207 protein-coding genes, 8 tRNA genes, 2 rRNA genes, 1 pseudogene and 1 riboswitch (2 of these 219 cut by a window edge) are annotated in these 230686 nt (G+C 58.9%); of the genes and pseudogenes, 115 read left to right on the top strand and 103 right to left on the bottom strand.

The annotated features are described in order from the left end of the window. Positions 1-119 carry the final stretch of a GGDEF domain-containing protein gene (locus ACY8FN_RS08655; RefSeq protein ID WP_101325445.1) on the top strand. Its footprint begins 784 nt before the window's first position, so the window shows 119 of its 903 coding nt (coding positions 785-903); its start codon lies off the left edge, out of view; its stop codon occupies positions 117-119. Between the two features lie 84 nt (positions 120-203). On the opposite strand, the gene tilS is transcribed toward ACY8FN_RS08655, so the two are convergent. Next, positions 204-1562, bottom strand: coding sequence for a tRNA lysidine(34) synthetase TilS (gene tilS, locus ACY8FN_RS08650; RefSeq protein WP_463099760.1), 1359 nt, complete (start codon positions 1560-1562; stop codon positions 204-206). A gap of 206 nt (positions 1563-1768) precedes the next feature. Between tilS and ACY8FN_RS08645 the strand changes: the two genes are divergently transcribed. Both ACY8FN_RS08645 and ACY8FN_RS08640 read left to right on the top strand, forming a co-directional pair. Then, on the top strand, positions 1769-3802 hold the full coding sequence (locus ACY8FN_RS08645; RefSeq protein WP_463099759.1) for a M13 family metallopeptidase: 2034 nt from the start codon (positions 1769-1771) through the stop codon (positions 3800-3802). Positions 3803-3861: 59 nt separating this feature from the next. After that, entirely contained in the window at positions 3862-4305 is a 444-nt protein-coding gene (locus tag ACY8FN_RS08640; RefSeq protein ID WP_463099758.1) for a PliI family lysozyme inhibitor of I-type lysozyme, read from the top strand. 76 nt (positions 4306-4381) lie between these two features. Here the strand turns inward: ACY8FN_RS08640 and pdxY are convergent, their stop codons facing one another. The 6 genes from pdxY to ACY8FN_RS08610 form a co-directional block, all read right to left on the bottom strand. Beyond that, on the bottom strand, positions 4382-5242 hold the full coding sequence (pdxY, locus tag ACY8FN_RS08635) for a pyridoxal kinase PdxY (RefSeq protein WP_463099757.1): 861 nt from the start codon (positions 5240-5242) through the stop codon (positions 4382-4384). Between the two features lie 109 nt (positions 5243-5351). Beyond that, a complete protein-coding gene (locus ACY8FN_RS08630; protein WP_463099756.1) occupies positions 5352-7484 on the bottom strand; it encodes a lysine decarboxylase CadA in 2133 nt (710 codons plus the stop codon). Positions 7485-7560: 76 nt separating this feature from the next. After that, positions 7561-8895: a cadaverine/lysine antiporter gene (gene cadB / locus ACY8FN_RS08625; RefSeq protein ID WP_463099755.1), complete on the bottom strand. Its 1335-nt coding sequence runs from the start codon at positions 8893-8895 to the stop codon at positions 7561-7563. A 733-nt stretch (positions 8896-9628) separates the two neighbouring features. Next, a complete protein-coding gene (cadC, locus tag ACY8FN_RS08620) occupies positions 9629-11182 on the bottom strand; it encodes a lysine decarboxylation/transport transcriptional activator CadC (RefSeq protein WP_463099754.1) in 1554 nt (517 codons plus the stop codon). 393 nt (positions 11183-11575) lie between these two features. Next, complete coding sequence (gene yjeH / locus ACY8FN_RS08615) at positions 11576-12856, bottom strand: L-methionine/branched-chain amino acid transporter (RefSeq protein ID WP_463099753.1); 1281 nt, start codon at positions 12854-12856, stop codon at positions 11576-11578. Between the two features lie 92 nt (positions 12857-12948). Continuing rightward, positions 12949-13170 (bottom strand): LysR substrate-binding domain-containing protein, encoded by a 222-nt coding sequence (locus ACY8FN_RS08610; RefSeq protein ID WP_463101147.1) that lies wholly within the window; start codon positions 13168-13170, stop codon positions 12949-12951. Positions 13171-13182: 12 nt separating this feature from the next. Between ACY8FN_RS08610 and ACY8FN_RS08605 the strand changes: the two genes are divergently transcribed. Both ACY8FN_RS08605 and ACY8FN_RS08600 read left to right on the top strand, forming a co-directional pair. Then, a complete protein-coding gene (locus tag ACY8FN_RS08605; protein ID WP_463099752.1) occupies positions 13183-13323 on the top strand; it encodes a hypothetical protein in 141 nt (46 codons plus the stop codon). 90 nt (positions 13324-13413) lie between these two features. Then, positions 13414-14133 carry a substrate-binding periplasmic protein gene (locus ACY8FN_RS08600; RefSeq protein WP_463099751.1) on the top strand — a complete coding sequence of 240 codons (720 nt, stop codon included), beginning with the start codon at positions 13414-13416 and terminating at the stop codon, positions 14131-14133. Between the two features lie 91 nt (positions 14134-14224). On the opposite strand, the gene ACY8FN_RS08595 is transcribed toward ACY8FN_RS08600, so the two are convergent. Then, the gene (locus ACY8FN_RS08595) at positions 14225-15517 is read right to left on the bottom strand and encodes an HAAAP family serine/threonine permease (protein WP_162515640.1); all 1293 of its coding nucleotides are present in this window, start codon (positions 15515-15517) and stop codon (positions 14225-14227) included. Between the two features lie 500 nt (positions 15518-16017). Between ACY8FN_RS08595 and ACY8FN_RS08590 the strand changes: the two genes are divergently transcribed. Next, the gene (locus ACY8FN_RS08590) at positions 16018-16962 is read left to right on the top strand and encodes a LysR family transcriptional regulator (protein ID WP_101318232.1); all 945 of its coding nucleotides are present in this window, start codon (positions 16018-16020) and stop codon (positions 16960-16962) included. Between the two features lie 65 nt (positions 16963-17027). Then, a complete protein-coding gene (locus ACY8FN_RS08585) occupies positions 17028-18440 on the top strand; it encodes an MATE family efflux transporter (protein WP_463099750.1) in 1413 nt (470 codons plus the stop codon). 139 nt (positions 18441-18579) lie between these two features. Here ACY8FN_RS08585 and alsS read toward each other — a convergent pair whose 3' ends face one another. Further along, positions 18580-20250: an acetolactate synthase AlsS gene (gene alsS, locus ACY8FN_RS08580; RefSeq protein ID WP_463099749.1), complete on the bottom strand. Its 1671-nt coding sequence runs from the start codon at positions 20248-20250 to the stop codon at positions 18580-18582. Between the two features lie 18 nt (positions 20251-20268). Continuing rightward, positions 20269-21063: an acetolactate decarboxylase gene (budA, locus tag ACY8FN_RS08575; protein WP_098970148.1), complete on the bottom strand. Its 795-nt coding sequence runs from the start codon at positions 21061-21063 to the stop codon at positions 20269-20271. A gap of 108 nt (positions 21064-21171) precedes the next feature. Between budA and ACY8FN_RS08570 the strand changes: the two genes are divergently transcribed. Then, positions 21172-22107: a LysR family transcriptional regulator gene (locus ACY8FN_RS08570; protein WP_303844596.1), complete on the top strand. Its 936-nt coding sequence runs from the start codon at positions 21172-21174 to the stop codon at positions 22105-22107. 59 nt (positions 22108-22166) lie between these two features. Here the strand turns inward: ACY8FN_RS08570 and tyrS are convergent, their stop codons facing one another. Further along, entirely contained in the window at positions 22167-23366 is a 1200-nt protein-coding gene (gene tyrS, locus ACY8FN_RS08565) for a tyrosine--tRNA ligase (RefSeq protein WP_463099748.1), read from the bottom strand. Positions 23367-23476: 110 nt separating this feature from the next. Here tyrS and ACY8FN_RS08560 point away from each other — a divergent pair, with 110 nt between their 5' ends. From ACY8FN_RS08560 to ACY8FN_RS08550, 3 genes are all read left to right on the top strand, one after another. Further along, positions 23477-24781 carry a peptidoglycan DD-metalloendopeptidase family protein gene (locus ACY8FN_RS08560; RefSeq protein ID WP_068978779.1) on the top strand — a complete coding sequence of 435 codons (1305 nt, stop codon included), beginning with the start codon at positions 23477-23479 and terminating at the stop codon, positions 24779-24781. Between the two features lie 102 nt (positions 24782-24883). Next, positions 24884-26002, top strand: coding sequence for an anhydro-N-acetylmuramic acid kinase (locus tag ACY8FN_RS08555; RefSeq protein ID WP_463099747.1), 1119 nt, complete (start codon positions 24884-24886; stop codon positions 26000-26002). An 873-nt stretch (positions 26003-26875) separates the two neighbouring features. Beyond that, positions 26876-28141: a RidA family protein gene (locus ACY8FN_RS08550; protein ID WP_463099746.1), complete on the top strand. Its 1266-nt coding sequence runs from the start codon at positions 26876-26878 to the stop codon at positions 28139-28141. A 153-nt stretch (positions 28142-28294) separates the two neighbouring features. Here the strand turns inward: ACY8FN_RS08550 and ACY8FN_RS08545 are convergent, their stop codons facing one another. Then, entirely contained in the window at positions 28295-29101 is an 807-nt protein-coding gene (locus ACY8FN_RS08545; protein ID WP_463099745.1) for a HEPN domain-containing protein, read from the bottom strand. An 82-nt stretch (positions 29102-29183) separates the two neighbouring features. Continuing rightward, a complete protein-coding gene (gene tkt, locus ACY8FN_RS08540; protein ID WP_101318255.1) occupies positions 29184-31175 on the bottom strand; it encodes a transketolase in 1992 nt (663 codons plus the stop codon). 349 nt (positions 31176-31524) lie between these two features. Here tkt and metK point away from each other — a divergent pair, with 349 nt between their 5' ends. The 5 genes from metK (at position 31525) to gshB (ending at position 36010) form a co-directional block, all read left to right on the top strand. Next, positions 31525-32676 (top strand): methionine adenosyltransferase, encoded by a 1152-nt coding sequence (metK, locus tag ACY8FN_RS08535; RefSeq protein ID WP_042020452.1) that lies wholly within the window; start codon positions 31525-31527, stop codon positions 32674-32676. Positions 32677-32745: 69 nt separating this feature from the next. Further along, the gene (locus tag ACY8FN_RS08530; RefSeq protein ID WP_463099744.1) at positions 32746-33291 is read left to right on the top strand and encodes a SprT family zinc-dependent metalloprotease; all 546 of its coding nucleotides are present in this window, start codon (positions 32746-32748) and stop codon (positions 33289-33291) included. 70 nt (positions 33292-33361) lie between these two features. Continuing rightward, entirely contained in the window at positions 33362-34066 is a 705-nt protein-coding gene (locus ACY8FN_RS08525) for an endonuclease (RefSeq protein WP_463099743.1), read from the top strand. Positions 34067-34184: 118 nt separating this feature from the next. Then, positions 34185-34916 (top strand): 16S rRNA (uracil(1498)-N(3))-methyltransferase, encoded by a 732-nt coding sequence (gene rsmE, locus ACY8FN_RS08520; RefSeq protein WP_463099742.1) that lies wholly within the window; start codon positions 34185-34187, stop codon positions 34914-34916. Between the two features lie 140 nt (positions 34917-35056). Beyond that, the gene (gshB, locus tag ACY8FN_RS08515; RefSeq protein ID WP_463099741.1) at positions 35057-36010 is read left to right on the top strand and encodes a glutathione synthase; all 954 of its coding nucleotides are present in this window, start codon (positions 35057-35059) and stop codon (positions 36008-36010) included. A 111-nt stretch (positions 36011-36121) separates the two neighbouring features. Here gshB and ACY8FN_RS08510 read toward each other — a convergent pair whose 3' ends face one another. Next, positions 36122-37747: a methyl-accepting chemotaxis protein gene (locus ACY8FN_RS08510; RefSeq protein WP_463099740.1), complete on the bottom strand. Its 1626-nt coding sequence runs from the start codon at positions 37745-37747 to the stop codon at positions 36122-36124. Between the two features lie 126 nt (positions 37748-37873). On the opposite strand from ACY8FN_RS08510, the gene ACY8FN_RS08505 reads away from it, so the two are divergent. After that, positions 37874-38428, top strand: coding sequence for a YqgE/AlgH family protein (locus tag ACY8FN_RS08505; protein ID WP_463099739.1), 555 nt, complete (start codon positions 37874-37876; stop codon positions 38426-38428). A 42-nt stretch (positions 38429-38470) separates the two neighbouring features. Beyond that, entirely contained in the window at positions 38471-38893 is a 423-nt protein-coding gene (gene ruvX, locus ACY8FN_RS08500) for a Holliday junction resolvase RuvX (RefSeq protein ID WP_042020444.1), read from the top strand. Between the two features lie 60 nt (positions 38894-38953). Here ruvX and dtpB read toward each other — a convergent pair whose 3' ends face one another. Further along, positions 38954-40459 carry a dipeptide/tripeptide permease DtpB gene (gene dtpB, locus ACY8FN_RS08495; protein ID WP_139721005.1) on the bottom strand — a complete coding sequence of 502 codons (1506 nt, stop codon included), beginning with the start codon at positions 40457-40459 and terminating at the stop codon, positions 38954-38956. 1131 nt (positions 40460-41590) lie between these two features. Between dtpB and ACY8FN_RS08490 the strand changes: the two genes are divergently transcribed. From ACY8FN_RS08490 to ACY8FN_RS08455, 8 genes are all read left to right on the top strand, one after another. Then, positions 41591-41667: transfer RNA gene (locus ACY8FN_RS08490), tRNA-Met, on the top strand. Positions 41668-41680: 13 nt separating this feature from the next. Continuing rightward, a tRNA-Gln gene (locus ACY8FN_RS08485) sits at positions 41681-41755 on the top strand. A gap of 145 nt (positions 41756-41900) precedes the next feature. Beyond that, positions 41901-41975, top strand: a tRNA-Gln gene (locus tag ACY8FN_RS08480). A 36-nt stretch (positions 41976-42011) separates the two neighbouring features. Further along, positions 42012-42088 (top strand) — tRNA-Met (locus ACY8FN_RS08475). Between the two features lie 19 nt (positions 42089-42107). Further along, positions 42108-42182 (top strand) — tRNA-Gln (locus ACY8FN_RS08470). A gap of 144 nt (positions 42183-42326) precedes the next feature. Beyond that, positions 42327-42401 (top strand) — tRNA-Gln (locus ACY8FN_RS08465). Between the two features lie 134 nt (positions 42402-42535). Next, positions 42536-42612, top strand: a tRNA-Met gene (locus ACY8FN_RS08460). Positions 42613-42620: 8 nt separating this feature from the next. Beyond that, positions 42621-42705 (top strand) — tRNA-Leu (locus tag ACY8FN_RS08455). Positions 42706-42918: 213 nt separating this feature from the next. On the opposite strand, the gene ACY8FN_RS08450 is transcribed toward ACY8FN_RS08455, so the two are convergent. Continuing rightward, positions 42919-44751 carry an SLC13 family permease gene (locus tag ACY8FN_RS08450; protein WP_463099738.1) on the bottom strand — a complete coding sequence of 611 codons (1833 nt, stop codon included), beginning with the start codon at positions 44749-44751 and terminating at the stop codon, positions 42919-42921. Between the two features lie 262 nt (positions 44752-45013). On the opposite strand from ACY8FN_RS08450, the gene pnuC reads away from it, so the two are divergent. The 6 genes from pnuC (at position 45014) to ACY8FN_RS08420 (ending at position 49875) form a co-directional block, all read left to right on the top strand. Beyond that, positions 45014-45730 carry a nicotinamide riboside transporter PnuC gene (gene pnuC, locus ACY8FN_RS08445; protein WP_042063858.1) on the top strand — a complete coding sequence of 239 codons (717 nt, stop codon included), beginning with the start codon at positions 45014-45016 and terminating at the stop codon, positions 45728-45730. 3 nt (positions 45731-45733) lie between these two features. Next, positions 45734-46459 carry a nucleoside phosphorylase gene (locus ACY8FN_RS08440; protein WP_463099737.1) on the top strand — a complete coding sequence of 242 codons (726 nt, stop codon included), beginning with the start codon at positions 45734-45736 and terminating at the stop codon, positions 46457-46459. Between the two features lie 105 nt (positions 46460-46564). Then, entirely contained in the window at positions 46565-47236 is a 672-nt protein-coding gene (locus ACY8FN_RS08435) for a Crp/Fnr family transcriptional regulator (RefSeq protein ID WP_463099736.1), read from the top strand. Between the two features lie 42 nt (positions 47237-47278). Continuing rightward, positions 47279-47602: a N(4)-acetylcytidine aminohydrolase gene (yqfB, locus tag ACY8FN_RS08430; RefSeq protein ID WP_463099735.1), complete on the top strand. Its 324-nt coding sequence runs from the start codon at positions 47279-47281 to the stop codon at positions 47600-47602. A gap of 66 nt (positions 47603-47668) precedes the next feature. Further along, complete coding sequence (locus tag ACY8FN_RS08425) at positions 47669-48049, top strand: DUF1622 domain-containing protein (RefSeq protein ID WP_463099734.1); 381 nt, start codon at positions 47669-47671, stop codon at positions 48047-48049. A 194-nt stretch (positions 48050-48243) separates the two neighbouring features. Continuing rightward, positions 48244-49875: an alpha-glucosidase gene (locus ACY8FN_RS08420; RefSeq protein ID WP_463099733.1), complete on the top strand. Its 1632-nt coding sequence runs from the start codon at positions 48244-48246 to the stop codon at positions 49873-49875. Here ACY8FN_RS08420 and ACY8FN_RS08415 read toward each other — a convergent pair whose 3' ends face one another. Further along, a complete protein-coding gene (locus ACY8FN_RS08415) occupies positions 49876-51252 on the bottom strand; it encodes an MDR family MFS transporter (protein ID WP_193558813.1) in 1377 nt (458 codons plus the stop codon). It abuts the gene before it with no gap. Between the two features lie 173 nt (positions 51253-51425). On the opposite strand from ACY8FN_RS08415, the gene ACY8FN_RS08410 reads away from it, so the two are divergent. Next, entirely contained in the window at positions 51426-52028 is a 603-nt protein-coding gene (locus ACY8FN_RS08410) for an HAD family hydrolase (RefSeq protein ID WP_463099732.1), read from the top strand. 114 nt (positions 52029-52142) lie between these two features. On the opposite strand, the gene ACY8FN_RS08405 is transcribed toward ACY8FN_RS08410, so the two are convergent. From ACY8FN_RS08405 to tapM, 19 genes are all read right to left on the bottom strand, one after another. Next, entirely contained in the window at positions 52143-52349 is a 207-nt protein-coding gene (locus ACY8FN_RS08405) for a hypothetical protein (protein WP_042020427.1), read from the bottom strand. A gap of 258 nt (positions 52350-52607) precedes the next feature. After that, positions 52608-53405, bottom strand: coding sequence for a 2-oxoadipate dioxygenase/decarboxylase family protein (locus tag ACY8FN_RS08400; protein WP_463099731.1), 798 nt, complete (start codon positions 53403-53405; stop codon positions 52608-52610). Between the two features lie 62 nt (positions 53406-53467). Then, on the bottom strand, positions 53468-54937 hold the full coding sequence (astD, locus tag ACY8FN_RS08395) for a succinylglutamate-semialdehyde dehydrogenase (protein ID WP_463099730.1): 1470 nt from the start codon (positions 54935-54937) through the stop codon (positions 53468-53470). 72 nt (positions 54938-55009) lie between these two features. Further along, a complete protein-coding gene (gene astA, locus ACY8FN_RS08390) occupies positions 55010-56029 on the bottom strand; it encodes an arginine N-succinyltransferase (protein ID WP_463099729.1) in 1020 nt (339 codons plus the stop codon). A gap of 76 nt (positions 56030-56105) precedes the next feature. Then, positions 56106-57323: an aspartate aminotransferase family protein gene (locus ACY8FN_RS08385; protein ID WP_139730070.1), complete on the bottom strand. Its 1218-nt coding sequence runs from the start codon at positions 57321-57323 to the stop codon at positions 56106-56108. Between the two features lie 276 nt (positions 57324-57599). Then, complete coding sequence (locus ACY8FN_RS08380; RefSeq protein ID WP_101325483.1) at positions 57600-58181, bottom strand: aminodeoxychorismate synthase component II; 582 nt, start codon at positions 58179-58181, stop codon at positions 57600-57602. A gap of 21 nt (positions 58182-58202) precedes the next feature. After that, positions 58203-58418 (bottom strand): hypothetical protein, encoded by a 216-nt coding sequence (locus ACY8FN_RS08375; protein WP_042020416.1) that lies wholly within the window; start codon positions 58416-58418, stop codon positions 58203-58205. A gap of 117 nt (positions 58419-58535) precedes the next feature. Further along, the gene (gene trpS / locus ACY8FN_RS08370; protein ID WP_463099728.1) at positions 58536-59540 is read right to left on the bottom strand and encodes a tryptophan--tRNA ligase; all 1005 of its coding nucleotides are present in this window, start codon (positions 59538-59540) and stop codon (positions 58536-58538) included. A 42-nt stretch (positions 59541-59582) separates the two neighbouring features. Then, complete coding sequence (locus ACY8FN_RS08365; protein WP_463099727.1) at positions 59583-60251, bottom strand: phosphoglycolate phosphatase; 669 nt, start codon at positions 60249-60251, stop codon at positions 59583-59585. Then, positions 60238-60912, bottom strand: coding sequence for a ribulose-phosphate 3-epimerase (gene rpe, locus ACY8FN_RS08360; protein ID WP_068977995.1), 675 nt, complete (start codon positions 60910-60912; stop codon positions 60238-60240). Before rpe ends, ACY8FN_RS08365 begins: the two co-directional genes overlap by 14 nt. Positions 60913-61101: 189 nt before the next feature. After that, a complete protein-coding gene (locus tag ACY8FN_RS08355) occupies positions 61102-61974 on the bottom strand; it encodes a Dam family site-specific DNA-(adenine-N6)-methyltransferase (RefSeq protein WP_042020408.1) in 873 nt (290 codons plus the stop codon). 70 nt (positions 61975-62044) lie between these two features. After that, a complete protein-coding gene (locus ACY8FN_RS08350) occupies positions 62045-63634 on the bottom strand; it encodes an AAA family ATPase (protein WP_463099726.1) in 1590 nt (529 codons plus the stop codon). Beyond that, positions 63624-64706 carry a 3-dehydroquinate synthase gene (gene aroB / locus ACY8FN_RS08345; RefSeq protein ID WP_463099725.1) on the bottom strand — a complete coding sequence of 361 codons (1083 nt, stop codon included), beginning with the start codon at positions 64704-64706 and terminating at the stop codon, positions 63624-63626. Before aroB ends, ACY8FN_RS08350 begins: the two co-directional genes overlap by 11 nt. A 14-nt stretch (positions 64707-64720) precedes the next feature. Next, positions 64721-65239, bottom strand: coding sequence for a shikimate kinase AroK (aroK, locus tag ACY8FN_RS08340; protein ID WP_042020402.1), 519 nt, complete (start codon positions 65237-65239; stop codon positions 64721-64723). A gap of 191 nt (positions 65240-65430) precedes the next feature. Further along, positions 65431-67638, bottom strand: a complete 2208-nt coding sequence (locus ACY8FN_RS08335) for a type IV pilus secretin PilQ (protein ID WP_463099724.1) — start codon at positions 67636-67638, stop codon at positions 65431-65433. A 16-nt stretch (positions 67639-67654) separates the two neighbouring features. Beyond that, positions 67655-68188 (bottom strand): pilus assembly protein PilP, encoded by a 534-nt coding sequence (locus tag ACY8FN_RS08330; RefSeq protein ID WP_068977999.1) that lies wholly within the window; start codon positions 68186-68188, stop codon positions 67655-67657. Next, complete coding sequence (gene tapO, locus ACY8FN_RS08325) at positions 68185-68784, bottom strand: PilO family type IV pilus biogenesis protein TapO (RefSeq protein WP_101321084.1); 600 nt, start codon at positions 68782-68784, stop codon at positions 68185-68187. Before tapO ends, ACY8FN_RS08330 begins: the two co-directional genes overlap by 4 nt. After that, positions 68781-69359 carry a PilN family type IV pilus biogenesis protein TapN gene (tapN, locus tag ACY8FN_RS08320; protein ID WP_042020397.1) on the bottom strand — a complete coding sequence of 193 codons (579 nt, stop codon included), beginning with the start codon at positions 69357-69359 and terminating at the stop codon, positions 68781-68783. The genes tapO and tapN overlap by 4 nt, the downstream gene beginning before the upstream one ends. Next, positions 69347-70411 carry a PilM family type IVa pilus assembly protein TapM gene (gene tapM / locus ACY8FN_RS08315; RefSeq protein WP_463099723.1) on the bottom strand — a complete coding sequence of 355 codons (1065 nt, stop codon included), beginning with the start codon at positions 70409-70411 and terminating at the stop codon, positions 69347-69349. The genes tapN and tapM overlap by 13 nt, the downstream gene beginning before the upstream one ends. A gap of 302 nt (positions 70412-70713) precedes the next feature. On the opposite strand from tapM, the gene ACY8FN_RS08310 reads away from it, so the two are divergent. Beyond that, the gene (locus tag ACY8FN_RS08310) at positions 70714-73191 is read left to right on the top strand and encodes a penicillin-binding protein 1A (protein ID WP_463099722.1); all 2478 of its coding nucleotides are present in this window, start codon (positions 70714-70716) and stop codon (positions 73189-73191) included. Positions 73192-73241: 50 nt separating this feature from the next. Here ACY8FN_RS08310 and oxyR read toward each other — a convergent pair whose 3' ends face one another. The 4 genes from oxyR to ACY8FN_RS08290 all read right to left on the bottom strand — a co-directional run bounded on the left by oxyR (position 73242) and on the right by ACY8FN_RS08290 (position 77690). Continuing rightward, positions 73242-74141: a DNA-binding transcriptional regulator OxyR gene (gene oxyR / locus ACY8FN_RS08305; protein WP_463099721.1), complete on the bottom strand. Its 900-nt coding sequence runs from the start codon at positions 74139-74141 to the stop codon at positions 73242-73244. A 154-nt stretch (positions 74142-74295) separates the two neighbouring features. Next, a complete protein-coding gene (locus ACY8FN_RS08300) occupies positions 74296-75936 on the bottom strand; it encodes a methyl-accepting chemotaxis protein (RefSeq protein WP_101321076.1) in 1641 nt (546 codons plus the stop codon). 173 nt (positions 75937-76109) lie between these two features. Beyond that, a complete protein-coding gene (locus ACY8FN_RS08295) occupies positions 76110-76754 on the bottom strand; it encodes a DsbA family protein (protein ID WP_463099720.1) in 645 nt (214 codons plus the stop codon). Between the two features lie 75 nt (positions 76755-76829). Further along, positions 76830-77690, bottom strand: a complete 861-nt coding sequence (locus tag ACY8FN_RS08290; RefSeq protein WP_267528430.1) for a Vmh family MBL fold metallo-hydrolase — start codon at positions 77688-77690, stop codon at positions 76830-76832. Positions 77691-77816: 126 nt separating this feature from the next. Between ACY8FN_RS08290 and ACY8FN_RS08285 the strand changes: the two genes are divergently transcribed. From ACY8FN_RS08285 to ACY8FN_RS08275, 3 genes are all read left to right on the top strand, one after another. After that, positions 77817-78716, top strand: a complete 900-nt coding sequence (locus ACY8FN_RS08285) for a LysR family transcriptional regulator (protein WP_463099719.1) — start codon at positions 77817-77819, stop codon at positions 78714-78716. A gap of 414 nt (positions 78717-79130) precedes the next feature. After that, on the top strand, positions 79131-80225 hold the full coding sequence (locus tag ACY8FN_RS08280; RefSeq protein WP_463099718.1) for a porin: 1095 nt from the start codon (positions 79131-79133) through the stop codon (positions 80223-80225). Between the two features lie 175 nt (positions 80226-80400). Further along, a complete protein-coding gene (locus tag ACY8FN_RS08275; RefSeq protein ID WP_101347771.1) occupies positions 80401-81036 on the top strand; it encodes a murein L,D-transpeptidase catalytic domain family protein in 636 nt (211 codons plus the stop codon). A 77-nt stretch (positions 81037-81113) separates the two neighbouring features. On the opposite strand, the gene ACY8FN_RS08270 is transcribed toward ACY8FN_RS08275, so the two are convergent. Then, positions 81114-81545: a universal stress protein gene (locus tag ACY8FN_RS08270; RefSeq protein ID WP_068978010.1), complete on the bottom strand. Its 432-nt coding sequence runs from the start codon at positions 81543-81545 to the stop codon at positions 81114-81116. 187 nt (positions 81546-81732) lie between these two features. Here ACY8FN_RS08270 and ACY8FN_RS08265 point away from each other — a divergent pair, with 187 nt between their 5' ends. After that, on the top strand, positions 81733-82488 hold the full coding sequence (locus tag ACY8FN_RS08265; protein WP_463099717.1) for a substrate-binding periplasmic protein: 756 nt from the start codon (positions 81733-81735) through the stop codon (positions 82486-82488). A 12-nt stretch (positions 82489-82500) separates the two neighbouring features. Here the strand turns inward: ACY8FN_RS08265 and ACY8FN_RS08260 are convergent, their stop codons facing one another. Next, the gene (locus ACY8FN_RS08260; RefSeq protein ID WP_101325501.1) at positions 82501-82953 is read right to left on the bottom strand and encodes an RNA methyltransferase; all 453 of its coding nucleotides are present in this window, start codon (positions 82951-82953) and stop codon (positions 82501-82503) included. Between the two features lie 203 nt (positions 82954-83156). Between ACY8FN_RS08260 and ACY8FN_RS08255 the strand changes: the two genes are divergently transcribed. Both ACY8FN_RS08255 and ACY8FN_RS08250 read left to right on the top strand, forming a co-directional pair. Further along, positions 83157-84248 carry a PfkB family carbohydrate kinase gene (locus ACY8FN_RS08255; RefSeq protein ID WP_194495536.1) on the top strand — a complete coding sequence of 364 codons (1092 nt, stop codon included), beginning with the start codon at positions 83157-83159 and terminating at the stop codon, positions 84246-84248. Continuing rightward, positions 84242-85150 (top strand): pseudouridine-5'-phosphate glycosidase, encoded by a 909-nt coding sequence (locus tag ACY8FN_RS08250; RefSeq protein WP_463099716.1) that lies wholly within the window; start codon positions 84242-84244, stop codon positions 85148-85150. The genes ACY8FN_RS08255 and ACY8FN_RS08250 overlap by 7 nt, the downstream gene beginning before the upstream one ends. A 227-nt stretch (positions 85151-85377) precedes the next feature. Here the strand turns inward: ACY8FN_RS08250 and ushA are convergent, their stop codons facing one another. Next, positions 85378-87102 (bottom strand): bifunctional UDP-sugar hydrolase/5'-nucleotidase UshA, encoded by a 1725-nt coding sequence (gene ushA, locus ACY8FN_RS08245; protein ID WP_463099715.1) that lies wholly within the window; start codon positions 87100-87102, stop codon positions 85378-85380. Positions 87103-87678: 576 nt separating this feature from the next. Here ushA and frdA point away from each other — a divergent pair. The 7 genes from frdA (at position 87679) to ACY8FN_RS08210 (ending at position 93575) form a co-directional block, all read left to right on the top strand. After that, complete coding sequence (gene frdA, locus ACY8FN_RS08240; RefSeq protein WP_042020383.1) at positions 87679-89463, top strand: fumarate reductase (quinol) flavoprotein subunit; 1785 nt, start codon at positions 87679-87681, stop codon at positions 89461-89463. Further along, on the top strand, positions 89456-90190 hold the full coding sequence (locus ACY8FN_RS08235; RefSeq protein WP_042020382.1) for a succinate dehydrogenase/fumarate reductase iron-sulfur subunit: 735 nt from the start codon (positions 89456-89458) through the stop codon (positions 90188-90190). The genes frdA and ACY8FN_RS08235 overlap by 8 nt, the downstream gene beginning before the upstream one ends. 16 nt (positions 90191-90206) lie before the next feature. After that, complete coding sequence (locus ACY8FN_RS08230; RefSeq protein WP_042020381.1) at positions 90207-90605, top strand: fumarate reductase subunit C; 399 nt, start codon at positions 90207-90209, stop codon at positions 90603-90605. A 10-nt stretch (positions 90606-90615) separates the two neighbouring features. Beyond that, positions 90616-90972 (top strand): fumarate reductase subunit FrdD, encoded by a 357-nt coding sequence (gene frdD / locus ACY8FN_RS08225; protein ID WP_463099714.1) that lies wholly within the window; start codon positions 90616-90618, stop codon positions 90970-90972. A 256-nt stretch (positions 90973-91228) separates the two neighbouring features. Beyond that, on the top strand, positions 91229-91960 hold the full coding sequence (locus ACY8FN_RS08220) for a nucleoside recognition domain-containing protein (protein ID WP_069526405.1): 732 nt from the start codon (positions 91229-91231) through the stop codon (positions 91958-91960). After that, complete coding sequence (locus ACY8FN_RS08215; RefSeq protein ID WP_101325506.1) at positions 91957-92424, top strand: YjiG family protein; 468 nt, start codon at positions 91957-91959, stop codon at positions 92422-92424. The genes ACY8FN_RS08220 and ACY8FN_RS08215 overlap by 4 nt, the downstream gene beginning before the upstream one ends. 26 nt (positions 92425-92450) lie before the next feature. Continuing rightward, positions 92451-93575, top strand: coding sequence for a M20 family metallopeptidase (locus ACY8FN_RS08210; RefSeq protein WP_463099713.1), 1125 nt, complete (start codon positions 92451-92453; stop codon positions 93573-93575). A gap of 104 nt (positions 93576-93679) precedes the next feature. Here ACY8FN_RS08210 and ACY8FN_RS08205 read toward each other — a convergent pair whose 3' ends face one another. From ACY8FN_RS08205 to ACY8FN_RS08195, 3 genes are all read right to left on the bottom strand, one after another. Further along, complete coding sequence (locus ACY8FN_RS08205; RefSeq protein ID WP_463101146.1) at positions 93680-94429, bottom strand: substrate-binding periplasmic protein; 750 nt, start codon at positions 94427-94429, stop codon at positions 93680-93682. A gap of 91 nt (positions 94430-94520) precedes the next feature. Beyond that, the gene (locus tag ACY8FN_RS08200; protein ID WP_463099712.1) at positions 94521-95747 is read right to left on the bottom strand and encodes a winged helix-turn-helix domain-containing protein; all 1227 of its coding nucleotides are present in this window, start codon (positions 95745-95747) and stop codon (positions 94521-94523) included. 107 nt (positions 95748-95854) lie between these two features. After that, positions 95855-96448, bottom strand: coding sequence for a TetR/AcrR family transcriptional regulator (locus ACY8FN_RS08195; protein WP_463099711.1), 594 nt, complete (start codon positions 96446-96448; stop codon positions 95855-95857). Positions 96449-96555: 107 nt separating this feature from the next. Here ACY8FN_RS08195 and ACY8FN_RS08190 point away from each other — a divergent pair, with 107 nt between their 5' ends. Then, positions 96556-97470: an ABC transporter six-transmembrane domain-containing protein gene (locus tag ACY8FN_RS08190; protein ID WP_463099710.1), complete on the top strand. Its 915-nt coding sequence runs from the start codon at positions 96556-96558 to the stop codon at positions 97468-97470. A 37-nt stretch (positions 97471-97507) separates the two neighbouring features. Continuing rightward, positions 97508-98896: an NAD(P)/FAD-dependent oxidoreductase gene (locus ACY8FN_RS08185; RefSeq protein WP_463099709.1), complete on the top strand. Its 1389-nt coding sequence runs from the start codon at positions 97508-97510 to the stop codon at positions 98894-98896. Between the two features lie 41 nt (positions 98897-98937). Here ACY8FN_RS08185 and ACY8FN_RS08180 read toward each other — a convergent pair whose 3' ends face one another. Continuing rightward, on the bottom strand, positions 98938-99585 hold the full coding sequence (locus ACY8FN_RS08180; RefSeq protein WP_463099708.1) for a class I SAM-dependent methyltransferase: 648 nt from the start codon (positions 99583-99585) through the stop codon (positions 98938-98940). A 169-nt stretch (positions 99586-99754) separates the two neighbouring features. Between ACY8FN_RS08180 and ACY8FN_RS08175 the strand changes: the two genes are divergently transcribed. From ACY8FN_RS08175 to ACY8FN_RS08145, 7 genes are all read left to right on the top strand, one after another. Further along, positions 99755-100429, top strand: a complete 675-nt coding sequence (locus ACY8FN_RS08175; protein WP_463099707.1) for a thermostable hemolysin — start codon at positions 99755-99757, stop codon at positions 100427-100429. Then, entirely contained in the window at positions 100426-101922 is a 1497-nt protein-coding gene (locus ACY8FN_RS08170; protein ID WP_463099706.1) for an AMP-dependent synthetase/ligase, read from the top strand. Before ACY8FN_RS08175 ends, ACY8FN_RS08170 begins: the two co-directional genes overlap by 4 nt. Then, the gene (locus ACY8FN_RS08165) at positions 101919-102572 is read left to right on the top strand and encodes a TenA family transcriptional regulator (RefSeq protein ID WP_463099705.1); all 654 of its coding nucleotides are present in this window, start codon (positions 101919-101921) and stop codon (positions 102570-102572) included. Before ACY8FN_RS08170 ends, ACY8FN_RS08165 begins: the two co-directional genes overlap by 4 nt. 42 nt (positions 102573-102614) lie before the next feature. Continuing rightward, positions 102615-103484 (top strand): SDR family oxidoreductase, encoded by an 870-nt coding sequence (locus ACY8FN_RS08160; RefSeq protein ID WP_463099704.1) that lies wholly within the window; start codon positions 102615-102617, stop codon positions 103482-103484. A gap of 1 nt (position 103485) precedes the next feature. After that, positions 103486-104118 (top strand): tetratricopeptide repeat protein, encoded by a 633-nt coding sequence (locus tag ACY8FN_RS08155; RefSeq protein ID WP_463099703.1) that lies wholly within the window; start codon positions 103486-103488, stop codon positions 104116-104118. 130 nt (positions 104119-104248) lie between these two features. Next, a complete protein-coding gene (locus ACY8FN_RS08150) occupies positions 104249-104932 on the top strand; it encodes a response regulator (RefSeq protein ID WP_463099702.1) in 684 nt (227 codons plus the stop codon). Further along, positions 104932-106368 carry an ATP-binding protein gene (locus ACY8FN_RS08145; protein ID WP_463099701.1) on the top strand — a complete coding sequence of 479 codons (1437 nt, stop codon included), beginning with the start codon at positions 104932-104934 and terminating at the stop codon, positions 106366-106368. Before ACY8FN_RS08150 ends, ACY8FN_RS08145 begins: the two co-directional genes overlap by 1 nt. A gap of 38 nt (positions 106369-106406) precedes the next feature. Here the strand turns inward: ACY8FN_RS08145 and rloA3 are convergent, their stop codons facing one another. After that, positions 106407-106901 (bottom strand): retropepsin-like aspartic peptidase RloA3, encoded by a 495-nt coding sequence (gene rloA3, locus ACY8FN_RS08140; protein WP_463099700.1) that lies wholly within the window; start codon positions 106899-106901, stop codon positions 106407-106409. A gap of 381 nt (positions 106902-107282) precedes the next feature. On the opposite strand from rloA3, the gene ACY8FN_RS08135 reads away from it, so the two are divergent. The 5 genes from ACY8FN_RS08135 to ACY8FN_RS08115 all read left to right on the top strand — a co-directional run bounded on the left by ACY8FN_RS08135 (position 107283) and on the right by ACY8FN_RS08115 (position 112209). Next, a complete protein-coding gene (locus ACY8FN_RS08135) occupies positions 107283-108326 on the top strand; it encodes a GMP reductase (RefSeq protein ID WP_101321027.1) in 1044 nt (347 codons plus the stop codon). 96 nt (positions 108327-108422) lie between these two features. Then, positions 108423-109598, top strand: a complete 1176-nt coding sequence (earP, locus tag ACY8FN_RS08130) for an elongation factor P maturation arginine rhamnosyltransferase EarP (RefSeq protein WP_463099699.1) — start codon at positions 108423-108425, stop codon at positions 109596-109598. Positions 109599-109643: 45 nt separating this feature from the next. Beyond that, complete coding sequence (gene efp, locus ACY8FN_RS08125) at positions 109644-110210, top strand: elongation factor P (RefSeq protein ID WP_042022911.1); 567 nt, start codon at positions 109644-109646, stop codon at positions 110208-110210. A gap of 133 nt (positions 110211-110343) precedes the next feature. After that, positions 110344-111108, top strand: a complete 765-nt coding sequence (locus ACY8FN_RS08120; protein ID WP_438578830.1) for a DUF3530 family protein — start codon at positions 110344-110346, stop codon at positions 111106-111108. Between the two features lie 144 nt (positions 111109-111252). Further along, positions 111253-112209 (top strand): D-2-hydroxyacid dehydrogenase, encoded by a 957-nt coding sequence (locus ACY8FN_RS08115; RefSeq protein WP_463099698.1) that lies wholly within the window; start codon positions 111253-111255, stop codon positions 112207-112209. A 240-nt stretch (positions 112210-112449) separates the two neighbouring features. Here the strand turns inward: ACY8FN_RS08115 and ACY8FN_RS08110 are convergent, their stop codons facing one another. From ACY8FN_RS08110 to mscM, 3 genes are all read right to left on the bottom strand, one after another. Then, positions 112450-114327, bottom strand: a complete 1878-nt coding sequence (locus ACY8FN_RS08110) for a methyl-accepting chemotaxis protein (RefSeq protein ID WP_463099697.1) — start codon at positions 114325-114327, stop codon at positions 112450-112452. A 152-nt stretch (positions 114328-114479) separates the two neighbouring features. Further along, on the bottom strand, positions 114480-115163 hold the full coding sequence (locus ACY8FN_RS08105; RefSeq protein ID WP_463099696.1) for a glycerophosphodiester phosphodiesterase: 684 nt from the start codon (positions 115161-115163) through the stop codon (positions 114480-114482). 24 nt (positions 115164-115187) lie between these two features. Next, positions 115188-118469 (bottom strand): miniconductance mechanosensitive channel MscM, encoded by a 3282-nt coding sequence (mscM, locus tag ACY8FN_RS08100; RefSeq protein ID WP_463099695.1) that lies wholly within the window; start codon positions 118467-118469, stop codon positions 115188-115190. A gap of 155 nt (positions 118470-118624) precedes the next feature. On the opposite strand from mscM, the gene ACY8FN_RS08095 reads away from it, so the two are divergent. Then, positions 118625-119962 (top strand): MATE family efflux transporter, encoded by a 1338-nt coding sequence (locus ACY8FN_RS08095; protein WP_463101145.1) that lies wholly within the window; start codon positions 118625-118627, stop codon positions 119960-119962. 117 nt (positions 119963-120079) lie between these two features. Here the strand turns inward: ACY8FN_RS08095 and ACY8FN_RS08090 are convergent, their stop codons facing one another. Together ACY8FN_RS08090 and crp are read right to left on the bottom strand one after the other, a co-directional pair. Further along, on the bottom strand, positions 120080-120880 hold the full coding sequence (locus tag ACY8FN_RS08090) for a putative RNA methyltransferase (RefSeq protein WP_101321013.1): 801 nt from the start codon (positions 120878-120880) through the stop codon (positions 120080-120082). 127 nt (positions 120881-121007) lie between these two features. Further along, positions 121008-121646, bottom strand: a complete 639-nt coding sequence (gene crp, locus ACY8FN_RS08085; protein WP_042022897.1) for a cAMP-activated global transcriptional regulator CRP — start codon at positions 121644-121646, stop codon at positions 121008-121010. 327 nt (positions 121647-121973) lie between these two features. Here crp and ACY8FN_RS08080 point away from each other — a divergent pair, with 327 nt between their 5' ends. Then, on the top strand, positions 121974-122378 hold the full coding sequence (locus ACY8FN_RS08080) for an OsmC family protein (RefSeq protein WP_068978037.1): 405 nt from the start codon (positions 121974-121976) through the stop codon (positions 122376-122378). A gap of 60 nt (positions 122379-122438) precedes the next feature. Continuing rightward, positions 122439-122735, top strand: coding sequence for an MliC family protein (locus tag ACY8FN_RS08075; RefSeq protein ID WP_042022892.1), 297 nt, complete (start codon positions 122439-122441; stop codon positions 122733-122735). A 123-nt stretch (positions 122736-122858) separates the two neighbouring features. On the opposite strand, the gene ACY8FN_RS08070 is transcribed toward ACY8FN_RS08075, so the two are convergent. From ACY8FN_RS08070 to ACY8FN_RS08060, 3 genes are read right to left on the bottom strand one after another with little or no spacing between them, the layout of a single operon-like run. Next, a complete protein-coding gene (locus ACY8FN_RS08070; protein WP_101321011.1) occupies positions 122859-123392 on the bottom strand; it encodes a DUF4136 domain-containing protein in 534 nt (177 codons plus the stop codon). A 16-nt stretch (positions 123393-123408) separates the two neighbouring features. After that, positions 123409-124278: a phosphoribulokinase gene (locus tag ACY8FN_RS08065; protein ID WP_101321009.1), complete on the bottom strand. Its 870-nt coding sequence runs from the start codon at positions 124276-124278 to the stop codon at positions 123409-123411. Positions 124279-124330: 52 nt separating this feature from the next. Continuing rightward, on the bottom strand, positions 124331-124555 hold the full coding sequence (locus ACY8FN_RS08060; protein ID WP_042022884.1) for a YheU family protein: 225 nt from the start codon (positions 124553-124555) through the stop codon (positions 124331-124333). An 89-nt stretch (positions 124556-124644) separates the two neighbouring features. Between ACY8FN_RS08060 and ACY8FN_RS08055 the strand changes: the two genes are divergently transcribed. Next, positions 124645-125820, top strand: a complete 1176-nt coding sequence (locus ACY8FN_RS08055) for a GGDEF domain-containing protein (RefSeq protein ID WP_463099694.1) — start codon at positions 124645-124647, stop codon at positions 125818-125820. Here the strand turns inward: ACY8FN_RS08055 and ACY8FN_RS08050 are convergent. The 3 genes from ACY8FN_RS08050 to ACY8FN_RS08040 all read right to left on the bottom strand — a co-directional run bounded on the left by ACY8FN_RS08050 (position 125756) and on the right by ACY8FN_RS08040 (position 128534). Beyond that, positions 125756-126760 carry a hydrolase gene (locus ACY8FN_RS08050; protein ID WP_463099693.1) on the bottom strand — a complete coding sequence of 335 codons (1005 nt, stop codon included), beginning with the start codon at positions 126758-126760 and terminating at the stop codon, positions 125756-125758. The genes ACY8FN_RS08055 and ACY8FN_RS08050 overlap by 65 nt on opposite strands. Before the next feature lie 61 nt (positions 126761-126821). Next, the gene (locus ACY8FN_RS08045) at positions 126822-127721 is read right to left on the bottom strand and encodes a chemotaxis protein (protein WP_068978041.1); all 900 of its coding nucleotides are present in this window, start codon (positions 127719-127721) and stop codon (positions 126822-126824) included. A gap of 156 nt (positions 127722-127877) precedes the next feature. Then, positions 127878-128534: a hypothetical protein gene (locus ACY8FN_RS08040; RefSeq protein WP_463099692.1), complete on the bottom strand. Its 657-nt coding sequence runs from the start codon at positions 128532-128534 to the stop codon at positions 127878-127880. Positions 128535-128573: 39 nt separating this feature from the next. Between ACY8FN_RS08040 and ACY8FN_RS08035 the strand changes: the two genes are divergently transcribed. Beyond that, positions 128574-128780: a YheV family putative zinc ribbon protein gene (locus ACY8FN_RS08035; protein ID WP_463099691.1), complete on the top strand. Its 207-nt coding sequence runs from the start codon at positions 128574-128576 to the stop codon at positions 128778-128780. A gap of 139 nt (positions 128781-128919) precedes the next feature. Beyond that, positions 128920-129549, top strand: coding sequence for a peptidylprolyl isomerase (gene slyD, locus ACY8FN_RS08030; protein ID WP_463099690.1), 630 nt, complete (start codon positions 128920-128922; stop codon positions 129547-129549). Positions 129550-129646: 97 nt separating this feature from the next. Here slyD and ACY8FN_RS08025 read toward each other — a convergent pair whose 3' ends face one another. Together ACY8FN_RS08025 and ACY8FN_RS08020 are read right to left on the bottom strand one after the other, a co-directional pair. Further along, positions 129647-129862 (bottom strand): SlyX family protein, encoded by a 216-nt coding sequence (locus tag ACY8FN_RS08025; protein ID WP_042022871.1) that lies wholly within the window; start codon positions 129860-129862, stop codon positions 129647-129649. A 14-nt stretch (positions 129863-129876) separates the two neighbouring features. Beyond that, positions 129877-130845: a WD40 repeat domain-containing protein gene (locus ACY8FN_RS08020; protein WP_101321001.1), complete on the bottom strand. Its 969-nt coding sequence runs from the start codon at positions 130843-130845 to the stop codon at positions 129877-129879. A gap of 118 nt (positions 130846-130963) precedes the next feature. On the opposite strand from ACY8FN_RS08020, the gene fkpA reads away from it, so the two are divergent. Both fkpA and ACY8FN_RS08010 read left to right on the top strand, forming a co-directional pair. Continuing rightward, complete coding sequence (gene fkpA, locus ACY8FN_RS08015; RefSeq protein ID WP_042022868.1) at positions 130964-131767, top strand: FKBP-type peptidyl-prolyl cis-trans isomerase; 804 nt, start codon at positions 130964-130966, stop codon at positions 131765-131767. A gap of 149 nt (positions 131768-131916) precedes the next feature. Beyond that, positions 131917-133323 carry a sigma-54-dependent transcriptional regulator gene (locus ACY8FN_RS08010; RefSeq protein WP_463099689.1) on the top strand — a complete coding sequence of 469 codons (1407 nt, stop codon included), beginning with the start codon at positions 131917-131919 and terminating at the stop codon, positions 133321-133323. Positions 133324-133426: 103 nt separating this feature from the next. Here the strand turns inward: ACY8FN_RS08010 and ACY8FN_RS08005 are convergent, their stop codons facing one another. From ACY8FN_RS08005 to ACY8FN_RS07985, 5 genes are all read right to left on the bottom strand, one after another. Continuing rightward, positions 133427-134296, bottom strand: coding sequence for a tetratricopeptide repeat protein (locus ACY8FN_RS08005; RefSeq protein WP_463099688.1), 870 nt, complete (start codon positions 134294-134296; stop codon positions 133427-133429). A 113-nt stretch (positions 134297-134409) separates the two neighbouring features. Continuing rightward, the gene (locus ACY8FN_RS08000) at positions 134410-134745 is read right to left on the bottom strand and encodes a hypothetical protein (protein WP_139729683.1); all 336 of its coding nucleotides are present in this window, start codon (positions 134743-134745) and stop codon (positions 134410-134412) included. 144 nt (positions 134746-134889) lie between these two features. Continuing rightward, positions 134890-135234: a DUF2956 domain-containing protein gene (locus ACY8FN_RS07995; protein WP_068978046.1), complete on the bottom strand. Its 345-nt coding sequence runs from the start codon at positions 135232-135234 to the stop codon at positions 134890-134892. 156 nt (positions 135235-135390) lie between these two features. Beyond that, positions 135391-135876, bottom strand: coding sequence for a YMGG-like glycine zipper-containing protein (locus tag ACY8FN_RS07990; protein ID WP_101320991.1), 486 nt, complete (start codon positions 135874-135876; stop codon positions 135391-135393). Positions 135877-136165: 289 nt separating this feature from the next. Next, entirely contained in the window at positions 136166-137104 is a 939-nt protein-coding gene (locus ACY8FN_RS07985; protein ID WP_463099687.1) for a LysR family transcriptional regulator, read from the bottom strand. Positions 137105-137239: 135 nt separating this feature from the next. On the opposite strand from ACY8FN_RS07985, the gene ACY8FN_RS07980 reads away from it, so the two are divergent. The 4 genes from ACY8FN_RS07980 to ACY8FN_RS07965 all read left to right on the top strand — a co-directional run bounded on the left by ACY8FN_RS07980 (position 137240) and on the right by ACY8FN_RS07965 (position 142179). Beyond that, positions 137240-139042 carry an adenine deaminase gene (locus ACY8FN_RS07980; RefSeq protein WP_463099686.1) on the top strand — a complete coding sequence of 601 codons (1803 nt, stop codon included), beginning with the start codon at positions 137240-137242 and terminating at the stop codon, positions 139040-139042. Positions 139043-139058: 16 nt separating this feature from the next. Further along, positions 139059-139976, top strand: coding sequence for a ribonucleoside hydrolase RihC (gene rihC, locus ACY8FN_RS07975; RefSeq protein WP_463099685.1), 918 nt, complete (start codon positions 139059-139061; stop codon positions 139974-139976). A gap of 54 nt (positions 139977-140030) precedes the next feature. Further along, a complete protein-coding gene (gene dcuC / locus ACY8FN_RS07970) occupies positions 140031-141392 on the top strand; it encodes a C4-dicarboxylate transporter DcuC (RefSeq protein WP_463099684.1) in 1362 nt (453 codons plus the stop codon). 184 nt (positions 141393-141576) lie between these two features. Continuing rightward, the gene (locus ACY8FN_RS07965) at positions 141577-142179 is read left to right on the top strand and encodes a nitroreductase family protein (protein ID WP_463099683.1); all 603 of its coding nucleotides are present in this window, start codon (positions 141577-141579) and stop codon (positions 142177-142179) included. A gap of 111 nt (positions 142180-142290) precedes the next feature. On the opposite strand, the gene ACY8FN_RS07960 is transcribed toward ACY8FN_RS07965, so the two are convergent. Together ACY8FN_RS07960 and ACY8FN_RS07955 are read right to left on the bottom strand one after the other, a co-directional pair. Then, positions 142291-142941, bottom strand: coding sequence for an HAD-IA family hydrolase (locus ACY8FN_RS07960; protein ID WP_463101144.1), 651 nt, complete (start codon positions 142939-142941; stop codon positions 142291-142293). 32 nt (positions 142942-142973) lie between these two features. Beyond that, the gene (locus ACY8FN_RS07955) at positions 142974-143219 is read right to left on the bottom strand and encodes a hypothetical protein (RefSeq protein WP_463099682.1); all 246 of its coding nucleotides are present in this window, start codon (positions 143217-143219) and stop codon (positions 142974-142976) included. 115 nt (positions 143220-143334) lie between these two features. On the opposite strand from ACY8FN_RS07955, the gene ACY8FN_RS07950 reads away from it, so the two are divergent. Further along, positions 143335-144243, top strand: a complete 909-nt coding sequence (locus ACY8FN_RS07950) for a LysR family transcriptional regulator (RefSeq protein ID WP_463099681.1) — start codon at positions 143335-143337, stop codon at positions 144241-144243. A gap of 86 nt (positions 144244-144329) precedes the next feature. Here the strand turns inward: ACY8FN_RS07950 and ACY8FN_RS07945 are convergent, their stop codons facing one another. From ACY8FN_RS07945 to ACY8FN_RS07935, 3 genes are all read right to left on the bottom strand, one after another. Further along, positions 144330-145268, bottom strand: coding sequence for a sensor domain-containing diguanylate cyclase (locus ACY8FN_RS07945; RefSeq protein ID WP_463099680.1), 939 nt, complete (start codon positions 145266-145268; stop codon positions 144330-144332). 199 nt (positions 145269-145467) lie between these two features. Continuing rightward, on the bottom strand, positions 145468-146145 hold the full coding sequence (locus ACY8FN_RS07940; protein WP_101325552.1) for an excalibur calcium-binding domain-containing protein: 678 nt from the start codon (positions 146143-146145) through the stop codon (positions 145468-145470). A 157-nt stretch (positions 146146-146302) separates the two neighbouring features. Next, positions 146303-147466, bottom strand: a complete 1164-nt coding sequence (locus ACY8FN_RS07935; RefSeq protein ID WP_463099679.1) for an FAD-dependent oxidoreductase — start codon at positions 147464-147466, stop codon at positions 146303-146305. Positions 147467-147731: 265 nt separating this feature from the next. Between ACY8FN_RS07935 and miaB the strand changes: the two are divergent. The 5 genes and pseudogenes from miaB to lnt form a co-directional block, all read left to right on the top strand. Beyond that, positions 147732-149159: pseudogene (miaB, locus tag ACY8FN_RS07930) on the top strand (tRNA (N6-isopentenyl adenosine(37)-C2)-methylthiotransferase MiaB); the annotation flags it as partial. A gap of 138 nt (positions 149160-149297) precedes the next feature. Beyond that, a complete protein-coding gene (locus ACY8FN_RS07925) occupies positions 149298-150341 on the top strand; it encodes a PhoH family protein (RefSeq protein WP_042022840.1) in 1044 nt (347 codons plus the stop codon). Beyond that, entirely contained in the window at positions 150338-150808 is a 471-nt protein-coding gene (gene ybeY, locus ACY8FN_RS07920) for an rRNA maturation RNase YbeY (protein ID WP_463099678.1), read from the top strand. Before ACY8FN_RS07925 ends, ybeY begins: the two co-directional genes overlap by 4 nt. Positions 150809-151002: 194 nt before the next feature. Next, a complete protein-coding gene (gene corC / locus ACY8FN_RS07915; RefSeq protein ID WP_042022837.1) occupies positions 151003-151887 on the top strand; it encodes a CNNM family magnesium/cobalt transport protein CorC in 885 nt (294 codons plus the stop codon). A 148-nt stretch (positions 151888-152035) separates the two neighbouring features. Continuing rightward, positions 152036-153580: an apolipoprotein N-acyltransferase gene (gene lnt / locus ACY8FN_RS07910; RefSeq protein ID WP_463099677.1), complete on the top strand. Its 1545-nt coding sequence runs from the start codon at positions 152036-152038 to the stop codon at positions 153578-153580. 65 nt (positions 153581-153645) lie between these two features. On the opposite strand, the gene nqrE is transcribed toward lnt, so the two are convergent. The 5 genes from nqrE to ACY8FN_RS07885 form a co-directional block, all read right to left on the bottom strand. Beyond that, on the bottom strand, positions 153646-154245 hold the full coding sequence (gene nqrE, locus ACY8FN_RS07905) for an NADH:ubiquinone reductase (Na(+)-transporting) subunit E (RefSeq protein WP_463099676.1): 600 nt from the start codon (positions 154243-154245) through the stop codon (positions 153646-153648). Between the two features lie 200 nt (positions 154246-154445). Continuing rightward, entirely contained in the window at positions 154446-154838 is a 393-nt protein-coding gene (locus tag ACY8FN_RS07900) for a hypothetical protein (protein ID WP_463099675.1), read from the bottom strand. Positions 154839-155100: 262 nt separating this feature from the next. After that, positions 155101-156282, bottom strand: a complete 1182-nt coding sequence (locus ACY8FN_RS07895; RefSeq protein ID WP_463099674.1) for a MerR family transcriptional regulator — start codon at positions 156280-156282, stop codon at positions 155101-155103. 175 nt (positions 156283-156457) lie between these two features. After that, a complete protein-coding gene (gene recJ / locus ACY8FN_RS07890; protein ID WP_463099673.1) occupies positions 156458-158194 on the bottom strand; it encodes a single-stranded-DNA-specific exonuclease RecJ in 1737 nt (578 codons plus the stop codon). Further along, positions 158154-158804 (bottom strand): disulfide isomerase DsbC N-terminal domain-containing protein, encoded by a 651-nt coding sequence (locus tag ACY8FN_RS07885; RefSeq protein WP_139729668.1) that lies wholly within the window; start codon positions 158802-158804, stop codon positions 158154-158156. Before ACY8FN_RS07885 ends, recJ begins: the two co-directional genes overlap by 41 nt. 317 nt (positions 158805-159121) lie before the next feature. Between ACY8FN_RS07885 and mscL the strand changes: the two genes are divergently transcribed. After that, entirely contained in the window at positions 159122-159529 is a 408-nt protein-coding gene (gene mscL, locus ACY8FN_RS07880; protein WP_042022829.1) for a large-conductance mechanosensitive channel protein MscL, read from the top strand. 75 nt (positions 159530-159604) lie between these two features. On the opposite strand, the gene xerD is transcribed toward mscL, so the two are convergent. Then, positions 159605-160504 (bottom strand): site-specific tyrosine recombinase XerD, encoded by a 900-nt coding sequence (gene xerD / locus ACY8FN_RS07875; RefSeq protein ID WP_463099672.1) that lies wholly within the window; start codon positions 160502-160504, stop codon positions 159605-159607. 228 nt (positions 160505-160732) lie between these two features. On the opposite strand from xerD, the gene fldB reads away from it, so the two are divergent. The 3 genes from fldB to ACY8FN_RS07860 all read left to right on the top strand — a co-directional run bounded on the left by fldB (position 160733) and on the right by ACY8FN_RS07860 (position 164195). Next, positions 160733-161251: a flavodoxin FldB gene (fldB, locus tag ACY8FN_RS07870; RefSeq protein WP_463099671.1), complete on the top strand. Its 519-nt coding sequence runs from the start codon at positions 160733-160735 to the stop codon at positions 161249-161251. 203 nt (positions 161252-161454) lie between these two features. Further along, on the top strand, positions 161455-162855 hold the full coding sequence (locus ACY8FN_RS07865; protein ID WP_463099670.1) for a TldD/PmbA family protein: 1401 nt from the start codon (positions 161455-161457) through the stop codon (positions 162853-162855). Further along, positions 162855-164195 carry a TldD/PmbA family protein gene (locus ACY8FN_RS07860; RefSeq protein WP_463099669.1) on the top strand — a complete coding sequence of 447 codons (1341 nt, stop codon included), beginning with the start codon at positions 162855-162857 and terminating at the stop codon, positions 164193-164195. Before ACY8FN_RS07865 ends, ACY8FN_RS07860 begins: the two co-directional genes overlap by 1 nt. 142 nt (positions 164196-164337) lie before the next feature. Here the strand turns inward: ACY8FN_RS07860 and ACY8FN_RS07855 are convergent, their stop codons facing one another. Next, a complete protein-coding gene (locus ACY8FN_RS07855) occupies positions 164338-164844 on the bottom strand; it encodes a zinc ribbon-containing protein (RefSeq protein ID WP_101325565.1) in 507 nt (168 codons plus the stop codon). A 145-nt stretch (positions 164845-164989) separates the two neighbouring features. Here ACY8FN_RS07855 and leuS point away from each other — a divergent pair, with 145 nt between their 5' ends. The 14 genes from leuS to lipA all read left to right on the top strand — a co-directional run bounded on the left by leuS (position 164990) and on the right by lipA (position 179900). Continuing rightward, positions 164990-167566: a leucine--tRNA ligase gene (leuS, locus tag ACY8FN_RS07850; RefSeq protein ID WP_463099668.1), complete on the top strand. Its 2577-nt coding sequence runs from the start codon at positions 164990-164992 to the stop codon at positions 167564-167566. 99 nt (positions 167567-167665) lie between these two features. Next, positions 167666-168148 (top strand): LPS-assembly lipoprotein LptE, encoded by a 483-nt coding sequence (locus tag ACY8FN_RS07845; RefSeq protein ID WP_463099667.1) that lies wholly within the window; start codon positions 167666-167668, stop codon positions 168146-168148. Positions 168149-168236: 88 nt separating this feature from the next. Continuing rightward, positions 168237-169274 (top strand): DNA polymerase III subunit delta, encoded by a 1038-nt coding sequence (gene holA, locus ACY8FN_RS07840; RefSeq protein ID WP_438580273.1) that lies wholly within the window; start codon positions 168237-168239, stop codon positions 169272-169274. Continuing rightward, positions 169271-169960 (top strand): nicotinate-nucleotide adenylyltransferase, encoded by a 690-nt coding sequence (nadD, locus tag ACY8FN_RS07835; protein WP_463101143.1) that lies wholly within the window; start codon positions 169271-169273, stop codon positions 169958-169960. Before holA ends, nadD begins: the two co-directional genes overlap by 4 nt. 104 nt (positions 169961-170064) lie before the next feature. After that, a complete protein-coding gene (gene rsfS, locus ACY8FN_RS07830) occupies positions 170065-170406 on the top strand; it encodes a ribosome silencing factor (protein ID WP_042022811.1) in 342 nt (113 codons plus the stop codon). Positions 170407-170426: 20 nt separating this feature from the next. Then, on the top strand, positions 170427-170894 hold the full coding sequence (gene rlmH / locus ACY8FN_RS07825) for a 23S rRNA (pseudouridine(1915)-N(3))-methyltransferase RlmH (RefSeq protein ID WP_042022810.1): 468 nt from the start codon (positions 170427-170429) through the stop codon (positions 170892-170894). A gap of 208 nt (positions 170895-171102) precedes the next feature. Beyond that, a complete protein-coding gene (gene mrdA / locus ACY8FN_RS07820; RefSeq protein ID WP_463099666.1) occupies positions 171103-173025 on the top strand; it encodes a penicillin-binding protein 2 in 1923 nt (640 codons plus the stop codon). A 113-nt stretch (positions 173026-173138) separates the two neighbouring features. After that, positions 173139-174242, top strand: coding sequence for a rod shape-determining protein RodA (rodA, locus tag ACY8FN_RS07815; protein WP_101325569.1), 1104 nt, complete (start codon positions 173139-173141; stop codon positions 174240-174242). Beyond that, the gene (mltB, locus tag ACY8FN_RS07810; protein WP_463099665.1) at positions 174242-175240 is read left to right on the top strand and encodes a lytic murein transglycosylase B; all 999 of its coding nucleotides are present in this window, start codon (positions 174242-174244) and stop codon (positions 175238-175240) included. Before rodA ends, mltB begins: the two co-directional genes overlap by 1 nt. Next, entirely contained in the window at positions 175182-176165 is a 984-nt protein-coding gene (locus tag ACY8FN_RS07805; RefSeq protein WP_463099664.1) for a septal ring lytic transglycosylase RlpA family protein, read from the top strand. The genes mltB and ACY8FN_RS07805 overlap by 59 nt, the downstream gene beginning before the upstream one ends. A 187-nt stretch (positions 176166-176352) precedes the next feature. Further along, a complete protein-coding gene (locus ACY8FN_RS07800) occupies positions 176353-177549 on the top strand; it encodes a D-alanyl-D-alanine carboxypeptidase family protein (protein ID WP_042022803.1) in 1197 nt (398 codons plus the stop codon). A 294-nt stretch (positions 177550-177843) separates the two neighbouring features. After that, the gene (gene ybeD, locus ACY8FN_RS07795) at positions 177844-178107 is read left to right on the top strand and encodes a DUF493 family protein YbeD (protein WP_042022802.1); all 264 of its coding nucleotides are present in this window, start codon (positions 177844-177846) and stop codon (positions 178105-178107) included. A gap of 51 nt (positions 178108-178158) precedes the next feature. Next, positions 178159-178836 (top strand): lipoyl(octanoyl) transferase LipB, encoded by a 678-nt coding sequence (gene lipB / locus ACY8FN_RS07790; protein WP_463099663.1) that lies wholly within the window; start codon positions 178159-178161, stop codon positions 178834-178836. A gap of 98 nt (positions 178837-178934) precedes the next feature. Next, positions 178935-179900: a lipoyl synthase gene (gene lipA, locus ACY8FN_RS07785; protein WP_101325574.1), complete on the top strand. Its 966-nt coding sequence runs from the start codon at positions 178935-178937 to the stop codon at positions 179898-179900. Between the two features lie 110 nt (positions 179901-180010). Here lipA and ACY8FN_RS07780 read toward each other — a convergent pair whose 3' ends face one another. After that, entirely contained in the window at positions 180011-180577 is a 567-nt protein-coding gene (locus ACY8FN_RS07780) for an NUDIX domain-containing protein (protein ID WP_463101142.1), read from the bottom strand. Between the two features lie 4 nt (positions 180578-180581). Beyond that, positions 180582-181382: a DUF2989 domain-containing protein gene (locus ACY8FN_RS07775; RefSeq protein ID WP_463099662.1), complete on the bottom strand. Its 801-nt coding sequence runs from the start codon at positions 181380-181382 to the stop codon at positions 180582-180584. Between the two features lie 455 nt (positions 181383-181837). Between ACY8FN_RS07775 and ACY8FN_RS07770 the strand changes: the two genes are divergently transcribed. Beyond that, a complete protein-coding gene (locus tag ACY8FN_RS07770; protein ID WP_139692949.1) occupies positions 181838-182146 on the top strand; it encodes a YeaC family protein in 309 nt (102 codons plus the stop codon). Between the two features lie 276 nt (positions 182147-182422). Here the strand turns inward: ACY8FN_RS07770 and ansA are convergent, their stop codons facing one another. Continuing rightward, a complete protein-coding gene (gene ansA / locus ACY8FN_RS07765; RefSeq protein WP_463099661.1) occupies positions 182423-183430 on the bottom strand; it encodes an asparaginase in 1008 nt (335 codons plus the stop codon). A 443-nt stretch (positions 183431-183873) separates the two neighbouring features. Here ansA and gltS point away from each other — a divergent pair, with 443 nt between their 5' ends. Beyond that, positions 183874-185073, top strand: coding sequence for a sodium/glutamate symporter (gene gltS, locus ACY8FN_RS07760; RefSeq protein ID WP_042022793.1), 1200 nt, complete (start codon positions 183874-183876; stop codon positions 185071-185073). 239 nt (positions 185074-185312) lie between these two features. Here the strand turns inward: gltS and ACY8FN_RS07755 are convergent, their stop codons facing one another. Next, positions 185313-187184: a methyl-accepting chemotaxis protein gene (locus ACY8FN_RS07755; RefSeq protein ID WP_101320935.1), complete on the bottom strand. Its 1872-nt coding sequence runs from the start codon at positions 187182-187184 to the stop codon at positions 185313-185315. 255 nt (positions 187185-187439) lie between these two features. On the opposite strand from ACY8FN_RS07755, the gene prfB reads away from it, so the two are divergent. After that, positions 187440-188538 (top strand): peptide chain release factor 2 gene (prfB, locus tag ACY8FN_RS07750; protein WP_098970334.1). Its coding sequence is split into 2 segments (ribosomal slippage): positions 187440-187514 and positions 187516-188538, totalling 1098 coding nucleotides; the frame shifts between segments, so codons are not numbered across the junction. 16 nt (positions 188539-188554) lie between these two features. Beyond that, positions 188555-190090, top strand: coding sequence for a lysine--tRNA ligase (gene lysS, locus ACY8FN_RS07745; protein ID WP_101320933.1), 1536 nt, complete (start codon positions 188555-188557; stop codon positions 190088-190090). Between the two features lie 108 nt (positions 190091-190198). Here lysS and ACY8FN_RS07740 read toward each other — a convergent pair whose 3' ends face one another. Then, the gene (locus ACY8FN_RS07740) at positions 190199-191005 is read right to left on the bottom strand and encodes a PhzF family phenazine biosynthesis protein (RefSeq protein ID WP_463099660.1); all 807 of its coding nucleotides are present in this window, start codon (positions 191003-191005) and stop codon (positions 190199-190201) included. 189 nt (positions 191006-191194) lie between these two features. On the opposite strand from ACY8FN_RS07740, the gene ACY8FN_RS07735 reads away from it, so the two are divergent. From ACY8FN_RS07735 to ACY8FN_RS07720, 4 genes are all read left to right on the top strand, one after another. Next, the gene (locus ACY8FN_RS07735) at positions 191195-192985 is read left to right on the top strand and encodes an assimilatory sulfite reductase (NADPH) flavoprotein subunit (RefSeq protein ID WP_463101141.1); all 1791 of its coding nucleotides are present in this window, start codon (positions 191195-191197) and stop codon (positions 192983-192985) included. Next, positions 192985-194709, top strand: coding sequence for an assimilatory sulfite reductase (NADPH) hemoprotein subunit (cysI, locus tag ACY8FN_RS07730; protein WP_463099659.1), 1725 nt, complete (start codon positions 192985-192987; stop codon positions 194707-194709). The genes ACY8FN_RS07735 and cysI overlap by 1 nt, the downstream gene beginning before the upstream one ends. Continuing rightward, entirely contained in the window at positions 194699-195505 is an 807-nt protein-coding gene (locus ACY8FN_RS07725; protein ID WP_463099658.1) for a phosphoadenylyl-sulfate reductase, read from the top strand. Before cysI ends, ACY8FN_RS07725 begins: the two co-directional genes overlap by 11 nt. Positions 195506-195639: 134 nt before the next feature. Continuing rightward, positions 195640-196968, top strand: coding sequence for an IS4 family transposase (locus tag ACY8FN_RS07720; RefSeq protein WP_463099657.1), 1329 nt, complete (start codon positions 195640-195642; stop codon positions 196966-196968). A gap of 82 nt (positions 196969-197050) precedes the next feature. Here ACY8FN_RS07720 and proX read toward each other — a convergent pair whose 3' ends face one another. The 7 genes from proX to ACY8FN_RS07685 form a co-directional block, all read right to left on the bottom strand. Further along, a complete protein-coding gene (proX, locus tag ACY8FN_RS07715) occupies positions 197051-198100 on the bottom strand; it encodes a glycine betaine/L-proline ABC transporter substrate-binding protein ProX (RefSeq protein ID WP_463099656.1) in 1050 nt (349 codons plus the stop codon). Continuing rightward, a complete protein-coding gene (gene proW, locus ACY8FN_RS07710; RefSeq protein WP_463099655.1) occupies positions 198097-199245 on the bottom strand; it encodes a glycine betaine/L-proline ABC transporter permease ProW in 1149 nt (382 codons plus the stop codon). Before proW ends, proX begins: the two co-directional genes overlap by 4 nt. Then, on the bottom strand, positions 199242-200438 hold the full coding sequence (gene proV, locus ACY8FN_RS07705) for a glycine betaine/L-proline ABC transporter ATP-binding protein ProV (protein ID WP_463099654.1): 1197 nt from the start codon (positions 200436-200438) through the stop codon (positions 199242-199244). Before proV ends, proW begins: the two co-directional genes overlap by 4 nt. A 543-nt stretch (positions 200439-200981) precedes the next feature. Further along, positions 200982-201473 carry a type 3 dihydrofolate reductase gene (folA, locus tag ACY8FN_RS07700; protein WP_463099653.1) on the bottom strand — a complete coding sequence of 164 codons (492 nt, stop codon included), beginning with the start codon at positions 201471-201473 and terminating at the stop codon, positions 200982-200984. Positions 201474-201491: 18 nt separating this feature from the next. Then, on the bottom strand, positions 201492-201959 hold the full coding sequence (locus tag ACY8FN_RS07695; protein WP_139719033.1) for a threonine/serine exporter family protein: 468 nt from the start codon (positions 201957-201959) through the stop codon (positions 201492-201494). Further along, a complete protein-coding gene (locus ACY8FN_RS07690) occupies positions 201956-202753 on the bottom strand; it encodes a threonine/serine exporter family protein (protein WP_101325589.1) in 798 nt (265 codons plus the stop codon). The genes ACY8FN_RS07695 and ACY8FN_RS07690 overlap by 4 nt, the downstream gene beginning before the upstream one ends. Positions 202754-202990: 237 nt before the next feature. Then, positions 202991-203326 (bottom strand): DUF3135 domain-containing protein, encoded by a 336-nt coding sequence (locus ACY8FN_RS07685; protein ID WP_303842960.1) that lies wholly within the window; start codon positions 203324-203326, stop codon positions 202991-202993. 374 nt (positions 203327-203700) lie between these two features. On the opposite strand from ACY8FN_RS07685, the gene mog reads away from it, so the two are divergent. Next, complete coding sequence (gene mog, locus ACY8FN_RS07680) at positions 203701-204231, top strand: molybdopterin adenylyltransferase (RefSeq protein WP_101325591.1); 531 nt, start codon at positions 203701-203703, stop codon at positions 204229-204231. Between the two features lie 66 nt (positions 204232-204297). Here the strand turns inward: mog and ACY8FN_RS07675 are convergent, their stop codons facing one another. From ACY8FN_RS07675 to trmB, 5 genes are all read right to left on the bottom strand, one after another. Next, positions 204298-204699, bottom strand: coding sequence for a DUF2541 family protein (locus tag ACY8FN_RS07675; protein WP_068978088.1), 402 nt, complete (start codon positions 204697-204699; stop codon positions 204298-204300). Between the two features lie 271 nt (positions 204700-204970). Continuing rightward, positions 204971-206266 carry a rhodanese-like domain-containing protein gene (locus tag ACY8FN_RS07670; protein WP_463099652.1) on the bottom strand — a complete coding sequence of 432 codons (1296 nt, stop codon included), beginning with the start codon at positions 206264-206266 and terminating at the stop codon, positions 204971-204973. Positions 206267-206295: 29 nt separating this feature from the next. Further along, positions 206296-207216 (bottom strand): glutaminase B, encoded by a 921-nt coding sequence (glsB, locus tag ACY8FN_RS07665; protein WP_101348008.1) that lies wholly within the window; start codon positions 207214-207216, stop codon positions 206296-206298. Positions 207217-207338: 122 nt separating this feature from the next. Continuing rightward, positions 207339-207671: a YggL family protein gene (locus tag ACY8FN_RS07660; protein WP_042022764.1), complete on the bottom strand. Its 333-nt coding sequence runs from the start codon at positions 207669-207671 to the stop codon at positions 207339-207341. Positions 207672-207719: 48 nt separating this feature from the next. Then, positions 207720-208433 (bottom strand): tRNA (guanosine(46)-N7)-methyltransferase TrmB, encoded by a 714-nt coding sequence (gene trmB, locus ACY8FN_RS07655; protein WP_042022762.1) that lies wholly within the window; start codon positions 208431-208433, stop codon positions 207720-207722. Between the two features lie 288 nt (positions 208434-208721). Between trmB and ACY8FN_RS07650 the strand changes: the two genes are divergently transcribed. Further along, positions 208722-209903 carry an aminotransferase-like domain-containing protein gene (locus ACY8FN_RS07650; RefSeq protein WP_463099651.1) on the top strand — a complete coding sequence of 394 codons (1182 nt, stop codon included), beginning with the start codon at positions 208722-208724 and terminating at the stop codon, positions 209901-209903. A gap of 72 nt (positions 209904-209975) precedes the next feature. On the opposite strand, the gene ACY8FN_RS07645 is transcribed toward ACY8FN_RS07650, so the two are convergent. After that, on the bottom strand, positions 209976-211505 hold the full coding sequence (locus tag ACY8FN_RS07645) for an EAL domain-containing protein (protein WP_463099650.1): 1530 nt from the start codon (positions 211503-211505) through the stop codon (positions 209976-209978). 255 nt (positions 211506-211760) lie between these two features. Between ACY8FN_RS07645 and ACY8FN_RS07640 the strand changes: the two genes are divergently transcribed. Continuing rightward, the gene (locus tag ACY8FN_RS07640) at positions 211761-212666 is read left to right on the top strand and encodes a TIGR01777 family oxidoreductase (RefSeq protein WP_463099649.1); all 906 of its coding nucleotides are present in this window, start codon (positions 211761-211763) and stop codon (positions 212664-212666) included. 128 nt (positions 212667-212794) lie between these two features. On the opposite strand, the gene ACY8FN_RS07635 is transcribed toward ACY8FN_RS07640, so the two are convergent. Next, on the bottom strand, positions 212795-215242 hold the full coding sequence (locus ACY8FN_RS07635; RefSeq protein ID WP_463099648.1) for an ABC transporter permease: 2448 nt from the start codon (positions 215240-215242) through the stop codon (positions 212795-212797). Between the two features lie 36 nt (positions 215243-215278). After that, positions 215279-215974: an ABC transporter ATP-binding protein gene (locus ACY8FN_RS07630; protein ID WP_463099647.1), complete on the bottom strand. Its 696-nt coding sequence runs from the start codon at positions 215972-215974 to the stop codon at positions 215279-215281. 56 nt (positions 215975-216030) lie between these two features. On the opposite strand from ACY8FN_RS07630, the gene ACY8FN_RS07625 reads away from it, so the two are divergent. Next, entirely contained in the window at positions 216031-216642 is a 612-nt protein-coding gene (locus ACY8FN_RS07625; RefSeq protein WP_265773816.1) for an arylesterase, read from the top strand. A gap of 182 nt (positions 216643-216824) precedes the next feature. Here the strand turns inward: ACY8FN_RS07625 and ACY8FN_RS07620 are convergent, their stop codons facing one another. Next, the gene (locus ACY8FN_RS07620) at positions 216825-217769 is read right to left on the bottom strand and encodes a chemotaxis protein CheV (protein WP_463099646.1); all 945 of its coding nucleotides are present in this window, start codon (positions 217767-217769) and stop codon (positions 216825-216827) included. A gap of 138 nt (positions 217770-217907) precedes the next feature. Then, on the bottom strand, positions 217908-220937 hold the full coding sequence (locus ACY8FN_RS07615) for a glycosyl hydrolase family 18 protein (protein WP_463099645.1): 3030 nt from the start codon (positions 220935-220937) through the stop codon (positions 217908-217910). A 115-nt stretch (positions 220938-221052) separates the two neighbouring features. After that, positions 221053-221135: riboswitch (cyclic di-GMP riboswitch) on the bottom strand. A gap of 838 nt (positions 221136-221973) precedes the next feature. On the opposite strand from ACY8FN_RS07615, the gene ACY8FN_RS07610 reads away from it, so the two are divergent. Both ACY8FN_RS07610 and ACY8FN_RS07605 read left to right on the top strand, forming a co-directional pair. Then, positions 221974-223416: an OprD family outer membrane porin gene (locus tag ACY8FN_RS07610; protein ID WP_139719040.1), complete on the top strand. Its 1443-nt coding sequence runs from the start codon at positions 221974-221976 to the stop codon at positions 223414-223416. A 141-nt stretch (positions 223417-223557) separates the two neighbouring features. Further along, positions 223558-224385, top strand: coding sequence for an SDR family oxidoreductase (locus ACY8FN_RS07605; RefSeq protein WP_463099644.1), 828 nt, complete (start codon positions 223558-223560; stop codon positions 224383-224385). Positions 224386-224464: 79 nt separating this feature from the next. On the opposite strand, the gene ACY8FN_RS07600 is transcribed toward ACY8FN_RS07605, so the two are convergent. Next, positions 224465-224797: a DUF1904 family protein gene (locus ACY8FN_RS07600; protein ID WP_463099643.1), complete on the bottom strand. Its 333-nt coding sequence runs from the start codon at positions 224795-224797 to the stop codon at positions 224465-224467. A gap of 88 nt (positions 224798-224885) precedes the next feature. Here ACY8FN_RS07600 and ACY8FN_RS07595 point away from each other — a divergent pair, with 88 nt between their 5' ends. From ACY8FN_RS07595 to ACY8FN_RS07580, 4 genes are all read left to right on the top strand, one after another. After that, positions 224886-225773, top strand: a complete 888-nt coding sequence (locus ACY8FN_RS07595; RefSeq protein ID WP_463099642.1) for a TraB/GumN family protein — start codon at positions 224886-224888, stop codon at positions 225771-225773. A 137-nt stretch (positions 225774-225910) separates the two neighbouring features. Continuing rightward, complete coding sequence (locus ACY8FN_RS07590; RefSeq protein WP_463099641.1) at positions 225911-226075, top strand: DUF3149 domain-containing protein; 165 nt, start codon at positions 225911-225913, stop codon at positions 226073-226075. Positions 226076-226264: 189 nt separating this feature from the next. Further along, positions 226265-226846, top strand: coding sequence for a DNA endonuclease SmrA (gene smrA / locus ACY8FN_RS07585; protein ID WP_139694386.1), 582 nt, complete (start codon positions 226265-226267; stop codon positions 226844-226846). A 137-nt stretch (positions 226847-226983) separates the two neighbouring features. Continuing rightward, complete coding sequence (locus ACY8FN_RS07580; RefSeq protein WP_463099640.1) at positions 226984-228462, top strand: carboxypeptidase M32; 1479 nt, start codon at positions 226984-226986, stop codon at positions 228460-228462. A 331-nt stretch (positions 228463-228793) separates the two neighbouring features. Here the strand turns inward: ACY8FN_RS07580 and rrf are convergent. Together rrf and ACY8FN_RS07570 are read right to left on the bottom strand one after the other, a co-directional pair. Then, positions 228794-228908 (bottom strand): 5S ribosomal RNA (gene rrf / locus ACY8FN_RS07575). A gap of 111 nt (positions 228909-229019) precedes the next feature. Further along, a 23S ribosomal RNA gene (locus tag ACY8FN_RS07570) occupies positions 229020-230686 on the bottom strand (it continues 1223 nt past the right edge of the window).

Here is a 230686-nt window from a genome sequence, read left to right as displayed (position 1 = left end):
GCTGTAGCCTTGGCGCCACCAGCTGGCAATCGGGTATCAGTGTGCAAAGTCTCTACGAAGCGGCAGACAGCCACCTCTACGCTCGCAAAAAAGCCGGCAAGGCCAGCCATAACGAATAATCCCGAACTCTTCTTTGCTCCGGCACATGTGCATCATGTGACCGGAGCTTCTTTTTTTGGGGCCCCGCTCACACCGATATCAAGTCAGGGGAGATCCCGCTCGGGCAGGATGAGGGTCGTACCGCGCTCCTGCCAGTGGCACACCAGCCCGGCCCCCTGCGCCATAAAGCCGTCGCAGACAAAGAGCCCCACCACCGCCGCCACCTGCTCGCCATAGTAGAGAATGGGGATGCGCCCCCGCTGCCACGAGGGAACCCCATACTCCTGCAGCAGCTTCTTCATCCGCCGACTGCCACCCCGCCCCACCGGTTTGAGGGGGATCCCGGGTGCCACCTGAAAGCGCACCGAGAGCGGCTCATCCGCTCGGGGAGCACGCAGCAGCCCCTCGCCCACCTGCAGCATCCGCACCACCAGCTCGCCCAACCCGTCCGGCAGGGTCAGCGGCTCGCCCACTGTCAACGGCAACTGCTGATGGCAGGGTTGCAGATCCGGGCTCACCAGATAGAGCCGCTGCTGAAAACGGCGGCAGCTCTGACGACCCCAGTTGAGCTGAGGATTGGCATCACCCCGCGCCAGCACCACCTCTTGCCATATCAAATTGAGTTGCTCGCGGGACGGCATCTCGCCCCCCTGACGGCGGATCCAGTAGCGCAGCAGGTTGTTGCGCCGGGTGGGTGAGAGGGCGTGCAGCGGGCCGATATGCAGCGCCTCCCCCTCGCCCGCCAGTTGCCAGTCGCTCTCGGCCAGCTCGTCCAGCAGCGCCTCCTGCTCGGCGCACAGGGCCATGCTGCGCGCCGCGGTCTGGGCCATGGCGGGCCAGCGCGCCTTGAGCTGGGGGATAAGCGTCTGGCGCAAAAAGTTGCGGTCATAGCTCACGTCCTGATTGCTCTCATCCTCCACCCAGCCAAAGGGAAGTGTGGCCGCCGCCTCGGCCAGCTCGGCGCGACTGACATCGAGCAGTGGGCGCAGCAACAGACCACCGGCAAAGGGCTGGCTTGGTAAGATCCCCGCCAGACCACGCAGACCGGCACCGCGCTTGAGGGCCAGCAGCAGGGTCTCCAGCTGATCGTCCTGATGGTGGGCGGTGAGCAGCCACTCCCCCTCCCTCATCCGGGCGGTCAGCCGCTGGTAACGGGCGCTGCGGGCCTGCGCCTCCAGACTCTCGCCATTGCCACGGGCCAGGGTCACCCGCTCGACCAGCAGCGCCACCGCCAATTGCTGGCAGACGGCTTCACAGTGATCGGCCCACTCATCGGCATGGGGGCTGAGGCCGTGGTGTACGTGCAGGGCGCGCAGCACAAGGCCATGCTCGCGGGCATACTGCGCCGCCAACACTAACAGCAGGGTGGAGTCGAGGCCACCACTAAAGGCCACCAACAAACCGGCGGAACCTTCCGGCGCTGGCATAGTCAGACTAAAGCGAGAATAAAGATGAGAAATCATAGGCTTCCCCAAAACAGACCGGCCGAATCTTAGCAGAGTCAGGCTTATCAAGCTGCACCCCTGCTGCTAGAGTGAGGCTCGCTCCCCCTCAGCACCAAGCAAGCAGACCGCCAAGCAAACGAACCGACAGACAAAGCGTTCGAACCGCATGTCGGAGCAATGAGGATGGGCTGGGAAGCAAACAACCCGAATTGGAATCAAACAGCATGAACAATAACAAAAGCTTACTGGCCGGTCTGATTGGACTGGCCCTGCTGGCTGGCTGCAGTCAGGCACCGCAAGAATCTCCCAAACACTCCGGGCTGGCGCTGGCCAATATGGATACCCAGGTCAAACCCGGCGATGACTTCTTCCGTTACGTCAATGGCAAGTGGCTCGCCACCGCCAAGATCCCTGACGATCGCCCCGCCGATGGCGCCTTCTATATGCTGCGGGACAAATCCCTCGCCGATGTGCGGGTGCTGGTTGAGGGGCTGGCCAAGCAGGAGGCCGCCACTGGCACGCCGACCCAGCAGATCCGCGATCTCTACGCCAGCTATCTGGATCAGGCAGGCCGTGACGCCAAGGGGCTCACCCCGCTGGCTCCAGCGTTGGCCGATATCGACCGGATCAGTGATCAGGCCGCACTGGCCCGCGCCTTTGCCCAATCAGGCCGCATGGGCGGCGGCGCGCCGTTCGGTATCTGGATCAACGCCGATGCCAAGTCCCCCGACCGCTATACGGTCTACCTCTACCAAGGGGGCTTGGGGCTGCCGGATCGGGACTACTACCTCAAGCAGGATCCCGACAGTCAGGCGCTGCGCCAGAAGTACCAGCAGCATATCGCCGCCATGCTAAGCCGCCTCGGGGAGTCGGATCCGAGCGGCAAGGCCAAACGGATTCTGGCCCTCGAAACCCGGCTCGCCACCATCCAGTGGGACAACGTGGCCCTGCGGGATCGGGAGAAGAACTACAACAAGCGCCCCGCCAGCGAACTGGCACGGCTCGCCCCTCACCTCGACTGGCAGGCATATCTGAACGCCGCAGGCATTGCTGCCCAGCCGGAGCTCATCATCGGTCAGCCGACCTATCTGAGCGCGCTGGATCAGCTGATGGCCCAAACTCCCATCGCCGACTGGCAGGCCTACCTCAAGTGGCAACTGCTGACCGACTACGCCCCCTATCTCGACAGCGAGACCGACCGCGCCAACTTCGCCTTCTACGGCACCACCTTGAGCGGCACACCCAAGCAGCGCGCCAGCTGGGAGCGGGCGCTCGGGGTGCTGAACGATCATCTGGGTGAAGCGGTCGGCCAGCTCTATGTGGCCCGTTACTTCCCGCCAGCGGCCAAGGAGCGGATGGAGCAGCTGGTGGAGAACCTGCGCACCGCCTACGGCCAGAGCATCAAAGAGCTCGACTGGATGTCGCCCGAGACCAAGGCGCAGGCGCTTGAGAAGCTGGCCAAGTTCCGCCCCAAGATCGGCTACCCCGACAAGTGGCAGGATTACAGCGCCATCGCCATCAAACCGGATGATCTGGTAGGTAACCTGCAGCGCTCGCAAGCCTTTGAATACGCAGACAGTCTGGCGCGCCTCAGCAAACCGGTCGATCGGGACGAGTGGCACATGTCGCCGCAAACGGTGAACGCCTACTACAACCCGAGCAACAACGAGATCGTCTTCCCGGCAGCCATTTTGCAGCCCCCCTTCTTCGACATGACGGCGGATGATGCGGTCAACTATGGCGCCATCGGCGGGGTCATTGGCCACGAGATGGGCCACGGTTTTGATGATCAGGGGGCCAAATCCGACGGCGACGGCATAATGCGCGACTGGTGGACACCGCAGGATCTCAAGGAGTTCCGCTTCCGTACCAGCCGTCTGGTGGCCCAGTACAACCGCTTCGAGCCCATCAACGGCCAGTTCGTCAACGGCCAGTTCACTCTGGGGGAGAACATCGGCGATCTGGGCGGTCTCACCATCGCCCACAAGGCCTACGAGCTGTCGCTGGATGGCAAGGAGGCACCGGTGCTGGATGGCTTTACCGGCGAACAGCGCTTCTTCCTCGGCTGGGCACAGGTGTGGAAGGGGATGTATCGCCCCGAGCTGATGCAGATGATGCTGCGCTCCGACCCTCACTCGCCCCCCGAGTACCGGGTCAACGGGGTGGTGCCGAACATTCCCGCCTTCTATGAGGCATTCAACATCCAGCCTGGGGAAAAGCTCTATCTGCCGCCCCAGAAGCGGGTGAAGATCTGGTAACCGCATCACGGCGGGCTCCCCCGGGAGCCCGCGCTCAACAGACAGCAAGAGGTTGCAAGATGAACAGAGCATTGATGATGGTGGGGCTGCTGGCCCTGCCGCTGGCGGCACAAGCACAAGCCGAAGAGGGATTTAGCAAACAACTGACCCTGCCCTCCGGTCAGATGATCCGGGTGGCGCAGGGGGTCGGTGAGCCCGCCTCCATCGGCAGCTATGACGTGCGACTCTATTCGGGCCAGAACGCCGAGTTTCCACTGGATGAGTTTCAGGATGGCAAGGTGATGGCCCGCAACGGCTTTATCCGGGAGCTAAAGCTGGTCGATTTGAATGGCGACAAACAGCCCGAGCTGGTGGTCATCATCGAGAGCGCCGGCAGCGGTAGCTATCAGGATGCCGATGCCTACACCGTCAGCCCGCAGGGGGAGCTGGAGATCTTCAATCAGGTCAAGGAGTTGGAGCCCAAAGAGGATGTGTTCAAGGCGCTCAGGAGCCCGCAGGACTGAGCCCTCTCCCGAGATCAGAAATGTAAAAAGCCCTGATGATCAGGGCTTTGTTGTTTCCGCTGTTGGCCAAAGCCAGTCAGAGTCTGGTCGCCCGGATGGAGACCTGCGGCAGCGCCAGCTCGTGCTGGGCCGCCACCAGTTGCAGCTCGTAGGCCCCCGCCAGCCAGGTCCGGGCCAGCACCGCATCCACGCTGGCGTTGGTGCGCTCAAACGCCGCCACCGGGGTGCAACCGGCCAGCAGATTGGCCAGCATGGTGGCACTCAGCAGATCCCCCACCCCGATGGGATGGCGGGCAAAGGGGTAGAGCGGGCGGGAGAGGTGAAAATCCCCCTCCTCGCACACCAGCAGCATCTCGAAGCGGTCCATGGCAAAGCCGGCCTTGCCCAGATGCTTGACCATCACCAGCTTGACCCCTTGTGCCCGCAGCTGCTGGCACGCCTCGATAGCCTCCGGCACATTGCGGATATCGCGGCCGGTGAGCTGTTCCAGCTCCAGCAGATTGGGGGCCAGCATATCCGCGCAGGCCAATGCCCGGTTTTTCAGAAAATCGGCGACGCCGGGTGCCACTATGCACCCCTTGTCGGGGTGACCCATCACGGGGTCACAAAAATAGAGGGCGTTTGGATTGAGCGCCTTGAGTCGGGCCACCGCTGCCAGGATCTCCTCCCCCTGTTCGGCCGAGCCGAGGTAGCCGCTCAGCAGCGCATCGCACTGGGCCAGCACGCCGATCTCCGCCAGGCCGTTCACCAGCTGACGGATATGGCCACCGGGCATCACCATCCCCTGCCAGCCTTCGCGGTATTGGGTATGGTTGGAGAACTGCACCGTGTTCATCGGCCACACCTCGATCCCGAGGCGACGCATGGGAAAAACGGCGGCGCTGTTGCCGGCACAGCCAAAGACTACGTGGGATTGAATGGAGAGCACTCGCTTCATGATTGGCGACTCACGCAATAAGAACAGGAATTTTGGAGGGAAAAACGGGCCTTGCGGCCCGTTATTGTTACTTTCGACTGTTGTCACTGTCGATGGTTGTCACTGGCGATTAACGCAGCACCTTGACGGTGTAGCTGCCATCGGCCTGACGATAGAGGCCGTGGATATCGGTCTCGAAGCCCGGGTAGTGGGCACCGATCTCGCACAGCATCTCGAGGAACTCGAGCACCGGCAGGGAGTCGGCAGTCACCATCTCGCCCGGCAGTACCAACGGAACTCCCGGCGGGTACGGCAGTATCATGTTGGCGCTGATGCGGTCAACCATGTCACGCAACGGCACCTCTTCCAGATTGCCCGCCAGCTCTTGCTGCCATGCAGCGTGCGGAGTCATCTTCATCTCCGGCAGCACGTCGAACGCCTTGAACATCAGCTCCGGCAGACGGTATTTGCAGGTCAGATCATGGATGCTCTGGGCCAGCGCCTGAATGCGCATCCCTTCGTAGAAGCTCGGGTCTTCACGATAGAGGCTCGGCAAGATGTTCTTGATGGTCAGGTTCAGATCATAACCGCGCTTGAACTCGGTCAGGGCACGCAGCAGCTGCATCGCCTTGGACTGATCGATACCGATAGAGAACAGGAACAGCATGTTGTAAGGGCCGGTCTTCTCGACCACTATGCCGCGCTCGTCCAGGAACTTGGAGACCAGTGAAGCAGGGATGCCCTTCTCCAGCAGCTTGCCATCACGACCCATACCCGGAGTCAGCAGGGTGACCTTGATGGGGTCGAGGTACATGTGGTCATCGTCGATGCCGTTGAAACCGTGCCAATCATCTTTCGGATCCAGCTTCCAGCACTCGACGGTGTCGATGTTGTCCGGCTGCCATACGTCGAAGAACCAGCCTTCGCTCTGATCACGCAGACGCTTGATCTCTTTGCGGAAGGAGACGGCGCGATCGATGGAGTCCTTGATCAGCCGCTTACCGGTGTTGCCCCGCATCATGGCAGCAGAGATCTCGGTGGATGCCACTATGCCGTACTGGGGCGAGGTGGAGGTGTGCATCATGAAGGCTTCGTTGAAGGTCTCTTCCTCCACGTCACCCTTGATGTGGATCATCGAGGCCTGGGAGAAGGCCGCCAGCAGCTTATGGGTGGACTGGGTTTCGTAGAACACCTTGCCCGGCATGGCTTCGCCGCTCATGCCGCACTTGCCTTCGTAGATCGGACTGAAGTTGGTGTAAGGCACCCAGGCACTGTCGAAGTGGATGTAAGGGGTATCCAGACTCTCCTTGATGAAGCCGGTGTTGTAGAGCAGGCCATCATAGGTGGAGTTGGTGATCACCGCATAACGGGGAGCCTGGGCACCCGGGGTAGCAGCAACCTTGGCAGCTATGGTCTCGCGGCTGAATTCGCTCTGCGGGATACCGCCCAGAATGCCGTAGGCGTTGCGGGTCGGACGGAAGTAGAGCGGGGTCACGTCACTCATCATCATCAGGTGAGTCAGCGACTTGTGGCAGTTGCGGTCAACCAGCACGGTACTGCCCGCTGGTGCGGAGAACATGCCGACGATCTTGTTGGCGGTGGAGGTGCCGTTGGTGACGATATAGGAGCGATCGGCGTTGAAGGTACGGGCGATGTACTCTTCGGCCTCCTTGTGCGGACCTGAGTGATCCAGCAGGGATCCCAGCTCCGGCATGGAGATGGAGACGTCAGCCTTGAACGCGTTGGGGCCGTAGAAATCATAGAAGATGCTGCCTGCCGGGCTCATCTGGAAGGCGGTACCGCCCATGTGACCCGGGGTACAGAAGGTGTATTTACCCTCTTCCACGTACTTGAACAGCGCCTTGGTGAACGGCGGCAGGATGGCGTCCTGATACTCCTGAGTGGCCTGACCCATCTTGAGGGCGATGTCATCGGCCATGCCGAGACGGTACTCGAAGAAGTGCACGTTCAGACGCAGGTCGGTCAGGTGAATATCCAGGGTGGACTGGTCGTTGGCGAAGGCGAAGATCGGCAGCTTCTCGTTGCGATCGTGGATCTCTTTGCACAGGCCCAGCGAGTATTTGTCCCAGTCGAAGATGGCACCGCAGACGCGGGGGTTCTTCTCGATAAGCTTCAGCAGATCGGCCACATCGACCGGATAGACGACCTCGAAACCCTTGCGCTCGAGGGAGGCTTGCAGCTGGCGAATGGGTTCTTCTTTAAAGAAAACGCCCAGGTGGTTGAGGATGGCAATGATATTCATCGTAATGCTCCACACGTGAAGGGGCGCTCTCCATCAGGGATGGTGAGTGAAGAGCGCTCGGAAGATAAAAGGGGAATTAGTGGCTGGCTTGCTCTTTGAGCAGGGCGTCGTGCTGACGCAGACCCTGTTTTTTGGCGTAGAACATCAGGATGATGAGCGACACCACGAAGGTGGCAGTGAGGTTGGACCCCTTGGCTCCCATCAGGGCCACCAGGCAGAAGACACAGGCCACACCGGAGAAGATCATCGCGCCTATGCTGCGGGAGGTCATGCCCTCGAAGCGAATGAGGTTAATGCTGGAGTAGAAGTAGGGCAGCATGGTCAGCAGCACCGCATCTGTGGTCAGCACGTTGAAGAGATCGGCAGCGTGAGCGGACTGGGAGGTGAAGGCGGTGAGGCCAATCATCAGGGCAGTCATCTTGAGGGAGCCCAAGATCAGACCCTTCTTGGCCACGCCGTTCTTGTCCAGTTCGCCGTAGATTTTCGGGAAGTTGCCGTCGTTGGCGGCACGCTTGCCCGCCTCGCCCACCAGCATCATCCAGGAACCGAGCGAGGTGAAGCAGGCCAGGGCGGTGAAGGCTGAGACGAACGGGGCAGACCAGCTACCGAAGATGGCGGAAGAGGCCATGGCAAACGGGGCGCCGGAGGCAGCCACTTCACCGGCCGGGAACATGCCGCTGATCACCTGGGTAGAGAGGATGTAGATAACACCCGCGATACCGGTACCCAGCATGGTAGCGAGCGGTACGGTGCGCTTGGGGTTCTTCACCATGCCGGAGGAGACGGCGGCGGATTCAACACCGACGAAAGACCAGAGGCAGATCAGCACGGCGCTGATGACCGCATGCAGGTCGCTGCCGCTGGTGGTATTCCAGTTCTGACTGTAGACGGTGGTATCAAAATGGCCCCAACCCATCACCGCAGTACCGACAACCGGCAGCAGGATCAGCACCAGACCCAGAGTACAGAGTCGGCTCACCCAGCTACCGCCGAGCAGGTTGACGAAGGTGAAGATCCAGACGGCGGCGATAGTAGCTGCAGCGGCCGGGATTGGGCTGTTGAGAATGGGGAAGAAGACCGAGAGGTAGGAGACGCCGGTAATGGCGATGGCCAGGTTACCGATCCAGTTGGCGTGGTAATAAAGCACACCGGTCTGGAAACCGAACACCGGAGAGATTTCGCCAGCGTAAGCAATGGGGCCACCCTCTTGCGGGTTCTTGGTAGCAAGGCGGGCGAAGACGAAGGCGAGGCCCATGGCACCAACCAGACAGATTGCCCAGCTGAAAATGGAGATGGAACCTATGGTGGCCAATGCAGAAGGCAGCAGCGCGATGCCACTCCCCATCATGTTGCCGGCCACCACACCTGTACAGGCGATAAGGCCAATCTTCTTGCTCGTATCTAGGGACATAAGATCTCCGGTTCTATAAAAGGTCGGGTCGTCACATACACATTTGGCGAAACGTGCCGCCAAGGAATGGGCACAGACTAGGCCTCTCGTCCCCGAAAAACATAAGGAGCAGCTAACGGATAAAAATATGAGCCAACTTTTTTCGCAGCCTCATCGCTTTTGCTAAAAACCATTTAAAAACAGCAAATTGACATCAAGCCACACCGCCATCTTGATAAAACCTTGATATCCGGCCACCCCGTTTTTGCCCCTTGATAACCCCCTTATCTCGCCGTCTTGACATTTTTGGCCAGATAAACCCGGGATAAAGAGGCTTCCATTGCGCCCCTCCCCTTGGAACCACCCGAACGCCCTGCTGATCATCACCCTGAGTGGCCACTCACCTCCTGTTCGACTCTCTACTCGTCTCATCGCAATCCAGACTCAAAGGCAAAGCTAAGTGGCGATAACTGTTCAACGGTGCGCAGTGACGGACATTTTATCCCGCCGGCAACAATGGGATGGCAGAAGTGAGCTGAGTTCACGGCACAAAGCCGGGCAAGCACGAGTGCCGCGATAAGGCAAATGGGGATAGTGGTGGAATAGCAGGAGATAAATTAGGCAGCCCCAGAGCGGCTATCCCCAATGGCAGGCAGCAGGATGAAGAGAGGCAGAAACAACACAGGCCGCCCGAAGGCAGCCTGTGGATGGGGTCGGCAACCGCGCCGACCGAGAGGAAACAAGAGCCGCAGAGTTAGAAGAGCTTCACCTTGCTCTGGCCCAGCGCATTGAACAGGGCGGGAGTGAGGGTCTCCATATTGCTGTAGAAACCGAGCTGCTGGCAGAGCAGATAGGTCTGCTCGGTCGCCTCCATCAGGAAGGCCTGACTGTAGGCATCCCCCGCCGCCTCGGGGCGACCATCCAGCTCCGCCATCTTGCCCTGCAGTATGTAGTAGAGCACCGAGCGGCCGCGGCTCGCGACCTTCTCCAACAGATAGTCGGCCTGCTGTTGCTGGCCGTTGAGGATCGCCTGCAGGGTCAGGGCCTCCCACACCCGGGCGGGCAGCACGCCGCTGGTTTGCACCACGCGGGCGAGATGGGTGCCGATCCCCTGCAGCCGCTCGCTCTCGGATTTGCCCGCCAGGGTCGCCAGCGCCTCGCCCGCCAGATAACGCTCCGCCAGCAGCAGCGGCTGATCCGGATGAGCAATCAGCGCCTGCTCCAGTAGATCGATGCCCCGCTTGAGGGCCACCGGATCCCGGCTGTTGGTGTAGTAGTGTGCCTCCATCAGCGCCATCAGCGAGGCATCGTCGGTGGGCCAGCCCATCCCCGGCTCAGCATCGGGCTGGCCGAGGGCGCGCAGCAGATCCTGACTGCTGGCCTGCAACACCCCGTGCACATTGTGGCGGCTGAGCTGGTATTGATGGCTGAACAGCACCCGGTTGGTGTTGATATTGCGGTATTCCAAGTCGAGATAGGTACCCCGAGGCTGGCGGGTGACCCGCACGCTCAGCTCCTTGCCGGGCATGATGCCCCCCATCAGGTTGGTGGCGCCGTACTGCACCCGCAGCGGGGTGGCCACCGCCACCTCCCCCATCAGGGCACGGGTGATGCCATCGGCCAGACGCACGTTTTCGTTGTTGTCATCCATACCAGAGTGGAAGCGGAACACCAGCAGATTGGGATCCAGCATGGCGTGCACCTGGGGGCTGGTGTGCTGGTAGCTGAGCATACTGACAATGGCGATCAGCACGATGGCAACAAAGATATCGAAACTCACCATCTTCCAGCGGCTGCGAGCATCCTTGGCATGGGTGGAGATGGCGCGGGTCAGGGGCCCGGCGGGGAAAGGGGCGGCATTGGGCAGTGCATCATCCTCGTGATCAGCCGCGGGCGGGCTCAGGTCAGAGAGAGTCGGGTTGTCAGAGAGAGCGGTATTGACCGCGGGCGCGGGCTGTTCATCCGCCATCACCACTGAGAGCACTTGCAGCGGCCGTACCGGCGCCACCAGCTTGTAGCCACGCTTGGGCACGGTAACGATATAGTCGGTCGCATCGGTGCGACCATCTTTGAGGATCTTGCGCAATTCGAAGATGGACTGGGTCACTACCTGATCGGTCACCTCGGCGCCGTCCCACACCTCGTTGATCAGGGCATCGCGGCCAAATACGGTGCCGGCATGGTGGGCCAGAAACCGCAACAGATTGACCAGTCTGGGTTCGAGGTAGACCTCGCGGTCGGGGCGACACAACATGTTGTCGTCAACCCTCAGGGTCCAGTCGTGGATCTCAAAAACCGATTCGCTCATGATTCACTCGCAGCAGATGGAGACAATGCTCGATGAAAGTGACGCAAAACCCGGACTGACTGAACGGAACAGGGCGCTGCCAGCAGAGGCGCGGCAGAAAAGGGAACCGGAACAGTGAATATCGCTGTGAGTCAGTCTGGCCAGGCCATCCTGTTTACGTCTGAAGGGCATCCTTGCGGGCATTCCGACCACCGGGATCGGAAAGCAGCACTTTAAGCAAAACGAGAGCTGGATCCCACTTTTTTTGGTTATAAATCGCCGTTGAGTTGATCCGACCCCGCACTTTTCGGCAAATAGCGTGCCAACAAGTATTCATATGCACATCACATATGCCTGAATCAAAAAAGCCCTGAACCTCAGGGCTTCCTCATTTTTCCGGCAATCGGGGAGACCTTACTTCGCCACCGAAAACGCATCCTGCTGACGGGTGCGGCGCAGATGGCGCCGCCACAGCGAGAAGCCGCCGTAGCAAAGACTCAGCACCACCGCATAGAGCACCTGGGAGGCGAGCGCCACCAGCACCAGGGCGCAGAGCAGCACACTCACCCCCGCCAGCACCTTGCCGACCCCGCCGAGCAGGCGCCAGCCTGCCGCCATGCAGAGCAGATAGACCAGCACGAAGTTGCCATTGGCGTAGCGGATCAGCTCATCGAGCGGCAGTCGCAGCCAGATGATCAGGGTGATGCAGAGCAGGCAGATGGCAAGCACTAGGCTTAGCGCCCGCAGCGGCGCGCCGCGCGCGGTAAGCTGGGCCAGCGAAGGGGGCAGCTTGCCTTCTCGCGCCATGCTCCAGATCAGCCGGGCAAAACCCTGAATGTAGATGTTGATGCTGGCAAAACAGGAGAGATAGCCGAGCACCGCCACCAGCCACTTGGCGGTGGGGCCGAACAGCAGCGCCAGCAGGGAGGGGATGGCAGTGGCGTTTTTCGCCTCATCGCCGTAGAGGCCATATTTGAGCACCACCAGCGAGTGCACCCAGTAGATGAGCCCCGCCAGCAGCACACCGCCAAGCAGGGCGATGGGGTAGTCCCGCTCCGGCCGCTTGAACTCCTCCCCCATGTGGGCGAAGGCCTCGAGCCCGACGAAACACCAGAACATCACCGCCAGTGCGGTGGCCATGGCAGGCCACTCATCTGCCGTCGGCAGCGGCCGGGCTGCGTCACGCCAGCTCACCTCCCCCTTGAACCAGATAAGCAGGGTGAGCCCCAGAATCGCCAGCGCAATCAGCAGTTGCAGGTTGCCGGAGGAGCGCGCCCCGCGCAGCCCCAGCAGAAAGACCCCGAGCAGGGTGAGCAGCTGGATGCCCCACAGGCTCCACTCCCCCATCTCGAACAGGGCGTGCCAGAAACCGGCGGCAATCATCAACGCCGCAGGCAACCCCACGGGCAGCACCGCCAGAAAGAGAAAGGCGGAGAAGCGCTCGGCGCCATTGCCAAAGGCGAGGCCAATCAGGTGCGGCGCGCCGCCCGCATGGGGATAGTGGCGGCCGAGGCGGGCGAAGGTAAAGGCGATGGGCAGCACCAGCGCAATCAGCAGCAACCAGGCCCACAGCGAGGCGCCACCCGCCAGCGAGGCGGCGGTCGCCGGTACCACGAAGATCCCGGTACCCAGCAGTGAGGTGGCGAGCAGCCCCATCCCCTGCCAGAGCCCGAGATCCTTGTTCAACGCAGACATATTCCTTTGTCCCGATTCATAAACAGATGTCGGGCCATGTTAGGCCTCCCCCGCCCCTTTGTTAAGCGTCCGAGCGGGGAATATGCAGCCCTTTATTCAGCTTCAGATTCCGATTGCAGGGACTCGGCCAGAAAATCCCCCAGCAGGGTGATCTTGAGCACCTGACGGCGCGCCGCCGGATAGATGAAGTAGAGGGTCTTGGCAGGGCTCTGATAGTGGCCAAGCAGCGGCAGCAGACGCCCAGCGGCGATATGGCCTTGCACCTGTTCGGCGGGCTGCAAGGTGATGCCAGCGCCAGCCAGTGCAGCCGTCAGTAGTGCGGGTCAGTGATTGATGCGCAGGATCTGCGTGCCCGCTACACGGGGCCGTTCGTTATCGGCAATGACCTGATGCAGATTGATCTGCCCACCACGGCTTCCGGCAAGGGCTATGCACTCTGGCAGTCGGAGAATATCGACAACAAATAGATAGAAAGAATGCCGGTCAGCCATGGCCTGCATCCGCAATCGACACCGGGGCTATCTTTAAGAGGTGTTCGACCACAAGGAGTTATCCCTATGAGCCTGAAATGGAAGCACCTCGCCCTGGCCACCCTCCCCCTGCTCGGCATGTCGGCCGCTCAGGCGGCGGTGTTGACCAGCCTTGAATGGCCCCCCTACACCAGCGCCAGCCTCCCTGAACAAGGCAAGAGCAGTCAGGTGGTGACCGCAGCCTTTGCCCTGGCTGGCGACCCGCTGACCATCAAGTTTTTCCCCTGGCAGCGGGCAGTGGACGAGGCGCTCAACAACCCCGAGGTGCTGGGTTATTTCCCCGAGTATCTCGACCCCAAGAGCAGTTGCCTCTTCTCCGACCCCATAGGTAACGGCCCCCTCGGCTTTGCCCAGCGAGCCGATCAGCCGGTCACCTGGCAGAGCCTTGATGACCTCAAGGGTAAGAAAATTGGTGTCGTCACCGGCTATGTGAATACCACCGAGTTCGACGAAAAAGTGGCCAGCAAGGCACTCTCTGCAGACGCCACCAGCTCGGACAGCCAGAACCTGCTCAAGCTCGGCAACGGTCGTCTCGATCTGGCCGTCATCGACCAGAATGTGATGACCTATCTGCTGAAGAGCGATCCCCAACTCAAGGACGTCGCCGCCAACCTCGGCTTCAACAGCAAGATCCTCGAGGACAAGTCCCTCCACGTCTGCTTTACCAACTCCGCCAAGGGGAAAGAGGCGCGGGACAAATTCAACAAGGCGCTGGCCAGCGACGAGGTGAAGAAGCTGATGAAGTAGCGCTATCGCATCCGCTCACCGCCCCAAACAGCCATAAAAAAAGCCGCCTCTTGCGAGGCGGCTTCTTCATTCAACTTGGTAACCGGAGTTATCAGGCAATCAGCTTGTAGATGATACCGGACATGGCGATCAGGCCAATCAGGGTCACGAAGCCGTTGCTGATGTTGCCAGCGTATTTGCGCATGGCCGGAACCTTGGTGATGGCGTACATCGGCATCAGGAACAGCAGCATTGCGATGATCGGGCCGCCCAGGTCTTCAATCATGCCGAGGATGCTCGGGTTGATGGTGGCGATGGCCCAGGTGGTCAGGATCATGAACACTGCAGTCACTTTGTTCAGCTGCTTGGTGTCAACGTTCTTGCCCTTCTCACGCAGCGCCTTGGCCATCAGGCCGTTCATGCCCTCTTGCGCACCCAGGTAGTGACCCAGGAAGGATTTGCTGATGGCAACCATGGCGATCAACGGAGCCACAGTGGCGATAACCGGGTTGTCGAAGTGGTTGGCCAGGTAGGACAGGATGGAGATGTTCTGTTCTTTGGCAGCAGCCAGGTCAGCCGGAGAGAGGCTCAGTACGCAGCTGAATACGAAGAACATAACGGTCATTACCATCATGACGTGGGCGCCCAGCAGGATGTTGCTGCACTTCTTCTCGGCACCTTCACCGTAACGACCTTTGTTGTCCACCGCGAAGGAGGAGATGATCGGGGAGTGGTTGAAGGAGAACACCATTACCGGGATAGCCAGCCACAGGGTCTTGAGGAAGTCACCGTTGAAGGCGTCAGCCAGCGCTGGTGCTTCAGTGATGATGGTACCGTTCCAATGCGGGATCAGGTAGAACGCCAGACCCATCAGGGTGATTACGAACGGGAATACCAGCACGCTCATCGCTTTGACGATAACCTGGCCGCCCAGACGAACAACCGCCATCAGACCGAGGATCAGCGCCAGTGACAGAACGGCACGGGGAGGTGCAGACATGCCCAGCTGGTGAACAATCACGCTCTCGACTGTGTTGGTGATGGCGACCGAGTACATCAGTACGATCGGGTAGATGGCAAAGAAGTAGAGCAGGGTGATGAACTTGCCTGCGGTCTTGCCGAAGTGCTCTTCTACTACTTCAGTGATGTCGCCATCACGGGTAGAGCCGGACAGCACGAAGCGGGCCAGACCACGGTGAGCGAAGAAAGTCAGCGGCAGGGCCAGGATCAACATGGCAACCAGCGGCCACAGACCACCTACACCGGCGTTGATTGGCAGGAAGAGCACACCGGCACCGATCGCGGTACCGTACAGACCCAGCATCCAGACCACATCGGCCTTGTTGATGCCGCGGGAAGCGTTGCTGGCTAAACGACCATCAGCTGCAATATTCATGTCAGACATATGTTGTTCCTGTCATCTAGGAAAAATGGGATTCTTGTTTGTTCGGGCTCTCGGCCCGGTTCCATCTCCCTGGAACGCCTGCTGTTCATCCCTCTCATTAACCTCTCGCACCCCGGCGACCTGGCCATCACTCCTTGTGACAACAAGACCGCAACAAACAACAGTGCGAAATTTTGACCCTGAGGGTCAGCGCCCGTCTCGCTTAACAACTACTTAACGTGCACCACTCTTGATGGGCTGACTCTAATTAAATACCCCTATTAATCACAGCGTTTTTTTGAATTAATCAACCAAAGTTTGATTCGGGTCGCCTTTCGGACGACCAAGATCACATTGCGAATGCCTTGTTGTGAGTTTTTTTTAACAATTCAACTTAGTTTCACTGGAATCAATGGCCTGCGGGCAGCTACATTTTTGCAACAAGTCACCCATTGCGCGCGGATTGTGTGCAGCACAGCCTTGGCGTACCCTTGTGACTCACGCCTTTTTGTTGATTGATGATGACCATTACCCGTACCGATCTCGCCGAACTGGCGGTGTTTGCCGCCGTCGCCCGTCACCGCAGCTTCAGCAAGGCCGCCCTCGAACTCGGGGTCTCCGCCTCCGCCATTAGCCACAGTCTGAAAGGATTGGAGGCCAGATTAGGTGTCCGTCTGCTCAACCGCAGCACCCGCGCCGTGGTGCCGACCGACGCGGGCCAGCGGCTGCTCAAGCAGTTGTTGCCAACCCTTAACACCCTGGAAGAGGCGCTCAGCGAGCTGGCTCGCAACAGCGACGAGCCGGTGGGCCGGATCAAGCTCTGCGCCCCGCGCGGCGCCATTGACAGCCTGCTGGCACCGGTGCTTATCGACTATCTGCGCCGTTATCCCAGAATGCAGGTGGAGGTGGTGGAGCAGGAGCTGATGCCCCGGCTGATTGAAGATGGGTATGATGCGGCGCTCTTTTACGGCGATCTGCTGCCCAAAGAGATGATCGGCATCCCCCTCGGCTCGCCCCAGCGCTATCTGGTGGTGGGCTCCCCCGCCTATCTGGCCGAACATGGCGCACCGCAGCACCCGAGCGAGCTGAGTCGCCACGCCTGCATCGGCTATCGCCTCACCCCGCACCATCACTATCGCTGGGCCTTTGCCGCCGATGGCAACATGCTGGAGATTGAAGTGACCGGGCCACTGACCACCAGCACCCCGGCCCTCTATCTGGGTGCCGCCGAGGCGGGGCTGGGGCTCGCCTACTGCCTGGAAGAGGAGGTGAGCCAAAAAGTGGCAGAGGGAAAACTGCTCACAGTGCTGGAGCCCTGGTGCCCCATCTTTGCCGGTTTCTCCCTCTTCTATCCCAGCCGCCATCAACTGGGCAGCGGCCTGCGCATCCTGATCGACATGCTCAAGGCCCACTACCCACCTCGAATTGATGAGAAATACTCAGCAATCCATCAAGTGAAACCCTGATTATCACCAAATCAGTATTAATCTACACTCTCTGTTCGATAATCGAGCTCCCCAAGAGAACAGATATGTCTGCCTATTTAACACTGCGCCAACAGGCGATGACCCGCCGCTTCTGGGCTTACGCCCTCCCCTCCATTCTTGCCATGCTGGTCTCGGGGGCCTACTACCTTATCGACGGCATCTTCGTCGGCCACTACGTTGGTGCCGCTGGACTCGCCGGGATCAATCTGGTCTATCCGGTCATCATGGTGCTGATCGGTCTGGCCGCCATGATCAGCATGGGGGCGGCTACCGCCATCTCTTTTCAGCAAGGGGCGAAAAACGACAAGCTGGCCCGTCAGGCGCTGGTCAATGCCCTCTGGCTGCTGGCAGGACTCGGGGTGCTTGCGCCCGCGCTGCTCTATTACACCCACACCGATATCTTGCTGGGACTGGGGATCGAGCAGGGCACCGACACCTGGAAGCAGGCGAGCGACTACCTCACCTGGATTGGCGGCGGTACCCTGCTGCTGGCCAGCAATCTGGCGGTGCCCTATCTGCTGCGCAACGATGGCCGCCCGAAACTGGCGATGGTGCTGGTGAGCAGCGGCGCCGTGCTCAACATCATCCTCAACTACATCATGGTGGGTCGGCTGGGACTGGGATTGATCGGTACCGCCCAGGCCACCCTGATGGCAGAGGGAATTGTTAGCCTGATCGGCCTTGGCTACTTCTTTACCCCCTGGGCCCGGCTGCAACTCGCATGGCGGGATCTGGTGCCCAACCTCCCGGCCATGCCGAACCTGCTGTTTACCGGTCTGCCGAGCCTGATTGCCCAGTTCAACCTCGGCCTGTTGCTGATGCTGCACAACAGCCAGCTGATGGTGTATGGCAATGTGAAGGATCTGGCGGGCTTTACCGTGGCCGGTTACACCGAGGCGGTCTTTATCGTGATCCTGCAGGGGCTGGCGTTCGGCATTCAGCCGCTGATCAGCAAGGCGGCGGGGGCCAAGCGCCACCGCGACCTCAAATTCCTGATGGAGATGGGGCTCAAGATCACCTTTATCTACGGCATGCTGGTGTGGCTCACCATCCAGCTGCTGCCAAGCCAGGTCGCCATGCTCTATACCGGCAATAACGATCCCGAACTGCTGGCCGCAGCCATCAGCAGCCTGACCCTCAACCTCGGTGCCATTCCACTGGAGGGGATCATCGTATTCGGCATAGTGCTGCTGCAATCCATGGCGCGAACCCGGCAAGCGCTGGTCATCTCCCTCGCTAAAACCCTGCTGCTGCTGCCGCTCATCTTCCTGCTGCCGCAACTGTGGGGCCGTGACGGGGTGCTGATGGCTCAGCCCGCCACCGTGCTGCTGCTGACCCTGCCACTCTGCTGGCTGCTGTGGCGCGAGTGGCTGCGCCTGAAAGTGGCCTGCGCGCCAAAAGCCAAGCACCACCCGCAACCGGCCCGCGCGCGCGCCGCAGTCCAGCTGGCCCGCTAAGGCCGCCAATCCCGCGTAGCAATAAAAAACCGGCATCACCTGATGCCGGTTTTTGCTATGTGGGCTGGCCTGTCTGCCTGCGTTTATCTATTCAGGCCAGCACTGATGCCACTACTGATGCCCGCACTTTTACCAGTGCTTATGCCAATACTTCTGGCCTGAGCTGGGCCATCAACCCCGGGTTGTCGGAGTAATCCACCGGGATCGCCACCACCGCTGGCCCCTCCACCGCCAGCGCGGCGCGCAGGGTGGCGCGTAGCTCGTCGGCCGAGCGCACCGCGAAACCGGCTGCCCCGAACGATTCGGCATAGCGTTTGAAGTCGATAGGGCCAAAGGAGACGCCGGAGGTGCGGCAATACTTCTGCTGCTCCTGCATCGCCACCATGTTGTAGCCGTTATCGACCCAGATGATGTGCACTATGTTGCTCTTGAGCCGCACCGCCGTCTCCAGCTCCATGCTCGACTGCATAAAGCTGCCATCCCCCGATACCGAGATCACCTTCTCACCCGGTCGCACCAGCGCCGCGCCGATGGCCCACGGCAGCGCCACCCCCATGGTCTGCTGACCGTTGGAGATCAGCACCTGACGGGCACGGAAGCTGTAGAGGTAGCGGGCAATCCAGATATGGAAGCTGCCCATGTCAACGCAGAGGGTCATGTCATCGCGCACCAGATCCTGCAGCTCGCGCACGATGCGCAGGGGGTGAACCGGATTGCCGTGCAGATCGTCGGCCCGCAACGCCAACCGCAGCCGCTGCTGGCGCACCCCTTGCAGCAGCCGATCCACCTCGGGGGGACGGATTTTCGGATTGCCCATGATGCGGGTCAGCTGCAACAGGTTGGCGCGGATCGACCCCACCAGCTCGGCGCTCGGGCAGTAGCTGCTGTCGATATCGGCGGGCAGCACGTCGATATGGAGGATGCGCCGCTCCCGATCGCCATTCCACAGCACGGGGTCGTACTCGATGGGGCTGTAGCCGATGCAGATCACCAGATCGGCCCCTGCCAGCAGCTGATCCCCCGGCTGGTTGTTGAACAGCCCCACCCGTCCGGCAAAGTCATCGAAGTGGCAACTGTCGACCACCCCGGCGGCCTGATAGGTGCCGGTCACCGGCAGCCGCGCCTTGTCGAGGAAGGTGCGCACCGCCTCGGCGGTCGAAGGCCGACTCGCCATCAGGCCGAGCAGCACCACCGGATTCTCGGCGCTGCGCAGCAGGGTCAATGCCTGCTCCATGTTCTGCTCATCGGCGCAGCCCGGCTCCGGCACCTCGTGGGGCACCAACACGCACCCTTGCACCGGTTTGTTGATGATGTCCATCGGCAGGCTGACGAACGCCGCCCCCGGCCGTCCCAGTTCGGCGGCGCGAAAGGCGTTGGCCATCACTTCCGAGATCGCCGCCCCGCTGTTGACCTGGGCGCTGAACTTGGTGACCGGACGGCAGAGGTTGACCGTATCCATGCTCTGGTGAGTGAGCTTGAGGCCGTCGGCGCGGCGCACCGCACCGCCCAGCGCCACCATGGGATCACCTTCCGAGGTGGCGGTCGCCAGCCCGGTGATCAGGTTGGAGCAGCCGGGACCCGAGGTGACCAGCGCCACCCCCGCCTTGCCGGTGAGACGCCCCACGGCGGCAGCCATAAAGGCGGCGTTCGCCTCGTGGCGCACCACTATGGTCGCGATGGGGGAGTCCTCCAGCGCATCGAACACCCGGTCAATCTTGGCACCCGGGATCCCGAACACCTGCTTGACTCCTTGCGCCTCCAGATGGCGCACCACCAGCTCGGCACCACAGTTCCACTGTCTGTTTTCCATGATATTGATCCTTGTATATCAACCTTCGGCGGCCTGAATGGCGCGATCGAGATCGGCAGGGTTGAGATCGGCCTGACGAAAAGCCGGATCCGCTGGCAGGGCCAGATTGAGGTGACGCACCACAGAGAGACGCAGGGTGCCGTGGGCCATGGTGTAGTCCAGCAGATGGCCGCCCCCCTGGCGATCGGCGGTGATCATATGCTCGTGAAAGCCCGCCACATTGACCCCCTGCACGAATGGCGGGCAGCGAAAGCCCACCAGGGTTCCCGCCACAGCGGCAAAGCGGAACAACGGTTGCTGTTCGATGGCTTCCAGCATCGGGCGATAGGGGGGCTCCTGACGCGGCACAGTGCGTACCTTGGCCGTTTCAAACTGGCCGTCGAGGCGCAGGGCGACGAAGACGTTGTCGGAGCCCACCAGCCGATCCACCCACTGGTGGATCTCGTCACGGCTCAGGGGATGGTCGAAGCGGCGCTCCAGACAGGGGCGAAAATGGGTCATCACCGCGAAGGGGGTCTTCTGATCGGCGCGGGCGGGCCGGGCCGAGCCATCGGAGCGCAACTGGTGGATCTGGCGCTCGAAGGCGATCAGCTCGCCATCGAGGTGGTTGAAGGTGCCGAGGCCAAAGTCGCCGTGGCGCAGCAGCTCGCTCATGGTGGTCTCCCCTTCGTAGACCCCCGCCAGCAGGGCGCTCATCAGGGAACTCTGGTAGATCTCGCCACCGTCATGCTGCCTGCGCCAGCGGGAAAACTGCTGGCTCACTTCGAGGGCACAGCTGCACCCGGCACTGTCAGATGTTGCAATATGTTCCATTCGGGTTTCACCTCCACCGTGAATCCTGTTAGCGTTCGGATCCAATGGTGACTTGGTTCACATTTCAACACCAATACGCTGACCCCATGACTTTGAGACTCAATCGATATGGAACTTCGTACGCTCCGCTACTTCATGGCCGTTGTTGAAAAGCAGAATTTCACCCGCGCAGCCGAATCACTCAACATGGCCCAGCCGCCGCTGAGCCAGCAGATCCGCAAACTGGAGGAGACCCTCGGCACCCCGCTGCTGCGCCGTTTGACCCGCAGTATCGAACTGACCGAGGCGGGCGAGAGCCTCTATCGGGATGCGGCGCAGATCCTGGCGCTGGCCGATGGGGCGAAACAGAAGGTAAAGCGGATTGCCCGGGGCGAGCAGGGGGCGCTGCGGATTGGCTTTGCCGGTTCAACCGTGCTCCACCCCGCGGTGCTGACCCTGCTGCACGACTACCGGGAGCGCTACCCCGAGGTGGCCCTCAGCCCGCAGGAGGACACAATGCCAGCACTGGTGGAGGCGCTGCGCAACGATCGGCTGGATGCCGCCATCTTGCGGCTGCCCTGCCGTGGCAGCGAGGGGTTTGCCCATCACCTTATCGATCAGGAGCCGCTGCTGATTGCGCTGCCGACCAACCACCCCAAGGCCAAACCGGGCCCCGTGCCACTAGCTTGCCTGAAGGACGAGAGTTTTATTCTGTTCCCCCACGCCATCGGGCCCGGGCTCTATGACGGCATAGTGGCCCTCTGCCGGGAGGCCGGATTCGAGCCGATACTGGGGCCCGAATGTCCGCTGGTGATCTCCACCGTCGCCATGGTGCAGGCGGGCTTTGGGGTGACCCTGGTGCCAAGCTCGGTGGCGGCGCTGCGCCCGCTCGGGGTCAGTTATCACCCCATTGCAGGCAACGGCATGATGACCAGCATCAGTCTGGCGACGCGGCAGCACCCCGGCAGCGCCGTCCTGCGGCACTTTATCGCCCAGATCCGTGCCCCCCAGATACGACAAGACCTCCCGAAGGAGGCCCTGTTAAACAAGCTTGAATCGACCTGATGGCCGACTTGCCTGATGATACTGCTTACCTGGCAGTACTGTTTACTTAACAGTACTGCTTATTTGACAGTAATCCGGGCAAACTTGCGCTTGCCAACCTGATAGACGGCGGTACCGGCACCGACCAGTGCCTTGCCATCTTCCAGCTTCTCGCCGTCAACCTTGACCGCGCCCTGCTTGATCATCCGCAGTGCTTCGGAGGTGGTGGCCACCAGATCGGCATCCTTGAGCAGGTTGGCAATGGCCAGACCGTCACCTTCCAGCGCCAACTCCACTTCCGGCATTTCGTCCGGCATGGCGTTCTTGGAGAAGCGCTGGGTGAAATCTTCGTGGGCCGCTTCGGCTGCCGCTGCGTCGTGGTAACGGGTGATGATCTCTTTAGCCAGCCAGATCTTCACATCGCGCGGGTTTAGAGTGCCAGCGGCGATACCTGCCTTGAACTCTTCGATTTCAGCCAGCGGGCGGAAGGAGAGCAGCTCGTAGTAGTTCCACATCAGCACGTCAGTGATAGACATGATCTTGCCGAACATCTCGCCCGGGGCATCGTGTACACCGATGTAGTTGGCAGCGGACTTGGACATCTTCTTGACGCCATCCAGACCCACCAGCAGCGGCATCATCAGCACGCACTGGGCGGCCATACCGGCATCTTTTTGCAGCTCGCGGCCCATCAGCAGGTTGAACTTCTGATCGGTACCGCCGAGCTCGACGTCCGCTTTCAGCGCAACCGAGTCATAGCCTTGCAGCAGCGGATAGAGGAATTCGTGAATCGCGATGGATTGGCCGCCGGTGTAGCGCTTTTTGAAATCATCGCGCTCCATCATGCGGGCCACGGTCTGCTTGGCCGCCAGCTTGATCATGCCGGTCGCGCCCAGCTCGCCCAGCCAGCTGGAGTTGTACTCGATACGGGTCTTGGCGGGATCGAGGATCTTGAACGCCTGCTCGGCATAGGTGAGGGCGTTGTGCTTGATCGCCTCTTCGGAGAGCGGCGGACGGGTGCTGTTCTTGCCGGAGGGATCACCCACCATGGCAGTGAAATCGCCGATCAGCAGGATGATCTCGTGACCCAGATCCTGGAAGGTCTTCAGCTTGTTGAGGATCACCGTATGACCCAGGTGAATGTCGGGGGCGGTCGGGTCCATGCCCAACTTGATGCGCAGCGGGCGCCCTTCCTTCAACTTGGCAACAAGTTCTTCTTCAACCAGAATTTCTTCCGCTCCGCGCTTGATCTCGGCTAGCGCCACCTCGAGCTGGGACATTTTTTGACTCTCCAATCACGATTCCACAGGGCCAAACATATTACTGGAATGGCGGGCCAATTGGAAAGGCTGTAAAATCCGTCCATTCTGCCCGATTTCGTCAGCCTCTCATGATCATTTGGAACGCCTTCAACGCTCTTCCCACCTGGCACCGTAAAATGGTGCTGATTTTAAGCATCATGGTGATGATGCTGGCTGCCTGGCCAAGCGAACGGGCGGTCGCCACCCGGGTTGATGACAACAGCGGGGAGCTTGCCGCCGAGTCGCAACCGGATGACGCTGACCTGTTGGCACAAACGACCACCCCGCCCAAGCCGCACTACATCACCAAACAGGTGAAGGTGCGCCGTGGCGACAACATGGGGGTGATCTTCCAGCGCATTGGCCTGAGCACCACGGATCTGCACCTGATTGACCAGCTCGATGGCAGCGATCCCCTGCGGATGCTGCAGCCGGGGCAGGAGCTCACCTTCAAACTCACCGAGCACGGCGATCTCCAGAGCCTCTATTACCCCCACAGTCTGGAGCAGGCGCTCAAGGTCAGCCGCAAGGCTGATACGTTTCTCGCCCGCAACCTCAAGATTGCCCTCGACACCCGCGAACAGGTAAGCAAGGGGGAGATCCGCTCCAGCTTCTGGGGCGCCGCGGTGGAGGCGGGGATGACCGAAGATCAGATCATGGACTTGGCCGCCATCTTCGGCTGGGACATCGACTTTGCCCAGGATCTGCAGCCGGGAGACAGCTTCCGGGTGGTCTACGAAGACAAGTTCCGCGACGACGAACGGGTCGCCTCCGGCGATATTCTGGCTGCCGAGTTCGTCAACGACGGCGCTATCTATCGCGCCGTACTCAACAGAGATGGCAACTACTACACCCCGGAAGGCAAGGCTATGCGCAAGAGCTTCCTGCGGGCGCCGGTCAACTTCAAATACATCAGCTCCAACTTCAACCCGCGCCGCCTCCATCCGGTGACTGGCAAGATCCGCCCCCACAACGGCATCGACTATGTGGCGCCGGTAGGCACCCCCATCATGGCGGCGGGCTCAGGCAGCGTGGTGGCCGCCGGTTACAACCAGTTCAACGGCAACTATGTCTTTATCAAGCATGCCGGCAACTATGTGACCAAGTACCTGCACCTCACCAAACGCACCGTTAACAAGGGGCAGCGGGTGAAGCAGGGGCAGACCATCGGCACCCTGGGTGGCACCGGTCGCGTCACCGGCCCGCACCTGCACTATGAATTTGTGGTGGGCGGCATTCACAAGAACCCGCGCACCCTCACCCTGCCGCAGGCCGAAACCCTGAGCGGGCGTGAGCTGGCCAACTTCAAAAAGCTGGCGATGCCGCAACTGGCCAAGCTCGACAACCCCGAGCTGCAACTGGCCCAGAACAAGCGGGATAGTCGTGGCAGATAGTTGCGACAGATAGTCGCGGCAACCAGACGGGCGGGGTAAAAACCTCACCCGCTAACCTCTTTCCACGCCCCTTTCTCGGCAACCTTTCATTGAGGAGCAACCATGACTGAACGCTATATCGGATTGATGTCGGGCACCAGCATGGACGGGATCGACGCCGTGCTGGTGATGATCGACGGGGATGAACTGCGGGTCGAAGCGGCCATCAGCCACCCCTGGCCCACCGCCCGCGAGCTGCACGAGCTCTGCACCCCGAGCGACAACGAAATCGATCGCATGGGGGTGGCCGATAATCTGGTGGCCCGCGAATTTGCCACCGCCACCCACGCGCTGCTGGCCAAGGCCGGGCTGACCCCCAAGGATATTCGCGCCATCGGCAGCCACGGCCAGACCATCCGCCACCGCCCGCAGCTTGGGTTTACCCTGCAGATCGGCAACGCCGCCCTGCTGGCCGCCCTGACCGGCATCGACGTTATCGCCGATTTTCGCACCATGGACATGGCCCTCGGCGGTCAGGGGGCGCCGCTGGTGCCTGCCTTCCATCAGGCGCTGTTTGCCAAACCCGGCGCGCTGCGGGTGGTACTGAACCTCGGCGGCATCGCCAATATCTCGGTACTGCCGGGCAACGCGGGCGGAGTGTATGGCTTCGATACCGGCCCCGCCAACACCCTGCTCGATGGCTGGTATCGCCGCCATCAGCCCCACGGTGGCAGCTATGACGCCGGGGGAAAATGGGCCGCCAGCGGTCAACTTATCCCGCCGCTGCTCGCCAAGCTGCTCGCTCATCCCTACTTCGCCGCCCCCGCCCCCAAGAGCACAGGGCGGGAGATGTTCACCCTCGCCTGGCTCGATGGCGAGCTGGCAGGCAGTGGCTACGCCCCCGTGGATGTGCAGCGCACCCTGCAGGCGCTCACCTGCCACAGCATCGCCCGCCAACTGCCAGACCGGCCCGAAGCGGTCGGTGCCAGCCAACCGAAAGCCGAGCTGTTTGTCTGTGGCGGCGGCGCCCATAACGCACCGCTGCTGAAGGAGCTGGCCAGCCTGCTGCCCGGCTGGCGCATCGCCAGCACCGCCGAGCTGGGCCTTGCCCCCGACTGGGTGGAGGGAGCCGCATTTGCCTGGCTGGCAATGTGCTTTATCCATCGCAAGCCGGGCAACCTGCCCGCCGTCACCGGCGCCAGCCGCCCGGCCGTTCTGGGTGCACTCTATCCCGCGGGATAAAACCTCTCCGGCTTGGCAGCCGCCGCACTTACATCCCTCCTCACTACCTTACTCGCAGCCTTACTCACTGCCTTAATAGCAGCCCCTGATCGGGGGCTGCTATTTGTGCCGCTAACCCGGTCAGCCCACACCAGACTGGCTTGCACCATCGACTTCGCAGCACGGCGTCAACAGCGGCCATGTCACCGAATTTGCAGCCTGATCCCATTAGTCGAGCATCGGCCCATATTGTGCCACTGCAATATCTGCGCATATTTCACCATCTATATGGCGAGACAAATATGACCCCCATCAGCGGATAAGCTGCCATTATTTCAATATTGTCAGCAACCGCTCATGCAAATATTTGCATTATATTCCAGCCACATCTTTAGCTGTTGCAACATGAATGGCAGCTAGCATATTTTCATGCGGCAAGATAGATGACTAAAAAAACATAAAGTACATATCTATGCACAATAAAATCGTTTGGTGGCAGCGTGAAGCATAGCGTTAACCCTTTATTCACAGCCCTGCTCTGCCGTGGCCTGCGCCCCAACCCCTGCCCTGACAGGGCTGCCGGTCGGTGCAGGGCCATTGGCGGGCGAATGGGCGACTATTCAGGGTGAATTGAATAGCAATAACATTAAATTTGCGAGCATTGAGCCATCTCATAGAAATGAAATCACTGGTTTGCAACCCCTGATGGCCACTCATAGAATCGCAACGTCTGAAATATTCACCCTGTCACCTCCTCTCTTATCCCATTCAGCTATTGAGTGGATCACAAATAATAACCGGGGATGCCGCCGCAGGCAAAATGGCCATGGCGTACAACCAGATGGGGTAAACCTGTATCTGAATTAACAACAAATATTAAAAAGAGGCATATCTATGAGTGGCACCATCATCAAGTCGGCAAGAAATACCACCAATGCGCCCCAGGATCTGGGCCCCTGCACCCAAACGGTGGCCTTCTCTCATTACAACAATATCTCCGCCCAGCTGCCGGTGGATCCGGCCACCGGCAAGCTGGTGAGTGGCGATGTCACCGCGCAAGCCAGACAGTGCCTGAGCAACCTCAAGGCGATCATCGAGAGCATCGGCCACGTGATGGACGATATGGTCAAAGCGACCATCTTCCTCAAAGAGATGGCGGATCTGGAGGCGGTCAACGCCGTCTATCGCGAATTCTTCCCGGGCTATCTGCCGACTCGCACCACCCTCGCCGTCGCCGCCCTGCCGCTGGGTGCGCTGGTGCAGATCGATGCCATCATCTCCAATGGTGAAGGCACCTTCCCGCAAGCCCCCTGCGCGCTGGTGAAGCTCGCCCGCAATAGCGACAAGGCGCCGCACAACGCGCTCTCGACCCATACCGTGGCCTTCTCCCACTACAACAATATCGGCGCGCAACTGCCGGTCGAAGCCACCTCGGGCCAGCTGGTCGCCGATGGTATCAAGGAGCAGGCGGGTCAGTGCCTGCGCAATATCAAAACGGTGCTGGAGAGCATCGACGTGCCGTTTGACGATATCGTCAAAGTGAATATCTACCTGACCAGCCTCGCCGATCTGGAGGCCGTCAACGAGGTCTACACCACCTTCTTCCCCGATTCCGCCATTGCCCGTGCCGTGGCCTATCTGCCCGCCCGCTCGGTGGTCAGTGCCGCCGCCCTGCCCATGGGTGCCCGGGTGCAGATGGATGCGGTGATCTCCCACGGTGACGGCACTCCGCCGCAACTAGTGGAAGACCGCCACAATCTGGTGATCGCTGCCCGCAATACCGACAAGGCACCGCGCAGCCCGCTCCATTGCCAGACTGTCGCCTTCTCCCACTACAACCATCTGACCGCCCAGCTGCCGATCGACCCCGCCACCGGCAAGATCCTGACAGGCTGCATCAAAGAGCAGACCGCCCAGTGCCTGAGTAATATCAAAGCCATCGTCGAGAGCATCGGTCATGTGATGGACGATATCGTCAAGGTCAATATCCAGCTCGGCAATATCGCCGATCTGGATGCGGTCAACGCCGTCTACACCAAATACTTCCCGGGCTATCTGCCCGCCCGCACCGTATTTGGGGTAAGCGAACTGCCCGCCGGTGCCCTGGTGCAAATTGATGCGGTGATGTCCAATGCGGAAAGTACTCCGCCACAGGCGTAAGATTTGTTTTAAATAATAAAAAGAGACCGGCTGATAGCCGGTCTCTTTTTAGGTAACACGAATGGACATTATTTTTATGGCATCATCTTAAAGAACGCGAACGTCCGATTACGCCTCGCTAATCGAACCTACGAGCTAACTCAATCACAAACATTAATTTCTTCGATAACTTTCAGAAATAAAGAAATATCGTAGCAGATGCTGATCTAGCTCTAAAGAAATGCCTCTTAACAGCTTGCTCATCTCTGTCACCTGTTTTATTGACAGTTCAACTGTCTCACCATGTGCAATTTTATTTCTAATCTCACGGGTGTTATGGTACGAGTCAACAACATCATCAGAAATAACCATATGTAAACCATCTTTCAGAATTGATGGAATATCGGCTGATTTCATATTAGAGAGTTTTTGAATTAACATCTGAGCACCATAACTACCAAACATGTCACTAGGAAAACGATATTTTATATCCTCTAACTCCTTTGTCGCTTCTAAATACCGTTGATGATTTTCGACTCTATTTGGGATTCTAATTTTTTTTCTAGTTTCTTCAACCTCATCATTTATTGCGTTTTGATAGCCCCTAGCTTTTGCTTTTTGAATAAATTCATCCCTTCCTCCATGAAAGGTTAGCATTTCGTTGATAACATCAAAAACGTAAGCTTCAAAGAAGCTAAAATTACTAATTAATATGTACTTAGATAATTTCGTTTTATAACCTGAACTAATTGACTTTAACTGCTCTTTATTTCTCTCTCTTTGGCCAGCATCAGCAATACCTCTTGCGCCATAATAATCTGGAGCTGTTAATTCATCAATTATTCCTTTTTCAAAAAGTCTGATATTTCTTTTCAGCGTTGGCACGGCATGGCAAATTAATATAGAAAACTCAAACGTTTCCTGTGTCTGCGCCTTCCAACGAGCAAAGGCTTCCGTATGTCGATTAAGTCTTTTATTCATGCGCCTTATTTCCCATCTTTAAAAAATAAAAAAGCGCCTCCCAAGGGAGGCGCTTTTCAGTTCAAAACCAAGCAATCAGCTATTACAGGGATTCAGCGGTCGCAACCACGTTTTCCACGGTAAAGCCGAATTCCTTGAACAGCAGTTCGGCCGGTGCAGACTCACCGAAGGTGGTCATACCGATGATCTTGCCGCCGAAACCGACGTACTTGTACCAGTAGTCAGCGATGCCTGCTTCGATGGCCACACGCTTGGTGACGGACATCGGCAGCACGGATGCTTTGTACTCGGCAGACTGGGCGTCGAACACGTCGGTCGCTGGCATGGAGACCACGCGCACGGCACGGCCCTTGGCAGTCAGCTGCTCATAGGCGGCAACGGCCAGTTCCACTTCGGAACCGGTGGCGATCAGGATCAGCTCAGGGGTACCGGCGCAATCCTTCAGCACGTAGCCACCCTTGGCGGTGTCGGCCAGCTGCTGGGCAGTACGGTCCATCTGGGCCAGGTTCTGGCGGGAGAAGATCAGCGAAGTCGGGCCGTCGGTACGCTCGATGGCGTGCTTCCAGGCAATCGCAGATTCAACCTGGTCACACGGACGCCAGGTGCTCATGTTCGGGGTCAGACGCAGGGAAGCGATCTGCTCAACCGGCTGGTGAGTCGGGCCATCTTCACCCAGACCGATGGAGTCGTGGGTATAAACGAAGATGGAACGCTGCTTCATCAGGGCGGCCATGCGCAGGGCGTTACGGGCGTACTCCATAAACATCAGGAAGGTGGCGCCGTAGGGAATGAAACCACCGTGCAGAGCGATACCGTTCATGATGGCGGACATGCCGAACTCGCGCACGCCGTAATGGATGTAGTTGCCTGCCGCGCTTTCCGGGGTCAGAGACTTGGAACCGGACCACATGGTCAGGTTGGACGGAGCCAGGTCGGCAGAACCGCCCATGAACTCCGGCAGCAGCTTGCCGAACGCTTCCAGCGCGTTTTGAGACGCTTTACGGGTGGCGATCTTGGCCGGGTTGGCTTGCAGGGTTTCGATGATCTTGGCAGATTCGGCAGCCCAGTTAGCTGGCAGCTCGCCTGTGGTACGGCGCTTGAATTCAGCAGCCAGGGTCGGGTGAGCAGCAGCATAGGCAGCGAACTTGGCATCCCAGTCGGCTTCCAGCGCAGCGCCTTTCTCCTGACCGTTCCACTCGGCAGCGATATCAGCCGGGATAACGAACGGGGCGTGGTCCCACTTCAGGAACGCGCGGGCAGCGGCGATCTCGTCGTTGCCCAGCGGTGAGCCGTGGCAATCGTGAGAACCGGACTTGTTCGGTGAACCGTAACCGATGATGGTGCGGCAGCAGATCAGGGTCGGCTTGCCGGTCTCGGCCTTGGCGGCTTCGATGGCGGCATTGAGCGCTTCCGGGCTGTGACCGTCAACAGCAGGGATAACGTGCCAGCCGTAGGCTTCAAAACGCTTGGGAGTGTCGTCGGTGAACCAGCCTTCAACGTGACCGTCGATGGAGATACCGTTGTCATCCCAGAATGCAATCAGCTTGCCCAGTTGCAGGGTACCTGCCAGGGAGCACGCTTCGTGGGAGATACCTTCCATCAGGCAGCCGTCGCCCATAAAGGCGTAGGTGAAGTGGTCAACGATGTCGTGACCCGGCTGGTTGAACTGCTCAGCCATGGCCTTCTCGGCGATCGCCATACCCACGGCATTGGTGATGCCCTGACCCAGCGGGCCAGTGGTGGTCTCGATGCCCGGCGCATAACCGTACTCCGGGTGACCCGGGGTGCGAGAGTGCAGTTGGCGGAAGTTTTTCAGATCGTCGATGGAGAGGTCATAACCGGAGAGATGCAGCAGGGAGTACAGCAGCATGGAGCCGTGACCGTTAGACAGGATGAAACGGTCGCGGTCGGCCCACTTGGGGTTGTTCGGGTTATGCTTGAGGTGGCTACGCCACAACACTTCGGCGATATCCGCCATTCCCATGGGGGCGCCCGGGTGACCGGAGTTGGCTTTTTGAACGGCATCCATACTCAATGCGCGAATGGCATTGGCAAGCTCTTTACGAGAAGGCATCTGTATCTCCTGCGATTGCTTCATTTGATGGCCAAGATTAAGGCGCGTTATTGTCCCAGCAGGGGGCGCGGCGTGCAAATACTATCTGGACGAATAAAGTGGCTTTGGGAGGACAATCGCTTTTCTTGGGCCCTGCAGGCCAAAGAGAACAATGGCAAACGTTTGATTTCCATCCCCTTGGGGATAGAAAGGAGCCATTGGCAACCCAGTCGCGGCCGCACGACAAAATAGTGCTGGCAATCGGGTGGGGCGCTAATTAAAATAGACGTCCAGATGTAGATACCTCTACACCATCCTATTCACCCGGTTATTGCTGTGGCGATAACCCAGACAAGCTGAGACTCCCATCATGGCAAAGCTGTTTACTTCCGAGTCGGTCTCCGAAGGCCACCCAGACAAGATTGCGGACCAGATCTCCGATGCGGTACTGGACGCCATCCTCAAGCAAGATACCAAGGCCCGCGTTGCCTGTGAGACCCTGGTCAAGACCGGCATGGTCATGGTGGCCGGTGAAGTAACCACCTCTGCCTGGGTTGATATCGAAGAGATCGTGCGTGATACCGTACGTGAAATCGGCTACACCCACTCCGACATGGGCTTCGACGCTGACTCTTGCGCCGTGCTGAACGCCATCGGCAAGCAGTCCCCCGACATCAACCAGGGTGTTGACCGTCGCGATCCGCTGGAGCAGGGCGCCGGTGACCAGGGCCTGATGTTCGGCTACGCCACCAACGAAACCGACGTGCTGATGCCCGCCCCCATCACCTACTCTCACCTGCTGGTGAAGCGTCAGGCTGAAGTGCGCAAGAACGGCACCCTGCCGTGGCTGCGTCCGGATGCCAAGAGCCAGCTGACCTTCGCCTACGATGACGCCGGCAAGATCATTGGTGTCGATGCCGTGGTACTGTCTACCCAGCACGCCGAGTCCATCAGCCACAAAGATCTGGTTGAAGCGGTACGCGAAGAGATCATCAAGCCGGTGCTGCCGGCAGAGTGGGTCACCAAAGACACCAAATACTTCATCAACCCGACCGGCCGTTTCGTTATCGGCGGCCCAATGGGTGATTGCGGTCTGACCGGTCGCAAGATCATCGTCGACACCTACGGCGGCATGGCACGTCACGGTGGTGGTGCCTTCTCCGGTAAGGATCCGTCCAAGGTTGACCGCTCCGCTGCCTACGCTGCCCGCTACGTTGCCAAGAACATCGTTGCTGCCGGTCTGGCCGATCGTTGTGAAATTCAGATCTCCTACGCCATCGGCGTGGCCGAGCCGACCTCCATCAGCGTCGAAACCTTCGGTACTGCCAAGGTCGCCGAGGATCTGCTGGTCAAGCTGGTGCGCGAGCACTTCGAACTGCGTCCGTATGGCCTGATCGAGATGCTGGATCTGAAGCGCCCGATCTACCAGGCTACCGCTGCCTACGGTCACTTCGGTCGCGAAGAGTTCCCGTGGGAGCAGACCGACAAGGCCGAGCTGCTGCGCTCCGCTGCTGGCTTGTAACAGTCGCCAGTTGTGATAAAAGGGGAGCCTGGCTCCCCTTTTGCTTGTCCGTTACCCGCCGAGATGTTGATGAACGCCACTCCTGCCCAACTTGTATCCCAACTGCAACAACGCGTAGAAGCCTGTTTCGTGCAGGCCGAGGCGCGCCTTGACCGCACCTTTGCCCGCCCGCGGATCTACTGCAATATGCGGGGCCGGGCAGCGGGATCGGCACGGCTGCAAACCTGGGAGCTGCGCTTCAACCCGGCCCTCTATCAGGCCAATCAACAGGCATTTCTGGCTGAGGTGGTGCCCCACGAAGTGGCCCATCTGCTGGTTCATGCCCTTTGGGGTGAACATAGCGGTGAAGGGCGCGGCAAGGCACGGGTACTGCCTCACGGCACCCAGTGGCAATCGGTGATGCGGGAGGTGTTCGACCTTGAGCCCAGAACCACCCACAGCTTCGATCTGGCGGTACTGGCGCAGCGCACCGTACCCTATCGCTGTCACTGCCAGCAGCATCAACTGTCGATCCGCCGCCACAACAAGGTGGTGCGCGGTGAGGCCCGCTATCACTGCCGCCGCTGCAAGCAGCCGCTGGCACGGGAACAGCCGGAGCCAGCCGTCACCCGATAAGCCAACTTGTGTCGCGCCCCGCGCCAGGGGCGGTTCATTTCATCCACCTATTTTCTTGCCAAGGATCTTCATGTTTCACCCCCTGCTATCGTTCGCCCTGACCCTGTTGGCCGGTTTGCCGCTGCTCAGCGCCCCCCTCCAAGCCCAGACCTTTCGCTCCGCCAAACAGGATCTGGTCAAGCTCTATCAAACCCAACCCGCGGTCACCACCTTCTACTGCGGCTGCAACATCAACTATCAGGGCAAGAAGATGAGCCCGGATCTGGCCAGTTGCGGCTATGAGCCACGCAAACAGCCCCAGCGCGCCGCCCGCATCGAGTGGGAGCATATAGTCCCCGCCTGGGAGTTCGGCCACCAGTTGCAGTGCTGGCAGGATGGCGGTCGTAAAAACTGCGGCAAGAGCGACGAATTCAACCAGATGGAGGGGGACATGCACAATCTGGTGCCCGCCATCGGTGAAGTGAACGGCGATCGGGCCAACTTCCGTTTTTCTGACTGGAACGGCAAACCGGATCAGTACGGCCAGTGCCAGATGCTGGTGGATTTCAAGGATCGTCGGGTACAGCCGCCCAAGGGGCCGGTGCGGGGCCAGATCGCCCGCGCCTACCTCTATATGAGCCAGCAGTATGGGCTGCGTCTGGCAGCGCAACAGCGTAAACTGTTTGAAGCTTGGGACAGGCAGTACCCGGCAGAGGGCTGGGAGTGCGAGCGCAACCGCCGCATCGGCAAGCTGCAGGGCAATACCAATCTCTTTATTGAAAAGCAGTGCCAATAACCCCATTTGACCAAGGAGGGGGATCGCCCCCTCTCATCATGAAGCCCTTCACCCTCTGCCGCGTGAGCCTTGCAGTAAGATATTGAAGGGTTTCCAAGCAAGAGACTGACACTTAGCCATGCGCATTCCACGTATCTATGAAGCGGCCGCCATGCAGGCTGGCCAGACCATCGCCCTGTCAGAAGACGGCGCCAACCATATCGGCCGGGTACTGCGCATGCAGCCGGGCCAGCAGCTCGAGCTGTTCAATGGCGATGGCAATCAATATCCTGCCACCATCGCCAGCGTCGGCAAAAAATCGGTGGAAGTGACCATCGACCGCTGCGACGCCCAATCGGTGGAGTCCCCCTTCGCCATCCATCTGGGTCAGGTGATCAGCCGTGGCGACAAGATGGATTTCACCATCCAGAAATCGGTGGAGCTGGGTGTCACCTGCATCACCCCGCTCTTCTCCGAGCGTTGCGGCGTCAAGCTGCCGGCCGATCGGCTGGAGAAGAAGCGCGAACAGTGGCAGAAAGTGGTGATCAGCGCCTGCGAACAGTGCGGCCGCAACGTGGTGCCCATCGTTCGCATGCCGATGGAGCTGGACGCCTGGCTGGCGGAAGAGACCAAAGAGCTCAAGATCAACCTGCACCCGCGCGCCGAGTACAGCATCAACACCCTGCCCGTTCCCGAGCACGGGGTACGGCTGCTGATTGGCCCGGAAGGGGGATTGTCGAGCGACGAGATCGCCCGTACCGTGCAGGAAGATTTCAAAGAGATGCTGCTGGGGCCGCGGGTGCTGCGCACCGAAACCGCCGCCCTGACCGCCATTACCGCGCTGCAGTGCCGCTTTGGCGATCTCGCTTAATACCTGCGGGCAGCGCCATACCTGCGCGGGCAGTGTCGATAAGCCGCGTGGCGGTATCGAATGATGGCAGCCTCAGACGGCCGATTACGCTTCGCTAATCGCCCCTACAACCCAATCGAGCCATTAAGAAGGATATTCGGATGACCATTAAACTCGGCATCGTGATGGACCCCATCTCGGCCATCAACATCAAGAAAGATTCCAGCTTTGCCATGCTCGAAGAGGCGCAAAAGCGCGGCTATGAGCTGTTCTATCTGGAGATGTCTGATCTCTATATGGAAGCCGGTCGCGCCTTTGGCACCATGCGCCCGCTGACCGTCCAATATGACTATGCCGACTGGTACAGCCTGGGCGAGGTGGTGGATCAGCCGCTCTCCAACCTCGATGTGATCCTGATGCGCAAGGATCCGCCGTTCGACACCGAATTTATCTACGCCACCTACATGCTGGAGCGGGCCGAGGATGAGGGTTGCCTTATCGTCAACAAGCCGCAGAGCCTGCGCGATGCCAACGAGAAGCTCTACACCGCCTGGTTTGCCGAGCACACCCCAACCACGCTGGTGACCCGCCGCGCCGACAAGCTGCGCGCCTTCCACGCCCAGCACAAGGATGTGATCCTCAAACCGCTGGACGGCATGGGCGGCGCCTCCATCTTCCGCATGAAGGAAGATGACGCCAACGTCGGCGTGATTATCGAGACCCTGACTGAACATGGCAGCCAGTACTGCATGGCCCAGACCTATCTGCCCGCCATCAAGGATGGCGACAAGCGGGTGCTGGTGGTGGACGGTGAACCGGTTCCCTACTGCCTGGCGCGGATTCCGGCGCAAGGGGAAACCCGTGGCAATCTGGCGGCCGGTGGCCGTGGTGAGGCGCGCCCCTTGAGCGACGCCGACTGGGCCATCGCCCGTGCGGTCGGCCCTGCCCTGAAAGCGAAGGGCCTGATCTTCGTCGGCCTCGATATCATTGGCGATCGGCTGACCGAGATTAACGTCACCAGCCCGACCTGTATCCGCGAGATTGAAGCGGCTTTCGACGTGCACATCACCGGCATGCTGATGGATGCCATCGAGCGTCGACTGGCGAAAGCCTGAGCCAGCAACGGCTAAATCGGCACTATCGTTATCTATACAATCGTTAATGAACAGAGGCGGCCCATGGCCGCCTCTGTTGTTTCGTGCAGTGTGCGTGGTTGTGACCGCTATCTAACAGCGGAACTGCCCCACCTTCTGCTTGAGATCGCTCGATAGCTGCTCCAGCTCGTGGCAACTCTGGTTCAGTTCGGAGGCCGCTGCGGTCGATTCGGTGGCAATCTGGGCGATATTGACCACGTTGCGACTGATCTCCTCTGCCACCTTGCTCTGCTCCTCTGCGGCGGTGGCGATATGAGTGTTCAGCTCATTGATCACCTCCACCGAGCTGACAATCTCGCCAAGGGCCTTGCCGCAGGCGAGCACGGTGCGGTTGGACTCCTCCACCTGATCCAGCCCGCGCACCATGCTGCTGGCCGCATCATTGGCCCCCTGCTGCAACTTGATGATGGTCTTGCCAATCTCCTCGGTCGAGCGCTGGGTACGCTGGGAGAGGGTGCGCACCTCATCGGCCACCACTGCAAACCCGCGCCCCTGATCCCCTGCCCGCGCCGCCTCTATCGCCGCATTGAGCGCCAGCAGGTTGGTCTGCTCGGCGATGCCGCGAATGGCATCCATCACGCTGCTGATATCGCGGCTGTCGTCGGCCAGCTGGGTGATCATCGCCGCCGTGTCCTGAATATGGGACGACAATGCCGACATCCGGGCGATGGCATCCTCCACCACCAGATGACCATGGCGGGCACTTTCGTCGGCGACACGGGCCGCATCTGCCGCGCCTGAGGAGCTGTTGGCCACCTCGGCCACAGTGGCACTCATCTGGTTCATGGCGGTGGCGGTCTGATCGGTCTCCCCCTGTTGCTGGGCAAAGCGTTGACGACTCTCGACTCCGATATGGGCAAGGTGGGCGGACTCCTTGGCAAGGTGCTCCGCCATCTCGTTGATCTGGTTAATCAAACTGCGAAAGTGGCTGATCACCTGATTAAGCGATTGAGCCAGCGCCCCCATCTCATCCTTGCGCAATACCGGCGCCTGTTGGCTCAGATCGAGATCCTGCTGCATCCCGCGCAACACCTGCCCCATGGCTGCCAACGGCTGGCTGACGCTGCGTCCCGTCCATATGCCGAAAAAGAGCACGCAGCCACCGCCGACCAGAAACAGCAGCAGGAATAGCTGAAACAGCCGCTCTTTGAGCTGAGTGAGCTCGATCATGCTCTGCTCTGCAGCGGTCAGCTGATACTGCACCAGGGCGCTGACCCCATCGCTGAGGGGGTCGATGGCACCATAGAGCGGCATGATCTGCGCGCCGAGGTGAGCGCTAACTTGCTCCGGCCCGCCATCAAGCACCTTGACCACGGCAGCAATCTGCTGATCGGCCGCCGCAAAAAGCGCCTGGACCTTGTCAGCTTCCAGCTTCTCCCCCTGATCCATCTCCATGTTGCGGTAGTGCTGCCAACTATCTGCCACGTCACGCTGGGCCTGAGTGATGGCCGCCTTTGCCTTATCCGGGGTAAAGCCCCCCACATTGGCCTTGTTGGTCGCATCGATCACGTTGACGGCGTAGAGATCGGCAATCTGTTTGAGCTCCTTGAGTTGCACCACCTCCCCCTGATACATGGCGTTCATGCCTGCCATCAACTGGGACATCGCCTGGGTTGCGCCCACCAGCATCGCCAGCAGAGCCAACAAGGGCACCACACAACCCAGGATCAACTTCTGTCTGATTGAAATACCTTCCATGTTTTTCTCTCCCGCACCGTTTGATAAGTGGACAAGACTTCCCCGATAAAAAGCGGTTTTGCCCAAAGTGATGAACTGCCATAATTGCCCTATTCACTTGCCAACGACCTTTGCACTATTTGGCCTATGCAAACACTGCAAAATCATTTCCTGCTTGCCATGCCAAGCCTGACGGATCCCTACTTCGCCCGTTCACTGGTCTATCTGTGCGAACATAGCGAAGAGGGTGCCATGGGGCTGGTGGTCAACATTCCGGTAGAGATGTCGCTGGAAGCCATGCTGACCCAGCTCAAGATTTCGGTACCCGGCAATCCGGAGCTCAAGCAGCAGGTGCTGCAAGGGGGGCCTGTTCACGCCGATCGCGGCTTTGTGCTGCACAGCTTCCACCCCGGTTTCAACTCCACCCTGCAGGTAGGGGATGAGATGATGGTGACCACATCCAAGGATATACTGGAAACCCTGGGCACGAGCGAAGCCCCTGCCCATTGGCTGGTGGCCCTTGGCTATGCGGGCTGGAGCGCCGGTCAGCTGGAGCAGGAACTGGTCGATGGCGCCTGGCTGGTGATCCCACCCAATCCGGATTTGGTATTCAAAACCCCCATTCACACACGTTGGCAACAAGCCGCCGCCAGCATAGGGGTGAACACGGTTCATCTCTCCAGCGACATCGGCCATAGCTAACACCCGGCAACGCCCCCTGCGTTGCCTTTCGAGGATTTTTTCATGTCATCACGCAGCATCATGGGCTTTGACTATGGTACCAAGAGCATTGGCGTTGCCATCGGTCAGGAGCTGACCGGCACCGCCCAGCCTCTGCGCGCCATCAAGGCCAACGACGGCATCCCTAACTGGGACGATATCGACAAGCTGCTCAAGGAGTGGCAACCGGACCTGCTGGTGGTCGGCCTGCCGCTGAACATGGATGGTACCGATCAGGAGATCACGGTGCGCGCTCGCAAGTTCGGCAACCGGCTACACGGCCGCTTTGGCAAGCAGGTGGAGTTCAAGGATGAGCGGCTCACCACCACGGATGCCCGCGCCCGACTGTTTGAACGGGGCGGCTATCGCGCGCTGGAAAAAGGCAGTGTGGATGGCGTGTCAGCCCAACTGATCGTCGAAGCCTGGATGGAAGAGCAGTACAACTAAGCCAGAAATAACCAAGGCAAGGGTCACAGCCCTTGCCTTGGTATTGTCACTATCTGCCCGTCACCCCTGTGATTGCGGCGCCAGTACCCCCTCTTCCTGCGGCCCGGTCGCATTCATCATCCGGTTGAGCCAGGGCACCATCAGCCCCATCACCACCGCAATAAGCAGGGTCGCCAGACCAATCTTGCCAAACACATCGGTATAGATAGGCAGGGTCAACAAAGGATCGTTCATCCCTTCCGGCACGGCGGTAAAGGTGGCCACATAGCCCCCCAGCAGGGATGCCATCGCCTGGGTCAGGAACCACATCCCGAGAATGAAGCCCATCAACCGCTGAGGCACCAACGCCGCCACCATGGCCAGACCCAGTGCGCTGATCATCAGCTCACCCAGACTCTGGAACAGATAGATAAGCACCATAAACCAGGGCGAGGTAAGCCCCTGGGCATCAGCAAACCACCAGCCGGAAGCGGCTGCGGTCAAAAAGCCGAGGGAGCAGAAGAACATCCCGAGGGTAAATTTGAGCGGCATGGTGAGATCCTTCCCCTGACTGCCCATCCGGGTATAGATCAGCGCCAGCACCGGGCTGCCCACCACCACCCAGAAGGGGTTGAGCGCCTGGAAGCTGATGGGATTGACGCTCATCCCCAGCATCTCGTGATGCATATTGTTGATAGCAAAGAAATTCAATGAGGTTGGCATCTGGGCATACAGCACATAGAACAGCACCGCTTCAAGCATCAGCACAAACGCCACATACATTTTGTTGCGGCCGACCAGATCCAGCTTGAATGCCTCACGAAAGAAAATCACCACCACCACTATGGTCACCGTCATCAGCACCATATTGGCAATCACGATATGGTGCATCAACCAGGCACAGAAGAAGACCAGCCCAACGGCACCCAGCAAGACCAGCAGCAGCTTGTTGTAGTTGAGCGGCAGATGATCCGGTTCAGAGCCAATATCCTTGACCATATGGCGGCAGGCAAAGAAGGCCAGCAGCGCAATGATCAGCCCGACACCGCACAGGTTATAGGTCACCGTATAGCCATAATGGTCAGCAATGACCGGCGCCAGTGAGAGGGAAATAAGCGAGCCAATATTGATCGACATATAGAACAGGGTAAACGCGCCATCCAGACGGGGATCTTTTGGCGGATAACATTTCGACAGCAGGCTGGCCGGGTTGGCCTTGAACAAACAATTACCCACCGCAATGGTGCCCAGCGCGTAGAAAATAAGGTCTGGATGGTAAATGGACATGCCCGTCATGAAGTAACCCAATACCAGCACCAGCGCCCCCAGTACCATAGTGCGCTTGGTCCCGAGTACATGGTCCCCGACATAGCCGCCGACCGATATCAGGCCATATACCAGCGCCGAGAAGGCGCCGAAGGTAATAAATGACTGCTCTTGAGAAAAACCCAGTTGCTGGACAAAGAAAACCGCCAGGATCCCTTGCACGCCGTAATAACCGAAGCGCTCCCAGAGTTCGACAAAAAAGATCATGAAGAAGGGTTTGGGTTGTTGTAATAACCCGGTCGGAGCTGTAGATGGATGCATACTAACCTGCCTTTATTACTGTTTATTTTTATTCATCCAGCGGCACTGATAACGGGATCGTTCAGTGGGTAATAACCGCGCCAGCCATGCACTCTGGACATTTTTGGATGCAACTACCCCGTTCGATGAAAGATAAAATTCATCTAGCCGGTTTCAATGCGTTGTTATCGGGCGATAGTTGCCGGGTCGATCTGCTGCCAGGTCTCACTATGCCATGTGGCCGTTCGGGGTTACCCTTTCGTCGCCAGCCCTTTCATTGCGGCCGGTTCAGCAGCCAAACACTCTTCCTTTGGTCATGCTCACTCCTGTGGGTCACAGGCTATATAGCGCCACTCCTGATACCTTGAGCCATATATAGTGATACCCACCCAATGGCCCTACTACACAAAAACAGCGGCGCACATTGAGATAAAATGTCACTCTTCCAAGGATGGCAATGCTATCCCACTGGCTATTGACGAACTTAATGGTTGATCACACTTTAAAATTACCACTCAATGAAGTTTTCTAATGAAACCACATGAGTTTATTTCGTGCAAAGAGCCCCACACGAGACGTGCAGTAATCGCCTCTTTGTGCATAACCACAACAATGGACGGCGTGGGGGCCAACTGCGAGCACAAGTAAACCCTACCCGCGCGGGCCACTGACAACGGCTTGCCAAACACGCCACCACTGCATCGCCGTGGGGAGCTCAATGGCTAAAAGAGCCTTTCTCCGGCCAACCAGTGACCCGAGGGCTCTTTTAGGGCGAGAGCGAGATAGTGGCTCCGCTGGGCGGTAAAGATCGCCGGGCGTGCGGTTTCACCCATGTGAAAGCGCGGGACAGCGCGACACACAAAAAACCAGGACGCCGCTTTGCCAAAAACTGGCCCATGGCCACAAGAGGTGCCCCGTAGGCGAGGGAAGGCCGCTATTTACTGGCCATGTTGTCTCTGGAATCCTTGGCACGGCTGGGGGCATGTCTTAAAAAAAATCATATTGTTGGGCTTTTGCGCAACAGAGACCAATATCTCGCCAAACGCACCCAAAATCAGTTTTTCTGACAAAAAAATGGTTGACGCCCCAGAGCCAGATACGCATAATTCGGCCCGCACAGTGACGAGGCAACGACTCACTGGAAGCACGGTTGGCTATGTAGCTCAGTTGGTTAGAGCATCGCACTCATAATGCGAGGGTCACAGGTTCGAATCCCGTCATAGCCACCATTAATTGTTCAGTTGGGGTATCGCCAAGCGGTAAGGCAGCGGGTTTTGATCTCGCCATCCCTAGGTTCGAATCCTAGTACCCCAGCCATTATTTTTGGTCATCGACCTTGTCGGTGATTTGTTGTGGTAAACGTGAGAGGTTTTGATCTCGTCAACGTGCCTAGGTTCAACTCCTAGTACCCAGCCACTGTTAAACGTTCTTTGCCAGTCAAATGACTGTTAAGGAATACTGTTGGGGTATCGCCAAGCGGTAAGGCAGCGGGTTTTGATCTCGCCATCCCTAGGTTCGAATCCTAGTACCCCAGCCATTTTTGCTTGTATTTGACTCCGGTCGAGCACAAGAAGGCTATGTAGCTCAGTTGGTTAGAGCATCGCACTCATAATGCGAGGGTCACAGGTTCGAATCCCGTCATAGCCACCATTATTTAAACTGTTTCTGTTGGGGTATCGCCAAGCGGTAAGGCAGCGGGTTTTGATCTCGCCATCCCTAGGTTCGAATCCTAGTACCCCAGCCATTTTTGTATTTCATCGACCTTGTCGGTGATAGCTGTGGTGAACGTAAGAGGTTTTTATCTCATCAAGGTTCCTAGGTTCGTATCCTAGTACCACAGCCATTTTTAAGGTTCTTTATCAGTCAGATGACTGTTGAGGAGCACTGTTGGGGTATCGCCAAGCGGTAAGGCAGCGGGTTTTGATCTCGCCATCCCTAGGTTCGAATCCTAGTACCCCAGCCATTACTACCTGTCATTAACTATGTTGATGGCTTGCTGTGGTAAGCGTGTGAGATCTTGATCTCGTCAACGTGCCCAGGTTCAAACCTGGTACCCAGCGATTTTTGCTTGTATTTGACTCCGGTCGAACACAAGAAGGCTATGTAGCTCAGTTGGTTAGAGCATCGCACTCATAATGCGAGGGTCACAGGTTCGAATCCCGTCATAGCCACCATTAGTATTGCGGAAGTGGCGAAATTGGTAGACGCACCAGATTTAGGTTCTGGCGCCGTAAGGTGTGAGAGTTCGAGTCTCTCCTTCCGCACCATTATTAGTAGTAACAATCAGACCAGCTCAGGCTGGTTTTTTTGTATCTGAAATTTGCCTCTCTCCGGTTTTTTCCCGACCCTGTATCACCCCCTCTTCGCCTTAACGTCACTCTTAACTTATTCCAAACAGGCCTTGGCCTTGCCACTCTTGTCTCACAGCCACAAAAAAGCGGCCCGCAAGCCGCTTGTATGCACCTCCATCCACCCGCTAATCAGAACGGGAAGAACCAGGGGATCGCCACCACACTCACCGCCATCACCAGCAGCGTAAAGGGGACGCCAATCCGCATAAAGTCGGCGAACCTGTAGTTGCCCGGCCCCAGCACCAGCGTGTTCACCGGTGACGAGACCGGCGTCATAAAGGCAGCAGAGGCGGCGATGGCGATGGTCATGGCAAACGGATAGGGCGAGACCCCCATCTGCTGCGCCGTGCCCAGCGCAATGGGCGCCATCAGCACTGCGGTGGCGGTGTTGGAGATAAACAGCCCGATCACCGCACAGAGCGCAAACAGGCTGGCCAGCATCACCCGCGGCCCCATTTCGCCCACCGCATTCATCAAGCCGCCGACGATAAGGTCCACCCCGCCGGTTTTTTGCAGCGCCAACGCGAAGGGAAGCATGCCGACAATCAGGATCAGGGTCGGCCAGTGGATCGACTTGTAGGCGCTCTCCATGTCGATGCAGCGAAACTTGCCCATCAGTAGACAGGCGATCAGCGCCGCAATCACGTTGGGCACCGGATCGGTCACCATCAACAGGATCATCACTCCAAGACAAAAGAGGGCATGGATCGCCTGGCTGCGGGCGGGGGCCATCTCGTCTACCTCGGCGGGCAGCCCCATCAGCAGAAAGTCACGGCTGTGGGTCTGCAACTGTCTGATGTGGCTCCAGTTCCCTACCACCAGCAAGGTGTCCCCCATCTGTAGCGATTCATCCACCAGCTTGCCCGCCAGCGCCTCACCATTGCGGCGCAGCCCTACCATGCTCAGACCATAGCGGGAACGAAAGGCCACCTCCCGCACGCTTTTGCCCAACAGTTTGGACTCGGGGATCAGTGACACCTCGGCCATCCCCACCTCCCGCGCCTGATCGGAGAAGTACTCCCCGCGCAGGATCATCGGTTCGAGCCGCGCCTCGCTACAGAATTCCCGCACATCCACCGCAGGATCTGACATGTCGATCAGCAGCACATCCTTGGCCTGAAATTCACTGATCCCCGACACCGGCACCATCACCCTGCGAAATTTTCGCCAGCGCTCCACCCCGATGACGTTGGCGCCATAACGGGCGCGCAGTTGCAGCTCATCCAGAGTGTGGCCAATCAACGGGGAGTCAGGCCGCAGCGCCAAACGGCGGGCCCGACCGGCCAGCCGGTAGTCACGGATCAGATCGCGCAGGGTGCGGCGCCCGGGCGACTTGCCTTTGCCCTCTTCCCCTTCGCCCACCAAAGAGCCGCGCACCAACAGCATGTAGAGGATGCCCAGCCCCAGGATCAGCACGCCCATCGGGGTGAAGTCGAAGAACCTGAAGCCGTGAATGCCGTGGCGCATCAGCTCGCTGTTGACCACCATGTTGGGGGGCGTGGCCACCAGCGTCATCATGCCGCTGATCAGCCCGGCAAAGCCGAGGGGCATCATCAGGCGACCGGCGGGGATCCCCATCCGGTTCGCCACGCTCAGCACCACCGGGATAAAGATGGCCACCACCCCGGTGCTGCTCATCACCGCCCCCAGACTCGCCACTGCCACCATCAGCAGCACCAGCAGTTTGGTCTCGCTGCTGCCCGCCACCTTCACCAGCGCATCCCCCACCTGATAGGCGATGCCGGTGCGCACCAACCCCTCACCCACCACAAACAGGGCGGCAATCAGGATAACGTTGGGATCGCTAAAGCCCGCCAGCGCCTCCGGCAAGGTGAGGGTGCCGCTCAGCACAAACAGGATGACCACACCCAGGGCCACCACGTCCATGCGCACCTTGTTGGTCATAAAGAGATAGATGGCCCCTGCCAGCAGACAGAGCACCCAGACAAGCTCGGAATTCAATGCAACCTCCTGTTATCACGTGATTCTCCTCCCGGAGAGTGGACTCTATCAGACCACAGCCACCGCACTATCATCTTGCTACATATCAATAAAGTCCGGCCCGCCGGGGCACCATAACCCATCGATGCTGGAATAACCGGGCACCAGCGGCGATTTCTTTGATATGGGCCAAGCCCGGGGCGGACAAAAGTCCTGCCCCTCCTCCCCCTCACCCCTTAGAATGGCGCCCTCGCATACTCCCCCTCATGCCAAGGATCAGAAAATGAGCATATTCGAGCTGTTCAGCATCAATAACACGCTAGTGACCATTCCGCTGGGTGGCGGCTATGCCATGTCATGGATTGAAGCCATCGGCACTCTATTCGGTCTGGCCTGCATCTGGTTCGCCAGTCAGGAGAAGACCATCAACTACCTGTTTGGTCTGATCAACGTCAGCCTGTTTGCCATCATCTTCTTCCAGATCCAGCTCTACGGACTGTTGATGCTGCAGCTGTTCTTCTTCTGCGCCAACGTCTATGGCTGGTACGCCTGGACCCGCCCCGCCAACGATCAGGGGGATACCCTGCAGATCCGCTGGCTCAGCAAATCCAAGCTTATCGTCACTGCTGTGGTGAGCGTGCTGGCCATCGCCCTGCTGACCCGCTACATCGACCCGGTCTTCGCCACCCTGGCGCGCACCTCGGTCTCCCTGCTCAACCTGTTGGGTGCCAACCTTGCCACCCCTGAGCCCTCCCCCGATGCCTTCCCGTTCTGGGATGCCAGCATGACGGTGCTCTCGGTGGTCGCCCAGATCCTGATGACCCGCAAATACGTGGAGAACTGGATCCTCTGGGTCGTCATCAACATCATCAGCATCGGTGTCTATGCCGCGCAGGGCGTCTACGCCATGTCGCTGGAGTACCTGATCCTGCTGTTTATCGCCGCCAACGGTACCCGCCTCTGGGTGATTGCCGCCAAGCGCCAGCCACAAGGTCTGTAAGCCATGACTCTGTTACCCCATCTCCAGTGCCGCCCCGACCAGATTGCCGAGCGGGTGGTGCTGTGCGGCGACCCGGCCCGGGTCGACCGCATCGCCAGCCAGCTCGAACAGTATGAGGTGCTGGGGCAAAACCGGGAGTTTCGCCTCATCAACGGATCCTGTCAGGGGCTGCCCATCACGGTCTGCAGCACCGGTATCGGTGGCGCGTCTGCCATCATAGCGCTGGAGGAGCTGGTGCAAGCCGGCGCCACATCCCTTATACGGGTCGGCTCCGCCGGTGCCCTGCAGCACAACATCGGGCTCGGGGATCTCATCGTGGTGGAAGGGGCAGTGCGCAGTGACGGGGCCTCACAGGCCTATCTGCCCCCTGAGTACCCCGCCTGCGCCGATATCTGGCTGCAAGCCGCCCTGCTCAACCATGTGGCGACCGGCAGCCAGCCTTACTGGCACGGGCTGGTGCGCTCCCACGACAGCTTCTATCGGGATGACGAGCAGGAGGTGTGCCGCTACTGGCATGCCCGTGGCGTGCTCGGTGCCGATATGGAGACCGCCACCCTGCTGACCGTGGGTCGCCTGCGCAAGGTGCGGGTCGCCGCCGTGCTCTGCAACGTGGTGCTGTTCGAGCAGGATGTGCAGCAAGGGGTGGCGGACTACGCCAGTGCCGAACAGGCGATGATGGCCGGTGAGCAGCAAGCCATCGCTGCCGCCCTCCACGCCCTGGCGCAATAAGCGGCAAACCGTTAACTGCGGCACATCCGCTACCGTGCGGGCTGGTATCCGGCCCGCACTCTTGTTAGCCTCATGGCCCTCGTCATCCGGTGCGACAGGCAAGTCATGCAGCAACAGCCCTACCCCCTCGGCCGCTTTCACGCCGAACTTGAGCAACTTGAACCCCGCTTTGCCGCGGCGATCGAGGCCTGCACCCTGTTTCTGCGCCGTTACCTGCCGGGTGAATTGATCATGCGACAGGGGGAGCAGAGCGAGCAGCTCTATCTGGTCGAAAGTGGCCGGGTCTCCCTCAACAGCACGGTTCACTCGGGCCGCAGCTTCCAGCTCGGCGAAATAGCCTGCCACAGCCAGATCTTCGGCGAGATGGAGTTCTTCAGCGCCACCCCGGTGCAGTGGAACGTGGTGGCCGAGACCGAGCTGGATGCCAGAGTCATCTGCGCCCACAAACTGGCCCAGCGACTATTGGCCGAACCCGAACTGACCCTGTTCTTTGCCACCGCGCTCGCCAGCGACTACCTCGATACCCTGGAGATCACCACCAGCCGCCTGCTCCACCCCATCGCCTACAACATCGCCTATGAGCTGTGGCGCGAGCGCCAACGCACCCCGATGCTGGGATCGCGCAAGCGAGCTCACGAGGCGGCGCGCTTCGGTACCACAGAGCGGGTCTACCGGCGCGCCCTCAAGGAGCTGATCGAACAGGGCATTGTCTGCGAAGGGGCCGAGGGGCCCGCCATTGCCGATCTGGCCAGGCTGCGCACCTATCTCGACCTTTGATTTCTATTCACCTAATTTCGATTCACCCTGTCAGGAGTCACCATGTCTGCCCATCCCTATCCCGAGTTCACCTTCTTCAGCCGCTTCGTCGCCGACATTCAGGCTGGCCGCAAGACCATCACCATCCGTGACGAGAGCGAGGCCAACTGGCAACCCGGCCAGCGGCTGGCGCTGTTCACCAACCCGGAGCACCAGCCCTTTGGCACCATCGAAGTGATCTCGGTCAATGCTGTCGCCTTCGATGAACTGAGCGACGAGCACGCCCGTCAGGAGAACATGACCCTCCCTGAGCTCAAACAGGTGATCCGCGATATCTACCCCGCCCTGCCGCCGCTCTATGTAATTGAATTCAAACTGATTGCCTGAGCCGGATTTGGCCTTTGCCGAGCAATATGTTAATAGTGTGCTCTTTTGAATCAAGAGGTGACCCGAGTGTTTGAGATAGCGAGCCTGAAAGAGGGGATGATGCACGGGGTCGAGCTGTTCCAGCTGCTGCTGGAGATCATCTCCATCGCCTGTGTGGTCATTGGCCTCTTTAAAACTCTCTGGCTGGCAGCGCGGGTGCGGGATCACCAGCCCGGCTTTCCGCGCATTCGTCTCTGCTTTGGCAGTTGGCTGATCCTGGCGCTGGAGTTCCAGCTGGCCGCCGACATCCTGGCCACCACGGTGGCGCCGAGCAAGGAGGAGCTGATCCGCCTTGCCATCATCGCAGTGATCCGCACCTTCCTGAACTACTTCCTCGGCAAGGAGCTGGAGGCGCAAGCGGAACGCCAGCAGGAACCAAACGCCGAGCAGGTCGGAGCCACCCGATAACGGCTCATGCCCCAGAGCAGATGAGTAGACAGCCATCCCGACCACGCCCGTGGCTCGGGATGGCACCTTTGTGACTCTCCCCTCACTTTTGAAAATCAGCCAACAATGGAACCCTTTTCAAGGGCCGCCGGAAGCTGTTGATGCCCTGCTCATCTGCGTAAGATGGAAAGCCTCTTCCCCAACCGGCCACGCTGATGAACCCGCAACCCCTCCACACCCCCGACATCGACCTCGATAGCTGCGTCATCTACCAGATCTACCCTATGAGTTTTCAGGACAGCGATGGCGACGGCATGGGCGATATCAACGGCATCCGCCAGCGCCTCGACTATCTGGCGCAGCTGGGTGTCGACCTACTGTGGCTCACCCCCATCTATCGCTCCCCCAAACGGGACAACGGCTACGATGTGGCGGACTACCGCGCCATAGACCCGGCCTTCGGCACCCTGGCCGAGATGGAGCAGTTGATCAGCGAAGCGGCCGCCCGCGGCATCGGCATCATGATGGATATCGTCGCCAACCATACCTCCACCGAGCACGCGTGGTTTGTGAAAGCGCTGGCGGGGGATCCCCGCTATCAGGACTACTACGTATTTCGCGACCAAGCCTTTGTCGACGCCCACCCGGTTACCTCGATTTTTGGCGGCAGCGGCTGGCAGTATGTGCCGGAGCTTGATCGCTACTACCTGCACAACTTCGATCCCAGTCAGGCCGATCTGGACTGGGATAACCCGGCGGTGCGGGCCGAAATGGCGGCGGTGATCAACTTCTGGCTGGGCAAAGGGATCAAGGGATTTCGCTTCGATGTGATCGACATGGTGAGCAAGGAGTGGGACCGGCTTGCCATGAGCAACGGCCCGCGCCTGCACGACTATATCCGCGAGCTCAATGCCGCGAGCTTCGGCGGCAAGGGGATCATCACTGTGGGGGAGACCTGGGGGGCCGATCTCGCCCATATGCGGTGCTACTCCAGCACGGATGGCAGCGAGTTCAGCATGGTGTTCAACTTCGAGCATCTGGGGCTGGGCAGTGACAAGTGGTCATCCCGCTTTGATCCCCTCGCCTTCAAACGGGCCATGGCCCGCCACCAGCAGGGGCTGCATGGCCGGGGTTGGAACAGCCTGTTTCTCGGCAACCACGACCTGCCCCGCGCCGTCTCCCGCTTTGGCGACGACAGGCCTGAGTGGCGGGAAACCAGCGCCAAGCTGTGGGCCATGGTGCTGCACATGATGCAGGGCACTCCCTTCATCTATCAGGGGGAGGAACTGGCCATGACCAACCGCCACTGGCAGCCGGGCGAGCTGCGCGATGTGGAGGCCATCAACTACCGCGCCAGCCAATCGGGGCTGGATCCTGCCGAGCTGAGTCGGCGGCTCGATGCCATCGGCCGCGACAACGCCCGCACCCCGATGCAGTGGGACGCCGGCCCCTACGCCGGTTTCAGCGCCACCACGCCCTGGATTGCCCTCAACGCCAATCACATCGAGATTAATGCCGCCGAGCAGCTGGCCCGCCCCGACTCGCCGTTTCACTGCTATCGCCAGCTCATCGCCCTGCGCAAGGTCCACCCGGTCATTCGCCACGGCAATTTCGAGCTGCTGGATGGGGATGATCCCGAGCGCATCAGCTATCGCCGCCACTGGCAGGATCCGGCCAGCGGAGAGCGGCACACCCTGCTGCTGCTCGCCAATCTCACGGCCAATCCCTTGACGATGCCCCACTTCGACAAGGTGGAAAGCAGCATGACACTGTTGATGAGCAACTACCCGAGTCAACCTACGCCGCTGTTTGCCCCATACCAATGCACTGTGTGGCTGCGCCAATAATCAGGCATTGATGGAGGCTAACTCGTGGCGCTTGAGCGCCAGCAGAGTGAGCAGCAGTGCCAATGTGGCGATCAGCGCCATCCCGATATAGGTGGCACTGAAACCGGGGGCCAGCACCTGCGGGCTCAATGAGCTGAGCTGACCGGCACTGCCTGGGGGTAGTTGGGAGTGGAACAGCATGGAGCAGATGGCCACCCCGACTGCGCCCCCCAGCTCACGACCGAAGTTGAACAGCGACATGCCGATGCCACGATCTTCCCGTGGCAGGGCATTTTGCACCACCACCGAGAGCGCTGGCAGCACCAGACCCAGACCGATACCGGCAAACCCGAGGGCCAGCTTGACCCAGGCATCGAAGTGGATCTGCCACAGCGCCACCGCTGCCAGCGCAAACCCCACCGCTACAAAGCTCTTGTAGTGGCCGGTGCGACCGATCAGCTTGCCGCCGACAAAGGCCCCGGCGGTGATGCAGATCATGAAGATCACCATGCTCACCCCGCTCTGGCTGGCGCTCAGCCCCTTCTGCCACTGCATCTGCAACGGCAGATAGACCAGCACCGCAAACATCAGCAACTGGGAGAGCATCACCAGCAGCACACTCACCAGATAACCGGGCAGGCGCGCCAGATGGGCGGGCAGTATAGGGTCGTGAGCCCGTCGCTCAATCAGGATCAGCAACAGCAGCGAGACCGCCAGTGCACCCGCCAGCCAGACGGCGGGCAGGGCTGTCTCCGGCGAAAGCAGCAACAGGGTCAGGGTGGTGACAGTGATGAGCAGCGCCGCCCCCTTCCAGTCGAAGCGGCTATGACGGCGGACGTTGAGCTGTTTGAGGTTGCGGTTGATCAGGAAGATCGCCAGCGCGCCAAGCGGCAGGTTGATCCAGAAGATCCAGCGCCAGCTGAGCTGCTCGGTAAAGTAGCCGCCCAGCAGCGGGCCAGCGATGCTGGAGACCGCATAAACCGCCGAGATGTAGCCCTGATACTTGCCCACCTCTCGCGGCGGTATGGTGTCGGCAATCACGGTAAACGCGAGGGCTATCAGGCCGCCGCCGCCCAATCCTTGCAGCACCCGGGCCGCCAGCAGGGTCGGCAGATCCTGAGAGAGGGCGCAGGCTACCGAGCCCGCCAGAAACAGACCGATGCCGATATTGAGCATCCGCACCCGGCCAAACAGATCACTCAGTTTGCCGTAGAGGGGCAGCACGGCGGTAGCCGCCAGCAGGTAGGCGGTCACCACCCAGGTGAGGGCGGCACCGGCGTGCAGCTCGGCGCCAATCATGGGCAGCGGGGTGGTGACTATGCTCTTTTCCAGTGAACCGAGCGCGATCACCAGCGCCACACTGGAGAAGATGGTTTTAGGGGATATTTTCGAGGTCATAAGCGGACTCGCTGATCTGATATGCCAAAGTATCCGGCAATGAACGGATTATTGTCTCACAAATCAGCAAGAGAGAGAAAAAACGGCGGCCACAATCAGCCCAACCATGAAGCAGATCCCACAAAGCGCCGACCGTTTCTGCTAGCCTGCCCTATTTGATCCGAGGAGCCCCCATGAGCGAGCGTGAGCAGTACGGGTTTGATCACTACGATGCCCTGATTTTCGATATGGATGGCACTTTGGTAGATTCCATGCCCCTCCATCTGGATGCCTGGGAGCTCACCTGCGCCGAGTTCGGCATCCCCTTCGAGCGGGAGCTGCTCTATCAGTATGGCGGCATACCCACCCGCAAGATCATCGCCATGCTGGCCGAGCAGCAGGGGCTGACGGTGGATGTCGAGGCCTTTACCCGTCGCAAGATTGCCCTCTACATGACACATATCGACAAGGTCAGCGTCTTTCCCAAGATGTGGGAGCTGGTCAGGCACTATCATGGCAAGGTGAAGATGGGGATTGGCACCGGCTCGCCGCGCAGTCAGGCGGATTCCATCCTGAAAAGCACCGGGCTCGATGCCTATATCTCGGTGGTGGTGAGCGCCGATGATGTCACCAACCACAAACCGCACCCCGACACCTTTTTACAGGTGGCCGAGCGGCTCGGCGCCAATCCGGCCAACTGTCTGGTGTTTGAAGATACCCGGATCGGGCTTGAGGCAGGCAAAGCGGCAGGGATGGATACAGTGCTGGTCATCGAAGGTGATCTGCACCAGCGGTAAGCGGCTCAGGGGGATCAGGCCAACCCGTCAAATGGTGTCATTGTCATGGCACCATTTTGCTTTTCAGTTCTCTGACAAACCGGCTATCGCCGCAGGTATAGCGGCAACTATCCGTCAAACGGCGCTCTGCGCCTCATCCTGCAACCCCTGATGCTTGCGCAGCAGTGCCAGGGCTTCGGCGGGGGTATCTGCGAAGGTGGGAGGGGCGATGGCGGCAAAGCCCTGCTCAACCAGTTGACGACGCTCATCACTATAGCTGGGGACATTGGCATCGAGATAGGTAAGCGCCTGACCCTGCTTGAAAAATTGATAATTTGGCATCGATTGGCCCCGCAAAAACAAAGCGCCATTCTACCTCTTTTGAGTCTTTTGCCAGCGCCAATATGTAGTCATTCTGGTGATCTCGTTCACATTTTTATCAACAACTCCCTGCCAAAGACGCGCCATTCAGCTCCGTTCAGCTCTGCTGCTTCCGACAAGCCCCGTAACGCGACCAGGCTCCAAACAAAACGCCTCCGGCAAGGAGGCGTTGCGACTTGAACAGGGTTGTCCCCGTTACATGACCTGCTACATGGTCTGCTACATGGCATTAGTCGATTCGAAGATCTTGTCGGCCGACGCTTCGACAAAGCCCGGATAGAGCACGCCGTCGGCCTGCGGATAACGCAGGGCAAACTCGTAGAAGCAGCTTGGAATAGTACGCACCCCATCGCTGAACGGCACCTCGGCTTTGTCGGCCATGGTGGAGGATTGCTCCAGCATTACCTGCGGGTCCCCTTTCACCTCGCCACCCACGCTGTTGAGAACGAACCCCGCCGCTTTCAGCGCCCCATTGACCTGATGGATGGTGTCGAAATCCTTCAACTTGTTGATATTGACCGTGAAGTGGTTGGCACGATAGCCCCATGCCGCCATCCAGGCCGCATACTCGCTCTCCCCTAGCAGGGTCTGGTAATCGGCATAGGAGACCTGCCAGGGGGCGCCGGTGTAGAGAAATGCCGGGGTATCGGTCAGATGATCGGGCACCTGATCCGCCAGCTTGTGGATGATGGCCTGCGCGTCTTCGGAGAGTTCTTCCACCTTCAGCTCGCTGATAAACACCTTGGGGGCATCGGGATCCTGATGCTCGAAGTGCTTGGCGTAGAGCTTCTTGGCCTTGAAGAGGTACTCGCCCTTCTGCTCGTAACCGAGCGCCAGAAAATGTGCCGCCAGCTTCTCCAGCCCCAGCTTGGGCAGGTTGTAGGTACGAAACGCCACGTGATCGTTGACGATAGGCTCGCCGCCACCCAGCAGGGTGTGCACCTTGAGGGCGCTCGGGGTCACCTTGATGTAGTTGTCCCACAGATGGCTGAACAGGGTGTCAATATCCTTTTGCATCTCTCTTTCCTTTGATTGCGGGTACAGATCGGGGCACCGCTGGATGCCCCGTGTCGTGATTGTCAGAAGTGCAGGCCGGGCGACAACTGATCCGGCATGGCGGCTTTGTTGTCTTCAACGGAAGCAACCGGATACGCACAGTAGTCAGCGGCGTAGTAGGCACTCGCTCTGTGGTTACCGGAGGCTCCGATGCCACCAAACGGCGCGGCACTGGAGGCGCCGGTGATGGGCTTGTTCCAGTTGACGATGCCAGCGCGGATCCGCTTGAAGAAGTGCTGCCAGTCCGCCTCGTTATCACCCAGCAGGCCAGCCGATAGGCCGAAGCTGGTGGCATTCGCCTTCTCGATAGCGGCATCGAAATCGTCGTAGCGCATCAGCTGCAGCAACGGGCCGAAATACTCTTCGTCAGGCAGTGCGGCGACTTGGGTCACATCGATAATGCCCGGAGAGACAAAGCCGGTGCCCGCTGCCAGATGCTTGAGGGTGAGCAGGCTTTCGCCGCCCAGCTGTTGCAGGTTGGTCTGCGCTTCTACCATTCCGAGTGCTGCCCGTTCGCTGATCATCGAGCCCATGAATGGCTGCTCGGCGGCGTCATAGAGGCCGACCTTGATCTGGCTGACCACCTCAACCAGACGCTTGACCAGCGCATCGCCACGCTCACCGCGCTCGACAAACAGACGGCGGGAGCAGGTGCAGCGCTGACCCGAGGTGATAAACGCCGACTGGACGATGGCATGCACAGCACCGTCGATGTCGCTCACATCCTTGACGATCAGCGGGTTGTTGCCACCCATCTCGAGGGCCAGAATTTTGCCCGGCTGACCGGCAAACTGCTGATGGAGAAAATGACCGGTGCGGGAGGAGCCGGTGAAGAAGAGGCCGTCGATATCGGGGTTGCCCGCCAGCGCCTTGCCGGTCTCGACCTCCCCTTGCACCAGATTGAGTACCCCTTTGGGCAGCCCGGCCTGCTGCCACACCTTGACCATGGCTTCGGCCACCATGGGGGTCAGTTCGGAGGGTTTGAACACCACGGCGTTACCCGCAATCAGCGCAGGCACGATATGGCCGTTCGGCAGATGGCCCGGGAAGTTGTAGGGGCCGAACACCGCCACCACGCCGTGGGGCTTGTGACGGACAAACGCCTTGGCACCCGGCATGGCATTTTCAACGGTGCCGGTGCGCTCGTCGTGCGCCCGGATGGAGATGGCAATCTTGCCCTGCATGGCCGCCACTTCGGTGCGGGTCTCCCACAACGGTTTGCCGGTTTCGCGGGCAATGGTCAGCGCCAGCGCCTCTTTCTGCTCGCCGAGCAGGTCAGCATAACGGCGCACTATGGCCAGACGATCATCAAGGCTCATGTCCGCCCAATGGTAGAAAGCGGCGCGGGCGGCCTTGATGGCGGCGTCCACTTGCGCCGCGCTGGCGGCAGCCCCCTGCCAGATCACCTCGTTCTTGGCCGGATCGGTTGACTCGAACGGCTTGCCTTCACCGGCAAGCCATTGACCGTCGATAAATTGTACTGACTGGCTCATCCATTCACTCCCTGTCGCTGGCAGGCAGCCTCGGCTGCCTGTCTGATAATCGGTTTGCTTGTCCTGTTTGCCTCAATCGAGGTCAACCACCCGCACCATGTCGCCATCCTGCACCTTGAGCGCCGCCGCCATCTTGGGCGGGATGATGGCCTCGTGCTTGTCGAGATCGACCCGGATATTACCGTAGCAGGCACGGTAATGTTCGAAACGACTGTTGCAGATCAGGTGGGTCTTGCCACCGATGGGCTCACCCACCAGCACCCGCAGCTTCTTGCTGCGGCGCACACTGCGGATATTCTTCACGTCACACTCGACAGTGGGGCCGGCATCGAAAATATCGACGTAGCCACGGTTCACGAAGCCCTCATCCTGCAGCATCTTGATGGCGGGGCGGGTCTTCTCGTGGGTCTGGCCAATGACGGCCCGCGCCTCTTTGCTCAGCAAATTGACGTAGATGGGGTACTTGGGCATCAGCTCGGCAATGAAACGCTTCTTGCCGATGCCGGTCAGATAATCGACGGTGGGAAAATCCATCGAGAAGAAGTGGGTCTGCAACCACTCATAGAAGGGGCTGTGGCCATCGCCGTCGGATACGCCGCGCATCTCGGCGAAGACGGTATCGTCAAACAGTTCCGGGTGCTCGGCCATAAACAGAAAACGGTGCTTGGAGAGCAGCCGGCCATTGATCCCCTCGCGGGCACATTCGCGCAAGAACAGGGTGCAGAGCTCGGAGTTGCCGGTGTAGTCGTTGGAGAGGGTCAGGGTTTCAACGACGTTGTAGATGCCGAGCTTGGGGGACGAGTGCACCACCTTGCCGATGTGGTAGTTGTAAAACGGCTGGGAGAGGCCCACGGCCGCATCGATGGCGCAAGTGCCAACCATCTCGCCAGTCTCCAGATCCTCGGCCACGAAGAAATAAAGGCAATCACCCTTGCCAGCTGGCTTGTCAGAAAAGGTCTGGGTAGAGGCGTCGATCTTGCGCTGCAGCAGATCATCGTTGACGGGCAACGAGGTCATGCCGGTGCCGGACTCGATGGCGCAAATCTTGAGCCCGGCAAAATCTTTTTGCTCGATGGGACGGATAACCAACATAAATGACAACTCCCTTTCATTGACGACAGGTGGGGGCCCGGCTCCTGCCGGGAGAGCTCCCCACCTCAATTTGGAATCAGGCGTTAACCACCTGGGCAACCGCCTTCTCGAAGCGGGCCAACCCTTCCTTGATATCCGCTTCCGGGATCACCAGTGAAGGGGCAAAACGAATCACGTTGGTGCCGGCCACCAGTGCCATCAAACCCTGATCGATGGAGGCCAGCAGGAAGTCGCGGGAACGCCCCTTATAGGCATCGTTCAGCGCAGCACCCAGCAGCAGACCCTTGCCACGCACTTCACTGAAGCAGTGGTATTTGGCGTTGATCGCCTCAAGCCCCTCGCGGAACAGCTGTTCGCGCTGCTTGATGCCCGCCAGCACTTCGGGGGTATTGATCACGTCGATCACCGCTTCGGCTACCGCACAGGCCAGCGGGTTGCCGCCGTAGGTAGAGCCGTGAGTGCCCACTTTCAGGTAAGCCGCGATCTCGTCAGTGGTCAGCATGGCGCCGATGGGGAAACCGCCACCGAGCGCCTTGGCGCTGGTGAGGATATCCGGCGTGACGCCGAGCCCCATATAGGCGTAGAGATCACCGGTACGGCCAACCCCGGACTGCACTTCGTCATACACCAGCAGAGCATTGTGTTTGTCGCACAACTCGCGTACCCCTTTGGCGAACTCGTCGGTGGGACGAATGATGCCCCCCTCCCCTTGCAGCGGCTCCATCACCACGGCGCAGGTGTTGTCGGAGATAACCGCAGCCAGTGCGGCCAGATCGTTGTAGGGAACATGGGTGATATCACCGGGCTTGGGGCCAAAACCATCGGAATATGCCGCTTGGCCACCGACGCTGACGGTGAAGAAGGTGCGACCGTGGAAGCCCTGATGGAAAGCGATGATCTGGGTCTTCTGCTCACCAAACTTCTCGATGGCATAACGGCGAGCCAGCTTGAGGGCCGCTTCGTTTGCTTCGGCGCCGGAGTTGCAGAAATAGACCTTGTCGGCGAAGGTGGCGGCGACCAGTTTCTTGGCCAGACGCAGCGCCGGCTCGTTGGTCATCACGTTGGAGAGGTGCCACAGCTTCTCGCCCTGGGTTTTCAGGGCCTCAACCAGCTTGGGATGACAATGACCAAGGCCATTGACGGCAATGCCACCGGCGAAGTCGATATACTCGCGCCCTTCCTGATCCCAGACACGTGACCCTTCACCACGCACCGGGATGATCTTGGCGGGGGCGTAGTTGGGAACCATCACTTCATCAAACACTTCACGTGTCACTGCCAACAACTCTGACATACAACTCTCCTTCAAATCAGCGACAGAATAATCTGCCGCCCAAAAGTTAAATCCATGTAAACGTGGCTGGATTATCACAGAACTAAAGTAAAATGTCTGTAACAAGCCAGCCCATGAGGAACAATGTTCGATTGCCCTTGAGATTTTAGGCAACCGCATTGCATAACGACTCAGGGGGGATTGGCAAGAGATAATTTGGACAGGAGAGGGGGTGAATAAAGTGTCAGGGAGATTTTTTTTGCCTTCTCTCGAACTTGAGAAGGCGATCACAATTTTTTATGAACGCGCCAGAAAATTGGCCAGCAGTTGATGGCCCTGCTCGCTCAAAATGCTCTCCGGATGGAACTGAACGCCTTCGATAGGAAGCGTCTTGTGGCGTAGCCCCATGATCTCGTCAAACGAGCCATCGGCATGCTCACTCCAGGCAGTGATGTCGAAGCAATCGGGCAAACTCTCGCGTTCAACCACCAACGAGTGATAACGAGTGACCCGCAGCGGGTTGTTGAGCCCCTTGAACACCCCCTCTCCCCGATGACGAATGAGCGAGGTTTTGCCATGCATCACCTGGCGGGCACGCACCACGCGGGCGCCGAAGGCTTGTGCCAGCGACTGATGACCAAGACAGACACCCAGGATCGGCAGCTTGCCAGCGAAATGAGTAATGGCGTCGAGAGAGATCCCCGCCTCATTGGGCGTACAGGGACCGGGGGAGATCACCAGAAAACGGGGGGAGAGCTGCGCTATGGAATCAAGGGTCAGTTCATCATTGCGCTTGACCACAACCTCTTGTCCCAGAGCGCCGAAATATTGCACCAGGTTCCAGGTAAAAGAGTCGTAGTTATCGATCAACAACAGCATGAGATAACCAACAGCGGAGAATTAACGATCGAGAAAACGACCCTGTTCCATTTCCCGCTCACGCTGACATTCGGCCAGATAGATGGCGGCAGCAACGGCAGGGGTTTTATGGTGTTTGTCGATGGCATTGGAGACCATCAATTGCAGGGTATTGAGGTTTTTCGCCTTGCGAAATTTACGCAGCCAGTGACCTTTGTCACTCAGCTCTTCAGCAGAAATAGTTGGTTGAACAGACATGCTTTCTCTTGGGGATATTACCCACGTTGAAATAAAAAATTAAACAAAATAGCCGGGTAGAAAATAAAGAAAGCCAGGCAAATACCCAGCTCCCTTCTACTACACCTTCCCAGTATGTCAGGCTCGAGGAACGAAGCCGACTACATCATATACGCTGGTCAGGGTTTTTTCAGCTCTTTCACGCGCCTTTTGTGCCCCTTCGGCCAGAATCGCGATCAGATGGGCCTCATCCTGGCGCAGCTCGTGGAAACGCGCCTGAATGGGCTCCAGCAGCGCGACCACGGCTTCGGCGGTCTCGGTTTTGAGGTGGCCGTACATCTTGCCTTCGAAGTGCTGCTCCAGCTCGGGGATGGAGCGACCGGTCACCCCGGACATCAGGGTCAGCAGGTTGGAGACTCCCGGTTTGTTTTCCGGATCGAAACGCACTACCGCCGGTTCGTCAGAGTCGGTCACCGCACGCTTGATCTTCTTGACGATCTGCTTGGGGTCTTCCAGCAGGCCGATGAAGTTGGCCTCGTTGTCATCAGACTTGGACATCTTCTTGGTCGGATCCTGCAGGCTCATCACCCGCGCCCCTTCGGTCGGAATGAAGGGCTCCGGCAGGGTGAACACATCACCATGCAGGTTGTTGAAACGGGTGCAGATGTCGCGGGTCAGCTCCAGATGCTGCTTCTGGTCGTTGCCGACCGGCACCTGATTGGCCTGATAGAGCAGAATGTCAGCGGCCATCAGCACCGGATAGCCGAACAGGCCGACGTTGACGTTGTTCTCGAAGCGGGCGGACTTGTCCTTGAACTGGGTCATGCGCGACAGCTCACCCATCTGGGTGTAGCAGTTGAGGATCCAGCCCAGCTCGGCGTGCTGCGGCACATGAGACTGGATGAAGACGGTGCTCTTCTTGGGATCGATACCGACCGCCAGATAGAGGGCGGCCGCATCGAGGCAGGCCTTGCGCAGTGCCTGTGGATCCTGGCGGGTGGTAATGGCATGCAGATCAACGATGCAGTAGAGGCAGTCGTACTCATCTTGCATATTGACCCACTGACGCAGGGCCCCCATGTAGTTGCCTATGGTCAGTTGGCCGGAGGGTTGCGCCCCGCTCAATACGATTGGTTTAGTCATAAAAGTGTTAATCCTTGTGATTCAGCCAGCCCAGCAGCCCGATTAGACCAACAGTGCGTCGAGCTGGGAAAACTGCTCGAACACCCAGTCAGGATGGGAGTCTGCAATGGGGCGGCCATAGTTATAGCCATAAGTCAGCCCGACCACCTTCATGCCCGCCGCTTGGGCTGCCAGCACGTCATTTTCGGAGTCGCCCACCATCAGGGTGCGCGCCGGGCTCACTCCCAGCTCACGGCACGCATACAGCAGTGGCTCCGGGCTGGGTTTTTTAACGGGAACGCAGTTGCCGCCGAGCCAGAGCACGAAGCAATCGCTGATGCCGAGGGCATCGAGAATAGGGGCCACAAAATCGCTCGGCTTGTTGGTGACTATCGCCTGCTGGTAACCCAGCTTTTGCAGCCGACGCAGACTAGGCGCCACACCGTCATACATGGCCAGCCCTTGCAGCAGACAGGCGTTGTAGTGCTGGAAAAAGATGGGGCGGGCCTTGGCAAACAACTCGGGATCGGCCGCACGATAATCGAGCGCCCGCTGGATCAGCTTGTCAGCTCCGTTACCGACCCAGGTACGGATCACCGCTTCATCGGCCTGCGCCAGACCTAGATCAGTCAGGGTCAGATTGACCGCCAGCGCCAGCTGGGCGGCGCTGTCTATCAGAGTGCCATCCAGATCGAACAGCACCAAATCAAATTCGCGTTCAGCGTGTGACATGAGCCAGCTCCGCACGCATCTTGTCGATCACCGCCTTGTAGTCAGGCTGGCTGAAAATGGCAGAGCCGGCGACGAACATGTCGGCGCCCGCTTCGGCGATTTCACGAATGTTGTCAACCTTGACCCCACCATCGATCTCGAGACGGATGTCACGGCCGCTCTCGTCGATCAGACGGCGTACCTGACGCAGCTTGTCGAGGGTGCCGGGGATGAAGCTCTGGCCACCGAAGCCCGGATTGACCGACATCAGCAGGATCACGTCCAGCTTGTCCATCACATACTCCAGGCAGGAGAGGGAGGTCGCAGGGTTGAACACCAGACCCGCCTGGCAGCCCATCTCCTTGATGAGGCTCAGGGAGCGATCGAGGTGATCGGACGCTTCCGGGTGGAAGGTGATCAGGGAAGCACCCGCCTTGGCAAAATCTGGAATGATGCGATCCACCGGCTTGACCATCAGGTGCACGTCGATGGGGGCCTCGATACCGTAGTCACGCAGCGCCTGACAAACCATGGGGCCGATAGTCAGGTTGGGGACATAGTGGTTGTCCATCACGTCGAAGTGAACCACGTCGGCACCGGCAGCCAGCACCTTGGCTACATCGTCACCCAGACGGGCAAAATCGGCAGAGAGGATCGAGGGGGCAATCAGAAAGTCTTTCATCAGCATCATCCATTGGCAGCCAGGGAGAAAAAGCGGCGCAATTTTAACGTAAAAGGCAGGCGAACACGACTCGAATGCGGGGGAAATGGGGCAATAGGCCAGCGACCCCTTCCCGCCCAAGCTCCGGCGCATCGGGACACGGGCAAGCCACCCCACAAAAAACGGCACCCTTGAGTGCCGTTTGAAGTGTTACGCCAGTGGCAACAGTTCGCTATCGCTGGGGTAGAACCCCTGCTCCGGCTCGATGCCGGGGGGATAGAGCGCCAGCAACTCGGCCACCTTGTTGCGGGTGCCGCCATTACGGCTGATGGTGCGCTTGACCAGGATCTCGTCGAGACGGGCGCCGCGATAGAGCTCCCGGGTCAGTTCGATATCGTGGTTGCTGATCAGCACCGGCACCCCCTTTTCTGCCGCCGTATGGCGCGCCAGACGGGCAAGTACAGCCTGATCATCCAGGGTAAAGCCACCAGCCGCATAGCTGGTGAAGCTGGCGGTGGTCGATAGCGGCACGTAAGGAGGATCGCAATAAATCACCCAGTCCTCTTCGGCACGCTTGATCGCATCGGCATAACTTTCACAGATAAAGGTCGCCTTTTGCGCCTTCTCGGCAAAAGCCCACAGCTCTTTTTCCGGGAAGTAGGGCTTTTTGTAAGAACCAAACGGGACGTTGAAGCCCCCTTTCTTGTTATAGCGGCACAACCCGTTGAAACCGTGTCGGTTGAGAAACAGAAACAGCAGTGCGCGATCGAAGGTCGCTTCGGTCTGATTAAACTGAATGCGCAACCGATAGTAGGCCGCTTTGTGATTGTTCTCTGCCACGAACAGCTTGCGAGCTTCAGCGATGAAGCGATCTGGCGTCAGTTTGAGATGGTTATAAAGACAGATCAGATCCGGATTGATGTCATTGAGCACATACGCATCGTAATCCGTGTTGAGGAACACAGACCCGGCACCGACGAAAGGCTCCAGCAACACACGCCCGGCGGGCAGACGCTCGGCGATCTCTTCAACCAGGGAGTATTTTCCCCCGGCCCATTTTAAAAAAGCGCGTGTTTTCTTCATGGAAATCCGGTGTGTAAGAAGGCAAGAACCAAAAAGGGGGACGATTCTACCCCCTTATTTGGTATCAAGGCTATTGCTTCAACTCTTTTTGTATCTGGGCAAATGACTTGGGCCAGGGCTGACCTTTCAGCAAGGCAGGGGAGAGCTTGCGAATGGCACTCTTGGCCGGATTCAGCCCGGCATAATCCCCTTGCAGCACTACATACCAGGGGCTACCACGGAATTTGGTCTGATAGACCCACACCTTGCCCGTCAAACCATGCTCGGCGACAAACTGATCCACCGCCTTGGTGTTGCTCGCCCCCATTAGCTGGATGCTGTAATGATTACGCGGTTTTTGAGTCAGGGTTGCGACCGGGGTCAACGCCACTTTGGGGGCTGCCACCGCCGCAGGCTCACTGGCGACGGGGGCCGCTGTTGCCACGGGGGGCGTCGCTACACTGGCAGCACTCTGCGCGGGGGTGCTCACCACGGGATTGGCTGGCAACGTGGCGGCCACTGCACCACTGGCAGACATACCGCTCGGGCTCTCGCCAGTCAGCTGGTCGACCACGTCAGTGGGCAGTGCGCCACTCACCTTGGATTCGGTCATCAGCTTTTGCACGACTTCGTCAGAGATCACCACCCGACGCCCTTCGTAATTACCGGATTCGGTGGTCAGGCCTTCATTTTCGACCGACTTTGGCAGCACTTTACCTTCCGGCTGCCAATCCTTTACCACACCATTCGGATTGCTCGCCGGGCGGCTGTCAACGCCTTGAGTCACATTCGCCCCTTGCGCATTGCCAACGGTGAGAGGATCTCCCCCCGATACAGCAACAGGCAGAGCAGTGCTCTGTGCCGGGTCCTGCAGCGCGGGCTTGCTTGCCCCGTCAAATAGCGCCGGCAGCAGATAACTCAACCCCAGCAAGCCACCGGCTACCACCGCGATGGAGATAGCTATTTTCTTGACAGGCAACTCTGCCTGACGCTTCTTGGGTCTTCTGTCGGTCATGATATCCTCCAATAACTGCATGATGGTGGACGGATGCCCATTCGCCGTTTTCAGAATCTCTTCCACGGTCAACTTGGGCAAGAGGGTCGCCGGGATCTTGAGCTCTTTGGCTTTCTCATACAAGAAGATGCGCTGCTCGGGTGGGCTCAGTGGCGACACTTCCAGCTCAAGGGCCGGCATGGCACGCCCTTTCAGCTGCGACTTCTGATCACGGCACCAGCTATCGCTACCTGACACCAAAATGGCCAGCTGATGGGGCGCTGCCAAAGTATCGTTATGACGGATGATCGCCCACAGTTCTGCAGGCAACTCGGCCGGTAACTGATCGGCACGTTCGATCATCAGCAGCAAGGTGGCCGGTTTAGCTCCCTCCAGCATGCGAAAGAAGCTCTCCGCCAGCGCATCCTGTGGGTTGAACAGCGGCCGCGCCACCACTTGTGGCAACAACAATTGGCGCACATCCACCATCTTCATGGCGGGTGTACCAATCAGGCTCACCACCCGTACTTTTTCCGGCAACTTGCCAAGCAGGGATTCACACAAGGTGCCTCGACCACTGCCAGCCTTACCGGAAAGAAATATAAAGGGGTGATTGAACTCAATCAGATGCAGCAGCCGATCAGCCAGCTGCCGCTGGGAAGGAAGGTTAAGCAGTTTATTCGTCACGACCAGACTCAATCACCGCCAATAGTTCAGCATCAGATACATCGGCGACCACTTTTGCATGACCGATACCAACCGGCAACACCAGACGCAGCTTGCCTGCCAACACTTTTTTGTCACGACGCATATGGCGAATGAAGGCGGCAAAATCCATCTCGGCAGGGGCTTGAATTGGCAAATTGGCGGCAAGCAGCAGGGCGCGAACCCGCGCAACGTCCGCTTCACTCATATCGCCACGGGCCTGCGCAGTCCGGGCAGCCAGCATGGTGCCGGCTGATACAGCCTCACCGTGCAGCCAGTTGCCATAGCCCTGTTCGGCTTCGATAGCATGACCAAAAGTGTGGCCAAGATTGAGTAGCGCGCGCACACCGTGCTCGGTCTCATCCTGAGCGACGACGTCGGCTTTGATTTCACAGCAGCGTTTTATGGCATAAGCCAGCGCGGCAGGTTCCAGCTGTTGCAGACGCACCATGTTCTGCTCCAGCCAGCTGAAGAAATCAGCATCCCAAATGATGCCGTACTTGATCACCTCGGCCATCCCCGCGGCAAATTCGCGGGCAGGCAAGGTAGTCAGACACTCGGTATCGATAACAACCTGTTTGGGCTGATAAAAAGCACCAATCATGTTCTTGCCGAGCGGGTGATTAACAGCAGTCTTGCCGCCAACAGAAGAGTCGACTTGGGAAAGCAGGGTGGTCGGGATCTGGATAAAAGGAATGCCACGTTGATAGCTTGCTGCCGCAAAGCCCACCAGATCCCCAATCACCCCGCCCCCCAAAGCGATCAAGGTGGTATCACGCCCATGGTTGGTTTCAAGCAGAGCAGACATGATCTGCTCAAAGGTCGCCAGGTTCTTGTATGCCTCGCCGTCCGGCAACACCAGGTGTTCCACCTGAAATCCGGACAGCAGTGCAGTTACCCGTTCAAGATAAAGCGGAGCCACTACCGAATTGGTAACGATCATGACTCGCTTGCCCTTGATAGTCGATGCCAGCACCTCAGGACGCTGCAACAACCCCGCAGCTATCTCGATGGGATAGCTGCGTTCACCCAGTTCGACCTTCAACCGTTCCATGGACGTCCTCTAGATTACATACCGATCAGCTTTACAATTTGATTGGCAACGATTTTTGCACTCTGATCATCAGTCTGGATGACAAAGTCAGCCACTTCTTGATAGAGGGCATTACGCTCTTGTGCCAGACGCTCCAGCACTTCGCGCGGCGGCTCTTCGGTCTGTAGCAGAGGGCGGCGTTTGTCTCGCTGTGTGCGCGCCAACTGCTTTTCAATGGTGGTTTCGAGGTATACCACGATACCGCGAGCAGAGAGTTTATTGCGTGTTTCACGACTCTTGATGGCACCGCCACCCGTTGCCAGCACGATCCCCTGCTGTTCTGAAAGGTCACCTATGACCTTCTCTTCGCGGATCCGGAACCCTTCTTCGCCTTCAACATCGAACACCCAGCCGATATCGGCACCACTACGGCGCTCAATCTCATGATCTGAGTCGAAAAACTCCATATGCAGTTGTTCTGCCAGATGTCTACCTATGGTGCTCTTGCCCGCACCCATGGGACCTATCAGGAATATATTGCGTTTCTCAGCCATGTCTTTTCGTTAGTAATTACAAACTGTACGACCCCGAAAACAACTCGTTCGGGGTACCTATGAACCTTATCTTGCGATGGATCAGGAGGGGGATTATCTCAATAGAAATCGGGACTGGCAACCGCAGCCCTCACGCCCCTGCCTCATTGGGGCGTAAGGTTATATGTGTTTTACCCTCACATGTAAAGCATTCAAAAGGCGTCAGTGACGATCCGCGGCGTTACAAATATCAGCAATTCCCGCTTTTTGTTCTCACTGGTGGTCTTGCGAAACAGCGCTCCCAATCCGGGGATATCACCCAGCAATGGTACCTTGGTCACATCACTCTTGATGGTTTGCTGATAGATGCCACCAAGCACCAGCGTCTCACCGTTGTTGACCAATACCTGGGTAGTGATGGACTGGGCATTGATAGACACCGCATCTCCGGTACCGGTTGGCACAGTTTCCCCCTTGGTATCCTGAGTGACGGTCAGATCGAGAATAACCCGGTTATCGGGGGTGATTTGCGGCGTAACTTTCAAGCTCAGCACAGCTTTCTTGAAGGTCACTGACGTTGCACCACTGGATGACGATTCCACATAGGGTATCTCGGTACCCTGTTCAATCAGTGCAGGCTTCTGGTTGGCAGTGGTGACTCTCGGGCTGGCAATGATTTCGGCCTTACTCTCTTTTTCCAGTGCCGACAGTTCAAGATCCAGCAAAGTCCCATCAGCCAGACGAGCAACCTGGAAGGCCAGGGTACCAGCTGCATTGGTGACCGGCAGGTTAACGTTCATCCGATCGTCTGCTGATGGCCGGGGATTGATCGCTGAGCCTCCATTGTTATTACCAGAGCCATCATTACCCTCGATAGAACCGGAAGTGCTATTGCCATGGCCATCGTTCTTGGTCACCCCCCAACGGACCCCGAGCGCCTCGTCAAAGCCGTCATCAATAGTGACCATCCTCGCCTCGATGACCACCTGTTTAACCGGAATATCGAGAATATCAAGCATCCGCTTGATGCTGCTGATGACATCTGCCGTGTCCTTGACCACCAGCACGTTGGTTCGCTCATCCACACTCACTGCACCACGGGGAGACAGCAATTTGGTGCTTTGAGAGGAGAGCAAGGCTGCCACTTCCGTGGCCTTGGCGTAGTTTATTTGCAGATACTCGGTATACAGCTGAGCCAGATCGGCGACCTGATTACGACTCTCCAGTTGCTGCTTCTCACGGGTCGCAATCTCCTCCGCAGGAGCCACCAGCAGGATGTTGTTATCCAACCGCTTGTCCAGACCACGTACCTTCAAAATAATATCGAGTGCCTGCTCCCAGGGCACCCCATCCAGACGCAGGGTGATATTTCCAGACACCGAATCGGTGGTCACCAGGTTCAGGTTGTTAAAATCGGCAATCAACTGCAACACGGTTCGAACTGGAATATCTTGGAAGTTCAATGAGATGGGTTTACCTTGATACTGCTTCGCGGCGGTAGCTGCCGTGCGCTTTTTCACCTCGATAATCAACAGTTTGTCGGCCTGATCATAACGATAATCAAACTGGCCATTGATCGACAATTCAAACAGCGTGTCACTGCCCTGCCGAAAGACTTCAACCTGGGATACCGGGGTGGCAAAATCTTGCACATTGATGAGATTAAGCAAACTATCCGGTACGCGGGTACCATGAAATTTGGCCAATACCGTTTGGCCACGACTGCTCACATCAACAGCAGCAGAGCTGTTATCAAGCGTCACCAAAAACTCCCCCTGGCCATCCTTACCACGACGAAAATCGACCCCTGTAACGGTATTGAAATAGGCGCCACTGCCACTGTTCTGATAGTTATTCAGGACCGGCTTGCTGGCGGGAAGCACAACAGGGGCAGATGTCGAGGCAACAGGCATCGACTTTGCAACAACTTGTGAATTAATAAGGGCAGAGGGTGCCACAACTGGCATCGCGGCGGGAGTCACGGCAGACGGTGCGATCAAGGCACTCTCGTTGTTGATCAAAGAAGAGGATGCCCCCTCACCTAACGAGACCAGCAGTTTATTGCCTTGTTGCTGAACCTGATAAGGCGCCAGTTGATCGAGGGCTATCTTGATATCAAGACCAGCCCCCTTCCCTTCTACCTTGATATTATCGACCCCCTGACGCTGGATCGGCAGCGGGTTCACTTTAAGCGCCCCTACCGCACCGGGAACATGCAACAACAGCTGATTGGGTTGGTAAGAGAGACGATCGGTAAAGCCTGTGACCGGCTCACTGAAACTGAGCTCCAGCTGCAACTGATCAGCAAGCAATGGATTGACCTTGATCTCCTGCAGGGTTGCCACTGCCCACGCCTGACTGAAGGCGCTGGCGCAAAACAGCAAAGCCACTTTGGATACACTCTCTATTGTTGTTCTCATTGCTGTTCGTCCCTGATTATTGTTTTTCTTGCACATTGGCCATGGCCAACTGGGTTTCTCTTGTGACCCAGCACCCCTTCCCGTCCGGGATGGTTTCTAGCAAATCCACGGCAGTGTCGGTGATCTTGATAACCCTGCCCTGATCCAGCCCCATGTATTGATTAAGCCCAACCCGCATCGACTGACCATCCGGCGTACGGACCAATGCCCACAACTGACCTTTTTTACCTAGCGAACCTTGCATCGACAAACTGGCAAGCGAGTAGCTCTCCAACACTTCTTTTTCCCTCTCCATCACAGTCTGAGCGCAATCAGGCTTCAGTTTGGCAGTGCTGTCACTCCCGACGCTTGCCTCTGGCTGCGGCATCATAAAAGGGCTGCGCAGCTCTCGCTGCTGATAGCTCATAGGAGAAAAAGGCTTAAGTTCGGGCAAGGGCTCGATAGGGATGGGGGGTCTAGCCTTGACCTGTGCCACATAAGCATCCATATCCTCCTGGCCACCACACGCCGCCAGCAGGAGGGCAGGTAACAACCAGCAGCTGCGTTTCATTGTTTCGGCTCCACAGTTTTACCGTTGTACTTGTAGGTCTTGGCCAGCATCGACATTGAAATCAGGTCTCCCGACTCCTTGTTTTGACCCAGAGTGAAGGAGTCGAGGATCACAATACGGGGCAACGCAGCCATGTCTGCGGTGAATTTGCCAATTTCATGATAACTTCCCACCACTTCAATGCGCATCGGAAGCTCGGTCGAAAACTCGTGCTTGAGTTCCGGCTCCCAGTTTATCCTGTTCAATTTCAAGCCATTATCAGTAGCGATGAAACTCATGTCGTCCAATAGACCGGCCACTTCATGGGTATTGGGTAACTGCTTGAGCTGGGTATCAACCATCTGTTCCAGCTTGACCATTTGCGCCTTGTAGGCCCCCAGATTTGCTGCCAGCATGGCTTTACTTTCAAACTGCCCTTTCAGCTCAGTCTCCTTACCGGTTTCCTGAGTTAACCTGGTCAGCGAATTGGCGATCACATAGTGATAAATGGCTCCTCCGCTCAGCACGCAGCAAAACAGAATAAAGATCCCCTTTGCCCATTTTGGCCAGCTGGTTATGTCATTTAAATCCAGCTCGTTAAGTTGCTGAAGATTCATTGGTTCTCCTTGGCTACATCCGCTGAAACCGCAGCGTTGTTAGCGATCAGGAACATCATGGAAAACTGGCTAAGGGACACGGGTGCAACATCGGCTGCAAAAATAGTACTTATCTTCGACTGTCCCAACCAGCCGGAGGCATCGATCCGCCGCATCATGCTCGCCACCCGGCCATAGGCTTCGGTCTTGCCGTTGACATCAATGGTATTGCTCTGCATGGCTAGGGTATTGAGATAAACCCCATTTGGCACCAGTTCAGGAAGCTGATTAAAGAGGCGAACAGGGACATTACGGCGCATCTGTAATAATTCGATAAGCTCCATTCTATCAATAAGCTCCTTACGGCGCTCTTTTAGCAGGCGAATTTCACCCAGTTGGGCATCCAGAATAGCCATCTCCTGCACCAGTCGCTGATTACGCTGTTGCTGGGTACTTATCTGGCGCTCAACCAACCAGTCGGCGAAAAAACCCAACGCCACCGTCACCAGAACAAACACCCCCAGCAAGGCACCAAACTGTTTCTTCTGCCGCTGCGCCCTGGCTTCACGCCAAGGTAATAGGTTTATATTTGACATGGTGTGAAACTCCTCAGAGCCAACCCGAATGCTGTCATGTACCTGGCGCCATGGGTCAACTCGGCCTCACCTTTCGGTTTACCAAATAACGCGAACAGATCCGGATGCAGCACCTCGCAATTCACCTCTTCCTTGACCTGCACCACCAAGCCGGGCAGCAAACTGCCACCACCGGTCAGTACCAGCGTCGATAGCTCGCGATAACCGGACGAACTGCAAAAAAGCTGGATATTACGGCGTACTTGCTGCAGCAATAAATTGATATGGGGCATCAGCACATCCAGCTCATGATCGACCGGCAAGGTCCCCTTGGTTTTAGCCTGTTCAGCATCGTCCAGGGTCATGCCGTAAAAGGAGGAGAGCGCCTGACTATATTGATCGCCACCAAAATTCTGCAGACGGGAGTAGATCACTTCCCCTTTGATCAACGCCGCAAATGTCATGGCGCTGGCCCCGATATCGATCACCCCGACGGGCCGCTCACTGGTCTGTAATTCTGGCAAACAAGTGACCACAGCACGACCCAGCGCATGGGCCCCTACATCGACCACCTTGACCACCATGCCCGCCTCGGCCAGGGCACTTACCCTGCCGTTGACGCTTTCAGTCCGAGCGGCACTAAGCAAGACATCCTGACGGTCATCATTATTGAGCGTGGGGCCAAGTACCTCAAAATCGAGGCTCACTTCATCGATGGGGAAAGGGATGATCTGCTCAGCTTCCAACTGCACCTGATTCTCCAGCTCCTTGTCGCCAAGACGAGCATCGGTCTGGATAACTTTGGTGATCACGTTGGAACCCGTCACCGCAGTGGCGGCATATTCACTGTTGCCAGCGATCAAGCGTTTGAGGGTTTTGAGAGATTGGCTGACTCGCTCGATATCTTGCAATTGATAATCGACCAGCGTCCCTTTGGGTGTAGGGATATCGGCAACCGATTCGAGATGTAGTTTGCCAGGGCGACCACTGAGAGTGACGGCCTTGATGGTCTGACTACCAAAGTCAATTCCCACCAGCGGCAAAAGAGAACCCTTATTGAATAGCCCAAACATATACACATCCATGCGTTATTGGGTTTTTTTTACTCATACTGAGTGTAGGACACACAATCAGAAGAGTCCTTCACTCATCCTAAATGCTCTATCTATCAATGTCATAAAGTTTATACCGAAAAGTGACCTGGTTCGCTTTCTTGGTGTCGGGTGGCCATCCTTGGTTATTGCGGCCCGTAGTGCTAACCTTTCGCCTCATTTTGAGGTGGGTGGCTTGCCACAGGAAAACCTCGAATTCCCGATGGCAAAAGGGCTATACTCTGCGCCCGTTGGCTAATTTTAAGACGATTGGTAGTTCTTCCATGCTGAAATGGCTCGTTCGCCTGTTTATTGTCATGATGCTAGGTGCTGCGCTGGGTGTTGCCAGCCTCATCGGTATCTACTTCTATATCAAACCCCAACTTCCTGATGTCACCGCACTGCGTGATGTCAAGCTGGCGACCCCTATGCGGGTTTACAGTCGCGATGGGGAATTGATCGCCCAATATGGCGAAATTCGTCGTATCCCGTTGCGTCTGGACGAAATTCCACAACCGATGATCGATGCCGTGCTGGCGACTGAAGATGCACGCTTCTATGAGCACCCCGGCATAGATCCGATTGGTATCATCCGTGCTGCATCAGTATGGGCCGTCTCCGGCCATGCCCGTCAGGGTGCCAGTACCATTACCCAGCAGGTTGCCCGTAACTTCTTTCTGAGTAACGAAAAAACCATCATTCGTAAGGTCAAGGAAGTATTCCTGGCTTGGCGCATAGAGCAAAACCTTACCAAAAACGAGATCCTTGAGCTGTACCTCAACAAAATCCCGCTTGGTTACCGCTCCTTTGGTATCGGTGCTGCGGCTCAGGTTTACTTCGGTAAAGAGGTCAAGGATCTGGGGCTGGACGAGATCGCCATTATCGCCGGACTGCCTAAAGCGCCATCCATGCTCAACCCGATCCGCTCTCCCGAGCGCGCCTTTGCGCGTCGAAACGTGGTGCTGGGCCGGATGCTGGAAACCGGCAAGATCACCCAGGCCCAGTTTGACGAAGCCTCAAAAATGCCTATCAAGGCCCGTTTCCACGGTGCTGAAGTGACCCTCCACGCTCCCTATCTTGGCGAGATGGTGCGGCAAAAAATGCTGGAGCAGTTTGGAGAGGATGCCTACACCATGGGCATTCACATCTACACCACTGTGAGTGCTGAGCGTCAGCGGGCCGCCAGACAGGCACTGTTGGATGGCATCTTTGCCTACGATATGCGCCACGGCTATCGCGGCCCGACGGCACAACTGTGGAAAGCGGGTGAAACCAGCTGGGATTACGAGCAGATCGTCGCTCACCTTGGCAAGCAACCCACTTATGATCCGCTGATGGCGGCGGTCGTCACCAAACTGGGTGATCGCAACGCCACGCTGGTACTCAAGAATGGCAAAGAAGCGGAGCTGGGTTGGGACGGCATCAAATGGGCTCGCTCATTTATCACCGATGACCGCCAAAGCTATGCGCCCAAATCGGCGCGCGATGTACTGAAAGTCGGTGCCCAGATTTGGGTAAGAGCAGAAGGTGAAAATCTGCTGCTGGCGCAAGTGCCCGACGTTAACGCCGCGCTGGTTGCCATGAACCCGAAAAATGGCGCGCTGGAAGCTGTGGTGGGTGGTTTCAGCTTCGAGCTCTCCAAATTCAACCGGGTTGATCAGGCCCGTCGCCAGATCGGTTCCAACATCAAACCGTTCCTCTATGCCACCGCGCTGGAGCATGGCTACACCCTGGCATCTCTTATCAACGATGCTCCCATCAACCAGTGGGATCCGTCAAAAGGTCCGATGTGGCAGCCAAAGAACTCACCGGCCGTCTATGATGGGCCAACCCCGCTGCGCCTTGGTCTGGCAAAGTCCAAGAACGTGATGTCGGTACGGCTGATGCGCGCCATCGGTCTGGATACCTATATCGATGGGCTGACCCGCTTTGGCTTTCCACGCAACTTTATCTCGCCCCATGAATCGCTGGCACTCGGTGCAGCCGAGTTCACCCCGCTGGAGGTGGTTCGCGGTTACTCGGTCCTGGCCAACGGTGGCTTCTTGGTAACCCCTTATTTTATCGACAAGGTCACTGACAGCCAGGAGAACACCCTCTATCAGGCTAATCCTGCCATTGCCTGCACCACCTGCGAACAGCAGGCGATGCCCGAGCAGGATGCAATGCAACAACCAGCAACAGCTGATAACACTGCGCAGCAAGATGGTTCGCTGACCCCTCTCGCGCCAACCATTGCTCCCCATACCATCAGTGCCCAAAGTTCATTTTTGATCACCGATACCCTGAGCACTGCCATCTGGGGTGGTAATGGCTGGCGTGGTACTGGCTGGCGGGCTGCCCGCGACCTGAAACGTCACGACATTTCCGGTAAAACCGGTACCACCAACGAATCACGGGATGCCTGGTTCTCCGGCTATACCCCGGACATAGTCGCCACCTCCTGGATCGGTTTTGACAACCACCAGCGTGGCCTTGGCCGTGCCGAGTTTGGCGGTGGCGCCGCGCAGCCTATCTGGATCGACTTCATGAAAGTCGCCCTCAAGAAGCTGCCCGAGCACAAGATGCCTGTTCCCGAAGGGATAATGACAGTCAAGATTGACAGCGAAACCGGCCTGCTGGCGACCGGTGGTGGCAGCGATGAATACTTCAAGGAAGGTACCGAGCCGACCCGCTACGCAGCGCCCAGCTCGGATGGCAATCAGGTCTATGGCGGTGACAACCCTGATGTGGAAGGGCCCGTCTCCACCGACGATATCTTCTAAGCCGCCCTCGCGGCAGAATCAAAACCGGCAGCCAAGGCTGCCGGTTTTGTTTATTGGGCCAACTGCGTTGCCATCAAGGTGGCGATCGAGGCAGCCAGCTCGTTGAAGCAGGGGCGACGTACCGAGTAGTGGCGATAGAGCAGCGAGATGGTGCGCCCCGGCACAGGATCGACCACCGGCCGATAGCTCACCCCTCCCTCATCATGATCGGCAGGTACTGCCAGCTTGGGGATCAGGGTCATGCCACTGCCAGCCGCCACCATGTTGCGCAGAGTCTCCAGACTGGTGCCCTTGAAGCGCTGATCCTCCCCGATACCGCCGGCAAAACAGAATCCCATCGCTTGATCCCGCAAGCAGTGACCATCCGCCAACATCAGCAACTTTTTGCCCTTGAGATTGCCGAGCGGCACCTGCTTGGCCTGTGCTTCGGGATGATGGCAAGGCACCGCCAGCCACATCGGCTCGTGATAGAGCTGGATTGAGCCAAACCCCTCCATCCCCGGCATCTCCGCCAGAATGACGCAATCCAGTTCGCCCTCTTCCAGCTTCTTTAACAGGGCCTGGGTCTGCTCCTCATAGAGGTAGAACTCCAGTTGGGGAAAACGCTCACGGAGGGTCTGGATGATGCGGGGCAGCAGATAGGGGCCCACGGTCGGGATGAAACCGATGTGGATCTCCCCTGACATGGGTTCGGAGAAGTGCTGGCCGATACTTTTGAGCTCGCGCACCTCTTTGAGTACCCGGCGGGCCTGATGAGCCATGGCGTCACCAGCCGGGGTGAACAACACCTTGCGCGAGGTACGTTCGATCAGGATCACCCCGAGCTCATTTTCCAGCTTTTGTAGCTGACCGCTCAGGGTTGGTTGACTGACAAAACAGCGCTCGGCGGCTTTGCGAAAATGTTTTTCCTCATCCAGCGCCACCAGATATTCGAGATCGCGAAGATTCATACAGCAAGAGTCCTGCCTGGAAATGGGCCATCAGCATGCACAATATCGCCTTGCAGGACAAGTCATCGGCCCCAGACCTGACTCACCCGTCACGGCCCAAATAGCAACAGCCCGATCACCTCGCGGCAACCGGGCTGTTTGACTAACTGATCTATTACACCCTGAAACGACGCACCATCTCCTGCAGCTGAGTCGCCAAATGGTTCAGCTCGTTACATGCCTGAGCCATCTGGGTGGCACCAGAAGCCACCTCTTCTGAGGCGTGGCTGATATTGACCACGTTACGGTTGAGCTCCTCACTCACCGCTCCCTGCTCTTCGGTGGCAGTCGCAATCTGGATATTCATATGGGAGATGCTGCTGACCGAGCCACTGATCTGGGAGATGGATGCCCCGGCTTCCCGTGCGGTAGAAACTGTGGTGTTCATCAGCTCCTGGCTTTGCTGCATGGTACTGCCCGCCTGTTCGGCACGCTGCTGCAGCTCGGCGATGATGGTGTTGATTTGGGAGGTAGAGTCCTGAGTCCGTTTGGCCAGAGTCCGCACCTCATCGGCTACCACCGCAAAGCCGCGCCCCTGCTCACCGGCCCGGGCTGCCTCGATGGCGGCGTTGAGCGCCAGCAGGTTGGTCTGTTCGGCAATGCCGCGGATCACCTCCAGTACCATACCGATATTGCGGCTGTCATCCCCCAACTGACGGATCACCACGGCAGTACTCTCGATGGCACCGGCGACGCGCTCGATACGCTGGATGGAGTCGTTCACCGTCTTGGCCCCAATCTCTGCGGTTTCGCTGGCCGAGGTGGCCGCACTGGCGGCATCGCTGGTGTTGCGCGAGACCTCCTGCACCGTGGCCTGCATCTCGTTCATCGCCGTAGCCAACTGGTTCAGCTCATGCTGCTGGGCATTCATGTTATTAGCTGATTGGCGAGCCACCGAGCTTATTTCCTCGGCAGCAGAGCTCAGTTGCACCACGGAACCGGAGACCTCGCTCACCAGGGTGCGCAGATTGGTCTGCATTTCGCCAAACCCTTTGGCCAGAGTACCAAGCTCGTCATTGTTGAATTGCTGCATATCGATGCGTGAGGTCAGATCACCGGAGGATACCCGGCGGGTCTGTTCCAGCAACACCATCACCGGATTGCGGATCTGACCGGTCAACAGCCAGGCAATCACCACCACAAAGCCCAGAGTCACCAGGCTGACGATAATGCTCATGGTTCTGGCACTGCTGTAGAGCGCCTCCACATCTTTTGTCATCTGGGCCGCAATCTCGTTATTGATTTCCCGCAAGCGGTAGGATTTTGCTCCCACTTCCTCCAGTGCGACCCGGGTTTCGTTTTTGCGCAGACTTCTGACCCGTTCCAGATCGCCAGCAGCAAAGGCGCTCAACAGTTGGTCATGCACCGAAAAATACTTGGCTCCCGCTGCAACCACCTGCTCATAAACCTGCTTCTCTTCACCAGTAGTGAAAGGTAAAGCACCATATTTTTGGGCTGCTTGCTCAAATTCCTGCTTGGCCTTATTGAAGGTCAGGGTGCGATCGCTTACCTCTTGATCATCCTTATTCAGACCACCAATCACCTGGGCCAACTCTGAACGGCGGGCATCAAGAATGGCGACATGCATTTGACTGGCATAACGAGTGGAAGGCAGCAAATTGCCGGTGATGGTTTCGGTATCACCATAGAGCTTTGCTAACTGGCTAATAGAGAACCAGGCCAAGCCCAGAACAAGCACGGCCAGAATGGCAAATCCGGCGCTCAACTTCTGGCCGATAGACATGTTTTTGAACATATGAGGGCTTCCTTGAAATGGGTCTTCACTCCCGTGACATCCCCCGGGAATGGTCATATAGAGCATAGCCTGCGCACAGAAAACGGAAGGATTTCATATCGTTTCGGTGCATGCTTGGCTATCGGCCCAAGAGCGGACTCCTGAAGTCACCCCGACCCATTTCCCGGAAATTGTCACTTGTTCAAGACGATAAGATGCTGGCGAAATCCATCCGGGTCTCCCAGAAAATCGGCAACGCGGATAGACGTTACTCGACCGTTGTGCAGCAACCCAAGGGTGGGATAGCCCTGACCACCCAGCTGTTTCATCCAGCCCTGGCTATCTGCCAGATGTTGCAACAAAGGGGCCTGCAGATAGGCTTGCTGGAATGCCTCGGCAGCAATCCCCTGCTCTGCCGCCAGTGTGGCGAGCAACGCCGTTTCACCAATCCAGATCCCGTCCCGATAGTGGGATTGCTGGATCCGATGCAACATCGCCAGACCATCACCCCCCAGTGCCGTGACGGCCAATACCGCACGGATCGGCTGCTCGGAGTCCAGCAGACACCCTTCCCGCAGCAGCAATTCGTTGAAGTAACGCTCGCCAAAATGCTGGCCAGTCAGCGCTTCAATCCGCTGATCGTGGGGGCGCACATAATCACGCAATGCCGCGCCCATCGGCTGACGGCGGCTGCCCAGCCAGAGGCCGCCCGCATGCAGCTCAATCTTGAGTCCGTCAATGGTGGCTGCCGCCTGCAGCAGAGGAGCTGCACCGTAGCACCAGCCACAGAGCGGGTCATAGACATAATGGAGGGTGGTTTGCTGTGCGTTCATCGTCATTCTCACTTAAATCTTGGATAAAAAACCGGGCCCTGAGGCCCGGTAAAAAAACACAGGGAGAGCAGGCTCAGTGGCTTACCACTTCATCTCGCCGGTATTGACCTTGGCACCGATGGCCAGACCATCATCAACCGGCAGCGCCGGGTAGGCCTTCTTCAGAGCCTCAATCAGCTCACCGGAGTTTTTCGCCTTGGCCAGCTCCTGCTCGAAACGCTGTACATAGTCACGGGTAAAGGTCACAGCGGCAGTGCCTTTGGGTGCGGTCCCCAGGAAGTGGCCCGGCACCACGCGCTCAGGTTTCAGGGCCAGCAGGTTATCCAGCGCCTTGACCCAGTTGCTGCGGGCCGCTTTGGTCTGGCTGTCGGCCATCCAGACATGCACCCCGTGGTAGACAGGCACCCCACCAAAAGCGGTCTTGATGGAAGGAGCCCAGAGGTAGGCATTCGGGGTGTTCATCTCTTTGATTTCAATCTTCTCACCATCCAGCGTCAGATGGCTGGCAGTCATCACTTGCGGCACGGTCAGGCTCTTCGGTGCGCCCTTGCCCAGGATCGGGCTCCAGTAGCTCAGCTTGGCATCCTTGGTCTGGTTGATGTGATCCACCACATGCTGGTCGGCCAGCACTTTGACATCAGGGAACGCCGCCATGACCGGCTCCAGACCGAAGTAGAAGTCGGGGTCACCGGCACTGATATAAACAGTGGTCAGCTTCTTGCCGCTCTTCTTGATCATGTCGACCAGCGCCTGGCCATTTTGCACGTCGAACTGGGCATCGATCAGGATTGCCTCTTTGTCACCGGTCACCAGTGAGGAGGAGACCGGGAAGATCGCCTTCTCGCCAGGGTTGTAGACGGTCACGCTCAGGGGGGCGGCCAGTGCGGCACCACTCAACAGGGTGGTAGCCAGAGTCAGGTTGCGGATCAGGGTGTTGTTCATCATCTATTCCTCATTAAGTATTCGGGGGTTCATTTGATGGACACAGTGTATTGGATCATTTAGGGTGCAAATACAGCATAAAAAGCACATCACTGTTGCACATATCGAACATATAGAGAGCCATACATGGATCGACTGACCGCATTACGGGTCTTCGTCAGCGTAGTCGAACAAGGGAGCCTGAGCGGCGCCGGAGAGAAACTGGATATGTCGCGCGCCATGGTGTCGCGCTATCTGGCCGAGCTGGAGAGCTGGATGGGTGCCCGCCTGCTGCACCGTACCACTCGGCGCTTGAGCCTGACCGGGCCGGGAGAGGAGGCGCTGAACCGGGCCCGCGCCATGCTGGCGCTCGGCGAGGAGATGGAGCAGATCGCCGTGAAGGGCGATGACGCCCCCAAAGGGCAACTGCGGATCACCAGCAGCTACTCCCTGTCGGAAGCCTTATTGGTCGGAGCCGCCAACGACTATCTGGCGCAATACCCGGGGACGGCCATCGACATCCTGCTGCTCGACAGAACCGTCAATCTGGTGGAGGAGCGGATCGACCTGGCGGTGCGCATCACCAACGACCTCGACCCCAATCTGGTGGCGCGCCGTCTCGGCACCTGCCACTCGGTAGTCTGTGCCAGTCCAGCCTATCTGGCTCGCCATCCGATGCCGCACAAAGTGCAGGATCTGGCGCTGCACAACTGCCTCACCTACACCTACTTCGGCAAGAGCCTATGGGAGTTCAATGGCCCGGATGGCCCCGAGTCAGTGCCGGTCAGCGGCAACCTGAGCGCCAATATCTCCAACCTGCTGCTGGAGGCGACGCTGGAAGGCGCCGGGATCAGCCTGCAGCCCCGCTACTCGGCCCAACCCTATCTGGAGCGGGGGGATCTGGTACCCCTGCTGACCGACTGGCAACCCAAGCGGCTCGGCGTCTACGGGGTGTATGCCACCCGCAAACAGATGTCGCCGCTGCTGCGCAGCTTCCTCGACTTTCTGCTGGCGCGCATGGCAGTCGATCCCATCTGGCAGGAGTGAGTTCATGCCTTTGCGGCCTTGTGAACCGGCAAACTCAGAGGGCGCTATCCCTCATTGAGCCAGTGATCGCCATCGGCTTCACTGGCCGCCTGTAAACCGGAAGGTTCATCAGGTGTCACGACGATCCCACTGACCTTGGCTGCCCACCCAAACCGCTAACACAGTGAAAAACGCCCGGTAACCACACAGGATCTTGTGGTGCCTCTGCCTGAAAAAACAGCGTTACTTGGCGTGACGGTATGTGAAGGGGCTTGCACTTTGGTAATAACAACAAACTCATCAGCGATTAACCCACAGCTGATTCAGCTCCAGTCAAGGTTAATAGCTCTACCTTGTCCCCATCGGCTCTAATCCGATCACACATCAACAAGGACCGGTACAGGTCCAAGTGCTTACATCAGAGGAATAAAGCATATGAAGAAGTCTGCACTGACTATCGCCATCTCCAGCCTGCTGCTGGCCAGCGGCGCCCATGCTGCTACCGTCTACAACCAGAACGATACCAAGCTGGAAATCGGCGGCCGTGCTCAGGGTATGTACTACGGTACTGACGACAATGGCTCCGAAGGTGATCAGAGCTATTTCCGTGTCAACATGCGCGGTGAGACCAAAATTGCCCCCGAGATGAAAGCATTCGGTTTTGCCGAGTACAACCTGCCGACCTCCGGTTCTGACAACGACGAGCTGCGTTATGCCTACGCTGGCATCAAGCACGACCGTTTCGGCGCATTCAGCTACGGTCGTCAGGATGGTCTGTTTGCCATCGTGAACGACTACACCGACGTTCTGCCAGAGTGGGGCGGTGACGGCCTAGGTAAAGGCACCGAAGTATTCGGTACTGGCCGCACCAACGGCGTTGCCAAGTACATGTTCAACCAGAATGGTCTGACCCTGGGTGCCCAGTTCACTGGTAACAACTCTGTCCAGAATGCTGACCGTTCCGACTTCAAAACTCTGGGCGTTTCCACTTGGAACAAAAACGGTTCCAAAGAAGGCTTTGCTGTAGCCGCTGCCTATGACTTCGATATGGGTCTGGGTCTGTCCGCTGCCTACAACCAGGCTGGCAAAACCGACGAGCAGGCTCGTTATGCCGCCTTTGGTGGCGACAAAGATGCCAAGCTGATGGGCTTCGGTGCCAAGTATGCAGTCGGTGACCTCTATTTGGCTGCTACCTATGCACACGGTGAAGACCACCTGTTTATCGGTAATGGTTTCAATGGTTATGCCGAGAAGCACGATGGTTACGAAGCCGTAGCCCAGTACACCATCGGCAAGTTCAAGCCTTCTCTGGCTTACCTGCGCACTGATGTAAAAGATACTGCTAACAATATCGATGATACCTACACCGAATACGTATCTATCGGTGCCTGGTACAACTTCACCGACAACTTCAATGCCTACGTTGATTACAAGCTGAACCTGCTGGATGAAGTTGGTTCTACCAGCAAATCCAAACTGGGCAAGAACACCGACGACGTAGTCGCTGTTGCCCTGCAGTACAACTTCTAAGTAATTGGAAGTCAGTTATACCCTGTAATACCAATGTCTACTGTTTGAATTACTTCCGGCCGCTCTGCGGCCGGTTTTTTTATTGCCCCTTTTCAGCACCTTGCATATAACTATCAAGCGGATTGGCTGTCGTATCCGCGTGGTTGGCAGGGAGTACAAAAGGAGATATTCACGGATGATGCAAGTTCGCGGGAACAGAGGCTGGCAAAGTGGGTGGCTGCTGTTGCCACTGCTGTGGATGTCGCTCATCTGGAGCAGCACGGCAGATGCCAGCTGGGATCAGAGTCTCTATCGTCAGCTGGGTCTGGCAGGCAAGCTGGATAAACAGACCTTTCGCCAAGCACTCAACAGTTATCAAACCGTGCGCCACAAGCGCAAATCTATTCTCACCATCATCGATTACAGCAAGCCGTCTACCCAGCGCAGGCTGTTTGTCATCGACATGAAACGCCACAAGCTGCTCTATCACACCTGGGTCAGTCATGGCCGCAACTCGGGTGAGCTGGCCGCAGAGCGCTTTTCCAACCAGCTCAACTCCCGACAAAGCTCCCTCGGCGTCTATCGCACCGCTGAAACCTATCTGGGCAAGCATGGCTACTCTCTGCGGCTGGACGGCCTCACCCCAGGCAAAAACAGCAATGCCCGCAAACGTGCCATAGTGGTGCACGGCGCCACCTATGCCAGCCCGACTCATCTGCGCAAATATGACAAGCTCGGCCGCAGCTGGGGTTGCCCTGCCCTGCCCAAAGAGCAGGCCCGGGCTATCATAGATACCATCAAGGGTGGCAGTGTCATCTACGCCCACGGCTAGCGGGCACAGAGCCAGAAAACGCAAGGCCAGCAATCGCTGGCCTTGTTTGTTACGCTTGTCACACTAAACGGGGTGCGTTATTGGCGCACCACCAGTACCGGGCAGGGTGCATGGCGCACCACAGATTCGGCAACGCTACCGACCAGCAGATGGCTGATACCTGAACGGCCGTGGCTACCCATCACTATCAGATCCACCTCATCATCCTTGGCCTGAATGACGATCTCGTCGGCGGCACGACCAAAGCGAATATCAAAGGTGGCAGGGATCGGCAGGGTTGCAACCAGCTCTTTAAGCTGCGTTTTAGCCTGACGCTCCATCTCATGGGTAATTTCCACTGCCGTCATATGCAGAATTTTGTAGCTGTCAAAACCGTGCAGTTGATCAACCACGTGGATCAGCTTGAGCTGGGCCTGATGGCTCTGCGCCATAAACACGGCATAGTCGAGTACCGCACGAGACATTTGGGAAAAATCGACAGGACAGAGCAGAGTTTTAATTGATGGCATAATGCAGTCTCCTCTACTGATTGGGGTGCTATTGAATCTTTACTCGATCATAACGATCCAACTGCAAATAACCCTCGACCCTGTCGCAAAATGAAGATGAGAGATTTTTTCTCCGCATAACCACAATAGATGCCATGGTATAAATCAGGCTATCCGGTTTTCCACTCACACAAGGCCTGCCCTGACCATGTTGCGCATCGCCTGCCTGTTGCTCTGTTATCTCTGTGGCTCTTTTAACTGCCGCGCAGCATCTATTGATGTCTATTGCGATGACTGGCCGGGCTTTTGCCAACCGGATGGCAAAGGAATTTATCTCGATCTGGTGCGAATCATCTACCAACCTCACGGCTATCAGATCGTGCCCCATATCGTGCCCTACAAACGCGCCGTCGCCATGATAGCCAGGCAAGAGGGCGATATGGCCATGAGCGTCTATCGGGACGAGGTCAAGGGTGTGCGGCAACCTGAACATCCCGCCTCGGCTGATGATCTGACCGTAGTGATGCTCAAGCGCTGGCAACCACAGTGGCAAGGGGAGATCAGCCTGCAGGGACAAACCGTGCTGTGGCGACGGGGATGGGCGCTGGAAAAATATCTCCCGGTCGCCATGCAGTGGCATGAAATCGACAGTGACGAGATAGCCCTGCAACTGCTCGACAAAGGGCGTTATCGCTATTACCTGACTGCCGGGGTACTTCATACCACCGATGCCACCCCCAGCAACATGTACCACGTTTTTTTACGCTGGATCCCGACCTACCCCATTTTTGCCGACACAGAGCAGGGTGGCCGGCTACAACAACTCTGGGATCAAGAGATGGTGAAGCTGATCCGCAACGGCACACTGGCCGAGATATATCGCCGTTATCACCTCTATGACTACTACCAAAGCTTTATCAAAGAGCAGGAACAGAACGTCACATCAAGCGCATCTCCTGAATGATCCGTATTGGCACTATCTCCCTCGATAGCCCTTCGCCAAGCGGTCATAGAGGATCACATTGACCGAGGCGGCCAGATTCATGCAGCCCTGAGTCGGTACATAGACCACATCTTGCACCGCCCCGTAGAGCGCGGGATCCAGGGTGCCATCCTCCGGCCCGAAGATATAAAAAGCGCGCTCCGGGTGGACATAGTCGGGCAGCGGCGTGGCGCCCTCGATCAGATCGACCACCACGGGCACGCATCCCTGTGGGATAAACGCCATCAGATCATCCACCCCCAGCAGCGGGATCTTTTCCACCATCTGCTTGGTATCGGTGGCAAAGCGGCGCGCCAGCTCGAAGCGGTTGCCGGTGTAGTAGACCTCGTCCACCCCGTAGCAACCCGCAGCCCGCATCACGGAGCCGACATTTTCCGGGGACTTGGGATTGACCAGCCCCACGCAGCAGAATGCACTCTTTTCCATCATCTCTCCTCATCTTGCGGCGGCCATTATAAGCAGCAACGGGGCCACCGACCCGTTAAAAGTACCCCGCCCGGCTCAACCGCTCGCCAACCCATCACGAATGGCGTTTTTTTGTGCGCCAACCGACAAATTTTGGATAACCCGATAGCCAGCAAACGTTTATTGGAAATAATAGACAAACGTTTGCAACTGGATGTTTGTCTATGACGGAACGTGAGCAAGAGATCCTCGCCCTGCTGCGCCAGGACCCCATGATTGCCCAGCAGGAGCTGGCCGATCGCCTTGGCATCAGCCGCTCTGCGCTGGCCAGCCACATCTCCAGCCTGATCCGGCAGGGGTATGTGCAGGGCAGAGGCTATGTACTGCGAGAGGGCCCCTACGTGGTGGTGATCGGCGGTGCCAATATGGATATTTGCGGCACCAGCCACGACAACCTGCTGCTCGGTGACTCCAACCCGGGCAAGGTGCGCACCTCGGCGGGTGGTGTTGGCCGCAATATCGCCGAAAATCTGGCACGGCTCGGCAGCGATACCCGGTTGCTGACCGCGGTCGGCAACGACCAGTATGGCCACCATCTATTGGAAGTGAGCCAGCGGGCCGGCGTCGATGTGCGCCAGACCCTGGTGCTCGACGGCCACACCACCTCCTGCTACCTCAGCCTGCATGACGGCAGCGGCGAGATGAGCTGCGCCATCAACGACATGGCCATTATCGAGCAGCTCACCCCTGCCCGCCTGACCCCGCTCGGTGGCTTTCTCGGTGGCGCCCGGCTCTGGGTGCTCGACACCAATCTGGCCATCCACACCCTCGACTGGCTGTTCGAGCGGCAGGGTGATCACGCCATCTTTGTCGATACCGTCTCGGTGGCCAAGGTGGAGAAGATCCGCCCCTGGCTCGGCAAGATCCACACCCTCAAACCCAATCGCAGCGAGGCAGAGCAGCTGTGCGGCATGACCATTGCCGGGCCTGAAACCTGGCCCATGGTAGCCGCATGGTTCCACCGCGCCGGGGTCAAGCGGCTGTTCCTCAGTCTGGGTGAACAGGGGATCTTCTACAGCGATGGCGAGCAGCAGGGCCACCTGCCGGTGCTGGGCAGTCCGGTACTCAACGTCACCGGCGGCGGGGATGCCTTTATGGCTGGCCTCGCCCACGCCTGGCTGCAACAACTCGACATCGCCCAGACCACCCGCTTTGCCCTGGGCTGCGCCGCCCTCACCGTCAATTGTTCCGATACCGTTTTTTCCGGTCTGAGCAAGACCGCCGTTGACCGCATACTGGAGGAGTACTCATGCTGAACGCTTACCTCGATATCCAACCGGAAGTTGCTGCCGCGCTGGCCGCTGGCAAACCGGTGGTCGCCCTCGAATCCACCATCATCTCCCACGGCATGCCCTATCCGCAGAACGTGGAAACGGCCCGTCAGGTGGAGCAGGTGGTGCGCGATAACGGCGCCATTCCGGCCACCATCGCCATCCTCGACGGCCGCCTAAAGGTGGGTCTGGATGCCGGTGCGCTAGAAGCGCTGGGCCGGGCTGGCCACGACGTGACCAAATGCAGCCGCCGCGACATTCCGTTCGTGCTGGCGCGCAAGGGGATGGGGGCCACCACGGTCGCCTCCACCATGATCATCGCCGCCATGGCGGGGATCCGGGTCTTTGCCACCGGTGGCATTGGCGGGGTACATCGCGGCGCGCAGGAGACCTTCGATATCTCCGCCGATCTGCAGGAGCTGGCCCAGACGCCGGTAGCCGTGGTCTGCGCTGGCGCCAAGTCGATCCTCGATATCGGGCTGACTCTGGAGTATCTGGAGACCCAGGGCGTACCGGTGATCGGCTATCAAACGGGCGAGCTGCCCGCCTTCTACACCCGCGAGAGCGGCTTCAAGGTTGATTACCGGCTCGATACCCCGGCCGCCATCGCCGAGGCGCTGCGCCTCAAGTGGGAGCTGGGACTGGCGGGCGGCGCTGTGGTCACCAACCCTATCCCGACCCAGTTTGCGATGCCCAAGGCCGATATCGACGCGGCCATTGCCCAGGCGCTGCATGAAGCCAATGAGCAAGGGATCAAGGGCAAGGCGTCAACCCCCTTCCTGCTGGCCCGCGTCTGCGAGCTGACCGGCGGCAACTCGCTCGCCGCCAATATCCAGCTGGTACTGAACAACGCGGCGCTCGGCGCGCGGATCGCCGCCAACCTGTGATGCAACGCGGTGTAAAACGCCATGTAAATAGGGCCAGGCAGCCATACTCGACCAATCAGTGACAGCCATGTCAGAACCTTGATGAAGAGTGATAAAAGCTTCAGGTCACGCAAGAGAAACAAGGCGAAAAAAATCCCCAAGTGATACTTGGGGATTTCCGTATATCAGAGACAGACCACTGGCTGCTCTTTATGGCTGCATCAGGGACGACAAGCCCCGATAACGAATCAGTTACACCCTTCGCTAGCAGTGGAGTTCAGGTAGCTCACTTCGTTGGCTGGCTGGTAATCAGCCACATTGATGACCTTCTTGATCTCGATGTACTCCTTCAGCACAGCGGCATCCACCAGCCCGGCGTTGATGGTATCGATCTTCGGATAACCGTCACCACCAGAGGCGCTGAAGCTCGGGATGGCGAAGCTGTAGGTAGCCGCCGGGTCAAACGCCTTGCCACCGATGCTGGTGATATTGACGCTCTTGGCCTGGCAGTCTACCGCCATGTTGATACCACCAAACTGGGCATAACCGCCGGTGTTGCGGGTCTTGGTAGCTACCTTACCCAGATAGGTCGCCAGATCGCTCCCCTTCAAAACCGCTTTGTTGACTGTGTTGCCAAAGGGGTGAACCAGCAGCACGCTGCGATAGGTGATATCACCGGCAGGGATGCTGTCACGCACACCACCGGAGTTGACGATGCCAAAGTCGGCCGCCAATTTGCTGGTAGTGGCAGTGGTAATGAGGCGCCCAAGGTTGGTCTGCTTGTTGCGAACCGAGTTGCGATCACCAACCAGCTGGCCGTCGGTAGAACCTATCAGCACATTTAGCTCCTGCTGACCTTTATCTTGGTATTTCTGTAGCGTGCGATAGAGATCAGGATCCTTGGTAATCTCTTTTTGTACCCACTGCATCAAGGCAGGATTTGATGTGGCCTTACCCTGGTTGTCGATAGGTTCGCCCTTAGCGTTACGCTTGACAAGGTTGACCGGGATCAGCTCATAGCTGGTCAGGGTCAACTTGCCATTTTGGTAGTCAAACTGGGCACGACCCACATATTTGCCCCACTCGTAAGCCTGCATGATCCAGGTGCCCTTCTGCTGATCCGGCTGGCAAGTATCACCCGGTTGAAAATTGGCGTACTTGTTGATCTTGCTCGGCTCCATACAGACCGGATTCTGGGAGTGGCCACCAATAATGGCATCAAGGGTACCCGCAGGAAGGGCGCGAGCCATCTCTACATCACCCGGTGCATTGCTGCCATGCTGACCATTCTCGTAATGGCCCATATGGGTGATGGCAAAGACCAGATCGGCTTCCTTGTTGCTGCGGATCTGCTGGCCCAGTTTGGCCGCTTCGCTGGTCGGATCGCGAAACGCCAGGGTTTTCACGTTGTCGGGATCCACCAGCTGGGCAGTATCCTCGGTGGTCAGGCCCAATACAGCGACCTTGAGACCACTCTCCAGCGTGAACACCTTGTAGGGGTCAAAATAGTGCTTACCGCTGGCTTTGTCGTAAATGTTGGCCGACAGCATGGGGAACTTAGCCCACTCGCGCTGCTTCTCCAGCACAGTTAGGGGGTTGTCAAACTCGTGGTTGCCCACAGCCATGGCGTCGTAGCGAATGCTGTTCATCGCCATGAAATCCGGCTCGGCATCCTGCAGGTCGGATTCAGGCACCCCGGTGTTGACGTCACCACCAGAGAGCAACAGCACCTCGCTGCCAGCGGCCTTGGCCTCGGCCCGCAGTCGATCGACCAGGGTCTTCTGGGCGGCCATGCCGTACTCATTTTCTGCGTTGTGCCAGAAGCGGCCGTGAGTATCGTTGGTGTGCAGTATGGTCAGTTTGCAGACATTTTCGGTACAGGGTGCAACGGTGTCATTAGTGGAGGTATTACAGCCAGTCAGTGCAGCCAGCACGGCCAGTGCCACGCTGCCTTTGATAAAGTTATTATTCATTTCCATATCACCTTGATTATTATGTTATTTAACAACTCTGTACTGAGGTGGGTTGCCAATTGGATTGCCAATATAACAAACTGCAGATGACCATTTTTCATCCGTGATCCACAAATTCTACTAATTGTGATCTTCGACCCAAGATCCTGTCTGCTACTCATTTCCTGCGACATCATGGCTCTCGTTATCCACTTGTGGCCTTAAGCTCCTGCTTGATGGTCGACATTGGATTACTTATTTTCATGGCAAATACAAATGATAACTATTGTCAAGCTAGTGACATAATTAAAAACTTAAAATTTTTTTGAAAATACCTAAAAAGAGAGGCAATTCGCATTTTGTTGAAAGAAAACTACGTATAATCTTGGGGTTAAAGTATTCATAGCAAGGTGTTTAACTGCTCAGCAACACCATAAATGGCGATAATAACGACATTTTCATCCAGGGATTTGGGTGTTTTACAAAAAAACCAGTAAGAAAAACGGACTAAAACCTAGCAGTTTGACTTGCATCAAGCCTGAATTTTTTTCATAGAGCAAAATTGTGCCCAGCAAATCTATCCCTAAGGAGGCAGATGTGGATATTATCAAGACCGATGTTGCCATCATCGGTGCCGGTGGTACTGGCCTGCGTGCCGCTATCGCCATTGCAGAAGCCCATCCGGAACTCGAAATCGCCCTGATTTCCAAAGTCTATCCGATGCGCAGCCACACAGTGGCTGCGGAAGGCGGTGCTGCAGGCGTAGTACGCGATGACGACTCCCTCGAAAACCACTTCAATGACACCGTTTCCGGTGGTGACTGGTTGTGCGAGCAAGACGTGGTCGACTACTTCGTCAACAACGCGACCAAAGAGATGGTCCAACTTGAGCACTGGGGTTGCCCCTGGAGCCGCAAGCCGGATGGCAAAGCCAACGTGCGTCCTTTTGGTGGAATGAAGATCCCACGCACCTGGTTTGCAGCAGACAAGTCCGGTTTCCACATTCTGCATACCCTGTTCCAGACCTCTATCAAATATCCGACCATCAAGCGCTTCGATGAGCACTTCTGTCTCGATTTGATCGTGGATGATGGCCGTGTGCAAGGCGTGCTGACCTTTGATATCCAGAACGGCATTACCCGTTTCATCCAGGCCAAATCCGTGATTATGGCTACCGGTGGCGCAGGTCGTGTATACCGCTACAACACCAACGGTGGCATCGTCACCGGTGATGGTATGGCGCTGGCTTATCGTCACGGCGTACCGCTGCGTGATATGGAGTTCGTCCAGTATCACCCGACCGGCCTGCCTGGCACCGGTATCCTGATGACCGAAGGTTGCCGTGGTGAGGGTGGTGTTCTGCTGAACAAAGATGGCTACCGTTACCTGCAAGACTACGGCTTGGGCCCGGAAACGCCGATTGGCCAGTCAAAAAACAAACACATGGAGCTGGGTCCGCGCGACCGTCTCTCTCAGGCATTCTGGCAAGAGCAGCAAAAAGGCCGCGTGATCCAGGGCCCGATGGGCGACGTGGTTCACCTTGACCTGCGTCATCTTGGCGAGAAGTACCTGAAAGAGCGTCTGCCTTTCATCTGCGAACTGGCCAAGGCCTACGTGGGTGTGGATCCGGCCAAAGAGCCGATCCCGGTACGTCCGACTGCCCACTACACCATGGGTGGTATCGAGACTGACAACAAGTGCGCAACCCGCATGCCTGGCCTCTACGCCGCAGGCGAGTGTGCCTCCGTCGGTCTGCACGGTGCCAACCGTCTGGGTTCCAACTCGCTGTCCGAGATCGTGGTATTCGGCAAGCTGGCTGGTGAACAGGCTGCCGAATTCGCAGCGACTCAGCAACACGGCAATACCGAAGCACTGCTCGCCAAAGCCGAAGCGCTGATCAAACAGCACCTCTCGCTGATGGACATCGACGGTACCGAAAATCCGGCGGATATCCGCAACGAATTGGGTCTGTCCATGGAAGCCGGTGTCGGTATCTACCGTACCGAAGAGCTGATGCAGGGCACCATCGACAAGATTAACGAGCTGAAAGCCCGTTACAAGAAGGTCAAGATCAACGACAAGTCCTCTGTCTTCAACACCGACCTGCTGTACGCCATCGAACTGGGCTACATGCTGGACGTGGCCGAAGCCATGGCTCACTCCGCCATCAACCGTAAAGAGTCTCGTGGTTCCCACCAGCGTCTGGACGGTTATGAAGAGCGTGATGACGTGAACTTCCTCAAGCACTCTCTCTCCTTCTACGCACCGGAAGGCGCCCCGACCATCGATTATTCCGATGTGAAGATCACTAAATCCCAACCGGCCAAACGCGTGTACGGTTCCGAAGGTGAGAAACAAGACGAGGCTAAGAAGAATGGCTGAGATGATTGAAATTGAAATCCTGCGCTACCGCCCGGAGCAGGACAATGAACCCTGGATGCAGACCTTCCAGGTACCGTACCTCAGAGAGATGTCTCTGCTGGATGCCCTGCAATACATCAAGGATCACCTGGACTCTACCCTGAGCTTCCGCTGGTCCTGCCGGATGGCGATCTGCGGCTCTTGCGGCATGATGGTCAACGGTGTACCCAAGCTGGGTTGTAAAGCATTCCTGCGCGACTATCTGCCAGGCAAGATGACTATCGAGCCGCTCAACAACTTCCCGATTGAGCGTGACCTGGTGGTCGACATGTCCGATTTCATCGAGAAGCTGGAGAGCATCAAGCCCTACATCATCCCGAGCGAACCGCGCAGCCTGTGTGATGGCGAATACAAGCAGACCCCTGCTGAAATGGCCAAGTATCACCAGTTCTCCCAGTGCATCAACTGTGGTCTGTGCTATGCAGCCTGCCCGCAATATGGCATCAACAAGCAGTTCACCGGTCCGGCAGCACTGGCTCTGGCCTATCGCTACAACGCCGACAACCGCGATGGCGCGTCCAAAGAGCGGATGAAGATCATCAGCCAGGACGAAGGCGTCTGGGGTTGTACCTTCGTTGGCTACTGCTCGGTAGTCTGCCCGAAAGGTGTGGATCCGGCCGCAGCCATCCAGCTTGGCAAGGTCGAAAGCGCCAAGGACTACATGATCGCCATGTTCAAGCCAGATTGAGATCAGGAATGAGACCATGAACAACACCAATAGCAAACGTAAGCCTTACGTCCGCGAAATGAAGAAAGACTGGTGGCTAAAGAGCTCCTTTTACACCAGTTACATGATCCGTGAAGGCACCAGTATCTTCGTCTCCATCTATGCCGTCGTGCTGATGTGGGGCCTGATGCGTCTGGTTCAGGGTCAGGAAGCGTTCAACGGCTGGCTGGAATCCCTGCAAAGCCCGATCGCCATCCTGTTCCATGTCATCGCCCTGGCGGCGTGCCTGTTCCATGCCAAGACCTGGTTCGCCCTGGCGCCGAAAGCCATGCGTATCTTCCGTGGTGAAGACCTGGTGCCAGAGAAGCCGATCGTACTCGTCCAATATGTGGCGCTGGCGGTGGTTTCCCTGCTTGTCCTGATCATCGTGGCCTGAGGAGAAAACAATGAGACGTTCTGACGAACCAATTTACTGGGGTCTGTTTGGTGCGGGTGGCATGGTCGTTGCCATGCTGCTGCCGGTCATTGTCCTCATCACCGGTCTGCTGGTACCCATGGGTATCATGGACGTAGAAACCATGAGCTTTGATCGCGTGCACGCGTTCGCCAGCTCCTGGTGGGGTGCCTGCATCCTGCTGGTGCTCATCGCCCTGCCAATCTGGCACGGCATGCACCGTATCTACCACGGTCTGCACGACCTGGGGATCCACACCACCAAGCTGCACCACTATGTGTTCTATGGCTTTGCCTTCCTGGTATCTGCCATTACCGTTGGTCTGCTGATGGTGCTGGTATTCCAGTAATCACCGAGCATCTAACTGATTGACCAAACCGGGCCTCGTGCCCGGTTTTTTATTGCCCCGCGATCCAGCCCTGCTTTTTATTCACTCAACAAATTCGATAAAAACAATATTATCGCCCAGCCACATCACGATCTCCGTCACATAACACCAATACACTCGTCATCTGCAGCAAACCCTTTTGACCATCGTCAATTTATTGATATCCATATCAATCATAATTACTCAGATTAAATAATTATTCATATGGAGCTTAATGATGACGGATAAAACACGCTCGGTGAGCATAGGCAGTTACCTGGCACTGGCCTTTGCCGTGGTCTTCTTCTCGGGGCTGCTGCAATCTGGCGAGTGGTACGGGGTTTTCGATTTCACCACGCTGAACGGTTCGTTCGGCACCATGGTGCAGAGCGTCAGCGAGAACGGTGACGGCATCAAGACCGCCATGACCGACATGCGCGGCAAGGGGGGCAATGGTGCCCGTGATGGCTTCCTGTTCGCCCTGACCCTGATCCCTACCGTGATGTTCGCCCTCGGCATGATCAACGTACTGGAGCACTACGGCGCGCTGGAAGCAGCCCGCAAGTTGCTGACCCCGCTGCTGCGTCCGCTGATGGGGATCCCCGGCAACACAGGTTTGGCGCTGATCGCCTCCCTGCAGAGTACCGATGCCGGTGCCGCCATGACCCGCCAGCTCAAGGATGAAGGGCTGATCACCAAGCGTGAAACCGACGTGTTCACCATGTTCCAGTTCTCCGCGGGTGCCACCATAGTCAACTTCTTCTCCTCCGGCGCCGTGCTGTTCACCCTGACTTTGGCGGACGGCAGCCCGGCGGTCAGCTCCTCCATCGGTCTGGCGGTTATTGTGATGTTCGCCTTCAAGTTTGTCGGTGCCAACCTGTTCCGGGTCTATCTCAACATGACCGAAGGCAAGCACGTCGATAGCAGCAACACCCCGCAGACTCTCAACACTCAGGAGCAAGCCAAATGAGCCAGGCCAACGTCAAAAAACCCATCGTCACCGATATCTTCGTCGAAGGGGCCAAAAAGGGCTGGGTCATCGCCACCACCTCCACCGTCCCCAACGTGCTGATGGCTTTCGTCATCATCAAGGCGCTGCAGATCACCGGCGCGCTGGATGCCATGGGTGCCATTTTTGCACCTATCATGGCCATCTTCGGCTTGCCCGGTGAGGCGGCAGCCGTGCTGATCGGCGCCTGGATGTCGATGGGCGGCGCGGTCGGCGTGGTCATTACCCTGTTCGATCAGGGGATCCTCAACGGCACCCACATCGCCATTCTGGCTCCGGCCATCTACCTGATGGGCTCGCAGGTGCAGTACATGGGCCGCATCCTCGGCTGTATCGGCACCGAAGGGCGCTACATCCCCATCATGGTCGCCATCTCGGTACTCAACGCCTTCGGCGCCATGCTGGTGATGAACATCCTTCTCTAACCCCGGACCTGATAGTGGAGCAATCAATGACTTTTTCTCTGGATCAATACCTGGCCGAACTGGCCCCGCTGATCAATCTGGATTGCGGCTCCCTGCACCAGCCGGGCATTGCGGCAGTGGCCGACCTGATGGCCGCCAAATATGAAGCCATGGGCGGCTGGCAGATCAAACGGGTCGACTGCGGCGTCGCCGGAGTGGGGCTGGAGATCCGCAACCAGCCTGATGCGGCGCAGATCGATGTAATGCTGATCGGCCATATGGATACCGTCTTCCCGCTCGGCACCGCCGCTGCCCGCCCGATGAGCGTCGATGGCGAGCGCGCCTACGGCCCCGGGGTCTCCGACATGAAATCCGGGCTGCTCAACATCGTCTACGCCCTGCGTGAACTGCCCAGCGAGGTGCGCGATCGCCTGAGCATCTGCGTCTGCATGAACCCTGATGAAGAGATCGGCTCCCTGCACTCCAGCGACTGGCTGGCAGCGGTGGCCAAACAGGCGAAACAGGTGCTGGTGGCCGAAGCGGCCCGCGCCGACGGTTCGCTGGTAAAGGCCCGCAAGGGGATGGCCCGTTATCGCATCGACTTCACCGGCAAGGCAGCTCACGCCGGCAACGAGCCGCAGAAAGGACGCAGCGCCATCACCGAGTTGGGTCACTGGATCCTCGCTATCAACGCCCTGACCAACTTCGAGAGCGGCACCACCCTCAACATCGGTGTTGTCGAGGGGGGCAACGGCGCCAACATAGTGCCAGCCCATGCCAGCGCCGTGGTGGATGTCCGTTTCTGGGACAATCAGGAGTACCAGCAGATCAACGATCACCTGCTCACCCTGGTCGAGCGTCCCCATCTGGAAGGGGTTACCATCCGGCTGACACGCGAGGCGCACAAGCCAGCCATGGTACCGTCAGAGGGCACTCAGGCACTGATGCAGCTGGTGGAGGAGTGTGGTGCCGAACTGGATCTGCCGATCAGCTGGCAGGAGGTGGGGGGCGGCTCCGATGCCAACCTGACCGCCGCCCTCGGCATCCCGACACTGGATGGCCTCGGCCCCATCGGCGCAGGTTTCCACAGTGACGAGGAGTATCTGGATCTGGCCAGCATTGCCCCGCGTATCGAGCTGCTGGTGAAGGTGCTGACCCGTCTGGCGGCCTGACGACTCACCTCGTAACACCGCCTAACTAACCAAGAGGGCCAGCCGGTTTGCACCGGCTGGCCCTCTGTTCATCTGCTCCCCATAGTGACGGCCGCTGTTCGTGGTTACTCCATCGGTAACAAGAAACGGCGCATCACCTCGTCGGCATGCCCCCCTTCCTGAAATGCCACCAGCGCCTGATTGAGGGTATTCACCAGCTCATGGGCGCGCGGTGAGCCCTTGCTCACCAGCAGATAAAATCCCTTGCGACCGGGATAGGCGAGATGCAGCAACCCGCTCTCGCTGTGGTAGATGCCAAGGCTGATGCCGCTCATCAGCGGCTCTATTTCACTCGGCAGAAAGTCGCAGCGATCCCGCCCCATCATGTCCAGTGCCTGCTGCAGCTGCTTGACCCGGCGTGGCTCCTGCGCCAACCCATAGGGGGTGTAGTTGTAGCCGATCACTCCGCACACCCGGGCGCGATTGACCGTTTGCAGATCCGGTGGCTCGGGGAAACGGCGCTTGAGATAGAAGAAACCGAGGTGGGTGTAATAGAGGGGCACGCTGTAGAAGGCAAACTCGGCCCGCTCCGGCTTGTAGCTGGCATCCCAGGTCAGCTCACACAGACCATTCTGGCGATAATCCGCCAGCTCCTGCTGCACCCGCGCCCAGGGCAGATAGCGGATCTGGTGCGAGAGCCCGCTCTGTTGCAGGGCATCGAGCACCAAGGTGGTGGCCGAGCCGGTGAGGCGGCTGGTATCAGGCACCCCGTCCTTGCGCTCCCAGTAGGTAAAGGGGGCCCACTCGTTGCCCTCCCCCAGACAGATCTTCACTGGCGGCTCTTGCCCCCATAGCGCGGGGGACAAGATGGCCATCGCCAATCCCGCCCACCATGTTCCCGCTCGTTTCATCTCCCGCTCCCGAACTGTTTATCCCCCTTGCAGCTTAGTCCAGCAGGGATAGAGCTCACTTTGCAGGGGCACCTTCATGCCACAACGCCAGCAAATTGGCCGGAATGGCACCATAACGAAGCTGCGGTGTCTGGTGCCAGTCAGCCAGCTTGTGCAGCGCTTTCGCCAGATCCTGCGCCAGGGTGCGGGTCACTCTCACCCCGGCTTCCAGATAGAGGCTCTTGATTTCGAACACCCCCTGCTGGCGATGAGCCTTGGCATCCATCCTGCCCACCAGCTTGCCGCGATGGAGCAAGGGCAACACGAAGTAGCCGTACTGACGCTTGGGGGCCGGGGTATAGCACTCGATGCGATAGTCGAAGTTGAACAGCTCGCTAGCCCGTTTGCGATCCCACACCAGCGGATCGAACGGCGACAAGGCGGTGGTATGGGTTGCCTTGAGGGTGCCCGCCTGCGCCCTTGCCAGCTCATCGGCCAGCGAGGCGTGCACAAAGGCGCCGTGCTGCCACCCCTCCACCCGCACCGGTAACAGCTCACCCTGGTCCGCCAGTTGATGGAGCAGGGCGTCGTACTTACCGCGCCGCAGCCGGTAGTAGTCCGCCACCCAGCCGGTTTTGACCAATCCCAGCGCCCGGCAGCTGGCGCGCACCATATCCCGCTGCGCCTGCTCGACGCTCGGCAGATGTTGTTGGTCGCTCCACTCGGGGATGACCCGCTCGGCCAGGTCATAGACCCGCTGAAAGTTGCGCCGCTCCCGCACCATCAGCTGACCGGTGGTAAACAACACCTCCAGATGGCGTTTCTCCGGCTTCCAGTCCCACCAGCCATTACCCTTCCCCTCTTTGCGCTCAAAGTCAGCCGCCCGCACCGGGCCATGCTGACGAATGCGCTCGATCAGCTGGTCAATCTCCTGCTGATGTGTTGCGAGCCAGTTGGCCGAAAACTTCCAGCCCATGGCGGCGGGATCGAGCATCCGGTGGCGCAACAGCCGATAATCCTCGCGCGGCACAAAACAGGCCTCGTGAGCCCAATATTCGAAGATCTCGCCGTCGGCCAACAGCAGCTCCAGCCAGCGCGGTTCGTAGTGGCCAAGCCGACTGAACAGCACCAGATAGGGGCTGCGAGCCACCACCGAGATGGTATCGATCTGCAGCAGCGCCATGCGGCGAATGGTGGCCAGCAGATCGGCCGGGGTCGCCTTGCTGCGACGGGGGACCAGCAGCCCCTGCGCCGCCAGTTGCAGATGACGGGCATCTTGCAGTGACAAATGGGTAATCGACATCAACAACCGCTCCCTGGTATCTGGCCATCGCGCGCCCGGCTGGTGGCCAACAAAACCGGGGGAGGCACCACGCTAGCGCGCCTCCCCTCCCTTGTTTTCCTGCGCCGCTATGAGTGGGCCGGGGGCAAGACCAGCTGATTGACCACTTGCATGATCTCTTGATAAGTGGCCTCTACCGTCTCGGGGGTCGGCTCCAGAATGAGGTCATCGGCATAGCCGTTGATGAGCGAGGTGATCTGGCGCGCCAGTCGCCGTGCATCGCCCGCCACAAACTCGTCGCTGTCGATCCCCTTTTGCAGGATCTGCTCCAGCACCTCGCGCCATGCCTGAATGGTCTTGCGGTAACTCTCGGCAAATACCGGGTCGCGTAGCGACTCGTTCCATGCATCCAGATAAATGGCCCAGGAGGCATCCTGACTGGTCGGCAGGTTGTCCCGCACGAACAGCGGCAACGCTTCGCGGGCGGGCAGCGGCAGCAACCACTGCCGCTGCTCGTCGATCTCCTGACTGGTGAAACGCTCCACGGCGCAGAGGCAGAGCTCCTTCCAATCCTTGAAGTAGTGGTAGACGTGGCTGCGCGCCAGACCTGTGCGTTCGGCAATATCACGGGTAGACGATGCCGCCATCCCCTTCTCTCGAAACAGGGCCAGTACGGCCTCGATGATCATCTCTTTACGCTGTTCTGCTGATGGGCGTGCCATCTGACCTCCTGCGATACCAATCGACCTGCTTGACTTTGAGCGAGCGCTCAAACAAACTTTGAGCACTTGCTCAAACTGAGCGTTTCCGACATCTTAGGAGATAACCCATGACAACACCAACCACTTCGGCAGCCAGTTGCAACGAGCAGGCCACGCCGTTGCCACACTCGGCCGGTCGTTCGCTGGGGGCGATTGCGCGGGCCAATCCCCTCAAGCTGGCGGGCACCTTCTCGCTGGTGGCCCTCGAAAACATCCTGCTGGTGGTCTATCCCCTGTTCGCCGGCTTTGCCATCGACGCCATCGTCAAGGGGCAGTGGTGGCAGGCTTCAAGCTACGCCCTGATCGTACTGCTGTTCTGGCTGATCGGCGCCCTGCGCCGGGCTGTCGATACCCGCACCTTTACCCATATCTATGCGGCACTGGCGGTGCCGGTGATCCTGACCCAGCGCCAGCAGCAGGAGCGACAATCCACCATAGTGGCGCGGGTCACCCTGGCGCGGGAGTTTGTCGACTTCTTCGAGAAACATATCCCGATCCTGGCGACCAGCCTGATCTCCATCGTCGGGGCGGCCGTGATGCTGATGGTGATCGAGTTCTGGGTCGGCATCGCCTGCATGGGGGTATTGCTGCTGTTCGGCCTGCTGCTGCCCGGCTTTTCGCGCAAGAACCAGCTGCTGCACGAGCGGCTCAACGATCGACTGGAACACGAGGTCAAGCTGGTCACTCATGCCCAGTCTGCCAGCCTCTCCCGCCACTACCGCGCGCTGGCCTGGCTGCGCATCCGGATTTCGGATCGGGAGGCACTCGCCTTTCTGGCGGTCGGTATCAGCGCCTCCCTGCTATTCCTGCTGGCCATCACCATGCTGATAGCCCAGCCCCAGGTCTCGGCAGGCCATGTCTATGCTGTGATGACCTACCTCTGGAACTTCGTCACCAGTCTGGATGAAGGGCCCGGTCTTGCCGATCAGCTGGCCCGGCTGCGGGACATAGGTCGCCGGGTCAATACCGCCCAACCCGATTGAATGATTTGAAATTTTGTATCTGTAACCGGAGTAGAAGATGAATCCAACCACCCTCTGCCAACGAGCGTTGACCATGTGCATCAGCTGTTTTTTTCTCGCCGCCTGCGGCCCCAAAATGAGCGACTTTGAGCCCAACACCAGTTACTGGTTCAAGGAGAAACCGGCAGCCCAGAGCGCCCCGCTGGCGCAAGACATGAAGGTAGATATCGCCATCGTCGGCGGCGGCTACAGCGGCCTCTCCAGCGCCTGGCATCTGGCCAAGGCCAATCCGTCGCTCAAGATCGCCATCTTCGAAGCCAAGCAGGTGGGCAGTGGCGCCTCGGGCCGCAATGGCGGCATGGTATTGCCGGGCTCCGAGGTGATGGATCTCGACGAAGAGGGGGAAGCGAGCAAGCGCCACTACGATCTCACCGTCGCCAGCATGCGCAAGCTGCAGGCGCTGGTTGCCTCAACCGGCGTCGAGGCCGATCTCAAGCTCGATGGCTATGTGGAGGCGATCCTCGATGAGGAGGATATCCCCGAGTACCGCGACTATGTGAAAACCGCCAATCGCCTCGGCATCCCGCTGCAGTACTGGAACGCCGATACCACAGAGGCAAAACTCGGCACCGATCGCTACCTGGGGGCTGTCTACGACCCCAATGGCGGTCAGGTTCACGCCATGAAACTGGTCAACGCCCTGCGCAAGGCGGTGGAGCAGGCAGGCGTCACCATCTATGAGCAGAGCCCGGTAATGGGGATCAAAGAGGGCAAGCAGATCGAACTGAATGTGGCCGACAACTACAAGGTAACCGCCGACAGCATAGTGCTGGCGACCAACGGCTATACCTCCAAGCTTGGCTACTTCAGCGGCCGGGTCTTTCCGGTGCACGCCCAGAGCGCCGTCACCGAACCGCTCAGCAAAAAGCAGCTGGCCGCCATCCAGTGGCAGAGCCGGGTGCCCTACTACGACACCCGCAACATCCTGTTCCATCTGGTATTGACCCCGGATAACCGCATCGTCATCGGTGGCGGCAATGCCGAGTATGTCTTCAACGATGGCCTCAACTACAAGGGCGATCTCAACCGGGTCAGCGAGATGATGATGACCGAGCTGGTGACCCTCTATCCGGCCCTCAAGGGGATCAAATTTGAGCAGGTGTGGGACGGGGTGCTTGGCATGACCGGCGACAGCACCGAAGCGGTGGGGGTGATGGGGGATCACAACAACATCTACTACGCCCTCGGCTACAACGGCCACGGCATCAACCTCTCCTTCCTGTTTGGCGACATCGTGGCCAGCCTCTATCAGGGCAAGGAGCACCCCTGGTTCAACCACGCGGAGCAGACCCTGCCGATGTGGCTGCCGCCAGAGCCATTCAAGTCAATTGGCGTCAAATCTGCCCTGATGTACTACCAGTGGCAAGACAAGGGCTACAAGGAGTAGAGCCGAGCAAGAAACCGCCGAGTAAAAGACGAAGGCACGCCTCACGGCGTGCCTTTCTGCAATACCGCCACATCGGCGTGAGGGAAGCTGAGCTCGGCCTGCCAGCTGGCGGCCAGCGTCTGAAACGACGCCTCGGCAAAGAAGACGATGTGGGTCGGGTCATGGCGATAGCGCCAGTTTTTGAACCGCTCGTCACTGAGCACCCGCTGGGTCTGCAACACCAGCAGGCCGCCCGGTTTGAGGCAGGCCCACAACTGCTCCAGCACGGCCCGTGGCGCGGCGATATGCTCGATCACCTCGGTACTGGTGATGAAGTCGTACTGGCGCGCCAACAATTCGGGAAAATCGGCGTAGAACTTGTCATACCCCGCCATCTGGTAACCCGCCTCGCGCCCCATCGCCATCAGCGCAGGGCCCGGGCCGCAGCCAAAATCGAGGCCGCAGGCAGGGGTCGCTACCCGACTCAACACCTCGCCAAAAGCCCGCATCAGAAAAGAGCGATAACGGGGATCATCCACCCGGTTGTCGTGACCGTCATAGACCGCTTTCTCCGCCGCCTCATCCAGATGATCCGCCTCATCCAGCCAAACCAGCTCGCACGCGAGGCAGCGATGATAGCGCTTGCCTGCTACCGGCAGGGAATAACTGCGATGGCTGGCACACAGGGGGCAGCAGACGGTGGATGACATGGCGGTTCCTCAACAGTGACAGCGGCGCAGATTGCCTGCCATGCCTGCCGCTGGCAACTGTTTTTCAACCCGGTTCAGCCGGTATGGTTTGCCGAATCTTTTTGGCTCCTTAAGGGTTTCTTAAGTTTGCCCTTTTACTCTAAACCCATCGCAAGAGAAGGAGTCACCCATGACCATCGAGATCCAAGCCCCCTACCGGTTGCTGCTAGCTAACTCCCCGCAGCAGGTCATGGCGCTGCAAACCTATATCCAGGCCGCCTACACCCTCGAGTTCAACGCCCGCATCCCCCATTTTCTGCCCTGTCTGCTGGGGCTCTATCGGGCGGACGGGACCCTGGTCGGTGCCTGTGGTCTCAATCATGCCAGCGAGGGGCCTCTCTATCTGGAACAGTATCTGGAGCAACCCATCGAGGCCGCCATCAATACTCGCCTCGGGGTCTATCCGGCACGCAACCGCATTATCGAAGTGGGCAATCTGGCCTGCAGCGAACCGGGCAATGCCCGCCTGATGTTTGCGGCGCTGTGTCGTCTGCTGTGTGAAAACACCCTCGACTACGTGGTCTTTACCGGCACCGCCAAGCTGCGCAACAGTTTTGCCCGGCTGCAACTTAATCCGGTGGAGCTGGCTCTCGCAGAGGCCCATCAGGTGGGTGCCGATGCCGATGCCTGGGGCGAATACTACCGCTGCCAACCCAAGGTGATGGTGGGTGACATCAATCAGGGGCGCGAGGTGCTGGCCCAGAGCAGCCTGCTGCTCAATCTGCTGGCCCCCATGCCGACCCTGTTTGACGATGCCAGCGAGAGCAGTGACAACCAGACCCATCAAAAAAGGTGCGCCCAATGAGCCTGTTCGACGCCATCGCCAAACATGCCCGCGAGAATCCGCAATCCCCTGCGCTGCTGAGCAGCCAGCAGCGTCTGGATTATCAGACCCTGTGGCAGCAGATCCAGCGTCTGGCCAGCCAACTGGAACAGGCGGGGATCAGCCGTCTGGCCCTGCAACTGGATAACGGCCTGCCCTGGGCGCTGATGGATCTGGCCTGTAGCAAGGCGGGAATCGTGGTCATCCCGGTACCCCACTTCTTCAGCCTGGCCCAGCAAGAGTGGTTGCTGGAGAGCAGCGGCGCCGATGCGCTGGTGGGCCCCCATCATCAGGGCTGGCATGCGGCAAAGCACCTCTCGCTGATCACCGGCGAGCTGCCGCTGTGGCGCCATACCCCGGCCAATCGACCGGCGCTGCCCAAGGGCACCGCCAAGATCACCTACACCTCCGGCACCACGGGACAGCCCAAAGGCGTCTGCCTGTCACTGACCCAGATGATGGCGGTGAGCAATGCGCTGGCCGAGCGAGTCGCTCCAGCCAAGGTGGAAAAACACCTGACCCTGCTGCCGCTGGCGACCCTGCTCGAGAACATCACCGGCCTCTATGTGCCGCTGCTGACCGGCGCCTGCAGCCGCATTCCGTCACTCGGGGAGCTCGGCTTCAGCGGCTCCAGCTCGCTCAACCCTGCCATGTTGGGAGAAGCCCTGCTGCGCTGGCCGACCCACAGTCTGGTGCTGGTGCCCGAACTGCTGCGCCTGCTGCTGGCGCTGTGTGCCAGCACGCCGATGCTGCTCCAGCAGCTCAAGGGATTGCGCTTTATTGCGGTCGGTGGCGGCAAAGTGGCCCCCGACCTTATCGCTCATGCTCGCCAGCTTGGCCTGCCGGTGTATGAAGGGTATGGCCTCTCGGAGTGCGGCTCAGTGGTGGCGCTCAACAGCCCGGATGCTGACAAGCCCGGCAGCGTGGGCCGCCCCCTGCCCCACTGTCAGGTCACCATCGCCAGCGACGGCGAAATTATGGTGAGCGGCAGTGCCATGCTGGGCTATCTCGGCAGCAGCGAACCAACTCCCGAACAGATTGCCACTGGCGAACCTTCTGCCATGCAGATCGCCACAGGCGATCTGGGTCATCTGGATGATGACGGCTACCTCCATATCACCGGGCGCAAGAAGAATGTCCAGATCACTGCCTTTGGCCGCAATTTTTCACCGGAGTGGGTGGAAGCCGAGGCCCAGCTCTGCCCCGCCATCGCCCGCATCGTGGTCTTTGGCGATGGTCAGCCCGCCAACGTGGCGCTGATCCAGCCCCTGCCGGGCAAAGAGGCGGATCTGCCACGCCAGATCGCAGGTCTGAACCAGCGGCTGCCCGATTATGCCCGGCTGCACCACTGGTTGCCGGTAGCGCTGGATCAACATCCCGGGCTGCTGACCGCCAACGGACGCCCCCGTCGTAACGAAATTTACCAACACTTTTCCCAGCAAATTAGCCAATGCCTTACCGGAGAATCATCATGAGCTTCTATCAGACTCTGCAACAAGCCACTGCCAGTGAGCGCGAGCATCTGTTCAACGCCCCCATCATCGAAGCCTGCCGCCGTGGCGACATCAGCCGTGACACCTATCTCGCCTTTCTGGCGCAGGCTTACTACCACGTGCGCCAGACCGTTCCGCTCTTGATGGCAACCGGCGGCAAGCTGGGTCAGGAGTACGAGTGGGTACGCGGTGCCCTTGCCGAGTACATCGACGAGGAGTATGGCCATCAGGAGTGGATCCTCAATGATATCCGCGCCTGTGGCGGCGATGCCGAGGCGGTGCGCCACGGCCAGCCGGGGCTGCCCATCGAGCTGATGGTTGCCTTCCTATACGACCAGATCCAGCGCGGCAACCCCATGGGCTTCTTCGGCATGGTGCAGGTACTGGAAGGCACCAGCGTGGCCATCGCCCTCACCGTGGCCGACCAGCTGAAGAGCGGCCTCGGACTGCCTCCGCAAGCGATGAGCTACCTGAGCTCCCACGGCACTCTGGATCAGGAGCACCTCAAGTTCTTTGAATCCCTGATGGACAGGGTCGAGAGTCCCGCGGATCAGGCGGCCATCATCCACGGGGCCAAGGTGGTCTACCGCCTCTATGGCGAGATGCTCTACAACCTCACCGCCACTTCGTAAATGGGCAGCGGATCAGCAGACAGCAAAAAGGGAACCCACACCATGAAGCTTGAAGGGAAACTCGTGCTGCTCACCGGCGCCAGCGGTGGCATAGGCGAAGAGCTGGCGCAGGAGCTGGCGGCCCAGGGGGCCCACCTGCTGCTGCACGGCCGCCGCGGTCCGGTACTGGAGCGGTTGTGCAAGTCACTGCCTCATCCCGAGCGCCATCAGGTGGTGCTTGCCGATCTTGGCTCTGCCCAGGAGCGGGCCAAGCTGTTGCAACACCCGGCGCTGGAGAACGGAATCGACATCCTGATCAACAACGCCGGCTGCAACCAGTTTGCCTGGCTGGAAGATCAGAGCTTTGAACAGGTGGAGCGCCAGCTGCTGCTCAATATCGAGGCACCGATCCAGCTCACCCGCGCCCTGCTGCCCAGATTGCGCAAGCCGGGGATCATCATGAACATGGGTTCGAGCCTGGGCAGCATCGGCTACCCCGGTTACAGCGTCTACTGCGCCAGCAAATTTGCCATGCGCGGCTTTAGCGAAGCGTTGGGACGGGAGCTGGAAGGCAGCGGCATCAAAGTGCTGCACTTCGCCCCCCGCGCTACCCGCACCAAACTCAACTCGGAAGCTGCCTACGAGATGAATGCGGCGCTCGGCACCCAGACCGACAGCCCGCAGGAAGTAGCCGAAGAGGCCATCATCGCCCTGTGCAACGAAACCCGCCGCAGCTGGCTCGGCTGGCCGGAAAAACTGTTCGTACGGCTCAACGCCCTGCTGCCGGGCATCGTCGACAAGGCGCTAGCCAGACAGCTGCCGATCATCAAACGTTATGCCCGTCATCTTCAGCCAAGGACGACTGATGCCAGCGCCAACAGTGCGCCACAACCAGACTTGTCCCGCCCGATCCCGACCAAGAAGGAGCATTAATATGAACATTTTCCGTCAATCAGTTACCTCTTGTGCCATCGCCATCCTGCTGGGATCCACCTCGGTCATGGCCGCGGATGATGCCCTCGCACCCATCCAGCAACAGTGGGCCGTCTGCCAGTATCAACAGACCGGCAAGGCGAAAGAGAGCTGTCTCGAAACCCTGAGCACCCAGGCAGAAGCAGCCAGCGCCAAGGAGCCGTTTCGCGCCGATCTGCTTATCTGGTCTGCCATCGTCAAGAGCACCTGGGCGGGGGCCAAAGGAGGGCTGGGGGCTCTGAGTCTGGTGAAAGAGGCCAAGGCCAAGCTGGAGCTGGCGCTCAAGCAGGATCCCAAGGCGCTGGACGGTTCTGCCTACACCAGTCTGGGCTCCCTCTACTATCAGGTGCCCGGCTGGCCGGTCGGCTTTGGCGATGACGAGAAGGCGGAGCAACTGCTCAAGCAGGCGCTGGCCATCAATCCGGATGGCATCGACCCCAACTTCTTCTATGGCGACTTCCTGCTCGATCAGGGTCGCAAGGCCGAGGCCAAAACCTATCTCGACAAGGCGTTCGCAGCCCCGGCCCGTGCGGGCCGCGAAATGGCTGACGAAGGGCGCAAAATGGAGATCCGCGAGCGTCTGGCCAAGCTATAAACCCCTGATGGATCAAAGATCTATTTAAACTCTGCCCACCAGCTTGCATACTGGTGGGCAGCGTTGTTTATGCCACGGCAAGCCTTGGCGCTGAACCACATCGCGACACCCAACAAACAGGGAGAAAAGAATGCGGATCCTGCTGGTAGAAGATGATGTGATGCTGGGGGATGGTATGCAGGATGCGCTGCGCCATAGCGGCTACACGGTGGACTGGCTGCAACAGGGGCTACCCGCCCTGACGGCCCTCAAAAGTGACGAGTTCGCCGCCCTGATCCTCGATCTCAATCTGCCCGACATCGACGGCCTCAGCCTGCTGCGCAAGCTGCGCCGGGAGGGCCACCAGCTGCCGGTGCTGATCCTCACCGCCCGCGATGCGCTGGACGATCGGGTGATCGGTCTCGATGCAGGATCCGACGACTACATGGTCAAACCCTTCGCCCTGCAGGAGCTCAACGCCCGCCTGCGCGCCCTGGTGCGCCGCAGCAAGGGGCAGGCTCAGGCGGTGCTGGAATATGGCGATATCCTCATCTATCCCGAATCCCAGCAGGTCACCTATCAGGGAGAAGTGGTCAAACTCACCCCCCATGAATACAAGCTGCTGCAGGAGCTGATCAGCCAGAGCGGCCGGGTGCTGAGCAAGGATCAGCTGCAACAGAGCCTCTACGGCTGGGACGAAGGGGCCGAGAGCAACGCGGTAGAGGTGCATATTCACCATCTGCGCAAGAAGTTCTACAGCGACCTTATCCGCAATATTCGCGGGGTCGGCTATATCATCCCCCAGCTTGATCAGGCAACCCGGAGCCCCAGCTGATGAAACGCCCCCGCTCCATTCGCCGCTTTCTGCTGACCGGTATCCTGACGCTGGTGGGGCTCAGCCTCACCATCAGCGCCGTGATCGGCTATCTGGAGGCGAGCCATGAGATGGAGGAGCTGTTCGATGCCCGTCTCGCCCAGTCAGCCCGCATCACCAACCAGCTGCTGGGCCGCTATATGGCCCAGCAGGGGCAACTGCCCGCCAACGGCAACGTCTATCAGGAGTGGGAACAGCAGAACCCCGACAATTGGCAGAAGGATGCCAGCCTCAACCTGAGCGGCGAGGATCGGGATACCACCCCCTATGGTCATGAGTTCGAGCGCAACCTCTACTTCCAGCTGCTCAACGAGCAGGGCGGGCTGCTGCTGCGCTCCCCCAGCGCCCCGGATCAGCCGCTGGTCACCCTGGCCATCGGCTTCGACACGGTCGAAAAAGATCGCCACCAGTGGCGTACCTTCACCCTCTACAACCAGCAGGAGCAGACCTGGCTGGTGGTGGCGGAGCGGGACGATGAGCGCAGCGAACTGGCCAGCAAGATGGCCACCCTCACCATGCTGCCACTGCTGCTGACGCTCCCCTTCCTGCTGATCCTGCTCTGGTGGCTCATCACCCGCGGGCTGGCCCCCCTGCGCCAGCTGGCACAAGCGATCAGCGAGCGCCATCCCGCCAACCTGAGCCCGCTCAATCTCAAGACGAGCGCCCATGAACTGACGCCGCTCACCAACGAGATCAACCGGCTGATGCAGGCGCTGGCGGAGACCATAGAGCGAGAGAAGCAGTTCACCAACGAGGCGGCCCACGAGCTGCGCACCCCGCTGGCGGTACTGCGGATCCACAGTGAAAATGCCCTGGCGGCCGATGATGACGCCAGCCGTCAGCAGTCACTGCACAAGATGTTGCAGGCCCTCGACCGTAGTGATCGGCTGATCCGCCAACTGCTGACCCAGGCCCGCATCGACAACCAGCAGGGGCTGGTCTTGACCGAACTGGAGGTGGGCCATCTGCTGCAAGGCACCCTGGCAACCCTGGCCCCCATCGCATTGCGAAAAGATCAGCAGCTGTCGCTGGAGTGTGAAGTGCCGCAGCTGGTGATGGGTCAGGCCACCCTGCTCGACCTGCTGTTCAGCAACCTGATCGACAATGCGCTGCGCTACACCCAGCCGGAGGGGGAGATCAGGGTGCGGGTAGAGCGGGAGGGCAACCGGGTGAGGGTGGATGTGAGCGACAATGGCCCCGGTATTCCCACCAGCGCCTTGCCCCGGCTGTATGAACGCTTCTTTCGGGTCAATCCCCAGCAGGGGGATGGGGTGGGTCTCGGCATGGCCATAGTGTCGCGTATTGCCCAGCTGCACGGCGCCGATCTCGATGTCCACAACCGGCCGGAAGGGGGGCTGGAAGTGAGTGTGTTACTCCCGCTGCCGCCGGCAAGATAAGTAATAAGCAAACAGCCCGCGATACGGGCTGTTTGCTTTCAATGACAAGCTGGCTGCACGGTAAAGATTCGGCTGGCATCCACCGGGCCCAGCTCCGCCAACAGGCGGCGGCCCAGCAGCACCGGATAGATCATCTTGCTACGATCCCGCAGGGTGAACCACTCCTCATACACCTTGTCCCCCAGACAGATGGACATGGTCACCGTTGGCCGCTGCTCCATGCCGCCCGCCCCGCGCACCGTCACGCTACGCTCGACCCGCCGTTCGAACTGCTGTTTGACCAGTTTGCCGCTGTCGGCATCGGTCACCACCAGCATGAAGCGCACCCAAGATTTACCACCCCGTTTGAATCTGGTGATAGAGCGAGCATCGAGGGAAGAGGTGAGTGCACCGGTGTCGAGTTTCATCTTCACCGCCACGCCGGTGGGCAAAATAAGTCCCTTCTCAATCCAGCCATAGCTGGCCTGGGTCGCTGCCAGCGCACTGCCACACAGTGCCAGCATCAGGGTCACACCCACCATCATCTTGCCCATTTTACTGCCCTGCCTTGTCAATCCAGCGACCAGATCTACCACAGCCGCATCAGTGGTCAATCCGATTTATTTCAGTTACTTGGATAATACCTAGCGGGTCAGGAGAGAGACGACAAAGGGTGGCCGAGCAGCGGCAAAAGAGGGCGGGAATATCGAGGGGGAGCAAGGCACCTGACGGTGCTGGATGAGGCTGGTGGTTAACCTCAGGTTGTGACGCCAAAGGCTACCACAACAATGAGTGAATTATCAGTCTTGTTCTGGCAGGATTTTTGCCTACACTGTTGTAAACCGGAGGCCCTGAAAACCACCGGTTTTTTTGCGCCTGCCGAAAATTGACCACTGCAAAAGTGACTTTCAACAAGGCTCAATAAGGAATTCGTAATGCGTATCGAAGAAGACTTGAAGCTCGGTTTCAAGGATGTCCTGTTCCGCCCCAAGCGCTCTACTCTCAAGAGCCGTTCCCAAGTCAGCCTGACCCGTCAGTTCACCTTCAAGCACACCCAGACTCAATGGCAAGGCGTTCCCGTTATCGCCGCCAACATGGATACCGTCGGCAGCTTCGCCATGGCCAGAACCCTGGCTGGCTTCGAGATGATGACCGCAGTACACAAGCACTACAGCCTTGAGCAGTGGCAAACCTTCGTCAACGACACCGATCCGGCCCTGCTGGGCCACGTGATGGTATCGACCGGCACCTCGCCGGATGACTTCGCCAAGACGCGTCAGATCCTCGCCATGTCCGACGCACTGCGCTTCATCTGCGTTGACGTGGCCAACGGCTACTCCGAGCACTTCGTCGAGTTCGTGCGCAAAATCCGTGAAGCCTGCCCCAACCACGTCATTCTGGCGGGCAACGTAGTGACTGGCGAGATGGTGGAGGAGCTGATCCTCTCCGGCGCCGACATCGTCAAGGTCGGCATCGGCCCGGGCTCGGTCTGCACCACCCGCGTCAAAACCGGCGTTGGCTACCCGCAGCTCTCCGCCATTATCGAGTGTGCCGATGCGGCCCACGGCCTCGGCGGCCAGATCGTCGCGGACGGCGGTTGCACCTGCCCGGGCGATGTGGCCAAAGCCTTCGGCGGCGGCGCCGACTTCGTGATGCTGGGCGGCATGCTGGCAGCCCACGAGGAGTGCGGCGGCGAGATCGTTGATGTGAACGGCGAGCCCTTCATGAAGTTCTACGGTATGAGCTCCTCCAGTGCCATGGACAAGCACGCCGGTGGCGTTGCCGAGTATCGCGCCTCCGAAGGTAAAACCGTGCTGCTGCCCTATCGTGGTCCGGTCGAGAACGCCGTGCGCGACATTCTCGGTGGTGTGCGATCCACCTGTACCTATGTCGGTGCCAGCCAGCTCAAGGAACTGACCAAACGCACTACCTTTATCCGGGTGCACGAGCAAGAGAACAACGTCTACGGTAAGGAGTAACTTTCCGCAGACCGCCATCAGGCGCTGATGGTTAGAAGCCAATCCACCGGTGTGCTACCCTGCGCACCGGTTTTTTTGCATCTGGAACCCCGAGCCATGACAAGCCCACTGCCCCCCTTTGACTGGGATATCTTCTGCTGCGTCGTCGATAACTTCGGTGATATTGGTGTCACCTGGCGACTGGCCCGCCAGCTGGAGCATGAGGGGCATGGTAAGGTGCGGCTCTGGGTGGACGATCTGGCCAGCTTCGCCCGCATCTGTCCGGGGCTAGATCCGGCGCAGGATGGCCAGTGGGTCGCGGGCATCTATATCCAGCACTGGCATGAGACCCTGCCGACTGACATAACCCCGGCCAAGGTGGTGATCGAGGCCTTTGCCTGCGAGCTGCCCGCTTCCTTCATTGAACAAATGGCCAGCCAACCCAAGCCCCCCTGCTGGATCAATCTGGAGTACCTCTCGGCGGAGAGCTGGGTCGAGGATTGCCACGCCCTCGCTTCACCCCAGCGAGTCGGCAACCAGAGTCTCAACAAATACTTTTTCTTTCCGGGCTTCACCCCTAAAACCGGTGGCCTCTTGTGTGAGCAGGGGCTCATCGCCGAACGGGAGCGGTGGCAACAGGATAAGGCGGGCCTTGCTGCCTACTGGGCCAGTCTCGGTTTGCCAGCGCAACAAGAGAACGAGCTGCGGATCAGCCTCTTTACCTACGAAAGTGATGCGCTGGTGAGTCTGATCAACAGCTGGTGCCAGAGCACTACCCCCGTCACCTTGCTGCTGCCGCTGGGGCGTTCGCTGCAGGATGTGCTGCGGGGCGCGGGCATTGAAGGCTCCATCACCACCGCCAAGGCGGGAGATCTGCTCCACTCGGGCAATCTAACCATCAAGCTGCTGCCAATGACCGATCAGGCCGGTTACGATCGGCTACTGTGGAGCTGCGATCTCAATCTGGTGCGCGGGGAGGACTCCTTCGTGCGAGCCCAGTGGGCTGCACGCCCTTTCTTATGGCACATCTACCCGCAAGAAGAGCAGGCCCACATGATCAAACTGGACGGTTTCCTCGATCACTATCTGGCCGCACTGCCCGCAGATGCAGCCCCATGGTTACGAAAGTTCAGCCATGCCCTCAATCAGGGGGAGGAGACAGGCGAACTTTGGGCCCAATGGCCCCGATATAGCGCCATTTGGCAGCAACATGGGCGAAGCTGGTCACAGAAGTTGCTCCGGGATGGGGATCTCGTCACGCGGTTGGTGAAATTTTTAGAAAGCCGTATATAATCTGGCAGTTTTTATCCGTCCGTTTCACGAACAGGAATTTTTTACATGAAAACCGCACAGGAAATCCGCGCTGGTAACGTAGTCATGATCGGTACCGAGCCGATGGTGGTTCAGAAGGCTGAATTCAACAAATCCGGCCGTAACTCCGCCGTGGTCAAAATGAAGCTCAAAGGCCTGCTGAACGGCAGCGCCACCGAGACCGTCTTCAAGGCCGACGACAAGCTGGACGTGGTTCAGCTGGAGCGTAAAGAGTGCACCTACTCTTACTACTCCGATCCCCTGTATGTCTTTATGGACACCGAGTACAACCAGTACGACATCGAGAAAGACAACCTGGGTGACGCGCTGAACTACCTGGTAGACGGTATGGAAGACATCTGCGAAGTAACTTTCTACAACGAGAAAGCCATCTCCGTGGAACTGCCGACCACTATCGTTCGCGAAGTTGAGTACACCGAGCCGTCCGCTCGTGGCGACACTTCCGGTAAAGTGACCAAGCCTGCCCGTCTGAAGGGCACCACCTACGAGCTGGCTGTTGCCGCCTTCGTAGAGATCGGTGACAAGATCGAAATCGACAGCCGCACCGGCGAATTCAAGCGTCGCGTCAACTAATTGACCGCTTTGTCTTGAGTGCAAAAAAGCGAGCCCCGGCTCGCTTTTTTATTGCTTCCGCTTTGCCATCACACTCCCCACCTTCAGAAAATCTCGCCGCCGCCGCTAACCCTGTTAACCGGGGGAGCACACTATGGCCAGATTATCCTTATCACTGTTGTTATTGACCATGCTGGCTGGCAACGTGACGCAAGCGAGCGAAGTCGCCCCCCCCGTCGCCGCACCACTCCCTCTCGATCACTGGCAAGCCGGCGACTGGCAAGGGCTGCCCGATGCCACCCTGATCGACAAGCAGACGGTGCTGTTTGCCAAACACGACAGTGAAAACTACCTTGGGCTGGCCATTTTGCTGCCCGACTGGCAGCGCAGCGGCCAGCTGTGGCAACTGACCCGCGCCCTCAGCCAGCTGGGCTTTGATACCCTGCTGCTGCTCCCCTCCCCCCAGCAGACCGAATTCGACCCTGCCGCCGAAAAGAAGCAGAAAAACAGCGATGCATTTCGCCAGCAGTTTGCCGAGCGGATCAGCAAACTGACCGATGCCAAGCTACAAGAAGGGGGCTTCAAGCTGATCCTGGCGCAAGGTACGGGCGCCGCCTGGACTGCCAACCTTATCGCCAGCGAACAGCTGCCCGCCCCCGATGCGCTGGTGCTGCTCGACGGTTTTTTCCCCAATCAGCAGAGTAATCAGATGCTGGCCAAACAGGTGGCTCAGGCTGCCATCCCCACCCTCGATCTCTATCAGGAGGATGGCGGCCGCTGGCCACTCTTGGCCGCAGAGGCCCGTAGAAGCGAGAGCCGCCGCAGCCACAAGCTCAACTATCGCCCCTACGCGCTAATGGAACTGGGGGAGACCCCTACCCGCATTCAGGGTTGGCTCAATCATCTGGGCTGGCTCTAAACCAGCCCCCACAGTGGCGCAACAAAGCGCGCGCAAGCTCACATCTACCGGATAAAGCCCCGGCTTGACACCGAGCCGGGCTGGCCCTGACCGCATCCTCTTTGGCATCATGGCCTCTCGACCCGGAAAATGGCAGGCAGGTCCATGCAGCAAATCGTATTTCTCGACAGCGATACCCTGGATGCGGGCATCACCCTGCATCACCCCAACTTCCCCCATCACTGGCAGAGCTATCCACGCACAACCCCCGAACAGGTGGTGGAGCGGCTGAAAGATGCCAGCATCGCCATCATCAACAAGGTGCGGATCGGGGCCGCCGAGCTGGCTCAACTGCCGGAGCTCAAACTCATCGCACTGGCCGCCACCGGCAGCGACAACGTGGATCTGACGGCATGCCGCGCCGCCAACGTCGGGGTGTGCAACATCCGCAACTACTCGGGCCCCTCGGTACCGGAGCACGCCATGGCGCTGATGCTGGCCCTGTCGCGCAACCTCTTCTGCTGGCGCCAGTCGCTGCTGGAGGGGCGCTGGCAACAGAGCGGCCAGTTTTGCTTCTTCGACCACAACATCATGGATCTACATGGCAAGCAGCTCGGCATCATCGGCAAGGGCACCCTTGGCCAAGCGCTTGGCGAGCGTGCCAAAGGGATGGGGATGACGGTGCGCTACGCCCAGAGTCAGGTTGGCGCCAGCCACGATGAGGATCGGCTGCCCCTCGATGAACTGCTGCAAAGCTCGGATGTAATCAGTCTGCACTGCCCGCTGACCCCCTACACCCGTAACCTGATTGGCGAGCGGGAGCTGGGGCTGATGAAAGCGGGGGCTTTGCTGATCAACGTCGGCCGTGGTGGACTGGTGGATGAGGAGGCGCTGCTGCAAGCGTTGGCCAATGGTCAGCTCGGTGGCGCAGGCTTCGATGTGGCGAGTATCGAACCTCCCCCCCCCGATCACCCGCTGATGAAGGCCCTGCAATACCCCCACTTCATTCTGACCCCTCATGTGGCCTGGGCCAGCGAGGAGTCGATGCAGCGCTTGGCCGATCAACTGATCGATAACATCAACGCTTTCGCAGCCGGTCGCCGCCAGCACCGGCTGGTCTGAACCACAGCGCGGCAATCCGCATCCAGCAGCGCCCCCTTGGTCAACGGGTTTGCATCTGTTGATCCTGCGCAGCGCATCGGTGCAAAGCGTGGCATCCAGATGAAGGTGAAAGTGAGGGTGAAGGCTTAGCCCCTGATCGAACCCGCGCGAAAACATGCCCTGCGGCTCAAAAAAATCCCCGCCAGACAAGGCGGGGATTTTTGTATCAGAGCCGGGCCAACAGGCCACTGGCTATCTGTGTTAAATACGGAACATGCCGACCTGATTGCTCAACTCCCCCGAAATATTTTTAAGTTGTTCAGAGAGATTCCGGGAGCTGTCCGCATCTACCGCCAGTTCGTCAGACACATCTTTCACCGCTTGAATGTTGCGACTGACCTCATCGGTGACGGCCCGTTGCTCTTCAGCCGCGCTGGAGATCTGGGTCGCCATGTCGGAGATCTGGTTGATCGAGGTGGTGATCTGCTCCAGCGCATGGGTGGCATTGTTGGCATCATCCACGCTGTTTTGTGCCAGCTGTTGCCCTTCGTGCATGGTGCTGACTGCCCCCTGGGTGTTGCGCTGCAGAGTCTCGATCATGCTGCGGATCTCGACGGTGGAGCTGTGGGTACGCTGTGACAATACCCGCACCTCGTCGGCGACCACCGCAAAACCACGACCCTGTTCACCCGCCCGGGCGGCTTCAATCGCCGCGTTCAATGCCAGCAGGTTAGTCTGCTCGGCAATGCCCTGAATGGTAGAAAGGATGGTGTTGATCTCCTGAGCGTTCTTCTCCAGTTCCTGAATGATGTTGGAGGCCTGCTCTACCTGGGTCGCCAGATCAGTGATGGAGCGCTGATTGCGAGCGATCACCTGCTTGCCGTGCTCACAACTACTAGAAGACGAGCGAGCCGCATCTGCTGTCTGCTCAGCGTTACTGGCTACCTCGACCGCAGTGGCTGACATTTCGTGTACCGCAGTGGCGATCTGGGAGATCTCGTTTTGCTGGCGTGCCAGCCCCTGATTGGCCTTCTCCGCCATGCTGTGGGAGGACTTGGCCTGCTGGTTGAGTTGACCGGAGGAGTTGGAGATATCCTGCACCATTACATGGATCCGGTCGATGAAGGTGTTGACGTGTTTGGCAACAGCACCCACCTCATCTTCACGCTCGATCTTGATGCGGCGGGTCAGATCGCCGTTGCCACGGGAGAGATCGGCAATCGCCTCGCCCAGGGTTTTCAGGGGGGCCAGCGAGCCGTTGATGGCGACATAGGAGAAGCCAGCCACGATCAGTATGGTGATGAGCCCCTGAATGAGGGAGGAGGTGACCATGCTGCGTACCGACTGGTAGGCGGTCTCTTCATCCACCATCATGCCGTAATACCAGCTGGTATTAGGGATCGCGTTGAAGTCAAAGACCTCTTTCTTGCCGCTGATCACCAGCTCGTTGATCATGCCGTCATGGGCAATCTGGTTGATGTAAGAGGCGGACAACTCGGGTGCCAGAGCTGTGGCGGGTTTCAAGCTCAACGAGGCATCAGGGTGCGCGATAATGGTGCCATTGCTGTCTACCAGAATGGCGTAGGTGCCCTCGGAGCTGACCGCCAGAATATCCGAGATAAGGGCGCTGATAGAGACGTCGCCGGCGATGACCCCCTGAGTGTTGCCACGCTGAAACGGCTCGGCAATGGTAACGATCAACTGGCCACTGGAGATATCGGCATAGGGCGCCGTGATGACCAGCTTGCCTGCCGCCATGGCATCTTGGTACCAGGGGCGTTGACGGGGGTCATAACCGGCAGGCAAGTCGGTCGGCTTGCTCTGGATCATCTTGCCATCAGCGGTACCGGCATAGACCAGGTCAAAGCCACCGGCGCTCATCGACTGGGCCAGATGGCTGATGGGCTCATCTTCTTTGGCGAATGCTTCCTTGGTGGTGCTGACAATGCTGATCCGGGAGTCGACCCAGCGGGAGATCCCCTTGACGTTAGCCATGGAGCTTTCGTCAATGATGTTCCAGACCAGACGCTGGGTTTCACTGCGCAGTTGCGTGGTGTTGTACCAGACCTGCAGGCCGGTGATCACCAGAATAATGATCCCTATCGCAAGGACCAGCTTGTTTTTTATGGATAAGTTCATGGTTACATCCTTGTGAGCGTCAGTCAGAGTGTGTATATGCACGTTATTGTTATGAGCCAGTAGCTATCGGCCGTTGTTGAACTTTTTGTATCCCGAACTGCTATTTAAAGTTAGCGCCTAAATCAGTGCTTATCCATATGTGTATCGCGCCCTCATGGCACCAAAAAACGATCAGGTCGATTGGTAAAGATTCCATCGACCCCCATGCTGGCGAGCGACTCATAATCCTCAAGATAATCAACGGTATAAACCAGCACCTTTAACCCGCGTCGATGGGCATCTTCAACCAGCAGCCGGTCGACAAAATCCACATCGCAATTGAGTGACCAGGCCCCCAGATCTTCGGCAAACTGCGCCAGTGTAAGCGGCAGGTTGGCGGTCAGGGCGCCGAGCCGGATATTGGGCCGCAAAGCGGCAAATCGGGCCAGCTCAGGGTGGTGGAAGGAGGAGACCACCCACTGACAGGCAGCAAAACCGAGCTCTGTTTCTGCCCGCAGGGTCAAGGCTGCCACCGCGTCGGCGGTATGAGCGCCCTTGAGCTCAATGTGAAGTTCGCAGCGTCCGGCGATGATCTCCATCACCTGCCACAGGGTCGGGATCACCTCCCCCTCACCCGCATCAAGCTGCTCCAGATAAGCGCGAGCTTGTTCGGCCAGTACCCCCTTGCCGTTGGTGCAGCGTTCCAACCGCCGATCGTGGAATACCCACAACTCGCCATCGGCCGCCTGTACGTCGATCTCGATAGCTGGCGCTCCCAGCTCCAGCGCTTTGGCCATCGCCTTGAGGGTGTTCTCCGGAGCCAGACCGCTGGCGCCACGGTGGGCAATAATCTGCATGTTTTGCTCCTCTTACCTCGCGGTTCAGCCGCGACTCAGGTGAATGTCGATCTGTTGATGGGGCAGTGGAAGTCCCTGCTGCTGCATCTTCTCCAGCACCAGCGAGTGAACCTCGTGGGTGATGGGCATCCGGTGATCCATGTTGTTGACGTAGAGGCGGATCTCGTAGATCAGCGCCGAGTCGGTGAACTCGATCAGGAAGACCTCGGGGGTCGGCGTCTCCAGTACCAGGGCCGATGCCTGGATGGACTCCTCCAGAATACGCTGCACCAGTTTCGGATCTCGGGTCAGCCCGATCCGGATCCGCAGTTTGACCCGGGTGATGGCATCGGAGAGCGACCAGTTGATGAACTGCTCGGTGATGAAGGCCTTGTTGGGCACGATGATCTCCTTGCGATCCCAATCCACTATGGTGGTCGCCCGGGTTTTGATCTTGGTGACGGTACCGGTGAGATCGCGGATGGTGACGGTGTCACCGAGCCGGATCGGCTTTTCAAACAGGATGATGAGACCGGAGACAAAGTTGGCGAAGATCTCCTGCAGACCGAAACCCAGCCCCACCGAGAGGGCGGCGACCAGCCACTGGGTCTTCGACCAGTCGATACCGAGCATGGAGAAGCCGGTGAGGGCGCCGATCAGGATCATCAGATACTTGCTGGTGGTGGTGAGGGCAAAGCCGGTACCGGGGGAGAGGCTGAGATGTTGCAGCAGGGTCAGCTCCATCAGCCCCGGCAAGTTACGGGCGGTCACCACGGTCAGGATAAAGACGAAGGCGGTCAGCATCAGATCCTGCAAGGTGATGGCCGAGAGCTGCTCGATGCCGCCAATCTTGCTGCTCACCTGCCACACCTCGATATTGCTGAGGAAACTGAAGGCGGAGTTGAGATCCGACCATTGCACCACCACCAGCATGGTGAAGCCCAGCATCAGCAGGGTGCGCACCAGTCCCAGTGACTGGGCGCTGATGGTATCGAGATCCAGCTCGTTCTCTTCCACCACATCGGGGATCTCTGAACTCAGCTCCTCCTGATTGTCGTCACGACCGCGCTGGGCCAGGATCTCGGCCCGCTTGCTCTTGGCGCGATCGAAGGCGAGGCGGCGGCGCTGGATCAGCATCCAGCGTCTGGCCAGATAGTAGACCAGCAGGCAGCCCAGCCCCACCAGCAGGCTCAGCTCCAGCTGGCGCAGCAGGGTGCGCGAGGTATAGAAGTAGCCAAACAGGGCGCCGATCACCGCCAGCAGCGGCGCCAGCATCAGGCTGTTCCAGATGAAGTGGTGCAGCAGATGGGGCTTGCTCATGTCGGTCTGGCCCCAGGTGAGCGGCAGCCGCTCCCGGTTGAGGCGGGCAAAAAAGAGCAGCAGCCAGAGGGCGCCGATCATGAAGGCCATCCGGCCGAGGGAGTCGTAGAAGGCGTGCTCCTGATAGCTGTTGGCCATCCCCTGCACGAAAAAACTCGGGATCAGCACCAGCAGCAAGGTGCGAAACTGCCCCCACACCTTTTGTACCTGTGCCCGAGGCCAGCGGAAGTGGTGAGTCAGGATCCCTCGCTCCAGCGTCAGATGGCGCGCCATCACCAGTGCCAGCAGCAGAAACCAGATCTCACCAAGGCCGCGCGCCACCGCCACCGCAAACGGGTATTGCCAGGCCCCTTCGAGCAGGCCGCGCACCATCAGCACCATGGCGGGCAGCGGTAGGGCGGCAAGCAGAGAGCGCAGCAGCAAGCGGCTGGTGAGGCTGAATTTGTCCTGGGTCACTTTGCCGATCCGCGGCGCAATATGGTCGCAATACTGGTTCAGGTGACGGGCCAGCTTGAACCAGCTCCAGGCCAGTACCAGCAAACCAATACCGGCCAGAGTGAGGCTCAGCGGGCTGTTTTCGGCGATGGCATGGGGCAGTTGCAGCCAGTTGTCCGGGTTGAAGGCCAGGGTCAGCGCGGCGGGAATGCCGAGCATTACCTGTGGGGTAAAGGGGCGCACATCCGGCATCCAGAACAGGTGGCTGGCGCTTATTTCGCGGATCTCGTCGATCTTGCTGTTCTGGCGGCTGTAGAGCAGCTTGAGGCGGGTCTGCTCCTGGATCAGGGTATCGGAGGCGTCGTTGAGCCGGGTCAGCAGCTGGCGCCGCGCCTTGAGCAGGTTATCGAGCACAGCTTGCTGCGGCCGATCCAGCGTCACCTCTTCTTCGGCCATCAGCTTGTCGCGCAGCTGGCGGGTATCCTTGAGGCCATCCTGCTCGCTCTCGTACTGGTACTTGGCCATGCGGGCGTTGACGATGGCGGACTCCAGCTTGTCGAGGGGGAATTGGGGTGGCAGATCGGAAAGTTTGCTGCGTAGGTTTTCGCCGTAGGCATTACTGATCTGCAGCCACTCCAGCTGTTCGCGCACCGAGTTGACCAGCTCATTCAGTGCAAACAGATTCTTGTCGACGCTGCGCTGCTCGTCCTGCACCCGCTCAATCTGATCTTCCAGCGTGCCGAGCTGGATGGAGAGCGCCTGATTCTGCTGTTGCTGCTCCAGCAGCAGCGGCATGTCGGTGGTGAGCTGTTTGCGCAGCCGCTCGCTCTCCTCCAGCGCCTGCTCGGTCTTCTCCCGCCGCAGCTGGTTTTGCTGGGTCAGCAGGCTGGCTTGCCACTCATCCTCGTCGGCGATGGCCAGATTGAGCTCCTGCAGTTTCAGCTTGCCGAGATCGTTGCGCTGCTGGGCCGAGAGCTGCTCCAGCTCCAGCATCTGGATCCGGTCAGAGAGACTCTGCTCCTTCATTCTGGTCAGCAGCAACTGGGCCTCCTGCTGGCGATCCGATTCGCTGCTGAAACTCAGTCGTTCCAGTTGACTGCGGGTCAGTTGTAGCTGTTTGCGCAGATCATCCACCCGCAGGTGATACTCCTGCCCGGTGCTCTCCAGCTGGTTGAGGCTATCCATTACCCCCTGCCGCTCCTTGCGCAGGTTAAGCTGACGGTTGCTGCTCAGGCCGATGGCCTGGCGCAGCGCCTCCTCCTTGAGGCTCGCCAGCGACGGACGAGCCGCGGGCTGATAGTTGTGCAGGCTATCCTTGAGGCGCGCCGACTCCTTGGGGTAGTCGATGAGGATCTGCTGATAGGCTTTGCTCTGCTCCCGGTAACGCTCGGCCTCTCTGGCAAATTGCAGCGCCTGCTGGTAGCTCTCCCGCAGTTTCTGGTTTTCCGGGGTATCGCTCTTGGGCACGCTCTGCAACAGGGATTCAGCCTGGGCAATGGCATCGTCGGCGCGCACGGCGGGCGGCAACAAGATAAGGGAGAGCAGCAAGAGGGTGAGCAGGCGTTGCAACATGAGGCTCGTTTCCGTTCAGAAGAGGTGGCCCTAGCCTAAAACAGGGCAGGGAGGCGGGTAAAGCAGTCTATATTAATGATTCATAACACAAATAACAGGAAGTCGTGCTGCCGTTTCGCTATGATCCCGGCCGCTTTCTCTCCACCGAGTCGAATATGTCAGCTGTTGATCTGGGCACAGCCCCGCTATCTCGCCTTTTCTGGCGTTACGTAACCCCGACCGTGGCGGCCATGCTGATCACCGGCATCTATGTCACCATCGATGGCATCTTCGTTGGCCACTTGCTCGGTCAGGACGGCATGGCTGGTCTTATGCTGGCCTATCCCATCTGCGCCGTGCTCTATGCGGTGGGGGCCCTGATCGGCATGGGAGCCTCGTCGCTGGTCTCCTTTTATCTGGGGAAAGGCAACCCGGCCAAAGCCCGCCATATCGTCGGCAATGCACTAGTGATGGTGCTGCTGGCCTCGGCACTGCTCAGCTTTATCGGGATCCGCTATGGCGAGCCCATGTTGGCCTGGATGGGGGCGGAAGGAGAGATCTTCACGGCCGGTCTTGCTTATCTGCAGGCCTACGCCTGGCTCGGGGTGTTTGCCGTGCTGTCGATGGCATTCAGCTCATTGCTGCGCAACGATGGCCGACCCGGGTTTGTCACCATCATCATGGTGGTCGGGGGGCTACTCAATGTGGGGCTCGATTATCTGCTGATGGTGGTGTTCCCGTTCGGGCTGGCCGGGGTGGCAACGGCCACCATGATCTCCCAGGCCGTCACCGGCCTTGCCTGTCTGTGGCACTTCTTCACGCCGCGCAGCCAGCTGCGGATCAGCTGGGACACCCTGCGCCCTGATCTCGCGCTGATGGCTGAAACGGTGCGACTCGGAGTGTCGAGCTTTCTGATGTACCTCTACCTCTCGGTGGTACTGGCGCTGCATAACAAGGCGCTGTTGGCGGTGGGCACCTCGCTGCATGTGGCCGCCTACGGGGTGATCAGCTACACCGAGGCGTTCTTTTATCTGGTGTTCGAGGGGGTCGCCATGGGCATCCAGCCCATCGCCAGCTTCAACGCCGGGGCTGGTCACTGGCAGCGGGTGTTGCGGGTGCGTAATCTGGCGCTCGGGGTGACGCTGGGGATCGCCCTGTGCGCCATGATACCGCTTTATCTATGGCCGGAAGGGGCGGTTTATCTGTTTGCCGGTGACAACGCAACCTTGCTGCCGGTGGCGAGCCTCGGGATCTGGCTCTATTTCTGGGGCTTGCCGATGGAAGGATTACTGCTGGTGGGGGCTACCTATTTCCAGGCCATCAACCGGGCCCGCATCGCCTCCCTGCTCACTGGCGGCAAGCTGGTGTTGATCGGCGGCTTCTTGTGGGGATTCTCAACCCTGTGGGGGGTACCCGGTGTCTGGTTGGCGCTACCGACTTGCAGCTCGTTGCTGGTACTGGTGATGTGGCGGGCGATGCGCAAGGAGTCAAGGGCACACCCGTTGGCTGGATAGATAGGTGAATGTGTCACCAAACATGGCGCAAACCATCTTCAGCATCCATCGATACCATATTATCTTACGTACAAAAACGGCCCTGTTTTCAACAAAACAGGGACGTTTTTCATGCTATCAGAGCGGCTTTTGCCACAAGGTCAGCAGCAGATCCTGCTCCAGCTCATCCGGCCCTTGCTGGATAAAATCATGGCGTTGTTCGCCAGTGGCTCGCCAGCCAAGACGGCTGGTTTCCAGAATAAAGCTGCGCAGGGCTTGATCCATCTGCAGGGCGAATTGACAGCGCTGTTGCCCCATTGCAGTCAGCCCCGGCAACGTGGGCCAGCTCAGGGGATGCTCCATGCTCACCGGGTTGAGGCTGACCCGCAGTTGCCACTGATGACGGGGGCCCGGCTGCAAATAGAGCAGGTAACCGCCTGGGGCCAACCAGTCCGCCAGCAGTTCGCTCTTGACCTTGAGGTCATTGACCAGCAAAACCTGTGCTTTACCCGGTTGTAACGGGGCACGGGCAGGATCGGCGATGACAAACTGGTTTTCTGGCTGGGCCTTTTTGGCAGCAAAGATGGTGTTCTTGGCAATATCGATGCCACTAAACTGCCAACCGGGCAGGCGTGCAGCCAGCGCGCGGCAGTAATATCCCTCACCACAGCCCAGATGGATCAGCTCTTGCTCGGGCAGGTTGGAGAGCAGACCCACCATTGCCTCGACCAGTGGCAGCTGGTGCCCCTGCTCCAAAAAATGGTGTTTGGCGCGCATCAGCGCACGGCTGTCGCTGTCTTTGGGATTTTTATTACCGGGGATCAGATCCAGATAACCTTCCGGTGCCGGATCAAAATGGTGTTTGTTGTCGCAATAACGGCCTTGAGAGGCCTCATGAAGATGGAGCGGACTACGGCAACGGGGGCATTGAAGATGCATACAAACTCTCTTGGCTGACGCCATGGTACAGGGAAGGGCGTTCGGGATTATAGGGGAGAGGATCCAAAAAGGCTGCCGTAGCAGCCTTTTTGATCCCAAGACCATTATCCGGTCATTGGTTCAACAATCAGCGGGTGCCAAAAACCACTATGGTTTTGCCATGGGCAGAGATGAGCTCCTGCTCTTCCAGCATCTTGAGGATGCGGCCCACTGTCTCACGAGAACAGCCGACAATCTGGCCGATCTCCTGACGGGTGATCTTGATCTGCATGCCATCCGGATGGGTCATGGCATCTGGCTGGGTAGCCAGGTTGAGCAAGGTCTGGGCGATCCGGCCGGTCACATCCAGGAAAGCGAGGTTACCCACTTTCTGGCTGGTATGTTGCAAGCGTTTGGCCATTTGACCGGAGAGACGCAGCAGAATATCCGGGTTGACCTGGATCAACTGGCGGAACTTCTTGTAGGAGATCTCTGCGACTTCACAGGAGCCTTTAGCACGCACCCAAGCAGATCGCTCAGGATTGTCATTTTCTTCGAACATCCCCATTTCACCCAGGAAGTCGCCCTGGTTCAGATAGGAGAGGATCATCTCTTTGCCCTCATCGTCCTTGATCAAGACGGCCACCGTACCCTTGACGATGTAATAGAGGGTCTCCGCTTTTTCACCCGCATGGATCAGGGTGCTCTTGGCGGGATACTTATGAATGTGGCAGTGCGACAAGAACCATTCCAGGGTGGGATCGCTTTGCGGTTTGCCAATGACCATGAGAATTCCTCTGTAGTGTCTTTTTATGGACTTGTGCGTCCGGGCAAGCTGCCAATCTTGCCATTCCTTGTATTAGTCGCAGTAGGATAAGAGCCTTTGTCTGTGCTGACAAGGCTTTGCGGGCTTTTGAAAGAGCCCTTTGAGTAATGCCTGCTGCGCTGTGTGGGTCATTCTAGGGAAGATGGCGGTAACAGATGTTGATTTTGATCTATTTCCCTCCCAACTCGTCGCTTTCTGAGCATTAAGAGCAGAGATGCCACCCGTTCGATAGCTGGGGTATGCTAAGGGCATAACGAACATGCCATAACAAGCAACAGGATGAACAAGATGAAAGCCAAAGTCAGCTGGGTGGAAGGGATGAAATTTATCGGTGAGAGCGAATCAGGTCACACCGTGACCCTGGATGGCGCTAATCCGGGAGAAGGGGTTAGCCCGATGGAGATGATCCTGCTGGCGGTGGGTGGCTGCAGCTCTATTGATGTGGTCTCCATTCTTGAGAAAGCACGTCAATCAGTGACCGCATGCCACGTAGAACTGAACGGTGAACGGGTCGAGAGTACCCCGCGCGTTTTTGAAAAAATTAACCTTCACTTTGTGGTAACCGGCACCGGGCTGGCAGAGAAGCAGGTGGCCAGAGCTGTGACGCTATCGATGGAAAAATACTGTTCCGTTTCCCTGATGCTGGAAAAAGCGGTACAAATTACCCATAGTTATCAAATTCTTGAAGCCTGATAACTGATAATTGTTACGTGGAAAAGCCATGGCGTTAGGCCATTACATAAGGAAAGTGCAATGAAAAAATTGATAGCTCTACTTCCTCTACTGGGTCTGGCGGCATGTACCAGCCCACAGCCGACCCAGTATCAATACAACCAGTATCAGTGTGGTGAAGAGCTGTTAGCCGTGACCTATGATGCCCAGGCTGACATGGTGCAGTTCCCCTACAACGGGGTTTACCACAAGCTTGCTCGAGTCGAGTCGGAGTCTGGCGAGAAATATTCTGACAGCGTGACCACCTTCTGGAATCAGGAGAAACAGACCACGCTGACCCAAAAAGAGGTCACCTTGTTGACCTGTACCCGTAAATAGATGAATGCACTCTCCCTTGCGGCGGCGCCCTTGTTTTAACCACCAGCGTCCCGTCAAAAAAGCGGCTTGCCAGATGGCAAGCCGCTTTTTTATCTTGATCCGGATGAGTGCCATGCATATGACTTATCGGGTAGGCAAGGCCCCCAATAATTCAGCGGCAAGTTGCTGACTCAGCTGCTGGCGCTGCCCCTCAGCGATGGCTGCCTCGCTGGCAAGGGAAATAGCGCTGCTCCACACCGCTTTTTTGCTGCGCGGGTCAAGCAACACGATCGCCAACGTGCCCTTGCGTCCACTGGCAGCTGCGCCAATCCCCGGCGTCATGCCCAGACGTGAGAAAATCTCGCCATCGCTGATATCTTTGCCACCCGCGACCCCGATAGCCACCCAAAGGTCGGCCTCCTCAAGGGGCACACTGCGCCATCCTTTGCCATCGAGTTGTTGACTGACTGCTTGCTGCATCGGCTCCAACCAGCCTTCAGCGTGTTCTCCGGCGAACTGATACTGCTCAGCCAGGGCGTAGCGCGGTGTGGCGCCAAACGTCCAGTCACTGATCGGACGAACCACCATGGTGCCCGATTCCAGCGTGGGGGCCGATGGCCCGCTGCTACACCCGCCCAGCAGGGCAAACAGCGCCACAGAAAGATAAGCAAACCGCATCATGAACTCCTTTGAATCAGGTTATTTTTCCGGTTTCGAGCAGTTGCTGGATGAGCGGGCGCAGGATCAGCTCCATCGCAAATCCCATCTTGCCACCCGGCACCACAATGGTGTTCATTCGTGAGATGAAAGAGCCATCGATCATCGACAACAAGTAGGGAAAGTCGACCTGCTTGATACCGCGAAACCGGATCACCAGCATACTCTCGTCCAGACTCGGGATCACCTTGGCACTGAAGGGGTTGGAGGTATCCACCGTCGGTACTCGCTGGAAGTTGATATGGGTGCGCGAGAACTGCGGGGTGATGAAGTTGATGTAGTCATCCATGGAGCGGACGATGGAGTCGGTCACCGCCTCCCGCGAGTGGCCCCGCTCCGAGGTATCGCGGATCAGCTTCTGGATCCACTCCAGGTTGACGATCGGCACCACGCCGATCAGAAAATCCACGTGGCGCGCCACATTGTGATCCTCGGTGACTACCCCGCCGTGCAGCCCTTCATAAAACAGCAGATCCGTGTTGCTGGGCAGATTCTGCCAGGGGGTGAAGGTGCCGGGCATCTGATTAAAAGGCACCGCCTCGTCAAAGCTGTGCAGATAGCGGCGATACTGGCCATTGCCATCCTGCCCATAGCCCTGGAAAAAGCTCTCCAACAGGCCGAAGTCATTGGCCTCGGGGCCAAAATAGCTGATATGGCGCCCCTGCTCGCGCGCCTTGCGGATCGCCACATCCATTTCCGGGCGGGTATAACGGTGAAAACTGTCACCTTCTACCACCGCCGCAGTATAGCCAAGCTGATGAAACATCGAGCGAAAAGCATTGGTGGAGGTGGAGGTGCCGGCACCGGAGGAGCCGGTGACTGCAATAATGGGATGCTTGGCCGACATAGAATTCTCTCTTCCTTGGGAGTGCCGTTATAAGATCAGGGGCGCAAGTTGGTCAAGATTGCTCGATAAAACGATCTTTCACTACGATATTGACCGATTCGTGCAACTCGCTATAGACGATAACCGCCTTGCCTTGCTGTAATTGCGATCGCACCGCGTCTACTTTGACCTCGAGTGATACGTCCTGTTCACCATATTCGGTGCCTTCTTGCAGCACAAATTGCTCGATCAGGTTGGTCAAGGTGTCGCCGTCGAGTTCTTGCCAGGGAATAATCATGATGGAAGTTCTATTAGCCAGAATGGCGCTATTTTCTATCTGTGGCCATCAAGCGCAAGGTGTTTATATGTTTTTTGGTAGGACCTGAGATGTTCTCTGCTCATTTTCGTTCGCAGGCTGCCGATTTCGATGACCATCTATGGAGCATTCGCCGTCAGGCATTGAGCCAGGGGATCCGCTGGTTCTGGGTGGCCAATCTGCTAGGCAGCATCTTCTTGCTTGCCCGCTTTTATGTCTACCAGAACGCCGAATTGGTGATCGACGACAAACTGCCCTGGCGCTATGAGTGGCAGTTATGGATCATGGCGACCGCCAATCTGACTTATCCGTTACTGCGCTGGTTGCTGCAGCACAGACCAGGGCGAGAGTGGCTAAATAGCCTGCGGGTCTATGCGCTGTTGTGGGGGACAGGTTGGGCAATGGTGGGCTATGCCACCGCAGTGACCGAGGTGAGAGGAGGCTTTAGCCTGGCCTTTATGTCCCTCAGTCTGCTGTTAATGACCTCCCTGATCGCCTTTTATTGCGAAAAAAGCCTCTGTTACTGCTTTATGGCTCCCCCTTTGTTCTATCTGCTTGTCGAACCCCTGACCGTGAAGGTGCCTTTTCTTGCCATGCATGTCTTGCTGGTCGCCGGATTGGTGCTGTTGCTGGAGACGGGGCGACGAATGTTGTACGACTGGTTCGTGCTGGCAGTTGCTCGGGAGTACGAGAATCTGGAGTTAGCCCGCCAGCTGGATGGTCAAGCCAAGCAAGACCCACTCACCAGATTGGCCAATCGTCGCCACTTCAACCTGGTCGGAGAGCGTACGATCAAGCAGGCCATGCTGCAGGATCAATCCTTTGCGGTGATCCTGCTCGATGTGGATTTTTTCAAAAAGCTGAACGATGGCTATGGCCATCAACGTGGCGACGAAGTGTTGGTGAGTGTCGCTGAATGTCTGCGTGAGGTGGTACGAAGTCAGGACGATCTGGTCGCCCGTTACGGCGGTGAGGAGTTCGTGTTGTTATTGCCGAAGGCGACCCTGAGCATTGCCGAGACAGTGGCCCAGCGTGTTGCTGCTGCGCTGGCACGCCATTCCCTGCCCCATGCCTACTCTTGTGTGGCACCCTATGTGACCGTGAGTCAGGGGATCGCCTTGTGGACACATGGCGAATCGCTCGACCGGGTCATAGCCCGGGCCGATGGGGCGCTTTATCAGGCTAAGGCCGAAGGGCGCAACTGCTATCGCGTCGCTCAGTCAGACACTCAACCAGCCAACGGCTGATCCGTTCATCCAGCCAGAATCGGGGGCTCCAGGGCGTTCCCTGCAAAAAGCCGACATGGCCACCACGCTGGCTCAGCTCATAGCGCACCATGGGAGACAACTGTTCCGGCTGGGGAATGACAGCGTGTGACATGAAGGGATCATCAGCGGCGTGAATGATGAGGGTCGGGATGGGGATCTGGCGCAGCAGGGGCAGCCCTGAACAGCTTTGATAGTAGTGGCTGGCGTTGCGAAAGCCATGTAGCGGCGCGGTGACCTGTTCGTCGAACTCCCGCAGGGTGGCAATCTGCGCCACTTGCCTTGGCTGCCAACGTTCGCCTGCCTTTTGCTGGCGACTGATTTTATTTAGCAGATTGCGGCGCATGGTGCGCAGCAGATAGTTCTGATAGACCCTGGAGAAGCCCTGATTAACCCGTTCGGCACAGCTGGCCAGTTGCAGCGGGGCCGAGACCACCACCGCCGCCTTCAGTGCGTCAGGGCAAGCTCGCGCCAGCAGATTGACCAACATATTACCGCCAAGTGAAAAGCCGATGGCGATCAGCGGTTTGCCCGGGAAGCGCAGGCTCAGCTCGGCAATCAGCTCCTGCGCATCACCGATGGCGCCAGAGTGATAGGCCTGCAGATGACGATTGGGTTCGCCGCTGCAACCGCGAAAGTGCATCAGTACCGCCTCCCTCCCCTCTTGCTGCAGGTGGGCAAACAGTCCCTTGGCATAGTGGGAGTGAATGCTCCCCTCCAGCCCGTGGAACACCACCACCAGCGGCTGCGCATCCGCGCTGACCTCGCCGCTCCAGGCCAGATCGACAAAATCCCCCTCCTGCAGCTCAAACCGTTCGGCCACAAAGCGGGCTGGCATGCGGCGCAGCCATTTGGGCAATATGGTCTGCAGATGAGGATTGCGGGCCCACCAGGGGGCGTGGAAGTGGCTTTCGATCAGCATGGTGTCAGTCTGTTTTGGTGAAGGTAGGTAAGAGGATCGTGTCTCCCGCCGGATAGCTGCATTATTGCAGCAGACGATCGTGATGCTCGGCACCACGCAACATGGCCTGAACCAGCTCGTTGGCCTCAAATTTGGTCAGCGCCTCATGGGCTCCCACCTGGTGGGCCCGCTCTACGCTGATCTCGCTAGAGAGCGAGGTGTGCAGGATGATATAGGCACCCGCCAGCTTGCTATCACTTTGCACCTCAAACGCCAATTCATAACCATCGAGCCCCGGCATTTCGATATCGCTGACCAGAATGTCTATCGGACTCTTCTGACTTGCCCGCTCCTGCATCAGGCTCAACGCATCCTTACCGTTCGAGCGGACCTCATAGGGGATATTGATGTAGTCGAGGGCGGCCATCAGTTGACGGCGGGCGACGGAGGAGTCATCGACCAGCAGGATCCGCATCGGCTTGATCCGCTCCCGCTGCACATCGGTCAACACCGGATAGAGGTGGCTGGGATCGTCCGGGTAGACCCGGGAGAGGATCAGCTCCACATCCAGCAGCTGGATCAGCTGGTCATTGACTCGGGTTACCCCGGTCACAAACACATTGTGGCCGAGTGCGGCTGGGGGCGACTCGATGTCACGCCAGTTACACTCGGTGATCTTGTCGATACCCCGCACCAGAAAACCCACCAGCGTGCGGCGGCAGTCGGTGATGATGATGAAGCAGTGCGCCAGCTCCTCCTGACTGACCGGGCGATAACCCACCGCCATCGCCATATCAATCACCGGAATCGTGGCACCACGCATGTTGGCGGCCCCCAGTACTGTGGGGTGAGAGTGAGGCAGCGCAGTCAGCCGGGTATAAGGCACAATCTCCTTCACCTTGAGGGTACCGATGGCAAAGGATTGTTTGGTCGAGAGATGAAACAGCAACATGCCCTGGGATTGATTGGCTTTGCTCGTCATGGCAGATGTCCTGTTGGTCGAAACGTTGGCACTCACTTCTGGCCGCTAGCATAAAGGATCAGCGGGGGAATGACCCTTCCTTGTTAACGACCACTTGGCAAAAAACTGAACTGGTTCAGCTAATTAAATTGACGCGATAGCCGAGCATTCCGGCTATTAGTCGCCACTCCCGCTAACGCCCCATTGCTGGCAAGCGGCTTGCAGCGCCCCCTCATCAGCATAACCCAGCTTGCTGGCAACCACGGCTGGCTTGCTACCACCCTTGAGCAGTCTGAGTGCCTGCAGCAGCTGCCATTGCTGTTGCAGAACAAGCCCTTCTACTGGCGGTTCGACCTGTTGTGCCCACTGTTGCAGGCTCTCTGGCCTGCCATTGGCCAGCGCTTGCCAGCTAGCCTGCAAACTCGGCTCCCCTTGCTGGCTAATGGCGCACTGTTGCAGCTCATCCAGGATCACCTGCAGCCGCTGACCATATATCCCCTGCCACTCTTGCGGCCGCTGCCACTGGGCCAGCGAATCGAGTAGCGCATCGAGCAGCGGGGTGGTCTGCAACCACCCGGCCTGTTGCGGTTGCTCAACCCGCAGCGAGACGCTCAGTTGATCGTAATGGCAACCACTGAGCGGACTAAACGCAGCGAGGGCATCGGCGCAGAGCCAGAAGCAACGACCTGCGGGCAACAACAGCTCATGCTGGCCCAGTCTCAGCAACGCGGCGCCCCGGGTTATCCGCAACAGTTGCCCGACCGGGGTCCGTTTGCGGTTGCCCGCCTGCAAGCCGTGGCAAGAAAAATGGTGGTATTCGATGGCATGATGCATGTAAAAACCCTGATATGATGCTGCCTGGAGGTAACAAAAATGGAAACCAGACGTAAAAAACGCTTCATTGCCGGTGCAGTCTGCCCGGCGTGCGGCAAGTTGGACAACATGATGCTGTATCTGGAGCATGGAGTCGAGAAGGTGACCTGCGTCGCCTGTGGCGATACCCAGGTGCAAACCCCTGCCGAGGTCGACAGCCTGACCCGCGAGGCGGAAGAGGTGATCGGGGTGTTCCGCCCGGAATAGCCACTACGGCTACCGGGATGAGACCCGCTCCTGCAGTTTATGCCGTTTTTTTCGACATTATTGCGTCAGCCATGGCATATGCGCGGCTCATTTTTTAAGGTATTCTGAGCCCGTTTTTTTCTATCCGCAGGATCCTGACATGAAAGTAGCTCCTCTGAGCGTGGTTACGCTGGAATACACAGTCACCGACGAGCACGGTGAAGTCATCGACAGCACAGTTGGCAAAGAGCCGCTGGTCTATCTGCACGGCACCCGTTACCTGGTCTCTGGCCTGGAAGCCGAGCTGGAAGGTCGCGCGGTAGGTGAAGCATTCGAAGTGACCCTGGCCCCCGCCCAGGCTTACGGCGAGTATGACGAGACTCTGGTACAAGAAGTACCGGGTGAGCTGTTCGACGGCATGGAAGTCTCCGAAGGGGATACTTTCGTGGCTGAAACCGATGACGGTCACCGTCCGGTCACCGTGGTTGAAGTCTCGGAAGAGTTCGTCAAGGTAGATGGCAACCATCCGCTGGCGGGCGTGACGCTGCGTTTCAAGGTCGAGATCCAGGACGTGCGCGCTGCCACTGCTGAAGAGCTGGCACATGGCCATGTCCATGGTGATGAAGGTTGCGGTCACGACCATGGTCATGATCACGATGATCACCAGCATGGCGGCTGCTGTGGTGGTGCTGGTCACGGTCATGACCACGGCCACGATCACGGCGCTGAAAAGGGCCATGGCGGTTGCTGCGGTGGTGGCGGTTGTGGTGGCAAGGGTCATCAACACTGATCACAGCCACGCTGATGATAAAAAACCCGCTCACGCGGGTTTTTTATTGGCTGGCGACCGGGATTGGCAAGGTTGTCGGACAGCGAAAATTGCCTGTTCAGTAGTGCGGTGGCGGCGTCTCTTCGGCCATGCTGGCGATCTGGCTGGGCTGTACACTTTGCAGTTTGTCGATCAGCAGCTGGATCTGGTATTTGAGCCGGTCGAGCTCACGGCCCTGGGTTGTCACCTCCCCATTAAGTTGCTCTACGGTGTACTCCGCATAAGCGAGACGGGTTTCCAGGGTTTCGATGCGATCGTTAAGTTGCTGACTCATGGGCCTTCGGGTCCTTACTTGATTGTCCAGATTTCGGCCAGCCCACTGGAACTGGCACTGATCAAGTGACTATTGTCGCGCAAAGCGACGCCATAGACCACTGCACTGGGCGGTTTCACCTTGGGTTGCGGCGAGACGCGCCAGCGCTGCAGCAGGGCGCCATCGCTCACTTGCCACAGGGAGAGCTGGCGGGAAGGCGCGCCGGTGATCAGCCACTTGCCGTCGTTGGCAAAGCGGGCGCTGGTGTAGACCTCGAAGCGGTGATCATATTGCAGCTGGCTCACCTCCTTGCCGGTTTTCAGATCCCAGATGCTGGCCCGACTGCTGTCGGCGGTGAAGGCATAGCGACCGCTCGGCTCCAACCTGGCCATGACCACCCGGCCACCATGGTTAAAGCGCCAGATAACCTGACCGCTGCGGGTATCCCATAAATAGGCGCTGTAGTCATTACCCCCCGTCAGGGCGTAGCGGCCATTGGCCGACAGATCCACTGTATTGATCTGTTCGGTATGCCCCAGAAATTGCAGGCGACGGCCACTTTGGGTATCGAGCCATTCCGCTTTACCATCTTCCCGACCGATCAGCACGTAGCGCCCGTTAGCAGATAGCGCAATATCCCTCAGCTTGGATTCAGGAAGAGAGTAGTAACCTTGGGATCGTCCATCCTGTAACCGCCAGGTGGCAAAGGTGTCCGTTGTTGCGGTAACGGCATGGCTGCTGTCTTCGGAGAAACGGGTAATGAAAACCAGATCATCCGGCGAGTCAGACTGCTTCCAGCGCCAGCGCTGCCGGTTCTGCTCGAGATCCCAGACAATAATGCCCTGACTGATGCTGGAAACGATGGCCAACTTGCCGTCACTGGCCAGATCGGCGGTCAGCAGACCGGTGCTGGCGAGGGTCAATTGCTGGCTGGGTTGGGAGCTCTGCTCGCAACCGGTGAGCATTAAACAGAGGCTCACCAGATAAATAGCACTTTTTATCATTTTTGCGGTCTCATGCTTTTGTTACCTGCGATCACGGCGTTAGTATAAGGCGCTTATCACGATAAACCTCTCATTTCACGATGAAACCGAGAGCGGTATTTGGAGTTTGGAGAAACTGATGAACAAATTTCTGAAGGTGTCCCTGTTGGCTGCGGCGGTTGCCGTCGGTCTGACTGCTTGCCAAAAAGACGAGAAGCCTGCTGCGGCCAATACCGCCGAAGTGAAGGCAGAGGCCAGCAAGCCTGCAGAGGGCACCAAAGCTGAAGCCAAGAGCTTTGAAGAGCAATCCGGCTACGCAATTGGCCTCTCCATGGGTCGCTATATCGCTAACACCCTGGAGCGTCAGCAGGAACTGGGCATCAAGCTGGAGAACGCCGTGATCCTCAAAGGGGTGACCGACGGTCTGGGTAAAGAAGCCAAGATGACTGACGAAGAGATCCAGAAAGTACTGCAAGATTACGATGCCAAAATCAACGAACTGACCAAGGCCAAGGCTGAGAAAGATTCTGTTGATAACCTGAAAAAAGGTGACGAGTATCTGGCTGCCAACGCCAAGAAAGAGGGTGTGAAGAGCACCGAATCCGGCCTGCAATATCTGGTCGAGAAGATGGGTGATGGCGCCAAGCCGAAATCCACCGATATCGTCAAGGTTCACTACACCGGCACCCTGACCGATGGCACCAAATTTGACAGCTCCGTCGATCGCGGCGAGCCAGCCACCTTCCCGCTCAACCAGGTTATCCCGGGTTGGACTGAAGGCGTGCAGCTGATGCCTGTTGGCTCCAAATTCAAGTTCTTCCTGCCGTCCAAGCTGGCCTATGGCGAGCACGGTGCAGGCTCCATCCCGGCAAACGCCGTGCTGGTGTTTGACGTAGAGCTGCTGGCGATTGAAAAGCCGGCCGCTGACGACGCCAAGAAGTAATGAAATACCTGTAGTAAAAACGGCTCCTTAGGGAGCCGTTTTTACTTGTATATACCTTATAATCGCGAGATAACAGGGTTTTGCTGCGTTGGGTATGAAGGCTGGTGCAGACAAAATAGATCGCAAAATCAAATACAAGGATGACTCCAGTGGCTGAAAACAAACCGCGTGTTCTACTGGTGGAAGATACCCGAAGTCTGGCGGTAGTTTATGAACAGTACCTGCGGCTGGAGGGGTATGAGGTGTTACTGGCCGACTGCGGCCAGCAGGCGCTTGCACAGTTGCAGACCAGCCCACCGCCCGTGGTGCTGCTCGATTTGGAGCTACCGGATATGTCCGGTATGGATATTCTGCAGATGATCACCGAACAACAGCTGCCTTGCGCCGTGGTGGTGATCACCGCCCACGGCTCGGTGGATGTGGCGGTGGAGGCGATGCGTCTGGGTGCCTTTGATTTTCTGACCAAGCCATTCGATAGCAAACGGCTCTGTGCCACCGTTCGCAATGCCCTGAAACATCAACAGTTAAGTTCGCTGGTCGCCCACTATAAGGAGAACTTCGAGCGCAGCTCATTTTTCGGCTTTATCGGCGCATCTATGCCGATGCAGGCGGTCTATCGCATCGTCGAGAGCGCGGCGCCCAGCAAAGCGACCGTTTTTATTACCGGTGAGAGCGGTACCGGCAAAGAGGTGTGCGCCGATGCGATTCATCAGTGCAGCCCCCGCAGCGAACAGCCCTTTATTGCCCTTAACTGCGCCGCCATTCCCCACGATTTGATGGAGAGCGAGATCTTCGGCCATGTGAAAGGCTCCTTTACCGGTGCGCAGGGGGATCGCAAAGGAGCGGCCAGTCTGGCCGATGGCGGCACCCTGTTTCTGGACGAGATCTGCGAGATGGATCTCGACCTGCAGAGCAAGCTGTTGCGCTTTATCCAGACCGGCACCCTGCAGCGGGTCGGCAGCGGCAAACTTGAAACCGTCGACGTGCGTTTTATCTGCGCCACCAACCGTGACCCGCTGGTGGAGGTCAAGGCTGGCCGTTTCCGTGAAGATCTTTACTACCGGTTGCATGTTATTCCCCTCAGCCTGCCCGCCCTGCGGGAGCGGGGTGAAGATATTCTGCTGCTGGCACGCACCCTGTTGCAGAGTTATGCCAAAGAGGAGAACAAGCGCTTCAAGGATTTCGACCCCAGCACCGCCAGGGTGCTGCTCGACTACCCCTGGCCCGGCAACGTCCGCGAGTTGCAAAACGTGATACGCAATATCGTGGTGCTAAACGACAAAGAGCTGGTCAGCCCGGATATTTTGCCGCCACCGCTCAATGGGGTTCGTCCCCCATTGCCGGCGGCGATTGCCGCGGCAGTCGCATCGACTCCGGTTGTCAATGGGGCGGCAAGCGGGCCGATCCGTCCGCTCTGGATAGTGGAAAAAGAGGTGATAGAACAGGCCATCGCCAGCTGTGACGGCAATATTCCCAAGGCGGCGGCGCTGCTGGAGATCAGCCCCTCCACCATCTATCGCAAGAAGCAGGGTTGGGAAGAGGCCAGCCTGACCTGAGTGAGCGTCACTCTCCCAAGTGCCTGAGCGGAATCGACCCAGCGCATAATGACATTGAAGCAAGTGAGGGCGGCGCGAGCCGCTCTCTCTATTTTCGGGGGGCTCAGAGCTTGGCGAGGAGCTTGAGGCGAGCCAGTCGCTCCGCCTCATTGGCCTTGAGCCAGCCATCCCGTGATAGCAGGAACCAGGCGCGGGCAAAATATTCTGCCGCTGCCGGATCGTCCAGTGCCAGCGCGTTTTCGCCCATCTCCTCAAACAAATAGCCATCCTCAGGCTCGCCAGCCTCGGTCATGTCGACTTTGATCTGCACCAATTCAGCCAGCGCAGCCTCATGCAGACCTTTTGCTCGGGTCAGCCGGGCCAGACTCCAGCGGGCGATAAAGGCCTTGGCCGGATTGTTGTGTTGCAGATGCCAGGCCAGACACTTCTGTTGCAGAATTTTGGCTTCATCAAAGCGGCCCAGTTCGAACAGGGTCCAGCCCTGATTGTTATAAAGCGTGGCCAGCCAGCCGCGCACCTTCTCATCGCTGCTGCGCTCCGCCAGCTCCATCGCCAGTTGATGCCAGCGGCTCTGCTCTTCAAGCGGAGCTGAGATGGCCACCATATGTGCGGCATCGATGGCGAGATAGAGCTCCTTCTCCTTGAGCCCCAGCTGCCATGCCTGTTCAAACAGGGTTCTGGCGCGGGCTTTGTCACCTGCCGAGTTAAAGGTGCGCCCCCGCTCCAGCAGGGCTCTGACTCTGGCCCTTGGTGTAGCGTCGCTGAGCCGGGGTGCTATCTCGTCGAGCCGCTGGTGAGCTTGTTCAAACTGGCGTTGCAGCGAATGGGTGCGGGCGATCTGGGTCAGCAACTCCAGCTCGAGTTGCAGGTCGGCGGCGGTGCGCGCTGCAGTAAGCAGAGCGTGAAAACGCAGGGCAGTGGCGGCGGGATCCTGATAATCCCACTGCGCCATGAAATCGGGCGGATTGTCCATCTGGCCTCCTGGCTGGCGATCCTTTCACCAAGATGCCTGCAGGCCATTGTTTGTACAAGGGGGGCTCGTCACAGAGCCCCCCTTGAGTCATCTCAACAGCAGTGGTCAGCCGGTCAGTAGACCATGGCCAGGCTCATCAGCATCAGACCGAGCGCGGCAAAGACCCCCTCCTTGATGGCGAGACGGGGCACCAGCGCCTTGGGCAGCGCCGGAAACAGGCTCAGGGCAAAGCCAAGCCCCGGCATCAGCCAATGGAAAGCCGGATTGCGCAAGGCGGGATCGGCGGCACCATTGATGATGATCAACAAAATAAACAGGGTGAAGGCGGGCAGGATAAACCAGCGTACTCCACTAGCCGCGACTGCGCGCAGCGGCGAGATGCGATAGAGCAGCATGGTCACCAGGCACAACACAAAAGGGGCCAGCAGATAGAGCGGGGCGGGGTTCATAACTTTTTTCCTGAAAACAAGTCGTCTGAAAACCGGGGGCAGGCACAACAGGCGCCGGATTTAACCACTCTTCGCGGGTGATGACCAGCAGCCCGGGCCCAGGCTGTGAAGAGGATCCCGGGTAAAGGTTTGCTAACGGCGGCTTTAGCTGCGCCAGAACCAGGCTGCAGCAAAACCCAGCCAGCTCAACCCTAGCAAGACCCACGGCAGCGGATGCTGACGAGTCACTTCTACCAATTCGATCTGGTCGTCCTGATCCTCTGGCAGTGGTGTGCCCTGTGACTGTTTGGCTTTGCTCTGCAGCTTCTTTTGGCGACTCGCCTCACGGGCCCGCGCCTTCATCTGTTTCTTGTACTCATCGATGCCTTTCTGGATCCCTTGCGCGATAAGTTGAGTCTGCTCTTTGGTCTGCCCCGGCTTCTGGTTGGCACGGGCAATCTTCACCGCTTCCTGCTGGGTCTCGGGGGAAACTTTGTCATACTTGGCCATCAATTATCTCCTCGGGCATGGCTGGCTGGGGAGTATGCCATAAAAGCTGCGCATTCAGGCCCGCCTCTTGATCATCCCCACCAAGGTGGGGAGCTATCTATCGCAGACAGGCCGACGGGCCACCTCTTTCACTTTGTTACACGCCACCAGACGGCATCAGTCATCATGGTACCCCCCGTGCTTTTTATGCTTCTTGTGCTTTTTGTGGTGCTTATGATGGTGATGATCATCGTCGTCATCATCGTAATAGCGATCCTGGCTCTTGTGACCATCGCCAGTCTTGGCGCCAATGGCCGAACCGCTCGCCCCGCCGACCCCAGCCCCGATCAACTGACCGGTATCGCCGCCGACACTCTTGCCGATGGCGGCGCCACCCAGTGCCCCCACAGCGCCGCCAAGGGCCGCTTCATTCTTGTTGCCCTTATTGGCCGTCGCCGCGCCACCGGCAGCACCGCCCAAAGCGGCCCCCACCAGCGCACCGGTGTCGCCCCCCAGCTCCTTGCCGATCATGGTGCCCGCCACCCCGCCCGCTCCACCACCGAGAATGGTGTTGAGGGTCTCGGAGGCGTGTGCCGCCGTGCTGCCAGCCAATAGCGCCCCCAGCAAAGCCAGCGCGCGAATGCCACCGCTATTCATCTCCATGGATACTCCTGTCAAACCTGATTAATTTCCTCCGCACTATTCACCAGCACTATACAAACCGGCAAGCGGCCAGCCAGTGGGGGGCGAGCGGCGGGTAGATCTTCGCTTGAAGCCCAGCTTCAGGAATGACAGGTGAGATCGAATTCAATCGATTGAATAACCACAAGAAAAATTTCATTGCACAGGAATGGCGCGACCCTCGGCAGGGCCGGGAGGCTGTCGCAGCCCCACCCCGACCACTGGCGATCGGACAGCTCCTGTCACCAGCGCGGGGTTGGGTAGCACAATCTCAGCCGCGCTGGCTGCCCAGCTGCTCGATGATGGTGCTGCGCAGCAGGGCGCGCCCCTCTTCGATGCGGGTCGATCGGGAGAGTCCTTTCGCCCACATCAGGGCCAGCGTGCGACTCAGCAGCGGTTGATGCAGATCAACCACCTTGAGCTGGGGATCGCACAAATGTGTGGTGTAAAGCCTTGGCAGAATGGCGATGGCCAATCCCGAACGCACCAGACCGTGCAGGGTCTCGACATAGTCGGTGGTGTATCTGGGCTTGAGCCCGGGCAACTGGCTCTGGGCCAACCCGTTGACCTGTCGGCTGACATTGCCTCTGGCAAACAGGGCGATATCGCGGCGGGTCAGTTGCTGCCAACTGATGACATCCTCCGTTGCCAGCGTGTCCTGCCGGTTGACCACCGCCACCAGCGCATCGTCCAGCAGCGGCGTGACCTCCAGCGAGTCGGGCAACTCGCCATCCAGCACGCCAATCCCCGCATCCAGCGACCCCTCGACCAGCGCCTGCAGCAGGCCGTCGTTGGTGTGATCCTGAAACTCGACCCGCAAACCGGGAAACTGTTGCTGCAGCCGAGCGGCCGCCAGCGGGAACATCAGGGCGCAGGCCGACGGGATCAGGCCGATGCGCAGGGTGCCATCACCCCCTTCGGCCATCACCTGCTGCATATCGGCAAAAGCGGCGTGGGCCACATTGAGCAGCCCCTTGGCGTGGGGCAGGATCGCCTCTCCCTGCTCGGTGAGGGTGACCGCCTGCGCGGTGCGGTGAAACAATTTGCCGCCGAGCACAGATTCAATCTGGCGCAAAGCACTGCTCAGGGCGGGTTGACTGATGGCCATCTGGTTGGCCGTTTCGGTGAAGTGGCGCAGCTGGGCCAGGGTGACAAAATACTGGATCTGCTTGAGGGAGAGCGCAGGCAAACGGCGCCAGGGTTCAGACATGGAAGAGACAACCGGAGAAAACGTTTGCAGCAGCATAACCCTTTCTTATCCAGTTATAAATTCTTTGCGCTATGCACGGGCCAATCCCCTCCCTAAAGTGTGCCCATTATTCCCCCTTGTCAGGCCATCTCCTTCATGTGTGAACAAGATGCATCCCTCAACTTGCGCCGCCGCGCCGTGCAGGCAGCTCTTGGCGAAGCGCCCTTCGATCTGCTGCTGACCAACGCCAAGGTGATCGACATGGTGACCGGCGAGATCCGCCCCGCAGATGTCGGGCTGGTAGGTTCACTCATCGCAAGCGTTCATCCGGTCGGCACCTGCCAGCAGGCGAGCGAGATCCACGATCTGGCCGGTGCCTATCTCTCACCGGGGCTTATCGACAGCCATGTTCATGTGGAGAGCTCCCACCTGACGCCGGAGCGCTACGCCGATGTGGTGGTCGCGCAGGGCACCACCACCATCTTCTGGGATCCCCACGAGCTGGCCAATGTGCTTGGGCTGGCGGGGGTTCGCTACGCCATCGACGCCAGCCGCAACCTGCCGCTGCGGGTGATCTGCGCCGCCCCCTCCAGCGTCCCCTCGACGCCGGGCCTCGAGATGTCGGGCGCCGACTTTCATGGCCCCGAGATGGCGACCATGCTGGAGTGGCCGGAGGTGGCCGGGATCGCCGAGGTGATGGATATGCAAGGGGTGCTGGGCGGCAGCGAGCGGATGACCGGCATCCTGCACGCCGGTTTGCAACGCAATGCCCTGATTGAGGGGCACGCCCGGGGCCTGAGTGGTAACAGGCTGCAAGCCTATCTGGCTGCTGGGGTCAGCTCGGATCACGAGCTCACCTCGGCTGCCGATGCGCTGGAGAAGCTGCGGGCCGGGCTCACCCTGCAACTGCGCGGTTCCCACCCCTACCTGCTGCCGGAGATCGTCGCGGCGCTGAAACAGCTGCCCCACCTCTCCTCCCAGATCACTCTCTGTACCGACGATGTGCCGCCCGACATGCTGCTGGAGAAGGGGGGGATGATCGCGCTGGTCAAACTACTGGCTGAGCTGGGGCTGGCGGTGCCCGACGTGCTGCGGATGGCCACCCTCAATGCCGCCATCCGTCTGCAACGCAACGATTTGGGGCTGGTGGCTGCGGGCCGCAATGCCGATCTGGTGGTGTTTGACAACCTCACCGACCTTAATCCGCTCAGCGTCTACAGTGGCGGCCAGCGGGTCGCCCGTCATGGCGCCATTCTCACCCCCTCCAAGCCTGTCGCGGGTTGTCAGGCACCACGCGATACCATGCAGATCCCCCTGCGCACTCTGGAGGACTTTGTCATTCGGGTGCCCGGGCTGACTGCGGGGCGTGCCCGCTTCAAGACCATCAAGGGGGCCCGCTTCACCCAGTGGAGCGAAACCGAGGTTGAGGTTCTGGATGGTCAGGTCATCGTGCCGGCGGGATTTAGCCTGATCTCGGTGCAACACCGCCACGGTCGCCATAAGGCGGGCACCCGGCTGGCGCTGCTGGAAGGGTGGGGCGAGCTGCAAGGGGCTATCGCCACCAGCTACTCCCACGACTCCCATAATCTGGTGGTGCTGGGGCGCGACCCGCAAGAGATGATGCTGGCCGCCAACACCCTGATCGCCAGCGGAGGCGGCATGGCCGTCGTCCAGCAGGGTAAGGTACTGGCCCACGTTGCCATGCCCATCGCGGGCATGCTCTCCGATCTGCCAGCCAGCGAGCTGGCTGCCAGCTTCCACGCCCTGCGCGAAGTGAGCGGCAAGGTGGTGGAGTGGGAGCCCCCCTACCGGGTATTCAAGGCCATCGAGGGGACCTGTCTTGCCTGCAATGCGGGGCCCCATCTGACCGATCTCGGCCTCACCGACGGTCTGACCCGCGAGATTGTCGACCCCTTCATCTGCTGCTGGCCCCACGCCGATGCCGGCCAAGCCGATTAACCTCGAGGAGAACAGCGTGAACCCTGTCGCCATTATTCTGGATACCGACCCCGGCATCGACGATGCCGTTGCCATCGCCGCCGCCCTGTTTCATCCCGGGATCGAGCTGGCGCTCATCACCACGGTCGCCGGCAACGTCGATGTCAGCAAGACCACACGCAACGCCCTGCGCCTGCTGCACTTTTTCGGTAAAGCGGTGCCGGTGGCGCAAGGGGCCAGCCAGCCTCTCGTGCACCCCCTCGACAATGCCAGCCATATCCACGGCCACTCCGGCCTCGACGGTTATGAGTTTGCCGAGCCGCAGCAACAGCCGCTGCCGGAGCATGCGGTCGCCGCAATGCGGGCGACCCTGCTGGCCAGCGAACAGCCCATGACGCTGGTGCCCATAGGGCCGCTGACCAACATCGCCCTGCTGCTCACCCTGCACCCCGAGTGCCGGGAGAAGATCGAGCGGATCGTACTGATGGGCGGCTCGGCCGGTCGGGGCAACCACACTCCAAATGCCGAGTTCAATATCTACGTGGATCCGGAGGCGGCCCACATCGTCTTCAGCAGCGGCCTGCCCATCGTGATGTGCGGGCTGGATGTCACCAGTCGGGCCACCCTGACCGGCGAGATGATTGCGACGCTGCCCGCCCTCAACCGCACCGGCGCCATGCTCCACGCCCTGTTCGGCCACTATCGCGGCGGCAGCATGCAGACCGGGCTCAAGATGCACGATCTCTGCGCCATCGCCTATCTGGTACGCCCCGAGTTGTTTACCACTCAGGCCTGTCATGTGGCCATCGAAACCCGGGGCGAGCACACCCTGGGCACCACCTCGGTGGATATCAACAACCGGCTCAAGCGGCCGCCCAACGCCGAGGTGTGCCTCGATATCGACGTGCCCGGATTCAGGGCCTGGTGCATGGAGACCCTGGCCCGCGCCATCTGATCCCGAACCGCCAGCTCGCTGGCCAATTCATAGCAAGAAGAGAGTGTTGGAACCATGCTGGAAATAATTGTCAGCACCCTGATCCTGGTCATCTGCGGCTATCTCATCGCCAAAAACTACGATGCCAAGATAGTGCTGTTCGCTGCAGGCCTGCTGTTGATGTTCGCAGCCGTCGGACTGGGCCACCCACTATTGCCTGCAGCCGAGAGCAGTGGCCTCAGCTGGCTTGATCCCTTCGTTCAGATCAAAAAGATCTTCATCAGCCAGATGGGCAATGTCGGCCTCACCATCATGGTGCTGTTCGGCTTCTCCAGCTACATGAGCCACATCGGCGCCAACGACGTGACCGTCATGCTGCTGACCCGCCCCTTGAGCCGCATCCGCTCCCCCTATCTGCTGGTGCCGGTGATTTTCCTCCTGGGCAACCTGCTCTCGCTGGTGGTGCCAAGCGCCGCCAGCCTGGCGGTGCTGCTGATGGCCACCCTCTATCCGGTACTGAAGGCGTCCAACATGTCCTCCCTCACCGCCGGGGCCGTCATTGCCACCACCGCCACCATCATGCCAAGCCCACTGGGGGCCGATAACGTGCTGGCTGCCCAGAAGCTGGGGATCCCGCTGGTGGAGTACATCGTCTCCTACCACGCCCCCATCTCGCTGCCGACGCTGGCGCTGATGGCGGTGGTGCACTACTTCTGGCAGAAGGCGATGGACAAGCGCCAGCAGGCGCGCGGCGGACTGGAGGAAAAGGATGAATCCCTCGCCCTGCCCACCAGCTTGCCACCCGCCTACTACGGCCTCTTCCCGGTACTGCCGCTGGTGCTGGTGCTGCTGTTTGGCATCCTCTTCACCCACATCTCGCTGGGGTTGGTGGAGATCACCTTCGTCTGCCTGCTGCTCACCATAGGGGTGGAGCTGCTGCGCAAAGGCAATATCAAGGAGACCAGCAAGGAGTTCGCCATCTTCTTTAGCGGCATGGGCACGGGTCTGGCTCAGGTGGTGTCGCTTATCGTGGCGGCCAGCATGCTGGTGGAGGGGCTCAAAGCCATCGGTATCATAGATACCCTGGTGGACAGCGTGAAGCACATCGACGGGGTCGGCTCCATCCTGATGTTCTTCTTCTCCGGCACCGCGGCGCTGATCGGCTTTATCAGCGGCAGCGGGCTGGCGGTCTTCTACTCCTTTATCAACATCATTCCCGAGATCACCGAGAAGGTCGGGGTCAACAGCGTGTCAGTGGCGCTGCCGATGCAGCTCACCGCCAACCTGATCCGCTCCATGTCGCCGGTCGCCGCGGTGATCATCGTCATCGCCTCGATCACCGGCAGCAACCCCATCGAGATCATCAAGCGCACCTCGGTGCCCATCATCTCGGGCATCATCTGCTGCATGACCCTCTCCTACCTGTTGTTCAGCTAGCCTTTCCCCCTCTGCAAGCAATCACGCCGGTCGTCTGCAGAGGGTTTTTTACCCTCGGTTGAAAGTGTCACCACTGTGTGTAAACGCCCAGAAGATAATCGGGTGGTATAGTCTATAGCTTGAACAACAGGGGATGGCTGACCGCAAGGCTGGCGCCCGGTGACTATCAAGCAAAGGAGATGTTATGAGTAGTCCGTTTATCGAGCAGATCAAAGCACGTCGTACCATCTATGCCCTGGGCGACCAGGTGTCCCATACCCCGGAACAGCTGACGACCCTCATTCAGGAGGCCATCAGGCACAGCCCCTCCTCCTTCAACTCCCAGAGCTCCCGCGCCGTCATTCTGTTTGGCGCCCAGCACCACAAGCTGTGGGACATGGTCAAAGCCGAGCTGAAAAAGATTGTGCCGCCAGAGGCATATGCCCAGAGTGAGGCCAAGGTGGATGGCAGCTTCCGCGCTGGCTTTGGCACTGTGCTGTTCTTCGAGGACACCGACGTTATCAAGGATCTGCAGCAAAAATTTGCGCTGTATGCCGACAACTTCCCCGTCTGGTCGGAACATGCCACCGGCATCGCCCAGTTTGCGGTCTGGACCACCCTGGCTCAGGAGAAGATCGGCGCCTCCCTGCAGCACTACAACCCGCTGATCGACGAGGTGGTGCGCAAAGAGTGGAACCTGCCCGCCAGCTGGCTGCTGCGCGCCCAGATGCCCTTTGGCAGCATCAAGCAAGCGGCCGGAGAGAAGAGCTTTATCGACGATGCCACCCGTTTCCGCGTCTTCAAATAACGGTCAGATAGCAAAACGCCCCCGCAGTTCGGGGGCGTTTTTATTGCGACAAACCGTGCTGATGGCGATAGCTCATACCACAATATGCCGCCGCAGCGCGCTCTCCGGCACTCAGGTGGGCAGCGTCACCAGCAGGGAATCGCCTTCCCCAAACGTCACCTTCACCTCGCGCCAGTCGCGGATCACCGCCACCACCGCCGGATTGAGCGGCTGATCGCCCCCCACCTGCACCACTGTGCAGCCAGCGCGCAGGGCACTCTCGATACCGGCTGGCGCATCCTCGAACACCAGACAGCGAGCGGGCGGCACGCCAAGTCGCTCGGCGCCCAGCAGATAGGGTTCGGGATCGGGTTTGCCATTGCTCACCGCTTCGGCCCCCACCAGCACGGCGGGCAGCGGCAAACCGGCACAATTCAGGCGATGGTGGGCAACCCGCTCACTGGCGGAGGTCACGATGGCCCAGTGCCGGGGCGGCAAGCGGCGCAGCTGCTCGCCAGCTCCGGCGATGGCATCGCCGCCGGTATGCAGCATCTCCAGTTCGTCGAGCCGCGCCGCCTCCCGCTCCACATCCAGTTGCGGGGCCAGCGCCCGGATCACCTCCCGCGATCGCATGCCGTGGCACATTGCCAACACCGGCTCGGGGGCAAGCTGATGATGCTGGCACCAGAGCCGCCACACCTTCTCCACATCACCGGTCGAGCAGACCATGGTGCCATCCATATCGAGCAGCAGGGCGGATACCGACAAGGTGATGTTGCTCATGTCGGCGCTCATGCTGGCACTCATACCAGCACTCATGCAGACACTCCGGCCAGCTTGGGCTCAGCGCCAGAGAGCGCATCGGCAAAGGCCTGTTGCTGGGCGGCCCGCTCGTAACAGGACAGCGCCTGTTCGGCACTGCCAGCCCACACCTGCAAGGGGCCGACCACAAACCCTTGTTGCAACAGGCTGGCAAGCAACTCCCCCGTCTCCGGGGCCGCCAATGGCTGGGCCAGCACCAGCGTGCCCTTGACCAAAAAAAGATAACGTTGAGTGGACATGATATGGCTCCTTGTTCCAGTCGGAGGGAGGCGCGGCTCCCTTTACCGGACCATTAGAACAAGTCGATTAGATAATTTATAATCAATAAATCGCCACTTTGGATAACCAATTGGAATGAAATTCGACTTGAGGCAACTGCAGGCGTTTGTGACGCTGGCCGACACCGCCAACTATCGGGAAGCGGCCAACCGCCTGTTCATCACCCAACCGGCCCTCACCAAGCAGATCCAGGGGCTGGAGCAGGCGCTCGGCAGCACCCTATTCAATCGCGGTCGCCACGGCGCCGAGCTGACGGCCATCGGCGCCCAGCTGCTTACCCAAGCGAGTGCGCTGGTCGAACATGGCAAGGGATTTGAGCGCCATGCGCTGGCACTCGCCAGCGGCGTGGCCGGGCGGCTCAAGATTGGTTTCGGCCTGTCGAGCTTTGCGCTGGCTCCCTCGCTGGTGGCCCGCTTCAAGCAACAGGTTGCCAACGTCATGGTCCATCTGCAGGACATGCCCTCCGCCATCCAGCAGGAGCAGCTGCTCTCCGGCCAGTTACAACTGGGTTTTATGCGCCGACCTGACACCCCTCAGCTACGGGAGCACCGGCTACTGACCGATCGGCTGGTACTGGCGGTGCCGACCCGAATGACAACGCCCGACCCGGCCGCATTCGATCTCCAGCAAGCCTTGGCCAGCCAACCGCTGTTGCAGATGGTCGGCCACCGCTGTCCCGGTCTCAGCCAGCAGATCGCCAGTTTTCTCGGCGCCAACCGGCTGACCGGCATGATCCAGGAAGCCGAGGATATCCAGACACTGGTCGCGCTGGTGGCGGCTGGCATCGGCAACGCCATCCTGCCCCGCAGTGTCAGCTTTATCGCCGGCCCCGATGTCACCCTCTATCCACTCTCGGGCCCCTGCTCAGAGTGGGAGATTAGCATGGTATGGAACCCCGGTTTTGCCGATCCCATCCGGGATCACTTCATCCAGTTGGCCATTGCGAGCCAGCCCACCCCGATCGCGGCACAGCCCGAACGTTGAGGCTCGCAGATCTTCTTTAAAACAGTGATCCCCCTTAAAACAGTGCGCCCCCATAACGGGGGCGCAGCATGAATAACCGGAGGCACTCAACAACTGACGCTGTGGCTGCGATTTTTCCCCGCCCCCTTGGCGCTATAGAGCGCCGCATCAGCGGCTGCCAGCAGCGCGCTTTCGCAATCCAGCGGATGCTCTGCCGTATAGGTGGCAATGCCAATACTGGCGCTGACTTGAATATTATCCGCCACCACGATGTCGAGATCATTGATGGCCTGGCGGATCTCCTCACCCAGTTGCAAGGCTGCTGCCCTGTCGGTATTGCCCAGGATCAGGGCAAACTCATCGCCGCCAAAGCGGCAAGGCAGATCGGCCGGACGCTTGCAAAAAGATTGCAACAGATGACCAACCAGTTGCAGGGAGCCATCCCCCATCTGGTGGCCCAGATGATCGTTGCATGCCTTGAAGTTATCCAGATCAACCATGATGAGAGAGAGCGGGGTCCGCTCACGCACACTGCGCCGCCACTCGCTGTGCAAAAAGCTGTTGAACAGGCGCCGGTTGGCCAGTCCGGTCAGGGGATCATGCAAGGAGAGTTTTTCGACCTCCTGCTCCAGCAACTTGCGCTCGGTGATATTGATGTGCGCGATGGCATAAAACTCGGCTTCAACGCCGATCACCTTCGCCACCCGCATCATAAACCAGCGCTGGGCGTCAGGGCTGTGACATGGATACTCCAGATAGAAGGTCTCCTGATCGCGGCCAAGCACCCGCCGGATCCCCTCCACCGCACTCCGGGCCAGAGGTTCATCGGAACCGTCACACACCCCCATGTAGTTAACGCCAAGCCAGTTATAACCCTTGGGCATGCCGTTTTGTTCCGCAAATCTGTCCCAGGCCAGGTTGGTGTAGTGGATCACCCCATTTCGGTCGATCACCGAAATTTGGTCTTCCAGCGAATCCAGCAATGCTGCCAGATAGTGGGCCCGTTCGGCGAAGCGAGTCGGCAACCCCTGTCTCTCATCCACCATGGTGGCCATCCTGTGGCAAAAGTGGCGAACCGCCGCCTATTAACAATTGAATCAGCAGATTGAGTAAAGCACCCAAATGCCACTTAGCCAACTGAGACCACAGTTTGTGATGCAAGACGATCCGGCAAGATCCCAACCCACAATTCCATGCCGGAAATCAAATAAAATACCTGTTATTTATCAACCCAATAAGTGGGCGTTAATGACCGCACCACTGGTTTTCACAGGGTATACCATCCCCCTCCCCATCCATCTTGGTATTGGGGCAGTGTTGCAAAAACCAGGTCGCCTCTTCGCAGGAGGTCATCTGGGAGCAATGCTGTCGGCCATCACACTGGTAGGATTGGGCCGGTTGCGATGAGACCTCGCCGAGACGGCTGTCACTGCCGCTAACGGAGGAGGTCGGCCAGAGGTCCTGCGACTCGGCCGAAAAGCGGGAATAGATGGAAAAGAGACCGGCGAGCACCAGCAGGGGAATGAGTTTGCCGCGCCAGCTGCTCTTGCGGCGCCGGTAGGGGTTAATTCGCGCTCTGGTCGCGGTGGGCTGTGGCGGCTGACTTGCCGCCCGAAATGATGGCGCAGCTGATGATGTGGCAGCTCGCGCGGCCGACCTCCCGGCATCAACCAGGGTGAGCGGGCGATCGGGGAAAAACACCTGCAGCGCCCGCGGTTTGCCATCCTGACCACTGCCGATCAGATAAGTGACTCGCTCCCCCTGCTCGGGCAAGCGGCCATCTGATTGCAAGGCGGTGACATGCACAAACAACCCTGCACCACGCTCTCCTGCGGTTGCCTGCTCGGCGTCATGTTGTTCCGGCGTAATAAACCCAAAGCCGCGCGCCTCGTTCCAGCTCGCGATCCGTCCCTGATAACGCATCTGTCCATCCTTGTAACTAGCCATCCGGGCACCACATTGCCCTCACAAAGCCCCCACGCAACCGCTGACAGAGATCAACACGAGGGGACAAGATAAAAAATACGAGGGGCATCAAGTTGGCCATCGCTGCGTCATGGCCTCATGCCCCGCCTCTCGACTAAACCAACCCCAGCGCATAGCGCAGCGCCATCTCCTTGAGCGGGCCCGCCTTGTCCGCCAGATTGAGGGCCAGATTGCGGGCCAGTTTGAGGGGGCCAATCTCGTTGCTGAACACCCCGTAGAAGAGATCCATCCCCGACTGCATCAGCAGGTTGTCAGGACGACGACGGCGCTCATAGCGCTCAGCCAGCGCCAGCTGATGCCAGTCGGCGCCAGCCCCTTGCAGCAGATCAGTCCAGCAGGCCACATCCTTGAAGCCGAGGTTGACCCCCTGCCCCGCCAGCGGGTTGATGGTGTGGGCGGCATCGCCGAGCAGCACCACCCGACCGGCGTGATAGTCATTGGCGTGGCGGCGCACCAGCGGGAAGCTCCCCTTGCCGGTAACGGTAAAACCGCCGAGGCGGCTCGGGAAGTGGCGGCGCACTTCGGCGGCCAGCCCTTCGTTGCTCATGGTGGCCAGCGCCCGGATGCGAGCCGGGCTGTCATACCACACCAGGGAGCCGTGCTGGCCTGGCAGCGGCAGGAAGGCGCGCGGGCCGCTCGGGGTGAACTGCTGCCAGGTGATATCTTCTTGCGCAAAGTCGGTGTCGATATTGATCAGCATGCAGTGCTGGCGGTACTCGAAGCGCGATACGCCAATACCGGCCAGCTTGCGGGTGTGGGATTCAGCGCCATCGCAGGCCAGCACCCAGCGGGCGGCCAGTTCGGTACCGTCATCCAGAGTCAGTACCGCTTCATCCGCGCTCTGGCGCAGGCTGGTCACCGCAGCAGGGGTGTGGGTCTGGATATTGGGGAAATCCTCCATCCGTTTGAGCAGGGCGAGCTGCATCAGCCGGTTCTCGATGATGTAGCCAAGCTGGGGCAGGCCGAGATCGGCGGCGTTGAAGCGGGTGGCAAAGCCGTCCAGCTCCCAGGTCTCCAGTCGGCGGTAGGGGCAGAGTCGCATCTGCTGCAGATGGTGCCAGGCACCGGCCTGCTCCAGCAGCGCCACCGAGGCCTGACTGATGGCGGAGACCCGCAGATCCAGCGGTTGCTCCGGGGCGTAATGCTCCGGCAGTTGCGTCTCGATGACCCGCACCGAGAGGCCCTGAGCTGCCAGCAGACAGGCGGTGGCGGCGCCCACCATGCCGGCGCCGACGATGGCGATATCACACTGTTCCATACATTTATTCCTGAAAGGGTGCGTCCGGCGACAACGCCCGGACGTGAACCGGATAGCTGCATGATAGCGCAAGGACGCCTGATAAACAGTGAGGCAAATGGGGAATTGCTGCGTCAAATCAAGGAGAAAGCTTATTGAGCTGGCGGGCAACAGCTATCGGCTGAGCACCATTGCCAGCTGGATATTAGCTAGGCAGTATCCAGATTGCGGAGTAAAATACGCGGTCCTTTGACCATGCCGATTTCAACACAAGTCAAGAGAAGCAATGAGCAAGAAACTTCACATTAAAACCTGGGGTTGCCAGATGAACGAGTACGACTCGTCCAAGATGGCCGACCTGCTGGATGCCAGCAATGGCTACACGCTTACCGAAGAGCCCGCAGAAGCAGACGTCCTGCTGCTGAATACCTGCTCCATCCGCGAAAAAGCACAGGAGAAGGTGTTCCATCAGCTGGGTCGCTGGAAAAAGCTCAAGGCCAAAAAGCCCGGTCTGGTGATCGGAGTAGGTGGCTGCGTTGCCTCTCAAGAGGGCGACGCCATTCGTCAACGCGCTCCCTATGTGGATATCGTGTTCGGGCCGCAGACCCTGCATCGCCTGCCCGCCATGATCAAGCAAGTGCAGGAGGGCCGTGGCGCCCAGGTTGATATTGCGTTTCCCGAAATTGAAAAGTTCGACAATCTGCCGGAACCGCGCGCCGAAGGGGCCACCGCGTTCGTCTCCATCATGGAAGGCTGCTCCAAATACTGCACTTACTGCGTGGTGCCCTACACCCGCGGTGAAGAGGTGAGCCGCCCCCTCGACGACGTGCTCTACGAAATTGCCCAGCTCGCCCAGCAAGGGGTGCGCGAAGTGAACCTGCTCGGTCAGAACGTCAACGCCTGGCGTGGCCCGACCTTTGATGACGGCATCTGCACCTTCGCCGAGCTGCTGCGTCTGGTGGCCGCTATCGACGGTATCGATCGCATTCGCTACACCACCAGCCACCCGATCGAGTTCACCGACGACATCATCGAGGTTTACAAGGACACCCCGGAAGTGGTCAGCTTCCTGCACTTGCCGGTGCAGAGCGGCTCTGACCGCATCCTGACCATGATGAAGCGCCCGCACACCATCCTCGAATACAAGTCCAAGATCCGTCGCCTGCGCGCCGTCCGTCCCGATATCACCATCAGCTCCGACTTCATTGTCGGCTTCCCGAACGAGACGGATGAAGACTTTGAAGCCACCATGAAGCTGATCGAAGAGATCAACTTTGACATGAGCTACAGCTTCGTCTTCAGCCCGCGCCCGGGCACCCCGGCCGCCGACATGCCCGACGATGTTGACATGGAAGTGAAGAAAGCCCGTCTGGCCCGCCTGCAGCACGTCATCAACAATCAGTCGATGCAGATTGGCCGCGCCATGCTGGGCTCGACTCAGCGTATCCTGGTGGAAGGGCCTTCCAAGCTCGACCCGATGCAACTGTGTGGCCGCACCGAGAACAACCGGGTGGTCAACTTCGAAGGGCAGCACACCCTGATCGGCGGCTTTGCCGACGTGGAGATCACCGAGGTGCGTCCCAACTCCCTGCGCGGCAAGTTCATCCGCGGCGAGAGCGAGATGAACCTGCGCATCGCCACCGCTCCGAGCGAAATCCTGGCCCGCCGCCCGGATAACGTACCGGACGAACTCGGAGTAGCCGCGTTTACCCCCGCCCAGAGCGAAATCCCGGTTAAATCCAACCGCCCGGACAACGTGCCGGACGAGCTGGGCGTGGCCGCCTTCACCCCCCATTAATCCCCTCCTCCCCATTCGCCCGGCGAATGGGGAGTGCCTTGAGACGAGGATATTGTGAGCCGACATACCGCGACCCTGAATCTGCATCTGGAGCCCGCCGACAATCAGCGCCTTGCCAGCCTGTGCGGCCCCTTCGATGACAATATCAAGCAGCTGGAGCGCCGCCTCGGCGTCGAGATCAGCTACCGTGACAGCCACTTCCAGCTGGCAGGTAAACAGGCCCAACTGGATGCGGCCGCCGTCATCCTCAAGCACCTCTATGTGGAAACCCAGCCCCTCAAGGGTGGCAAGGTGACCGATATCACCCCCGACATGGTTCATCTGGCCATTTCGGAGTCACGGGTGCTGGAACAAGATGATGAACCGGCACCAAGCACCCCCTATGGCAAGGAGGTGACGGTCAAGACCAAGCGCGGTCTCATCAAGCCGCGCAGCCCCAATCAGGCGCAGTACATCGCCAATATCGTCCGTCACGATGTCAGCTTTGGCATAGGCCCTGCAGGCACAGGCAAAACCTATCTGGCGGTCGCGGCGGCGGTAGATGCGCTGGAACGTCAGGAGGTCCGTCGTATCTTGCTGACTCGCCCGGCGGTGGAAGCGGGCGAGAAGCTTGGCTTCTTGCCCGGCGATCTCTCCCAGAAGGTGGATCCCTATCTGCGACCCCTCTACGACGCCCTGTTCGAGATGCTGGGTTTTGAGCGGGTTGAAAAACTGATGGAGCGCAACATCATCGAAGTGGCGCCGCTCGCCTATATGCGCGGCCGCACCCTCAACGATGCATTCATCATTCTCGATGAGGCCCAGAACACCACCACCGAGCAGATGAAGATGTTCCTGACCCGCATCGGCTTCAACGCCAAGGCAGTGGTCACCGGCGACATTACCCAGACTGACCTGCCCCGCCACCAGACATCCGGCCTGCGCCATGCGCTGGACGTGCTGCAGGGTGTCGAAGGGTTGTCGTTCAACTTCTTTGAATCAAAGGACGTGGTACGCCATCCGGTAGTGGCTCGCATAGTACAAGCCTACGAGGCGTTTGATGCCCAGCAGGCAGACGCGCTGGCGGCCAAAAAATCCCATAAAGAGAGTGCCCAATGAGTGTGACCCTGGATCTGCAGCTGGCCAGCGCCAGCACTGACGGCCTGCCCACCGAAGCCCAGCTGCAAGGCTGGCTCGATGGCACCATCCTCGGCTTCCAGCAAGAGGCTGAAGTGACGGTGCGTATCGTCGATGAAGCAGAAAGCAACGAGCTCAACCTCACCTATCGCGGCAAGGACAAGCCCACCAACGTGCTCTCCTTCCCGTTTGAGGCGCCGCCCGGTCTGGAGCTGCCGCTGCTCGGCGATCTGGTGATCTGCCGTCAGGTGGTAGAACAGGAGGCAAACGAGCAGGGCAAACCCCTCATGGCCCACTGGGCCCACATGGTTGTGCACGGCAGTCTGCATCTGCTAGGTTATGACCATATCGAGGATGAGGAAGCGGAAGAGATGGAGCAGCTGGAACGCGACATCATGCAGGAACTGGGCTTTGCCAATCCTTATCAGGACGATGAAGTAGCAGAGTAGATATAGAGGGACAAAGCCGAAGAGATGGTGCCACACCTTGAGCGCGACATCATGCAGGAGCTTGGTTTTGCCGATCCTTATCTGAACGACGAAGAGTAAAACGCCGGACGGTCATCGACTTGAAACAGCAGATGGCCATCCTTATATCATTCAAACAATCCCAAATGTGTTGAAGCGAGTAACCAAGAGAAAAAATGACCGACGATCACCCTAGTACCGGCTCGCCGAAGAAAACCTGGCTCGACAAACTCAGCCAACTCTTCCAGGGCGAGCCAAAAGACCGCAATGATTTGGTAGACGTGATAGCCGATGCCGAAGAGCGAGACCTCATCGATCAAGACACCAAAGACATGATCGAGGGGGTGCTGGAGATCGCCGAGTTGCGCGTGCGCGACATCATGATCCCCCGCTCCCAGATGGTGACCATCGAGAAATCCCAACCGGTGGACGAGATCCTGCCGGTGATCATCGAGTCCGGTCACTCCCGCTTCCCGGTGATCAACGAGGACAAGGATCATGTGGAGGGCATTCTGCTCGCCAAGGATCTGCTCCCGTTCGGGTTTGGCGGCCATCACGCCAGCGAGCCGCTGCAGCTCGAAAAAATCTTGCGCCCCACGGTGATCGTCCCCGAAAGCAAACGGGTTGACCGTCTGCTCAAGGAGTTCCGTGAAGAGCGCTACCACATGGCCATCGTGGTCGACGAATTTGGTGGCGTCTCAGGTCTGGTGACCATCGAAGACATACTCGAACTGATCGTCGGTGAGATTGACGACGAGTTTGACGATATCGAGGATGAACCGGACGAGATCCGTCGCCTCAGCAAGCGGGTCTTCTCCATCAGCGCCCTGACCGAGATCGAGGATTTCAACGACTTCTTCGGCACCAAATTCAGCGATGAAGAGGTGGATACCGTCGGCGGTCTGGTGATGCACGCCTTCAGCCACCTGCCCAAGAAGGGCGAGGAGATCGAGCTGGACGGCTACCTGTTCAAGGTGATGCATGCCGACCGACGCCGTCTGCAGCAGCTGCAGGTGAAGATCCCCGAGCACCACGCGGCGGCGCAATCCGAGCCGCAGTAAGCAAATCCGCTCGATGTGTGAAACAACGCCCCGACCTCGGGGCGTTGTGCTATCTGCAACCGGCATCGAGGCTCGCCGTTGCCCCGCTTACAGGTTAAGATACCGGCCATTCGACCCCAGTTGCACACCAAGACGAGCACAATCGCCCGTGAAATCATCGCCCGTTACATCAAGACTGCTGTTAAGCCTCAGTGCACTGGCCTGTGGCGCCATCGCCGTGCTGGCCTTCTCCCCCTTCGGCTACTGGCCGCTGGTGATCCCCTCCCTGCTCGGCCTCTACGCCCTGCTGGATAAAGCCACGCCGAAACAGGCCGCCTGGCGCGGCTTTGGCTACGCCATGGGACTCTTTTTGCCGGGGCTGTGGTGGATCCACGTCAGCATGACCGAGTTTGGCGGCATTCCGCTGCCGGTCGCCTTCGTGCTGCTGGCCGGGCTCTCCGCCTATCTGGCGCTCTACCCGACCCTGGCCTGCTGGGCCTTCGCCCGCTTCTTTGGCGGCCGTCACTGGAGCCGCTGGCTACTCGCCTTCCCGGCTCTGTGGTTGGTGGCTGACTGGCTGCGCGGCTGGGTGATGACCGGCTTCCCCTGGCTCTGGTTTGGCTACAGCCAGATCGATGGCCCCCTCAAGGGCTTCGCCCCCATTCTCGGGGTGCAGGGCATCACGCTGGCGCTGTTGTTCTGTGCCTCCGCCATCTGGCTGGTGTGGAAATCCCGCTCGCCACTGTGGCTGGCGGTACCCGCCCTGCTGGTAGCCGGGGCCCACGGCCTGATGCAGCTCAACTGGGTCACCCGTGGCGAGCCGGTCAAGGTGGCACTGGTGCAGGGCAATATCGCCCAGTCCCTCAAGTGGGATCCGGAAGCACTGGCCCCCACGGTGCGCACCTATCAGGATTTGAGCCGCGAGAATCAGGATGCCGACATCATCGTCTGGCCGGAGTCGGCGATCCCGGCCATCGAGAAGGCGATGGGCCCCTATCTGGAGAATCTGGACAAGGCGATGAAGGTGAACGATACCGGCCTGCTAGCGGGGATCATCCACTACGACGAGCAGCAACAGCGCTTCTACAATACCGTGCTCGGCATGGGGGTGCAGGATGCGGATGGCAAGGAGTCCTACTTCTACAGCCACCCCAACCGCTACAACAAGTACCACCTGCTGCCCATCGGCGAGTTTGTGCCGTTTGAAGATCTGCTGCGCCCCATCGCCCCCTTCTTCAACCTGCCGATGTCCTCCTTCAGCCGGGGTGACGAGGTGCAGCCCAACCTGATCGCCAAGGGGCTCAAGTTCGCCGCCGCCATCTGCTACGAGATCATCTTCCCGGAAGAGCTGCGCCGTAACGTCAATGCCGATACCGACTTCCTGCTGACCGTCTCCAACGACGCCTGGTTTGGCACCAGCATCGGCCCCTGGCAGCATATGGAGATCGCCCGGATGCGCGCGCTGGAGCTGGCTCGTCCGCTGCTGCGCGACACCAACACCGGCATCACTATCGTCACCGAGATTGACGGCAGCATCATCGGCCAGATCCCGCAGTTTGAAGCGGGGGTGCTGCGCAGCGAGGTGCGTCCCGCCCACGGCGAGACCCCCTACCTGCGCTTTGGCAGCTGGCCGCTATACGGCCTGACCGTCCTGCTGCTGGGTCTGGCGCTGGCGCTGCGCCCCAAGGCTCACCCCTGGGCCCGCGAGCTGTAATGGCCACCCGCAATCTCTGATAACAAACGAGGCGCCCGCAGGCGCCTCGTTTTTTTGTCATCCCCTCATAGCGATATGCCGGAAAAGGACATAAAGCCGAGGGACATCAGCCCCGCCACGATAAAGGTGATGCCGATGCCCCGCAGCCCCTCCGGCACATCGGCGTACTTCAGCTTCTGGCGCAACCCGGCCATGGCGACAATGGCCAACAGCCAGCCGAGCCCGGAACCGGCGCTGTAGACCAGCGACTCGATGAAATCGTAATCCCGCTGCGCCATAAACATCACCCCGCCGAAGATGGCGCAGTGCACCGTCAACAGCGGCAGGTAGATGCCGAGCGCCTGATAGAGGCTTGGGAAGTACTTGTCGAGCACCATCTCCATCACCTGCACCAGCGCCGCCAGCACCCCGATGTAGATGATGTAATCGAGAAATCCCAGATCGAATTCGCCGAAAAAGGTACTGCCTGCCCGCAAGATATGACGGAAGATCAAATTGTTAAGAGGAATGGCGATCACCATCACCACCAGGATCGTCATGCCAAGACCAAAGGCGGTGTTGATGTTCTTCGAGACCGCCAGAAAGGTACACATCCCCAGAAAGAAGGACAGGGCGAGGTTCTCGACAAAAATCGAGTGAATAAACAGGTTGAGGTAGTAGTCCATAGGGTGTGCTCACCAGGTGTTTGCGCAAAGAGAAAGTCTGCCTCTGGCCGAAGGCCAGCAGCATGGACAAAGCAACAGGAAGGGCGGACGCAGCACCGGACAATAGACCGCAAGCAGCAGGTGTCAGCCTGCCCCGTCAGTCAATCAGGAACGTTAAAAACAGTGTGAAAACGTGGATCGGCGCCCGCCAGCAGGGTGAGCTAGTCGCCGTGACAGAAGCGAAATTGCAGATGGTGGCCGAACAGTTGCCGCTTGGGCAGATAGCCAAAGTGGCCGCAGGCTTGCCTGACATAGATCAGCGGCACAAAGAACAGCAGACCGCAGAGCAGGCCGAGGATGTCGTGCTTGAACCAGGCCAGCACCATCTGATAGCGCTCGGAATGGGTGGCACCTTCCAACCGCCGCCCCTGCTCGACCCCGTGGCGCCACTGATTGCCCGGCAGCAAGCCGACTGTGTCGACCAGACGCAGGTCGAGCGGGTCTTGCAGTGCCATCCCCGCCATCGACGCAGCAGATGGTCCCTGCGCAGATACGCTCAGCCCCGCCGCGGCAAAGGCAGCGAGCCACAGGATGCAGGCGATGACGAATGCCATTGCACCCTGCTGTATGCGGCTTGGGGGTAAGCGACTGGTGAGAGGCAAGAACCGGGCTCCTTCAAGAGATGACAGGAATGCGGGGGTAAATATATCACAGACCCTCGCTTTATTGGATTTTGAGATTTACCTCTTCAACCAAATCAGCACCAAACACTTAATTATCACTGAATTCGGCATTTAAAAACCCAAACAAAAACGGGGGAGCATCTACTCCCCCATCTGGTCACTGGTTCACCCTCAATGGCGGCAGCCATCCTCTTCACACCGCCTGCAGGCAGCAGATCACATAGCCGTAACTGCCCAGATATTGGCGGTGGATGGCCACTTCCCGGCTCAAGTCCTGCCAGGCGGGGCTATCCCCCAGCTCGGCGCGATAGCGCGCCAGATTGACCTCGATGGGGTCCAGATAGTTGTTCCATGCGCTCATCGGCAGCAGGGTGTGTGACAGGCAGCGGTAGCCTGCCCCTTGCACCGTCTCAAGCAGGCCAGCCAGCGTCTGCATGGCGGGATAATCCTGCTGCCAGAATGCCAATGCCTCCTCGGGCGGGTGATCGGTCAGCCAGACCGCATCGCTCAGCACGATGCAAGCCTGCGGGCTTGCAAGCAGCGGACGCCACGCCTTCAGCGCATTGGCAACGCCCATCACGTAGGCACTCCCCTCCGCCCAGATGAGGTCGGCTGGCGCCAGATCGTCCGGCAGTGCCGCCATGTTGGCGCAGAGGGTGGAGACATGCTCAAAGCCCGCCGCACGGGCGGAGTGCGCCACGGCGGCCAGTGCATCCTCTTCCAGATCGATGGCCACAATGGCGGCATCGGTCACCTGAGCCAGCGCCATGGTCGAGGCCCCGCGCCCGCAGCCCATGTCGAGGATCCGGCGCGGCCGGAGGGGCAAGGCAGCAAACTGCTGCTGAGTGAAGACGCGATCCCCCGGCCCCCAGTAACTCATGCCATCCAGCAGCTGGATAAAATCTTTGATGTAACGCTCGTGTTCATTCATGTCTTTGCTCAACCATTGCAAGTGGTAGCGATCTTTCTCGCTAAAACCCTGTTTCATCACCCACGCGAAGTAGGCCTCCGGTGCCTCGCGCTGCAGTTGCAGCTGCCAGGCCTTGAATGCGTCGCCGGAGCGCGGGCGCAGCCCTGCCAGATCCGCCAGCAGATCCCGGGCACGCTGCATTTGCGCAAGCTCATCATCCAGCTCCCTGACCCGGGCCTGCAATGCCGCCTGATCTATCTCGCCAGCCAGACAGGCGAGACACTGCCTGAGGCTGAGACCACCCGCCTGCAGGGCCTGCACCATCTGAAACCGCTGCAGATCCCCCTCGTCATAGTGACGATAGCCGTTGGCGGCCCGGGTACCGGCAATCACCCCCAGCTTCTCGTAATAGAGCAGGGTGGAGCGGGCGAGGCCGCAGCGGCGGGCCAGTTCGGATATTTTCATGGCAATCACTCACGGTGCAGGCCCTCAGGTGACCCGATAGAGACGAGCTTAAACTGTGAAGCTATAGACGGGTCAACGCCCTTTTCCAGACATCCGCCAACAAAAACGGCCACCCAAGGGTGGCCGTCGTCAGCGATGTCAGCGATGTCAGCGACAAAGTAGCTATGTTACCGGCTCAAAGACCGGCCGCCTCCAGATGCTCCACCAGCAGCTGCACGCTGCGGTTGCCGCGCCACTCGTTGACATCGAGCCGGTAGACCAGCCGCACCCGCTTGACCGAGGCATCGGGCCAGCGCTTGAGATCGACGCCAAAGGCGATGGCATCCACCGCGTGACCGGAATCGGTTGTCAGCATCATCTTGAGGTGCTTCTCCCCCACCAGCCGCTGCTGCACCAGCACGAATTCGCCGTCAAACAGCGGTTCGGGAAAGGCCTGACCCCAGGGGCCAGAGGCGCGGATCAGCTCCGCCAGCTCGAGGTTGAGTTCGTCCGGCAGCAGCTCACCGTCGGTGAGCAGCACCCCGGTCAGCAGCTCGGGGGTCACCAGCTCGCAGATGACCGCCTCAAAGGCGCGGCCGAAGGCCTCGATATTGGCCTTGGCCAGGGTCAGCCCCGCCGCCATGGCGTGGCCGCCAAACTTGCCCATCAGGCCGGGATGGCGGGTGTCGAGCAGTTCCAGCGCATCGCGCAGGTGCACCCCGGGGATGGAGCGACCGGAGCCCTTGAGCTCGGTCTCGCTGCTTTCGGCAAAGGCGATGACCGGGCGGTAGTACTTCTCCTTCACCTTGGAGGCCACCAGCCCCACCACCCCCTGATGCCACTCGTTGCGGTGCAGCACTATGCCCGACGGCACCTCGCCATCGCGAAAACGGATCTGCTCCAGGGTAGCGAGCGCCTCCTGCTGCATCCCCTGCTCGATCTCCTTGCGTTCCTGATTGAGGCTGTCCATCTCGGCCGCAAGCTGGCGCGCCAGATTGAGATCATCGCTCAGCAGACAGGCGACCCCGAGGGACATGTCATCGAGGCGGCCCACCGCGTTGAGACGCGGCCCCAGCGCAAAGCCGAGGTCGGCGGCGGTGAGGCGGCGCCCATCGCGGCCCGACACATCCACCAGCGCCTGAATGCCGGGACGGCAGCGCCCGGCCCGGATCCGCTGCAACCCCTGATGGACCAGAATGCGGTTGTTGCCATCGAGCGCCACCACATCGGCCACAGTGCCAAGGGCCACCAGATCCAGATAATCCGCCACATTGGGGGCGCGCAGCCCTTGCCGTTCGTACCAGCCGAGCTGGCGCAGGTGGGTGTTGAGGGCCGCCATCAGGTAGAAGGCCACCCCCACCCCGGCCAGCGACTTGGAGGGGAAGTCGCAGCCATGCTGGTTGGGGTTGACGATGGCATCGGCGTCAGGCAGCTCCTGACCCGGCAAATGGTGATCGGTAACCAGTACCTGCATGCCGGCCGCCTTGGCTGCCGCCACCCCGGCAATGCTGGAGATGCCATTGTCCACAGTGATCAGAAACTCGGCACCGCGGGCCACCGCCAGCTCGATGATCTCGGGGGTGAGGCCGTAACCGAACTCGAAGCGGTTGGGCACCAGAAAATCGATATGATGACCACCCATGGCACGCAGGGCCAGCACGCACAGCGCCGAGCTGGTGGCGCCGTCACAGTCGAAATCGCCGACGATGAGGATCCGTTTTTGGGCAATCAGGGCATCCGCCAACAGCGGCACCGCCTGCTCCATGCCATAGAGGCGCTGGGGCGGCAACAGCTGGCTGGCGCTGCGCTCCAGCAGGGCGGGATCGTCTACGCCACGGCTGGCGAAGATTTGGCGAAGCAGGGGATGCAGGGTGGCAGGCAGATGGGAATCATCAACTTTCGGACGACGACGAACTTGCAGGGGCTTCGGCATAGTTATCCAGTATTTTTAGCAATTGCTCAGGGCTTTGGTAACCGCGAACCAGATTCCCGTCAGAAGAGACCCAGGCAGGCAATACCTTGACCCCCAACCATTTGCTCAGGCCAATATTTTGAATAAGGGTCTCACTACATTCCTGTTGAGGCAAATAAGCTTTGAAAGGCGCATGTTGCAACAAGGGGTCGCTGCACCAGTCGGCAGCCTGTGCCGCATGCTCAATCACAGGATACAGCTCGACACTGATCCCTAATGCCTGCAGATGTTGTAACGTCGGCGCCAACTGCCGTCTTCTCGCCTCATGTTCACCGAGAAACAACGCGACTCGATGACGCTCGTCCGGAGCCTCAAGCACAATGGGCGCATAGCTCACCTGAGACAAACCCAGTCGACGCTGCTCGCGCAGGCCTGAAACGGTCAGATTTTTCATGTCATGGGCCATATCCAGCATGATGCCCTGAACAACGTAGTCCCCTTTGGCATCGCTGTAGAGCACACCCTGGGAAGTGCCCAGCATGTATAACCCGCTAATCGGTGTCTGCTCCACCAGATAGACAGCTATCCCCAACCGGGTTGAGATGACCTCTTTCAAGGCGTGGGGATCCATCCCGGCTCTGGCACAAAATGTGAACAGTAGCATCATTCCCAGTAGTAAATACTTCACTGGATTACTCACATGGTATGAATGAATTGACCCCGCAAAGTACAGCAGCATAGTTTGTTATTCAATCTGCTAATCACCAAAAAATTAATACCCGGCTGTGCCAAAAAATAATGGCCCGCTGATTGCCAATCAAAGCCAACCCCAGCAAGCTAGTCACGACGACAGGAATAACGCGGCCTCGCCTCCGTTTTCCTGATAAAGGCAGCGTCTCCTGTTCAGGGGCAACCCATGCGTTATTTTGTTTAATTTCGGAGGATATTATGAGTTTGATTCAAGAGTTCAAAGCCTTTGCCGCCCGCGGCAACGTGATCGACATGGCGGTGGGTATCATCATCGGTGCCGCCTTCGGCAAGATTGTCTCCTCTTTTGTCGGTGACGTGATCATGCCACCTATCGGTCTGATCCTGGGTGGCGTGGACTTCAGCGACCTGGCGGTCACCCTCAAGGCTGCAGAAGGAAGCACACCCGCAGTGGTCATCGCCTACGGCAAATTCATCCAGACCATCATCGACTTTCTGATCATCTCCTTTGCCATCTTCATGGGGCTGAAGGGCATTAATACCCTCAAGAAGAAGCAAGAGGAAGCGGCAGCGCCGGCAGGCCCGACCAAGGATCAGGAGCTGCTGAGCGAGATCCGCGATCTGCTCAAATCCCAGCAGGGGAAATAAGCGCAACTTCCTGTCGTGTAATGCCAAAAAACCGCCAGCTGGCGGTTTTTTATTTCGGCAAACCCGCGCACCGGCTCAGGCTCTGGGATGGTGTTCACCGTGCAGCGCCTTGAGTCGCTCGTTGGCCACATGGGTGTAGATCTGGGTGGTGGAGAGATCCGCGTGGCCCAGCAGCATCTGCACCACCCGCAAGTCGGCGCCGTGGTTGAGCAGATGGGTGGCAAAGGCGTGACGCAGGGTATGAGGTGACAGCTCGCCATTGATACCCGCCCGCAGAGCATAGATCTTGATGCGGTGCCAGAAGGTCTGGCGGGTCATCATCTGCGCCCGCTTTGAAGGGAACACCACATCTGAGCTGGTGCCCCCCAGCAGCAGGGTGCGGGCCTCCCGGTAGTAACGCTCCAGCCAGTGCATCGCCTCCTCCCCCATCGGCACCAGCCGCTCCTTGTTGCCCTTGCCCACCACCCGCACCAGCCCCTGACGCAGGCTGACATGCTCGGCAGTGAGCCCCACCAGCTCGGAGACCCGTAGCCCGGTGGCGTAGAGCAGCTCCAGCATCGCCTTGTCCCGCAGCTCCAGCGGGTCGTCCACCAGCGGCGCAGTCAGCAGCGCGTTCACCTCGGCTTCGCTGAGATCGGAGGGCAATTTTTTCGGCAACTTGGGCCCCTCCAGCAACACGGTCGGGTCATCGCTGCGCAGCTTCTCGCGGTTGAGGTATTGGTAAAAACGGCGCAAAGCCGACAGGAAGCGGGCGGTGCTGCTGGCCGCAAACAGGTGATCCACCCGCCAGGCGAGGTAGTGCTGGATCTCGTCCATCCCCGCCAACAGCAGCGAGCTGCCGTGCTCGTCGAGCCAGAACGAAAATTTTTCCAGATCGCTGCGATAGGAGCTGACCGTGTTGTCAGATAATCCGCGCTCCAGCCAGAGGGCGTCGAGGAAGGGTTCAATCAGGGGATGGGGCAAAGGCTTGCTCATAGTGCGCTGTAATCAGGGGGTCGATGGCCCATTGTAACGCGCCAACTCCTTGCAAAGACAAGGCACTTTTGCCACCCACCTTGCCAGGCGGTGAAGGTCGAATGGCAATCTGCTAGACTGGCGCCCTCCCCTTACGTCACCCATAGTGTTGCCCACATGGCGTCGTCCACACGAGCAAGCGAGAAGGCGCCAAAAGCAAGCGAGAAAGCGCCAACAGAGAGAAGAGCGATGAAGATTGGTCTGTTTTACGGTTCCACCACCTGTTACACCGAGATGGCTGCCGAGAAGATCCGCGCCCTCATCGGCCCCGAGCTGGTGGATATTCACAATATCAAGGATGTCTCCCTGCGCCGGATGGAGGATTACGAGATCCTGATCCTCGGCATCTCCACCTGGGATTTCGGCGAGCTGCAGGAGGACTGGGAGTCCCGCTGGGAAGATATCGTTGATCTCCATCTGGAGGGACGCATCATCGCCCTGTTTGGCCTCGGTGATCAGCTGGGTTATGGCGAATGGTTCCAGGATGCCCTCGGCCTGCTGCACGATCAGCTGGTGCCCAAAGGGGTCAAGCTGGTGGGCTACTGGCCCAACGAAGGGTACGAATTTGATGCCTCCAAGGCACTGATCGACGATGGCCATCACTTTGTCGGGCTGGCGCTGGACGATGCCAATCAATATGACCAGACCGATCCGCGCATCGAACAGTGGGTCGAACAGATCCTGAGCGAAATCCACGCCCTGCTCTGACGCCTTCTTCCTCCTGCCCGGGTGGCCACTTGCCCTGTGCTATGGCCGCCCGGGCGCAGTTATCGCACCGATTTTCTCAATCGGTATCATCGCGTGACCCTATAGCGACTTTTTTGTGCTGGTCTGCAACAATAGCCTCGACATCCAATAACAATCAGCGCCGGGTGTCGGAAGCAAACGGACAGACCAGAAAAGGATATTCTATGACTCCATTCTCCCTGTTGGCCCCCGCCATCGCCCGTGACGTGCTCGATCACGCACTGGCACTGGGTGCCGATTTCGCCGAGCTGTTTGTGGAGCGCAAGCGCCGCAGCTGGCTCAGCCTGCTCTCCAGACAGATAGAGAACATCAGCGGCGGCCTCGATTTCGGTATCGGCGTACGCCTCTGCTACGGCTACAAGGTGCTCTATGGCTACACCAATCTGGCCAGCCGCGACGAGCTGCTGCGCATTGTCACCCTGCTGGCGGCCAAAGACAGGCGCGACCCGGTGGTCACCGCTACCGCCTTCGATTTCACCCGCTTGACCGATCGCAACCCGGTGGCACTGCCGCTGTCAGCCGACAAGCTGCTGGAGCAGAAGATTGCCTACCTGCACGCCATGGATGCGGCAGCCCGCGCCGAGAGCGGCAAGGTGAGCCAGTTCTCCGGCAACGTGCTGGGCTGGGAGCAGGAGGTGGAGATCTTCAACAGTGAAGGGTTGCAAGTGAGCGATCGCCGCCACTACAACCGCATCATGGCCCAGACCATCGCCATGGAAGGGAGCGAGCAGAGCGTCGGCTACGAGGCACCGGGCGCCCTGATGGGCTGGGAGCATGCCGAGCGCATCGATCCGCGCGAGCTGGCCCTCACCGCCACTCGTCAGGCGCTGGTGAAGCTGGGCGCAGCTCCCTGCCCGAGCGGCACCCTGCCGGTCATCATGGAGAACGGTTTTGGCGGCGTCATCTTCCACGAGGCGTGCGGCCACCTGCTGGAGACCACCTCGGTGGCCAAGAAGGCCTCGGTGTTCCACGACAAGATGGGCCAGCTGATCGCCAATCCGGTGGTCAATGCGGTGGATGAAGGCTTGCAGAGCAACGCCTGGGGCTCCATCAACGTCGATGACGAGGGGATGGCGACCCAACATACCCAACTCATCAAGGACGGCGTGCTAACCGGTTTTCTGGTGGACAGAATGGGCGCCCTCAAAACGGGCTACGCCCGCACCGGTTCGGGACGGCGCGAATCGTACAAGTACGCCCCCACCTCGCGGATGCGCAACACCTATATCGAACCGGGAAACCACAGCCTCGACGATATGCTGGCCACCGTCGAACACGGTATCTATGCCAAGAAGATGGGCGGCGGTTCGGTACAGCCGGGCACCGGCGAGTTCAACTTCAACGTGCAGGAGGCCTACCTCATCGAGCATGGCAAGGTAACCAAACCGCTCAAGTCGGCCACCCTGATCGGCACCGGCCCGCAGGTGCTGAAAGAGATCTCCATGGTCGGCAGCAATCTGGCGCTGGCCGCTGGTATGTGCGGCTCGGTCTCGGGCTCGGTTCCAACTTCAGTCGGCCAACCGGCCCTTAAAGTGGACAACATTCTGGTGGGAGGGAACGCCTGATGAGCCAACTCGACATGAATCAACTGCTCACCCGCCTGCTGGATAAAGTGGCCGATATCAACGCCGAAGCAGACATCATCGCCAATCAGGAGAGAGCCTTCTCCCTCAAGGCCGACAAGGGCGAACTCGGCGAATACAAGGTGACCAGCAGTCAGCAGCTCGGCATTCGGCTGATCAAGGAGGGTCGAGTCGGTATCGCCTACTCGGAATCCCTCGATGAGCTGGCGCTGGATGCCATGCTGCAAGACGCGCTGGATGCCAGCCGCTTTGCCAAGGTGGATGCGGATCAGCGCATCTCGGTAGCGGGCAGCCGGATCACCACCGACTGCGCCGAGATCAGCCAACCCGACACCACGCCGGTGGAGGAGAAGATCTCCCTGGCTCTGCGCCTCGAATCGGACATGCTGGCCATGCCCGATGTCACCGGTGCCCCCTACAACAGCTTCTTCGAAGGGGAGAGCCGCCTCTGGCTCGCCAACAGCCAGGGCTCCCTCTGCCAACACAGCGAGTTCAGCGTCGGCTGCTACACCTCGGCGCTGGTCGAACGGGATGGCCGCCAGTCGATGCACTCGCAAGGGCAATATGGCCGCCGCTTCGACGAGCTGGATAGCCAGGCCCTTATCGAGCAGATCCATGCCATCGCCGATGGCCTGCTGCCCGGTGAAGCTGTGCCGAGTGGTCGCTACAGCGTCATCTTCAGCACCAACTGCTTCGCCAGCCTGTTTGGCTGCTTCCAGGGGGTGTTGTCGGGCAAATGGGCCCAGCAGGGGATCAACCCCTGGCGGGAGAAGGTGGGGCAGAGCGTCGCCTCCCGCTGGCTCACCCTGGAGAGCCGGGTCTACATGCCGGGCGGCATGAACATCAAGGCATTTGATGGCGAAGGAGCGGCCACCACGGATCTGCTGCTGATTGGCGAGGGGGAGCTAAAAACCCTGCTTCACAACAGTGCCACCGCCCGCCACTTTGGCGTTGCCAGCAACGGCTCGGCCGCCCGCGGTGCCCGCAGTGCCCTCGATGTCACCGCTCGCCACCTGGTGTTTGGCGCAGGCCCGCATAGCGAAGCGGAGGTGCAGAGCGGCGACTATCTGGAGCTGGTCAAGCTCGATGGCCTGCATTCGGGTGCCGATGCGGTAAGCGGTGATTTCTCGTTTGGGGCATCGGGGTTCCTCTGCCGTGATGGCGTACGGATCCAGCCAGTGCGCGGCATCACGGTAGCGGGCAACGTCTACCGCCTACTGGGCGAGCTGGAAGCGGTCAGTGACACCCTGCACCACAACGATGGCAAGGGTTTCTACGCCCCGCTTATCCGTTTTGGCGGTCTCTCCGTCGCGGGCAAGTAATCCCGTCCATCAATAGAGAGAGGCGCCTGATGGCGCCTCTCTGTTATTGGCAAGCAGGATGTCGATGCCACTGGATAAATGGACGATTACGCTGCGCTAATCGTCCCTACCGGTCGGTACATGAACCTGATGATGCGGCCACTCAGGGCGAGAGCGGCTCGCGGTGATACTCGGCGCAGCCGCATTCGGGGCAGGTATCGAGCTGTTGGGGATGCAGCACGGTATGGCGCCAGCCACACTGGTCACACACCATGACCCCGAGCCCCACCCAGTCACCCGCCTCATAGACCCCCTTGTGCTCCAGCTCGTCAGCCAGCTCGCGCCACTCCACCTGAGCGCGGTCGGTCACATCTGCCAGCCAGGACCAGGCGGTGTCTTTGAGAGCCAGCATAAAGGCGGACTCTTCAATCTGCTCGTTGCCACCCTCGTTCTCGTCATGGCGCCCCTCGTCATAGTTGCCCAGATCCCGCTTCACGTACTCGGCGATCAGCGCCAGCTCGTCCTGGGTCAGATCGCTGGCGGCCTCCAGATAGGCCTGTACCTTGGCAATCATCCGGTTGAGGCGTTCCCCCTGGAACTCTTCAGTCTCTTGCCACTGTTTTTGCAGCTCGGCAATGAAGGCTTCGTACCCTTTTTGACGTTTGTCCATGGCTGTTACTCCTCTACTAAACCCTGATCTGGCCCGGCTTAAGGCCCAAGGGACGCTGGCGGTTGTTGCCGCCGCAGGATATGGGTATTCTATTGCGATTTCCCAGCTGATTTATCTATTCATTTCACAGATCCGGATGTCACCAATGCAAGAGCAATACGTTCCCCAATCAATCGAACCAGCAGTGCAAAAGCACTGGGATGCCAAGAAAACCTTCAAGGCCGTGGAGAAAGTAGACAAGGAGAAGTTCTACTGCCTGTCCATGTTCCCCTATCCGTCTGGTCGACTACACATGGGGCACGTTCGTAACTACACCATAGGTGATGTGATCTCCCGTTATCAACGGCTTAATGGCAAGAACGTGCTGCAACCCATAGGTTGGGACGCATTCGGTCTGCCAGCGGAGAACGCCGCAGTCAAAAACAGCACAGCGCCGGCACCCTGGACCTACGAAAACATCGAATACATGAAGAACCAGCTGAAGATGCTGGGGCTGGGTTATGACTGGGATCGCGAGCTGGCCACCTGCAAGCCCGATTACTACCGCTGGGAGCAGTGGTTCTTCACCAAGCTCTACGAGAAGGGTCTGGTCTACAAGAAGACCTCCTCCGTCAACTGGTGCCCGAACGACATGACAGTGCTGGCCAACGAGCAGGTTATCGACAACTGCTGCTGGCGCTGTGACACCCCGGTGGAGCAAAAAGAGATCCCCCAGTGGTTCATCAAGATCACCGACTACGCCGAAGAGCTGCTGAGCGACATCGACAATCTGGAAGGCTGGCCGGAGATGGTCAAGACCATGCAGCGCAACTGGATTGGCCGCTCCGAAGGGGTCAACATCAGCTTCGCCATCGAAGGTCAGCCTGAGCAGCTGGAGGTCTACACCACCCGTCCGGACACCTTCATGGGCGTCACCTATGTCGGCATCGCCGCCGGTCACCCGCTGGCGCTGCAGGCTGCAGCGACCAATCCGGAGCTGGCCGCCTTTATAGAAGAGTGCAAGAACACCAAGGTAGCCGAAGCGGAACTGGCCACCATGGAGAAGAAGGGCATGGCCACTGGCCTCTATGCCATTCACCCGCTGGATGGCCGCAAGGTACCGGTCTGGGTCGCCAACTTCGTACTGATGAACTACGGCACCGGCGCCGTGATGGCAGTACCGGGTCACGACCAGCGTGACTTCGAATTCGCCACCAAATATGGCCTCGACATCAAGGCGGTGATCAAGCCTGCCGATGGCGAGGTGGACGTGAGCGAAGCCGCTTACACCGAGAAAGGCGTGCTGTTCGCCTCCGGCGAATTCGACGGTCTCGAGTTCCAGGCGGCTTTCGATGCCATCGCCAGCAAGCTGGAAGCCCTCGGCAAGGGCAAGCGCACCGTCAACTTCCGTCTGCGTGACTGGGGCGTTTCCCGTCAGCGTTACTGGGGTGCCCCCATCCCGATGTTGACTCTGGCTGATGGCACAGTAGTGCCGACTCCGGAAGATCAACTGCCGGTTCTGCTGCCGGAAGATGTGGTGATGGATGGTATCCAGAGCCCGATCAAAGCCGACGCCGAGTGGGCCAAGACCACCTACAACGGTCAGGAAGCGTTCCGCGAGACCGATACCTTCGACACCTTTATGGAGTCCTCCTGGTACTACGCGCGCTACTGCTCTCCGGACTACGACAAGGGCATGCTGGACCCGGCTGCTGCCAACCACTGGCTGCCGGTGGATCAGTACATCGGCGGCATCGAGCACGCCTGTATGCACCTGCTCTACGCCCGCTTCTTCCACAAGCTGCTGCGTGACGCAGGGCTGGTGAACAGCGACGAGCCGTTCAAGCGCCTGCTCTGCCAGGGCATGGTGCTGGCCGACGCCTTCTACTACAAAGACGAGAAGGGCGGCAACGTCTGGGTCAGCCCGACCGACGTCAAGGTAGAGCGTGACGAGAAGGGTCGCATCACCAAGTCCATCGACAACGAAGGTCGTGAGGTGATCCACTCCGGCATGACCAAGATGTCCAAGTCCAAGAACAACGGCATCGACCCGCAGCTGATGGTCGAGCGTTACGGCGCCGACACCGTCCGTCTGTTCATGATGTTCGCCTCGCCAGCCGAGATGACTCTGGAGTGGTCAGACTCTGGCGTAGAGGGTGCCCAGCGCTTCCTGCGCCGCCTGTGGCGTCTGACCTTCGAGCACGTCTCTGCCGGTGCCGTTGCGGCACTGGATGTGGCAGCCCTCTCCGGCGAACAGAAAACCCTGCGCCGCGAGCTGCACAAAACCATCGCCAAGGTGAGTGATGACGTGGGTCGTCGTCAGACCTTCAACACCGCCATCGCCGCCATCATGGAGCTGATGAACAGCCTGACCAAGCTCGATACCGAACCTCAGGATCGCGCCCTGATGCAGGAAGCGCTGGAGGCCATCGTCGTGATGCTCACCCCCATCACCCCGCACATCGGCTTCGAGCTGTGGAAAATGCTGGGCAAGGGCGATGACGTGGATCACGCCGCCTGGCCAGTGGCTGATGAAGCGGCCATGGTCGAGACCGAGAAGCTGGTGGTGGTGCAGATCAACGGCAAGATGCGCGGCAAACTGACCGTGCCGGCCGAGATCAGCCAGGCCGACGTCGAGAAGCTGGCGATGGCCGATGCTTCCGTGCAGAAGTTCACCGACGGTCTGACCGTGCGCAAGGTGATCTACGTACCGGGCAAGCTGCTGAACATTGTTGCTAACTGATCAGTTGCCAACTGATCATTGCCAATCTGTGACAGCAAACGGATGATAACGGCGGGCCCTGCGCCCGCCGCTCTTCCCTTCATGCAAAGAGGATTTTCTATGGGCACCATCTTCACCCGCTTGATGGCCGTCATGCTGGCAGCGCTGCTGCTGCAAGGCTGCGGCTTTCAGATGCGCGGCAACGGCATTCCGAGCGAGCTGATGACCATGAGGGTCGTGGGCGACAACAAGAGCGATTTCTACCGACTGGTCACCACCCGCCTCAAGGCCTCTGGCGTGACCCTAGCCGACAAGGAGGGCATTCCGGTGCTCACTCTGGGCGGCATTGGCGGTACCAGTCAGGTCGCTTCGGTCAACGCTCAGGGCGTCGACACTGAATATGTGCTGGGCTTCAGTACCCAGTTCACCGTCTCGGTGCCGGGCAAGCCGACCCAGGTCTTCCCCATCAACTTCAACCGCAGCTTCCTCAACAAGCCGGATGCAGCGCTCGCCTCTTCTCGTGAGCAGGAGCAGCTCAACCGCGAGATGCAGGAGCAGGCGGCCAATCAGGTGATCCGGCAGTTGAGTCAGGTCAGCTTCTGATGCGGATCTACCCTGAGCAATTTGGTGACGAATCGCAGTTCAAGCAGCCAAAGCAGGCAGCCCTTCATTTCAGTCAGGCAAGCTTCTGATGCGCATTTATCCCGAGCAATTTGGTGACCACCTCAAAGCAGGGCTCAGGCCCTGCTATCTCGTTTTTGGTGACGAGCCCCTGTTGCGGCTGGAGGCCATCGATGCCATCCGTCAGATCGCCCGCAAACAGGGTTTCGATGAACGCCACACCTTCGTGGTGGAACAGGGGCTGGACTGGAATCAGGTCTACGATGCCTGTCAGGCCATGAGCCTCTTCTCTGCCCGCCAGATCATCGAGCTGGAGCTGCCCGCCAAGGTGGATAAAGATCTGGCCGCCCGCATCAGCGAAATCGGCAAGCAGCTTCATCCCGACCTGCTGCTGGTGCTGAGCGGCGGTCGTCTTAATCAAACCCAGATGAAAGCCGCCTGGTTCGACAAGCTCTACCAGATCGGCACCTATGTGCCGGTCAACCATCCGGAGCCCAAGTTCTTCCCGCGCTGGATGAGCGCACGCTTCCAGCGTTTTGGCCTCAAGGCGCTGCCGGATGCCATCAACTTCATGTGCCACGCCTATGAGGGCAACCTGCTGGCCGCCAGTCAGGAGATCGAGAAGCTGACCCTGCTCTCGCCGCCCCAGCCCATCAGTGTCACCTATCTGCAAGAGACCATCATCCGCCACGCCCACTTCACCCCTTTCCAGCTGGTCGATACCCTGCTGGAGGGCAAGGTGAACCGGGCCCAGCGTATTCTGGCCGCCCTGCGAGCCGAAGGCACCGAGCCGGGCATGCTGGCCTGGACCCTCTGCCGCGAGCTGGAGCAGCTCACCGAGCTGTCACTGGCGATGCGCAGTGGCCAGCCGCTGGGGGAGCATTTCAGCCGTCTGCGTATCTGGCAGAGCCGCCAGCAGCTGATCCAGCAGGCGCTGACCCGCCTCCCCTTCGCCAAGTTGCAGCAGTTGTGGCAACTGATGGCCCAGCTGGACGATGCCCAGCGCAGTTTCAATACCGAACAGGCCTGGCTGATGCTGCAGACCATTGCCCTTGGCTTTCGCGACAGTAGCCCGTTGCCACTGGGGATGGAGAGCAGCCCGTGCTGAAGGCTGCGATCAGTCTGCTGAAGGCTCCTGCCAGCCAGCTGAAGGCGCCTGTCGGTTTGCTTGGCGGCACCTTCGATCCCATCCATATCGGCCATCTGCGCCCGGCCATCGAAGCCCGCGACACCCTTGAGCTGGCCGAAATCAGGCTGATCCCGAACCATATCCCGCCTCACCGCGCCAATCCGTTCTGTTCCAGCGAGCAACGGCTCGCCATGGTCAGGCTGGCGGCGGCGGAGAACCGCCATTTTGTGGTGGATGAGCGGGAGCTGAAGCGGGATAAACCCTCTTACACCATAGATACCCTTATCGAGCTGCGTCATGAACTGCCCGATACCCCGCTCTGCTTTCTGATGGGAATGGATTCTCTGCTGAGCCTGCCAAGCTGGCACCGCTGGCAGGAGCTGCTCGACTATGGCCATCTGGTAGTGAGTACGCGCCCTGGCTGGCAGCCCGATTATCCGACCGAAGTAGCGCAGCTGCTGGCGCGCCATCACACCCGCGATGCCCGCGCGCTGCACCGGCAGCTGGCTGGCCATATCTGGCTGGCGGACAACCAGCCCGTCGAACTGTCTGCCACCCGGCTGCGGGCCCTGCTGGAGGCGGGGCAAGACACCCGCTACCTCTTGCCCGAGTCGGTTGCGCACTATATTGATCAACAGGGGCTCTACCGCGCCAATCGCCGCTAGCCCCTGCCATAATCCCGCCCCAGCCGATGGGAAACGGGAGTGACCATGATATAATCCGCCGCCCTGACGTAAGTAACAGCGCGCCGGAATAGAGGAGAGACTCATTGCAAGGCCAAGAACTGCATGCCTTTATCATCGACAAGATCGATGACATGAAAGGCCGCGACATCATCACCCTCGATGTACGCGGCACATCCACCATTACTGATGCCATGATCGTCTGTTCCGGCAACTCCAGTCGTCACGTCAGCGCCATTGCCCACCATCTGGCCAGCGAGGCCCGCCACGCGGGTCTGGATCTGCTGAGCGTAGAGGGTCAAGTGAGCGGTGAATGGGCATTGGTAGATATGGGGTCGGTGATCGTGCATGTGATGCAGGATGAACCTCGTGACTTCTACCAGCTGGAAAAATTGTGGAGCGGTGCCGCTCACGTGAACATGCAATAAAGAGCACAAGTGTAACGACGATGAAGATCCAGTTGATTGCGGTGGGCACCAAGATGCCTGCCTGGGTAGAGCATGGCTTCCAAGAGTATCGCCGCCGCTTCCCGAAAGACATGCCATTTGAACTCGTCGAGATCGGCGCCGGCAAACGGGGCAAAAATGCCGACATTCCCCGCATCCTGCAGAAGGAAGGGGAAGCCATGCTGGCGGCCGCGGGGCGCTCGCGCATCGTCACCCTCGACATTCCGGGCAAGCCCTGGACCACGGAGCAGCTGGCCGCCCAGCTGGAAGCCTGGAAACTGGATGGCCGTGATGTCGCCCTGCTGGTCGGCGGGCCGGAGGGCTTGTCCCCCGACTGCAAGGCTGCCGCCGAGCAGAGCTGGTCGCTGTCGCCACTCACCCTGCCCCACCCGCTGGTGCGGGTACTGGTGGCCGAGAGCCTCTATCGGGCATGGAGTATCACCACCAATCATCCGTATCACAGAGAGTGAGCCATGCACTATCCGAGCATCACCCTCAAATACCCGTATCACAAAGAGTGAGCCATGCACTATCCGAGCATCACCCTCAAATACCCGTATCACAAAGAGTGGGCCATGCACTATCCAAGCATCACCCTCCAATACCCGTATCACAGAGAGTGAGCATGAATCGCCAGAGTCTCACTGCTCATGATCTCGTCAACCAGAAGGTAACGGCATGTTGAAGAATCGCATCGAGATGCGCGATCACAGTGCCGAGGGCAATCTGTTCTTCCGGCGCACCCTGGTAGCCTACATCGGCATCGTCGTGCTGATGCTGGTGCTGCTGGGTAATCTCTATTATCTGCAGGTTGAATCTTTTGACACCTACCAGACCCGCTCCAACTCCAACCGCATCCGGGTGGTGCCGGTGGCGCCCCCTCGCGGGCTCATCTATGACGCCAACGGCGTGCTGTTGGCAGAAAACCGTCCGGTCTACAGTCTGGAAATCGTGCCGGAAGAGACCAAAGATCTCGAGCTCACCGCCGACCAGCTGATCACCCTGCTGGGGCTGCCGGAGGGGACCAAAGAGAAATTTCTGGCCGAAGTGAAGCGTCAGCGCCGCTTCAAGCCAGTCCCCTTGTTCGAGAAACTGACCGAGTATCAGGTGGCCCTCTTTTCGGTCAACCAGCACAACTATCCGGGCGCCAGCATCGAGGCCAACCTCAAGCGCTACTACCCGTTTGGTGACACCCTCACCCACGCGCTGGGCTATGTGGCCAAGATCAACACCCGGGATGTGGAGCGCCTCGAGAAAGAGGAGAAGCTCGCCAACTACGCAGCCACCAAGGATATCGGCAAACAGGGGGTCGAGAAGTTTTACGAGGAGCAGCTACACGGGGTCGCAGGCTATCAGGAGGTCGAGGTGAACAACCGCGGCCGGGTGGTCCGCACCCTCAAGTTCCAGCCGCCCACTCCCGGCAAGGATATCTACCTCAATATCGACATCCGGATGCAGCTGAAAGCCCAGCAAATGCTGGCGGGCCAGCGTGGTGCCATCGTGATGATGAACCCGCAAACCGGCGCCATCATCGCCATGGAGTCGAGCCCGAGCTACGACCCCAACCTGTTCGTCACCGGTATCTCCAGTGCCAACTACTCGGGACTGCTCAACGATCCGGCACGTCCTTTGGTGAACCGCACCACGCAGGGCATCTATGCCCCCGCTTCCACCGTCAAACCCATGATGTCAGTGATGGGGCTCAACGAGGGGGCCATCACCCCCAACTATCGTTACTTCGGTGGCCCGAGCTTCTCCATTCCCGGCACCACCAAGAAGTTTCGCGACTGGCGCCGCTGGGGCCATGGCTGGCTCGATGTCTATCGCGCCATCGAGGTCTCGGCGGATACCTACTTCTACGATCTCGCCTATCGGGTCGGCATCGACAAGATCCACAGCTACATGACCAAGTTCGGTTTTGGTCAGTACAGTGGGGTCGACCTCTATGAAGAGACCAAAGGCGTCATGCCGTCCCGTGACTGGAAAATGGCCCGCTGGCGCCAGCCCTGGTATCAGGGGGACACCATCTCCATCGGTATCGGTCAGGGCTACTGGAGCGCGACGCCGATCCAGCTGGCCAAGGCGATCAGCATCCTGACCCAAAACGGTCACGATGTGACGCCTCACCTGCTCAAGAGCACTGCCTCGCTGGCGGAGGTCGTGAATGCCCCTATCAACCCCAATATCGCCCTCAAAGCCAAAAGCGACAGCTATTGGCAGGTTGCCAAAGAGGGGATGTGGCGGGTGAACCAGGGCAAGGAAGGGAGTGGCCGCCACGCCTTTGCCAACACCCCCTATGCCTCGGGTGGCAAGTCGGGCACTGCGCAGGTGGTCAACATGAAAGAGAATCAGGTCTACAACGCCAAGAACATGAAGGTAGAGCACCGTGACAACGCCCTGTTCGTCGCCTTTGCTCCCTTTGATGCGCCTAAAGCGGTGATCGCACTGGTACTCGAAAACGCCGGCGGCGGCAGTAAAAATGCAGCGCCGGTGGCGCGCGCCATGCTGGATGCCTACTTGCTCCCCCCGGATCCGCAACTGCCACCGGCACCGACGCCAACCACGCCGTCCCAGCCGAGCGAGGTCAGCCCCAGTGAGTAACGCCGCCCGCCAGCAAGGCTGCGGGCATCAATCAGATGTCCATCGGCCGCAGCAGGCTGACCCGATTTTGCGCCACCAAGAGGTGCCGTCAATTCAGCACAAGGTTATTTCCCATGAGTAATTCCGCTCGGCAGCAAAGCATCTGGTACAAGATGCATATCGATCTGCCGCTGTTTCTCGGCCTGCTGGCCGTGATGACGCTCTCCATGGTGGTGCTCTACTCCGCCTCCGGTCAGGATCTCGACTCCATCGTGCGCCAGCTGGTACGGGGCGGCATCGCCTTTGCCCTGATGATTGCCATGGCCCAGTTGCCACCGTCGCTGTATGCCCGCTGGTCGGTGCCACTGTTCGCGGTGGTAGTGCTGATGCTGATTGCGGTGGATGTGTTCGGCCATATCGGCAAGGGGGCCCAGCGCTGGCTCGATCTCGGCTTTATGAAGTTCCAGCCCTCCGAGGTCATGAAGCTCTCCATGCCGATCATGGTGGCCGCCTGGCTCAGCCGCCACTCGCTGCCCCCCAAGTTCAGCCATGTGGTGATCGCCCTCATCATGGTGCTGCTGCCCACCCTGCTGATCGCCGCCCAGCCCGATCTCGGCACCTCCATTCTGGTGGCAGCCTCCGGCTTCTTCGTCATCTTCCTGGCGGGGCTCAGCTGGTGGCTGATCGGGCTTGCGGTCATGCTGATCCTGGCCTTTATGCCGGTACTCTGGTTCTTCCTGATGCACGACTACCAGCGCCAGCGGGTGATGATGCTGATCGACCCGGAGAAAGACCCGCTTGGCCGTGGCTATCACATCATTCAATCCAAAATCGCCATCGGCTCCGGCGGCGTGTTCGGCAAGGGGTGGCTGCAAGGCACCCAGTCCCAACTGGAGTTCCTGCCCGAGCGCCATACCGACTTTATCTTCGCGGTATTTAGCGAGGAGTTTGGTCTGGTGGGGGTCGCCCTGTTGCTGGTGCTTTATCTCTACGTCATCAGCCGCTGCCTCTATATCTCGATGCAGGCCCAGAGCAGCTTCGAGCGGCTGCTGGGGGGCGCCATCACCCTCACCTTCTTCGTCTATGTGTTCGTCAACATGGGCATGGTGAGTGGCATTCTGCCGGTGGTAGGGGTGCCCCTGCCGCTGGTGAGCTATGGTGGCACCTCCATGGTGACCCTGATGGCTGGCTTCGGCATACTGATGTCCATTCAGACCCACAGAAGACTGCTGGCCTGATGAGACGGGTCGGATTGTCGATCGCCCTCTTCGCCTCGATGGCAACCGCCGCCGTGGCGCCGGATCGACTGGCGCTGCTCGCCGAGCAGCAACAGGTGCCGCTGGCCGAGTTGCAAGCCGCAGTCGCCCGCGCCCAGCTGCGCCAGGAAGTGCTCGACACCATCAGCAAGCCATGGGAAGCCAAACCCTGGCATCGCTACCGGCCGCTGTTCGTCACCCCGGATCGCATCCGGGATGGGCTGCAGTTCTGGCGGCAACATGCTGCCACCTTGACGCGGGCCGAGCAGACCTATCAGGTACCGGCGTCAATCATAGTGGCCATTATCGGGGTAGAGACCTTCTATGGTCGTCAGATGGGCCGTCATCCGGTGCTCGATAGCCTCTACACCTTGGGGTTTCACTACCCAGAGCGCAGCGACTTCTTCGCCAAGGAGTTTGCCCAGCTGGTGTTGCTGGCAAAAGAGGAGGGATGGGCGCTGGACCGCCTCAAGGGCTCCTATGCCGGGGCCATGGGGATGGGCCAGTTCATGCCCTCCAGCTACCGCCACTACGCTGTTGATTTCGATGGCAATGGTAAGCGGGATCTGTTTGCCAACCCGGTCGATGCCATCGGCAGCGTGGCCAACTATTTTGCCAGCCACCAGTGGCGCTGGGGGGAATCCGTGGTGGAACCAGCCCAGATCGGGCTGATGGCAGTAGAACCGTTACTGAGATCCGAGCCTGAGCTCACACAACAGTGGTCAGAACTGGCGGCGGCAGGGATTGAGCTCGCCACGCCGCTGGCCCCACAGACGCCGGTCAAGTTACTGGCGTTTGCCCAAGCCGATGGACCGGAATACTGGGTCGCACGGCATAACTTTTATGTGATCACCCGTTACAATCGCAGCCCACTTTATGCGATGGCGGTGTATCAACTTAGCCAAGCCATTCAGGAAGCGTATGCATCTTCGTCACAAACTCCTCCCGCTCAGCCTGAGCTTGTTGCTGGCCGCCTGTAGCAGCCAGCCGGAACAGACCGTCCCCGTCGAGCCGCAAGCACCGGTCAGCAAGCCGCCTGTTATCGAGATCCCGCAAGCCACCGGCGCCATTCCGCGCCCCGAGCCCCTGAGTGCCAGCGGCAACCGGGACTACTGGATCGGCAAGCAGAAAAACGAGGTGTGGCGCGATATCAAGCACTACAGCGAAGAGGGCACCGCCAGCTGGCTGTCGCCGGATCTGGACGGCCAGAATACCGCCAACGGCGATGTGCTGGACAGCAAGCTGTTCAGCGCCGCCCACCGCAACCTGCCCATCCCGAGCTATGTGCGGGTCACCAATCTGGACAACGGGCTGGAGACGATCGTGCGGGTCAACGATCGCGGCCCGTTCAACAGCCCTCGCCTGATCGATCTCTCCTACGCTGCCGCCAAGCAGCTGGAGATGGTCGATAGCGGTGAAGCGCGAGTCCGGCTGGAGCTGATCAACGACACCCCGGATCAGATGGTGATCATGGAGCCGATGAAGCCCATCGAGATGACCCCGACCACTCCGGCCGCTGCGGCCTCCAACACCCTGTCGCAAGATGGCTTCCTGGGTGAACCGACCGCGCTGGCGATGGCTACCCCCGCCGCCGACCCGGCCCCCGTCAAGGCGCTAGCCAAAGCGCCTGCCAAAGCGGCGCCTGTCAAAGCAGCGTCAGCCAAGGCCGCAGCGCCCGCCAGCAGCGGCGATGGCAAGATGATCCAGGTGCTGGCCAGCGGCTCACAGGAGCGGGCCGAGGCGATGGGCAAGGTGATGACCCAGCGCTACGGCGTGCCCTATCGGGTCGATGCCCATGGCGCCATTTTCCGGGTACTGATTGGCCCGGTCGCCGCCGACCAGCAGGCCAGTGTGCTGGAAAAAGTACGTCAGGGCGGGCTGGAACAGGCCTTTATCGTTCCCTGATCATCCCCCTTTTGCAGCGAGGGTGACTAACCACTTACTTACTGTCATCACGTCGTTTTATGGCGTGATGACAGGGAGTGATGGATAAAAAACCAGTTCTAATCGCCATGTCGGGCTATAACCTGCGGGCGCATCTGGTATAGTTAGGCCCGCATTTTATCCCCATCTGGCTCGCAGGAATTTCAAGATGTCCAAATTTGCCCGTTCAGTTCTTCTGGCCTCGCTGGTCAGCGTTACCGCCCAGGCCAATACGCCGGTGCCGACACCGACCCCGAATGCCATGCCTATGGTGGTACCCGCCGCGCCGGAGATCTCCGCCAAGGCCCATATTCTGATCGACTACTACTCGGGTCAGGTACTGGCCGAGCAGAACGCCGAAGAGCGTCTGCCGCCCGCCAGTCTGACCAAGATGATGACCTCCTACATCATCGGCCAGGAGCTGCTGAAGGGGAACATCAAGCGCACCGACATGGTGACCATCAGCCAGAACGCCTGGTCCAAGAACTACTCCGACTCCTCCAAGATGTTTATCGAGGTGGGCAAGCAGGTCTCCGTCGATGACCTGAACAAAGGCATCATCATCCAGTCCGGCAACGACGCCTGCGTCGCCATGGCAGAATTCCTGGCGGGCAGCACCGACTCCTTCGCCAGCCTGATGAACAGCTGGGCCGCCAAGCTTGGCATGAACGACAGCCACTTCATGAACCCGCACGGTCTGGATGCGGAAGGCCACTATAGTACCGCTCACGATATGGCCCGTCTGGGTCAGGCGCTGATCCGCGACCTGCCGGAGGAGTACAAGGTCTACTCCCAGAAATCCTTCGTGTTCAACGGCATCACCCAACACAACCGCAACCGCCTGCTGTGGGATCAATCCCTGCAAGTGGATGGCATCAAGACCGGCCACGTTAGCCAGGTCGGCTACAACCTGGTCTCTTCTGCCACCAACAACGAAGGCATGCGCCTGATCGCCGTGGTATTCGGAGCCAGCAGTGAAGGGTCCCGTGCGGCCGAGAGCAAGAAGCTGCTCACCTACGGTTTCCGCTTCTTCCAGAGCCTGACCCCGTACAAAGCCGGTACCGAGCTGGTCACCCAGAAGATCTGGATGGGCGACAAGTCTGAGGTGAAACTGGGGGTTGATCAGGATGTTTCCGTACTGGTTACCCGTGGTCAGGGCAACAACCTGAAAGCGGATTTCCAGCTCGATAGCGAGCTGAAAGCGCCGCTGGCCAAAGGCCAGCGCGTCGGTACCGTGTTCCTGAAGCAGGGTGACAAGGAGATCAAACAGGTTCCGCTGGTTGCCCTGGAAGAGGTGCAGGAAGGTGGTCTGGTGAGCCGTCTGTGGGATTATCTGGTACTGCTGGTCACCAGCTGGTTCAAGTAATCACGGCGCAATATAGTCACCTAGCAGCGGCGCCAACAGGCGCCGCTGCTGCCTTTGTGATACCTGCACTGTGAATAACCCTGCAAACTGCCGGTTCCGCCCTCCCCTGATTTGTGGTAAAAAGCAGCACTTCCATTTCTGGTCTGACTGATGCTGGCCTTGATCCAGGTCCGGGCAGTGCCCATATAGAGATGAGCCGTGTCCATACAGACTTGAAATGGCGGCTTTTGCGAGTCATAGGCCACTAGCTATCCAAGATGAAGTCATCCCGTTGATGACGAAAAAGGTGAGTAAATGAATACCAAATTTGATGAACTGCTGGAGTTTCCCTGCAAATTCCCGTTCAAGGTGCTCGGCATTGCCGACCCCGCGCTGCCCCATAGAGTAGTGGAAGTGCTGCAACAGCACGCTCCCGGCACCTACAGCCCAACCGTTCAGCCCAGTGCCAAAGGTACTTACCACTCGGTACGCGTGACGGTGACGGCCCAGAACAAAGAACATATCGAAGCCATGTACAAAGCGCTCGGCGATATCGAGCTGGTCAAATACGTACTGTAACTTCTCTCTCGCCCCGTTCTGCGGGGCGACTGTTTTTGTGCTGAGGAAGCCATGCCATCCCGGATCCCCGTCCAGTCCCAACTGATCGTCAGACATCTGGGCCGCCGCCCCTACCAACCGGTATGGGACGCCATGAAAGAGTTCACCGACCACCGCACCAGCGATACCCCGGACGAGTTCTGGGTGGTCGAGCACGATCCCGTCTACACCCAGGGGCAGGCTGGCAAGGCCGAACACCTGCTCAATCCGGGCAACATTCCGGTGGTGCAGAGCGATCGTGGCGGTCAAATTACCTATCATGGCCCGGGCCAGCTGGTGCTCTACGTACTGGTGGATGTACGTCGCTGTAAATTCTCGGTCCGCGAGCTGGTGACAGCACTGGAAACCGCCATTATCAGCACCCTTGCCAAGAGCGATATCCAGGCATATGCCAAGGCAGACGCCCCCGGGGTCTATGTGAAAAATGAACTCGGCATGGAGGCCAAGCTGGCCTCGCTCGGACTGCGGATCCGCAAGGGCTGCTCGTTCCACGGGCTGGCTCTCAACATCAACATGGACATGACCCCCTTCCTGCACATCAACCCGTGCGGCTATGCGGGCATGGCCATGACCCAGACCAGCGCCCTGGGCGGCCCCCAAAGCGTGGCCGAGGCGCAAGCCATTCTGGTAGCCGAACTGGCCAAGCTGATTGGCTATGACGCAATAACCAATACCGAAGCGGCATCATAAGCAGACCCGCTGCTGCCCGGCGATGCCGCGCAGCAATGGGGATATGCAAGTGACCCGACAGCTATCAATCAAACAATAACAAACACCGAGAGTGAATCATGAGCAAACCCGTTCGTATGGAGCCGGGCGTCAAGCTGCGCGATGGCGACAAGATGGCCCTGATCCCGGTGAAATTCATGCCGGATCCAAGCGAAGAAATTCTACGCAAGCCGGACTGGATGCGGATCAAGCTGCCCCCCTCCAGCCAGAAGATCGAGCACATCAAGAGCACCCTGCGCAAAAACAAGCTGCACTCGGTATGTGAAGAGGCCTCCTGCCCCAATCTGGCTGAGTGCTTCAACCACGGCACGGCCACCTTCATGATCATGGGCGCTATCTGCACCCGTCGTTGCCCCTTCTGCGACGTGGCCCACGGTCGCCCGCTGGCCCTTGATCCGGACGAGCCGCAGAAGCTGGCACTCACCATCAAGGAGATGGGGCTGAAATATGTGGTGATCACCTCGGTAGACCGCGACGACCTGCGTGATGGCGGTGCCCAGCACTTTGCCGACTGCATCAAGCAGATCCGCGAGCACAGCCCGCAGACCCGCATCGAGATCCTCACCCCGGACTTCCGTGGCCGGATGGAGCAGGCGCTGGAGGTGTTCCGCGAGACGCCGCCGGACGTGTTCAACCACAACCTGGAAACCGCCCCGCGCATGTATCGCGTCGCCCGCCCGGGAGCCGACTACAAGTGGTCGCTGGAGCTGCTGCGTCGCATCAAAGAGATGCACCCCCATGTCCCCACCAAATCCGGTGTCATGATGGGTCTGGGCGAGACCAACGAAGAGATCGTTCAGGTACTCACCGATCTGCGCGAGCACGGCGTCAACATGCTGACCCTGGGCCAGTATCTGCAGCCGAGCCGCCACCACCTGCCGGTCAAGCGCTACGTGCCGCCCGCAGAGTTTGACGAGCTGAAAGATGTCGCCATGGCGCTGGGCTTTACCCACGCCGCCTGCGGCCCCTTCGTGCGCTCCTCCTACCATGCGGATCTGCAAGCCAAGGGCGAAGAGGTCAAATAACCTCGCATAAAAGAGAGGTCAAGTAACCTCAACGACGCATGCTAGCAACAAAAAGAGCGCCTATTGGCGCTCTTTTTGTTGCTGTCTCTAACGGTTGCAGCTTGATGCACTCAGCTGCCGTTGTCGAAGATCCCCAGCTGATGCCAGCGTTGCAGCTGGGCCAACACCCGGGTCTCACGGGCCGTCCACTGGGGACAGGGCCCCGCCAGCTGGGTCTTGTTGGTCTGCAACGCTTCGTCGAGCACAAACCAGCCAGGCACAAAGCCGAGGCGGATCTCGTAGGGCTGTGGCTGGGGTGCCACCAGCTGCTCGCCAATCCGGCACAAGTAGTAGAGCGAGCGGATACAGTAGGCATCAAAGCCCGGCTCGCGAGCAGCGCGATACTCGCGGGTCTCACCGAGCAGCGCGCCAACTTCCAGCAACTCGGCACCGCACTCTTCCAGCAGCTCGCGGGCCAGCGCGGCGGCATGGCTTTCGCCCTGCTCGATACCACCGCCCGGGAACATCAGATCGCCATTAACCCGGGAGTGAACCAGCAGCAACTCGTCATCACGCCGCACCACGGCACGCACAGTCAGGCGCTCCAGGGTGCGACCATCAGTGAGCACCTCACCATGCATAAAAGAGAGAGAGAAAGGGTCAGGCCAACAACTGGCCGAAGAGAGTGTGGTCATCATTGCCTCAGGGTCGATAGCTGCCACGCTTGAGCTGCTCGACGATCTCGGCAGCCCGCACATCGTAACCATCCTGCTCCGTTTTGCTCAGTGAGTGATAAATAGCAAAGCGCTTGGCTGACACCTCGGGCGCATCCTGAAACGACTCGCTCACCTTGCCCCACAGATAGGCCAGCCCATACTGCTTTTGCCCCATATAGAGGGTGCTGAGGGAAGTGAGCAGGCGGCTGTTGATCTTATCGCCCTCGCGATAAAGAGAGAGACCGTAATGCAGGATGGCAATGGCTTTGGTGGCATCGCTCTTGGCATAAGACCCCGCGAGCGCCAGTTGCAGCTCAGGCTCATCAACGGCCTTGGTACCTTCCAGCGCCATAAACTGCTGGTGAGCCAACGCGTTGGTGTTGTTGGTCCAGTGCCAGAGCAGCAGATAGGGATCTTGCGAATTGCGAGTCGCCGCATCGAGCTGGGCCAGCTGATCACCTGCGGCCAGCATCCCCTCCACCCGGGGGCTCTTTTGCTCCTTCGCCGCTTTGTACTCGATATTGGTAGAGCGTTCGGCACACTTGAGATAGCGCTCAAGGCCGCGCATCAGCTCATACTTGCGCCGATCCGTGCCCTCCTCTTTCAGGTAGAAGCGGCTACGAATGACATCGGTACGCTCATAGCGGCACCAACCATCGTCCACCAGATCCTGACAAAGCTCGGGATTGTTACCACAAATATTGTGGATGCGGTCGTCATTGCAGCCCGTCACGGCAAGACCGACTGATATCATGATGAGCGTCTGTCGCAGAGAGAAATGGGCCATGGGTCACATCTTGTAGGTAGAGTCAGCGTCTGGTGAGACCGTCGAAAGCTAGCAAGCTGATTACAGATTCATTACAATTAGCGCGCTATATCACGTCGCTATTGCAGAATAATATAACGAAATATACACCCCGACACTGATCTGCATTCGACGAATTTGTGTTTACGGCGACAAGATTGCATAAAAGGTCTCCGGGTTGCCCGCCATCACCACTTGCCGACATGACAAGAACCCCGGGGCAGGCCGCCACCATGCAGTCTACAACCCTAAGCCGGTTTGTTTCGACCAACGGGATACCCGTTTCGTACAACCTCGGTTCGACTGCATCACCACAAGATTCGGCATCAAGACAGATAGGAAATGACCACGAGTTTGAGGACCGCAGATGGCACAGATGGCTGATGCTCAGCCAGCCAGATCCCGGGTTCAAGGAACAATGATAAAGGAGAAGCCGGATGTCATTGCAACAGAGTGAGTTTCAACAAGCGATCAGGCAGATGCCACAAGAGGTGTATGAGCGGCTCAAGACCGCGGTCGAGTTGGGCAAGTGGCCCGATGGCAAGCCCCTCACCGACGAGCAGAAGGCCACCTCCCTGCAAGCGGTGATGGCCTGGCAGGCGATGCACCTCGACCAGCCAGAACACATGAATATCGGTCGCGACGGCGAGATAGTGATGAAGAGCAAGAGCGAGCTAAAACGGCTGTTTCGTGATGAACCTCAGCCGGTTGAAGAGGAGATAGTGCGGGTCAATCTCAATCACTGAGACCACTCGCCATCCCGTCTCGCGGCGGCCAGTCGAACAGCGGCTAATTGAACAGCGAGAGTTCGATACATAGTTCGATAAATAGCAAAGAGGGGAGCCATGATGGCTCCCCTCTTTTTTCCTCTCTCTGCTGGGTGACTCATCCCCTCATCCCCAGCCCTTCTCCCTCCAGGGGAGAAGGGGGCCGTTGGTAGGGTGCAATGAACAAGGTGAATTGCACCGCTATTGATAGCGCTCATCACCGGTGCAATGCGCTGAGCTTATTGCACCCTACAATCAGGGCGTCAGCTCCCCACGCAGGGACTGCTGCATCAGCTCGCGAATCTGGTGGGAGGGCAAGTCCTGACTCAGCAAGAAGTGCAGCTTGGTGAGCGCCGCCTCGGCGGTCATGTCAAAGCCCGAGATGACCCCGGCACGGGAGAGCGCATTGCCGGTGGCATAGCCGCCCATATTGACCTTGCCGTGCAGGCACTGGCTCAGGTTGACGATGATGACGCCACGGGCCGAGGCCTCGGAGAGCAGCGCCAGCATGGCCGGGTTCTGCGGCGCATTGCCCACCCCGAACGACAGCAGGATCAGTGCCTTCACCGGCTGTTGCAGGATGTTGGCGATCACCTCGCTGGAGATCCCCGGATAGAGGGTCACCACGCCGATAGGCTGGGGGGTGATGTCGTGCAGCACCAGCGGCTGCTCGGACGGCACGCCCAGCTCACCCGCTTCCAGCGAGATAGCGATCCCGGCATTGAGCAGCGGCGGATAGTTGGGGGAATCGAAGGCGTGGAAGCCGTCGGCGTGCACCTTCTTGCTGCGGTTACCGCGATAGAGCTGGTTGTTGAAGAACAGCGTCACCTCGTGGATCGGGTAGTTGGCCGCGATGTAGAGGGCGTTGAGCAGGTTCTGCTGACCATCGGAACGCAGCTCGGCCAGCGGGATCTGGGAACCGGTGATGATGACCGGCTTGTGCAGATCTTCGAGCATGAAGGAGAGCGCCGAGGCGGTGAACGACATGGTGTCGGTGCCGTGCAGGATCACAAAGCCATCGTACTTGTCGTAGTTGCGCTTGATGTCTTCGGCGATGCGCTGCCAGTCCGCCGGGGTCATGTCGGAGGAGTCGATGAGGGGCGCATATTCGTGGATATGGTAATCGGGCATCTCGGGGCGGTGGAACTCGGGCATCCGCGCCAGACAGTCTTCCATAAAGCCCGCCATCGGCACGTAGCCGTGATCGGAGCGCTGCATCCCAATGGTGCCGCCTGTGTAGGCAATGTAGATAGACTTCTTCACACCCTCTCCTCTTGATGAAGTGAACACCGCGGGCACATGAGCCATGTCGGGGTGAACAACCATGTCACCTCCCGTCATACCCTCTGCGTGCCACGGAAACTGGCGGATTATAGAGACTGACGCCCCAAATGACAGCCGTTCCATGCACCCTTTTCGGCTTTTCTGCCCTCTACCCCCATAGTGTTAAATGTCACAATAAACCACTAAAACGAGCATTAATACGACAAAGATGGAATTAAACGATGCTTTTTGCTACTATCCGCTCGATTTTTCGTAAATCTCATCTGGATGCCTGAGTATTTCAGGCCCGCACAGGCCCTATCTTCATGGGGCAGGGAGAACTCTCCCCCTCTTTGTTGGCGCTTGAGCCACACTATTTATCCCGGCTGAATCTGTGAGTCTTCATCAACGAAAGGCACAGCCAATCAACATGGGAGTACTTAATGTTACAACTTGATTCCTACGCGACGCTGGTCGCTGCCACTCTGGTATTGCTGCTTGGCCGGGTACTGGTCACCCGGGTCGGGCTGCTACGTACCTTCAACATCCCCAAACCGGTTGCCGGCGGCCTGGTGGTCGCGCTGGTGCTGCTGTTGCTGCGCTCCACCCTGCAGATGGAGCTGCAATTTGATACCAGCCTGCAAACCCCGCTGATGCTGGCATTTTTCGCCTCTATCGGTCTCTCCGCCGATCTCGCCAGCCTGAAACGCGGTGGCAAAGCGGTCGCGACCTTCCTGCTGGTGGTCACCGGTCTGCTGATCGTACAGAACAGTCTAGGTGTGGGTCTGGCGACCCTGCTCGGCCTGGATCCCCACATGGGACTGCTGGCTGGGTCTATCACCCTCTCTGGCGGTCACGGTACCGGCGCAGCCTGGAGCGCCACCTTCTCCGAAAAGTACGGGGTGCAATCTGCCGCCGAACTGGCCATCGCCTGTGCCACCTTCGGTCTGGTGTTGGGCGGTTTGATCGGTGGCCCGGTAGCCCGCCACCTGGTGAAAAAGGTGCAAGTACCCGGTGAAGAGCACAACAAGGATGAAGCCCCCAAGGGCTTCGAGATGCCCGATATGGAGCGTCCCCTCACCACCTTCAGCCTCATTGAGACCCTGGCGCTGATCGCCATCAGCCTCAAGGGGGGCGAACTGCTCTCCGCCTCCCTCAAGGGCGGGATGCTGGAGCTGCCGATCTTCGTCTGTGTGCTGTTTGTCGGCGTGCTGCTGCGCAACCTGCTGACCCTGTTCAACTGGCATGAAGTGAGTGACCGCGAGGTTTCTCTGCTTGGCAACGTCAGCCTGTCGCTGTTCCTCGCCATGGCGCTGATGAGCCTGAAACTGTGGGATCTGGCCAGTCTGGCCCTGCCGATCTTTATCTTGCTAGCCGCCCAGACGGTAGCGATGGCGCTCTACGCCATCTTCGTCACCTTCCGGGTGATGGGCAGCAACTACGATGCCGCCGTGCTGGCAGCGGGCCACTGCGGCTTTGGTCTTGGCGCAACGCCAACCGCCATTGCCAATATGCAGGCCATCACCCAGCGCTTTGGCCCCTCCCATCTGGCGTTCCTGGTAGTGCCCATGGTGGGCGCCTTCTTCATCGACATCATCAACGCCATGGTGATCAAGCTGTTTATGGCGATGCCGTTCCTGTAATTCCCTTCCGGTCAGACGTATATGATCAGAGCCCACCTTGCGGTGGGCTCTTTGCTTGGGCGCTCTTCTCGCCAGCCGACATAGGCAAAGCGGTGTCACTGATCCGGCACCAAGATGGCCGGCGCGCAAACCAGACTGCGCATCCCCCTATGCCCACATTCCCCCGGATAACAAAAAGCCCCGCACTCGAAAGAGGGCGGGGCTTGTTTATGCAGCCAGAAAAGGCCGAGGGTGGCGCCTTACAGGATAAAGGTCGACACCTGCTGGTTCAGGTCGGTGGCACGGCCTTTAAGGCTGTGGGCCTGATCCAGGTCGCGCATGGCAGCGGCAGTGATCTCGTCACTCACATCCTTGATGGCGGTGGTGTTCTGGGTGATCTCGCCGGTCACCTGAGTCTGCTCCTCGGCGGCCGTGGCGATCTGGCCCGCCATGTCGGAGATGAGAGAGATGGCGCTGGTGATCTCTTCCAGCGCACGCACCGCCTGATCGGCATCCTGCACGCTGTTGTCCGCCAGCCCCTGACTGGTCTGCATCAGGCTCACCGCACGGGCGGTGGTCTGTTGCAGGGTCTCGATGGTGGACTGGATCTGCTGGGTGGAGTCCTGGGTACGGCGCGACAACACCCGCACCTCATCCGCCACCACGGCGAAACCACGACCCTGCTCACCGGCACGGGCCGCTTCGATGGCGGCGTTCAACGCCAGCAGGTTGGTCTGCTCGGCAATCCCCTGAATGGTAGAGAGGATGCTGGTGATGGCCTGCGCGTGGCGGCTCAGCTCACCGATCACTTCGGTTGCCTGTCCCACCTCTGCAGCCAGGCCATTGATGGACTGACGGGTCTTGTTAACCAGCATCTTGCCTTGCTCACTGCTCTGGGCTGATTGCTGGGCGGCAGCGGCGGTGTTCTCGGCGTTGCCGGCGATCTCCATGGTGGCGCTCGCCATCTCGGTAACCGCCGTGGCGACCATGGTCACCTCTTGCTGCTGACGTTGTAGCTCATCCACCGCGGCCTGGTTGGTCACCAGACTGCGCTCGGCATCGGCGTTCAGCTCGTTGGCCAGCTTGCGGATATTGCCGATCAACTGGTGCTGACTGCCGACGAAACGGTTGAAACTGTTGGCCAGCTGGCCCACTTCATCGTTGGCTTCGGTCTTGATGCGCTGGGTCAAATCCCCGTTACCGTCGGCGATGCGAGCGAGAGCCTGGGAAACCTTGCTCAGCGGGCCAAGCAGCATGCTGACCAGCCAGGAGATGGCAAGAATGCTGCCCACCAGTGCCAGCAGCGCCATCCCCAGCTGGGTCATCAGCAGGGAGGATAGCGGCGCTTCGAGTACGGCCTTGTCCAGTACCAGCAACAGCTCCCAGTCAGTGTCCGGAATATCGACCGCCCACAGCAGCTTGTCGCGGCCTTCGCTGTCGAAGTAGGCCGGTACCAGATCCTTGCTCGACTTGCTCTGCTCGATCAGCGCATTGGTCAGATCGTTGTCGATCTCGGTTGCCGGTTTCATCGCCTTGGCCGCATCTTTATAGGCAATGACGGTGCCATCCTTGTGCATCATGATGGCAAAACCGTCGGCAGGCAGCTTCATCTTGGTCACGTCATCCACCAGAGACGCAATGGAGAGGTCACCACCGACCACCCCGCCCTGAGCGGGCTGGGCAAGAGTCACCACCATGATGTTGTAGGCCACGTCGAGATAGGGTTTGGTAACGATCAGGCCACCCTTGCCCATCGCCTCCTGATACCAGCCACGGGAGCGGGGATCATAACCGTCACGGTTGATTGAGGGATCGGAGTCATTCATCTTGCCACTGCCCTCACCGAAGTAAGTGAGCTGGAAGCGGCCAGAAACCTGGGCCTGTTGCAGGGCATTGAGGGGTTCGCCACTGGTCTTGTTGCCGAGCGCCTGAATGACGTCACGACGGGCCGAGAGCCAGTCACTGACACTGGCGGCCTGCTGGCTGCCCAAGCGCTGGACTTGTTCCTGGCTGCCTTGCAGCAGCAGTGCTTTCTGGCTGCTATAGCTCTGCCAGGAGAGTAACGAGATCACCAACGACAGGGCGATCACCACTGACAACAGTATCTTCTGCTTGAGTGAGAGATTGTTCATCATAATTTCTTCTTATATAGATGAGGAGCGGGTTTATCCCTAAAGGTGCACAACACTACGTAGTCATTAGCGACCCGGCAGGTAAAAACTGAACCTGAGAATGGGTCTGCGGGCAATATTTTCTGTCGAGCTGCAGAAAAATGCACCAGAAATTGACAGCTCAAACCGCACAAGCTCAGGCAACCCTGTTTATTCCTTCCACAATTGGCTAGAATATCCTGTTTTTAAGTCACATCGACCCTGAGAGTTTTCACGATGTTCGAAGTTAATCCCGTATTAAATAAACTTAAGGAGCTGTCTGAACGGACCGAGCTTCTTAGGGGGTACCTTTGACTATGATGCCAAGAAAGAGCGTCTAGAAGAGGTCAACGCCGAGCTGGAACAGCCGGACGTCTGGAATGAACCGGAGCGCGCACAGGCACTGGGCAAAGAGCGAGTCACCCTGGAAAACGTGGTCAGCACCATCGACACCCTGACCCAGGGCGTCGATGACGTCGAGATGCTGGTGAGCCTGGCCGTCGAAGGGGAAGATGAAGATACCTTCAACGAAGCCATCGCCGAAGCTGAACAGCTGGAAACCAAGCTGGTAGATCTCGAGTTCCGCCGCATGTTCTCCGGCCAGCACGACGGCTCTGATTGCTATATCGATATCCAGTCCGGATCCGGTGGTACCGAAGCTCAGGATTGGGCCAACATGGTACTGCGCATGTTCCTGCGCTGGGGCGATGCCCACGGTTACAAGCCGGAGCTGATCGAACTGTCAGACGGCGACGTAGCCGGCATCAAGTCCGCCACCATCAAGTTCACCGGCGAATATGCGTTCGGCTGGCTGCGCACTGAAACCGGCGTTCACCGTCTGGTTCGCAAGTCTCCGTTCGATTCTGGCGGCCGTCGTCACACCTCGTTCTGCTCCGTGTTCGTCTATCCCGAGATCGATGATGATATCGATATCGAGATCAACCCGGCAGACCTGCGCATTGACGTTTATCGCGCCTCCGGTGCCGGTGGTCAGCACGTTAACCGTACCGAGTCCGCCGTACGTATTACCCACGTGCCGACCAATACCGTCGTGCAGTGCCAGAACGACCGTTCCCAGCACAAAAACAAAGACCAGTGTATGAAGCAGCTGAAAGCCAAGCTCTACGAGCTGGAGATTCAGAAACAGAACGCTGAGAAACAAGCCCTGGAAGAGACCAAGTCTGATATCGGTTGGGGCAGCCAAATCCGTTCATATGTGCTGGATGACTCCCGTATCAAGGATTTGCGCACCGGCGTCGAAACCCGTAACACCCAAGCGGTACTCGACGGTGACTTGGACAAGTTTATCGAAGCCAGCCTGAAATCAGGTCTGTAAACAAGCAGGAATCACCATGTCTGAACAAACCATTACTCCGGTAGTCGACCAAGCACTCGAATTCAACAACGAGATGACCGAGCGTCGTTCCAAACTGGCCGCCCTGCGCGCCCAGGGTAATCCTTTCCCCAACGATTTTCGTCGTGACAGCCTCTCTGGCGAACTCCATGCCGAGTTTGACGACAAAAACGCCGAGGAGCTGACGAGCCTGGGTAAACGGGTGAAGATTGCCGGTCGCATCATGACCCGCCGGATCATGGGCAAGGCTTCTTTCGCCACCCTGCAGGACATGGCCGGCAAGATCCAGGTCTACGTCACCCGTGACGACCTGCCGGAAGGTTTCTACAACGAGCAGTTCAAGAAGTGGGATCTGGGGGACATCGTCGGTGTCGAAGGCACCCTGTTCAAGACCCAGACCGGTGAGCTCTCCGTTCACGTTTCCGATATCCGCCTGCTGACCAAAGCGCTGCGTCCGCTGCCCGAGAAGCACAAAGGCCTGACCGATCAGGAAGCACGCTGCCGTCAGCGTTACCTGGATCTGATTGCCAACGAAGAGTCCCGCAAGACCTTCGTGATCCGCACCAAAGTGGTTGCCGGGATCCGCAAGTTCTTCAACGACAAGCAGTTTATGGAAGTGGAAACCCCGATGATGCAAGTCATCCCGGGTGGTGCCTCTGCGCGTCCGTTCGTCACTCACCACAATGCGCTGGACATCGACATGTACCTGCGTATCGCCCCGGAGCTCTACCTGAAGCGTCTGGTGGTCGGTGGTTTCGAGCGCGTGTACGAGATCAACCGTAACTTCCGTAACGAAGGTATCTCGGTGCGTCACAACCCCGAGTTCACCATGATCGAGTTCTACATGGCGTACGCCGACTACATCGATCTGATGGACCTGACCGAAGATCTGCTGCGCACCCTGGCGCAAGATATTCTGGGCGACACCCAGATCCGTTACGCCAAAGAGGGCGAAGAGGGTCTGACCATCGATTTCGGTCAGCCGTTCCAGCGCCTCACCATGGTTGACTCCATCCTGAAGTACGCCGACGGCGTGACCCGGGAAGACCTCACTACCCTGGAGAGCGCCAAAGCCGTTGCCAAGCGTCTGCACATCGAACTGATGAAAGGCTGGGAGCTGGGCCACGTGATCACCGCGATCTTTGAAGAGACCGTTGAGCACATGCTGCTGCAACCGACCTTCATCACCGAGTACCCGGCAGCCGTTTCTCCGCTGGCTCGCCGCAACGACGTGAACCCGGACGTAACCGACCGCTTCGAATTCTTCATCGGTGGCCGCGAGCTGGCCAACGGCTTCTCCGAGCTGAACGATGCAGAAGATCAGGCCAAGCGCTTCCAGGATCAGGTTGATCAGAAAGAAGCAGGCGACGACGAAGCCATGTTCTACGACGCCGACTTCGTCACCGCGCTGGAACACGGTCTGCCGCCGACTGCTGGTCAGGGTATCGGTATCGACCGTCTGGTGATGCTGTTCACCAACAGCCACACCATCCGTGACGTCATTCTGTTCCCGGCCTTACGTCCACAAAAGTAAGATCCACAGAAGTAAGCCGTATCCATTGGGTCAATCCCAAGCGTGATAGCCAATAAAAACGCCCCGCAACTGCGGGGCGTTTTTTTATGGCATGTGTCACGTGCCGTGTTATTTGGCGAGAGGCAGCAACCACTCCCCCTGCCACAGGGTCAACCCCTGGCCCGCCATCAATACCCGCTCGCCCCGCAGCTCCAGCCTGAGCTCACCCCCTCTGGATGAAACCTGACGGGCCCGCAACTGCTGCCTGCCGAGCCGTTCAGCCCAGAAGGGCATGAGAGCACTGTGGTTGGAGCCGGTGACCGGATCCTCATCGACGCCCACCCAAGGGGCAAAATAGCGGGAGACGAAATCATCATCCGCCCGGCTCGACGGGGCAGTGACGATCAGCCCCCGTCCCGGCAGGGCACGCAGGGCATGGAAATCAGGCGAAAGCGCGCGGATCTCCTCTTCACTTGCCAGCTCCAGCAAGAACTTGGCCCCAGCCGCCAAGGTTTGTCTTGGTTGGCAGCCGAGCGCGGCTGCATAGGCGGGGTCCAGCGTCAGTGGCGTCAACGCGATATGCGGAAAATCGAGCCAAATCCACTCCCCTTCGCGCCGGGCCAACAGCTCACCACTGCGGGTCTCGAAGCGGATCGTCTCGTGTGCGGCTACCGCCCCTGTCTGCCACAACACATGGGCAGCTGCCAAGGTGCCATGACCGCAGAGATCAACCTCGACTGTCGGCGTGAACCAGCGCAACTGGTAATCGGCCCTGCCAAGTTGCACCAGAAAGGCCGTCTCGGAGAGGTTGAACTCGGCCGCCATCGCCAGCTGGCTGGCATCCGGCAGGGCGGGTCCCAGTACGACCACCGCGGGATTGCCACCAAAGGGCTGCTGGCTGAACGCATTGACATGAAACAATCGGATATTCGACATGGCACTTCCTGTGTTATCAAGTGGCTCTCATTTAACGCCCTTTATACCACGCTCCTCTTTTGCTCCGGGAGTAGGCGTACCTCAGCTCCTTTAATGCATTAATAGAATAAAGAAGACATTTTTATTCTTTGTTGTTATTCAACACGCCCTTTAATCTGGCCAAAAATCAGACCATGGAAGACGCGTGTGATGCAATTGAAGGATTCCCCATTCAACCTCTCCCCCCTCTCTGACGAGCAGCAACGTCAGCTGGGTCAGGTACTCTCGACCCTCAATACCCAGCAACTGGCCTGGGTGAGCGGATATCTCTACGGCCTCTCCCAGACCGGTCAGCAGAGCGTTACCGCCAGCGCTGCCGTGGCTGCGCCCAGTGGCAGCCTGACCATTCTCTACGGCTCCCAGACCGGCAATGCCAAGGGTGTCGCCACTGCCATCAAGGCGCAGGCCGAGGCCCGTGGTCTACCCGTCACCCTCGCGTCGATGGCCGACTACAAACCCAAGCAGCTCAAGAAAGAGAGCCACCTGCTGGTGGTAGTGAGCACTTACGGGGAAGGTGAACCGCCGGAGAGCGCCGTCGATCTGTTTGAGCAGCTTAAAAAAGGCAAGATTGGTAAGCTGGACGGGCTCAAGTTCGCGGTGCTGGGGCTGGGTGACAGCTCCTACGAATTTTTCTGCCAGACCGGCAAAGATTTCGATAACTTCCTCGCCACAGCAGGTGCCGAGCGGATTTATGAACTCGCGAGCCTCGATGTGGATTATCAGGATGTCGCCAAGAGCTGGGGCGAACAGGCCCTCAATGCCATCACCGCCACCCTCTCCGCCGGTCCCGCCAACAGCAGCGTGGCAAGCGCGGTGCAACAGGCGGTTGGTCACAGCCAATACCGCAAGGAGAACCCCTTCCCTGCCCGCCTGTCGGTCAATCAGAAGATCACCGGCCGGGATTCCACCAAGGATATCCGCCATATCGAGATCAATCTGGCCGACTCCGGCCTCACCTATCAACCGGGTGATGCCCTCGGGATCTGGTTTGACAACGACGCCGATCTGGTAGGCGAAGTGCTGGCACTGACCGCCCTCTCTGGCGATGAAGCCACTGCCCACGGCACCTTGCGCGCCGCACTGACCAGTCACTTCGAGCTGACCCGACTGCACGGCGGTTTTATCACAGGACTTGCCGAGATCGCGGGCAACGCGGCGCTGAAAGATCTGGCGGGCGACAAGGCCCAGGTCAATGGGCTGGTGGCCTCAGCCCAGATAGTGGATGTGCTCAAACGCTTCCCGACCGCCTTCACTGCCGAGCAGCTGGTCGGGCTGCTGCGCCCCCTCACCCCGCGCCTCTACTCCATCGCCTCTGCCCAGAGCGAGGTAGAAGAGGAGGTGCATCTCACCGTCGGCGTGGTGCGCTACCGCCAAGAAGATGGCACGGTACGCTCTGGCGCCGCCTCCTCCTATCTGGCGGACCGGCTGATTGAGGATGGCGAGGTGCGGGTGTTTGTCGAGCACAACGACAACTTCCGCCTGCCCGCCAATCCCGACACCCCCGTCATCATGGTGGGCCCGGGTACCGGCATAGCCCCGTTCCGCGCCTTTATGCAGGAGCGGGAAGCTCAGGGGGCGGAAGGTAAGAACTGGCTCTTCTTCGGCAACCCCCACTTTACCCAGGATTTCCTCTATCAGGTGGAGTGGCAGCGTTATGTAAAATCGGGGCTGCTGTCGAAGATCTCGCTGGCCTTCAGCCGGGATCAAGCCAACAAGATTTATGTGCAGGACCGCCTGCGCGAAGCGGGCCAGGAGCTCTATCAGTGGCTGGAAGCAGGTGCTCACTTCTATGTGTGTGGTGACGCCAACAAGATGGCCAAGGATGTGCAGGAGGCCCTGCTGGATGTGATTGCCGAACACGGCCACAAGAGCCGTGAGGAAGCAGAAGAGTATTTGAGCGAATTGCGTCGTGCCAAACGTTATCAAAGGGATGTCTATTGATGAGCAAACAACCTCTCTCTCACCAAAAAGCGGGACCGGTCGAAGGGCCGCTGGCCGACAACGAGCGCCTCAAGCGCGAGAGCAATTTCCTGCGCGGCACCATAGAACAGGATCTGCAGGACCCGCTCACCGGCGGCTTCAACGGCGACAACTTCCAGCTGATCCGCTTTCACGGCATGTATCAGCAAGATGATCGCGACATTCGCCCTGAGCGGGCCGCCCAGAAGCTGGAGCCGCTGCACAACGTCATGCTGCGCGCCCGCCTGCCGGGGGGGATCATCACCCCGGCCCAGTGGCAGATCATCGACAAGTTCGCCGAAGAGCACAGCCTCTACGGCAGCATCCGCCTGACCACCCGTCAGACCTTCCAGTTCCACGGGGTATTGAAGCGCGACATCAAGCTGATGCACCAGACCCTCAACAGCACCGGCATCGACAGTATCGCCACCGCAGGCGACGTGAACCGCAACGTACTCTGCACCAGCAATCCGGTGGAGTCCGAGCTGCATCAGGAGGCCTACGAGTGGGCCAAGCAGATCTCCGAACACCTGCTGCCCAAGACCCGCGCCTACGTGGAGATCTGGCTGGACGGCGAGAAGCTGGGGGATGACGAGGAGCCGATCCTGGGCTCCAACTACCTGCCGCGCAAATTCAAGACCACAGTGGTGATCCCGCCCCACAACGACGTGGATATCCACGCCAACGATCTCAACTTCGTGGCGATTGCCGAGCACGGCAAGCTGGTGGGCTTCAACGTGCTGGTGGGCGGCGGGCTGGCCATGACCCACGGCGACACCAGCACCTATCCGCGCAAAGCGAGCGATTTTGGCTTTATTCCCCTCTCCCACGTGCTGGAGGTGGCGGCCGCCGTGGTCAGCACCCAGCGCGACTGGGGCAACCGGGTCAACCGCAAGAACGCCAAGACCAAGTACACCCTTGAACGCGTTGGCGTCGAGGCCTTCAAGGCCGAGGTAGAGAGCCGCGCCGGCATCCCCTTCGCCGAGAGCCGCCCCTACGAGTTCACCAGCCGTGGCGATCGCTTCGGTTGGGTCGAGGGGATCGATGGCAAGCACCACCTCACCCTCTTTATCGAGAATGGCCGCCTGCTGGACTTCCCGGGCAAGCCGCTCAAGACCGGCATGCTGGAGATCGCCAAAGTGCATCAGGGGGATTTTCGCCTGACCGCCAACCAGAACCTGATCATCGCCGGAGTGCCCACCAGCGAGAAAGCCCGCATCGAAGGGCTGGCGCGCCAGTATGGTCTGCTGGATGACGGCGTCAGCGAGCAGCGCAAGCAGTCGATGGCCTGTGTGGCCCTGCCCACCTGCCCGCTGGCGATGGCCGAAGCGGAGCGCATGTTGCCCGCCTTTGTCACCGACCTCGAAGGGCTGCTGGCCAAGCACGAACTGGCGAATGACGCCATCGTCTTCCGGGTCACCGGCTGCCCCAACGGCTGCGGCCGCGCCATGCTGGCGGAAGTGGGTCTGGTGGGCAAGGCGCCCGGCCGCTACAACCTCCATCTGGGGGGGAATCTGGAGGGCACCCGCATTCCGCGCCTCTATCAGGAGAACATCACAGAGCCGCAGATTCTGACCGAACTCGACGCGCTGATCGGCCGCTGGGCCAACGAGCGCAATCAGGGCGAATGCTTCGGTGACTTCGTGATCCGGGTTGGGGTGGTTGCTCCCGTTATCGATTCTGCGAGGGACTTCTATGCTGCTTAATCTGCCGCTTAATGTCACTGAAGATGGCCGCCTTGACCTGCAGGCACTGCTAGCCCTCAGCCGTGAAGAGCAGACCGAGGCACTGGCGCCCCTCAACCGGGAGCTGGATACCATGAGCGCCCCCGAGCGGGTGCGCTGGGCACTGGCCAATCTGCCGGGGGAGCATCTGCTGTCGTCAAGCTTCGGCATTCAGGCGGCGCTGATGCTCCATCTGGTGAGCCGCGAGCAGGCCGAAGTGCCGGTGGTGCTGACCGATACCGGCTATCTCTTTCCCGAGACCTACCGCTTTATCGATGAGCTGACCGGGCGCCTCGCCCTCAACCTCAAGATATACCGGGCCGAGTTATCACCTGCTTGGCAGGAGGCGCGATTTGGCCTCTTGTGGGAGCAGGGGGTGGAGGGGATCACCCGCTACAACCAGCTCAACAAGGTGGAGCCGATGGACCGCGCCCTGCGCGAGCTCGGCGCCCAGACCTGGTTCTCCGGCCTGCGCCGGGAGCAGTCCGGCAGCCGTGGCAAGCTGCCGGTGCTGGCCATCCAGCGCGGCCGCTTCAAGTTCCTGCCGGTGATCGACTGGAGCAACAAGGATGTCTTCTACTACTTCAAGGAGTTCGACCTCCCCTACCATCCGTTGTGGGAGCAGGGTTACCTCTCGGTGGGCGATATGCACACCACCGCCAAGTGGGAGCCCGGCATGAGCGAGGAGCAGACCCGCTTCTTCGGCCTCAAGCGCGAGTGCGGCCTGCACGAGGAGGGTGGCAAAGAGCATGGCGAGCAGGGCGGCTCCGGCATCTGACCCCGCTGGCAAGGCCGGATCCTGACCATAAAAAACGCCTGGCAACTGCCGTAATGCCGATCAATTAAGGATCCATTGACCGATCCTTCTGATGTGTGAAAATCCGAAACCTGTTGATTGGTTTCGGATTTTTTATGCGTATCGAACAGGCTCTCGACTTTCTCCACGCCAGCAATATCACCCAGTTTGAGTCACTCTCTGACCTCATTTCCCCCGAGCTCATCACCACTCTGCTCAGTGAAGAGGGCGTTGCTACTCTGCGCCGTCGCCGCATGCCCATGGAGCGACTGGTATGGGCCATCATCGGCATGGCCATCTTCCGCAACGTCCCCATGACTCAGCTGGTCAATCAGCTCGATATCCTGCTGCCCGGTGAGCGCCCCTTTGTCGCCCCCAGCGCCTTCCTGCAAGCTCGCCAAAAACTTGGCCACAAGAGCATTGAGCGGCTGTTTCACGAGACCGCCTCTCTCTGGCACCAGCAGGCCAATCACCCCGGCTGGGCCGGGCTGCAGCTGCTCGCCGTCGATGGCGTGATGTGGCGTACCCCCGATACTCCCGACAATGTTGCCGCGTTTGCCAAGCCCGGTACCCGGCATGGCGAAACTGCCTATCCGCAGGTGCGCATGCTCTGTCAGATGGAGCTCACCAGTCACCTGCTTGTGCAAGCTGTCATGGAGAGCTGCGCCGTCAACGAGATGGTGCTGGCCGAGCAGCTTGTCGCACGTACACCGGACCACTCGCTCACCCTGTTCGACAAGGGGTTTTACTCTCTTGGCCTGCTCCATGCATGGCAGACCACTGGCAGCGAGCGGCACTGGCTGTTGCCACTCAAAAAGGGCACGCAATACGAGGTGGTGCGCAAGCTGGGCCGTCAGGATGTACTGGTTCGTCTGACGACCAGTCCGCAGGCGAGGAAGAAGTGGCCAGAGCTGCCGGACACAGTGGAAGCCCGCTTGTTGACCCGCACTCTCAACGGCAAGGAGCGGCAGGTGCTGACCTCGATGGTCGACCCGATGCATTTCCCGGGGGCCGACATCGTCGAGCTTTACAGCCATCGCTGGGAAATCGAGTTGGGCTATCGGGAGATGAAACACAGCCTGCAACAGCACAGACTGACCCTGCGCAGCAAGAAGGCGGCGGGGATACGGCAAGAGCTGTGGGGCGTGCTGCTGGCGTACAACCTGCTGCGCAGCCAGATGGTAAAGATGGCAGCGAGTCTGAAGGGATACACGGCGAGCCAGCTGAGTTTTCACATGGCATCGGTGTACCTCATCCATGAACTGAGCTGCATGCCATACATGTCACCGGGGACTATCCCGAAGCGGGTGGCAGAGCTGGATAAGCAGGCGGGGCAGTTTGTTCTACCGGAACGAAGGGAGCGGAGTTACCCGCGCTGCGTGAAGGCAAGGCCACAGAGATATAGTGTGAAAAAAGCCAATAAAAACAATGCCAGTCAGGCTTAACTGACTGGCATTATGGCAACTGCCGGGCGTTTTGCTTGGGCTGCTTTGCAGCCCTTCCAACGTGACCAATGGGCAAAAAGGCTTAACCTGCCGCGTTGGCCTGCTCGGCGGCAACCCGCGCCTGAGTCAACCAGTCGTTGACCTGAGCTTCGTGCCCTTTGAGCCAGGCCATCACATGGCGCTCGATATCCGCCTGGGTGTTCTGGCCCTTGTTCATCAGCCCGTTCTGGATGTTGATGTCATTCAGCGGCAGCTTGACGATGGAAAACAACGTGGCAGCCGCCGGGTTGGCATCAGTGAAGGCCTTGTTGGCGACGATATGTATGGTGTTGACGGCAAAGCCGTAGTTCTTACCGTTGGGCAGGCGGGTGCTGTCGGCATCTTTGGCGCCAACAGGCACCTCAAGCCACACCACATCCCGCCCCGGCACCAGCTCGCTGCTCAGCCAGTAGGGGGTCCAGGTGTAGTAGAGCACCGGCTTGCCGCTCTGGAGGCGGGCACGGGTATCGGCGATCAGCGCCGCATAGTTGCCCTGCTTGTAGGTAATGGTGGCGGTCAGCCCGAACTCATCCAGATGATGGTTGATCGCCTCTTCGCAGCCCCAGCCCGGGTTGCAGCCCACCAGATCGGCCTTGCCATCCCCATCGCCGTCAAACAACGCCGCCAGCTTGGGATCCTTGAGCTGACCCAGGTTGGTGATGCCATATCGGGTGGCGGTCTGCTTGTCGATGAGATAGCCCTGAGCGGCGCCCGATGCATAGGTGCCCTGACGGAAGAACACCTTGTCTCCCCCCGCATGCTGGTACTTGTTGTCCTGCAGCGGGATCCAGTTAAAGGTGAGGAAGGTGCCATCCCCCTGCGCCACCGAGGCATAGGCCACGTTGTAATCCACCTCCTGCACCGGCTGGACGTCGTAACCCAGACGCCCCATCAGCTTGCTGACCAGCAGGGTCTGGAAGGTCTCCTCCGGCAGGGAGCTCTGCAAGGGTTGAACGCGGATCCCCTCCCCCGGCAACTCGGTGCTGGCGATGGCAAGCGGGCTCAGCAGCGAGGAGCTCAACAACATTGTGCTCAACAACAGTGTGCTCAACAGCAAGGAATAGCGGGGGCGCGTTGTGGTGATGAGGTTCATCCATTTACTCCTTTGTAATCGATGGATTTGCTGCGGCCAGTGAGGCACAGCAGCAAGGCAGCGGGGCCACGCTGATACCAGTGGCCAACCCGGTTGCGATCCGGTTGGCCCATCGCCTGGGTCAGACGATCGAGCACGATGGCCAGCAGTACGATGCCGAGGCCACCAATGGAGGCGAGCCCCATATCAAGACGCCCGATGCCACGCAGCACCATCTGACCCAAGCCGCCGACCGCGATCATCGAGGCGATCACCACCATGGAGAGCGCCAGCATCAGGGTCTGGTTGACCCCGGCCATGATGGTGGGCATGGCGAGTGGCAACTGCACCTTGAACAACAGCTGGGAGGGGCTGGCGCCAAAGGAGTGAGCGGCCTCCACCAGATCCGCCGGCACCTGTCTGATCCCCAGCATGGTGAGGCGGATCATCGGCGGCAGGGCAAAGATCACGGTCACCACCACGCCGGGCACGTTGCCGATGCCAAACAGCATGACAATGGGAATTAGGTAGACGAAGGCCGGAGTGGTTTGCATCGCATCCAGCAGCGGCCGGGTCCAGTGGGAGAGCCGTTCACTGCGGGCCAGCAAAATGCCCACCGGCAAACCGATCAGGATGCAGAAGACGAGGGAGGTCAGCACCAGCGACAGGGTCACCATGGCATCAGACCAGGCACCGATCAGCCCGATCCCGACCAGTGCGGCGAGGGTACCAAGCGCCATCCGGCCGTTGACCAGTTGCCAGGCGATCAGGGTTAACAGCCCCATCATCAGGGTGGATGGCACCGTCTGCAGCAGATGGGTCATGGCATTGAGGGTCACCTCCACCGGCGCACGGATCAGCTGAAATACAGGACGCAGGTTCTCGACCAGCCAGCCGATACCGCTCTCCACCCAGACATCCAGCGGCACCAGCGCCTGCTGGAAGGGATCCAGCCAGTTGACAGCGGCCGGGGTATCCACGGCAGCAATCTGGTTTTGCCAGTCGGCCGCCTCGGTGGCGGTACTGCCCCAGGGATCGGCGGCAACCGTGGTGGCCGCAGCACCCCAAGGATCAGCATCCGCTTCGTCAGCCCGCAGGGAGGGGCTCGCCAACAGCAACAGCGCCAGCAAGCCGATCAGCAAAGCGTGGGGATTGTTCAGCTTCATACCGGGGTACTCCTGTCCAGGGTGTTGAGTAGATTGGCCTTGGAGATAAGCCCCAGATAGGTGCCATCCTCCTCGACCACGGGCACCTGACAGGGTGCGGCTGCCACCTGACTGATCAGTTCATTGAGGGAGGTGTCGGCCAGGATCGGCTGGATATCCGCCAGCAAGGCTTGCTCCAGGCTTCCTTTGTTTTTCACCGCCTGACCGAGCGACTCGACCGAGACGACCCCGAGGAAGCGGCGGCTACGATCCACCACATAACCGAACTCCCGCTCCTGATCCTTGAGTTGACGCAGGGCGTTGCCCGGCCCGTCCGTGGTGTGCTTCTTGATAAGCGGCATCTGCTTGCGACTGACGATATCGCGGGCACTGAAGACGTTGGCGAGATCCACCCCGCGGAAGAAGGCGCGCACATAGTCGTTGGCGGGCTGGCTCAGGATCTCGTCCGGGGTGCCGACCTGCACCATCTGACCATCCTGCATGATGGCGATGCGATCGCCGATGCGCATCGCTTCATCCAGGTCGTGGGAGATAAACACTATGGTGCGCTGATGGCTGGCCTGCAGCTTGAGCAGCTCGTCCTGCATCTCGGTGCGGATCAGCGGATCCAGCGCGGAGAAGGCCTCGTCCATCAGCAGGATATCGGGGTCATTGGCGAGCGCACGGGCCAGTCCAACCCGCTGCTTCATGCCACCAGAGAGGGCATCGGGGAAGGCATAGATCCACTGGCCCAGACCCACCTGATTGAGTGCCTGACGGGCACTTTCCTGGCGCTCCGCCAGCGGCACACCGGCTAGCTCCAGCCCGAAGGCGGTGTTTTCCAGCACGCTCAGGTGCGGCATCAGGGCAAAGGATTGAAACACCATGCTGATCTTCTTGCGCCGCACCTGACGCAGTTCGCTCTCCGACATGGCGGCGATATCTTCGCCGTCGATCAGCACCTGACCACGGGTCGGTTCGATAAGGCGGTTGAAGAGCCGCACCAGCGTCGATTTGCCCGAACCGGACAAGCCCATCACCACGAAGATCTCCCCTTCATGGATGGCCAGATCAACCCCCTGCACACCCAGAGTCTGTCCGGTTTTCTGCAGAATGCTGGAGCGGTCGTGCCCTTTCGCCAGCAATTTGAACACCTTTTCCGGATGTTCTCCGAAGATTTTATAGAGTGATTTGACTTCGAGTTTGACTGTCATACTGTCCTTTTTTCATGGTCGACATATTGGTGATTAACTTGCCGAACGCGAACCAATTACTTTCTACACTAAGCAATTAACAGTCAAAACAAAAGAACCACAGGAGTCCCACAAAACAAGCGTGGCAATAAATAATTGATTTTTATCGATTATTTAAAGCAATTAAAAACAGATATGGTCGGGTTTTAGCCATGAAAACCGCAACAGTTAGCGAGAAAATGTTGTGAAAACCATTTAAAGACAATCAAAAAAACAGAAAAACCAGCCAGATAAGCGCCTATTGGATAGGGGCATTCCATTCTGATAATTTTCACCAATAAACAGTTACAACTCTAACCATCTAATTATCAGGATGGGGATCAATTGAGAGACAAGAAGAGAGGCTGAAGCAGAGATCAAACGCCTCGCTGAGATCGCAGCAGCTACATTGGACCATCAGCCTGCTGGACCGGCTACTTCTCGGCAAACCGCCAGTGCGAAAAAAAGCCCCTTGTGCAACACAAGGGGCTTTTTACTGGCTATCGGTTAGCGCATCGCAATGGGTCAGCGTCGCAGCCAGGTCTCGAAACTGTAGGGGTGCGGGTTCTTCTCATCGACAGGGTGGCTCTCGCTGTCGATGCGCTGCCACTGACCATCGTCAAAAGCAGGGAAACGGGTATCCCCCTCTACCGCCAGATCGATCCGGGTCAGGTAGAGGCAATTGGCGCTCGGCAACAGCTCGGCATAGAGATGACCGCCGCCAATCACCATCAACTCCGCCACCGCGCTGCTCGCCAGCAGGGCCAGCGCCGCCTCGACGGAGCCCACCACTTCGATGCCCTCGGCCTGATAGCCGGGGTTGCGGCTGATCACCAGATTGCGCCGTCCGGGCAACGGTCGACCAATGGATTCGAAGGTCTTGCGCCCCATCAACACCGGTTTGCCGAGGGTCACCCGTTTGAAGTGAGCCAGATCAGCAGGCAGATGCCAGGGCATCTGGTTGTCCTTGCCGATCACCCGGTCGTGGGCCATGGCGGCAATCATGGAGATCTTCATTGGGGCTCTCACCGTCTGTCAGATTATGGGGCGGTTACGGTACACGACCAGAGACGGGATCGCCAAACCGAAACTGAGGGCGCCGACGATAAAGAGCGCCTTGAGGCCGTTCTCCACCGCGCTCTGCATCAGCTCCATGGTCACCCCGGAGATATTGAGTTCCACCACCGCAATCATGGTTTTGAACGCATAGCTGCCGGGGATCATCGGTATGATCGAAGCCACACTAAACACCGGCCGCGGCGCCAACAGACGTTGGGACCAGTAGACGCAGACAAAACCGACCGTGGTCGCCGCCGCCAGGGTAGCCCACTCGATGGGCATGCCGTAGTGGATCAGCAGAGTACGCAGGCTGTGGGCCAGCGCACCGCCCATGGCGCAATATTTCAGCATCCGCGGCGGCACGTTGAACAGCATGGCAAAACCCACCGCGGGGATCGATGACCAGAACGCATCCTTGGCCAATAACCAGAGCAAGTCCATCATACCTTCCACCCCCAGATCCCGGTCAGCGACATGGCGAGAATAATGCCGATCGCAGCACTGATGGTCAGCAGGGTCGCGGTGCCCCAACGGGCCAGCCCCATGTTGAAATAGCCCTTCACCATGTCGGAGACCGCGTTGATCAGCGGAAAGCCCGGCACCAGCAGCAAGACGCTCGCCGCCATGGCAAGATAAGGCTGCGCCCCCCAGCCAAAGAAGGTTGCGCTGGAGGAGAGCAGGGTGGCGATAAAGCCGGTCACGGCAAAGTTGATGAGCGGGCTGTGGTGATGACGGGCGATCAACTGGCGCACCCGCATCGCCACGGCAGACGAAAAGCAGGTCACCAGGAAGATGGGCCAATCGCCGCCAAACAACAGGCTGAAGGCGCCACAGGAGAGCCCCACCATGGGCACCACCAACCAGGGGTGATAGTGGAATGGGACTATGGCTTCGAGCCGCTGGCGCACTTCACGGGCACCGATCAGCTCTTTCTCCGCCATGATGCAGATACGCTGGATCTCGCACACCACCTGCATGTTGATGCCGTGTTCGCGCACCCGCCGGGTGGTGGTGACGCATCCGCCCTGATAGAGGCTGGTGAGCACGATGGCACTGGAAGAGATGGCCATTTCGACACTCTCCAACCCCAACGCCATGCCAAGGCGCACCGTGGTCTGCTCGATGATCCGGCTCTCCGCCCCGAACTGGGCCAACATCTGACCCACCTTGACGATAATGCGGGTGATCTCTGTCTGTTGCTCCCGCGACAACACCCGTCTTGGTGTGATACTTCTCATAATCCCTTCGAGTCGTAGCAATAAAAGTGTCGGCCATATTAGCCTAACTTTTGTTGTTATTCATCCACCCCTATCACAACCTGGTCTACCAGTTATTACAAGAAGGAAAAAAGAGGCCACATTACAAATACATTACCACTAACATTAAAAACCATAACAATCGGCATATCATGAATAGCTGTTTATATTGGTTTCCTCATATTCAGTGAAAATATCAAAAGGAAGCGTTTTGTCAGATTATTTACCACATTGATAGTCAGCCAGACAGATTATTTTACCACTGCTATCGCTTTCAGCTGGTAACTCCCCCTGCTCACTGAACTGGAGCATTTCGCTACGCATCACATAAAAGGATTCCCGCATCATGTTGGCGATCCGGATACAACTATCGAGATTGTTTTTCGCCAACCGACGCTGGCCATCAATCTTGAATTGCAAGCCACGCAGACGGCGCTGCTGATCAGGACTTGCCCGGGTCATCAACTGATCTATCTGCTGCTCCAGAATCGCATCCAATCGGGCAGGCTCAGTTGTAGCCAACTCTTTCAAGGTATCAAAATCAGGCAACTCCATACGCCCTCCTCGGCAATCTTTGCTGGCTTCTCATATCGGTGACATAGCGCTCCAGCTATATAACAGTGTATATACGACCAACATAAAAAGGGTTCAATCAACAGGTTCCGAGGTGAACAGGAAAAAGTGCTTATCAAATTTAATTGCGTTTAAGAACAAGCAATTATTTTAAGTTTGAGCGTTCCAAAACACTTATACGCTTTTGGCTGTAATTTTATGTTTTTTACTTCAAATAAAAGCCAGTGTGACTTTACTTCGCTTCATTCGACACTTTATTCTCCCCGTTCCACTCGGCCTCATTTCCTGATGATTTAACATATCTCACTGATTATGTTATTTTAATTGCCACTTTATCGTTCATCCAAGAGCAGACCATGAGCAAGGCAAAAATCGGTATCGTCACCGTCAGTGATCGCGCCAGTGCGGGCATCTATGAAGATCTCTCTGGCAAGGCCATCATCGACACCCTGAACACCTATCTGACCTCAGAGTGGGAACCCGTCTATCAGGTGATCCCCGATGAGCAAGATCAAATTGAAGCGACCCTGATCCGGCTGGCGGATGAAGAGCAGTGCTGCCTGATCGTCACCACCGGCGGCACCGGCCCGGCCAAACGGGATGTCACGCCGGAAGCGACCGAGGCAGTGTGTGATCGCATGATGCCGGGCTTTGGCGAGCTGATGCGGGCCGAATCACTCAAGTTTGTGCCGACCGCCATTTTGTCGCGCCAGACCGCCGGACTGCGCGATGACACCCTGATCGTCAATCTGCCGGGCAAACCCAAATCGATCCGCGAATGTCTGGATGCCGTCTTCCCCGCGATCCCCTACTGCATCGATTTGATGGAGGGGCCTTACCTCGAGTGCGATGAAGCCGTCATCAAGCCATTCCGACCGAAAAAATAGCTGACCCGGCCATAAAGTAATGGCGAGCCACTGCTCGCCATTACTTAAAAAAAGATCGTAGCCCGATTATTTACGGCCAAATACTTTGACGCCCGCCTTGCTCCCCTCTGCATTACCGTACACTTCAAGCCGTTTTACACAGACTCTCGAGCCGAGGGATTTCCATTCGGTCTCTTTATCAGCGCGCATATTGCGATCAAATTTGATGGTTTTGGTGCGATTACTACCATATGTCACCACGATCCGATCCAGCGTCAAATCGCGCTCCGCCTTCACCTTGATATATTTGGTCTGACGACAAGCAACCATGGGAATATTGGCACCATGATCACCGATCCCCAGCAAAATAGTGCGACCAAGGGTGAACTGGTCATCACTGGCATGGCAGGCTGAAGCCACCACCAGCAACAGAGTACCAAATAGAACGCGACTGGAACTCGCGATACGCCAGATTGAGTTCAGGGACATAACACCTCCAATAAAAACGGAGCGTTATGATACAGGTCAAACCATAACGGAAGCTGTATTCATGCCGTGAATGACGAGCAAAAGGGACTCTTTGCGCACATCAGAGACATCCAGCCTGCGGCGGCCAATCACTCCTGAAAACGACAGGGCCACCCGCAGGTAGCCTTGATAATCAAAGATGGTAATCAGCGACTTGGCATCGCTATCTGGCGGGGTGGACACAGCAATGAAAAAGGCCGGACATCTGTCCGGCCTCTTATCTACTGCTCAATCATGACTTGGCGGGCTGACGCTCACCGGTCACGGTCGGGTTTTTCGGATCCATGCTCCATTCGTACCAGCCGCCGTCATAGACGCTGATCCGTTTCCAGTCCATCAGCCAGGCGTAGAAGAAGGCCTCGGAGGCACGCCAGCCGGTACCGCAGTAGAAGGCGGCCTGCTGGGTCGGCTCGATGTTCCACTGATCCCACATGGCGAGGATCTCGCGGGCCGGTTTCATGGTGCCATCCGGATTGTGGAAGTCGCTCATGCTGTTGGCATCCACCCCGCCGCGACCCCACTTGGCGCCTGGAATATCGCCCTTCGGCTTGATGTAGCTGTAACCGGAGGTGTTGCCGACAAACTCGTCCCAGGTACGCACACTGACCAGCGCACTATCCGGCTGCTTGAGCAACTCTTTAGCCTGACTTAGCGTGGTGTAGTACTCGGGGTGGGCGGGAATGGCCACGCCAAACTCCTTCACCGGCTCATATTTGTTGGGCAGACCGGTTTCGGTGCGCAGGTGCTGCACGAACCAGGCATCCAGCCCCCCATCCAGCAAGCGCACATCTTCCACCCCGGCATACATCATCAGGTGAGCGGCACGGGCCGCCGCCATGGTATTGCGACCATAGAGGATGACGGTGGTGTCGTGACGGATGCCGTTTTCCAGCAGCAACTTTTTGAGTGCCTCGTCAGAGACCTTGTTCCACAGCGGCTCCTCTTCGAGGCTGTTGGTATCGATATAACCGGCCCCCGGGATGTGGCTGATAAGGTAGGCCTTGGGTGAACCCCAATCCACTTCAAACAACTTCCAGTCGCCCTTGGGCGCCGCTACGACCGGCTTGCCCTCTTGCAGATCCGCCAGCCAGCGCGGATAGACCAGCTGTTGCCAGCGAGCCAGAGATTCCCGTGGCATGGTTTTCCAGCCCTGCAGCTCAAACAGTTGCTTCACGCCCTGCTTGCGCAGCAGACGGGCGACTTCGGCGACTTCCCGCGGCGCACCGTAGATCGCAACCGGACGATCGGCCTTCAGCCCCTTGCTCTCGAGCGCTGCTGGCCACTCTTCATCGCTGTATTTCCAATCGGCGGAAAGACTCTCGGCGCCAGTAACGTGGCCCCCCTGCTTCTCTCCGTCCATGGGCCAGCCTTGATAGAAGTGGCTGGCGCGGGTATCCAGGATGACCGCCTGTTTGGCCTTGGCATCGGCCAGCGAGAGCCGTGGCAATTCCCCTGCCAAAGCCGGCTGTGCGCACCAGAGCAGTAAGGTCGCCAAAACGGCCTGCAGAGAGCGAAAATGTCGTTTCATGGTGATTTCTCGATTCATAGTGAACAAGGTTAAAAAATGGAGCGGCCCAGTCGCTCGGCCAGCAGCTCCAGTGCCGCTGTACCCGCCAGCGAATTGCCAGCCTTGTTGAGCTCTGGTGACCAGACACAGACGCTGAGTTCCCCCGGGATCAGGGCGATGATACCGCCACCCACCCCCGATTTTCCCGGCATGCCGACCCGATAGGCAAAATCACCGGCCTCGTCATAGAGGCCGCAGGTGGCGAGCAGGGCGTTGACCTGCTTGGTGGTGCGGGCTGGCAACAGCGGCTCGCTGCCGCCCAGCGGCACGCCACGGTTGGCCAGATAGACGAATGCCCGCGCCAGATCGACGCAACTCATGCGGATGGCACAGGCATTGAAATAGCTTTGCAGCACCTTGTCCACTTCGTTTTCGAAGTTGCCATAGGCCTTCATCAAATAGGCGATGGCGGCGTTGCGGGCCGAGTGTTGATACTCGGAGCGAGCCACCACCTGATCCGCCATGATGGCCGGGTTGCCAGCAAGACGCCGCACCAGCTCCAGGGTACGTTGCCGCGGCGCGGTGAGCCGGGTCTCCAGCAGATCACTCACCACCAGCGCCCCGGCATTGATAAAGGGGTTGCGGGGAATGCCCTGCTCGAATTCAAGCTGAACGAGCGAGTTAAACGGCTGGCCTGAGGGCTCCTTGCCGACCCTGGCCCAGATCTCCTCCTCCTGATAGAGGGTGAGCGCCAGGGTCAGGCTCAGGGCCTTGGAGATACTCTGGATGGAGAAAGGTTCGCAGGCATCACCAGCGGTAAACAGCTCCCCCTCGACGGTACAGACTGCGATACCAAGGCGATCGGCCGGTACCAGAGCCAGTGCAGGAATGTAGTCGGCCACCTTGCCCTGCCCGAGCAGCGGGCGCACCTCTTCAAGAATGCTGGCCAGTAATTCGGATGACAACACCATAAGCGATAAGCGATTCCATGACTAAAACAGCGGTGGAGATCCCATCCCCACTGACAAAAATCCCGCCAGCGGCGGGATTTGTCTAATTACCCACAACAAGGCGCCAGCAAGGCTGCCCTGTATCAGGCCGGTTCACCGTACCAGAGGTCGAACAGCTCGGTGACCACCACGGCTTCCATCCCCTTGCCTTCCAGCCAGGATTTCAGCACAGCACGGTCTTCTTCGGTACATTTACCCAGTTGCTGAGTGCAGATCATCCCTTCCCAAGCCAGGTGGCCTGAACCGGCGAACGCCAGGCGGCGGGGTTCTACAACCTCATCGATCATCGCATCGACTACTGCATCGATGGACTCTTCGGCAGTGCCGACCGGGAAGTTGAAGCTGATGTCGAAACCCATTTCCTGGAATTCATCGACGCGCAGTTTCTTACGCAGACGGCGGCTACGATTGGCCATGATAGCTCCTCAAGTTAGTTGATACGCTAGGTGAATTGACGTGCCAGCTTAGCTGACGCGTTTGAAAATCAGATCCCAAACCCCATGACCCAAACGATGGCCACGTTGTTCAAATTTGGTCAGCGGACGCCAGTCCGGACGGGGCACCCAGTTGCCGGTGGCAGAGGTATTCTGGTAACCCTCAGCGGCGCTCATCACTTCCAGCATGTGCTCGGCATAGTTTTCCCAGTCGGTCGCCATGTGGAACACGCCACCGATGGCCAGCTTCTGACGAATATCCTGCGCAAACGCCGATTGTACGATGCGGCGCTTGTGGTGGCGACTCTTGTGCCAGGGGTCCGGGAAGAACAGCTGCAGGCAGGCGAGTGAACCATTGGGGATCATGTGCTCCAGCACCTCGACCGCGTCATGACAAATGACCTTGAGATTGGTGACGCCCGCTTCCTGTGCAGTACCCAAACAGGCACCTACGCCCGGGGAGTGCACTTCGATACCGATGAAGTTCTTCTCGGGGGCATTCTTGGCCATCTCAACCAGAGAAGCACCCATGCCAAAACCGATCTCCAGCACCACCGGGGCCTCACGGCCAAACAGGGCAACCAGATCGAGGGGCGCTGGCGCAAAATCGATACCCATGACCGGCCAGAGATCTTCCAGTGCCTTCTCCTGCCCTTTGGTCAGGCGGCCTTCGCGACGGACAAAGCTGCGTATTTTGCGCATAAAAGTGCCGTCTTCGTTAAATACATCTTGGGTCACAGGCATAATGAATTGCTCGTTATCTCGTCAATCAGCGAAAACAGGGGAGCGAATTATCCCAAGATAGGCCCAAGGCGCAAGTGTTTCACACAACAAATATTCCATTGTGCCACCAACCGGTCCCTTAACAGGCGCTACATCCCAGTTAACCGCTCAATATAATCCGAACCAGTGTCAATCCAGCCCTTTTCTGGCGATTTTTGTGACAATCATTGCCTCATTTCTGAAATCTGATACAAACGGATAACCTGGCGGTCGAATGGAGCGACCGCCCACATGCCGAGAGAATTGTCTATGCAGCCGTTTTTTGCCCAGCGCTTCGAGAAGGTCGAGCCTTCTTTTATCCGTGAAATCCTCAAAGTTGCCGCCAATCCGGAGATCATCTCCTTCGCCGGTGGCCTACCCAATCCCCACCTGTTTCCGGTCAAGGCGATCGATCAGGCCTGTCAGGATGTGCTGCGCGAGCAAGGGGCTGCCGCCCTGCAATATGCCGCCACCGAGGGCTTCGCTCCGCTGCGCCAGTACATTGCCGACCGCTACCTGACCCGCCACGGCATGCAGGTCAATCCGGACAACATCCTGATCACCAGCGGCTCCCAGCAGGCGCTGGATCTGCTGGGCAAGGTGCTGATCGATGAAGGACAAGATCTGATCATCGAGGAGCCGGGTTACCTTGGCGCCATCCAGGCCTTCTCTGTCTATCAGCCCGCCTTCAAACCCATCACTCTCGGCGAGGAGGGGCTGGATCTGGCGGCGCTGGATGCGCTGCTGGCAAGCGGCTCCAATGCCAAACTGCTCTACGGCGTGCCCAATTTCCAGAACCCGAGCGGCGTATCCTACAGCCGCGCCAACCGCGAGGCGCTGGCCGAGCGACTGGTCAACCACGAGCTGTTGATGGTGGAAGATGATCCCTACGGCGAGCTGCGCTTCGAAGGGGAGCATCTGCCCCCGATTGCCAAGCTGGCACCAAACAATACCGTGCTGCTCGGATCTTTCTCGAAAACCGTGGTGCCCGCCTTCCGTCTTGGCTGGATGCTGGTGCCGGACTGGCTGCGCAAGAAGGTAACTATCGCCAAGCAGGCCACCGACCTGCACAGCAACGCCTTCAGCCAGCAGGTGCTGCACCGCTTCCTGACCGACCACTCGCTGGACGCTCATCTGGAAAAAATCAAAGAGGTCTATGGCCGCCAGCGTGCCGCCATGGAGGCCGCGCTGGCTCGTCACTGCCCGCCCGGCGTCAGCTACACCAGACCGGAAGGGGGCATGTTTCTCTGGCTGACCCTGCCGGATCACATCAGTGCCATGGCACTGTTTGACGAGGCAATCAAAGAGAAGGTGGCTTTCGTACCCGGCGCCCCCTTCTATGTCCGCCCCGAGATCAAAAACACCCTGCGCCTGAGTTTTTCTTGTGTGGATGAAGCTACCATCGAAGAGGGGGTCAAACGGATGGTGCGCGCGCTCCAGCGCATGCTCTGATATGCATACCCCGCTGCACTAATAAAAAACCAGCGATCTCTCGCTGGTTTTTTATTGCAACTGCCAAGCCACTCAGCCAAACAAGCGCTTGCTGAACTCCTTCATCGAGACTGGCCGCCCATAGAAATACCCTTGCAGATAGTCAACATTGCGCGCCCGCAGATAATCCGCCTGAGCCTGAGTTTCAACCCCCTCCGCCACCAACAGTAATTCCAGTCGGATCGCCAGATCAATCACGTTCTCGACAATATGGCTGGAGAGCGCATCAGTCCCTATCATGCCGACAAAACTCTGATCGATCTTGAGCGCATCGACCTGAAACTGTTGCAGATAGGTGAGACTGGAGTGGCCGGTACCAAAATCATCGATGGCGATCATCACCCCCAACTGGTGCAACTCGGCAAACAGTTGATCGGTTACCTCATCGGCCACAATCAGCTCCCGTTCGGTCAGCTCCAACACCAACTTGATGGGGTTATCCTTAAAGGCATAGATAAATGCCCGGCAATCGGCCACCAGGCTGAGATCCTTACAGTGGCTGGCGCAGATATTGAAACCAAAATGAAATCCCGTCGGCAGCTTGCTGGCATGGGGGGAGAAACGGTTGCGTACCTGTACCATCAACTGACTGGTCATGGGCACAATCAGCCCACTATCTTCCGCCAGAGGAATAAAGCGATCCGGCGAGATCATTCCCTGTTTGGGGTGTTGCCAGCGCATCAACACCTCGCAGCCGCGCAACTGCTCATCATCACCGCCAACCACGGGTTGCAGGTAGGGAATAAACTCCTGTTGTTCCAAGGCCCGTTTCAACTCTTCTGCCGGGCTGTTACTGCGGCCCATCAGCCAGAAGGTGCCAAACCCAACCAGTAACGCCAACAAGGGACAAAGGATTAGTGTGTCTCTGGAATAGCGCCAGGCGTGGCTCAGATAGTCATCACTCGTCACCTGGGTGACGACTTTGTAGGGGAAACGGGCCGAGGATAGTGCCATATAGCCCTCTTCGGCTGGAGAAGGTGCGGCCCCAACCTGACCTGAGCCAAAAAGTGCACTCTGCCCCACCACCAGGGCCATAGGGGAGCTCTTGCTGGAGATCTCCAACGTTCTGCGCAGGTAATAACCATCCACACCGATCAGCACACTCCCCTTGTCTGTTTCATGACGCAGTACGATCAGCGGTCGGTCCGGAGTCGTCGCATTACCACTGAGCAGTTGTAGCTTACCGTCTACATAGTCGTCCGGACCGAAGGGCCCATCATAGGCGCCATACAGGGACGTACAGTAGATCCGGCTACCAATAGCCAGATTGGCGGAACGAACATCGGGTACCATGATCACCTGCTCACGCAGCAGCAATGCAGCCTCCGAACAGGGAGCTCCAATCACGCCCTCCACATTGGTGGCTGCTTGCTGGGCATGACCAAGGGTGCGATCAAACATCAGCTGGGCACGCTGCAAACGTGACTCGGCATCCTTCCTTATCTCCGAAACGGTCTGCCATATCACAGCTACGCCCCCCAGCAGCAGGAGCGTGACGCCAACCAGCAGTGCCACCACAATCCTTTTGTAGAGCTGGCGAAGTTTCAAACGACGAAATGGCATGGATGCCTCTTTGATACACGGATTAAGTGGTGACAGCCCCGGTGGACAGCGCGAAGGGTGGTCATGATAGCGAGCGAACAACAAATGTCCACCCAACAAAAATCAATCAACTCATCACTTTGTTCAACAATACAGCGCAAGGAAGAGATATGGTTAACATACATTTAAGTAACTATATGTTTGCCAGGCATCTTGCTTGTTGATCTGGATAGGTGCCATTAGAGTAGAGCAAGACCGCAGCAGGAGTGGACCACGATGAAAATTCTGATTACAGGAGGAACCGGCTTTATCGGCCGTAAACTAGTGGCTCATCTCAAGATCAATCACGAGGTGGTGGTACTGAGTCGGCAAAGCAGCCGCGCTTATACCCTGCTCGGCCATGACATTAAGGTAATCGACAGCCTGGACCGGCTCGATGACCTCAATGACGTGGATGCAGTGATCAATCTGGCCGGTGAACCCATCGCCGCCGGACGCTGGAGCGAGCAGCGCAAACAGCTGCTCTGCGATAGCCGCTGGCTGCTGACCGAGCAGCTGGTCGATCTCATCAAACTCTCCAGCACACCGCCCAAGGTGCTGATCAATGCCTCCGCCATCGGCTGGTATGGCAGACAGGGCACCGAAACCCTCGACGAGCAGTGCCGCTCTCCCAACGACGAGTTCACCCACCAGCTCTGCCAGCAGTGGGAAACCCTGGCGCAAGAAGCACAGAGCAGCCAGACCCGGGTCTGCATCGTGCGGATCGGGCTGGTGCTCGGCATGGATGGGGGGGCACTGCCCAAAATGCTCCCACCCTATCGACTCGGACTCGGCGGCCCCATGGGGTCGGGCAGCCAGATGATGAGCTGGATCCATGTGCAGGATCTGGTGCGCGCCATGCTGTTTTTGCTGGAGCACGAAGAGTGCAACGGCATCTTCAACGGAACCGCCCCCCATCCGGTCAGTAACCGGGAGTTCAGCCAGACCCTGGCCACCACATTGCACCGTCCGCACCTCTTTTTTGTCCCGGCGCCGCTGCTGCAACTGGTGATGGGGGAAGCGGCGGATCTGCTGCTGACCGGACAAAAAGTGTTGCCCGCACGACTGCTACAGGCCGGTTTCCACTTCAGCTATCCCGAGCTGCCAAACACCCTCACCAATCTGCTGCACGAACCCCGTTAACTGACGCCAGCTCGCTGAGCCCGCTCGTCAGCTCTTCGAATAACAAGCAGCCCGGCCAATGGCCGGGCTGCTTGTTATTGTTGCTGGTCGATTGCACCTAGTGGTGGCATCGGCTCGCGCTGGCGGGATTACAGCAACCCCTGACCCAGACCCCGCAGCCGATCGCTGAGGGTGCCAGCCAGCAGCTGGCGCTGCATCCCCTGACCGGCCAGCGTCACCAGCAAGGCCCCCAGTGTTGGCAAGCCAAGCCAGATGGCCCAGTGGAACTGCCACTGCCCCTCGAACCACCACCACTGCAGGCCAAAGGAGCAGAGCTCCACCACCATGGCGGCGCAGAGCCCCGCCAGCAGGCCACTGGCCACCAGCTCCCAGCGCAGCATCTTTTTCAGCAGGTCGCTGCTGGCACCCAAAGTGCGCATCAGCAACAGCTCGCGCCGACGCTGAGCCATGCTGGCCTGGGTCTGGGTCAGCAGCACCAGCAGTGCCGCCACCGTCACCAGCCCCAGCATCAGGGCCAGCGCCCGGCTCACCTGCTGCGATACCTGAGTGAGCCGCGCAATCAGGTCATCCACATCGATAAGGCTCACTGTGGGATGACGGCGGATCAGCTCCACCTCGGCGCTGCGCCCTTCAATCGGCAAACGATAGCTGCCCAACCAGGTGCTGGAGAAAGAGGCCAGCAGATCCCTGGAGAAGATCATGTAGAAGTTGGGGCGCATATTGTCCCACTTGATGCTGCGCAGACTGGTGACCCTGGCTCCGAAGCTGCGTCCTTCAATCGTGAAAGCGAGCATATCCCCCAGCTTGATATCGAGCCGCTTGGCCAGCTCGCTATCCACCGACACCTCGCCGGGGCCGGAGAGCCACTTCCCGGCCACCAGCTTGTTGTCGGCTGGCAGAGTGGCCGTGGTAGTAAAGTTGAGCTCCCGATCGACCCCTTCACGGCCACTGCTAGCCCCCTCGCCCACCACCTCACCAGCGATATGGGTCAGCCTGCCGCGCACCATGGGATAGAAATCGGAGGTGGTGGCCCCCGCGGCAGCCAGCTCGCTGAGGATCCCCTCCCGCTCGCTCTCGGCCACATTGACCAGAAACCGGTTGGGCGCATCGGCGGGCAGGCGGGCCGAAAACTCATCCAGCAGATCGACCCGGGCCGCCCAGAGCAAGCCAAACAGCATCAGCGCCAGCGCAAAACCCGCCAGCTGAAACAGGCCACTACTGCGCTCGCGCGACAGGTGGGCCAGCGCCAACCTAAGAGCGTGCGGCCCCTTCACTCTGGCCCCCAACCGCAACATCAGGGATGCCAGCAGGGCCAGCAACGCCATCAGCAATCCCATGCCACCGACCAGGCCCAGCGCAAGTTTCACATCAGCAGTGAACCCCCACACCAGCGCAAACAGCCCGAGCAGGCCGACCGGCAGGGCCAGCCAGGGTGGAATGCCCGCCTCCAGCTCGCGGCGCAATACCCGCAGCGGTGGCACCTTCAGCAACCGCAAGAAGGGCACAAAAGCGAGCAGCAGGGTGATAAAGAGCGCCACCGCCACTCCAAGGGCAAAGGGGCGCCAGGAGGGGGGCGGCAGATCCGGCGGCAACAGGTCCCCCAGCAGTTGCAAGGTGATCCACTGCATGGCGGTGCCCGCCACCAACCCCAGCAGCGCCCCGATCAGCGTCAACGACAGTAGCAACACACTCATCAGTTGCCACAGGCTGGCACGGGATGCCCCCAGCGTCTTGAGCAGCGCCACCATATTGGTCTGGCGCTCGGCAAAGTGGCGCACCGCAATGCCCATCGCCAATGCCCCCAGCAACACCCCGCTTAACGAGGCGAGCCGGAAGAAACGCTCGGCATTGGCCAGCGAGCGGCCCACTCGGGATTCACTGTCATCCGGTTTGATCCACTTCTGTCCGGCCTGCAATTGCGGCAGCAGCCACTGTTCGTAACGGGCCAACGATTCTCGCGGCCCCTTGAACAGATAGCGCCACTGCTGGCGGCTACCCGGTAACAGGGCGCCGGTCGCCTCGATATCGGCGCTATGGATCAGCGCCCGCGGTGCCAGCAGGAAGGGGCTGAAGCCCTGATCCGGCTCCTCGCCAAGCAGACCTGCCACCTTGAGCACCGTATTGCCCACCTCCAGCTCATCCCCCGTTTTGGCCTGCAGCAGTTGCATCACCCGGGCGGAGAGCCAGATCTCGCCGGGGGCCGGGGCGCGGGCCGGTTCCAGCACCAGCTTGCCGTAGAAGGGAAAACCGTCGGGCACCGCCCGAATGGAGGCGAGCTGCAGCGCATCGCCGTGAAACAGCATGCTGTTGAAGCTGACGGTGGTCTGCAGCGCCAAGCCCTCCTGTTTCGCCCGGGCCAGCCAACCATCCGGCAGGGCGGCGGCGGTGCGCAGCACCCGATCCGCTCCGATAAAGTCACGGCCCGACGCCTTGAGTCCGGCATCGAGCCGATCCGCCACCAATGCCACACTCAAGACACACGCCACGCTAAGCGCTAGCGCCAGCACAAACCAGCGCAGCTCGCCGCTGAAACCTTCCCGGCGCAGCAGTCGCCATCCCAATCGCCACTGCATCATCCCTTGCATCTCCCGCCTGATCCGCTGCTCACCCCGTTACACCACACCATGGGTCACCTCGCGATCCAGTCTGCCCGCCGTCATGACTACTTGCCGCTGGCAGCGTTCGGCCAGCTGATGGTCATGGGTTACCACCACTAGCGTGGTGCCGTGCTTGCGATTGAGTTCAAACAGCAGCTCGATCACCTTCTCGCCGGTCTTGCTGTCGAGGTTGCCGGTCGGCTCGTCCGCCAGCAGCAGGCTTGGACGGGTCATAAAGGCGCGGGCGATGGCCACCCGCTGCTGCTCACCGCCGGAGAGCCGTGGCGGCAGATGGTGCAACCGCTCGCCAAGCCCGACCGCGGCCAGCAGGTCGCGTGCTCTTGGTTCGCAATCCCGCTCCCCGCGCAGCTCAGCGGGCAGCATCACATTCTCGAGCGCCGTCATGGTCGGGAGCAGCAGGAACGACTGGAACACAAAGCCGATCTGCTCGGCGCGCAATCGGGCCCGCCCCTCCTCATCCAGCTCACCGAGAGATTTGCCGAGGATTTCGATGTCTCCCTGACTCGGCAGATCGAGCCCGGCCAGCAGCCCCAGCAGGGTGGACTTGCCGGAGCCGGAGGCGCCGACCAGTGCCACCGTCTCGCCGCTATTGACTTGCAGATCGATCCCTTCAAGGATGGTGAGGCTTTCCTGGCCGAGGCGAACCGATTTGCCGAGGCCCTTGACGACAATAATGGGGGTTGAACTCATGCTCTGTATCCTTTGTTCCAATTCCTTGATGACAATCCATAGCGGGAGTTGAATTGATGGTGCGTATTCTGTTTGCCTTGTTCGTTGGCCTCGGCAGCCTGCTCTCGTCGGCTCAGGCCCAGACCCTGCTGGTGCTGGGAGACAGCCTGAGCGCCGGCTATCAGATGCAGGTTGAGCAGAGCTGGCCTGCCCTGCTCAACCAGAAATGGCAGGAGGAGGGGGGCAAACACACCCTGCTCAATGCCAGCATCAGCGGTGAAACGACCCAGGGGGCGCTGGCCCGTCTGCCCGCTCTACTGAAGGAGCACAAGCCGGACTGGCTGCTGATCGAACTGGGGGGCAACGATGGCCTGCGCGGCTTCGCACCGACCATTACCCGCCAAAATCTGGCCAGCATGATCGCGCTCGCCAAGGAGCAGCAGACCCGTGTGGTGTTGACCCAAATCCAGCTGCCCCGCAACTACGGTGCCCGCTATCTGCGCCAGTTCGAACAGATCTTTCCCGAGTTGGCCCAGTCTAACGATCTGCCGCTGCTCCCCTTCTTTATGGATGATATTGCGCTGCGCCCTGAACTTATGATGAACGATGGTATTCATCCCACCCCGGCGGCCCAGCCCCAAATCCGCGATAAGGTTGCCCGCTTTATGGAGCCACTGCTCAACCAATAAACCCGCCTCTCTGAGTCAACATCCCATAAACAAACATCCCGCCAAAATCGGATGTTTTGAGCGGTCGACGATCTCTGCGTGGCACCTTGATTCAACCAATCCATCGCCAATACCCAATAACAACACATCCCGCCGAAGCGGGATGTGTTGTTATTGATTTAGCATAACCGGCAGGCAACTTCTCAGCTTTCCAGCACCTGACGCAGCCGCTCCTGGGCCACCCCCACCAGCAGGTCGGGCTGGAACTTGGAGATAAAGCGGTCGCAGCCCACCTTCTTGACCATGGCTTCGTTGAAGTTGCCACTGAGGGAGGTGTTGAGGGTGATAAAGAGATCGGACATACGCGGATCGCTGCGCACCTCGTGGGTCAGACGGTAGCCGTCCATCTCCGGCATCTCGGCATCGGTGATCATCAGCAAAATCTCGTCGGTCACCTTCTTGCCTGCATCACACCAACCTTTCAGCAGGTTAAGCGCCTGCAAGCCATCCTGACATTCAATGATTTCAAGGCCCAGTTGCATCAAGGTTTCTCGCACCAGATTACGGGCAGTACTGGAGTCATCGACGATCAGCACCTTGCGACCATGCATCTCGGGCAGGATATCCCGATCCAGCACCTCTTCTGAAATACGGATGTCATAGGTGATGATCTCCGCCAACACCTTCTCCACATCGATGATTTCGACGATCTGATCGACGCCGTCATCCGGAATACGGGTGATGGCGGTGAGGTAGTTGGCACGCCCAGCAGAGCGCGGTGGCGGCAAAATATCCTTCCAGGTCATGTTGACGATGTTGGCCACCTGCCCCACCAAAAAGCCCTGAATGGTGCGGTTGTATTCGGTGATGATGAGGTTGGATTCACTGTCGATGGGCATGTGGCGCATACCGATGGCACTGCGCAGATTGATCACCGGGATCGAGGTGCCACGGATGTTGGCCACACCGCTGATATTGTGGTGAGAACCGGGCATTCGGCTGAGGTGCGGCAGTTTGACCACTTCCCGCACTTTGAAGACGTTGATGGCAAAGATCTGGCGGGTGCCGAGACGGAACATCAACAACTCCAGGCGGTTTTCACCGACTAGCTGAGTTCGTTGATCAACTGAATCCAATATACTCGCCATATGCAACGTCCATCTGTTTATTAATCGACTCTATTATAGAGGCTGCCCGCCAGGAAAGGCAGGCGCATTTTCAACCAGATCGACCAACCAGACAAAAAAAGTGAGGCCGAAGCCCCACTTATCTCATTGATTTCAAGATTAATAACTACATACAGATTTCCAGCTGCCGTCGGTTGCCTTGGGCTCGCTGCTGGTCCACCAGTTGGCCTGCCACACCACCTTGTTATGGGTAATGCGATCGCCGCCATTGGCATGGTCCCCCTGCGGCCAGGTCGGATAGGCCTTGTAAGATGCAGGATTAATGCTCTGACTGCTGCAAGTGGTCCCCGGATTATCACCACCACCGGAACCCAGCACCGCCTCTGGCAGAGTCGGGAACTCGGCCTTGAGACCGGCGGTCTGGTTGCCGCTGATGATGCGGATACCGCTCGGCACACCGGCGGCTGGCAGATAGTAGGTCAGCGCCACTTCCACATCAGCTCCCGGTGTCCAGGCCTTCCAGGTCGGCAGGGTCAGCCCTACCTTGTGAAAGTCCTTCTCGCCCGCAATGCCGTCGGAGTTCTGGTTGCCACCGCTCTCAACCACTTTCAGCCCCATGCCGCTCTGGTCGGTAATGGTATCGGAGGTAGAGGTCGGAACCAGGAACTCGATACGGGTACCGCCCGGAATGGTCTGGGTCGAGTTGTTGGTGAGCTTGAGGGTCGGGTTGATCGGGTAGTTGGAGTCCCCTTCCTTGAAGCCGGAGAGGCTCACTGCGATGTCGAGCTGGGCCGCCGGAGCTGCCAGATCGTTCTGCTTGGTGTGGTACTTCGTCGCCTTGGCGAACTTGTCGTAGGCGAGCGTGGTCAGGGTATCCCCCATCCCGTACTCGTTCTTGGCAGGATCGAACGCGTAGTCGCCCGCCATCTCCCAGAACATCACACCACCCAGACCACGGTTGATGATGTAGTCGAGCTTGTGGCCCATTGACTCTTCATCTTCGGTGGAGAGGAACACTTTCTTCTCTTCGTTCCACAGCCAGGGCGCGTGGGCCTTGTCATCGTAGTAACGCACATACTTGCCTTGCATCACGTGAGCAGGGTTGTTGGGATCCAGACCCCAGGCTGTGCCGTAGCTCGGCAGGGTAGTGATGCCGAGGCTGGCCGCGTTCTCCAGGTTCTTGGCATGCCACATGGGCACGGCGCCACCGCCGATCTCTTTGCCGTTCTTGTCGAGATCATGCCAGATGTTGTCGATGCCGACCGCCCCGTTGCCGCACGGAATGGTGCTGCCACCGGTGCCGGGTTGGCAATCGCTCTGGCTCGGCAGGGCCGCCTTGCCACCCAGACCGTGGGTGCCACCACTGACCCCTTGCCAACCGCGGGTGTAATAGGGCACACCGACGTTGATCTTGCCGGCTGCCAGCGCACCACGGAAGTAGTGTGCCGACCAGGCCGCATTGAGGTAACCGATGCCGCCAAACTCTTTCTGGGTATAGACGCCCCAGTTGGCCAACTCTCCATCAGCCTTGTTATCAAACAGCGCCGCGTTGTGGCCGACAAAGTTGTTCCAGGCACCGTGGAAGTCATAGGTCATCAAGTTGACGTAATCGAGGTACTGGGTGACCTGGAAGTTCTCCATCCCGCGCAGCAAATAGGCCGACGCCGGTGAGGCGATGGTCAACATGTACTTGCGGCCATCTTCGTAACCAGCGTTGTCGAGCCGCGCCCGCAAGGTCTTCATCAGCACCTCGTAGTTGGCAAACAGCTTGGCCCGGCACTGGTTGGAGAGCGGGAAGTCGTTAGGATTGCCCGCATCCTTCATGGAGGTGGGGTATTCGTAATCGATATCGACCCCGTCAAAGCCGTACTGACGGATGAAACCGACTGCCGAGTTGGCGAGGGCATTGATGCCGTCGGTATTGACCGAGCAGTCGCCCTTGGTGGTGGCGGTGTAGAAACCGCGGGTATCAGCCCAGCCCCCTACCGAGATCAGGGTCTTCACGTCCGGATACTGCTTCTTGTACTTCGACAGCAGGTTGAAGTGGCCCTTGTAGGCGAATTCAGGATCCATCTCGGCACCCGGCACGCCGTCCCAGGTCATCTTGGTAGCAGCATCGTCCACCTTGATCAGGTGGCTCTGCTCATCCACAGCCGCGAAGGCATAGTTGATGTGAGTGATCTTGTTCCACGGAATGTCGCTCACCAGATAGGCTGGCAGGCCATTCTTGCCGGTGCGCCAGGAGGTGAAATAGCCGATGACCCGACGGGCGTGGTCATCCCCCATGCACTCGTAGCCATCCGGACGGTAGATCTGACGGATATCACAGGAGAGGTTTCCCCCATCTGGCGGCAACGCGGCCTCTTCGACAGTGACGGTTACCGCCGCCGACTCGCCGCTCAGATTGGTCTTGTCGGTGGCCACCAGCTTGAGGGCAGCACTGCCTTTGGCATCCGGCGTCCAATTGACCTGCCAGGGAGCAGTGGTATCTTCACCCATCTTCTTGCCGTCGACATAGAGCTCGACTTTGGCCACATCGTTATTGGCATCGGTGACATTGCCGCTCACCGCCACACTGCGACCCAGCGTCACCTTGGCGCCATTGGCCGGGCTGCTGATGCTCGCCTTGGGCGCCTCTGGTGCCACCACGGCGGCGACCTTGAAGCTGGAATCCGCTTCACTCAACACCTTGCCATCTTTATCCAGCGCCCTGGCTTTCAGAGCATGGGCCCCCACTCCGGCGGCACTCCAGCTGGCATTCCAGGGAGCGGCGCTCGCCGTAGCGACCAGCTTGCCGTCGATGAGGTATTCGACTTTGACCAATGCAGTCACCGGGCCGCTCAAGCTCACCGCCAGCGCCACGCTGGCACCTTCATTGAAACTGGCACCGGCAGCCGGTGAGCTGACAGCTACGCCGAGCGCCGGGGGTGGCACCTCGCCGCCATAGAGCCTCCAGGCATCGGCCCAGACCACACCAACGCCCGGTTCATAGTGATAAGGAGATGCCCCGCACCAGCCTGAATAGGGAAATTCTTTGCACTCGTAGAGCGCGCCGACGTTGCTGACGATATCGCCAGCCTTGTAGGCAGTACCGGATTTGTAGGCGGGATAAGCGGCCTGAGCCCAGGCGGGCGCAGCCGCAAGGGCGACCAGCATGGCAAGCCTGCTGGGTCTGAAGAGCTGTCGCATATTGTTATCTTCCTTGTTTTGTCTTGGCGTTGGTCACCAAGGCAAAGAACAATCGCAACCTGCATGATGGGCGCAGACAACTGGCAATGGACCTGCCACAAAAACCACCCTCACCCAGGGAAACCCCGCTATCTGGATCCATGATCAAGACCGGAGGCATTGCGCCCCGACATCACTACCGGTTTGCCCTTTACCTGGGTTCCGTGAGGAACAGGCCGAGTATAGGAAGCAACCTGCAGAGCCTCAATCTTAATTCTCGAAAGAAAATATGTGAGTTTCCGCCGCCCCCTCCGTTTTCAGTCAGCCGAAATTAATGTTTTTATCATTAATTTCATACTGTTAGCCAAGTCAAAAAAACCAAAATCACCCTCATTTGCATCCCCGTAATGTGCGTTGGCTCACTGGTACGACATGCCAGAAATGTGACAATGCGCGCCCTTGGTCAACGAGCCAAGGCTATGGAATCACTGGCAAAAATAAAAAAGGAACACCTAAATCATGTGTCATGACTCAGGTTTTCACCACCTCAGTCAGCAGGCCCAAACGTCTCGCTTCCCTCCCGTGACAGCTGGCAAACATATGGCGAATAGTTTTTTTGTAACGAAAATTTATCTGTTACAACGAGGTTAATTGCTCTACTCGGACCCTGATTGATAAAAACCAGTGTGAACGCAGGCTACAGCCAAGAGAAAACGCTTTTATTGCCGCGATACTGGGGATGTAACAGATTGCAGGTGCGGTAATGAATATTTGCACTCGGTCATACTTTTGAAACATGACGGGAACTTTTCATTGATATTTCGCACCGCGAACGTACTCTTATGGTTGTCCGATAGCCAAGAATCGGAACATAAAAAAACAACATGTGATGATCAGGATCGCCAACCACAGATGTGCCAAGACATCCGGGTTCGCAGGTAACCAAGACAAGATTTTTTCCCCTTAGGGGTTTTGATTGCAATGCCAATACCGAGCGGTAGGCCCGATGCCAACTGCCGGAAAAAAAGCTAAGTCCATAAAATCAGGAGCAATAAAAATGGAAAAAGTGATCTTCAAGCGCGCCGCTTTGAGTGCCGCTGTGGTAGCCGCTCTGGTCGCCCCCGGCATGGCATTGGCTGCTCAGGACATGATGAGCCCAACCTACGGCAAATCCTATGAGGCCTTTGCCGATGATGCCAAACTGAGCGGTGGCCTGTTCTACTTCCAGCGTGATCGTCAGCGCGTGGAAGGGCCTATGATGGCTGACCCAAACGACCCAGACAAACAAATTCCAAATCCTAAAGCTGGTAAATACAAATCCAACCTAAGCCACGCCACTGCTCAAGTCGCCCTGAATTTTAACTCTGGTTACGCGTGGGATTTCATCGGCTTAGATCTCGGTGGTTTCGGTGCTTACGACCTTTCAATTGATGAAACCAATGGTGTTAACGAAGAAAACGAGTTCAGCTTCATTGGCAGACAATGGGGCGGAAAAATGGATGGCGTTTCGGAAGGCGGGTTTAGCCTTTCTAACGCGGCACTGAAATTTAAATTGGGTGACAGTGTTACAGCTAAAGGTGGTTATACACAATTGTACGTTCCTGGTGTGATTGGTGTTAACTGGTCCTATCAGCCGGGTACCTATCGTGGTGGTCAAGTCGAAGGCAACTTTGGCGGTCTCTACCTCACTTACGCAATTGCCGATGAATACAAAGCACCATGGTTTAAAGAGACTGCTGGATTCTCTAAAAAGTCGATGTATGCAGGCAGTACTGCATTTAACGATGAAAATAGCATCGACTATATCCACGGCTTAGCTGCCCGTTATACCTTCGAAAATGGTACTGCTGTGACCGGTTCCTTCGGTCAGTCCGAAGGCTATATGGACAGTTACCACTTTAAACTTGCTCACAAGTTTGACGTACTGGGCGGCCTCTCCACCAGCTACCAATTCTACGGATCTGATACTGAAAACAATGACTATAACGGTCTGGCATGGCAGCAAGCACTGACTGCAGCTTGGAACTATGCCCAGTACAGTTTCCGTCTGGAGGGGATGTGGACCAAAGCGGAAGGCGATTTGGGTAACTATCTACCTCGTTTGACTACTGGCTATGCAAACTCTCAAGGTGCCAACGAAATTTGGTGGGACTCCCGTTCCGACTGGAACGAAAACAACGAGAAAGCGTTGTTTGCTGGCGTGACTCGTTCTCTGGATGACCTGGTTGGTGCGCCTGGTTGGACTGTCGGTGTATCTGGTGCTTACGGCTGGGATGCCGAAAATGGCAACAGCACTCGTGTTGACGGTAAAGAGTGGGCAGCTAACTTCGATGTCATGTACACCGTACAAGATGGCAAGCTGAAAGGTACTCTGTTCAAACTGCACTTCACCGATTACAACAACAAACAAGACGAATTGGGCAGCTGGTATTACCCGAACATGTTTACTTCCGAACGTGACGTCAAGTTCCACATCATTGCTCCGTTTACCATCATGTAATCAGGCAATACGATGTCAGCAAACCGGGCCACTTGGCCCGGTTTTCTTTTTTACGGTTGGCAGGCTAACATGCGAGCCGGATAAGGGTTTTATCCGCACACCAGCCCGCACACTTCTGCCAGCAGTTACAAGGACGCCATCATGCCCCGTTTTGTTCTGATCACCGGTTGTTCCAGCGGTATTGGCCTCGCCGCCGCGCAGGCGCTGGGCCAGCACGGTTTTACCGTGATCGCCTCGGCGCGCAAGGCGGAAGATGTGGCCCGTTTGCAGCAACAGGGATTGCTGGCGGTACAGCTGGATCTGGCGGATCCCGCCTCCATCGAGCTAGGCGCCAGTGCGGCGCTCCATCTGGCGGGCGGCCATCTCTATGGCCTGTTCAACAACGGCGCCTATGGCCAGCCGGGTGCGCTGGAAGATCTGCCCACCGAGGCGCTCAGGGAGCAGTTCAATACCAATCTGTTTGGCTGGCACCATCTGATCCGGCAGGTACTGCCGCCGATGCTGGAGGCCAAAGAGGGCCGGATAGTGCAGAACAGCTCGGTACTGGGGCTGGTTGCCATGAAGTTCCGCGGCGCCTACAACGCCAGCAAGTTTGCACTGGAAGGATACAGCGACACCCTGCGCCTCGAGCTGGCGGGCAGCGGGGTACATATCAGCCTGATCGAACCGGGCCCCATCGATACCCGTTTTCGCGCCAATGCCCGCAGCGCCTTTTTACGTCACATCGATCCGGCCCAGAGCCGCCACCAGTCAGCCTACCACCAGACCCTGACCCGGCTGGAAAAAGAGGGGGCCACCAGTGGCTTTACCCTCCCCAGCGAGGCGTGTATCCCGCCACTGCTGCACGCACTGACCCACGCCAATCCAAAGGCTCGCTATCCGGTGACCACCCCGACCAGAATTTTTGCACTGCTAAAACGGATCCTGCCCACTCGCTGGCTCGACAAACTGCTGGCCAAATCGGCCTGATCCCGTGATTGGCGATAAGCATCCAGTAGCGTAGATTGAGTTAGCCGCGTAGCGACCTAACCCGACGTTTATCCTCTCTTCAATAGTGCTCGCCATTGCTGTAGTAAGCGCTCTTGACCATGGGGATCACCTGCACCACCACATAGGTCTGCTCCCCCAGCAGCTGTTTCAGATGGCGCGTGATAAGACGTGCGGCGGCATCCTGCATCTCCTGCGGCCGTTCAAACCAGTGCAGCTCGACAAACGGAAAACCCGCCTCTGGCTCACCGTTGCGGATCCAGCAGCTCTCCACCCGCTCCATGGTGACAAATTCCGGCTTGCCACCGGTCAGCTCGCAAAGCTCGGCCAGCAGCGGGCCGCTCAGCTGTCGCAGGGTATCGAGCGTCACGGCGCGAAAACGAAGATGGGGCATGGCAAACCTCTTGGTTATCTGAAATGAGGACTTATCATAGGAGTTATTGTCAGCAAGAGAAGTCACCCGGCGCATATTAAGGATCCCCATGAGATTTCATCGCACCCTCTTTGCCTTCCTGCTCTGCCTGCTGCTACCGCTGCACGCCTTTGCCGATCCCGCGTTTTATCGGGTGAGCAAGGGCAATCAGCAACACTGGCTGCTGGGCTCCATCCATGCGGGCAAGCCTGCCCTTTATCCTCTGCCCGAGCCGGTGGAGCGGGCCTGGCTGCAGAGCCGGGCACTGGTGATGGAGGTGGACATGAACAGCATCACGCCGGATCAGTGGCAACAGACCGGCTCCCTCACCCGACTGGTGGATGGCAAACCCCTCAAGGATCATCTGCCTGCCGAGCTCTATCAACGCACCCTGATGGCGGGCGCCCGCTATGGCATCGACGAGGCTACCCTCGCCACCCTGCGCCCCTGGTTTGCCGCCATTACCCTGACCCAGGCCGCCATGGCCCGCTCCGATTTCAACAGTGAACTCGGGGTAGACCAGCACTTTGCCACCCGGGCCGCCAAAGAGAGCAAGCAGGTGGTAGGCTTTGAAACCCTGCTGGAGCAGTTGGGTTATCTGGCCAGCGTAGGTGACAACCAGACCCTGATGCTCGCCAGCACCCTGGATGAGCTGCCGATGCTGGAGAGCGGATTCGCCGCCGTGATGAAGGCGTGGCAGCAGGGGGATGAGGCAGCCCTGATCAATCTGCTCAAGGAGGAGATGGCCCCACCCGCGCTACAGAGCTGGATGGAGCAGACCCTGCTGGCCGAGCGCAACCACAACTGGCTGAAAAAATGGTCCACCCTGCCCAACGAGAGCTTTATCGTGGTAGGTGCCCTGCACCTTTACGGCGAACAGGGATTGCTGGCACTGCTGGAGCAACAGGGGTGGCACATTACCCCGCTCACCATCCCAAGTCCGGTGCAGGCTCAGTAGTAAGGAGTCCAGTGAGAACGATCACAGATCTGTGCTGGTTATTAAACAACCATCAAGGGAGTTGATCGGAATCATCCCAAACGGGGCAAAGAGGTATTTATCATGCCTGTCATCAACCGGGTGACAGGAGCAATAAAATGGACTTTTGGCTGGACCTGATGTTTGGCAATAGCGTGGGATTGATGTCGATGCTGGTGATTATCGGCACCTTCTTGCTGATCAGCTCTTACGCGGCCTACTTCATCTACAAGGTGATGCACTCGCAGCCGCCTCATTCACAGCAACCCAAAGCGGGGAAATAATCCCCTGACCCCAGGCGGCAGTTCACACTGACCGCCTGTGCTGTTTTACCTTTCACGACATTGATTCCCAGGCCAGACCGCCCCGGTTTTTATGCTGGTGCTCCCTCTTATCCCCTCCTGCTTTCCCCGTTTTCCGTGCCGGTTACGGCCGTTATAATGGCCCCCACTTTTTCTTATGGGGAGCCTGCTGTGTCTCATAACGACGAACTCTCGCTATTTATGAATGAAGTGGCCGACGTGCGGCCCATTCGCAGCGACAACATCCATCCCCAGGCGGCCAAATCCGCCCCGACCGAGGCGCAACTCGCTCGCCGTCAGGCTGCCACCGCGCAGCAACTCGCCCTCGACCACCTCACCATGGAGGCTATCGAGATGCGCGACCCGCACGAAATCGTCGGCTTCAAGCGCGATGGAGTGCAGGAGGGGGTCTACAAGAAGCTGCGGCTCGGCAAATATGAGCTGCAGGCAAGCTTGGATTTGCACCAGAAAACCCTCAACGAAGCGCGCCAGACGCTGGTGCAGTTCATTGCGGATTGTGAAGTCCGGGATATCCGCTGCCTGCTGATCCTGCACGGCAAGGGGGAGCGCAGCACCCCGCGTGCCCTGCTGAAAAGCTATGTCAGCGCCTGGTTGCCGCAACTGCCCGCCGTCATGGCGGTCCACAGCGCCGAGCATCGCCACGGCGGCAGCGGCGCCCTCTACGTGCTGCTGCGCAAGAGCGAGCGCAAAAAAGCGGAAAACCGCGAACGGCACCAGAAGCGGCTTGGCTAACCCGCCTCCCGCCACTACGCCTTTGGCCCACCTGCGTGAAGGTGGTCAACGACGGGACGGCGGTGTTAGCATCGAACGGCCCCGATCATGCCAGGTACGGGGTGCATACCATCAGGGACGATAACAAGGAAAATCCCATGTCATATCAAAAGCTTGAAAAACATCAGCAGCAGATCCACCGCTTTAGTCACCTCGCCGCCATCTGCGGCTGGGATCAGGCGGCCATGATGCCGGAGGGGGGCAACGAAGCCCGCGCCGAAGCAATGGCCGAACTCGGTCTGCTGATCCACCACAAGCGCACCGCTCCCGAGCTCGGCGACTGGATTGCCAAGGCCGAGAGTGAACCGCTCGATGAGGTGCAACGCGCCAACCTCCGTGAGATCAAACGGCAATGGCAAGATGCCAGCCTGCTGCCCGGTGAGCTGGTCGAAGCGCTGTCGCTGGCCGGCAGCAAGTGCGAGCACGCCTGGCGCAGCCAGCGCAAGAACAACGACTGGGCCGGTTTTGCCCCCAATCTCGAGGAGGTGGTGAAACTCTCCCGTGAAGTGGCTCAGTTGCGAGCCGATGCGCTTGGCGTGCGCCCCTACGACGCCATGCTGGCCCTCTATGAGCCAGGCATGACCAGCGCACGGCTCGATCAGATCTTCGGCGATCTGGCCAGCTGGTTGCCGAACCTTATTCAGACCGTGAGCGAGCAGCAGAAGGGCGATGCCCTGCTGCTGCCGCAAGGCCCCTTCCCCATCGCCACCCAGCAGGCGCTCGGTCAGGAGGTGATGGGGCTGCTCGGCTTTGATTTCGCCCACGGCCGCCTCGATGTCAGCAGCCACCCCTTCTGTGGTGGCGTGCCGACCGACGTGCGGATCACTACCCGCTATAACGAACAGGAGTTTGTCTCCAGCCTGATGGGCATAGTGCACGAGAGCGGTCACGCCCGTTACGAGCAGGGGCTGCCCCGTCATCTGCTGGGTCAGCCAGTGGCCGAGGCCCGCTCCATGGCCATCCACGAGAGCCAGAGCCTGTTTTGCGAGATGCAGCTGGGCCATCATCCGGCCTTCCTCACGCTGCTGGCGCCACGTATTCGTCACCACTTCGGCGAACAGGCGGCGTTTGCACCGGACAATCTGGCCAAGCTCTACAGCCGGGTCGAGCCAGGCTTTATCCGGGTCGATGCAGACGAGGTGACCTATCCGGCTCACGTCATCCTGCGCTACGAGCTGGAGCGCGATCTGGTGGAAGGGAAGATCGAGGTAGCCGACATCCCCGAGTTGTGGGATGCCAAGATGCAGCAGTGGCTGGGGCTCTCGACCAAGGGCAACTACCGCAATGGCTGCATGCAGGATATTCACTGGACCGACGGCTCGTTCGGCTACTTCCCGAGCTATACCCTGGGCGCCATGTATGCCGCCCAGCTGCGTTTTGCCCTCGAAAAAGAGCTGGGCAGCATGGGTGAGGTAATCGCGGCGGGCCGCCTGCCGGAGATCTTCGACTGGCTCGGTCACCACATCTGGTCACAGGGGAGCCTGCACAGCACCGACGAGCTGGTGCGCCGCGCCACCGGTGAAGCGCTCAACCCGCACTGGCTGCGCCAGCATCTGGAACAGCGCTACCTGAAGTGATGGGTGTTGCAAGGTAAAAGCAGAACGGGGCCATTTTTAGTTGACCACTACAGGGCCCCGTTTTTATTGCAGTTTGTTGCGCTGTAAACCCTTAGCACAAAGTCAGCGCCGACATAATGCTGATGTGTCAGCATTATCCATAAACGCAGCCCGCAATTATCACAGAGGTTCCCTTGCTGCACGTAGCCACCGCTGCTATTACCGCTCAATTGCGGTCAATTGCGGTCAATTGCGGTCAATTGCGGTCAATTGCGGTCAATTATTAGGCGATTTACTGAATTACAGCCAATAAAAAAACCCCGCTCATCGAGCGGGGTTTCTTGTATTGGGTGCCTGGCAGTGTCCTACTCTCGCATGGCGAATGCCACACTACCATCGGCGCTACCGCGTTTCACTTCTGAGTTCGGCATGGGATCAGGTGGTTCCACGGCGCTATGGCCGCCAGGCAAATTCTTAATCTAGAAAGCTGACGTGAATAACGACTGGGTCATTATCACTGAATTAGTTAAGTAGTTCGTTCATTCGCTACAAGGCCAGAAACACTTCTTGGGTGTTGTATGGTTAAGCCTCACGGGTAATTAGTATGGGTTAGCTCAACACGTCGCCGCGCTTACACACCCCACCTATCAACGTTGTGGTCTCCAACGGCCCTTTAGGACCCTCAAGGGGTCAGGGATGACTCATCTCAGGGCTCGCTTCCCGCTTAGATGCTTTCAGCGGTTATCGATTCCGAACTTAGCTACCGGGCAGTGCCACTGGCGTGACAACCCGAACACCAGAGGTTCGTTCACTCCGGTCCTCTCGTACTAGGAGCAACTCCCTTCAATCATCCAACGCCCACGGCAGATAGGGACCGAACTGTCTCACGACGTTCTGAACCCAGCTCGCGTACCACTTTAAATGGCGAACAGCCATACCCTTGGGACCGACTTCAGCCCCAGGATGTGATGAGCCGACATCGAGGTGCCAAACACCGCCGTCGATATGAACTCTTGGGCGGTATCAGCCTGTTATCCCCGGAGTACCTTTTATCCGTTGAGCGATGGCCCTTCCATTCAGAACCACCGGATCACTATGACCTACTTTCGTACCTGCTCGACCTGTCCGTCTCGCAGTTAAGCTGGCTTATGCCATTGCACTAACCTCCTGATGTCCGACCAGGATTAGCCAACCTTCGTGCTCCTCCGTTACTCTTTGGGAGGAGACCGCCCCAGTCAAACTACCCACCAGGCACTGTCCGCGAGCCCGATTCAGGGCCCTGCGTTAGAACATCAAACATACAAGGGTGGTATTTCAAGGACGGCTCCAGCGCAACTAGCGTCACGCCTTCAAAGCCTCCCACCTATCCTACACATGTAGGTTCAATGTTCAGTGCCAAGCTGTAGTAAAGGTTCACGGGGTCTTTCCGTCTAGCCGCGGGTACACCGCATCTTCACGGCGAATTCGATTTCACTGAGTCTCGGGTGGAGACAGCATGGCCATGGTTACACCATTCGTGCAGGTCGGAACTTACCCGACAAGGAATTTCGCTACCTTAGGACCGTTATAGTTACGGCCGCCGTTTACCGGGGCTTCGATCAAGAGCTTCGCTTGCGCTAACCCCATCAATTAACCTTCCGGCACCGGGCAGGTGTCACACCCTATACGTCCACTTTCGTGTTTGCAGAGTGCTGTGTTTTTGATAAACAGTCCCAGCCATCTGGTCACTGCGACTCCCAACTGCTCCATCCGCAAGGGACTTCACTGTCAAGAGCGAACCTTCTCCCGAAGTTACGGTTCTATTTTGCCTAGTTCCTTCACCCGAGTTCTCTCAAGCGCCTTGGTATTCTCTACCCGACCACCTGTGTCGGTTTGGGGTACGATGACTTGTAATCTGAAGCTTAGAGGCTTTTCCTGGAAGCATGGCATCAATGGCTTCCGCACCGTAGTGCGTTCGTCTCGTGTCTCAGCGTTGTATCTCCGGATTTGCCTAGAAATACCGCCTACGCACTTTCACCAGGACAACCGTCGCCTGGCCCACCTAGCCTTCTCCGTCCCCCCATCGCAATTACAAGTCGTGCAGGAATATTAACCTGCTTCCCATCGATTACGCCTTTCGGCCTCACCTTAGGGGTCGACTCACCCTGCCCCGATTAACGTTGGACAGGAACCCTTGGTCTTCCGGCGAGGAGGTTTTTCACCCCCTTTATCGTTACTTACGTCAGCATTCGCACTTCTGATATCT

The sequence above is a fragment of the Aeromonas sp. 160P genome (genome assembly GCF_055193095.1).
The sequence above is the reverse complement of the archived record's forward strand: the minus strand, read 5'-3'. Positions and strand labels throughout refer to the sequence as shown.

Excerpts from the sequence above, each read along its gene's own strand:
- tilS (WP_463099760.1), bottom strand. The coding sequence starts at position 1,562 with ATGATTTCTCATCTTTATTCTCGCTTTAGTCTGACTATGCCAGCGCCG.
- ACY8FN_RS08645 (WP_463099759.1), top strand. The coding sequence starts at position 1,769 with ATGAACAATAACAAAAGCTTACTGGCCGGTCTGATTGGACTGGCCCTG.
- ACY8FN_RS08640 (WP_463099758.1), top strand. The coding sequence starts at position 3,862 with ATGAACAGAGCATTGATGATGGTGGGGCTGCTGGCCCTGCCGCTGGCG.
- pdxY (WP_463099757.1), bottom strand. The coding sequence starts at position 5,242 with ATGAAGCGAGTGCTCTCCATTCAATCCCACGTAGTCTTTGGCTGTGCC.
- ACY8FN_RS08630 (WP_463099756.1), bottom strand. The coding sequence starts at position 7,484 with ATGAATATCATTGCCATCCTCAACCACCTGGGCGTTTTCTTTAAAGAA.
- cadB (WP_463099755.1), bottom strand. The coding sequence starts at position 8,895 with ATGTCCCTAGATACGAGCAAGAAGATTGGCCTTATCGCCTGTACAGGT.
- cadC (WP_463099754.1), bottom strand. The coding sequence starts at position 11,182 with ATGAGCGAATCGGTTTTTGAGATCCACGACTGGACCCTGAGGGTTGAC.
- yjeH (WP_463099753.1), bottom strand. The coding sequence starts at position 12,856 with ATGTCTGCGTTGAACAAGGATCTCGGGCTCTGGCAGGGGATGGGGCTG.
- ACY8FN_RS08600 (WP_463099751.1), top strand. The coding sequence starts at position 13,414 with ATGAGCCTGAAATGGAAGCACCTCGCCCTGGCCACCCTCCCCCTGCTC.
- ACY8FN_RS08595 (WP_162515640.1), bottom strand. The coding sequence starts at position 15,517 with ATGTCTGACATGAATATTGCAGCTGATGGTCGTTTAGCCAGCAACGCT.
- ACY8FN_RS08590 (WP_101318232.1), top strand. The coding sequence starts at position 16,018 with ATGACCATTACCCGTACCGATCTCGCCGAACTGGCGGTGTTTGCCGCC.
- ACY8FN_RS08585 (WP_463099750.1), top strand. The coding sequence starts at position 17,028 with ATGTCTGCCTATTTAACACTGCGCCAACAGGCGATGACCCGCCGCTTC.
- alsS (WP_463099749.1), bottom strand. The coding sequence starts at position 20,250 with ATGGAAAACAGACAGTGGAACTGTGGTGCCGAGCTGGTGGTGCGCCAT.
- budA (WP_098970148.1), bottom strand. The coding sequence starts at position 21,063 with ATGGAACATATTGCAACATCTGACAGTGCCGGGTGCAGCTGTGCCCTC.
- ACY8FN_RS08570 (WP_303844596.1), top strand. The coding sequence starts at position 21,172 with ATGGAACTTCGTACGCTCCGCTACTTCATGGCCGTTGTTGAAAAGCAG.
- tyrS (WP_463099748.1), bottom strand. The coding sequence starts at position 23,366 with ATGTCCCAGCTCGAGGTGGCGCTAGCCGAGATCAAGCGCGGAGCGGAA.
- ACY8FN_RS08560 (WP_068978779.1), top strand. The coding sequence starts at position 23,477 with ATGATCATTTGGAACGCCTTCAACGCTCTTCCCACCTGGCACCGTAAA.
- ACY8FN_RS08555 (WP_463099747.1), top strand. The coding sequence starts at position 24,884 with ATGACTGAACGCTATATCGGATTGATGTCGGGCACCAGCATGGACGGG.
- ACY8FN_RS08550 (WP_463099746.1), top strand. The coding sequence starts at position 26,876 with ATGAGTGGCACCATCATCAAGTCGGCAAGAAATACCACCAATGCGCCC.
- ACY8FN_RS08545 (WP_463099745.1), bottom strand. The coding sequence starts at position 29,101 with ATGAATAAAAGACTTAATCGACATACGGAAGCCTTTGCTCGTTGGAAG.
- tkt (WP_101318255.1), bottom strand. The coding sequence starts at position 31,175 with ATGCCTTCTCGTAAAGAGCTTGCCAATGCCATTCGCGCATTGAGTATG.
- metK (WP_042020452.1), top strand. The coding sequence starts at position 31,525 with ATGGCAAAGCTGTTTACTTCCGAGTCGGTCTCCGAAGGCCACCCAGAC.
- ACY8FN_RS08530 (WP_463099744.1), top strand. The coding sequence starts at position 32,746 with ATGAACGCCACTCCTGCCCAACTTGTATCCCAACTGCAACAACGCGTA.
- ACY8FN_RS08525 (WP_463099743.1), top strand. The coding sequence starts at position 33,362 with ATGTTTCACCCCCTGCTATCGTTCGCCCTGACCCTGTTGGCCGGTTTG.
- rsmE (WP_463099742.1), top strand. The coding sequence starts at position 34,185 with ATGCGCATTCCACGTATCTATGAAGCGGCCGCCATGCAGGCTGGCCAG.
- gshB (WP_463099741.1), top strand. The coding sequence starts at position 35,057 with ATGACCATTAAACTCGGCATCGTGATGGACCCCATCTCGGCCATCAAC.
- ACY8FN_RS08510 (WP_463099740.1), bottom strand. The coding sequence starts at position 37,747 with ATGGAAGGTATTTCAATCAGACAGAAGTTGATCCTGGGTTGTGTGGTG.
- ACY8FN_RS08505 (WP_463099739.1), top strand. The coding sequence starts at position 37,874 with ATGCAAACACTGCAAAATCATTTCCTGCTTGCCATGCCAAGCCTGACG.
- ruvX (WP_042020444.1), top strand. The coding sequence starts at position 38,471 with ATGTCATCACGCAGCATCATGGGCTTTGACTATGGTACCAAGAGCATT.
- dtpB (WP_139721005.1), bottom strand. The coding sequence starts at position 40,459 with ATGCATCCATCTACAGCTCCGACCGGGTTATTACAACAACCCAAACCC.
- pnuC (WP_042063858.1), top strand. The coding sequence starts at position 45,014 with ATGAGCATATTCGAGCTGTTCAGCATCAATAACACGCTAGTGACCATT.
- ACY8FN_RS08440 (WP_463099737.1), top strand. The coding sequence starts at position 45,734 with ATGACTCTGTTACCCCATCTCCAGTGCCGCCCCGACCAGATTGCCGAG.
- ACY8FN_RS08435 (WP_463099736.1), top strand. The coding sequence starts at position 46,565 with ATGCAGCAACAGCCCTACCCCCTCGGCCGCTTTCACGCCGAACTTGAG.
- yqfB (WP_463099735.1), top strand. The coding sequence starts at position 47,279 with ATGTCTGCCCATCCCTATCCCGAGTTCACCTTCTTCAGCCGCTTCGTC.
- ACY8FN_RS08420 (WP_463099733.1), top strand. The coding sequence starts at position 48,244 with ATGAACCCGCAACCCCTCCACACCCCCGACATCGACCTCGATAGCTGC.
- ACY8FN_RS08415 (WP_193558813.1), bottom strand. The coding sequence starts at position 51,252 with ATGACCTCGAAAATATCCCCTAAAACCATCTTCTCCAGTGTGGCGCTG.
- ACY8FN_RS08410 (WP_463099732.1), top strand. The coding sequence starts at position 51,426 with ATGAGCGAGCGTGAGCAGTACGGGTTTGATCACTACGATGCCCTGATT.
- ACY8FN_RS08405 (WP_042020427.1), bottom strand. The coding sequence starts at position 52,349 with ATGCCAAATTATCAATTTTTCAAGCAGGGTCAGGCGCTTACCTATCTC.
- ACY8FN_RS08400 (WP_463099731.1), bottom strand. The coding sequence starts at position 53,405 with ATGCAAAAGGATATTGACACCCTGTTCAGCCATCTGTGGGACAACTAC.
- astD (WP_463099730.1), bottom strand. The coding sequence starts at position 54,937 with ATGAGCCAGTCAGTACAATTTATCGACGGTCAATGGCTTGCCGGTGAA.
- astA (WP_463099729.1), bottom strand. The coding sequence starts at position 56,029 with ATGTTGGTTATCCGTCCCATCGAGCAAAAAGATTTTGCCGGGCTCAAG.
- ACY8FN_RS08385 (WP_139730070.1), bottom strand. The coding sequence starts at position 57,323 with ATGTCAGAGTTGTTGGCAGTGACACGTGAAGTGTTTGATGAAGTGATG.
- ACY8FN_RS08380 (WP_101325483.1), bottom strand. The coding sequence starts at position 58,181 with ATGCTGTTGTTGATCGATAACTACGACTCTTTTACCTGGAACCTGGTG.
- ACY8FN_RS08375 (WP_042020416.1), bottom strand. The coding sequence starts at position 58,418 with ATGTCTGTTCAACCAACTATTTCTGCTGAAGAGCTGAGTGACAAAGGT.
- trpS (WP_463099728.1), bottom strand. The coding sequence starts at position 59,540 with ATGACTAAACCAATCGTATTGAGCGGGGCGCAACCCTCCGGCCAACTG.
- ACY8FN_RS08365 (WP_463099727.1), bottom strand. The coding sequence starts at position 60,251 with ATGTCACACGCTGAACGCGAATTTGATTTGGTGCTGTTCGATCTGGAT.
- rpe (WP_068977995.1), bottom strand. The coding sequence starts at position 60,912 with ATGAAAGACTTTCTGATTGCCCCCTCGATCCTCTCTGCCGATTTTGCC.
- ACY8FN_RS08355 (WP_042020408.1), bottom strand. The coding sequence starts at position 61,974 with ATGAAGAAAACACGCGCTTTTTTAAAATGGGCCGGGGGAAAATACTCC.
- aroB (WP_463099725.1), bottom strand. The coding sequence starts at position 64,706 with ATGGAACGGTTGAAGGTCGAACTGGGTGAACGCAGCTATCCCATCGAG.
- aroK (WP_042020402.1), bottom strand. The coding sequence starts at position 65,239 with ATGGCTGAGAAACGCAATATATTCCTGATAGGTCCCATGGGTGCGGGC.
- ACY8FN_RS08335 (WP_463099724.1), bottom strand. The coding sequence starts at position 67,638 with ATGAGAACAACAATAGAGAGTGTATCCAAAGTGGCTTTGCTGTTTTGC.
- ACY8FN_RS08330 (WP_068977999.1), bottom strand. The coding sequence starts at position 68,188 with ATGAAACGCAGCTGCTGGTTGTTACCTGCCCTCCTGCTGGCGGCGTGT.
- tapO (WP_101321084.1), bottom strand. The coding sequence starts at position 68,784 with ATGAATCTTCAGCAACTTAACGAGCTGGATTTAAATGACATAACCAGC.
- tapN (WP_042020397.1), bottom strand. The coding sequence starts at position 69,359 with ATGTCAAATATAAACCTATTACCTTGGCGTGAAGCCAGGGCGCAGCGG.
- tapM (WP_463099723.1), bottom strand. The coding sequence starts at position 70,411 with ATGTTTGGGCTATTCAATAAGGGTTCTCTTTTGCCGCTGGTGGGAATT.
- ACY8FN_RS08310 (WP_463099722.1), top strand. The coding sequence starts at position 70,714 with ATGCTGAAATGGCTCGTTCGCCTGTTTATTGTCATGATGCTAGGTGCT.
- oxyR (WP_463099721.1), bottom strand. The coding sequence starts at position 74,141 with ATGAATCTTCGCGATCTCGAATATCTGGTGGCGCTGGATGAGGAAAAA.
- ACY8FN_RS08300 (WP_101321076.1), bottom strand. The coding sequence starts at position 75,936 with ATGTTCAAAAACATGTCTATCGGCCAGAAGTTGAGCGCCGGATTTGCC.
- ACY8FN_RS08295 (WP_463099720.1), bottom strand. The coding sequence starts at position 76,754 with ATGACGATGAACGCACAGCAAACCACCCTCCATTATGTCTATGACCCG.
- ACY8FN_RS08290 (WP_267528430.1), bottom strand. The coding sequence starts at position 77,690 with ATGAACAACACCCTGATCCGCAACCTGACTCTGGCTACCACCCTGTTG.
- ACY8FN_RS08285 (WP_463099719.1), top strand. The coding sequence starts at position 77,817 with ATGGATCGACTGACCGCATTACGGGTCTTCGTCAGCGTAGTCGAACAA.
- ACY8FN_RS08280 (WP_463099718.1), top strand. The coding sequence starts at position 79,131 with ATGAAGAAGTCTGCACTGACTATCGCCATCTCCAGCCTGCTGCTGGCC.
- ACY8FN_RS08275 (WP_101347771.1), top strand. The coding sequence starts at position 80,401 with ATGATGCAAGTTCGCGGGAACAGAGGCTGGCAAAGTGGGTGGCTGCTG.
- ACY8FN_RS08270 (WP_068978010.1), bottom strand. The coding sequence starts at position 81,545 with ATGCCATCAATTAAAACTCTGCTCTGTCCTGTCGATTTTTCCCAAATG.
- ACY8FN_RS08265 (WP_463099717.1), top strand. The coding sequence starts at position 81,733 with ATGTTGCGCATCGCCTGCCTGTTGCTCTGTTATCTCTGTGGCTCTTTT.
- ACY8FN_RS08260 (WP_101325501.1), bottom strand. The coding sequence starts at position 82,953 with ATGGAAAAGAGTGCATTCTGCTGCGTGGGGCTGGTCAATCCCAAGTCC.
- ACY8FN_RS08255 (WP_194495536.1), top strand. The coding sequence starts at position 83,157 with ATGACGGAACGTGAGCAAGAGATCCTCGCCCTGCTGCGCCAGGACCCC.
- ACY8FN_RS08250 (WP_463099716.1), top strand. The coding sequence starts at position 84,242 with ATGCTGAACGCTTACCTCGATATCCAACCGGAAGTTGCTGCCGCGCTG.
- ushA (WP_463099715.1), bottom strand. The coding sequence starts at position 87,102 with ATGAATAATAACTTTATCAAAGGCAGCGTGGCACTGGCCGTGCTGGCT.
- ACY8FN_RS08235 (WP_042020382.1), top strand. The coding sequence starts at position 89,456 with ATGGCTGAGATGATTGAAATTGAAATCCTGCGCTACCGCCCGGAGCAG.
- ACY8FN_RS08230 (WP_042020381.1), top strand. The coding sequence starts at position 90,207 with ATGAACAACACCAATAGCAAACGTAAGCCTTACGTCCGCGAAATGAAG.
- frdD (WP_463099714.1), top strand. The coding sequence starts at position 90,616 with ATGAGACGTTCTGACGAACCAATTTACTGGGGTCTGTTTGGTGCGGGT.
- ACY8FN_RS08220 (WP_069526405.1), top strand. The coding sequence starts at position 91,229 with ATGACGGATAAAACACGCTCGGTGAGCATAGGCAGTTACCTGGCACTG.
- ACY8FN_RS08215 (WP_101325506.1), top strand. The coding sequence starts at position 91,957 with ATGAGCCAGGCCAACGTCAAAAAACCCATCGTCACCGATATCTTCGTC.
- ACY8FN_RS08210 (WP_463099713.1), top strand. The coding sequence starts at position 92,451 with ATGACTTTTTCTCTGGATCAATACCTGGCCGAACTGGCCCCGCTGATC.
- ACY8FN_RS08205 (WP_463101146.1), bottom strand. The coding sequence starts at position 94,429 with ATGGCCATCTTGTCCCCCGCGCTATGGGGGCAAGAGCCGCCAGTGAAG.
- ACY8FN_RS08200 (WP_463099712.1), bottom strand. The coding sequence starts at position 95,747 with ATGTCGATTACCCATTTGTCACTGCAAGATGCCCGTCATCTGCAACTG.
- ACY8FN_RS08195 (WP_463099711.1), bottom strand. The coding sequence starts at position 96,448 with ATGGCACGCCCATCAGCAGAACAGCGTAAAGAGATGATCATCGAGGCC.
- ACY8FN_RS08190 (WP_463099710.1), top strand. The coding sequence starts at position 96,556 with ATGACAACACCAACCACTTCGGCAGCCAGTTGCAACGAGCAGGCCACG.
- ACY8FN_RS08185 (WP_463099709.1), top strand. The coding sequence starts at position 97,508 with ATGAATCCAACCACCCTCTGCCAACGAGCGTTGACCATGTGCATCAGC.
- ACY8FN_RS08180 (WP_463099708.1), bottom strand. The coding sequence starts at position 99,585 with ATGTCATCCACCGTCTGCTGCCCCCTGTGTGCCAGCCATCGCAGTTAT.
- ACY8FN_RS08175 (WP_463099707.1), top strand. The coding sequence starts at position 99,755 with ATGACCATCGAGATCCAAGCCCCCTACCGGTTGCTGCTAGCTAACTCC.
- ACY8FN_RS08170 (WP_463099706.1), top strand. The coding sequence starts at position 100,426 with ATGAGCCTGTTCGACGCCATCGCCAAACATGCCCGCGAGAATCCGCAA.
- ACY8FN_RS08165 (WP_463099705.1), top strand. The coding sequence starts at position 101,919 with ATGAGCTTCTATCAGACTCTGCAACAAGCCACTGCCAGTGAGCGCGAG.
- ACY8FN_RS08160 (WP_463099704.1), top strand. The coding sequence starts at position 102,615 with ATGAAGCTTGAAGGGAAACTCGTGCTGCTCACCGGCGCCAGCGGTGGC.
- ACY8FN_RS08155 (WP_463099703.1), top strand. The coding sequence starts at position 103,486 with ATGAACATTTTCCGTCAATCAGTTACCTCTTGTGCCATCGCCATCCTG.
- ACY8FN_RS08150 (WP_463099702.1), top strand. The coding sequence starts at position 104,249 with ATGCGGATCCTGCTGGTAGAAGATGATGTGATGCTGGGGGATGGTATG.
- ACY8FN_RS08145 (WP_463099701.1), top strand. The coding sequence starts at position 104,932 with ATGAAACGCCCCCGCTCCATTCGCCGCTTTCTGCTGACCGGTATCCTG.
- rloA3 (WP_463099700.1), bottom strand. The coding sequence starts at position 106,901 with ATGGGCAAGATGATGGTGGGTGTGACCCTGATGCTGGCACTGTGTGGC.
- ACY8FN_RS08135 (WP_101321027.1), top strand. The coding sequence starts at position 107,283 with ATGCGTATCGAAGAAGACTTGAAGCTCGGTTTCAAGGATGTCCTGTTC.
- earP (WP_463099699.1), top strand. The coding sequence starts at position 108,423 with ATGACAAGCCCACTGCCCCCCTTTGACTGGGATATCTTCTGCTGCGTC.
- efp (WP_042022911.1), top strand. The coding sequence starts at position 109,644 with ATGAAAACCGCACAGGAAATCCGCGCTGGTAACGTAGTCATGATCGGT.
- ACY8FN_RS08120 (WP_438578830.1), top strand. The coding sequence starts at position 110,344 with ATGGCCAGATTATCCTTATCACTGTTGTTATTGACCATGCTGGCTGGC.
- ACY8FN_RS08115 (WP_463099698.1), top strand. The coding sequence starts at position 111,253 with ATGCAGCAAATCGTATTTCTCGACAGCGATACCCTGGATGCGGGCATC.
- ACY8FN_RS08110 (WP_463099697.1), bottom strand. The coding sequence starts at position 114,327 with ATGAACTTATCCATAAAAAACAAGCTGGTCCTTGCGATAGGGATCATT.
- ACY8FN_RS08105 (WP_463099696.1), bottom strand. The coding sequence starts at position 115,163 with ATGCAGATTATTGCCCACCGTGGCGCCAGCGGTCTGGCTCCGGAGAAC.
- mscM (WP_463099695.1), bottom strand. The coding sequence starts at position 118,469 with ATGTTGCAACGCCTGCTCACCCTCTTGCTGCTCTCCCTTATCTTGTTG.
- ACY8FN_RS08095 (WP_463101145.1), top strand. The coding sequence starts at position 118,625 with ATGTCAGCTGTTGATCTGGGCACAGCCCCGCTATCTCGCCTTTTCTGG.
- ACY8FN_RS08090 (WP_101321013.1), bottom strand. The coding sequence starts at position 120,880 with ATGCATCTTCAATGCCCCCGTTGCCGTAGTCCGCTCCATCTTCATGAG.
- crp (WP_042022897.1), bottom strand. The coding sequence starts at position 121,646 with ATGGTCATTGGCAAACCGCAAAGCGATCCCACCCTGGAATGGTTCTTG.
- ACY8FN_RS08080 (WP_068978037.1), top strand. The coding sequence starts at position 121,974 with ATGAAAGCCAAAGTCAGCTGGGTGGAAGGGATGAAATTTATCGGTGAG.
- ACY8FN_RS08075 (WP_042022892.1), top strand. The coding sequence starts at position 122,439 with ATGAAAAAATTGATAGCTCTACTTCCTCTACTGGGTCTGGCGGCATGT.
- ACY8FN_RS08070 (WP_101321011.1), bottom strand. The coding sequence starts at position 123,392 with ATGCGGTTTGCTTATCTTTCTGTGGCGCTGTTTGCCCTGCTGGGCGGG.
- ACY8FN_RS08065 (WP_101321009.1), bottom strand. The coding sequence starts at position 124,278 with ATGTCGGCCAAGCATCCCATTATTGCAGTCACCGGCTCCTCCGGTGCC.
- ACY8FN_RS08060 (WP_042022884.1), bottom strand. The coding sequence starts at position 124,555 with ATGATTATTCCCTGGCAAGAACTCGACGGCGACACCTTGACCAACCTG.
- ACY8FN_RS08055 (WP_463099694.1), top strand. The coding sequence starts at position 124,645 with ATGTTCTCTGCTCATTTTCGTTCGCAGGCTGCCGATTTCGATGACCAT.
- ACY8FN_RS08050 (WP_463099693.1), bottom strand. The coding sequence starts at position 126,760 with ATGCTGATCGAAAGCCACTTCCACGCCCCCTGGTGGGCCCGCAATCCT.
- ACY8FN_RS08045 (WP_068978041.1), bottom strand. The coding sequence starts at position 127,721 with ATGACGAGCAAAGCCAATCAATCCCAGGGCATGTTGCTGTTTCATCTC.
- ACY8FN_RS08040 (WP_463099692.1), bottom strand. The coding sequence starts at position 128,534 with ATGCATCATGCCATCGAATACCACCATTTTTCTTGCCACGGCTTGCAG.
- ACY8FN_RS08035 (WP_463099691.1), top strand. The coding sequence starts at position 128,574 with ATGGAAACCAGACGTAAAAAACGCTTCATTGCCGGTGCAGTCTGCCCG.
- slyD (WP_463099690.1), top strand. The coding sequence starts at position 128,920 with ATGAAAGTAGCTCCTCTGAGCGTGGTTACGCTGGAATACACAGTCACC.
- ACY8FN_RS08025 (WP_042022871.1), bottom strand. The coding sequence starts at position 129,862 with ATGAGTCAGCAACTTAACGATCGCATCGAAACCCTGGAAACCCGTCTC.
- ACY8FN_RS08020 (WP_101321001.1), bottom strand. The coding sequence starts at position 130,845 with ATGATAAAAAGTGCTATTTATCTGGTGAGCCTCTGTTTAATGCTCACC.
- fkpA (WP_042022868.1), top strand. The coding sequence starts at position 130,964 with ATGAACAAATTTCTGAAGGTGTCCCTGTTGGCTGCGGCGGTTGCCGTC.
- ACY8FN_RS08005 (WP_463099688.1), bottom strand. The coding sequence starts at position 134,296 with ATGGACAATCCGCCCGATTTCATGGCGCAGTGGGATTATCAGGATCCC.
- ACY8FN_RS08000 (WP_139729683.1), bottom strand. The coding sequence starts at position 134,745 with ATGAACCCCGCCCCGCTCTATCTGCTGGCCCCTTTTGTGTTGTGCCTG.
- ACY8FN_RS07995 (WP_068978046.1), bottom strand. The coding sequence starts at position 135,234 with ATGGCCAAGTATGACAAAGTTTCCCCCGAGACCCAGCAGGAAGCGGTG.
- ACY8FN_RS07990 (WP_101320991.1), bottom strand. The coding sequence starts at position 135,876 with ATGGAGATGAATAGCGGTGGCATTCGCGCGCTGGCTTTGCTGGGGGCG.
- ACY8FN_RS07985 (WP_463099687.1), bottom strand. The coding sequence starts at position 137,104 with ATGTCTGAACCCTGGCGCCGTTTGCCTGCGCTCTCCCTCAAGCAGATC.
- ACY8FN_RS07980 (WP_463099686.1), top strand. The coding sequence starts at position 137,240 with ATGTGTGAACAAGATGCATCCCTCAACTTGCGCCGCCGCGCCGTGCAG.
- dcuC (WP_463099684.1), top strand. The coding sequence starts at position 140,031 with ATGCTGGAAATAATTGTCAGCACCCTGATCCTGGTCATCTGCGGCTAT.
- ACY8FN_RS07965 (WP_463099683.1), top strand. The coding sequence starts at position 141,577 with ATGAGTAGTCCGTTTATCGAGCAGATCAAAGCACGTCGTACCATCTAT.
- ACY8FN_RS07960 (WP_463101144.1), bottom strand. The coding sequence starts at position 142,941 with ATGAGCAACATCACCTTGTCGGTATCCGCCCTGCTGCTCGATATGGAT.
- ACY8FN_RS07955 (WP_463099682.1), bottom strand. The coding sequence starts at position 143,219 with ATGTCCACTCAACGTTATCTTTTTTTGGTCAAGGGCACGCTGGTGCTG.
- ACY8FN_RS07950 (WP_463099681.1), top strand. The coding sequence starts at position 143,335 with ATGAAATTCGACTTGAGGCAACTGCAGGCGTTTGTGACGCTGGCCGAC.
- ACY8FN_RS07945 (WP_463099680.1), bottom strand. The coding sequence starts at position 145,268 with ATGGTGGATGAGAGACAGGGGTTGCCGACTCGCTTCGCCGAACGGGCC.
- ACY8FN_RS07940 (WP_101325552.1), bottom strand. The coding sequence starts at position 146,145 with ATGCGTTATCAGGGACGGATCGCGAGCTGGAACGAGGCGCGCGGCTTT.
- ACY8FN_RS07935 (WP_463099679.1), bottom strand. The coding sequence starts at position 147,466 with ATGGAACAGTGTGATATCGCCATCGTCGGCGCCGGCATGGTGGGCGCC.
- ybeY (WP_463099678.1), top strand. The coding sequence starts at position 150,338 with ATGAGTGTGACCCTGGATCTGCAGCTGGCCAGCGCCAGCACTGACGGC.
- corC (WP_042022837.1), top strand. The coding sequence starts at position 151,003 with ATGACCGACGATCACCCTAGTACCGGCTCGCCGAAGAAAACCTGGCTC.
- nqrE (WP_463099676.1), bottom strand. The coding sequence starts at position 154,245 with ATGGACTACTACCTCAACCTGTTTATTCACTCGATTTTTGTCGAGAAC.
- ACY8FN_RS07900 (WP_463099675.1), bottom strand. The coding sequence starts at position 154,838 with ATGGCATTCGTCATCGCCTGCATCCTGTGGCTCGCTGCCTTTGCCGCG.
- ACY8FN_RS07895 (WP_463099674.1), bottom strand. The coding sequence starts at position 156,282 with ATGAAAATATCCGAACTGGCCCGCCGCTGCGGCCTCGCCCGCTCCACC.
- recJ (WP_463099673.1), bottom strand. The coding sequence starts at position 158,194 with ATGCCGAAGCCCCTGCAAGTTCGTCGTCGTCCGAAAGTTGATGATTCC.
- ACY8FN_RS07885 (WP_139729668.1), bottom strand. The coding sequence starts at position 158,804 with ATGGATCCCCACGCCTTGAAAGAGGTCATCTCAACCCGGTTGGGGATA.
- mscL (WP_042022829.1), top strand. The coding sequence starts at position 159,122 with ATGAGTTTGATTCAAGAGTTCAAAGCCTTTGCCGCCCGCGGCAACGTG.
- xerD (WP_463099672.1), bottom strand. The coding sequence starts at position 160,504 with ATGAGCAAGCCTTTGCCCCATCCCCTGATTGAACCCTTCCTCGACGCC.
- fldB (WP_463099671.1), top strand. The coding sequence starts at position 160,733 with ATGAAGATTGGTCTGTTTTACGGTTCCACCACCTGTTACACCGAGATG.
- ACY8FN_RS07865 (WP_463099670.1), top strand. The coding sequence starts at position 161,455 with ATGACTCCATTCTCCCTGTTGGCCCCCGCCATCGCCCGTGACGTGCTC.
- ACY8FN_RS07860 (WP_463099669.1), top strand. The coding sequence starts at position 162,855 with ATGAGCCAACTCGACATGAATCAACTGCTCACCCGCCTGCTGGATAAA.
- ACY8FN_RS07855 (WP_101325565.1), bottom strand. The coding sequence starts at position 164,844 with ATGGACAAACGTCAAAAAGGGTACGAAGCCTTCATTGCCGAGCTGCAA.
- leuS (WP_463099668.1), top strand. The coding sequence starts at position 164,990 with ATGCAAGAGCAATACGTTCCCCAATCAATCGAACCAGCAGTGCAAAAG.
- ACY8FN_RS07845 (WP_463099667.1), top strand. The coding sequence starts at position 167,666 with ATGGGCACCATCTTCACCCGCTTGATGGCCGTCATGCTGGCAGCGCTG.
- holA (WP_438580273.1), top strand. The coding sequence starts at position 168,237 with ATGCGCATTTATCCCGAGCAATTTGGTGACCACCTCAAAGCAGGGCTC.
- rlmH (WP_042022810.1), top strand. The coding sequence starts at position 170,427 with ATGAAGATCCAGTTGATTGCGGTGGGCACCAAGATGCCTGCCTGGGTA.
- mrdA (WP_463099666.1), top strand. The coding sequence starts at position 171,103 with ATGTTGAAGAATCGCATCGAGATGCGCGATCACAGTGCCGAGGGCAAT.
- rodA (WP_101325569.1), top strand. The coding sequence starts at position 173,139 with ATGAGTAATTCCGCTCGGCAGCAAAGCATCTGGTACAAGATGCATATC.
- mltB (WP_463099665.1), top strand. The coding sequence starts at position 174,242 with ATGAGACGGGTCGGATTGTCGATCGCCCTCTTCGCCTCGATGGCAACC.
- ACY8FN_RS07805 (WP_463099664.1), top strand. The coding sequence starts at position 175,182 with ATGCATCTTCGTCACAAACTCCTCCCGCTCAGCCTGAGCTTGTTGCTG.
- ACY8FN_RS07800 (WP_042022803.1), top strand. The coding sequence starts at position 176,353 with ATGTCCAAATTTGCCCGTTCAGTTCTTCTGGCCTCGCTGGTCAGCGTT.
- ybeD (WP_042022802.1), top strand. The coding sequence starts at position 177,844 with ATGAATACCAAATTTGATGAACTGCTGGAGTTTCCCTGCAAATTCCCG.
- lipB (WP_463099663.1), top strand. The coding sequence starts at position 178,159 with ATGCCATCCCGGATCCCCGTCCAGTCCCAACTGATCGTCAGACATCTG.
- lipA (WP_101325574.1), top strand. The coding sequence starts at position 178,935 with ATGAGCAAACCCGTTCGTATGGAGCCGGGCGTCAAGCTGCGCGATGGC.
- ACY8FN_RS07780 (WP_463101142.1), bottom strand. The coding sequence starts at position 180,577 with ATGATGACCACACTCTCTTCGGCCAGTTGTTGGCCTGACCCTTTCTCT.
- ACY8FN_RS07775 (WP_463099662.1), bottom strand. The coding sequence starts at position 181,382 with ATGGCCCATTTCTCTCTGCGACAGACGCTCATCATGATATCAGTCGGT.
- ACY8FN_RS07770 (WP_139692949.1), top strand. The coding sequence starts at position 181,838 with ATGTCATTGCAACAGAGTGAGTTTCAACAAGCGATCAGGCAGATGCCA.
- gltS (WP_042022793.1), top strand. The coding sequence starts at position 183,874 with ATGTTACAACTTGATTCCTACGCGACGCTGGTCGCTGCCACTCTGGTA.
- ACY8FN_RS07755 (WP_101320935.1), bottom strand. The coding sequence starts at position 187,184 with ATGAACAATCTCTCACTCAAGCAGAAGATACTGTTGTCAGTGGTGATC.
- lysS (WP_101320933.1), top strand. The coding sequence starts at position 188,555 with ATGTCTGAACAAACCATTACTCCGGTAGTCGACCAAGCACTCGAATTC.
- ACY8FN_RS07740 (WP_463099660.1), bottom strand. The coding sequence starts at position 191,005 with ATGTCGAATATCCGATTGTTTCATGTCAATGCGTTCAGCCAGCAGCCC.
- ACY8FN_RS07735 (WP_463101141.1), top strand. The coding sequence starts at position 191,195 with ATGCAATTGAAGGATTCCCCATTCAACCTCTCCCCCCTCTCTGACGAG.
- cysI (WP_463099659.1), top strand. The coding sequence starts at position 192,985 with ATGAGCAAACAACCTCTCTCTCACCAAAAAGCGGGACCGGTCGAAGGG.
- ACY8FN_RS07725 (WP_463099658.1), top strand. The coding sequence starts at position 194,699 with ATGCTGCTTAATCTGCCGCTTAATGTCACTGAAGATGGCCGCCTTGAC.
- ACY8FN_RS07720 (WP_463099657.1), top strand. The coding sequence starts at position 195,640 with ATGCGTATCGAACAGGCTCTCGACTTTCTCCACGCCAGCAATATCACC.
- proX (WP_463099656.1), bottom strand. The coding sequence starts at position 198,100 with ATGAACCTCATCACCACAACGCGCCCCCGCTATTCCTTGCTGTTGAGC.
- proW (WP_463099655.1), bottom strand. The coding sequence starts at position 199,245 with ATGAAGCTGAACAATCCCCACGCTTTGCTGATCGGCTTGCTGGCGCTG.
- proV (WP_463099654.1), bottom strand. The coding sequence starts at position 200,438 with ATGACAGTCAAACTCGAAGTCAAATCACTCTATAAAATCTTCGGAGAA.
- folA (WP_463099653.1), bottom strand. The coding sequence starts at position 201,473 with ATGAAGATCTCCATGATTGCCGCCATGGCCCACGACCGGGTGATCGGC.
- ACY8FN_RS07695 (WP_139719033.1), bottom strand. The coding sequence starts at position 201,959 with ATGATGGACTTGCTCTGGTTATTGGCCAAGGATGCGTTCTGGTCATCG.
- ACY8FN_RS07690 (WP_101325589.1), bottom strand. The coding sequence starts at position 202,753 with ATGAGAAGTATCACACCAAGACGGGTGTTGTCGCGGGAGCAACAGACA.
- ACY8FN_RS07685 (WP_303842960.1), bottom strand. The coding sequence starts at position 203,326 with ATGGAGTTGCCTGATTTTGATACCTTGAAAGAGTTGGCTACAACTGAG.
- mog (WP_101325591.1), top strand. The coding sequence starts at position 203,701 with ATGAGCAAGGCAAAAATCGGTATCGTCACCGTCAGTGATCGCGCCAGT.
- ACY8FN_RS07675 (WP_068978088.1), bottom strand. The coding sequence starts at position 204,699 with ATGTCCCTGAACTCAATCTGGCGTATCGCGAGTTCCAGTCGCGTTCTA.
- ACY8FN_RS07670 (WP_463099652.1), bottom strand. The coding sequence starts at position 206,266 with ATGAAACGACATTTTCGCTCTCTGCAGGCCGTTTTGGCGACCTTACTG.
- glsB (WP_101348008.1), bottom strand. The coding sequence starts at position 207,216 with ATGGTGTTGTCATCCGAATTACTGGCCAGCATTCTTGAAGAGGTGCGC.
- ACY8FN_RS07660 (WP_042022764.1), bottom strand. The coding sequence starts at position 207,671 with ATGGCCAATCGTAGCCGCCGTCTGCGTAAGAAACTGCGCGTCGATGAA.
- trmB (WP_042022762.1), bottom strand. The coding sequence starts at position 208,433 with ATGCCTGTGACCCAAGATGTATTTAACGAAGACGGCACTTTTATGCGC.
- ACY8FN_RS07650 (WP_463099651.1), top strand. The coding sequence starts at position 208,722 with ATGCAGCCGTTTTTTGCCCAGCGCTTCGAGAAGGTCGAGCCTTCTTTT.
- ACY8FN_RS07645 (WP_463099650.1), bottom strand. The coding sequence starts at position 211,505 with ATGCCATTTCGTCGTTTGAAACTTCGCCAGCTCTACAAAAGGATTGTG.
- ACY8FN_RS07640 (WP_463099649.1), top strand. The coding sequence starts at position 211,761 with ATGAAAATTCTGATTACAGGAGGAACCGGCTTTATCGGCCGTAAACTA.
- ACY8FN_RS07635 (WP_463099648.1), bottom strand. The coding sequence starts at position 215,242 with ATGATGCAGTGGCGATTGGGATGGCGACTGCTGCGCCGGGAAGGTTTC.
- ACY8FN_RS07630 (WP_463099647.1), bottom strand. The coding sequence starts at position 215,974 with ATGAGTTCAACCCCCATTATTGTCGTCAAGGGCCTCGGCAAATCGGTT.
- ACY8FN_RS07625 (WP_265773816.1), top strand. The coding sequence starts at position 216,031 with ATGGTGCGTATTCTGTTTGCCTTGTTCGTTGGCCTCGGCAGCCTGCTC.
- ACY8FN_RS07620 (WP_463099646.1), bottom strand. The coding sequence starts at position 217,769 with ATGGCGAGTATATTGGATTCAGTTGATCAACGAACTCAGCTAGTCGGT.
- ACY8FN_RS07615 (WP_463099645.1), bottom strand. The coding sequence starts at position 220,937 with ATGCGACAGCTCTTCAGACCCAGCAGGCTTGCCATGCTGGTCGCCCTT.
- ACY8FN_RS07610 (WP_139719040.1), top strand. The coding sequence starts at position 221,974 with ATGGAAAAAGTGATCTTCAAGCGCGCCGCTTTGAGTGCCGCTGTGGTA.
- ACY8FN_RS07605 (WP_463099644.1), top strand. The coding sequence starts at position 223,558 with ATGCCCCGTTTTGTTCTGATCACCGGTTGTTCCAGCGGTATTGGCCTC.
- ACY8FN_RS07600 (WP_463099643.1), bottom strand. The coding sequence starts at position 224,797 with ATGCCCCATCTTCGTTTTCGCGCCGTGACGCTCGATACCCTGCGACAG.
- ACY8FN_RS07595 (WP_463099642.1), top strand. The coding sequence starts at position 224,886 with ATGAGATTTCATCGCACCCTCTTTGCCTTCCTGCTCTGCCTGCTGCTA.
- ACY8FN_RS07590 (WP_463099641.1), top strand. The coding sequence starts at position 225,911 with ATGGACTTTTGGCTGGACCTGATGTTTGGCAATAGCGTGGGATTGATG.
- ACY8FN_RS07580 (WP_463099640.1), top strand. The coding sequence starts at position 226,984 with ATGTCATATCAAAAGCTTGAAAAACATCAGCAGCAGATCCACCGCTTT.